This is a genomic window from Pseudomonas sp. PDM17 (assembly GCF_014851985.1).
GTDB lineage: Bacteria > Pseudomonadota > Gammaproteobacteria > Pseudomonadales > Pseudomonadaceae > Pseudomonas.
Window position 1 is genome coordinate 281084 of the sequence record NZ_JACVAT010000004.1, and the last position, 224754, is coordinate 505837.

The window sequence follows — 224754 nt, forward strand, 5'->3', positions numbered from 1 at the left end:
CAAGCGCGACTACGATGCGAAGACCGACAGCTTCGCCAGCCACTGGAACAGCCTTGGCGTCGGCTGCCAGGCCTGCCACGGCCCGGCGTCCAAGCACCTGGAATGGGCACAGAAGCCCGACGGTAACGCCGCCAGGGGCTTCGATGTGCCGCTGCAGAACGCCAGCCAGAGCACCATCGTCGAGACCTGCGCACGCTGCCACGCACGCCGCGCGCCACTGGGCGACGGCTACCAGAACAACCACCGTTTCATGGACGATTACCTGCCCAGCACCCTGACCCGCGAGCTCTACGAGATCGACGGCAAGATCAAGGACGAGGTCTTCGAGTGGGGCTCCTTTACCCAGAGCAAGATGTTCGCCAAGGGCGTGCAGTGCACCGACTGCCACAATCCCCACAGCGGCGAGCTGAAGGCGCCGGGCAACGGCGTCTGCCTGCAGTGCCACAACACCGCCGGCAAGGCGGTGCGTCCGCAGATCGACGGCAAGGGCCTGCAGGCGAAGAACTACGACTCCCCCGAACACACCCACCACCAGCCCGGCACCCCTGGCGCGCAGTGCACGTCCTGCCACATGCCTGGGCGCTACTACATGGTCAACGACTACCGCCACGACCATGGCTTCACCCTGCCCGATCCCGCGCACGCAAGGCACATCGGCGCACCGGACGCCTGCCTGGCCTGCCACAAGGACACCCCGGCGAAGAAGATCAGCGACCAGTTCCGCCAGTGGTACGCCAGCGAGCTGCCGGCCAAGGCCAACGCCTCCAGCAATCCCGTCCCGCGCTATGACGACACCCTGTGGAAAGCCCGCAATGGCAAGCCCGGTGCCTCCCGCGCGCTGCATCTGCTGCTGGCCGACGCCAGCCTGCCGGCGATCCGCCGCGCTACGCTGATGGCCGAGCTGCCCAGCTATCCCAGCCAGCGTTCGCTGGAACTGGCCGCACTGGCCCTGAAGGATGCCGACCCGCAGGTACGTACCGCCGCCATCAACGTGCTCCTGCCGCTCGCCAACGGCCCGCAGCAGGGCCTGGTGCTGCCGACGCTGCTGGCGCCTCTGCTGGACGATCCGGTCCGTGCCGTGCGCATCGCTGCCGCCTGGCAACTGGCGCAGTTGCCGCCGCAGACCCGCGCCGGCCTCAACTCCGCGCTGGAGAAGGGCCTGGGCGAGTATGAAGAGGTGCAGAACGACCTGAGCGAACGCGCCGAGGCGAACCTCAACCTCGCCATGCTCTACCAGCGCACCAACCGCCCGGAAAAGGTGGAGCCCGCCCTGCGCGCCGCCATCGCGCGCAATCCGGCATTCCTGCCAGCCACGGTCACCCTGATCCAGTGGCTGGAGGCCAACGGGCGCCAGGACGACGCTCGGCAGTTGCTCGATGAAGCCCTGCGCCAGAACCCGGCGTCCGGGCTGCTGCATCACGTCAATGCCCTGTCCCTGGTCCGCCAGGGGCAGCGTCCGCAGGCCCTGAAAGAGCTGCGTGAAGCGGTACGCCTGGCTCCGGAGGACGACCAGTTCCGCTATGTGCTGGCCATCGCCCTGCATGACAGCGGAGATGCCGACGGCGCCTGCCATGAGCTGGAGACCCTGCTGCAGAAACACCCGGCCAATCGCGCGGCGCGCCTGGTACTGATCGATTATCTTCGCGAATCCGGGCAGTTCCAGAAGGTGCAGCAGTTCACGGCGGAGCTGGAGCAGCAAAACCCGGATGATCCCTCGCTCAAGCGCGAGTGATCGCTCCGGCGACAGATAGCTGCGAAGACAGGCAGCTTCGGTGACAGACATTTCCGACGACAGGAGGGAACCGCGGAAATTTCCGAAGCTCTGAGTGGCGCGCAATCACTCAAGGAACCATCATGCGTCGCCGTTTTGTCCCTGCTGTCGTAGCCCTCACCCTGCTCCCCCTCACCTGTGCCATGGCCGAAGATCGCGACTTCTGGCGTTCGGTCCTGACCTCCGGCGCCACCACCGCCTCGAGCTACCTGACCAGCCGTGACGATCACAAGCTGATCGGCCCGGCCCAGGACGATGCCGCCAGCTTCATCGCCACCGACGGCGCCATCCGCGGCCCCTACCTGGAAGCCACGCTGCAGCAGATGCGCAGCGCCGACCCGGCCCTGGCGCAAGCCAGCGACGCCGAACTGGCCTCGGCGATCCTCGCCGCCCAGCGCTGATCGACGCGGTCCGCGCGGGCGACCGCTCGCGCAGACCGTCGCAGGAAAGTTGGAACTCCCGCCAACCCACGCGCCTCTCACCTGTACACGGACCTTGCGGAGGTGTACCCGATGCGTACCGCGAAACTGGCCACGGCCTTTGCCCTGATTGCCCTGCCCGCCGCCTCGGCCATGGCCGACGGCGACTTCTGGCGCGACGTCATCTCGTCCGGCGCCACCACGGCGTCGACCTACCTGACCTTCAAGCACGACAAGCTGATCGTCGCCGCCCAGGACGATGCGAGCGCCTTCGTCGCCAGTGACGGCGCCATCCGCGGCCCCTACCTGGAAGCCGCCCTCACCCGCCTGCGCAGCGACGACGCCGCGCTGCAGGACCGCAGCGACATGGAGCTGGCCAACGCCATCCTCGTCCGCCGCGATGACGCACCCACCCAGTGACACCCACCGGCGCGGCCCGTGGCGTTCGCCACGAGCCACGCCAGGCGGTGCAGGCTGTGTTCTACTGACACTCCGCCTACGACACGGAGTGTCCCATGAACGATCCCATCCAGCCGCTGAAGATCACCCTGATCCTGCTGATCGTCAGTGAAGGTTTCTGGCTGCTCAGCCGCCTGCTCAGCGTGGTCGGCCTCGAGATCTACTCGCTGCTGCCCTCGGCCGTCTACAACCTGATCGGCATGCTCAGCAACGTACTGATGATCCTGCTGTTCGTCTTCCTGATCCGCCTGATCGGCCGCTTGCAGCTCAAGCCCTGAGTCCCGCCGCAGGCACCAGCGCCCCTCTCGAAAACGCGCCTGCCGCGAACGCCACGTTGCGCCGTCGAACGGTACGCAGGATTGGCGGAGCCTAAGCGATACCCATGCTGTCGGCGCGCGGCGGTTGATGGGTATCGCTGCGCTCCACACCATCCTACGCCGTGCCTCGGTCCGCAGCGGAATCAACCTGTAGGTGCGGACCATGCCAGCGATCGCGCGCATGGCGCGCTCCCACAGGGGAACGCCCGCGCTAAGGGTTTGCCTGTAGGAGCGAGCTTGCTCGCGAACCCGCCCAGCGCCTGCGCCGCCGAAAACTCCATTCGCGAGCAAGCTCGCTCCTACGAAAAGCCCAATGAAAAAGCCGCCCGAAGGCGGCTATTTCGTTCATCGCACAGTCACTTCAGCGCACGGCTCACTCGCGGTAATCGTCCACCGGCACGCAGGCGCAGAACAGGTTGCGGTCGCCGTAGACGTTGTCCACGCGGTTCACCGCCGGCCAGTACTTGAAGGCGCGGGTGTGCTCGGTCGGGGTCACTGCTTCGGCGATCTGGTAGGGGCGGTCCCACAGCCCGGTGACGTCCGCCAGGGTGTGCGGAGCGCGCTTGAGCGGGTTGTCCTCGGCCGGCCATTCGCCGGTCTCGACCTTAGCGATCTCCGCGCGGATCGACAGCATCGCCTCGATGAAGCGGTCCAACTCGTGCTTGGACTCGCTCTCGGTGGGCTCCACCATCAGTGTGCCCGGTACCGGGAAGGACATGGTCGGCGCGTGGAAGCCGTAATCCATCAGGCGCTTGGCCACGTCTTCCTCGCTGATCCCGGTCTGCGCCTTGAGCGGGCGCAGGTCGAGGATGCACTCGTGGGCGACCCGCTCGTTGCGGCCGCGGTAGAGCACCGGGAAGGCGCCATCGAGCTGCTGGGCCAGGTAGTTGGCATTGAGGATCGCCACTTCGGTGGCGTCAGCCAGCTGCGGGCCCATCATGGCGATGTACATCCAGCTGATCGGCAGGATGCTCGCGCTGCCCCAGGGCGCGGCGCTCACCGCGCCGTTCAGCGGGTTCGGGCCTTCGATGCGGATCACCGGGTGGTTGGCGACGAAGGGCGCGAGGTGCTTCTTCACGCCGATCGGGCCCATGCCCGGGCCGCCACCGCCGTGGGGAATGCAGAAGGTCTTGTGCAGGTTCATGTGCGACACGTCGGCGCCGATGTCCGCCGGGCGCGCCAGGCCCACCTGGGCGTTGAGGTTGGCGCCGTCCATGTAGACCTGGCCGCCGTGGCCGTGGATGACCTCGCAGATTTCGCGGATGCCTTCCTCGTACACGCCGTGGGTCGACGGGTAGGTGATCATCAGGCAGGACAGCTGCTCGCCGGCTTCGGCGGCCTTGCGTTTTAGGTCCTCCATGTCGACGTTGCCGCCCTTGTCGCACTCGACGATGACCACGCGCATGCTCGCCATGATCGCCGAGGCCGGGTTGGTGCCGTGGGCCGAGGACGGGATCAGGCAGATGTTGCGGTGCGCGTCGCCACGGCTCTCGTGGTACTTGCGGATCGCCAGCAGGCCAGCGTACTCGCCTTGCGCGCCGGAGTTGGGCTGCATGCAGATGGCGTCGAAGCCGGTGATCGCGCAGAGCCAGCTTTCCAGCTCCTCGATCATCAGGCGGTAGCCCTCGGCCTGCTCACGCGGCACGAAGGGGTGCAGGCTGGCGAACTCCGGCCAGGTGATCGGGATCATCTCGCTGGTGGCGTTGAGCTTCATGGTGCAGGAGCCCAGCGGGATCATCGACTGGTTCAGCGCCAGATCCTTGCCCTCGAGCTGGCGCAAGTAGCGCAGCATCTCGGTTTCGCTGTGATGGCGGTTGAACACCGGGTGGTTCAGGTAGTCGCTGCTGCGCTGCAGGGCGGCGGGGATGCCGTCGGCAACCTTGCCGGCGTCGAGCTGGGCGACGTCCAGGCCGTGGCCGGCACCGAGGACAATGTCGAACAGGCTGGCGAGGGTGTCGGCGCTGCTGGTTTCGTCCAGGCTCACGCCCAGGCGGTCTTCGCCGACGATGCGCAGGTTCACGCGGGCGGCGCGGGCGCGCTCGACGATGGCCTGCTGCTGGGCGCCGACGTCCAGGGTCAGGGTGTCGAAGAAGTGCTGGTTGACGACCTTCACGCCCTTGGCGGTCAGGCCGGCAGCCAGCACGGAGGTCAGCCGGTGCACGCGCTGGGCGATGCGCTTGAGGCCCTGCGGGCCGTGGTAGACGGCGTACAGGCTGGCGATGTTGGCCAGCAGCACCTGCGAGGTGCAGACGTTGGAGTTGGCCTTCTCGCGACGGATGTGCTGCTCGCGGGTCTGCAGTGCCATACGCAGCGCGGTGTTACCACGGGCGTCCTTGGACACACCGATGATGCGGCCCGGCATGGCGCGCTTGTAATCGTCGCGGCAGGCGAAGAACGCCGCGTGCGGGCCGCCGTAGCCCATGGGCACGCCAAAGCGCTGGGCGCTGCCCAGGACCACGTCGGCGCCCAGCTCGCCCGGCGGGGTGAGCAGCAGCAGCGCGAGCAGGTCGCTGGCGACGCAGGCGATGGCCTGCTGGGCGTGCAGCGCGTCGATCACCGCGCGCAGGTCACGGATTTCGCCACGGGTGTCCGGGTACTGCAGCAGTGCGCCGAACACCGTGTGCTGGCCGAGGTTGTCTACCTCGTCGACCACCACGTCGAAGCCGAAGGCTTCGGCACGGGTCTGCACCACGGAGATGGTCTGCGGGTGGCAGTTGACGTCGACGAAGAACAGGTTGCTCTTGGCCTTGGCCACGCGCTTGGCCAGGGCCATCGCTTCGGCGGCGGCGGTGGCCTCGTCGAGCAGCGAGGCGCTGGCGAGGTCCAGGCCGGTGAGGTCGATGGTCATCTGCTGGAAGTTCAGCAGGGATTCGAGACGACCCTGGGCGATCTCCGGCTGGTACGGGGTGTAGGCGGTGTACCAGCCCGGGTTCTCCAGCACGTTGCGCAGGATCACTGTCGGGGTCAGGGTGCCGTAGTAGCCGGTGCCGATCAGGCTGGTCCACAGCTCGTTCTTGCCCGCATAGCCCTTCAGCTTGGCCAGCGCGCCCTGTTCGTCGAGGGCGGTCGGCAGGTCCAGCGGCCGGTTCAGGCGGATCGCCGGCGGCACCGTCTGCACGATCAGGTCGTCGCGGTTGCCGAGCCCGAGGGTGTCGAGCATGGCTTGCTGCTCGGCGGCGTCGGGGCCCAGGTGGCGGGCGAGGAAGGCATCAGGCTGGTGCAGCTGGGAAAGCGAAGGGGTGTTCGACATGGCCACGGTCTCGAAAGGTCGGTCCGTAAAAAAGAACAGGCCCCGACGAGTCGAGGCCTGTGTTTACAGCAGTGTCTTACGCGTCGGCGTCGCTGGCAGCGCGGTAGCCGGCGGCGTCGAGGAGCTTGTCCAGCTCGGCCGGGTTGCTCGGCTTGAGCTTGAAGAACCAGGAACCGTACGGGTCGTTGTTCACTTCTTCGGGGGTGTCGGCCAGCACGTCGTTGACGGCGATGACTTCGCCGCCCACCGGGGCATAGATGTCCGAGGCGGCCTTCACCGACTCGACCACACCGGCTTCCTGGCCGGCGGCGAGGGTCTTGCCCACTTCCGGCAGTTCGACGAAGACCACGTCGCCCAGGGCTTCCTGGGCGTGGTCGGAGATGCCCACGGTCACGGTACCGTCGGCTTCCAGGCGCGCCCACTCATGGCTGGCGGCGTAACGCAGGTCGGCGGGGATATTGCTCATGTTGTTTTTCCTCGGTGACTGGGCGACGGGCGGCGGTGCCGCCCTATTCAAGTTAGATCATGCAATTTAGATCAGGGCTTTGCCATGACGCACGAAATTCGGCTGAACGACGCGAACCGGGTACCACTTGCCACGGATCTCCACCTCGGCGCGGTCGCCGGTGGCCGCCGGCACGCGGGCCAGGGCGATGGATTTGCCCAGCGTCGGGGAGAAGCTGCCGCTGGTGATCTCGCCATCGCCGACACCGGCGACGCGCACGACCTGGTGGGCGCGCAGCACGCCGCGCTCTTCCAGCACCAGACCGACCAGCTTGGGCGTATCGCCCGCGGCTTTCTGCGCTTCCAGGGCCTTGCGGCCGATGAAGTCGCGCTCGGCCGGCTCCCAGGCGATGGTCCAGCCCATGTTGGCGGCCAGCGGGGAGATGTCTTCGTCCATGTCCTGGCCGTACAGGTTCATCCCGGCTTCCAGGCGCAGGGTGTCGCGCGCGCCCAGGCCCGCCGGGGCAATGCCGGCGCCGACCAGTTCGTTGAGGAAGCCCGGCGCCTCGGCGGCCGGCAGCATGATTTCCAGGCCATCCTCGCCGGTATAGCCGGTGCGGGCGATGAACCAATCACCGTCGGCCTTGCCCTGGAAGGGCTTGAGTTCGCGGATCAGCGCGGCGCGCGAAGGGGTGACCAGCTCGGCGGTCTTCTCGCGGGCATTCGGGCCCTGCACGGCCAGCATGGCGAGGTCCGCGCGCTCGGTCAGGGTGACGTCGAAGCCTTCGGTATGGGCCTGCATCCAGGCCATGTCCTTGTCGCGGGTGGAGGCGTTGACCACCACGCGGTAGCCGTACACGCCGAGGTAGACGATCAGGTCGTCGACCACCCCGCCACGGTCGTTGAGCATGCCGCTGTACAGCGCCTTGCCCGGGGTTTGCAGTCGTTCGACGTCGTTGGCCAGGAGTCGTTGCAGGTATTCCTTCGCCTGCGGACCGGTGACGTCGACCACGGTCATGTGGGAAACGTCGAACACGCCGCAATCGCGACGTACCTGGTGGTGCTCTTCGACTTGCGAACCGTAGTGCAACGGCATGTCCCAACCGCCGAAATCGACGATCTTGGCGCCGAGGGCGACGTGCAAATCATAGAGCGGCGTGCGCTGTCCCATGGGTGTTCTCCTTCCGGGCGAGGCGGGTGCGGAGCGCGAGTACGGCCCGCACGAAACGCGCGCATTGTAGTCGCATGGCAGGACTCTGGACAGCTTGTCCGACGGCCGATTCTCAGGGCCGCGAAGAACCGCTCTGGCGCGCGGATCGACGGATCAGGCCGATCACCGGGAACAACCCCACCAGCACTAGCGTCAGAGCAGGCAGCGCGGCACGCGCCCACTCGCCCTCGCTGGTCATCTCGAAGACGCGCACGGCCAGGGTGTCCCAGCCGAACGGGCGCATGAGCAAGGTCGCCGGCATCTCCTTGAGCACGTCGACGAACACCAGCAGCGCGGCGCTCAGCGCCCCCGGCAGCAGCAGCGGCAGGTAGACGCGAAAGAACAGGCCGGCACCACCGACACCCAGGCTGCGGGAAGCTTCCGGAAGCGACGGGCGAATTCTCGCCAACGCACCCTCCAGCGGGTTGTAGGCCACCGCCATGAAGCGGATCAGGTAGGCCACCAGCAGCGCCCCGAGGCTGCCCAGCAGCAGCGGCTTGCCGGCGCCGCCCATGGCGCTGGAGAGCGGGATCACCGCGTGATTATCGAGCCAGCTGAAAGCCAGCATGATCGCCACCGCCAGCACCGAGCCGGGCAGCGCATAGCCAAGGTTGGAGATACCCACCGCCGAGCGCACTGCCGGCGTCGTCGACAGCCGCCGGGCGAAGGCCAGCAGCAGCGCCACGGCCACCGTCAGCACCGCCGCGAAGCCCCCCAGGTAGAGGCTGTGCAGGATCAGGCCCCAGTAGCGCTCATCGAGGTCGAACCGGCCCTTCTGCCAGACCCAGACCACCAGCTGCAGCACCGGAATGACGAAGGCGCAGGCGAACACCAGCAGGCACCAGGCGCTGGCGGCGAAGGCCTTCCAGCCGTGCAGCCTGTAAAGCGCCGCGCCGCGCGGACGCTCGTTGGGCACGCCGCTGCGGCCACGGCTATAGCGCTCGCCCAGCAGCACCAGCATGACGAACAGCAGCAGCAGGCTGGCCAGCTGGGTAGCGCTGGAGAGACTGTAGAAGCCGTACCAGGTCTTGTAGACAGCAGTGGTGAAGGTATCGAAGTTGAACACCGACACGGTGCCGAAATCCGCCAGGGTCTCCATGATCGCCAGCGCCAGCCCGGCGCCGATGGCCGGCCGGGCCATCGGCAGGGCGACGCGCCAGAAGGCCGCCAGCGGCGACAACCCGAGCACCCGCGCCGCTTCCATGAGCCCGCGTCCCTGGGCGAGGAAGGCGGTTCGCGCGAGCAGGTAGACATACGGATAGAAGACCAGCACCAGCACCGTGATAACGCCGCCGGTGGAGCGTACGCGCGGCAGCCGCAGGCCGCTGCCGAACCACTCGCGCAGCAGCGTCTGCACGGGGCCGGAGAAGTCCAGCAGACCGACGAAGACAAACGCCAGCACATAGGCCGGCACCGCGAAGGGCAACATCAGCGCCCAGTCCAGCCAGCGCCGGCCGGGGAATTCGCAGAGGCTGGTGAGCCAGGCCAGGCTGACGCCCAGCACGGTCACGCCAACGCCCACGCCGGCCACCAGCACCAGGGTATTGCCCAGCAGGCGCGTCATCTGGGTTTCCCACAGGTGCGACCAGATTTCGCGGTCGATCTGGGCCCAGCTCAGCAGCAGGACGCTGATGGGCAGCAGGACCAGGGCGGCGACGGCGAAAGTGATGGGGTACCAGCGGTTGGCGCGCATGCGTTGGGTGTTTCCAGAACATCAGGGGGTCGTGGGAAGTGCCGCCGGGCTGCCGTCGGAAATTTCCCTCATTGAAATCGAATTCGCCCGATCCTCACCTGGCAGGGATAAAGCGCAAGGTACAGCGGTCGAATCGGCCACTCTGCCACCGCCGTCCCCAAGGAAAAAGTCCCATGTCGTCACTCTGCCGCCTGTCCGGCCTGCTGCTGTTGCCGCTCTGCAGCCTGGCCCTGGCCGACGAACCCACCCCTGTCGAATCCTGCCTGGCCATGGCCATCGGCAAGGTCGCCGCGGACCCGCAGCTGCAGGAGCGCTGGCAGCAGACCTGGATCGAGCCGGGCTCGATCCGCGAGGAAGCCTATGAAGGCTCGGTCGACGGTCAGACGGCGAGCAAGCGGCTGGTCGCGCAACTGCGTCGGGGCGAGCAGTCCGACGGCGAATTCATCTGCCTGCTGAGCGGTGAGGGCAAGGCACTCTCCGTCAGCCATTCGGACGATGCCGGCGCCCGTTGAGGCGCCGGATTCCGGTCAGTTCCAGCCGGCGCGATCCATCAGCTTGATCGCTTCGGCCTGACGCTTGCCGGCGATTTCCACCGGGATGCTGTCGGCCTTGAACTCACCCCAGGCCGCCACTTCCTGCGACGGCGCCACTTTCGGGTTGGCCGGGAATTCCTGGTTGATGCCGGCGAACAGCGACTGGGCGTCCGGCCCGGTCATCCACTCCACCAGCTTCTTCGCGGCTTCCGGGTGCGGCGCATGCTTGGTCAGGCCGATGCCCGACAGGTTGACGTGCACGCCACGGTCGCCCTGGTTCGGCCAGAACAGCTTCACCGGCAGCTGCGGATTGTCCTTGTGCATCCGGCCGTAGTAGTAGGTGTTGACGATGCCGACGTCGCACTGGCCGGCGGCGATGGCCTGCAGCAGCGCGTTGTCGTCGGAGAACACGTCGGTCGCCAGGTTGTTCACCCAGCCCTTGAGGATTTCCTCGGTCTTTTCGGCGCCATGGGTCTCGATCAGGGTCGCGGTCAACGACTGGTTGTAGACCTTCTTCGCGGTGCGCAGGCACAGGCGGCCTTCCCACTTCGCATCGGCCAGCTTTTCGTAGGTCGACAGTTCCTCGGGCTTCACCCGCTGGGTCGAATAGGCGATGGTCCGTGCGCGCAGCGACAGGCCGGTCCAGCTGTCGGTGCCGGAGCGATACTGCGGCGGGATGTTGGCATCCAGGGTCGGCGAATCGAAAGGCTGCAGGATGCCCATCTTCTCGGCCTGCCAGAGGTTGCCGGCATCGACGGTGAGCAGCAGGTCGGCCGGGGTGTTGGCGCCTTCGGCCTTGATCCGCGCCATCAGCGGCGCTTCCTTGTCGGTGATGAACTTGATCTTCACCCCGGTCTTCTCGGTGTAGGCGTCGAACACCGGCTTGATCAGTTCGTCGATGCGCGAGGAGTAGACCACCACTTCGTCGGCGGCCTGGGCGGTGCTACCGAGGGCGGCCAGCAGGAGGGTGGCGAGAAGACCTTTGCGCGCGAGCATGGGCGTGTCCTTTACGGGAAAGATATCCCTCAAATGATAAGGAACCTCATTTGCTAACGAGCCGCGTGATTGTGTCGGGGTGTTTCGATGGGGTGCGGTCTGGGGTCGCGGGCGCCCTGATCACACCCGCGCCAGATTCGGCAAGTCCCCCGACAGCCCCAGCGCCTGGCGCACGAACACGCCCTTGGCCTCATGGTGCTTGTCCACCAGGCGCAGCCCGGCGTTGCGCAACCAGCGCACCGCCAGCGGGTCGGCCTGGAACAGGCGCTGGAAGCCTTCCATCGCCGCCATCATCGCCAGGTTGTGCGGCATACGGCGACGCTCGTAGCGGCTCAGCACACGTTCCTCGGCAATGTTCTCGCCACGGGCGTGGGCATGCTCGAGCACCTCGGCGAGCACCGCGGCATCCAGGAAGCCCAGGTTCACGCCCTGCCCGGCCAGCGGGTGGATGGTGTGCGCGGCGTCGCCGATCAGCACCAGCCCCGGCTCCACGTAGCGCTTGGCGTGGCGCTGGCGCAGCGGGATGCACAGGCGGCGGTCGGCATGCTCGATGGCGCCCAGGCGCTGCTCGAAAGCGAGGCCCAGAGCCTTGCAGAAGCCTTCGTCGTCCAGCGCCATGAGCTTTTCCGCCTGCTCCGGGGTGGTCGACCAGACGATCGAGCACCAGTGTGCGTCGCCCTCTTTCGCCAGCGGCAGAAAGGCCAGCGGGCCGTCGTCGGTGAAACGCTGCCAGGCGGTGGCCTGGTGCGGCTTCTCGCAGCGCACGCTGGTGACGATGGCGTGGTGCAGGTAATCCCACTCGCGGGTGGCGCAGCCGGCCAGGCGGCGTACCGCGGAGTTGGCGCCGTCGGCGGCAACCACCAGGGGTGTGCGGATTTCGCGGCCGTCGGAAAGGCTCAGCAGCCAGTCGTCGCCGGAGTGGCGCAGCTGCTCCAGGCGCGCATTGGGCAGCAGGCCGAGGGCGGAGTCATGCAGACGCTCCAGCAGGGCGTCCTGTACCACGCGGTTTTCGACGATGTGGCCGAGCATCTCGGCATGCACGCTGGCGGCGCTGAAGTGGATCTGCCCGGTCCCCGAGCCGTCCCACACCTGCATCTCGCAGTAGGGCTCGGCGCGCCGTGCGGCGATGCCGTCCCAGGCATGCAGGCGCTGGAGGATGCGCCGGCTGGCCTCGGACAGCGCACTGACGCGCGGTTCGAAGGGCGCTTCGCGGTCGAACGGCTTGACGCTCAGCGGCGAGCCGTCGAGCAGCAGGATATCCAGCCCGCTGCCTTCCAGGGCCAGGGCCAGCGCGCTACCGACCATTCCCGCCCCGACGATAACCAGATCCGCGTGCATGTGCGTTCCTTCTTCAGCGGCCCGCGCAGCAACTGCGCGGGCATCGAAATTCAAGCGGCCTGCCGCGCGCGCGGCTTGAGCCGGACGTACAGGGTCTTCTGCACCCGCGCCACCAGGGTGCCTTCGCCGTCACGCACTTCAGCGTGCAGGCGCGGCAGGTATTTCTCGCCCGTGGCGGTCTGCTCGCGGATGTCGTCGAGCAGGTGCTGGTCGATACGGAAATCGGCATACACCGGCCCCTTGCCGGGGCTGACGAATTCGATGTTGGCAGCCTTGTCCCAGACGATGTAGTCGCGCCCCAGGTTCTCCATCAGCATCAGCATGAAGAACGGGTCGGTCATGCTGTACAGGCTGCCGCCGAACTGCGTGCCGACGTAATTGCGGTTGAACAGGTTCAGGCCCATCTTCACGCGGATCTCGCGAAAATCCGCGCTGATGTGACGCACTCGCACTCCGGCGCCGAGGTACGGCGGGTAGAGGTTCAGGCCGATGCGCAGCAGGCGGGCGCGGTGCGGGCTCTTGCGTGCTTGCATCGACTCAGACCGGTCGGGCGCCCAGGCCCATGGCCTGGCGGGCGAACCAGCGCTTGGCCGGTGGCAGCAGGTCGAGGCCGAGCAGGCCGATGTTGCGGCCGGTGGCCAGCAACGGCTGGGCATTGGAGAACAGGCGGGTGACGCGGTCGGAGAAACCGACAGTCATTTGCTGGTCCAGGCGCTGGCCATCCAGGTAGCGCTGCAGCACGGCGAAATCGCCCGGCGCGGCCTCTTCCTGCAACAGGCAATCGCCCAGGGCCTTGGCATCGCGCAGCGACAGGTTGAAGCCCTGCCCGGCAATCGGGTGCAGGCTGTGGGCGGCGTTGCCCAACACGACGAGGTGCGGGCGAATCTGCTCGTCGGCCTCGGTCAGGCTCAGCGGGTAGCCATAGCGCACGCCAACCTGGCGCAAGGTGCCCAGGCGATAGCCAAAGGCGTCCTGCAGTTCGGCCAGGAAGGCCGCGTCGGACAGCTCGCGCAGGCGCTCGGCGTCACTGCCGTTGCGGGTCCAGACCAGCGCGCAGCGGTTTTCTGGTAGCGGCAGCAGGGCCAGCGGGCCGTTTTCGGTGAAGCGTTCGAAGGCCTGCCCGCGATGGGCCTCGGACGGGCTGATGTTGGCGATCAGCGCGGTCTGCCCGTAGGACGAGGAGCGCACGTTGATGCCCAGTTGCTCGCGCAGGCCGGAGCGGCCGCCGTCGGCCAGCACGGCGAGGTCGCAGTCCAGCTGCGAGTCGTCGTCCAGGGTCAGGCGGTAGCCGTCGCCCAGTGCATCCATCCGGCGCACTTCGGCCGGGCAGCGCCAGCTCACCACTTCCGGGTCGAGCGCATGCCACAGGCACTGGCCGAGCCAGGCGTTCTCCACCACGTAGCCGAGGGCGGGAACGCCCTCTTCCACCGCCGTCAGGCGCGCGGCGCCGAAGCGGCCGCGGTCGGAGACGTGGATCTGGGTGATGGGTTCGGCGCGCTGCGATATCTGTTGCCAGAGCCCCAGGCGCTCGTAGATCTGCCGGCTGCCGAAGGACAGCGCCGAGGAACGCGCGTCATAGCTGGGCTGGTAGGCATCGCCAGGGGCGAAGGGCTCGATCAGCACGATCTGCCAGCCGCGCGCGCGGGCACCGGCCTGGAGGATCAGCGCAAGGCTTGCGCCGACGAGCCCGCCACCGATGATGGCCAGTTGCGTACGTTGCATGTCAGGCGGCCTGGGCCTTGGCCTCGGCCATCAGCGCTTCGATCTCAGCGACGGTTTTCGGCACGCCGTTGGTCAGCAATTCGCAACCAGTTTTCGTCACGACCACATCGTCCTCGATGCGTACGCCAATGCCGCGCCACTTCTTCGGCACGTCGGTGTTGTCCGGGGAGATGTAGATGCCCGGCTCGACGGTCATCGCCATGCCCGGTTCGAGCACGCGCCACTCGCCGCCGACGCGGTACTCGCCGACATCGTGCACGTCCATGCCCAGCCAGTGGCCGGCACGGTGCATGTAGAAGGCCTTGTAGGCTTCGCGCTCGATCAGCTCGTCGACGTCGCCCTTGAGCAGGCCCAGCTCCACCAGGCCGGCGGTGATGACCCGCACGGTGGCCTCGTGGGCTTCATTCCAGTGGCGGCCCGGAGCGATGTAGTCGAAGGCCGCCATGTTGGCATCCAGCACCAGCTGGTAGATGGCCTTCTGCTCGGGGCTGAAGGTGCCGCTGGCGGGGAAGGTGCGGGTGATGTCGCTGGCGTAGCAGTCGATCTCGCAGCCGGCGTCGATCAGGATCAGGTCGCCGTCCTTGATCTGCGCGTCGTTCTCCCGGTAGTGCAGGATGCAGGCGTTGCGGCCGGTGGCGACGATGGAGCCGTAGGCCGGCATCTTCGCGCCGCCCAGGCGGAAGGCGTATTCCAGCTCGGCCTCCAGGTGGAACTCGTAGAGGCCCGGACGGCAGGCCTGCATGGCGCGGATGTGCGCACCGGCGGAGACTTCCGCGGCATAGCGCATCACCTTCACCTCGCCGGCGCTCTTGTACAGGCGCTGGTCGTGCAGCAGGTGGTCGAGGGCGACGAATTCGTTTGGCGGCTGCGCGCCCTGGCGCGCCTTGGAGCGGATCACGTTGATCCAGTCCATCAGCCGGCGGTCAAATTCCTGGTTGGCGCCCAGCGCGTAGTACACGCGGTCGCGGCCCTCGATCAGGCCGGGAAGGATGTCGTCGATATCGCCGATGGGGAAGGCATCGTCGGCGCCGAAAGTGCCGATGGCACCGTCCTGGCCGGCGCGCAGGCCGTCCCAGAGCTCACGCTCCGGATCGCGTTCGCGGCAGAACAGCACGTACTCGCCATGCTCGCGGCCGGGGATCAGCGCCATCACCGCTTCCGGCTCGGGGAAGCCGGTGAGGTACTGGAAATCGCTGTCCTGGCGGTAGACGTGCTCGACGTCGCGGTTGCGGATGTACATCGGCGCCGCCGGGAGAATGGCGATGCTGTTGGGTTCCATCTGCGCCATCAGCGCCTTGCGACGACGGGCGTATTCCGACTTGGCGATACGGATCATGCGCGACCTCAATGCAGGGAGGGTTTCTCGGCCGGTGCCGGCACCTTGCCGAATTCGGAGAACAGCAGCAGCGGGGCGACGCGCAGGTATTCCTGCACTTCCATGTAGTCGGCCTCGCCGTCTTCGGATTCTTCCAGCTGGCCGCCGACCTGGGCGATAGCGGCGATGTCCTGCAGCACTTCATCGGCTTCGTCCGACAGGCTGGGGGAGCGCAGCGCCAGGCCGAAGCCGGCGAGGAAGCCCTGGCACCACTGGCCCAGGGCCACGGCGCGATCGGCCAGCGGCGCGTCGTCGTTGGGCAGCATCAGCACCACGGCCATCTCGCCCTGGCTGAAGTCCTGCTGGACCATGCCCAGCAGGCCACCCAGCGCCGCGCCCAGACGTTCGCCCGGTTCGCCGCCGAGCAGCTCACCGGCGGCCTGCAGCCATTCGCCCTGGTCAAAGCCAGACCCGGCGCAGACACGGCCGAGCAGGTGGCCGTGCAGTTCGGCGGGGGAAATGGGCAGGGCAGCCTCGGCGAGCAGGGCGGCGAAGGCGGTATAGGCGGAGCTGGAAGTGGACATGATCGAACCCGGGTGACGGCTAGGCGCCATCAGGCGCCGCGCATAGAATATGGTCCGTTATCCTAGCACCGGCGCACACCGCAAGACCATGTGACGACGCGCCGGGCAGCCGTGCGTTGACCCACCCCCACGGCAGTCCTATATAGTTCTCGATTACTTAAGCAACTCCCAAGCGAGAGCCCATGGAAGACGCCGACCTGCACGCGCTGATCGCCAAGTTCGACCTGCTGCTCCAGCGCCTGGAACAGCTAAAGGCCGAGAACCGGCTGCTGCGGGCGAACGAGAAAAGCTGGCGGGAAGAACGCGCCCATCTGATCGAGAAGAACGATTTGGCTCGGCAGAAGGTCGAAGCGATGATTTTGCGTCTTAAAGCCCTGGAGCAGGACTCATGAGCCAGTCGAATACCCTGAACGTCCAAATCCTCGACAAGGAGTACTGCATCGCGTGCCCTGCGGACGAGCGCGTCAACCTGGAAAGCGCCGCGCGCTATCTGGACAGCAAGATGCGCGAGATCCGTTCCAGCGGCAAAGTGATCGGTGCCGACCGCGTCGCGGTCATGGCGGCCCTGAACATCACCCACGACCTGCTGCACAAGCAGGAGCGCGTGGAGCACGACAGCGGCTCCACCCGTGAACGCGTGCGCGAATTGCTCGAGCGCGTGGATCGCGCCCTGACCACAGACACCCCTACCACCGATAAAGACCAGGGTGAAGTCTGACCAGGGAAATTTCCTTGGGGTATAATCGCCTCGCTCCCTGGTGTGTTTGCCAGTCGGTGATGTCCCTGAGCCGATAATTGCAACAACGGGGGTTGCCAGTTGGGCTGGTGTGCATGTCCGCACGACGGAAAGCCTTAAAGCCTACTGCAACCACCACCTTGAACTCTCGGGTTCAAGGGCTAACCCGACAGCGGCATGTCCGGGGAGCTTTACCCTTCCATGATTCACTCCGATGGTCTTCCCCGCCCTGCCCTGCGCCGCCAGCTGCGCCAGGCCAGACGCGCGCTCACTCCCCTTCAGCAACGTCTCGCCGCCCAGGCCCTGTATCGCCAGCTCGCGCAGCATCCGCTTTTCCGCCGGGCGAAGCACATCGCCCTGTACCTGCCGGCTGACGGCGAAATCGACCCGCGCCCGCTGATGAAGGCTGCGCAGAAGCGCGGCAAGGCGACCTACTTGCCGGTGCTCTCCGACTGGCCGCGCACGCACATGACCTTCCAGCAGGTAGGCATCGGCGAGCGCTGGGTACCCAACCGCTTCAACATCGCCGAACCGCAGGCCGACCGCGGGCGCCAGCGTCCGGCCTGGGCGCTGGACCTGCTGCTGCTACCGCTGGTCGGTTTTGATCCACAAGGCGGCCGTCTCGGAATGGGCAAGGGGTTCTACGACCGGACCCTGGCCTACCTGGGCATGCGCAAAAATTGGCAGAAACCGACATTATTGGGCCTGGCGCACGAGTGCCAGAAGGTCGACAAGCTGGAGCTGGCGAGCTGGGATGTGCCGCTGATGGGCATAGTGACGGACGGCGGCTGGTATGGCCGTCTCGCGACGGAATCGCGTTCCTTGCGATAACCGTGGCGGCAGCAGTCCCCTGGATCAGGGCTGCTGGGTGACCTGCACCGGGGCGTTGCCCTGGCGTTGTTCCCACAGGCTCTGGGTGTAACCGGTAGTGACGACACCCAGACCGAAAAGTATTACCAACACCCACAAAAGATCAGGCTTGCGTTTCATCGATTGCCTCCCCCTTCCAGGCAAACTGTCAACGATGGCCGGCGGTGGTTTTTTTATCCGTCCGGCAGGCCAAGCTAAAAACGGCGGCATTCTCCGACAATGAAAAGCTTCTCGCAATTCTGACGCCAACCGATCGTCGGAGGAGCAGTCGCCCCCAAAACTTCCGGCACTTTCAGGCAATGTTCATGCCGGGATTCCTACATCTTCTTCCTACAATTTGTTTCCGGCGATCCGGCAGCTTGTCGCAGGGAAACGCCTGCCCGCCTACCCTTAGCCAAATCAGAAAAAGATCATTACCCGCCACGCACAAGGAGACCCTCGCGGATGGCACGCGCTTACTGGCTGATGAAATCCGAGCCCGACGAACTCTCGATCCACGACCTGCAGCGCCTGAAAACGGCGCGCTGGGACGGCGTGCGCAATTACCAGGCACGCAACTTCATGCGCAGCATGCAGCCGGGCGACCTGTTCTTCTTCTACCACTCCAGCTGCCCCGAGCCGGGCATCGCCGGCATCGCGCAGATCGACGGCGAGCCGTACCCCGACCCGACCGCGCTCGACCCGAAAAGCCACTACCACGACCCCAAGGCCAGCGATGAGAAGAACCCCTGGACGGCCCGCGACGTGACCTTCGTCGAGGCCTTCCGCTCGGTGTTGCCGCTGGGCACGCTCAAGGCTCAGGCCGGACTGGAAGAGATGCCCCTGGTGCAAAAGGGCAGCCGCCTGTCGGTGATGCCGGTCACTGCCGAACAGTGGGCGATCGTCGTCGGCCTGGCGCACAAGTAGAGGCACTGTGCTATTAGGTTACTGAAGCCCCCGGAATTCGCCGCATGCACCGCCTTCAGTCCTCACTAGCTTCCTACCTCGGGCTTGGCGGTCTGCTCTGCGTGCTCCTGCTTGCCAGTGCCTGGCTGGGTGAGGAACTGGCGAGCAGCGAGCGGCAGCGCGTACAGGAGCGCCTGACCTACCAGGGACGCAGCCTCGCGCACCAGCTGGAAGCCAACCTGCACGAGCAGGTCCAGGGCCTGGACCTGCTTGCCCAGCTGTGGACCCACCACGGCCGCATGCCCCGTCCCGAATGGGAACTGGACGCACGCTTCTACGTGCGCAGCTTCCCCGGCTACCAGTCGATCCAGTGGGCCGACCCGGAGCTGCGCATCCGCTGGCTGGAACCGCTGCAGGGCAACGAGGCGGCGCTTAACTTCCGGCTCTCCCCGCAGCACCCCAACTACGCGACGGCGATGTCCGCCCGCGACAGCGGCAAGCCGCGCCTGAGCGACAGCGTGGAGTTGGTCCAGGGCGGACGCGGCTTCGTGCTCTACACCCCGGTTTACCTGCGCGATGCCAACAACCAGCTGCAGTTCGACGGCTTCATGCAGGGCGTCTTCCGCGTCGGCCCGCTGATGGACAACCTGCTCAGGCAAGCGGACAACCACCTGTTCAGCGTGCGCCTGCTGGAGCACGGCCGGCCACTCTACGTGCGCGACCAGCCCGCCGGCGATGCCGAGCAGACCCTGCGGGTACCGCTGCGTCTACTCAACAACCGCAGCTTCGAGCTGGAGCTCAGCCCCACTCCGGCCCTTGTGCAGTCTCTGTCCACGCCGTTGCCGATGGTGGTGTTCGGCGGTGGCGTCGCCATCAGCCTGCTGCTGGTGGCAGCGCTGTTTCTCGCTCGCGAGAACGCCCGCCGCGCCACCGCGCTGAGCGCCAGCAACCAGTTGCTCAGCCAGGAAGCAGAGCAACGCCAATCGGTAGAGGCCAACCTGCGCGACAGCCGCGAACGGCTACAACTGGCGCTGGACCTCACCGACTCCAGCCGTGACGCGCTGTTCATCTTCGACCTGCAACAGCGCGAGCTGCTGCACATGAACCGCGCCACCTACAACGGCCTGGGCTACAGCGCCGAGGAGTTCCGCCACCTGCTGCGCGATGACCCGGAGCGGCTGATCCCCGGCTTCCACGCCTGGCTCCAGCTGGTGCAGCAGGCGCATCGGTTGAACCTGTCGATGATCTTCCAGCGCGAGATGCAGCGCCGCGACGGCAGCCTGCAGCCGGCGGAGATCAACACCCAGCTGATCCACCAGGGCGACCGCGACTACCTGATCGCCGTGGCCCGCGACAACAGCGAGCGCCTGCAGCTGGAAGCGCAGCTGCACAAGCTCTCGCAACAGGACGGCCTCACCGGCCTGTTCAACCGCCGCTATTTCGACCGCCAGTTGCAGAGCGAGTGGCGCCGTCTGCGCCGCGCGGACGCGCCGCTGGCGGTGCTGATGCTCGATGTCGACCACTTCAAGCGCTTCAACGACTGCCTCGGCCACCTGGCCGGCGACGATGCGCTGCGGCGCCTCGCCAGTTGCCTGCAGGAGTGCCTGCAACGCGAAGGCGATGTGGCATGCCGTTATGGCGGCGAAGAGTTCGTCATCATCCTCACCGACACCGGACTGGATGGCGCCAGCCACGTCGCCGCACGCATCCACCAGCGCGTGGCGGAGATGGGCATCGCGCATCCGGCCGGCGAGCTGGGACGGCTGACGGTGAGTATCGGCCTGGCCATCGCCACGCCGGGGCAGGACGCCGAGCCGGACCAGTTGATCGCTCAGGCCGACCAGGCGCTGTATGCCGCCAAGCACAGGGGACGCAACCAGACCTGCGTGTGGCCGGTGGATATGGCCGAGCGCACGCTCTCCTGAAAATCACTCGGGCCTGGCATGGGCACTCCACTGCAGGAACAGCAGCTCAGGCCATCTGCCCGATGGTCCGACGGAAGCGCCAGAGCGCGCCGAAGAAGAAAGCCGCACCGATCCCGACGATGGCCAGCAATTGCGGCCAGACGATCGACAGGTCGGCGCCGCGATAGAGGATCGCCTGGGCCAGGCTGACGAAGTGCGTGGTCGGCGCTGCCAGCATGATGTTCTGCACCAGCTCGGGCATGCTCTCGCGCGGCGTGGTGCCGCCGGAAAGAATCTGCAGCGGCATCAGGGTGAGGATTACCAGCAGCCCCAGTTGCGGCATCGAGCGGGCCACGGTGCCGATGAAGATGCCCATGGAAGTGGTGGCGAACAGGTGCAGCGCCGCGCCCAGCAGGAACAGCCCCACCGAACCGCTGATCGGCACGTCCAGCCAGCCGCGCACCACCAGTTGCAGCGAGATCGCCGCCGCCACCAGCACCACGGTGCCCATGGACCAGACCTTGGCCATCATGATCTCGAACGCGGTCAGCGGCATCACCAGCAGGTGTTCCACCGTACCGTGCTCGCGCTCGCGGATCAGCGCGGCGCCGGTGAGGATGATCGACAGCATGGTGATCTGGTTGATCACCTCCATCACCGCGCCGAACCAGGCCTGGGTCAGGTTCGGGTTGAACTCCATGCGCACTGCCAGCTCCGCCGGCATCGCTGGCTCGGCGCGGTAGCGGCTGACGAACTCGCTGACCTCGGTGCCGACGATGTTCTGGATGTAGCCGGCGCCGGAGAAGGCCTGGCCGGTCTGCGTTGCATCGACGTTGACCTGGATCGCCGGCTGCCGCCCGGCCAGCACGTCGCGCTGGAAGTCCGGCGGGATATCCAGGGTGAAGGTGTACAGGCCAACGTCCATGCCGCGGTCCATCTGCGCGTGGCCGATCATTTCCGGCACCCGGAAGTACGGCGGCTGGAAGGCGTTGACGATGCGCGAGGAGAGCTGCGACTGGTCCTCGTCGACGATGGCGATGGGCGCGTGGTGCAGGGTTTCCGGCACGCCGGTGGCCGAACTGTAGACGCCCAGGGTAAAGGCCCAGGCGATCAGGATCAGCATCGCGTAGTCGCGGCCCAGGCTGCGGAATTCCTTGATGCCGAGGTTGAAGATGTTCGCCAGCTTGTTCATCTCAGACCTCCTGTTTCTTCAGGCAGGCCACGCTGAGCAGCGTCAGCACCACCACCATCGCCAGCAACGGCAGGTAGTAGACCCACAGGTCGGCAAAACCCAGCGCCTTGGAGAAGGCGCCACGGCTGACGATGAGAAAATGCGAGGTCGGGTAGAGCTGGCCGATCACCGCCGCCGCGCCTTCCAGCGAGGACACCGGGTGGATCAGCCCGGAGAACTGGATCGCCGGGATCATGGTGGCGATGGCGGTGCCGAACACCGCGGCGATCTGGCTCTTCATGAAGGTCGAGAGCAGCAGGCCGAGGCCGGTGCTGGTCACCACGTAGAGGAACGCGCCGACCAGCAGCGCCAGGAAGCTGCCCTTGAGCGGCACCTGGAACAGCAGCACGGCCATGGCCAGCATCAGCACGAAGTTGATCATGCCCATGCCGATGTACGGCAGCTGCTTGCCGAGCAGGAACTCCAGGCGCGTGACCGGGGTGACGTAGAGGTTGGTGATCGAGCCCAGCTCCTTCTCGCGCACCACGCCCAGGGCGGTGAGCATCGCCGGGATCATGATCAGCAGCAGCGGGATCACCGCCGGCACCATGGCCTTGAGGCTCTCCACGTCCGGGTTGTAGCGGAAGCGCACCTCGGTGCTCGCCGCCGCGCTGGCGGCGCTGCTGCCACTCTGCCGCGCGAGGTCGGCCAGGTAGCTGGCGTGCAGCCCCTGCACATAGCCGACCACGGTGTTGGCGCGGGTCGGCATGGCGCCGTCGATCCACACGCCTATGGCCGGGTCGGCGCCGCGCTTCAAGTCACGGCCGAAATTCGGTGGGATCTCCACGGCCAGGCTGATGTCACCGCTGCGCAGGCGCCGCTCCAGCTCCTCGGGGTTCTGGATCGGCGCCTTCTCGATGAAGTAGCGCGAGCCGGAAATGTTCAGCGCATAGGCCTGGCTGGTGGTGGTCTGGTCGCGGTCGAGCACCGCGTAGGTGAGGTCCTCGACGTCCATGTTGATGCCGTAGCCGATGATGAACATCAGCAGCGCAGTGCCCACCAGCGCCAGGGTCAGGCGGATCGGGTCGCGGCGCAGTTCCATGGCCTCGCGGCGTGCGTAGCTGAACAGGCGCAACCAGCTGAAGCGGTCGCTGCCCTTGTAGCGGGCGGACTCGGCGGGCTGCTCGGGAGCCGGCGTGGCGTCGGGCACCGGGGCGCTGCCGGCGGCCTCCTCCAGGTAGGCGATGAAGGTGGCCTCCAGGGTCGGCAGGCCACGCTTGTCGATCAGCCGTTGCGGGGTGTCGCTGTCGAGCACCTTGCCGGCGTGCATCAGCGAGATGCGGTCGCAGCGCTCGGCCTCATTCATGAAGTGGGTGGAGATGAAGATGGTCACGCCGTCGTTGCGCGACAGCTCCACCATCAGCTCCCAGAAACCGTCGCGGGCCACCGGGTCGACGCCCGAGGTGGGCTCGTCGAGGATCAGGATTTCCGGTTTGTGGATCACCGCCACGGCCAGCGACAAGCGCTGGCGGATGCCCAGCGGCAGGCTGTCGGGCAGCTCGCCCTTGACCTTGCCCAGGTCGAAACGCTGGAGCATTTCCTCGACGCGCGGGCCGATCTGCTCGTGGGGGATGTGGAACAGCTTGGCGTGCAGTTCGAGGTTCTGCAGCACCGTCAGCTCGGCGTACAGCGAGAAGGCCTGGGACATGTAGCCGACGCGCCGGCGCGTCTCCATGTCGTTGGCGTTCACCGGCTGGCCAAACAGCGCGCAGGTACCCTCGCTGGCGGGCAGCAGGCCGGTGAGCATCTTCATGGTGGTGGACTTGCCGCAGCCGTTGGAGCCGAGGAAGCCGAAGATTTCCCCGCGCTCGATGCGGAAGCTGACGCGGTCCACCGCGACGAAATCGCCGAAGCGGCAGGTCAGCCCCTCGGCCTCGATGGCGATCTGCGGCGCGCCGTCAGGCTGCGGCCGCGGTGGAATCACCAGCTTGTGGTGGCCGGCGCGCTTGCTCTCGGGCAACAACGCGATGAAGGCTTCTTCGAGATTCTGCGTACCGGTGTGCGCGCGCAATTCGGCGGGCGTGCCAGTGGCGAGCACCTTGCCGTCGTCCATCGCCACCAGGTGATCGAAGCGCTCGGCCTCCTCCATGTAGGCGGTAGCCACCAGTACGCTCATGCCTTCGCGGCCAGTGCGGATGCGCGCGATCAGCTCCCAGAACTGGTTGCGCGACAGCGGGTCGACGCCGGTTGTGGGCTCGTCGAGGATCAGCAGGTCTGGGTCGTGGATCAGCGCACAGCACAGCCCGAGTTTCTGCTTCATGCCGCCGGAGAGCTTGCCTGCCGGGCGCTCGGCGAAGGGCGCAAGGCCGGTGCTGTGCAGCAGGTCGGCGATGCGCCGCTCGCGCTCGGCCTTGTCGTGGCCGAACAGGCGGCCGAAGAAATCGACGTTCTCGAACACCGAGAGCGTCGGATAGAGGTTCTTGCCCAGGCCCTGCGGCATGTAGGCGATGCGCGGGCACACGGCACGGCGGTGGCGCGCATCGCGCATGTCGCCGCCGAGCACCTGGATTTCGCCGTCCTGCATCTTCCGCGCACCGGCCAGCAGCGCCAGCAGGCTGGACTTGCCGACGCCGTCCGGGCCGATCAGGCCGACCATGCGGTTGGCCGGGATTTCCAGGGTGACGTCGTCCACTGCGCGGGTCTCGCCGTAGCGCAGCGAGACGCCAGCCAGACGGGCCACGCAGTCGGCGGCGTTCATTGCGGGACCTTGATCTGCAGCTCAGCCGGCCACTGCACCTGCGGGTCGAGACGCAGGTAGGCCATGCCCGGCACGCCGGTCTTCACGTAGGTGATGTACTTCTCCAGCAGGCCCGGATCGAGGCGCGCCTTGACCCGGAACATCAGCTTTTCGCGCTCGTTGGCGGTCTCCACGGTCTTGGGCGTGAACTGCGCGACGCTGGCGACGTAGGACACCTTGGCCGGGATCACGTACTCGGGCACGGCGTCGATCACCAGGTGCACTTCCTGGCCCAGAGCGACCTTGCCGGCCTGGCCCGAGGGCAGGAAGAAGGTCATGTAGACGTCGGCCAGGTCGACCATGTTGAGCAGCTTACCGCCGGCCGCCAGCACTTCGCCCGGCTGCGCCACGCGGTACTGCACGCGGCCGTTGCGCGGGGCCTTGAGCAGGCTGTCGTCGATATCTGCCTGCAGGCGCTCGACGCTCGCAGTGGCAGCCTCGATGGCCGACTGCGCCTCGATCACCTGGGAGCGCGCGGCGGAGATGCCGGCCTGCGCCGAGACCACCTGAGAGCGAGCCGCGGCCAGCGCCGCCTGGGCGCTTTGCAGAGTGGCGCGGTCGTCATCCTGTTGCTGTTGCGGCAGCGCATTTCGTTTGACCAGCTGTTCGGTGCGGGTGAAACGCTTCTGCGCGGCGGTGAGCTCCGCCTGGCGTTGCGCGACTATGGCTTCGGCGGTGGATTTCTCGCTGGTGCGCTGGGCCACCAGGGATTGTGCGGTGAGCTGGGCGTTCTGCGCCCGCCGCACTTCCGCCTGGGCCTGGGCGAGCTGGGCCTGGAGCACCTGGGTGTCCATCTTCGCCACCACGTCGCCGGCCTTCACGAAGTCGCCTTCGTCCACCAGGATTTCCGCCACGCGGCCGGGCAGCTTGGTGGCCACGTCGACTTCGGTGGCCTCGATGCGCCCATTGCCACTGGCGAAACCTTCGGGCAGCCCCGTCGGCTTGAACGTCTGCCAGGCCAGCGCGGCGAGCACGGCCACCACGAGCACCGCGAGACCGCGGGTGCGCCAGCTTTTTGCCTTTCCTGTCATCCGATTTCCCCTTTGTCCAGACGCTCGAATTCGAGCGGATCATGAGGGGATGTTCGGCGACCAGCGGCAAACGGGGTTTGATTCAGGTCAGGCGTGCGCCGGAAATTTCCTACGCGCCTTGTGAGGCGGGGCTTTCAGCCCGGCATTGCGGCGAGCAGCCGCAGCCGGGTGTCGCTTGGCCTGCATGAGGCGCACTCATGCAGCGCAGCCCGGAGGGGATCAGGGCTGGACGATCAGGTTGTTGAACAGCAGGTCGTCCACCAGCGGCTTGCCTTCCTCCTGCTGGAGGGCGGTCTGCACCTGCTTGAGGGCTTCCTGGCGCAGTTTCTCCTTGCCGTCGACGCTGCCGAGGGAGTCGTCGGTCTGCTGGGCGAACAGCATCACCAGTTGGTTGCGGATCAGCGGCTCGTGATGCTCGACCTTCTCGGAGGCCTCCTTGCCGGTGACCTTCAGCGCGATGTCGGCCTTGAAGTACTTCAGGCGCGGACCGCTGCCGTAGTTGCCCACCAGCGCGGGGGTGAGGTCGACGAATACAGGCTTGTTGGCGTCTTCCGGCTTGGCTTCCTCGGATTCGGAAGCCATGACGAAGGTACTGAAGGAAAAGGCCAGCAACAGGGCGAGGAAAGCTCTCAAGGCGATGTCTCCGGATTCGATGGGCAAAGGATAGCCACACTCGCGCCGCCGCCCAAGCTATATCGGGGCATAAGCCCAGGCCATGGTGATTTGCCCTCTGTGCCCGCGCTCCTACACTGGCCCTCTACTCACAAAGAAGAACCTCCAACGGAGTACGTCCTCATGAAAGCCGTGCTGTGCAAAGCCTTCGGCCCCGCCGAAACCCTGGTGCTGGAAGACATCGCCAGCCCCGAGCCGAAGAAGAACGAGGTCCTGCTGCAGGTCCATGCCGCCGGGGTGAACTTCCCCGACACCCTGATCATCGAGGGCAAGTACCAGTTCAAGCCGCCCTTCCCGTTCTCCCCGGGTGGCGAGGCTGCCGGGGTGGTCGGCGCGGTCGGTGAGAAAGTCAGCCACGTGAAGCCCGGCGACCGCGTGATGGCGCTGACCGGCTGGGGCAGCTTCGCCGAGGAAGTGGCGGTGCCCGGCTACAGCGTGATGCCGATCCCCGACGGCATGGACTTCGCCAGCGCCGCCGCCTTCGGCATGACCTACGGCACCTCCATGCACGCGCTCAAGCAGCGCGCCAACCTGCAGCCGGGCGAGACCCTGCTGGTGCTCGGCGCCTCCGGCGGCGTGGGCCTGGCCGCCGTCGAGATCGGCAAGGCCATGGGCGCCAAGGTCATCGCCGCCGCCAGCAGCGAAGCCAAGCTCGAAGTGGCCAAGGCCGCCGGCGCCGACGTGCTGATCAACTACAGCGAAGGCAGTCTGAAGGACAAGCTCAAGGAACTCACCGGCGGCCAGGGCGTGGACGTGATCTACGACCCGGTGGGCGGCGACCTGTTCGAGGAAGCCTTCCGCTCCATCGCCTGGAACGGCCGCATGCTGGTAGTCGGCTTCGCCAGCGGCACCATCCCGTCGCTGCCAGCCAACCTCACCCTGCTCAAGGGCGCCTCGCTGGTTGGCGTGTTCTGGGGCTCCTTCGCCCAACGCCAGCCGCAGGACAACGCAGCGAACTTCCAGCAGCTTTTCGCCTGGTTCGCCGAGGGCAAGATCAAGCCGCTGGTGTCCCAGACTTACCCGCTGGAACAGGCGGCCGACGCGATCAATCACCTGGGCCAGCGCAAGGCGGTGGGCAAGGTGGTAGTGACCGTTCGCTGAGCGCTTCCCATGACATGAAAAAGCCCCGCATCAGCGGGGCTTCTCGCTCTGGCGCTCCTACAAGGGGATACCGGCGTTGAGCTGTTCGCGAGCACCATAGGGCGGATAACCCGGAGCGGGTTATCCGCCCTACCAGAGTCTGCCGGGAGGCGCGCCATCCTACGGAAGAACGCCCTGCGCGCGATCGCAGGCATGGCCCGCTCCTGCAGAGCGACTTCTGCGATCAGGAATACAACGCCTTGAACTGCTCGCGCAGCACATTCTTCTGCACCTTGCCCATCACGTTGCGCGGCAGCGCGTCGACCACCATCACCCGCTTGGGCTGCTTGAAGCGCGCCAGCTTGCCGTCCAGCGCGGCAAGTACCTGCGCCTCGGTCGGCACCTCGCCTTTGCTGGCCACCAGCACGGCGGTCACGCCTTCGCCGAAGTCCGGGTGCGGTACGCCAATCACCGCCGATTCGGCCACGCCGGGCAAGGTGTCGAGGATTTCCTCCAGTTCCTTGGGATACACGTTGAAGCCGCCGCTGATGATCATGTCCTTGTTGCGGCCGACGATCTGCACGTAGCCGCGGTCGTCGACGAAGCCGATATCGCCAGTCATGAAATAGCCGTCCGCACGCAGCTCCTCGGCGGTCTTTTCCGGCATGCGCCAGTAGCCCTGGAATACGTTCGGCCCGCGCACTTCGATCATCCCCGGCTCGCCCTGGGGCAGCAGGGTCGGCTCGGCCTGGCCCGGATCGGTGATGCGCAGCTCGACGCCCGGTAGCGGGAAGCCGACGGTGCCGGCGATGCGCTGGCCGTCCAGCGGGTTGGAGGTGTTCATGCCGGTCTCGGTCATGCCGTAGCGCTCGAGGATGGCCATGCCGGTGCGCTCGGAGAACGCCTTGTGGGTCTCGGCAGTAAGCGGCGCGGAGCCGGAGATGAACAGGCGCATGTGCGCCACCGCCTCGCGGGTCAGTCCGGGCTGGTCGAGCAGGCGCGTGTAGAAGGTCGGCACGCCCATCAGCAGGTTTACCTGGGGCAGCAGCTTGAGCATCTGCGCCGCGTCGAACTTGCTCAGGAAGAGCATCGATCCGCCGGCCATCAGCAGGCTGTTGCAGGCCACGAACAGGCCGTGGATATGGAAGATCGGCAGCGCGTGAAGCAGCCAGTCCTCGCTGGTGATGCTCCAGTAGTCCACCAGCGCGCGGGCATTGGAGACCAGGTTGCCGTGGCTGATCATCGCGCCCTTGGAACGCCCGGTGGTGCCGGAGGTGTAGAGGATCGCGGCGAGATCGGAAGCAGCACGCTCGACATCGGCAAAGCGCCCCGGCTTGCCATGTACCCTGGCCATCAGCGAGCCGTCGCCGGCATCACCCAGGGTCTCCACGTGGGCCACGCCGCTGACTTTCGCCAGCTCCCGGGCCTGGTCCTCGAAGGCCGGCGCACAGACGAACAGCGAAGGCTCGGCATCATCGAGGAAGTAGCGCAGCTCCTCGCCGGTGTAGCCGCTGTTCAGCGGCAGGTAAACCGCGCCGACGCGCAGCACGGCGAGGTACAGCATCACCGTCTCGGGGCTCTTGTCGACCTGCACGGCGACGCGGTCGCCCGGCTGCACGCCGAGCTCCACCAGCGCATGGGCGAACTGCGAGGTGCTGCGCAGCATGTCGGCGTAGCTGTAGCCGCCGCCTTCCGGGGTACGGATGAACGGCTTGGAAAGGTCGCTGGGCAGGTGTTTGCCGACTTCGGCGAAAAGGCTCTGGTTCATGGTGAGGTCCTAGCGTTTTGTTTTCGCCGACAGGGTGGCCAGTTTGCGCACCTCGGGTGAGGCGGTGACCGCGCCCTGGTTGGCGTAGGCTTCGTGGTTCTTTTCGATCTGGCGCAGTTCGTAGCGGTAATTGACCATCAGCCCGGCGGCCTGGCGCAGGCCGCTGGTGGAGAGGTCGCCGCGCCAGTTCAGACGTTCCAGGCGCGCGCCGTTGCCCAGGTGGAAGCGCGCCACCGGGTCCAGCGGGAAACCCGCGCCGTTGCGGGCATGCAGGAAGTATTCGGCGGCCAGCGCCAGCATCGGTTGCTCCGTGCGTGGCGGCGGCGCGGCGTCGGGCTTGAGTGCCTTGAGCAGCTCGGCGGCTGTCGCGCCCAGCTGCGGGTCCTCCCCCAGGCTGTCGAGCCAGCGGCGGAAGCCGGGCACCGGCGACAGGGTGACGAACTGGCGCAGGCCGGGAATCTCCCGCGCCAGCTCCTCCACCACCTGCTTGATCAGGAAGTTGCCGAAGGAGATGCCGCGCAGTCCGTCCTGGCAGTTGCTGATGGAATAGAACACCGCGGTATCGGGCTCGTCTGCCGACGCATCAGCCGGCTTGCCCTCCGGACTCTTTGTTTCCAGGATCTCTGCAATCGCACCCGGCATGGCGCGGGTCAGCGCCACCTCGACGAAGATCAGCGGCTCGTCGGCCAGAGCCGGGTGGAAGAAGGCGAAGCAGCGGCGGTCGGCCGGCTGCAGGCGGCTGCGCAGGTCGTCCCAGTCCTTGATGGCGTGGACGGCCTCGTACCTGATGATCTTTTCCAGGATCGATGCCGGGGTCGACCAGTCGATGCGCCGCAGCACCAGGAAGCCGCGGTTGAACCAGGACGCCAGCAGGTGCTGCAGGTCGTGGTCCACGGCTGCCAGCTCCGGATTGGCTTTGAGCTCCTGCAACAGCAGGCGGCGCATGGCGATCAGCTCGGCGGTGCCGCCGGGTGCCTGGTTGAGGCGGCGAAACAGCTCCTGGCGCGGCGGTTCGCTGGCTTCGAACAATGCCGTGGTGTTGGCCGACGACGGCTCGTCGAGGTAGCGCTGGCAGGCTTGCGCCAGCGCATCGTGGGGTGGTGCGAAATCCTTCAGCAGGGTGTCGAAGAAGGCCTTCTGCTGGTCTTGCGGACAATCCCGGTAGGCGCACAGGACCTGCTGCGCCAGGGCCACGCCCGAGGCTTCGCCGTGGCTGGAGATCAGCTTGTGGCAAGCCTGCGCCAGCGCCTGGGCATTGCCCGGCGCCGGCTCGCGCGACTCCAGCAATTGCCGGCCGCGCTCGGTGATGCTTTGCAGCAGTTCCTGGAAGAAGCTGATATTCATGCGTCCCCCTCAGCTTGTGGATAACGGAGTTACACCCCCGCCAGCATGGGCGGCGGGCAGCGCTGATACCAGCGCGCGGCCTGCTCGTAGGCGTGGGCCAATTGCAGCACGGCCATGTCGGCCTGGTGCCTGCCGATGATCTGGATACCCATGGGCAGGCCCTGCTCATTGAAGCCCACCGGTACGTTGGCCGCCGGGCAACCGGACAGGGTGGCCGGGATCACCACTTCCATCCAGCGGTGGTAGGTGTCCATGGACTTGCCGGCGATTTCCTTCGGCCAGTCCCAGGTCTTGTCGAACGGGAACACCTGGGCGCTGGGCAACAGCAGGTAGTCATAGCGCTCGAACAGCTTGTTGATCGCACGGTACCAGTCGCTGCGCGCGGCGGAGGCGCGGAACACGTCCATGGCGGAGAGCTTCAGGCCGTTCTCCACTTCCCAGATCGCCTCGGGCTTGAGCAGCTCGCGCTTGGCCGGGTCGGTGTAAGCCGCGCCGAGGGAGCCGGCAACCATCCAGTGGCGCAGGGTACGCCAGGTGTCCCAGAGGCGCTCGGGCGCGAAGCCCATGGCGGTCTCCTCGACGTGGCAGCCGATGGCTTCGAAGTCGGCGAAGGACTGGCGGCACAGCTCCAGCACGCCCTTCTCCATGGGCAGGTGGCCGCTCAGATCGCCCAGCCAACCCAGGCGTGCGCCCTTGAAATCACGCTCCAGCGAGCCTGCGAACTGCTCGCCGCTCTCGGCGATGGACAGCGGTGCACGGGCATCGCCACCGGCCTGTACCGACAGCAGCAGCGCCACGTCGCGGACGCTGCGGCCCATGGGGCCTTCGTAGCCCATCTGGTCGATGAACAGGTCGGCGCTGTCGTCGAAGGGCACGCGGCCCTGGGACGGGCGGAAGCCGACAATGTTGTTGAAGGCCGCCGGGTTGCGCAGCGAGCCCATCATGTCGCTGCCGTCGGCCACCGGGACCATCTGCAGGGCCAGGGCCGCCGCCGCGCCACCGCTGCTGCCGCCGGCGGTGCGGTCGGGCGCGTAGGCGCAGCCGGTGGCACCGAAGATCGGGTTGTAGCTGTGGGAGCCGAGGCCGAATTCGGGGGTATTGGTCTTGCCGATGATGATCGCGCCGGCCGCCTTGATGCGCTCGACCATGATGCCGTCGCGTTCGGGCAGGTAGTCGCGGAACAGCGGCGAGCCGAGGGTGGTGCGGATGCCCTGGGTCAGCGACAGATCCTTCACCGCGTGGGGCAGGCCGTGCATCCAGCCACGGTACTCGCCACGGGCCAGTTCGGCGTCGCGCTGGTCGGCTTCGGCCAGCAGGAGGTCGTCCGGCTGCTGGCTGACGATGGCGTTGACCGCCGGGTTGTAGCGCTCGATCTGCTCGAGGTGCGCCTGCATCACTTCACGGCAGGAAACTTCGCGCAGGCGGATGCGCTGGGCCAGTTCGTGGGCCTGGAGCTGGACGAGTTCGTTTTGCTTGTTCTTCTGGCTCATGGAACGAGGCCTTTTTTCATCAGGATTTCCCGCAACGGGAAGGTTCGGTCGGGTTCAACGACCCCATCAGCGGATGGGGCTTGTAGCGAATATCGTGTTCGCCGGGCCGCACGCTGCCGGCACGCCCACCAAAATGGACGCGAGCAGCGGCGGTCTGTGGCTTTCCCGGTCGGGGATCAGCGCATCAGGTTGGTCCAGATACGGTCGGCCAGGCGGATCGCGCCTTCGCCGCAGGTCTTGCTGAACACCACCTTGGTGCCCTCGGGGATGTGCAGTTCCGGCGCATCCTTCAGGCTGGCGTCGAGGAAGGGTTCAACGCCCTTGATCGGGCTCTGGTGCTTGAGGAAGTTCTGGGTCATCGCCGAGTTTTCCGGCTGGCTGAGGAAGGCGATGAACTTCTTCGCGTTCTCCGGGTGCTTGGCGCCGGCCGGGATCACCAGGTTGTCCACCCAGGCCATCACCCCCTCTTTCGGGTAGAGGTACTTCAGGCTGGATTTCATCTCACGCGCACGCATCGACGAGCCGCCCCAGAACATCGACATGTCGACCTCGCCCGAGGCCAGGTTCTCGCGGATCGAGCCTGCCTTGGAGCTATAGGTCTTCACGAAGGGCTTCTGGTTCTTCAGCAGGGTCAGCACCTGTTGCATCTGCTTGGGATCCTCGCTGCACAGCGGAATGCCCAGGTAGAGGCTGGCGGTGTCGATCACTTCGCTCGCCGAGTCGAACATGTTGATCCTGCCCTGCAGCTCCGCCGGCGGGGTGAACAGCACCGAGTAGCTGTCGGCCGGGCCGCTGTACTTGGCGCTGTCCAGCACCACGCTGGTGGTGCCCCAGATGAAGGGCACGGCGTAGGCGCCTTCCGGGTCCCAGGTGGGCTTCTTCAGGTTGTCCTCGACGTTGGCGTAGTACGGCTGGCTGGCCGGGTCGAAGCGCTCCAGCAACTTCTCCTGGATCAGGATCGGCACGAACTGGTGCGAGGGAATGGCCACGTCGTAGCCGGTGCCGCCCTGCTTGAGCTTGGCCAGCAGCGTTTCGTTGGAGTCGTAGGAGTCCACGGTCACCTTGATGCCGGTTTCCTTCTCGAACTTCTCGAGGATCTGCGGGGTGAAATAGCCACTCCAGCTCACCACGTTCAGTTGCTCGGCGGCGTTCACGTTGGCCACCAGGCCCATGGCCAGCGAGGCCCCTACAGCAGCGATCAGTTTGCTCATCTTCTACTCCGGTATGTGGGCTCAGGCCTTCTTCTTGCCGAGCAGGTAGGACAGGGTTACGAACAGCACGGACACGCCGAGGATCAGGGTCGACACCGCATTCACATCAGGCGTCACGCCCATGCGCAGCAGGCCGAAGATGAAGATCGGCAAGGTAGTGGTGCCGGCCTGGGAGACCATCATCGAGATCACGAAGTTATCCAGCGAGACGATGAAGGCCAGCATCAGCCCGGAGAAGATCCCCGGCATCAGCAGCGGCAGGGTCACCTTGCGGAAGGTCCGCCAGGGGCCGGCGTAGAGGTCGGCGGCGGCCTGCTCCAGGGACAGGTCCATGTCGTTGAGACGGGCACGGATCGGCAGGTAGGCGAACGGGATGCAGAACACCGTGTGGGCGATGATCAGGTTGCCGTAGCCCAGCGACAGGCCGAGGGTGGAGAACAGCGCCAGGGTGGCGACGCCGACGACGATCTCGGGCAGCACCAGCGGCAGCATGATCGCCCCCATGGACAGGCGCAGGCCCTTGAACTTGGCGCCGCGCGAGGTGCCCAGCGCGGCCAGGGTGGCGATCACCGTGGCGATCACACTGGCGCACACGGCGATCAGCAGGCTGTTGCCGGCGGCCTGACGCAGCGCCTGGTTGGCGAAGGCGCTGCGGTACCAGTCGAGGCTGAAGCCGGTCCACACGGTGGCGGACTGGTTGGCGTTGAACGAGAGCACCACCAGCACCACGATGGGCGCGTAGAGGTACAGGTAGAACAGGAAGCTCAGCGCGCCGAAGCCACGAAAATCCTGCACACCCAGACGGCGTTTGGTCAGCAGCGAGAGCATCATTCACCTCCCCGGGCAATGCGCAGGCGTTCGGCGCGCATCGCGTAGAACATCAGCACCAGCATCACGGCTCCCATCAGCACCAGCGACAGCGCGGCGCCGAAGGGCCAGTTCCGCGAGTCGCTGAACTGCCGGAAGATCAGGTTGCCGAGCATCATCTTGGTGCCGCCGCCGAGCAGTTCGGGGGCGATCATCGCGCCCAGGCACGGCACGAAGGTGAGGATGGCGCCGGCCAGGATGCCCGGACGGGCAATGGGCAGGACCACCTTGCGCAGGGTACGGATGCGTCCGGCATAGAGGTCCTGGGCCGCTTCGAGCAGGCGCATGTCCATCTTCTCGAGGGTGGCGTAGATCGGCAGCACGACGAAGGGCGCGTAGGTGTAGACCAGGCCCAGCAGCACGGCGCCGTCGGTGTAGAGCAGGTTCAGCGGCTGGTGGATCAGCCCTAAGCTCATCAGTGTGCCGTTGACCACGCCGGTGCCACGCAGCAGCAGGATCCAGGCGTAGGTGCGGATCAGCAGATTGGCCCAGAACGGCACGGTGATCAGGAAGATCAGCAGGCCGCGACGGTGCGCCGGCTGCATGGCCAGCCACACCGCCACCGGGAAGCCCACCAGCAGGGTGATGACGGTGGTCGCCGCGGCGATGCCGATGGAGCGCAGGGCGATCATCACGTAGGAGTCGGCAAAGGCCAGGCTGTCGTCGAGTTGGCGCTCGAACAGCAGCGAGACATAGGCGTCAATGCTGAAGTGCGGGTTCACCCCACCGTAGGGGTTGGCCTGCATCAGCGAGTAACCGACCACGATGAAGATCGGCACGATCAGGAACAGCCCGATGGAGACCAGTGCGGGCGACACGCCGAGGAAGCTGCGCAGCGCCTGGCGCCGCTCCAGCGAATTGCCGGCGGTTGTGGATAACCGGTTCATGTTCACCTCCGCTCAGTCGACCAGGACGCTGGCGCTGCCTTTTTCAAAGAGCAGCCCGGCGCGTTGCCCGGCGGCCAGGCGCCCGCGTTGCCCGGCGCTGTTGGGCGCACGGACTGTCAGGCGGGTGCCGTCGGCAAGGCTGACCTGGTACTGCAGGTCAGTGCCCAGGTAGATCTGCTGGACGACGGTGCAGGGTGTGGCGGACGGGGTGTCCTCGGCCACCAGCTGCAGGCGCTCGGGGCGGATCGACAGGGTGACCTCGGCGCCGACCTTGAGGCCTTCGCGAGCCTGGGCCTCGATCAGTTGGTCGCCGGGGATCCGGTACTGCGCGCAGTCGCCGGTGAAGTTCTCGACCCGCGCCGGGAGGAAGTTGGTCTCGCCGATGAAGTCGGCGACGAAGCGGTTGCGCGGGTTTTCGTAGATGTCGTCCGGGCGGCCGACCTGCTGCACCTCGCCCTCGGAGAGCACGGCAATGCGGTCGGACATGGTCAGGGCTTCTTCCTGGTCGTGGGTGACGAAGATGAAGGTGATACCGGTCTTGGCCTGGATCGCCTTGAGCTCTTCGCGCATGGCCTGGCGCAGCTTGAGGTCGAGTGCGGACAGCGGCTCGTCGAGCAGCAGCACTTTCGGATGCGGCGCCAGAGCGCGGGCCAGGGCGACGCGCTGTTGCTGACCGCCGGAGAGCTGGGTCGGCTTGCGCTGGGCGAAGCGTTCCATCTGCACCAGGGCAAGCATCTCGTGGACGCGCTCGGCGACCTGCGCCTTGCTCATGCGCTGGCCCATCGGGTGGGATTCCAGGCCGAAGGCCAGGTTCTCGGCGATGGTCATGTGCGGGAACAGCGCGTAGTGCTGGAACACGGTGTTCACCGGGCGCTCGAAGGGCGGCCGGTCGGCGATGTTCTCGCCGTAGAGCTGGATTTCCCCGGAGGTGGGGAACTCGAAGCCGGCGATCATCCGCAGCAGGGTGGTCTTGCCGCAGCCCGAGGGGCCGAGCAGGGTGAAGAACTCATTGTCGCGGATGTCCAGGTCGACGCATTTGAGCGCGACGGGACCGCTGGCCGGGTCGCCGTAGACCTTGCGCACGGAGCGGATGGAAACCGCCGCCGTCTGCAGGCTGTGCAGGGCATTCATGGTGAAACCTCCGCATCCTTCCCGTTTGCCGCACGCTGGCAGCCGGGGGATCTTGTAGTTGTTCTGGCAGGGCTGGAGTAGTCGCTGGATGCAGCGCTGGCCGTGGGTTCGGCTCGATATTGTGGTGATGCTGCTGGAGCGGATATTCGAAGAAAGGTGGTTGAGCGAAAAGCTCAATTTTCTTACATTCGATATTAAATAATTTAACAACAGAAAAACTGACACCCCTGAGGCCAAGCCCATGTCCATCCAGCGTCTTCCGCCGCTCAATGCCGTCCGCGCCTTCGAGGCCGCCGCCCGGCTGGGCAGCTATGTCGCCGCCTCGAAAGACCTGCATGTGACGCAGCCGGCCATCGGCCGTCACGTGAAGCTGCTGGAGGACTGGCTGGGCGTGCAGCTGTTCGAGCGCACCCCGCGCGGGGTGAGCCTGACGCCGGCCGGGCAGCGCTACTACGCGAAGATATCCACAGCCCTGCAGCAGATCGCCGACGCCGGCCATGAACTGGCCCCCGGCGGCACCGCACGGTGGCTGAAGATCCTGGTGGTGCCGGCCTTCGCCAAGCGCTGGCTGATGCCGCGCCTGGAAACCCTGCGCCAGCAGCGCCCAGGCCTGAAAGTGGCGGTGGAGCCCAACCCGACTTTCACCGAAGTGGACGGAAAAAGCGCCGATCTGGGGATTGTCTACGGGCTTCCCGGCGTCTATCCGCAGTGCCACAGTACCCTGGTGCGGCCGGCGGTTTTCCCGGTGTGCTCGCCCTCCTACCTCGAAGAGCACGGCCCGCTGAGCAGCGTGCACGAACTGGCGCAGCACAAGCTGATCCACGTTGACGACGGCGAATGGTGGAACCTCTGGCTGTCCACCATCGGGCTGGACTTGCGGGTGAACTCCGACGTGCTCTACGTCAGCAACGACCACGCGCTGTCCATGGCCGAGGCTGGCCACGGCATCGCCCTGGCCAACCTGGTGCTGGTGAAGCACCAGTTGGCCACCGGCACGCTGGTGCGACCGCTACCCGAGGAGGTGCCGCTGGAGAGCTACCAACTGCTGCTGCCCACCGGCGCGGTGAGCGCCGACGTGGCCTGGTTCGAGGACTGGATTCGCGCGGCTTTGCAGGAGGAGTTCTCGCCACATGCCACCCACGAGACTGAGTCGACTGAATAGCTAGGCGGAGTGCCGAAGACAGTGCGACTGGCACGGCGAGGCGCTCCAACGACGCTAGACAGTTGAATCAGCCTCGTGGGGCGTAGGCGAAGACGTCGGCGCGCATTTGATGCGGGTCCATGCCCGCCGCCACCAGCGCGTCCAGCGTGCCGTAGACCATCGCCGGCGAGCCGCTGGCGTAGACGCGCAGGCCGGACAGCTCGGCGAAATCCTCGCACACCGCTTCATGCAGCAGACCGCAGCGCCCCTGCCAGCCGCACAGGTCGCTGACGATCTTGTGCAGATGCAGGTTGGGCACGCTTGCCCACTGCTCCCAGTGCGGCAGCTCGTAGAAATCCTCCGGGCGCCGCACGCCCCAGTACAGGTGTACCGGGTGGGCGAAACCAGTGGCGCGGCAGAACTCGATCAGACTGTGCATCTGCGCCATGCCGGTGCCGGCGGCGATCAGCACCAGCGGGCCGTCCGGCAGATCGGCCAGGTGCGCGTCGCCGAAGGGCATCTGCACGCGGGCAAAGCGGTCGCGCTGCAACTGGGTCAGCAGGTCGATGGCGCTGTTCTCGCGGGCCAGGATGTGCAGCTCCAGGTCACGCCCTTCCTGCGGCGCGGAGGCCAGGGAGAAGGCCGCCGGGTCGCTGCCTTCGCGCTCGAGCAGCACGTACTGCCCGGCGTGGTAGCGCGGCGGCTTGCCGGCCGGGGCACGCAGGCGCACGCGCCAGACGTCGCCGCCCACCGGCTCGCAGAGGCTCAGCTGGCAGGACAGCCTGCGCACCGGCAGCTCGCCGGGGGCCAGCACACCGTCCCAGTGCAGCACGCAGTCTTCCAGCGGCTCGGCCAGGCAGGTGAAGAGCTCGCCGTGGTCGCGCACCTCGCCGTCCTGGCGCACGCGGCCTTCCACCAGCAGCGCCGCGCAGATATGGCAGTTGCCGTTGCGGCAGCTCTGCGGGCACTCGTAGCCCAGGCGCCGCGCACCGTCGAGGATACGTTCCCCGGGCCGCAGCTCAAGCTGGGCGCCGGAGGGTTGCAAGGTCACTTTCAAGCGATGTTCTCGTTCTTCTGATTTCTCCGGAGCAACCGATTTCTTCTGGATGCTCCGTGCCAGCACTTCCCCCTCACCCCAACCCTCTCCCTCAGGGAGAGGGGGTAGACCGTGCCGGCTGACACCATGGCGTCATCCTGTAGCGAACGGTCCCCTCTCCCGCTTGCGGGAGAGGGTTAGGGTGAGGGTGAGGGGCTCTTGATCTCGCCTGTTCGCGAGCAAGCCCGCTCCTACAAGGTTACCCGCGCATCAGTCGATGCCCAGGCTCGCCCAGATTTCGTCGACGCGACGGGTCACCGCCGGGTCCTTCTCGATCACCCGGCCCCATTCACGGCTGGTCTCGCCCGGCCACTTGTGGGTGGCGTCCAGGCCCATTTTCGAGCCCAGGCCGGAGATCGGCGAGGCGAAGTCCAGGTAGTCGATCGGGGTGTTGTCGATCATCACCGTGTCGCGCTTGGGGTCCATGCGCGTGGTGATGGCCCAGATCACGTCGTTCCAGTCGCGGGCATTGATGTCGTCGTCGGTGACGATAACGAACTTGGTGTACATGAACTGTCGCAGGAACGACCAGACACCGAGCATCACGCGCTTGGCGTGGCCGGGGTACTGCTTCTTCATGGTCACCACCGCCATGCGGTACGAGCAGCCCTCGGGCGGCAGGTAGAAGTCGGTGATCTCGGGGAACTGCTTCTGCAGGATCGGCACGAAGACTTCGTTCAGCGCCACGCCGAGGATCGCCGGCTCATCCGGCGGGCGGCCGGTGTAGGTGCTGTGGTAGATCGGTTTCTGCCGGCGGGTGATGCGCTCGACGGTGAACACCGGGAAGCGGTCCACCTCGTTGTAGTAGCCGGTGTGGTCGCCGTACGGGCCTTCATCGGCCATCTCGCCGGGATGGATCACCCCTTCGAGGACGATCTCGGCGCTAGCCGGCACCTGCAGGTCGTTGCCGATGCACTTGACCAGCTCGGTCTTGTGCCCGCGCAGCAGGCCGGCGAAGGCATACTCGGAGAGGTTGTCCGGCACCGGGGTCACGGCGCCGAGGATGGTCGCCGGGTCCGCGCCGAGGGCCACAGCCACCGGATAAGGTTGGCCGGGGTGCTTCTGGCACCACTCGCGGAAGTCCAGCGCACCGCCGCGGTGGCTGAGCCAGCGCATGATGACCTTGTTGCGGCCGATCACCTGCTGACGGTAGATGCCCAGGTTCTGCCGCTCCTTGTTCGGCCCACGGGTGACCGTCAGGCCCCAGGTGATCAGCGGCGCGACGTCACCAGGCCAGCAGGTCTGCACCGGCAACTTCGACAGGTCGACGTCGTCGCCCTCCTCGATCACTTCCTGGCACGGCGCGTCCCGCAGGACCTTGGGCGCCATGTTGATGACCTTCTTGAAGATCGGCAGCTTGGACCAGGCGTCCTTCAGCCCCTTGGGCGGCTCGGGCTCCTTGAGGAAGGCCAGCAGCTTGCCGATCTCGCGCAGTTCGGAGACGTCCTCGGCGCCCATGCCCAGCGCCACGCGCTCGGGCGTGCCGAACAGGTTACCGAGTACGGGGATGTCATAGCCGGTGGGCTTTTCGAACAGCAGGGCCGGGCCCTTGGCGCGCAGGGTGCGGTCGCACACCTCGGTCATTTCCAGCACCGGGGATACCGGCGCCTGGATGCGCTTGAGCTGTCCGCGCTGCTCCAGGGCAGCGATGAACTCGCGCAGGTCGCGATACTGCATGAGGGTCTCGATGGCGGCAGGATGATGCGACAGTCTACCGCCTATCAGCGCCTTGCAGAAACACGAAGGCCGGGTTTCCCCGGCCTTGTGCGGTTCGAGAGGCGCTTACTTGCTGCGCTTCATCGAATCGAAGAACTCATCGTTGGTCTTCGTCTGGCGCAGCTTGTCCAGGAGGAATTCCACAGCGGCGATCTCGTCCATCGGGTGGAGGATCTTGCGCAGGATCCACATGCGCTGCAGCTCTTCCTCACCGGTGAGCAGTTCTTCGCGACGGGTGCCGGAGCGATTGATGTTGATCGCCGGGAACACGCGTTTTTCCGAGATGCGACGGTCGAGGATGAGTTCCGAGTTACCGGTACCCTTGAATTCCTCGTAGATCACTTCGTCCATCTTCGAGCCGGTTTCGATCAGCGCGGTAGCGAGGATGGTCAGCGAACCGCCTTCCTCGATGTTGCGCGCGGCGCCGAAGAAGCGCTTGGGCTTTTCCAGGGCGTGGGCGTCGACACCACCGGTGAGCACCTTGCCGGAGCTGGGGATCACGGTGTTGTAGGCACGGGCCAGACGGGTGATGGAGTCCAGCAGGATGATCACGTCCTTCTTGTGCTCGACCAGGCGCTTGGCCTTCTCGATCACCATCTCGGCAACCTGCACGTGGCGGGTCGGCGGTTCGTCGAAGGTGGAAGCGACGACTTCGCCGCGCACGGTGCGCTGCATCTCGGTCACTTCTTCCGGGCGCTCGTCTATCAGCAGGACGATCAGGTGGCACTCGGGGTTGTTGCGGGTGATGTTCGAGGCGATGTTCTGCAGCATAATGGTCTTGCCCGCTTTCGGCGGGGCGACGATCAGGCCGCGCTGGCCCTTGCCGATCGGCGAGCAGAGGTCGATCACACGGCCGGTGAGGTCCTCGGTGGAGCCGTTGCCGGCCTCCATGGTCAGGCGCTTGGTCGGGAACAGCGGCGTCAGGTTCTCGAAGAGAATCTTGTTCTTCGCGTTCTCCGGACGATCGAAGTTGATCGAGTCGACTTTCAGCAGGGCGAAATAACGCTCGCCTTCCTTCGGCGGCCGAATCTTGCCGATGATGGTATCGCCCGTACGCAGGTTGAAGCGACGGATCTGGCTGGGCGAAACGTAGATGTCGTCGGGGCCGGCCAGGTACGAGGAATCGGCGGAGCGCAGGAAGCCGAAGCCATCCTGGAGAATCTCCAGCACGCCGTCACCGGAGATTTCCTCACCGCTTTTCGCATGCTTCTTCAGCAGCGCGAAGATGATGTCCTGTTTGCGCGAACGGGCCATGTTTTCCAGGCCCATGGCATCGGACATTTCCAGCAATTCGGCAATCGGCTTTTGCTTGAGTTCGGTCAGATTCATAGAAGGGACGTAAATACGCTGAAAGGGGAAAAGGGAACAAGCGTAATGCTTGAAGAGCCGCGCCGTAGATGACGGACAGGATCGCTTGGAATTCGAATGGGAAGTGCGTCGGCGACGGCTTGCAGGGGACAACAAAATAATCGTTGTGCGCCCGAATTTAACACCCGAGTTTCGGAGCGTCTAGGGGCAATAACGAAAAAACCCCGCGCATTGGCGGGGTTTTTCGGGCTTCTTCGACTTAGATGTTGCTGTCGAGGAAGGCAGCCAGCTGCGACTTGGACAGCGCGCCGACCTTGGTCGCTTCGACGTTGCCGCCCTTGAACAGCATCAGGGTCGGAATGCCACGCACGCCGTACTTCGGCGGGGTGTCCTGGTTCTCGTCGATGTTCAGCTTGCAGACTTTCAGCTTGCCCTGATAGTCCTTGGCGATCTCGTCGAGTACCGGGGCGATCATCTTGCACGGGCCGCACCATTCGGCCCAGTAGTCGACCAGCACGGGACTATCGGACTTCAGTACGTCCTGCTCGAAGCTGGCATCGGTAACATTGACGATATGTTCGCTCATGTATTCTCTCCGTCAATCGGATGCGAAAAAGTGTCCGCCATCATATCCCGCCTCGGCCCACACCGAAAGGCGCAGCCGATTGAGTGTATCTATCGCTGCCGCGGTGACTTCTGATCGGTGACAACCCCTTCATTGGCACTACCTGCCTAAAATGGCAGGATGTCTCCCGTATTTATCCGGACCCGCCCCTATGCCCCATACCCCTGCCAAGACCTTTCCGATGATCGCGGCCATTGACCTTGGCTCGAACAGTTTCCACATGGTCCTGGCGAAGGCCGATCACGGCGAGATCCGCATCCTCGAGCGGCTGGGCGAGAAGGTCCAGCTGGCCGCCGGCATCGGCGAGGACCGCATGCTCACCGCGGAAGCCATGCAGCGCGGCTACGACTGCCTGAAGCAGTTCGCCCAGTTCATCAATGGCATGCCGCCGGGTTCGGTTCGAGTGGTAGGCACCAACGCCCTGCGCGAAGCGCGCAACCGTGCCGAATTCATCCGCGAAGCCGACCAGATCCTCGGCCACCCGGTGGAAGTCATCTCCGGCCGTGAAGAAGCGCGCCTGATCTATCTGGGCGTGTCCCACACCCTGCCGGACAACCCCGGCAAGCGCCTGGTGGTCGACATCGGCGGCGGCAGCACCGAGTTCATCATCGGCCAGCAGTTCGAATCGCAACTGCGCGAGAGCCTGCAGATGGGCTGCGTGAGCTTCACCCAGCGCTACTTCAAGGACGGCAAGATCACCCCGGCGCGCTACGCCCAGGCCTACACCTCGGCCCGCCTGGAGCTGATGAGCATCGAGAACAGCCTGCGCCGCCTGGGTTGGGACGAGGCCGTCGGCGCCTCCGGCACCATCCGCGCGATCTGCCTGGCGATCCAGGCCGGCGGCCATGGCAACGGCGAGATCAACCCCGAAGGACTGGCCTGGCTCAAGCGCAAGATGTTCAAGCTGGGCGAGGTCGAGAAACTCGACATCGACGGCATCAAGCCGGACCGCCGACCGATCTTCCCGGCCGGCATGGCGATCCTCGAGGCGCTGTTCGATGCCCTCGAACTGACCCGCATGACCCACTCCGAAGGCGCCCTGCGCGAAGGCGTGCTCTACGACCTGCTGGGCCGCCACCACCACGAGGACGTCCGCGAGCGCACCATCGGCGCCCTCATGGAGCGCTACCACGTCGATCCGGAACAGGCTGCGCGCGTCGAGGCCAAGGCGCTGGAATCCCTGGACCAGGTCGCCAAGGCCTGGGACCTGAACGACGAGGGCCACCGCGAGCTGCTGATGTGGGCCGCGCGCGTCCACGAGCTGGGCCTGGACATCGCCCACTACCACTACCACAAGCACGGCGCCTACCTGCTGGAGCACTCGGACCTGGCCGGCTTCTCGCGCCTGGACCAGCTGACCCTGGCGCTGCTGGTGCGCGGCCACCGCCGCAACATCCCGGTGGACAAGTTCAACGAGCTCGGCGACGAGGGCGACAAGTTGATCCGCCTGTGCATCGTGCTGCGCTTCGCCATCCTCTTCCACCACATCCGTGGCACGCAGGAAATGCCGGCCGTGGCCCTGAAGGCCTCCGGCAAGTCGCTGGACGTGCGCTTCCCGGACGGCTGGCTGGCCGCCAACCCGCTGACCCAGGCGGACTTCGAGCAGGAAGCCGAATGGCTCAAGCGCGTGGGCTATTCGCTCAGCGTGAGCTGATCTCCCCCGCGACAGACGAAGGCCCCGGCGCTTGCGCGCCGGGGCCTTTGCATTTCCAGGCATGACCTGCAGGAGCGGGACATGCCCGCTCCAACAAAAACACGCCCATGAAAAAGCCCTGCCAAGGCAGGGCTTCTTTATGCAGCGACGGCAGATCAGCGAACGCTGATCACCGGCGTGCACAGGCGCTCCAGCAGGGTCGCCTGGGCATTGCGGGCGTTCTGGTTGCCGCTGGGGCTCTGGCGCACGTAGCTGCCGTCGGACTGCAGCACCCAGGCCTGGGTGTTGTCGCTCAGGTAGGACTCCAGCTCCTTCTTCACGCGCAGCACGAGCTTCTTGCCTTCCACCGGGAAGCAGGTCTCCACGCGCATGTCGAGGTTGCGCTCCATCCAGTCGGCGCTGGAGAGATAGAGCTTCTCCTCGCCGCCGTTGAGGAAGTAGTAGATCCGGCTGTGCTCCAGGAAGCGGCCGATGATCGAACGCACCTGGATGTTGTGCGACACGCCCGGCACGCCCGGACGCAGGCAGCACATGCCACGTACCACCAGGTCGATCTTCACGCCGGCCTGGCTGGCCTTGTACAACGCGCGGATGACCTTGGCGTCGGTCAGCGAGTTGACCTTGGCCATGATGTGCGCCGGCTTGCCTTCGGCAGCCTGGGCGGCCTCGCGGTTGATCATCTCCAGCAGGTTCTTCTTCAAGGTGAAGGGCGCGTGCAGGAGCTTCTTCATGCGCAGGGTCTTGCCCATGCCGATCAGCTGGTTGAACAGCTTGTGCAGATCCTCGCAGAGCGCCACGTCGGCGGTCAGCAGGCTGTAGTCGGTGTACAGGCGGGCATTGCCGGCGTGGTAGTTGCCGGTGCCCAGGTGCGCGTAGCGGCGCAGCTCGCCGTCCTCGCGACGCAGGATGAGCATCATCTTGGCGTGGGTCTTGAAGCCGACCACGCCGTAGATCACCACCGCACCGGCCTGCTGCAGACGGCTGGCCAGCTGCAGGTTGGATTCTTCGTCGAAGCGCGCCCGCAGCTCGATCACCACGGTGACTTCCTTGCCGTTACGCGCGGCTTCCACCAGTGCGTCGACGATCTCGGAGTTGGCCCCGGAGCGGTACAGCGTCTGCTTGATCGCCAGCACACTGGGGTCCTTGGCGGCCTGGCGCAGCAGGTCGACCACCGGGGTGAAGGACTCGAACGGGTGCATCAGCAGCACGTCGAGCTTGCCCAGCACGTTGAACAGGTTTTCCTTCTTCTGCAGCAGCTTGGGGATCGCCGGGGTGAACGGCGGGGACTGCAGCTCCGGATGACTGGCCAGACCGGTGACACTGAACAGGCGGGTCAGGTTGACCGGCCCGCTGACGCGGTACAGCTCGGTCTCGGACAGGCCGAACTGCTTGAGCAGGTAGTTGGACAGCGGCACCGGGCAGGTATCCACCACCTCCAGACGCACCGCATCGCCGTAGCGGCGCGAGAACAGCTCGCCACGCAGTGCGCGGGCCAGGTCCTCGACGTCCTCGGCATCCACCGAGAGGTCGGCGTTACGGGTCAGGCGGAACTGGTAGCAGCCCTTCACCTTCATGCCGTGGAACAGGTCGTCGGCGTGGGCGTGGATCATCGACGAGAGGAATACGTAGTTGTCGCCAGGGCCGGCGACTTCTTCGGGCAGGCGGATGATCCGCGGCAGCGAGCGCGGCGCCGGGATGATCGCAAGGCCGGAGTCGCGGCCGAAGGCGTCCAGGCCTTCGAGCTCGACCATGAAGTTCAGGCTCTTGTTCACCAGCAGCGGGAACGGATGGGTCGGGTCGAGACCGATCGGGGTGACGATGGGCGCGATCTCGTCGCGGAAGAAGCGACGGACCCAGGCCTTGATCTTCGGCGTCCAGTAGCGGCGGCGGATGAAGCGGATGTCGTGCTTGGCCAGCTCCGGCAACAGGATGTCGTTGAGGATGCTGTACTGGCGACCGACCTGCTCGTGCACCTGCTCGCTGATGCGCGCCAGCGCCTGGTGCGGCAGCAGGCCGTCGGCGCCGGCCTGTTCGCGGGCGAAGGTGATCTGCTTCTTCAGGCCGGCGACGCGGATCTCGAAGAACTCGTCGAGGTTGCTGGAGAAGATCAGCAGGAACTTCAGGCGTTCCAGCAGCGGGTAGGACTCGTCCAGCGCCTGCTCCAGCACGCGGATGTTGAACTGCAGCTGCGAGAGCTCGCGATGAATGTAGAGGGCACTGTCATCCACGTTGATCGCTGGAACTGCCGGCTCGACGGGCGGCGGCGTCGCCTCGACGACCTCCTCCACGACGACTTCGGTGATTTCAGCGGTGGTGTCAGCTTCGATAACTTCGGTTTCGCTAATGCCTTCGGTATTCATCGCTCGTCTCATCGACGGGGTCAGCCCCCGCTTTTCAATTGTTGTGCTGCGCGCTTGGCGAAGTAGGTCAGGATGCCATCTGCGCCCGCGCGTTTGAAGGCCAGCAGCGATTCGAGGATCACCGCCTCGCTGAGCCAGCCGTTGTTGATCGCAGCCATGTGCATCGCGTACTCGCCGCTGACCTGGTAGACAAAGGTCGGGGCACGGAATTCGTCCTTGGCCCGGCGAACGATGTCGAGATACGGCATGCCCGGCTTGACCATGATCATGTCGGCACCTTCGGCGAGGTCAGCGTAGATCTCGTGCAGCGCTTCGTCGCTGTTGGCCGGGTCCATCTGGTAGGTGGCCTTGTTGCCCTTGCCCAGGTTGGCGGCGGAGCCGACAGCGTCGCGGAACGGGCCGTAGTAGGCGCTGGCGTACTTGGCCGAGTAGGCCATGATGCGGGTATTGATGTGGCCGGTGGATTCCAGGGCCTCGCGGATCGCGCCGATACGGCCGTCCATCATGTCCGAGGGAGCCACGACCTGGGCGCCGGCTTCGGCGTGGGAAAGCGCTTGCTTGACCAGCACATCAACGGAAATGTCGTTCAGGACGTAGCCGTCCTCGTCGAGGATGCCGTCCTGGCCGTGGCTGGTAAACGGGTCCAGCGCCACGTCGGTGATGATGCCCAGCTCCGGGAAGCGCTCGCGCAAGGCGCGGGTGGCGCGCTGCGCGATGCCGTCGGGATTGAAGGCTTCGGCGCCATCGAGGGATTTCTTCTCCAGCGGAGTCACCGGGAACAGCGCCAGCGCGGGGATGCCCAGCTCTACCAGCTCTTCGGCTTCCTTTAGCAGCAGGTCGATGGACATGCGCTCCACACCCGGCATCGAGGGTACCGCTTCACGCTGGTTCTTGCCGTCGAGGACGAACACCGGAAGGATCAGGTCGTTGGTGGTCAGGACGTTTTCGCGCACCAAACGGCGGGAAAATTCGTCACGACGGTTGCGACGCAGACGAGTGAAGGGGAAGGCACGATCGGCGGGAATGAAGCTCACGGCGTACTCCAGGGCCTGATACAGCAGGCACAGTCTGACAGTTATAGCCCTGAATTATGACCGATTGGTAACAACCGGTAACAGTGACCCTTGGTCGCGGCATCCTGCCGCAGCGGCAAGCCGCCGCTCTGCACCGGTACAGGCTTGTTCCAGGTCAGTTGTGCGGACTGGGGTGCCTTCCCTGCGGACGACAACCGAGTTAGGCTTCGCGTTCATTTCGCTGTGTTGCCTCGATAATGCTCCAACAATTCCTGCAGGATTTCGGCTACTTCGCGCTGTTTCTCGGCACGTTCTTCGAGGGTGAGACCATTCTGGTCCTGGCCGGCTTCCTGGCATTCCGCGGCTACATGCAGCTGGAGTACGTCATCGCGGTGGCTTTCTTCGGCAGTTACGCCGGGGACCAGCTCTGGTATTTCCTCGGCCGTCGCCACGGTCGCAAGCTGCTTGCGCGCAAACCGCGCTGGCAGAAGATGGGCGACAGGGCCCTGGAGCACGTGCGCAAGCATCCCGACCTGTGGGTGCTGAGCTTCCGCTTCGTCTACGGCCTGCGCACCGTGATGCCGGTGGCCATCGGCCTGTCCGGCTACCCGCCGGCACGCTACCTGCTGCTCAACGGCATCGGCGCCATCGTCTGGGCCACCGTGCTGGGCAGCGCTGCCTTCTACTTCGGCAGCGTGCTGGAAGGGGTACTGGGCAACATCAAGAAGTACGAGCTCATGGTCCTCGGTGGCCTCGTGGTGATCGGCCTGCTGTTCTGGCTGCGTCGCCGCTTCAAGGCCAGCAAGACCGACTGAGCACCCCGGCCGATCAGGCCACCTGCGGCAGGCGCTCGGCGCGCCGCAGGCCCAGCAGACCTATCAGGCTGAGCAGCGAGTAGACCGCCAGCGCCCAGGGCGCCCACTGCGGCAGCTCGACCTCTCCCCATAGCACCATGGCCGCCACTGCCGGCACGTTCAGCGCCAATCGCAGCAGTTCCAGGCGCAGCGCCCAATGGCGGTTCTCCAGCCAGCAGCCGATGGCGTAGAGCCCGAAAGCCATCCAGCTCCAGCCAATCACCAGCGGCAGTACCCGCCAGTGCTCCCCGACGCCCAGCAACCAGGTGCCGACCACCACATAGGTGGCGAACTGCAGCCCGGCGTACCACTGCCGGCCGCGCGTCAGCGGCACCTCGAACTTGCGGAAGGACGCCAGGTCCGGCTTGGCCATGGGGTAGCGCTGAGCAACGTCCTCGGGACGCCAACCGGTGCGCATGAACCAGATGCGCAGCTTGTCCCACAGGCTGCCAGCACGGCGGGCATCGCTCCACAGGTGCGCGTAGACCTGCAGGTTGGCCCACAGCGGGTTCCAGCTGGCCAGCGGCACTGTCACGCCGAATACCACCGGCTCCTCGTCCAGCTCCTCCTGGAAGGTGCCGAACAGGCGGTCCCAGACGATGAACACGCCGCCGTAGTTGCGATCCATGTAGACCGGGTTCTGCGCGTGGTGCACGCGGTGGTTGGACGGGGTGATGAAGATCCACTCGAACCAGCCCAGCTTGGGGATGTGCCGGGTGTGCACCCAGAACTGGTAGAGCAGGTTCAGCGCACCGACCGTGAGGAACACCAGCGGCGGCACCCCGGCGATGGCCATGGGCAGGTAGAAGATCCAGCCGAAGATGAAGCCGGTACTGGTCTGCCGCAGTGCGGTGGAGAGGTTGTAGTCCTCGCTCTGGTGGTGCACCGAGTGGGCGGCCCAGAGCACGTTGCGCTCGTGGCCCAGGCGGTGGTTCCAGTAGTAGCAGAAGTCGTAGAAGACGAAGGCGAACACCCAGACCCAGAGGTTCTGCGTGGACATCTCGAAAAGCGCCAGGTGCTGCCAGGCGATGGCGTAGGTGAGCACAGCCAGGCCCTTGGTCAGCAGGCCGCTGGTGGTCGACAGCACACCGGCGCTGAGGCTGTTCAGCGCATCACTCAGACGGTAGGTGCGCATGCCACGCCAGCGGTCGGCGAGCAACTCGATGGCAATCAGGAGGAAAAAGAAGGGTACGGCGAAGAGGATGTAGTTCATGGCGTGGCCGAGTCGTTATGCTTATGGGAAGGCCCAGATTCGTTGATCCTAGCCTCTACCTCCGCGCCGGCCCCGACCGCCGGCGCCAAGCCGGGCGGCATATCGCGACATGCCCGGCATCCTCGAACAGGAGCAGTCCATGCAGAAGAAAGTTGCCGTCATCCTCTCCGGCTGCGGCGTCTATGACGGCGCCGAGATCCATGAAAGCGTGATCACCCTGCTGCGTCTTTCCCAGCGCGGCGCCAAGGTGCAGTGCTTCGCCCCGAACATCGCCCAGCACCATGTGCTGAACCACCTCACCGGCGAAGAAATGGCCGAGAGCCGCAACGTGCTGGTGGAATCCGCGCGCATCGCCCGTGGCGAGGTGAAGGACATCCGCGAAGCCAAGGCCGAGGACTTCGATGCCCTGATCGTTCCCGGCGGTTTCGGCGCGGCAAAGAACCTCAGCGACTTCGCCTTCAAGGGTGACCAGTGCGAAGTGCAGCCGGACGTACTGGCCCTGGCGAAGGCCTTCGCTGCGGCGAAAAAGCCGGTTGGCCTGCTCTGCATCGCCCCGGCCATGGCCGCGCGCATCTATGGCGCCGGCGTGGAATGCACCATCGGTACCGACGAGGGTACCGCCCAGGCACTGACCAGCATGGGCGCCAAGCACATCGACTGCGCCGTGGAAGACATCGTCGAGGACAAGGACCACAAGCTGGTCACCACGCCGGCCTACATGCTCGCGCAGTCCATCGCCGAAGCCGCCAGCGGTATCAACAAGGCGGTCGACCGGGTGCTGGAACTGGCCTGAGCAACACGCTGAACGCAAAACGCCCGGCATTGCCGGGCGTTTTCGTTTCAGGCCGGGTCAGCCCTTGCGGCTCTCCGCCTCGCGCAGCAGGCGCGTCAGCAGCCGGTCCAGGCCGTTGGCGAAGGCCTGGCGGTCCTTGTCGCCGTAGGGCGCCTGCCCTCCCCCCACCTGGCCCTGTTCGCGCAGGTCGGTGAACAGGTTGCGCACGGCCAGGCGCTCGCCCATGTTCTTCTCGTCGAACTCGCGGCCACGCGGGTCCAGCGCATCGACGCCCTTCTTCACCAGCCGGTCGGCCAGCGGCACGTCGCTGCAGATCACCAGGTCGCCGGGCTCGGCCTGCTCCACCAGGTAATCGTCGGCGGCGTCCATCCCGCTGGGCACCACTATCAGGCTGACGCAGGCGAACGGCGGCTTGGCCACGGGCTGGCCGGCGACCATCACCACCTCGAGCTTGCGCTTGAGGGCGAACTTGGCCACCAGTTCCTTGGCCGCGCGCGGGCAGGCGTCGGCATCGATCCAGATACGCATAATCGGAAACCAATCTCCAGAAAGCACGACGGCCAGTATCGCACTGGCCGTCGTGTATCGCTCAGCTATCGCCTCAGGACGAGGCGATCTCGGCGGCCTTGCGGCGCTCGGAGAAGTAACTGCGTCCGTAGAGCACGGCCACCGCCACCAGCGCCACGGCCTGGGCCGACAGCGAGTAGGCGTCGGCCTTGATGCCGAGCCAGTCGAAGTCGAAGAACGGCACCGGGCGGGTACCGATCACGCCGGCTTCCTGCAGGGCGACCACGCCGTGACCGGCGAAGACCACCGACAGGGCGCAGAGCAGCGCGGCGTTGACGGTGAAGAACAGCTTCAGCGGCAGCTTCGCCGAGCCACGCAGGATCACGAAGGCGATGGCGATCAGGATCACCACGGCAGTGCCCGCACCAGCGATCACCGCATTGTGACCGGCCGGGCCGGCCTGCAGCCAGAGGGTCTCGTAGAACAGGATGACTTCGAACAGCTCGCGGTAGACCGAGAAGAACGCCAGCACCGCGAAGCCAAAGCGGCCACCGCCACCCACCAGGCTGCTGCGGATGTAGTCCTGCCAGGCGGCGGCGTGGCGGCGGTCGTGCATCCACACGCCGAGCCAGAGCACCATCACGCAGGCGAACAGCGAGGTGAAGCCTTCCATCAGCTCGCGCTGGGCACCGCCGATGTCGATGACGTAGGCGGCGACTGCCCAGGTAGCGAAGCCGGCGACGAAGGCCAGGCCCCAGCCGATGTGGACGCCGCGCACGGCCTTCTCCTGCCCGGTGTTGCGCAGGAAGGCGAGGATCGCGGCCAGCACCAGGATCGCTTCCACGCCTTCGCGCAGGAGGATCAGCAGGGCCGAGACGAAGCTGATGGAGGTGCTCAGCGAGTCGCCGCTCAGGGCCTTGGCGGCGTCCGCCAGCTTGGCCTTGGCCAGTGCCAGCTGCTGAGCCACTTCGGCTTCCGGCAGGCCGTCACGCAGCGCCTGACGGTAGGCCATCAGCTGCTTCTCGGTGGCCTTGCGCAGGTCGGCGTCGACGTTGTCCAGCGAGCTTTCCACCAGCTCGAAGCCTTCCAGGTAGGCCGCCACGGACAGGTCGTAGGCCTGATCGTGGTCGCCGGAGCGGTACACGGCGAAGCTCTTGTCCAGGGTCGCGGAGGTGTAGTCGATCTGCTGCGCCGGGCCACGGTGCTCCAGCGGCGGGTGGGCACGCAGAGCACGGAAGCTCTCGGCCGCTGCCTCGCCATCGCGCTCGGCGACATCGGCCGGGGTCTGGGTCGAAAGGGTCGCCAGCGGGTAGGCGTGAGCCGGGTCGGCCTTGGCCTGGCCGGCGCTGAGGCCGGCGATATAGGACGCCAGGTCCCAGCGCTGACGCTCGTCGAGCTGGTCGGCGAAGGCCGGCATGTCGGTGCCGGAAACACCCAGGCCGATGACGTTGCGCAGGTCATACAGACTCAGCTGGTCGAGGCGCGCGCGGTCGGTCAGGTTGGCCGGGGGCGGCTCCAGGCCGATGCCCGCCGGTCCGTCGCCCTTACCGGCGTCACCGTGGCAGATCGAGCACTGCTGGGTGTAGATCTCGGCGGCGCGAGTAGGGTCCGGGGTGATCGAAGGGGTCTGCACCACCTGGTAGATGTCGGCGACGCGCGCCTCCAGATGACGGGCCTGCTGGGCGACCTGCTTGCCGGGGAGGCGCTGCTCGATGGCCTGCTTGAGGCTGGCGGCATCCTTTTCCAGGTCGGCGCGTTCGGGGGCGGCCGGCAGGGTGACGATCAGCGCCTGCAGATTGCCGACGAACTCCAGCTGCTCCTTGTATTCGCTCTCGTCCACGACCTTGCCGTCAGTGACGGTGGCCGGGTAGTCGGCAGCGAGGTAGCTGAGCAGGTGAAGGGCTTGGGAGGGGTCGACAGCCGTGTCGGCGTGAGCTCCAAGGCTGAAGAGACCGACCAGCGGCAACAGCCAGACGAAAAGTTTGGAGGGGCGCATACGGAAAGGTAAATGAGAATGAAAGAGGTTAAATTGTCACCTCAGGTTTCCGTCTATGCAAGGACAAATGTCCCGCAGAGTTGCGTCCGAAGCGCTCACAAGGGCGCTCCGGAGCCAGGAAATCCCCCTCAGGCCGGTGCACGGCGGACGGTGGCGAGCAGTGCGGCGGCGCCTACGAAGAGGGTCGCGAAAGTCCGATTCATCACCCGCTGCTGGCGTTGCGAGCGCAGGGCGCGCAGTACGCGCGCGGCCAGACCGGTGTAGCCGGCCATGACGATCAGGTCTACGGTGATCATGGTGGCGCCCATGATCACGTACTGGATCGCCATCGGACGGTGCGGGTCGACGAACTGGGGCAGCACCGCGAGCATGAAGATCACCGCCTTGGGGTTGCTGGCGTTGACCAGGAAGCCGCGCAGCACCAGGGTCAGCGGCCGGCCGATGGGGCGCTCGCCGCTCGCCGCCATCACCTGCGGAGCAGCGGTCCACTGGCGGTACGCGAGGTAGACCAGGTACACCACGCCGAACCACTTGATCGCACTGAACGCCACCGCCGAAGCCGAGAGCAGCGCACCGACGCCTGCAGCGACGATCGCGATCTGCAGCGCCAGGCCGATCTGCAGGCCCAGGGCATTCCAGTAGCCGCGCCAGAAACCGTATTGCAGCCCGCAGGACATCGAGGCGATGGCCCCGGCGCCGGGCGACAGGCTGATCACCCAGCAGGCGATGAAGAAGGCGAACCAGGTACTGGCGAGCATTGCGAACCTCACGGCGCCCAGGCAGGCGCAATAATTTGTTACGGGGAGCCAGTGTGCCTCAGTCGCGCCGACTCGCCCAGCGTTGCCGACGAAGGTCGGATGATCCTTGTAGGAGCGCGCCACGCGCGCGATCGCGGGCATGGCCCGCTCCTACATTTTGGGTGCCCAACAAAAAGCCCGGCGCTAGGCCGGGCTTTTTTCGCTTCAGGACAGACCGATCAGCTCGGGATGTCCTTGCGCAGCTTCACCGGCTCTTCGCCGCGCTTGCGCGCCAGGGCGCCGCGCAGGCGGATATTGATCGCCTCCACCGCCAGCGAGAAGGCCATGGCGAAGTACACGTAGCCCTTGGGCACGTGGATCTCGAAAGCCTCGGCGATCAGCACGGTGCCGACCACGATGAGGAACGACAGCGCGAGCATCTTCAGCGACGGGTGCTTCTCGATGAAGGCACTGATGGTGCCGGCCGACAGCATCATCACGCCGACCGAGATGACGATCGCCGCGACCATCACCGGTACGTGCTGCACCAGGCCCACGGCGGTGATCACCGAGTCCAGCGAGAAGACGATGTCGATGATCGCGATCTGGATAATGATGCCCATGAAGCCGCGGGACTTGCCGCCTTGCTGCCCGCCCTCCTCCGCACCTTCCAGGCTGTGGAAGATTTCCATGGTGCTCTTGAACAGCAGGAACAGGCCGCCGAAGAACAGGATCAGGTCGCGCCCGGAGATGCCGTGGTCGAACACGGTGAACAGGTCGGCCGTCAGGCGCATCACCCAGGTGATCGACAGCAGCAGCAGGATGCGCGTGCCCATCGCCAGCGCCAGGCCGAAGAAACGCGCCTTGGGTTGCTGGGCGGGCGGCAGGCGGCCAACCAGGATCGAGATGAAGATGATGTTGTCGATGCCCAGTACGATTTCCAGGGCAGTCAGGGTCAGAAAGGCAACCCAGATCTCAGGGCTAGTGAGCCATTCCATAGTGGGGATGTCCGTTGGGGGTCAAGGGGTCAGGGGGTGGTGGGGAAATTCGGGCCGCGCCAGCGGCGGATGGCCTTCTGGAAGAACAGGTTGTTCGGCACCTGCAGCAGCGCGCCGGGGGTGCCGTCCTCGGCGACTTCCTCCAGGGTGGTATAGAGCAGGTTGATTGCGATCACCCGGCCCTTCACGCCGGGCTTGTCGGCAGACTCGATGACTTCCACGCGATCCCCCAGGCGGAACGGGCCCATGGTGAAGATCATCAGCGCGCAGAACAGATTGGAGAGCACGCTCCAGATGGCGAAGAAGGCCACCGCCGCAACGGCGGCGAAGCCGGTCAGCGCGGCCCAGAGCACATCGGCGGAAACGCCCAGGCGCTCCAGTACGAGCATTACCGCCGAGCCCATGATCAGCCAGCGCAGGCCGCCGCGCAGCGGCAGCAGCAGCTCCGGCGGCATCGGATAGCGTTCGCCCAGGCGACTGACGGCGCGCGTCACCACGCGCTGCACCAGCCACGCCAGCAGCAGGACGAGGATGATCTGCCCGCCGCGCAGCAGCGGTTCGCTCCACGCCACCAGCAGGTTCACGTCGTCCATCACTCGCTGGCCTCGAGCTGGCGCTGCAACTCTTCGAGGGTTTCCAGCGCCATCAGCCAGGACTCTTCCAGCTCGCTTTCGCGGCCCTTGAGGGTCGCCTGGCGGGCCAGCAGATCACGCAGTTCATCCTTACGCGAGGACTCGTAGAGCGCGCTGTCGCCGAGGCGCTGTTCCAACTCGGCCAACTGCTCGTGGACCTTGCCCAGCTCCTTCTCCAGCTTGTCCGCCTCGCGCTTGTGCGGGGCGAGCTGCTGGCGCAGGGCCGCGGCGGCCTGGCGCTGGGCGCGCTTGTCAGTCTTGTCGCCAGCGGGAGCGGCGGGCGACGACGGCGCCTGCCGCGCGCGGAAATCCACCAGCCAGCGGGCGTAGTCTTCGAGATCGCCGTCGAACTCCTGGATGCGCCCGTCGGCCACCAGCAGGAACTCGTCGGTGGTGCTCTTGAGCAGGTGACGATCGTGCGACACCACCACCACGGCGCCGGAGAACTCCTGCAGCGCGAGGGTCAGCGCGAGGCGCATTTCCAGGTCGAGGTGGTTGGTCGGTTCGTCGAGCAGCAGCAGGTTGGGCTTCTGCCAGGCGATCAGTGCCAGGGCCAGGCGCGCCTTCTCGCCACCGGAGAAGTTCAGCACCGGCTCGTCGCAGCGCTCACCACGGAAGTCGAAGCCGCCAAGGAAGTCACGCAGGGTCTGCTCGCGCTCGGCCGGCGCGATGCGCGCCAGGTGCAGCAGCGGGCTGGCCTTGGGGTCGAGCGAATCGAGCTGGTGCTGGGCGAAGTAGCCGATGGCGAGGTTTTCGCCACGGGCAAGCTCACCGGACAGCAGCGACAGGTCGCCGGAGAGGGTCTTGATCAGCGTCGACTTGCCCGCTCCGTTGGGGCCGAGCAGGCCGATGCGCGCGCCCGGTACCAGCTGCAGCTTGACCTTTTCCAGCACGGTCTTGTCGCCGTAGCCCAGGCGGGCTTCGGAGAGATTCAACAGCGGGCTGGAAATCTTGTCGGACTCGCGGAAGGCAAAGTCGAACGGCGAATCGACGTGGGCCGGCGCCAGCTCTTCCAGGCGTTCCAGCGCCTTGATCCGGCTCTGTGCCTGGCGGGCCTTGGTGGCCTGGGCGCGGAAGCGGGCGATGTACTTTTCCATGTGGGCGCGTTGCGCCTGCTGCTTCTCGTACGCCTGTTGCTGCTGGGCGAGGCGTTCGGCACGGGTACGCTCGAAGGCCGAGTAGCCGCCACGGTACAGGGTCAGCCTGCGCTGTTCGAGGTGGGCGATGTTATCCACCACGGCGTCGAGGAAGTCGCGGTCGTGGGAGATCAGCAGCAGCGTGCCCGGGTAACCCTTGAGCCACTCTTCCAGCCAGAGGATGGCGTCGAGGTCGAGGTGGTTGGTGGGCTCGTCGAGCAACAGCAGTTCGGACGGGCACATCAGCGCCTGAGCCAGGTTCAGGCGCATCCGCCAGCCACCGGAGAAGTCGCCGACGCGGCGGTCCATCTGCTCGGAGGTGAAGCCCAGGCCGGCCAGCAGCTTGCGCGCGCGGGCATCAGCGGTGTATCCGTCGGCGCTGTCCAGCTCGCTGTGCAGGCGCGCCAGGGCGGTGCCGTCGTGGGCGTCTTCCGCCGCGGCGAGGTCCGCCTGGATCTTGCGCAGGTGCACGTCGCCGTCGAGCACGTAGTCGACGGCGAGGCGGTCGAGGGTATCGACCTCCTGGCGCATGTGCGCGATACGCCAGTCAGCGGGCAGGTAGCAGTCGCCGGCGTCCTGGCCGAGCTGGCCGCGCAGCAGGGCGAACAGGCTCGACTTGCCGGCGCCGTTGGCGCCGATCAGGCCGACTTTCTGTCCGGCGTGCAGGGTGAGTTCGGCACCTTCCAGCAAGCGCTGGGGGCCACGCTGTAGCGTAAGATTTTGTAGTCGAATCATGGCGGCGGAGTTTATCAGCTTCGCCTGGCAATCGCTGTGGGTGCTCTATGTCTGATGATGTCTGGTCGTATGCACTGAAACTCTACGCCCGCCCTGGGGTTGAGGCGGCTTGCCTGGCCCTGCAGGAAGGCGGCGCGGATGTCTGCCTGGTGCTCGCTGCAGCGTGGCTGGGCGGCACTGGCGTGGCCTTCGCGGCGGCGCGAATGAGCGAGCTGGAAAGCACGGCGCAGGGATGGCGCGAAGAGGTGGTTGTGCCTTTGCGTTCGCTGCGTCAGCGCTGGCGGGAATCCGCGGAGCAGGATGCGCAGCTGGCGCCATTGCGCGAGCGGGTCAAACAGCTCGAACTGGAAGCGGAAAAGGTGCTGCTGGGGAGACTGGGGACGGTGGCGCAGGATTGGCCACGGGATGAAGCGGAGGACCTGGCGCGCTGGCTGGAAGCCGCGGCAGGCGGAACGGGCGGCTTGCGCCGCGATGCGCGGGAAACCCTGCGCACCGCGGCGAGCCTCTCCTGAGCCTTAGGAAGCGCTGGAGGAGTTGCTGCTGGCCGGAGCAGCCGATGCCGGAGTGGCGCTGGCAACCGGGGTAGCGGCCGGAGTGCTCGGCTGGGCAGCCGGTGCGCTCGGGGCAGCCGGAGCGGCCGGTTTGGCAGCCACGGCGGGCTTGGCCGCAGCCGGTTTGGCAGCAGGCTTGACAGCAGGCTTGGCGGCAGGCTTGGCAGCGGCTTTCACGGCCGGTTTGGCAGCCGGTTTAGCGGCGGGTTTGGCAGCCGGTTTGGCAGCGGCAGCAGGCTTCGCGGCAGGCTTGGCAGCCGGTTTTGCGGCAGCGGCGGGCTTGGCGGCAGCAGGCTTGGCGGCGGGTTTGGCAGCGGCTTTCGCAGCAGGCTTCGCAGCCGGTTTAGCGGCCGGTTTGGCGGCAGCGGCAGCAGGCTTGGCAGCGGGTTTGGCTGCCGGCTTGGTGGCGGCTTTCGCAGCAGGCTTCGCAGCCGGTTTAGCGGCAGCCTTGGCGGCCGGTTTGGCAGCAGCGGCAGCAGACTTGGCAGCGGGTTTGGCTGCCGGCTTGGCGGCGGCTTTCGCAGCGGGCTTCGCAGCCGGTTTAGCGGCAGCCTTGGCAGCCGGTTTGGCGGCGGGCTTGGCAGCCGGTTTGGCAGCAGCAGGCTTGGCAGCGGCAACCTTGGCGGCCGGCTTCGCAGCGGGCTTGACGGCAGCTTTCACGGCGGGCTTGGCAGCGGGTTTAGCGGCCGGTTTGGCGGCAGCCTTGGCAACCGGTTTGGCAGCGGCGGCAGCCGGCTTGCGGGTAGCGAGGGATTTGCCAGCGGCTTCCTTCACCTTGGTCACGCCCTGGGCGAGCTTGAGGCTCTCCTGCACATCGCGCTTGAGGTTGGCGATGTAGGCACGGGTTTCAGTCTGGCGGGTCTTCAGAACATCCAGCACGCCATCGAGCTCAGCGATGCTCGACTTGGCCTTGGCCTGCGCCTTCGCCTTGCCGGCCTTGGTCGCGTCCTGCAGCTTGGTGCGTGCGTTGTGCAGCTTCTCCTGAGCCTTGCCGCGTTGTTTCTCGAGCTTGGCGAGCAGCTTTTCGGAATCGACGAGCGCCTGCTTGCAGGCACCTTCGAGGTGTTCGATCAGACTGTTGGACAACTGGTGCAGCAGGTGCAGAGGGGTAGTGACGGGTTTCTTGTTGGCCGACATGACGTGCCTCCTGGCGGACGTGGTTGCGCCCATACTAGCCCCGCTGATGGCCTCTCGCCAATGTCCCTATTGTGCTGCAGGCCGCAGCAGGCATTGGCTTCAGAGGTTTTCAGCAGTGCGCGAAGGCGCGTTTTTTCACTCACTCAATGACGCTACCCCGCGCACTTGGTTCCATTGGCGCAATCGGCCAGGCAGCGCAAACGCCCGTGGCGCGTGCGTTTGACGATGAAAAATAAATTTTCGAAGCAGGCCGGAAAAGCCCGTCGCAGAGCCTTTTGCACAACACGCAGCAGTATCGACGAAAGCAGACTGCCAGTCGTTCGAGACGCGTCAGCACGACGCGAGAATCACGCTCGCGGCACTGTGGAAATGCTCTTGCGAGCCCCCGCTCGCAGTCACCGTTGCAGCCCATTTTCAGCGGCGATTCATCGCGCGAAAAAGACGCTGAGAGTACCGCTGCAAGCTGCCGAACGGCGCGAGTTTTTCAGCGCTGCGGGCTCAGAGTGCGAGGCTCGGAACAGCGCGGACAAAGTCCACTCCTACGTGACTTGAAGCCCCGCCCACGATTGGCATGAGCGCCACCACCCCGACACAAACGAAAACGGCGCGAGTGCTTCGAGCGCTCGCGCCGTTGTCGGAAGTCCCTTCGTTCAGGCCGTAACGGCTTTCTGCTCGTGGGAGTTGTGCAGCACTTCGATCAGGCAGTCTTCCAGTTCGAAGCGTTCGTGCAGTTGCTGGCGCAAGCTTTTCAGTTCGCTGGTCAGGCAGGTGCCTTCGCGGCAATCGCCGTTGTCGCAGCGGTCGTTGAAGTTCAGCGCGTTGGCGGTGATGGTCTCCAGGCGTGGGTAGATCTGCTTGGCCAGTTCAAGGCCGCGCGTATCACCGAAGGCCTGCGCCTCGTTCATCAGCTGTTCGTACACTTCGAAGTGTCCCGCCGACACGTAGTCGAGCAGGAGCTGGCAGAAGCTCTGGAGGTTTTCGGCGTTGGTCTTCGGCGCCTGGACACCGTCCAGGGAATCGAATGCCCGGACCAACTCATGTCGATCCCGCAACCAGCGGTCGATCAGCTGGTGTACGCCTCCCCAACGTTCCTGGGCATTACGGCAGCTCTCGAGCATGTTGTCCTCACTTCCCTTTCGCCGTCCCGGCTAGGTCCGCCCCGGGACAATATTCTGTCGATTCTCGACGTCCGCGATGTATGAAGCTTGTTCGGCGGCGGCTTTCCGACGGAGTGGAAAACCAGAGTATGCCCGCCCGTTATCGCCTTCAAGACACCGGCAACGGGAAAATTCATACGAGCGTTTAATCGACAGACCGCGACGCCTCTGGCCTGCGCCGAAGAGGCGCAGACCATGGCGAATTGAGATGCGACGCTCAGCCGCGGCGGCGGAAGAACTGCACGATGGCGAACAGGGCGAAGCCGATGAAGGCCAGCAGACTCCACTCCGCAATGCTCATGCCGAGCAGCGTCCAGGTGACCTCGGCGCAGTCGGCCGAACCGTGGAACATGGTGTAGAGGATCTGCGTGTAGGGCATGCTCTCGAGCATGAAATCCAGCGGCGGCAGGCAGGACGGCAGCTGGTCCGGCGGCAGGGTCTGCAGCCAGAGTTGACGGCCCGCGGTGCCGGCACCGCCCAGGGCGCTGAGCAGGATCAGCACCGAGTACACACGCGGCGCACGGCCGTGCAGCGCGGCGATCAGCGAGAACAGCCCGCAACCGGCGAAGAAGATGCGCTGCAGGATGCACAGCGGGCAGGGCTCCAGCCCGACCACGTACTGCAGGTAGAAGCCTGTACCGAGCAAGGCGACGCAGGCGAGGAAAGCAAGGAAGAACAGGGAACGAGGGCTGGCCAGGTTCATGGCGGCTCCGCTGAAAAGCGCTGTTGCACGAAAGGCCGCTACGGTAGTGGAAACACGCCGATCAGTTCAAGGCGAGTGTCTAGACTGGCCGTGGCACTCATCCGGGAATTCCTGCCATGCGTCGTCATTTCCTACTTTGCTCGCTGCTTTCCCTGACAGCAGCGCCGGCCATAGCTGCCACCGACCTCAGCCAGATCCGACTCCCTGAAGGCTTCCACATCAGCCTGCTCACCGACCAGGTGCCCGGCGCCCGCGCCATGGCCTGGGGCGAAAAAGGCACGCTGTTCGTGGGCAGTCGCTCTGCCGACAAGGTCTACGCGGTGAAGCCCGACGGCCAGGTGAAAGCGCTCGCCGATGGCCTGCAGATGCCTGTGGGCGTGACCTTCCACAAGGGCGACCTGTATGTGTCGTCGATCAACCGCGTCGTCGTGCTGCGCGACATCGAAGCGCACCTCGACGCACCTCCCAAGGCCGAAGAACTACCGGTACAGTTTCCGAAGGAGACCGCGCACGGCTGGAAATTCATCGCTTTCGGCCCGGACGACAAGCTCTACGTACCAGTCGGCGCTCCGTGCAATATCTGCCGCCCGGACCGCGAGCAATACGCCAACCTGCAGCGCATGAACGCCGATGGCAGCGCGCGGGAAGTGGTCGCTTACGGCATCCGCAACACCGTCGGCTTCACCTGGCACCCACAGACCAGGCAGCTGTGGTTCACCGACAATGGACGCGACCTGCTCGGCGACGACAAGCCCGATGACGAGCTGAACAAGGTCAGCAAGGTGGGCGAGGACTTCGGCTATCCCGACTGCCACCAGGGCGACATCGCCGATCCCGAGGAGAGCAGGAAACCCTGCTCCGCGTTCACGCCTCCCGTGGCCAAGCTCGGCCCGCACGTCGCCGCACTGGGGCTGCGTTTCTACACCGGCGAGCAGTTCCCCGCCGAGTACCGCAACAACCTGTTCATCGCCGAGCACGGCTCGTGGAACCGCACGCAGAAGATCGGCTACCGCGTGGCACGGATCGAGTTCAATGACGATGGCACGCTGAAGCGCCAGAGCGTGTTCGCCGATGGCTGGCTCGACAAGGATGGCGGGGTTAGTGGAAGGCCGGCGGACGTGCTGGTGTCGCCGGACGGCTCGCTGCTGGTCAGCGATGACCAGAATGGGGCGATCTACCGCATCCGCTACGGCAAGCCCTGAAATTGAAAACGGCGCCCCGGGGCGCCGTTTTCATTGGCATCGCCAGGCTCAGGCGCGCACGGCCACCGGCAGTGAAACCGGCGGAGCCAGCAGGCCGAGACCTTCCTGGAACAGCTGGTTGCTGCGTTCCACCTCACCCAGTTGCGCCAGCAGCCGCGCCAGTTCGGCGCAGGTTTCTGCGCTGCGCTGGCGAGTCAGGCTGGCTTCCAGGTACTCGCGCGCCTTGCCCCACAGCTTGTTCTGCAGGCTCAGGCGGCCGAGGGTCAGCAGCAGCTCCGGGTCGTCGCCATGCTGCTTCAGCCAGCCTTCGGCAGTCTTCAACTGGTGCGCACCATCGCGGCCACGGGCGCGGCCATAGAGGTGTACCAGGCGACTGTCGTAGCCTTCCTTGAGCGCCTTGCGCAGCACGTCCTCGGCCTCTTCCGGCGCGCCCAGGCGCAGCAGCTGTTCGGCGTAGGCGGCCACCAGCGGCGGCTGCGCGCGAAGGTTGGAGGGCACGGTCTGCCAGCGCTGGGTCAGCGGCTGCAGGCTGCTTTCACCCTGGCCGAGGCCCTGCTCGCCCGCCTCGCCCAGCGCAGCCATCCAGGTGCGGCGCTCCAGGTCCGCCAGCTCGGCGTTCTGCAGCACACGCTCCTTGCGCAGTTCGGGCAGCAGCACGCACAGCGCCTGCCAGTCGTGGAGGCTGACGTAGAGCTGCTGGAGCAGGCGCAGCACGGTCGGATGACGCGGGTGATCCTGATGCAGCTTGTCCAGCACCACGCGAGCGCGGGTGAAGTCGCCGCGGTTGATCAGCAGTTGGGCACGGGTCAGCCCCACCGCCAGCTCGGTGCCGGGCTCGCGCTCCTGGGCGCGGTCCAGCAGTTCGTCGCACTCTTCGGTCTTGCCCAGCTCATTGGCCGCGCGGGCGGCGCCCAGGTAATGCGGCAGCGGGCGATCGCTCAGCTCGGCGGCGCGACGCAGGTGACGCAGCGCCTGCGCCCAGTGGCCTTCGGCGAGATCACGCTGGCCGTGTTCCTCGGCCAGTTGCGAGCGACGGCGCCGGTTGAAGCGCGACCAGGGATTCACCACGCGCCCGGACACGCCCAGCAGGCGCAATACCAGGCGCACGACGAGGTAGATCACCCAAAGCACCACCAGCAGCGCGAGGAAGGTCCACAGGCTGGATTCGTAACGGAAGCTCTTGTAGGCGATCAGCACGTAGCCGGACTGCTCGGCGATGGCCAGCCCGACCAGGGTGGCCGCCAGGACCACGGCGAGGATCAGGACATAGACGCGGCTCATGGCTGGGTCCCCGCGTCCGGCGCCACCGCCTCCTGCTGCTGCACCGCATTCTCGCGGCGCGACAGGTAGGCCTGCAGCGAACTCAGGGCCGGGCCGAGGTCCGGCGTCTGCACGGTGACGGCCTGACCGCTGAGCTCATCCAGTCGCGCAACCAGCGCGCGGCTGTCGGCGAGGTCGGCGTTGAAGAAGTCGCCGACTATCTGTTTGGCCTGCTTCAGCGCCTGCTCGTAGACGTCCTGCTTGCCGTTCAGCGCGGCCCACTGCGCCTGCTCCAGGGCAAGGCTCAGGGCGAGGCGTACACGGTCCAGTTGCTGTCCGGATAGGAGCGGACGGATGTCCTGCCCGGCGTTGAAATCAATGCGCACGTAGCGTGAGATGCGCTCCCACCACTGGTCCCAGGTGCTGCTGCCGTCGCCCCAGGCGGTGCTCGGGCCGGTACCACCCTCCGAAGGCTTGAACGCCGGGTTCAACGGCTGCAGTTGCGCAGCCTGGTCGCGCAGCGCGCCCAGTTGCAGGAACAGCCCGGTACGGTCCGGACGCGGCAGCGCGCGCAGCGCTTCGAGGCTCTTGGCCAGTTGCGCACGGGCGGCGAAGGCGCCCGGGTCGTTGTTTACACGAAGGATGTCGTCGGCGCCCTGCACCAGCTCGGTGGCGCTGTCGATGTCCTGCAGCGCAGAGAGACGCAGTGCTGCCAGACGCAACAGATGCTCGGACTCGGCCAGGCGCCACTGCTGGCGACTCTGCCCCAGTACCTGCTTGACCTGCTTGGCCAGCTGCTGCTGGTCGCCCTGCAGCTCCACCACGAGGCGGCGGCGGGCTTCTAGCTCGTCGGCGTTGGGCAGGGTATCCAGGCGCTTGTTCAGCTCGGCGTTGGCGTTCTGCACGCCCTGCGCCTGGGCGCGGGCATCTTCCAGTTGCGCGGCGCGTTGCTGCTCGGCGCCCTTGAGCTGCTGGACCTGCCAGACGCCCCAGCCACCTGCGGCGAGGCCGGCGGCGCCGACCAGCAGGGCCAGCAGGGCGATGCCCGTGCCACCCTTGCGCGGGGCCGGCGCGGCGGCCGGACTGGACGATGTTGGTGAAGTCTCTTGGGGAGTGACGGCTTCGCTCACAGATCCATCCTTCGCTCGGAAATTGTTCTAGTCGGCGCTTCTCAACGCTTCCATTAATGCCGCCGGGCTTGCGCCCCGGCAATCGATTACTTGCAGCGCCCCCATCTCCCGCGCCTGCTCAGCCACCCGCGGGCTGGGCACGAACAACGGCATGGCACTGACTTGCGGCCAATCCGCCGCCGCCAGCTGGCGCAGGTGCTCGAGACCCTGCCCACTACTGACCGCGATGGCGTTCAAACGCTCCCCCTGGATTCGCCGCAGCAGTTCGCCCGGAGGGTAAGCCGGCATTTCGCGCCGGTAGAGTTCCAGATAGTCGACCACCACGCCTTGGCCGCGCAGGCGCTCGGCGAGGAATTCTCGGCCACTCTCGCCGCGCATGATCAGCACCTTCGGGTCGTGCACCTGCAGGGCCTGCTCGAACTCGGGCAAGGCAAGCAGGGCTTCGCTGTCGTCGCCATCTTGCGGGCAGACCACATCCAGACCGTAGTCTTCGAGGATAGCCGCCGTGGCGGCGCCGACGGTGAACCAGCGCTGGGTCAGCGGCGGCTGCGGCCAGTAGCGGTCGAGCCGCTCGAGGCCCAGGCGCGCCGCGGGCTTGCTGACCACGATAATCGCGCAGTAGCGGTCCAGGTCAAGGATCAGGCTGCGCTCGATGGGTGTCTCTTCGCGTGGCGTGATCGCCAGCAAGGGCAGGCAGTCGCCGTGGATGCCGTGTTCGGCGAGGGTGGCGGCGAGCGCCGCGCAATCCTCTTCGGGACGGGTCAGCAGCAGCCGCCAGCGGCTCACGGGTGACCAGCCTCGCCGTAGACCGCGTCGAGGATTTCCTGGGCGCCCTGGCCCAGCAGGTCTTCCGCGACCTTCACGCCGAGGGTTTCGGCTTCGGCGGAGGGCGCGCGGGCTTCGGCACGCAACAGTTCGGTACCGTCGGGCTGACCGACCAGGCCGCGCAACCACAGCTGGTCACCTTCGAGGATGGCGTAGCAGGCGATGGGCACCTGGCAACCGCCATTGAGGCGCTTGTTCAGCGCACGCTCGGCGGTGACACGCAGGGCGGTCTCACGGTGATGCAGCGGCTGCAGCAGGGCGTGGATTTCCGCGTCGGCGGTACGGCACTCGATGCCCACCGCACCCTGGCCGCCGGCCGGCAGGCTGGCTTCAACGCTGATGGAGGAGCGGATGCGGTCTTCGAAGCCGAGGCGGATCAGGCCAGCGGCGGCGAGGATGATCGCGTCGTATTCGCCGGCATCGAGCTTGGCCAGGCGAGTGTTGACGTTGCCGCGCAGGAAGCGGATCTGCAGGTCCGGGCGGCTGGCCAGCAGTTGGGCCTGACGGCGCAGGCTGGAGGTGCCGACCACGCTACCGGCGGGCAGGTCATCGAGGCTTGCGTAGGTATTGGAGACGAAGGCATCGCGCGGGTCTTCACGTTCGCAGATGCAGTACAGGCCCAGGCCTTCGGGGAAGTCCATCGGCACGTCCTTCATGGAGTGCACGGCGATGTCCGCTTCGTTCTCCAGCAGGGCGGTTTCCAGTTCCTTGACGAACAGGCCCTTGCCGCCGATTTTCGCCAGCGGCGCGTCCAGCAGCTTGTCGCCGCGGCTGGTCATCGGCAGGAGGGTCACGGTCAGGCCGGGGTGGGCCTGTTCCAGGCGGGCCTTGACGTATTCGGCCTGCCAGAGTGCCAGGGCGCTCTGGCGCGTGGCGATACGGATTTCGCGAGACATGGGCATTTCCAGGCAAAGGAAGCGTGCAAGAAAGTGCCCGCATGATAACAGCTCACGCAAACGAAAAGCCCGGGGGCCGCCCCCCGGGCTTCAGGCGCTGCGGCACTGTGTCGCTACAGGTTATGCATGAGTCGGCGGACGCCAGCGACATGGCGGCGGCTGACGGTCAGCGCGTCGCCGTTGAGTCCTTTCAGGTACAGCTGGAAGTGCCCCAGCGGGGTGCGCTGCAGGCGCTCGATACGCTCGCGGGAGACCAGCGCGTTGCGGTGGATGCGCACGAAGCGGTCACCGAACTCGTCCTCCAGCGCCTTCAGCGGTTCGTCCAGCAACACTTCACCGCCCGCGTGGCGCAGGGTCACGTATTTGTGGTCGGCGATGAAGAAGATCACGTCTTCCAGCGGAATCAGCTCGATCCCCTTGCGGGTCCGCGCGCTGATGTGGCTGCGCGGGCCGGGACCGCCGGCGGCCGGGGGTTTGGTCAGCGCCGCCAGTTGCACGCGGTTGGGCCGCGAGGCTTTCTTCAGGGCGTCGGCCAGGTCCTCGCTGCGGACCGGCTTGACCAGGTAGCCGACCGCACTGACCTGGAACGCCTCCAGGGCGAATTCATCATGGGCAGTGCAGAAGATCACCGCCGGCGGGGCTTCGCGCTCGCACAGCTTGGCGGCCACCTGAAGCCCGTCCAGGCCGGGCATGCGGATATCCAGCAGGACGATATCCGGCTTCAGGCTGTCGATCAGCGTCAGCGCTTCTTCGCCGTTGCTGGCGGATGGCTCGAGGACGCGATAGCCGTCCAGTTGCCCCACCAGCCGGGCCAGGCGCTCTCGCGCCAGGGGTTCGTCATCGACGATCAGGACATTCATAAGCTCAGGCTTCCTGCATGAGACGCGCACATGGATAGCGTAGACAGGTGAAGTGCCGTCCGTCACGGCGCTCGACGGTGAGACTAGCTTTTGGCCCGAAAAGTGCCGCAAGTCGCGCTGCAATATTCTGCAGGGCCTGCTTGGTCCCCTTCGTGGGCAGCGTCTCGGTCGATTCGTCGTACGGGTTGCTCACGCAGAGCTGGAACACACCGTCACGGTAGTCCGCCTCAACTTTCACCAGACCGCCTTCGATGCGCGGCTGGATGCCATAAATCAATGAGTTCTCGAGCAACGGCTGCAGTGTCAGCTGGGGAATCGGCACGCCATCGGGCACGCCGCTCACCTGCCAGTCCATCTGCAACCGGTCGCCAAGACGGAACTGCTCAATGGAAAGATAGCGTCTGGCCAGCTCAAGTTCCTCTCCCCAGGAAATTAATGTTCCAGGTTTGGCCAGGCTGGCGCGAAAAAGATCCGAAAGATTCAGCACCGCCAGCTCGGCCTTGCCCGGATCGATCTCGATCAGGCTGGCGATGCTATTGAGGCTGTTGAACAGGAAGTGCGGACGGATTCTCGCCTGCAGCGATTCGATCCGCGCCCGCAGTTCAGCCTGCTCCTGCCGTCGCCATTGGCTCACCAGATAAAAATAGCGTAGCAACAGCGTGGACATGATGAGCGCAATCAACGCATGCCGCAGGTAGAGGTTGACCTCACCGGTGCGGCTCATGGGCCCGCCAAGGGAGAAATAATCCGCCACCCAGGTGCAGGCCAGTGTCAGCAGGACCACCAGCACACAGCTGAGCAGGCCGGAGAACCAGGCCGGCCAGCGCGCCATGAACGGTCGCAACTGGCACAGCAGGCCGGCCGAGAGCAGCACGATCCACTGCACGAACAGCGAGGACAGGGCCAGGCGCACCCAGTTGAAGCTGGGGGTCATCGGCTCGGCGAGCACCAGCACGAGCACCAGCAGCTCGGCGAGCAGCACCAGGCTGAACAGCGCTTCGGGCTGGCAGAGTTCGGGGATGAAGTAGTCTTCGTTGGGCGCCGGCTTGTCGCCGGTCTTCGTCAGTCTGGGCATCGACGCAGTTTCCGTAAGCGCCTGCACGGCGGCAAGCGCCGCGTGCGACCAAAAGCCAGGAATTGTCGGGCAGCGCAAAGATCGGCACGGGACCTGCGACGATTCACCGCCACTCCCCCGCCGCAACCCGCCAAAGCGCCGCCGGTTTTGTCCTTCAGCCTGCTATTATCGTCGCACTTTGCCCTTCATGCAGGCTGCGCGCCGCGCCTGCCCGTTTCAGCGAGAGAGATCCATGAGCGTAGAGAAGACCAACCAGTCCTGGGGCGGCCGTTTCAGCGAGCCCGTCGATGCCTTTGTCGCCCGCTTCACCGCTTCCGTCGACTTCGACAAGCGCCTCTATCGCCACGACATCATGGGTTCCATGGCCCACGCCACCATGCTGGCCAAGGTCGGCGTGCTGAGCGACGCCGAGCGCGACACCATCATCGACGGCCTCAAGCAGATCCAGAGCGAGATCGAGGCCGGCACCTTCGACTGGCGCGTCGACCTGGAAGATGTCCACATGAACATCGAGGCGCGCCTGACCGACCGCATCGGCGTCACTGGCAAGAAACTGCACACCGGCCGTTCGCGCAACGACCAGGTCGCCACCGACATCCGCCTGTGGCTGCGTGACGAGATCGACCTGATCCTCGCCGAGATCACCCGCCTGCAGCAGGGCCTGCTGGGCCTGGCGGAAGCCGAAGCCGACACCATCATGCCCGGCTTCACCCACCTGCAGACCGCGCAGCCGGTGACCTTCGGCCACCACCTGCTGGCCTGGTTCGAAATGCTCAGCCGCGACTACGAGCGCCTGGTTGACTGCCGCAAGCGCGCCAACCGCATGCCCCTGGGCAGCGCCGCGCTGGCGGGCACCACTTACCCGATCGACCGGACCATCACCTGCGAACTGCTGGGATTCGAAGCGATCTCCGGTAATTCGTTGGACGGCGTGTCCGACCGCGACTTCGCCATCGAATTCTGCGCCGCCGCCTCGATCGCGATGATGCACCTGTCGCGCTACTCCGAAGAGCTGGTGCTCTGGACCAGCGCCCAGTTCCAGTTCATCGACCTGCCCGATCGCTTCTGCACCGGCTCCTCGATCATGCCGCAGAAGAAGAACCCGGACGTCCCGGAGCTGGTGCGTGGCAAGTCCGGCCGCGTATTCGGCCACCTCGCCGGCCTGCTGACCCTGATGAAGGGCCAGCCGCTGGCGTACAACAAGGACAACCAGGAAGACAAGGAACCGCTGTTCGACGCCGCCGACACCCTGCGCGACAGCCTGCGCGCCTTCGCCGACATGGTTCCGGCGATCAAGCCCAAGCGCGAGATCATGCGCGAAGCGGCCCGCCGCGGCTTCTCCACCGCCACTGACCTCGCCGACTACCTGGTGCGCCGTGGCCTGCCGTTCCGTGATTGCCACGAGATCGTCGGCCACGCCGTGAAGTACGGCGTAGACAGCGGCAAGGACCTGGCCGAGATGAGCCTGGACGAACTGCGCCAGTTCAGCGACCAGATCGACGACGACGTGTTCGCCGTGCTGACCCTGGAGGGCTCGGTGAACGCCCGCGACCACATCGGCGGTACCGCGCCGAACCAGGTCCGCGCCGCCGTCGCTCGCGGCAAGGAACTGCTGGCCACGCGCTGAGCACAGCGGTTCATGCACTACTGGAATCAGGAAAACTTCGAAGGACTGGAGCGGCTCGCCGATGAACTGGCGAGCCGGCCCGGCCTGCAGGCGCTGGCGGATTACGCCCGCGCCCGCAGTCGAGGCGTGCGCCGCGAGGCGTTTGCCGCCCTCGAAGGGTTCCTGCGCAATGCCCCTGCCCCCGACACCCTGCCAGCCCGCGAGCTGAGCCTGCAGATACTCACGCTGCACAGCCAGACGCGCGAAGCCCACCAGTTCCTCGCCCAGCCTCTGCTCGCGCGCTTCCTGGTCCCGACACTGCAAGCCTGGATTGACAGCGCACCGACGGCGCACGCACCGCTGCGCTGGCTGGGGCTGCTGCAGAATGATGGCGATCTCCTGCGCCGCGCGCTGGCGGTCGGCCCGGACGATGTCACCGTTCGCTACCGATTGATCGATTTCGCCCTGGGCGCCGCGGACTACGCGATGCACCATCTGGACGAGGGCTTCTTCATCGGTGAGCCGGCCGACGCGCGCCAGGCGCTGGAGCGGGCGACTCAGCTCATCGCCGAGGCACCGGACGCCAGTCCGTTCTCCCGCCCCGCCAAGGAAGCCGTGCAACTGTCGGCGATGCTGGATGACTGGCAGGCCTATTCGGCACAGCCCGAAGGCGACTTCGCCACCTGGTGCGCCGAGCGGCAGCGCCCCTACGCCTGGGCGAAGAAGTACTACTACACGCAGTCCTGAGCGCTCAGGTCCGCCCCAGATAGCCCAACTGCGCAGGCGTCAGTTGCAGCATGCGCGCGGCCTTGTGGTCCTTGAGCCTGGGCAGCTCCTCTTCCGGCAGACGCGCGGCACTGGCGGCAAGATTGACGATCAAAGCCTCACGACTGAACACGCCATTGTCGATGGCGTAGGCGGCGGCGATCAGGTTGCGCAGCTCCAGCGGCAGGCGCCAGCGGGTGCGCAAGGCAGAGCCGAAGCTCGCGCCGTGCTCCTTCAGGGCCTTGTCAACGTCCGCCTCGCCCAGCTCACCACCCGCGCTGTGCCAGTCCTGCAGACTGCGCAGCAGTGCCAGATCGCCCAGGCAGTGCAGTAACCCGGCGGTAAAGCAGCGATCGGCATAGGCGCCGAGGGACTCAGCCAGCGCGAAAGCAGCGTCGGCGGTATGCCGGGAAAGCTCCCAGAAGCGCTCGGCACGCTCCTTGAGCAGCGGGTCATCGAGCGTCGCGGCGCGCTGCAGCGCCACGGCCAGCATCAGGTTCAGCGCCTGCGCCACGCCCAGGCGCGACAGCGCCTGCATCAGCGTCTGGCAGGGCATGCCGACGTGCCGCGCGGCACTGTTGGCGGCGGAGATCAGGCAGGCGGTGATCTGTGGATCGTGGCCGAACTCCTGTTCGAGCATCTCCAGGTTGATGTCACTGGCCTCCATGCAGCGATTCACCGCTGCACCGACCTCGCCCATCAGCGGCGCACCTTCAGTGGCGTCGCGCTCGGTCTGCAGGAAGCGCTCCAGCGACAGGCTCTGCTCCAGGGTCGGCAGCTCGCAGACGACGTTTTCCCCCGGCGCCAGCAACAGCGAGCGCAGGCGTTCGCGCAGATTCTCGGCGTTGAACGGTTTGACCAGGTAGGCTGTGGGCGCCAGCGGCAAGGCGGCGCGCACGCTGGCGGCATCGGCCTTGCAGCTGATCAGGATGAAGGGCTGGGCGACCGGCCCGCGACGGCGCATGCGCACGTGGCGCAGCAGTTCCAGGCCGTCACTGCCGGGCAGCTCGCGCTCGGCCAGGATCAGGGCGAAGGGATGCCGGCGACAGGCCTCGATGGCCGTATCACCGTCCTCGCAGAACTCGACGGTGGCGTCGCAGCGCACGCTCAGCACCAGCTGGCCGAGCAGCTCGCGGCTCCAGGGGTCGCTGGCAGCGACCAGCACGCCGGGCGAAACGCTCATGGATCGCACCTCGTTCGGGACAGATGCCGTCGCGGGCGGAAACAACCGATCCTGAGCCTTCCCTGCCGCGTGCCCGGTCCTTCGGATGCCGCCGGCCAACGGCCTTCGGATACTGCGCAGCGTAGTCCAAAGCCCACGAGCTTTCCCATGCGCGCCATCAACTTCGGCGCACAATTCACACAAACAAACACAGAAAGCGCGCCCATAAAAAAGGCCCGCTTGCGCGGGCCTTCTTCTGAACCGTTAGAGCGGTAAGGCTCAGGCCAGTTCGTCGAAGCACTCGGCGAGGATGGCCAGGCCTTTTTCCAGCTGCGCGTCAGGGATGGTGACGGGCATCAGGAAGCGGATCACGTTGTAGTAGGTACCGCAGGAGAGCAGGATCAGACCTTTCTCACGGGCACGAACCACGATCTTGCTGACCAGTTCAGCGGCCGGCTTGTTGTGATCGCCGCCTTCGAACAGCTCGATGGCGATCATCGAACCCAGGCCACGAACGTCGCCGATTACCTTGTGCTTGGCCTGGATGTCGCGCAGACCGGCCTTCAGGCTCTCGCCAACGGCTTGCGAACGCTCCAGCAGCTTCTCTTCGTCGAACACTTTCAGCACGGCCAGGGCCGCGGCGCAAGCGATCGGGCTACCGGCGTAGGTGCCGCCCAGGCCGCCGGGAGCGATGGCGTCCATGATTTCGGCTTTACCGGAAACACCGGAGATCGGGAAACCACCGCCAACGGACTTGGCGAAGGTGGTCAGGTCCGGAACGATGCCCAGTTGCTCGGTGGCGAAGAAGGTGCCGGTACGGCCAGCGCCAGTCTGTACTTCGTCAGCGATCAGCAGGATGCCGTGCTCGTCGCACAGGGCGCGCAGGCGCTGCATGAAGGCCTTGGAGTTGACGTAGAAGCCACCTTCGCCCTGAACCGGCTCGATGATGATGGCAGCAATGTCACGCGGCTGGGCGTCGTTCTTGAAGATGCGCTCGATGCTGGCGATCGACTCGTCTTCGCTCACGCCGTGCAGTTCGCACGGAGCCAGGGCGCGGAAGATGCCGCCCGGCATCAGGCCCATGCCAGCGGAGTACGGAACGACCTTGCCGGTCAGGCCCAGGGTCATCATGGTACGGCCGTGGTAGGCGCCGGTGAAGGCGATCACGCCAGCGCGGCCGGTGGCGGCACGGGCGATCTTGACGGCGTTTTCAACGGCTTCGGAGCCGGAGGTGACCAGCAGGGTCTTCTTCGGGAAGTTGCCCGGAACGCGCTTGGCGATCTCTTCGGCCAGCTCGATGTACGGCTCGTACGCCAGCACCTGGAAGCAGGTGTGGGTCAGCTTGGTCAGCTGTTCCTGAACGGCGGCAACCACTTTCGGGTGCAGGTGACCGGTGTTCAGAACGGCAATGCCGCCGGCGAAGTCGATGTACTCACGACCTTCGACGTCCCACACGGTGGAATTCTCGGCGCGCTCTGCGACGACCGGGTGGATCTGGCCTACACCGCGCGGTACGGCGGCCTGACGACGTTGCAGCAGGGATTCGTTGGTTTTGCTCATAGCTTCCTCAGTGGCCGCTCATCGGGCGACCGGATCAAAGGATGAAAGCGGGGAGAAGCCACACACGACAGCATACGATGATCGACTGTCGCGGCACTTGCGGCCCGCCGGACGGGTTGTCCGGTGCTACCACCGGAAAACGCCGGCGCGAAGGTGGCTGTCAGCTCTTGCCTGCCACCCCGCGCCCACGGAAAAAACGGATCAGATACCGCCGAGGCAGAGGTATTTGACTTCGAGGTAGTCCTCGATGCCGTACTTCGAACCTTCGCGGCCCAGGCCCGAGGCCTTGATGCCGCCGAACGGTGCGACTTCGTTGGAGATCAGGCCGGTGTTGATACCCACCATGCCGTATTCCAGCTGCTCGGCGACGCGGAACACGCGGGCCAGGTCGCGGGCGTAGAAGTAGGAAGCCAGGCCGAACTCGGTGTCGTTGGACATGGCGATGACTTCAGCCTCGTCCTTGAAGCGGAACACCGGCGCCAGCGGGCCGAAGGTTTCGTCCTTGGACACCAGGGCGGACTTCGGTACGTCGACCAGGATGGTCGGCTCGAAGAAGGTGCCACCCAGGGCGTGCGGCTTGCCGCCGGTGAGGACCTTGGCACCCTTGGAAACGGCGTCGGCGATGTGCTCTTCGACCTTGGCGACAGCCTTGGAATCGATCAGCGGGCCGGTGGTGATGCCCTGCTCCAGGCCGTTGCCGATGTTCAGCTTGGCCACCGCGACCTTCAGCTTCTCGACGAAGGCATCGTACACGCCGTCCTGTACGTACAGGCGGTTGGCGCAGACGCAGGTCTGGCCGTTGTTGCGGTACTTGGAGATCAGTGCGCCTTCGACGGCGGCGTCCAGGTCGGCATCGTCGAACACGATGAACGGAGCGTTGCCGCCCAGTTCCAGGGACACTTTCTTGATGTCCTTGGCGCATTCGGCCATCAGCTGGCGACCGATCTCGGTGGAGCCGGTGAAGGTCAGCTTGCGCACGATCGGGTTGCTGGTCAGCTCACCGCCGACTTCGCCGGCACTGCCGGTAACGACGCTGAACACGCCCTTCGGAATGCCGGCGCGCTCGGCCAGCTCGGCCAGGGCCAGGGCGGAGTACGGGGTCTGCGAAGCAGGCTTGAGCACCATGGTGCAGCCAGCGGCCAGGGCCGGGCCGGCTTTGCGGGTGATCATCGCGGACGGGAAGTTCCACGGGGTGATGGCCGCGGTCACGCCGATCGGCTGCTTGATCACGATGATGCGCTTGTCGGGCTGGTGGCCCGGAATGGTGTCGCCGTAGATGCGCTTGGCTTCTTCGCCGAACCACTCGAGGAAGGAGGCGGCGTAGGCGATCTCGCCCTTGGCTTCGGCCAGCGGCTTGCCCTGCTCGATGGTCATCAGGCGGGCCAGGTCGTCCTGGTTCGCGATCATCAGGTCGAACCACTTGCGCAGCTTGTTGGCGCGCTCTTTCGCGGTCAGCGCACGCCAGGCCGGCAGGGCCTTGTCGGCGGCTTCGATGGCACGACGGGTTTCGTCGGCGCCCATCTTCGGCACGGTGCCGATGATCTCGTTGGTGGCCGGGTTGTTCACGTTGATGGTCTTGCCGTTGTCGGCGTCGACCCAGGAACCGTCAATGTAAGCCTGTTGGCGGAACAGCTTGGCATCATTGAGTTGCATGACCTGTCTCCTTTCGAGGAAAGCCTGTGGACGGCGGGTCTGCCTCGAGTCCCCGCCTGCCTTGTTGTCTGGATGGGAGAGACCGCAGTCTCTGCCGTTCATTCGCCCCGGCCGATCAGTATCGACGCTGGAGGCGAACGTCGCCTCAGCTTGGAGGCGATGCCAGGCGAACGGCTCTTAGTTCGCTCGGCATGCGGACACGAAAAAACGCAGGCCGGGGTCATTGCCCGGTCTGGTTGAACTCGTTCACGCACAGATTCCCGGGCTCGGCCCAGGAGTACGACTGCCCTACAACCTTCCGGTACGCTGATCGACGGAAGCCGCACGGAGACCTGTCACAAGGGACATGCGGTGGGTGCAACGGAAGACTGTCATCCCGCAGGCTGATGGCCGGCTGGTGTGATGCCAATGCTCCGGTCTCCTGTTGTTGTGATGGGGAGGCGTTTGAAATCTCAAACGAATCCTAGGGCCCCCGACTGCAAAGGGCAATAGCTCGTTCGACAAAACCAACGAAGGTATCCGCTTGCAGTGGGTTTTCGGAGGATTTCTACCGACAAGCGGCTGTTTTCGTTCGATATCATGAACGAGCGTACCCGCATTGGACGCCTGCACGGGAGATGCGTATGATTGCCGCCTGCCGCGCCAGCCGCGGCATACGCACCAGTAGCTCAGCTGGATAGAGTACTGCCCTCCGAAGGCAGGGGTCGTGGGTTCGAATCCCGCCTGGTGCGCCATATCCCTTTGTTTCGAACTGCTTCAGGCAGTCTGCGAAACCACCTGGAAAGCCCGCCCTGAGCGGGCTTTCCTGTTTCTGGTGAACAGCGCCGCGCAGGCCAGGCTTTCAGGCCGGAAAGGCCCTCGACGCCCGACGATTCCTCTTCGCCACCAGAGGCTGTATAAGCCTTGCGCCATCGCGCGCGAAAAGGACAAACCGCCCATGCTCCGGCTTCTGCTGCCCGCCCTGCTCCTGGCCCTTGCCGGGTGCGCCACCAAACCGCCGGCGAACCCCGAGAACCTCTGCGAGATCTTTCGCGAAAAGCCGAAATGGCACGAGGCGGCGCTGCAGGTGCAGAAACGCTGGGGCGGAACCGTGCAGGTGCCGATGGCGATGATGTACCAGGAATCCTCCTTCCGGCACGACGCCCTGCCACCGCGTTACTACTTCCTCGGCTTCATCCCCTGGGGCCGGGTCAGTTCCGCCTATGGCTACGCCCAGGCCAAGGACGAGACGTGGGCGGACTACAAGAAGGAAGCCGGCGGCTGGGGCGCCGACCGTGACGATTTCGCCGACGCGCTGGATTTCATGGGCTGGTACATGAACAAGACCTACAGCGTGAATCGCGTCTCCAAGTGGGACGCCTACGGCCAGTACCTGAACTATCACGAAGGCTGGGGCGGTTATCGCCAGCGCAGCTACGACGCCAAGCCGTGGCTGAAGACGGTGTCGCAGAAGGTCCAGGCGCGCGCCTACCTGTACGGCGCCCAGTACAAGAGCTGCGAGCAGGAACTGTCGGGCGGCAGCTGGTTCTAGCCGCTCGCCCCTCGATTACCCCAACGCGACGCAGACGAGAAAGGCCCGCTCAGGCGGGCTATTTCATGTCTGCCGCAAAAGTTGCGCGACGTCACACAAAGCGCGGCGCTTGTCTGTTCCGGCAGACCTCCGCAGCTTCCATAGCCTCTCTCGGATCAATGAGTTAGCCGGAAAGCCCGGCACCTTGAGATCATTCTCATGGCTATTTAGAACGCATTGCTTTCAATTTTCCTCGGGCGTAGGTTTTTGAGCCGTTGTACTGGAGAACTCACGAAGAGGTAGTCATGAACATTCTTCTGAAGAACGCCCAGATATTCGACGGCAAGCACCCCAGCCTGCACAAAGGCGATGTTCTCGTCAGCGGGCCGAAAATCCTTTCCCTCCATGAAACCCACCAACCCGCCCCTCAGGACACTCTCACCATCGACCTGAACGGCAAGTACCTGATGCCTGGGCTGATCGACGCCCATGTCCATATCACCGCCAGCCAGGTGGACCTGAACCAGGAGACCGAGTTGCCCGGCTACGTCTACGCGCGCAGCTTCAGCTTCCTCGACAGCATGCTCGCTCGCGGCTTCACCTCCGTGCGCGATGCCGGAGGCGCCGACGCGGGTATCAAGCGTGCTATCGAAGACCAGGTGATTCGCGGGCCGCGGCTGTTCATGAGTGGCCGGGCCCTGAGCCAGACCGGCGGGCACGGCGACTTCCGTCACCCGTCCAGCCCGATGCTTACCTGCGCCTGCAGCCTGCATACCGGTTCCACCATCTCGGTCATCGCCGACGGCCTCAGTGCCGTGCGCAAGGCCGTGCGCGAGCAGTTCCGCATGGGCGCCTCACAGATCAAGGTCATGGCCGGCGGCGGCATCGCCTCGCCAAATGATCGGATCGAGAACCTGCAGTATTCCGAAGCCGAACTGTCGGTGATCGTCGACGAGGCCGAACGCTACAACAGCTACGTCATGGCCCACGCTTACTCGCCGGCCGCCATCATCCGCTGCGTGCGCTGTGGGGTCCGCTCCATCGAACACGGCAACCTGCTCAATGCCGAGGCTGCCCAGGTCATGCACGAGCACGACGCATTTCTGGTGCCTACGCTATCGATCTACAACGCGTTCATCCTGAACGCTGGCAACCCGGCTGCGGGCATCCCCGACTCGGTGCTCATCAAGCTGAAAGACGTGCAAAGCCAGGCGCTGGAGGCGGTGCGGATCGCCCGTCGCCATGGAGTGAAGATCGGCCTGGGCACCGACCTGCTGGGCGAATTCCATAGCTGCCAGACCGATGAATTCAAACTTCGCGCGCAGGTCGATACGCCCTTCGACGTCCTGCAATCGGCGACGCGGGTGAATGCCGAACTGCTCAACATGCAGGACCAGCTCGGCGTGGTCGCACCGGGCGCACTGGCGGACCTGATCGTGCTGGACCAGGACCCGCTGCAGGATCTCTCCCTCTTCGATGCCGCAGGCACGCACGTGCAGATGGTCATCAAGAACGGCGAAATCCTGAAGAACCAGTTGCACTGACCGGCAGCGCAATCCGCCTCGATAGCGAGCCCCACCATGTTTCGAAACTACCTGGTGAGCCTGAGTGGCATTGCCATCATCATCAATCCGTTGACGATGTTTTCCATCTTCACGTCCTACACGCAGGGCATGCCCGCTGACGATATAGGCCGTACCGGAAAGAAAACCACGCTGGCAGTCGCCATTACCCTGCTGATCTGCATCTGGTTCGGTATGGAGCTGTTTCGTCTGCTCGGGATCACCCTCGCCTCACTGCAGGTTGCGGGCGGGCTATCGCTTTTGATCTCCTGCCTGCAGGGGCTCAACGATCCGTCGGACAGCGCGCGGCGCCCAAGCAGCAACATCGCCGTCGTGCCGCTGTGCATTCCCGTCATCGCCGGGCCGGCCGCCATCTCGGTGGTCATCCGGTTGACCAGCGAGACCGCCAGCCCGGTCTCGGTCAGCCTGGCTGCCTTGACCGTCACAGCGGTGCTGGGTAGCTTGTTCCACTTCAGCGTCCCGGTATCGAAGTGGCTGGGCGAGCAGGCCATGAGCGCGATCAAGCAGATTTCCTACCTGGTCCTGGCCTGCATCGGCGCAACGCTCTTCATCACCGGCGTGCAAACCATGATCGGCAAATAGCGGCGCCAAGAGAGTCTGTATCAAGAGAGCCTGCATGAAGGAAAGAGAGCTCACTCAACTCACCGAGTTACTGAGAACCAACCATGCACTCTGGCAGAAGTATCTTGAGCCGATCATCAACAGCGTCGGCATCACCTTCGTTGATCGCCTCATTCTCGATAATCTTCGCGAAGATGGGTTCGCCACCAAGAACGACCTGGCGAACCAGCTGGGCATGCCCCACCAGAACCTGACGCGATCACTGGCGCGCCTGGAGCAGAGCGGCCTCATCGTCATCCAGAAGAGGACCGGCCCCGACCTGCGGCAGATCTACCTGTCACTGACGCGGCAGGGCAAGCTGATCAACGACAAGATCAACGCAGACATCAACCTCGCCTGGCAGCAGGTGTGCCGCAACATTCCCGAGCAGGAGCTGCTGAGTTTCATGTCGATCCTCTACCGGATGAACAGCAACCTGCTCGATCTCTGAAGCCTGGAGACTCCGACCCGGAAAGCCCGCCGCTGTGCGGGCTTCTGCGTTCCAGGCGACCCTCAGCGCCCCATGATCCGCCGGTACTCGTCGCGGTATTCCTCGTACGGCAGGTTGCGACGCTGCAGCTCCATCAGTTGCTGCTCCTGGCTCAGTGGGCGGGAGACGTGGGCGACGGTTTCCGCCGCCGTGGGCGAGACCGGCTGCGGGACCGCTTCAGGCGGCTGCACCGGCGTGGTGGCGGGCAGTGGCAGCGGCAGGCTGCGGGACGGTCGCGCAACCAGCAGGGCGCTGGTGATCTCGTCGACTATCTGTTCGGACACCGCGCTGACTTCGGAGGAGCCCATCGAGGTGAACAGGTCGCCGTCGGCTTCGCTTTCATAGCGGCGCGAGGCGAGCAGCTGGCCGGTCAGGCCGTCGTGGTAGCGCACGGTGGAGGTGATCCACTCCTCGTCGCCACTGCCGGGACGGTTGTTGGCGTTGTGGCCGGCGCCGACCTCGATCACCACCAGGGTGGACAGGGTATCGGTGGCCCTCGGTTCGCCGTCCTGCTCGGTGAGCTGGTAATCGGCCGAACCCGCCTCGTCGCGCAGCGCTTCGCGCCAGCTGGCCTTCAGCGCGCCCCAGCGCGGGTTGGCCGCCACCGTGGCGTCGGGCTGGAAGTTCACCACCATCACGTGGTGGGTGTCGCGGTAGAGGGAAATGGGCGCGGTGCGGTCATCCCGGCGGACGTCCGAGGAACATCCACAGAGCAGGGAAACGGCCAGGGCGAGCGTGACGTTGCGCATGGTGCTTTCTCTTTATTGTCTGGCCAGCATTCTGCCAGCCAATCATGACGCCCGGATATCGTCCGAAGGTCAGGCCGCTACCAATCCTCTTCCTCATCGAGGCCCGGCTGGTATTCCTCCACTTCCTCGTCATCCTCCTCATGATCGCCGGGCGGGTCCTCGAAGAATGCCGCGTCCTCCTCCAGCAGGCCGTCGAGGTCGTCATCGAGGTCCAGCAGGTGGTCGTGTTCGGGCTCGTGGAGGTCGAGGTCTTCGTCAGTCATGGCCGGTCTTTCGTGGGGGGAAACAAGGAAGGGAATCACAGTATAAGTCGCGCCGCGGGAGGATGACGCTCCCGTGACGGCGGACGGCGCTTTCCGGCCTTGCCGGATCGCGATTCGTCCACGATTCTCTATGAACCACGGGCATAGCGCCGTGAACGAAGAACAGGGGGTAGGAATGAAGACTGTGGCTCAGCTGTTGAACGCCAAGGCGGACCAGCAGGTTTACACCATCGCCCCGGATGCGCTGGTGATCGATGCACTGCGCCTGATGGCGGAGAAGAACCTCGGCGGCCTGCCGGTGGTGGAGGCCAACCAGCTGGTCGGCTTCTTCAGTGAGCGCGACTACGCCCGGCGCCTGGCGCTCAAGGGGCGCAACTCGGAAGACACACCGATCAGTGCGGTGATGACCGCACCGGTCATCACCGTGGACACCCACCTGAATGTCGACAAGTGCATGGGCATCATGACCGAGCGCCACCTGCGCCACCTGCCGGTGGTGGAGAACGGCGAGCTGCTGGGGCTGCTGTCCATCGGCGACCTGGTGAAGGCCGCCATCGCCGAACAGGCCGAACTGATCCAGCAACTGGAACAGTACATCCGCGGCGAGTGATCGCCCCGGCGGTCGCTCAGCGAGCGGCCGCCGTTTCCACCTTGCCGCTGTGCATGTCGACGAGGCTCAGGCAACCGTCGGCGTAGCCGCTGCCCGTGTCGATATAGTGGGTATTGCCCAGCGGGCGCACGGCGCTCTGCGCGGTATGACCGACGTACAGGCGCTCCAGCCCGGCAATGACCGTGGCGTCTTCCTTCTCGATCCGCGTGCGTGCCCACATCACGATGGCGGCTGCGCGCTGACGCGACTCCTCGCCAAGCTCGCCTGCCAGCGCAGCCACGCCACTGTCCCAGTCAGGGAAAGCCGGGGTAATCGGCACCTCGGCATGCACGATACCGATGCGACGCCCTTCGCCCAGCTCCACCTCGATGGCCAGCGGCAACTGCTGCAGACGCCGGGCAATACGCTCGCGCGTGACTGGCGTGAGCTTGTACAGCCAGGCGCCACCGTTGCGCATATGCAGGTCGCGATCATCTCCCGCCAACACGATATCGATCACCAGTTGCTCGTGGTTGCCGCGCACCGAGGCGAACCAGGGCTTGGCCAGCCAGTCGAGCACCTGCGGGGAATACGGACCACGATCCACCAGGTCGCCGGCGGCGAACAGGCGGTCGGCGGCCGGATCGAACTCGACCTGATCGAGCAGACGCTGCAGCAGTTCGAAATGGCCGTGCACATCCCCCACTACGAAATCGCGGCCGCACAGGTTGCGCGGGAAGCGTTGCAGGGGTTGCTCCGGCAAGAGCGTATTCATTGCCAACTCCAGGGTTTTCAAGCGACCAGCTTACCAGCTGCACATTGCGTTCCCACGGCACTGCGACGAAAGCCGCGCCGCTCTGCCGGCCTGCTGCTGACCCACTGCTGCCCAGGCAGCGACGGCCCAGCATGAACTGTTGCCCCAGCAGCACAGCCTCCGCAGCGACCAGTAAAAATCCTTTTGTATCAGCCACTTAACAATCAACAAGAAAGCGGTACGGATGTTGCGATGTCTCCGGCAAGCCTTCCGGCCTTCATCACGCGTGAGCCAGCACAAGAGCAACGCAACAACCGCTTCATGCCTTGCGGCGACGACCGAGCACCACAGAGCCAGCCGTCTTTTCGCCGCCCCCTGGGGACACCATGTTCAAACGCAGCACCCTTTCCCTTGCCATCCTGGCGAGCCTGGCCAGCGTCGTCGTCCAAGCGGCCGACAGCGAGTCGCCGAAAACCGAAGAAGCCAGCGCCGCACCGACCCTCGGCAAGGTGGTGGTCACCGCGCAGAAGCGCGAGGAATCGGTACAGGAAGTACCGGCACCGATCACCGTGCTGAGCGGCGAGAAGATCCGCGACGCCTCCCTGCAATCGGCCAGCGAGGTCACCCGCTACACCCCCAACGCCTCCGCCGGTACCACCGACGGGCACGGTCGCCCGCGCTGGTGGATTCGCGGCCTGGGCACCGGCGACCAGGGTGCCAACACGGTCAGCCCGATCGGCATCTACGTCGACGACGTGTACATCGCCAACATCAGCGCCACCGGCTTCCCGCTGTTCGACCAGGAGCGCGTGGAAGTGCTGCGCGGCCCGCAGGGCACTCTGTGGGGCAAGAACACCACGGGTGGCGCGATCAACTTTATCTCGCGCAAGCCGACCTTCAGCCCCGAGGGCTACTTCAAGGTCGACCTGGGCAACTACGCCAACCGCATCGTCGAAGGCGCGGTGAGCGACGCGCTGGTGGACGACAAGCTGGCCGGGCGCCTGTCCTTCCACCACCAGGGCCGCGACGGCTACACCGAGAACGAGAACGACGGCAACGACCAGGGCGCGCTGGAAGACGACGCCGTGCGCCTGCAACTGGCCGCGCGGGTGAACGACAACCTCGACGCCAACCTCAACGTCCACGCCCGTCACTACCACGACACTGCCAGCTACAACACCGTGAGCTACGGCACCCGTCCGGACGGCACCAACCAGTTCGGCTATTCCGTCGACCCGAAGCTGGGCAAGGCCAACTTCAACGCCAAGTACCAGGCCGAGATCGACCAGGCCGGCAGCAACCTCAACCTGGTCTGGCAACTGGGCGACCTCGAGCTGACCTCCATCACCGCCTTCGAGCACTTCACCCGCGACGGCTGGACCGACAGCGACAACACCCCGCTGGAGCTGCAGCGCAGCTACAGCTACGCCGACAGCCAGCAATGGTCGCAGGAACTGCGCCTGGCCTCGCCGCGCAGCGACCGGCTGAACTGGGTACTGGGCTTCCACTACTTCAACGAGGACCTGGAATCGAAGAACGCCAACGCGGCGCTGCCCAACGTCTATATCCCCAGCTACTACAACAACGTCAGCTACGACCAGAAGACCGAGAGCTACGCCATCTTCGGCAGCACTACCTACAACTTCACCGACGACTTCAGCGTCACCGCCGGTCTGCGCTGGACCCGCGAGACCAAGGACATCGACCTCGAGCGCCTGGTCAACCGAGGCGCCGCCAGCTTCGGCGACGGCCACTGGTGGCAGCCGGGCAACGTCGATTCACCGCTGATCGTCAACGCCACCCAGGACGAGAGCAACACCTGGAGCGACTACAGCTGGGACCTGACGCCCGAGTACCGGATTTCCGATAACGCCCGCGCCTACTTCCGCTACGCCCGTGGCTTCCGCTCCGGCGGCTACAACGCCGGCGTCACCAGCCAGGCCACGGTGGCCAAGGTCGATCCGGAATACCTCACCTCCTACGAGCTGGGCCTGAAGTCGGAATGGTTCGACGGCCGCCTGAACGCCAACGCCAGCGTCTTCTACTACGACTACGAGGACATCCAGCTCAACATCGTCACCGCGGTGAACAACCAGACCGTCTCGCGCCTGGCCAACGGCGCCCAGGGCGAGGCCTACGGTGCCGAGTTCGAACTCGAAGCCATCCCCGTGCAGAACCTGCACCTGAACCTCGGCCTGGGCCTGCTGCACACCGAGTTCACCGACTACACCTCGGGCAACGACGACTACTCCGGCAACCACTTCGTCCGCGCGCCCAGCGTCTCGGCGGTGATCGGCGCCGACTACCGCATCCCGCTCAACGTCGGCGGCGCAGTGGTGCTGGGCACCGACTGGAACACCCGCAGCCGCCAGTACTTCTTCACCAACGACCAGAGCGCCAACATGCGCACCGGCGGCTACACCCTGGGCAACGCGCGGGTGACCTACGAGCTGCCGGGCGAGACCACGCGCATCACCGCCTACGTGAACAACCTCACCGACAAGGAATACCGCAACCACACCCTGCCCACCGGCTACCAGACCGCCGCCGTCATGTACGGCGACCCGCGCACCTTCGGCGTCTCGGTCACCACCGACTTCTGAGCGAGGTAATCCCCATGAACCTTCTGCATCGCGCGCTGCGCCGGCTGCTGCCGGCGGCCGCCGTACTGCTCGCAGGCCACGCCCTGGCCGCCGAGCAGCCGACCACCCTGCGCATCGCCACGGTGGCCTACGCCAACGCCGGGCAAATCACCTTCAACGGCCCGTCCTACGTGATCGACCGCGACAAATGGCTGGAACAGCAACTGGCCCAGCGCGGCATCAAGCTGGAGTGGGTGCCCGCCGCCACCGGTTCGGTGGGCACCTTCGTCAACGAGGAGTTCGCCAACAGGCGCATCGACTTCGCCTTCTACGGCGACCTGCCATCGATCATCGCCAACGCCTCGGGCGTGCAGACCCAGCTGATCGTCCCCGGCGGCATCGGCAACAACGTCTACCTGGTGGTGCCGCCGGGCTCCACGGCGAAATCCATCGGCGACCTCAAGGGCAAGCGCATCGCCCTGCACCGCGGTCGGCCGTGGGAGTTGTCGTTCGCCAAGCTGCTGGAAGCCAACCACCTGGGCTTCGACGACTTCCGCATCTTCAACCTCAACCCGCAGGCTGGCGCCGCCGCGCTGAGTGCCGGGCGGGTGGATGCCTTCTTCACCCTGAGCGATGCCTTCCTGCTGGAAGACAAACAGGTCGGCCGCATCATCTGGTCGAGCAAGGAGGCCCCGGCGGACTGGAAGATGCGCGCCGAAGTCTGGGGTGCGAAGGACTTCGTGAAAGACCATCCCGAACTCACACAGCTGGTGGTGGACGCCTACCTGAAAGCCGCGTGGTGGGTCTCCCAGGACGCCAACCAGGCCGAGTACCAGCAAGCCCAGACCCGCTCCGGCGTGCCGCTGAGCGTGCTGCAGCGCGAGGTCTCCGGCGAGCCCTGGTCGGCGCACTTCTCCCCGCTCTACGACGTCGCCCTGCGCCAGCACTACACCGACGGCATCGCCTACAGCCTGAAGGCGAAACTGATCCGCAACGAAGTGAAGGTGGATGACCTGCTGGAGCCCAGGTTTGTCGAGCAAGGACTGAAGAACCTGCAACTGGAAAGCTTCTGGCAGCACAGCGCCGGGCCTTCTGTCGCCGCCAAGCCCTGATCTGAGCGTAGGAGCGGTCTCTGTCCGCGATAGATTGCCGGCTACTCGGAGCCGGCCTGTTGCACATCGCGGACGGAGTCCGCTCCCACCTGAAATATCCCGCCGGAGCATACCCTCTCCCCCGCCCTCTCCCTGAAGGGAGAGGGAGCCGCCCGTGCCGGCTGACGCTTTGGTTTCAACCTGTGCCGAACGGTCCCCTCTCCCTTCAGGGAGAGGGCTAGGGAGAGGGGGAGCCAAGGCACGGATCTCCAGAGGAAGACAGTTGCTCCCACAACTGTGTCTAGGTCCGACATTGCGATCAGAAAACTCACAATGCCCCCGACTTACAAGACACCGCCTACAGTCCATCCTGTCCACCGCACCGAGCACACCGGAGTCAGAACATGGAAGGCATGACCTATAAGGGCTTCACTGCGCGCATCGCATTCGATGAGCGAGATGATCTCTTCGTTGGACGCATTCTCGGGCTACAGCAGATTGTCAGTTTCGAGGCAAAACGCCTTGGGGAACTGATGCCCGCTTTCCAGTCCGCAATCGATGATTATCTGGGCGACTTCGAAGCCTGCAGTAGGTAACCAATCCCGTAGACGGGGGTCATGCCCGCGATCTGCGAACGAAGTCCGTAGCCAGAAAAAAGCCCTCGCAAGAGGGCTTTTTCATGCCGGGCAGAAACTCAGGCCGCCGCGCCCAGCAGCTTCTGGCCCTGCTCCCAGAGGCCGGTCATCTTCCACTGCTGCTCCAGCACACCGGGACCGAATTCCTGGGAGCCGCCGAGGCTTTCGGCGAGGCCCTGGAAGTAGGCGCCTTCCTCCAGCAGCAGGATCAGCTTGGACGCCTTGATCAGGTCGTCGCCCCAGAAGGTCGCGCCGCCGTTGGCTTCGAGGATGGCCGGGGTGTGCGGGTTCTCGGCGAGTTTGTCGAGGATGAACAGCGGCTCGGGCTGGCGGCGGTCGATGTAGATCGGCAGCTCGCGGGCCAGGGTGACGCGCTGGGAGGCGGCGTAGCGGATCGGCAGCACGCGATGGGCGCTGGCCCAACCGCCGAGGTAGGCAGTGTGCACGTGGATCACCACGTTCACTTCCGGGCGCGCCTGGAAGATCGCCGCGTAACGCTTGCCGTTGCCGCCTGCGCCACGGCCGCTGAGCGGAGTCGCGCCAGGGATGCTTTCGTCGAGGACCACTTCGCCGTCGTAGGTAGCCACCACCGCACGGATTTCCTGGTCGTCGGCCCAGGGGTTCGGCGCGTGGACGGCGATCACCTTGTCGCTGTCCGGTACGCGCACGTAGGCCTGGTAGGTGTTGCTGGCGGTGAGGGTGCGGCTTTCCTTGAGCACGCGGAAGGCCTTGGCAAAGTCGCGGCGGACCTGTTCGAGCTGGCTGGCGAGTTGCGGGTCGAGGGTGGACATGGAGTGCCTCCTGGCAGTCGGGGATGGATGAACCGCGTGGCGGTGTTCCACTGACTGAGCAGGACTTGTGCCACTAAAAAATATCACTAAAAATCAATGAGTTGGATGAACAAAAGGCCAACAAACGGGCACCAACCCCGGCGAAACGGGCGAAATTGCTGCCCGCCCAGCATCCCCTGCTGACCCACTGCTGCTGTACAGACAAACGCCCTGCTGCCACAGCAGCACGCCAGCCTGAAAGCCCCGCCCCGCCTGGCCTTCAGGCTTTGGGCACAGCCCTTGCTCAAGACCCTGCACGAGCAGCACGACGCTGCCCCGCCAAGCAAAGGAGCATGGTCATGAGCACCGAATTCTTCTGGCGACTGCCGCTGGGCAGCGACGGTCCCTATCTTGCCTCGGACAAGAACAACCGCGGCAGCCACATCGAGCGCCCCGGCAACATCGCCCCGGGTCGCCTGCCCAACGGCGAGCCGGACGGTTTCACCTACATCGACTACATCGCCCAGGTGGCCAAGGCCGCCGAGATCGCCGGCTTCGAGGGCGCGCTGCTGCCCACCGGGCCGGAGCCGTGGATCGCCGCCGCCGCGCTGGCCCGCGAGACCCGCCGGATCAAGTTCCTGATCGCCTTCCAGGCCGCCTGGACCCTGCCGGCCTACGCGGCGCAGCAGGCGGCAATCCTCCAGCACCTGTCCCGCGACCGCCTGGAGTGGAACATCATCACCGGCGGCAACCCCGCCAGCCAGCGCGCCAACGGCGACTTCCTCGACCACGACAAGCGCTACCAGCGCACCGGCGAGTTCCTCGACATCATCGACGGCCTGTGGAAGAACGAGCAGTTCTCCTACCAGGGCGACATCTACCAGCTGGAGAACGGCTCGCTGCCGATCGCGCTGCGCAACGTGCGCAAGCCCGGCGTGTATTTCTCCGGCTTCTCGGACCCGGCGCTGGACGTTGCGGCGAAGCACGCCGACGTCTACCTCAACTGGGCCGAACCCATCGACAAGCTCAAACCGCACCTGGAACGCGTGCGCGAGCTGGCCGACAAGCAGGGCCGCGAGATCCGCTTCGGCATCCGCATCGACCTGTTCGCCCGCGAGACCGAAGAGGCCGCCTGGAGCGAACTGCGCCGCCAGTACGAGCGCATCGACGCGCGCACCAGCGCCTTCATCAAGAACTTCGCCACCGGCTCGGATTCCGTCGGCGCCGCGCGGCAGACCGCCTACCACCAGAACGTCGAGCGCTTCGACGACCTGATCCTCGGCCCCAACCTCTGGGCCGGCTTCGGCAAGGCCAAGCCGGGGCCGACCATCGGCCTGGTGGGCAGCCACGAGAACGTCGCCGAACGCCTCGCCGAATACCGCGACGCCGGCTTCTCCACCTTCATCCTCGCCGGCAATCCGCACCTGGAAGAAGCCCTGCGCATCGGCCAGGAAGTCCTGCCGCTGGTACAGGGCAAACGCGCTGACATCCACGAACTCAAGGCCCGTGCCTGAGCCACAAGGAGCTGAACATGTCCCCTCCCCTCGATACCCTCTGGTACACCCGCTGCCCGGTGCCCACCGGCCTCGGCATCGCCGTGCAGAAAGGCTGGCTTGAAGAATCCCTTGCCGAGCAGGGCACGCAGATCAAGTCGCTGCGCGAGTCCGCCGACCAGGCGGTGCGCGAGTCGCACTTCGACCACACCCTGCAGAACTCGGTGCGCCACGGCGGCAACATCCCGGCCATCTGGGCCCGCGCCAGCGGCCGCGAAACCCGCGTGATCGGCCTATCCTGGGCCAACGAGGCGCAACTGATCCTGACCACCGCCGAGAGCGGCATCCGCAACGTGCGCAACCTCAAGGGCCGGCGCTTCGGCCTGCCGGACTGGAGAGGCGCGCAGATCGACTTCACCCGCGCCCAGGCCATTCGCGGTCTGGAAAATGCCCTGCGCCTGGAAGGCCTGGAAGTGCGCGATCTGGAGCTGGTGGACTTCGGCCTGAAGGGCACCTTCAGCGACGAGGCGCCGGGCAACATCGTCGGCATCACCGGCCACGGCGGCAGCCGTCGGCGCAGCCAGAATCCGGAACTGGTCGGGCTGTTACGGGGCGAGGTCGATGCGATCTTCCTCAAGGGCGCCCACGCCGTACAGCTGGCGCAGCAGTTCGGCCTGCACACGGTGATCGACACCGGTGCCCACCCGGAACCGCTGATCCGCGCCAACAACGGCACGCCGCGCACCCTGAGCGTCGACCTCAACCTGCTGGAGCAACATCCCGACGCCGCCACCGCGATCCTCGCCTCGGTACTGCGGGCCGAGGACTGGGCGCACCAGCACCCGGACGACACCCGCCGCTACCTGGCGCGGGAAACCAACAGCAGCGAGTTCTGGGTCGCCACCGCCTACGGCGAGGACGCCCACCTGCGCCTGCGCACCAACCTCGACGAAGGCTCGATCCTCGCCCTGCAGGACTTCACCGACTTCCTGCAGCGCTGGAACTTCATCCCGGCGCGCTTCGACGTGCGCGAATGGATCGACCCGCGCCCGCTGGAAGCCCTGCGCAGCCGCCTCGCACAAAAGACCGGCTGAGCAACGTCACGAGGGCGATTCCCTCTGTTTCCCGACCCGGCCCCCGCGCGACGATGCGGGGGCTTTCATCCCCCCGACGGACACCCATGAGCACACCGCTGGAAACCCTCTGGTACACCCACAGCCCCGTACCCACGGGCCTCGGCATCGCCGTCGAATCCGGGCGCCTGGCCCAGGCCTTCCGCCCGTTCGGCACGCGCATCCAGTCGCTGCGCGAGTCGTCCGAACGCGAGGTGCGAGAAGCGCACTTCGACCATCACCTGCCCTACTCCGTGCGCCACGGCGGCAACATTCCGGCCATCTGGGCCCGCGCCAGCGGCGCACGCACGCGGGTGGTCGGGCTGTCGTGGAGCGACGAGGTGCAGCTCATCGTCAGCGCCCCGGACAGCGGCGTGCGCAGCATCCGCGACCTGCGCCACCGACGCTTCGGCCTGCCGAAGTGGGCCAACGTGCAGATCGACTTCACTCGCGCCCAGTCCCTGCGCGGTCTGGAAAACGCCCTGCGGCTGGAAGGCCTGGAAGTGCGCGACGTCGAGCTGGTGGACTACCCCTACGGCGGCACCTTCAGCGACGATCCGGTGCGCCATGTGTTCGGCGCCCAGGTCGCGCTCAAGGGCAACCGCGTGGTGCAGCGCAACAACGAGCTGATCGGCCTGTTGCGCGGCGACATCGACGCCATCTTCCTCAAGGGCGCCCACGGCCTGCAGCTGGCCCACGAGTTCGGCCTGCACGTGGTCATGGACGTCGGCTCGCACCCCGAGCCACTGGTGCGCTCGAACATCGGCACGCCGCGCACCCTGACCGTCGACCAGCAACTGCTGGACGAACACTTCGATGCCGCCGTGCTGGTGCTCGACACCGTGCTGCGCGCCGAGCAGTGGGCCTGGGCGCACCCCGAAGAAACTCGCCGTTTCCTCGCCCGCGAGCTGAACACCAGCGAGTTCTGGGTCGCCAGCGCCTATGGCGAGGACGCCCACCTGCGCTTGCAGACCAACCTGGCGGAGCGCTCGCTCAACGCCCTGCGCGACCTCACCGCGTTCCTGCAGCGCTGGGCATTCATCGGTAAAGACTTCAGCGTCGACGACTGGATCGACCCACGTCCGCTGGAAGCCCTGCTGGGGAAGATCGATGTCGCCATCTAGCCCGGCGCGGCCCGCCGCCTTCCTGCTCAACTTCATGCTGCTGGCGGCGTTCAGCGGCGCCACTATTGGCATGGCGAAGATCGTCACCACGCTGTACGCCATCAGCATCGGCGCCAACGCCATGCAGATCGGCATCATCTCGGCCATGGAAGCGCTCGGCATGGTGATCCTCACCCTGCCCGCCGGCTTCGTCATCGCCCGCTTCGGCGCGCGCCGCGTGTACTTCCTCGCCAGCCTCGGGCCGATGCTGCTGAACCTGGCCATCCCACTGTTCGGTGGGTGGCTGTGGCTGGCCTGTGCGCGGCTGCTGATCGGCCTGTGCATCCCGTTCCGCATCGTCGCCATGAACAGCGCCTTCCTGCGCCAGCTCAAGCGCATCGGCAACGACAAGGCCGGCTGGTACCGCGGCTCGCTGACTTTGGGGATGGGCCTGCTCGGCCCGCTGCTGGGCAACTGGCTGAGCGGCGCGGCGAGCTTCACCTGGGGCTTTGCCGCCATCGGCCTGTGCTTCGGCCTGATGGCTTTCTACAGCCTGGGTTTCTGGGAAGGCGAGGCACCCGCCGAGGACGTGCCCGTGGCCGCCGCCACCGGTGGGCTGCTGCAACAGGTCAGCGCCATGCTGGCCAATGTCGAGATCGCCGAGAGCTGCCTGATTGAGCTGCTCAGCGCCGCCACCAGCGCGCTGTTCGGCACCTTCATCCTGCTGCTGGCGATGGACGTCGCCGGCCTGTCGCAAGGCCAGGCGGTGAGCCTGGTGATGATCCAGGGCCTGGCCTCGGTGCTTGGGCTGTTCGGCTTCGGCTACCTGATCGAACGCAGCGGCCGGCGCCTGGCCTACGTCGGCAGCCTCGCCGCGGCACTGGCCGCACTGTTGCTGCTCGGCGTCGCCCGCGATTACTGGCTGCTCGCACTGGGCGGAGTGCTGCTCAGCGCGGCGGCGGCGCTCATCCACCTGGTGAACATGGCCCAGCTGGGCGAGCACGCCATGGACAAGAGCAAGATTTCCGGGCTGTTCAACCTCGCTTCCATGTCCGGCAGTTTTTCCGGCGCGCTGCTGGGCGGGGCGATCAGCCACTTCGTCGGGCTGGGCAACCTGTTCCTCTGCTGGATTCCCCTGGTGCTGCTGGCCGCGCTGTTCTGCTGGCAACGCAAGCAGCGCCGCCAGAGCGCCGGGCCATTGCTCGGACAGGAGGGCTGAGACATGAGCCGAACATTCGATCGCCTGAGCTGGTTCGCCTCGCCGCTGCTCCTGCTGCTGGCCTGGTTCGCCGTCGCCCGCGCCGGCTGGTTCCCGCCGCAGCTGCTGGTACCCCCGGCGGAGGTCTGGGCCAGCTTCCAGGACCTGCTGGCCAGCGGCGAGCTGCGCGAGCACGTGGTCAACAGCCTGTCGCGTCTGGCCATCGGTTTCTCCATCGGCGCCGTCGGCGGGCTGCTGCTGGGCACCGCCATGGCCCTGTCGAAGAACGTGGAGGCCTACTGCGCGCCGCTGTTCCATACCCTGCGCCAGGTACCGTCGATTGCGCTGATCCCGATGTTCATCCTGTTCTTCGGCGTGGAAGAGACCTTCAAGGTGCTGATCGTCACCAAAGCCGCCTTCTTCCCCGTGGCACTGGCCGCCAGCGAAGGCGTGAAGGGCATTCCGCGCAGCTACTTCGAGGTCGCCAGCGTGTACCGCCTGCCGCTGTGGAGCCTGCTGCGCGACGTTGCCTTCCCCGCCGCCGCACCGCCCATCGTCACCGGCCTGCGCATCAGTCTGAGCCGCGCCTGGATGGTGCTGGTGGCCGCCGAACTGCTCGCCGCCGACAGCGGTCTGGGGCAGATGATCGAGCTGAGCCGGCAGATGCTGCGCATCGACATCGTGATGGTCGGCGTGGTGGTCACCGGGGCCATCGGCTTCGTCCTCGACTTCGCCTTCCGCCTGCTGGAGAAGCGCCTGCTGCGCTGGAGACCGACGCCATGATCCGACTTCTCAGGAGTCTTCGCGGGCTGGTATTGCCGGCGCTGCTGATCGCCGCCTGGCACTGGCAGTCGCAACAGGGCGCCAGCGCCACTTATGCCTTCGTTCCGCTGGGGCGCATCGGCTCCGGCTTCGCCGAGCTGATCAAGACCGGCGAGCTGTGGCTGAGCGTTTCCGCCAGCCTGCAACGCACCTGCCTCGGGCTGCTGCTGGGCGTGCTCGCCGGCTTTGCGCTGGGCGCCGGCATGGCGTTGTCACGGCCACTGGAGCGGCTGTTCGCGCCGCTTTATCACACGATCCGCCAAGTGCCGATCCTCGGCCTGATCCCGCTGATCGCCCTGTGGTTCGGCAGCGGCGAGCCGTCCAAGGTGCTGATCGTCAGCCTTGCCGCCTTCTACCCGATGACGCTGAACGCCTTCGAGGGCTTCCGCGACGTGGAGAAACGCTACCGCGAAGTCGGCCGCCTGTATGCCTTCGGCCCCTGGCAGCAGTTCCGCGAGGTCCTGCTGCCCGGCGCACTGCCCAGCCTGAGCAACGGTGTGCTGCACGCGCTGGCCTTCGCCTGGGTCAGCTCGGTGGGCTGCGAGCTGTTCCTGTCCACCGGCATGGGCCTGGGCAACCTGATGATGAACGCCGAGACCGGCTCGCGCATGGAGATCGTAGTGATCGGCGTGCTCAGCATCGGCCTGCTCGGCTACGCCATGAACCAGCTGTTCGCCCGCGCCGCGCGCCACCTGCTGCGCTGGCGCAACCTGCGCTGAACCCTCTATGAGTGCTTCGATCATGAACGCGATCCTCGACCCCGCCCTCCTTCCGGCCCAGCAGGCGCAACACGGCGCGCTGGCCATCCAGGGCCTGAGCAAGGCCTACGCCATCGACGGCCGCAACCTGCCGGTACTGGAAGACATCAACCTGAACGTGCGCCCCGGCGAGTTCGTCAGCATCGTCGGCGCCAGCGGCTGCGGCAAATCCTCGCTGCTGCGGCTGATCGTCGGCCTGGAGAACGACTACAGCGGGCGCATCCTCCTCGACGGCCAGGCCGTGACCGGCACCGGCCTGGAGCGCGGCATCGTGTTCCAGGACCACCGGCTGTTCCCCTGGAAGACTGTGGAGCAGAACGTCGCCCTGGCGCTGAAACAGCAGAAACTCAGCCGCGCCGAGAAGCGCGAGCGGGTGGCCGAGCACCTGGAGCTGGTAGGCCTGACCGGCTTCGAGCAGGCCTATCCGCACCAGCTCTCCGGCGGCATGGCGCAGCGCGCCGCCATCGCCCGCGCGCTGATCACCCGGCCCAAGGTGCTGCTACTGGACGAGCCCTTCGGCGCCCTCGACGCTCTCACCCGCGTGCGCCTGCAGCATGAGTTGCAGCGCATCTGGGTGCAGCAGCGCAGCACCATGATCATGGTCACCCACGACGTGGAAGAGGCGCTGTACCTGGGCGATCGGGTGATCGTCATGGACGCGCGGCCGGGGCGGATTCGCCATGAGGTGCGGGTCGATCTGCCGCATCCGCGTGAGCGCGGGCATGCTCGGCTGGCCAGACTCAAGGACGAACTGCTGGCGGAGCTGATGCAGGGATGATTCTCCTGTAGGGCGCGTAACCCGGAACGGGTTATCTGCCCTACGGAACCACCGGGCGCCAAGGGAGCGTCAACGTAGGATGGCGTGGAGCGCAGCGATACCCATCATTCCTGTGCCGCGACAGCATGGGTATCGCAAGCTCCACCCATCCTACGTCCGCGTTTCGCCGGCAACCTCCGAGCTGGCAGCAGACAGCGCCGCCGGGAAATCCGGGTGATACCCCGCGCCGATCTCCTCCAGCACGCCCGCCTTGCGCAGCTTGCCGAGCACCCGCGCATTGGCCTCGCACAGGCGCACTTCGATGCCACGTCGCTGCAACTGCTCGATCACTTCCTGCAGGGTCTGCAGGCCGGTGATGTCCATGAACGGCGCATGGCGCAGGCGGATGATCAGCACCTTCGGGTCGGTGTGGGTCTTGGCCAGCGCGCGCTCGAAGGTTTCCGCCGCGCCGAAGAACAGCGGCCCCTCGATGCTGTACACCAGCACACCGGGCGGCAGCTCGCCAAGGCCGCGGCCGCGCAGTTCCACCTCCAGCTCCGGGCCGTCGTCGGCGTGTACTTCCACCGAGGACGCCATGCGCCGCAGGAAGTGCAGCATGGCGAGGATCACACCGATGTTCACCGCGATCACCAGGTCACTGAACACGGTGAGCAGGAAGGTCACCAGCAGAATGGCTACATCCGCGCGCGGCGCGCGCTTGAGCATGAACAGGAAGTGCCGCGCCTCGCTCATGTTCCAGGCCACCACGAAGAGGATCGCCGCCAGCGCGCAGAGAGGAATGTTCGAGGCCAGCGGCGCGAGGAACAGCAGGATCAGCACCAGCGTCGCCGCGTGGGTGACGCCGGCCAGCGGGCTGTTGCCGCCGTTGCGGATATTGGTCGCAGTGCGCGCGATGGCCCCGGTGGCGGCAATGCCGCCGAACAGCGGGGTGACCAGGTTGGCGATGCCCTGGCCGATCAGTTCCTGGTTGGAGTCGTGGCGGGTGCCGGCCATGCCGTCGGCCACCACCGCCGAGAGCAGCGACTCGATGGCGCCGAGCATGGCGATGGCGAAGGCCGGGCCGATCAGCTCGAGCACCCGCGGCAGGGTCACTTCCGGCAGGCTGAAGCTGGGCAGGCCCTGGGGAATACCACCGAAGGCGCTACCGATGGTGGCGACACCGTCGAAGTGGAACAGCGACTGGATAGCCGTCACCACGACCATCGCCACCAGCGGGCCGGGCACTCGGCGCAGCGCAGCGATGCGCGGGGTGAACAGCACCAGCGCCAGGCTCAGCAGCGCCAGCACAGTTGTCGCCAGGTGCAGTTGCGGCAATGCCTGGACCAGGTGCCAGAGCTTCTGGTGGAAGTGCTCGCCGGTCACCGCCGGCAGGCCGAAGAAATCCTTCCACTGGCCGACCCAGATGATCACCCCGATGCCGGCAGTGAAGCCGACGATCACCGGCGCGGGGATGAAGCGGATGATGCTGCCCAGGCGGCTGACGCCCAGCAGCACGAGGATCGCGCCGGCCATCAGCGTAGCGATCTGCAGGCCATCCACGCCGTACTTGGCGGTGACGCCGGCGAGGATGACGATGAAGGCGCCGGTCGGGCCGGCGATCTGCACACGGCTGCCGCCCAGCAGCGAAACCAGCACGCCGGCGAAGATCGCCGTGTAGATGCCCTGCTCCGGCTTCACCCCGCTGGCGATGGCGAAGGCCATGGCCAGCGGCAGCGCGACCACCCCGACTATGACCCCGGCCACCAGGTTGCGCGTCCAGTGCTCACGGCCGAAGAGTCCGGCCTTCCAGGCTTCTCGCAGGGCGATCATCGCAGTCTCCGACAGGATTTCGAGCAAGGATGCTAGCAGGAGCAGCCCTTCGGCAACCCGGCGCAGGTCATGCCTGTGGCGCGCTGTCGCAGGCCAAACGCAGTGAACAGAATATTGCACAAGCCTGATGATGCGCAGGATCCAGGCGGGTTCGCAGGCGCCATTTCACGGGCGCTTATGACGCAAATCAGCTGGGTCGATTTGCCAGCGAAGCGAAAAATGGGCACAATATGTTCATTATGTTGAACATCAAGGCTCTACCTCTCCCCACTTCCCGCCTGGTTTCGCGCGAGCGTCACTGGACCGGCGACCTCTAGCTCCTCCCTTCGGCAATCACCTTCTGGTGGCGCCAAGCGCGGTGAACACTCACAGGTGATTCCCGCCCGAGTCGGCACCACCGAACCCGAACCGAAACCGCCGCAAGGATGCTCTTAGCGAGACTGCGCGCGGCTGCCCGTGGGAGGGCTTTACCATGCGTTCCTGGATCTATCTGCTAGCCGCCATCGGCTTCGAAGTCGTTGGCACCACCTCGATGAAATTCACCCACACGCTGTTCCCGATTGCCGGGCTGCTGCTGATGTACGTGATGATCGGCCTGTCGTACTACTTCCTGTCGCTGGCCATCAAGCGCGTGCCGGTCGGCGTGGCCTACGCCCTGTGGGAAGGCATCGGCATCGTGCTGATCACCCTGGTCAGCGCCTTCTTCCTCGGCGAACACCTGAGCCTGGACAAGGCCCTGGGCCTGGCCGTGATGATTGCCGGCATCCTGCTGGTGAAATCCGGCACCCGTACCAGCCAGCGTGAAGAGCACCGTGAACTGAATGGGGAGGCCGTGACATGCTGAACCATGACCTGATTCCGATGGCCTGGCTAGGCCTGGCCATCGTCCTGGAAGTGATCGCCAACCTGCTGCTGAAGTACTCCGACGGCTTCCGCAAGCGCCTGATCGGCGCGGCCTCGATCCTCTGCGTGCTGGGCGCGTTCACCGCGCTGGCGCAGGCAGTACGCGGCATCGAACTGTCGGTGGCCTACGCCATCTGGGGCGGCTTCGGCATCCTCGCCACCGTCGCCATGGGCTGGGCCCTGTTCGGCCAGCGCCTGGTCTGGCGCGGCTGGGTCGGCCTGGCGATGCTGGTGCTGGGCATGGGCCTGCTGAAGCTGGCCTGATTGGCTCGATGTGAGCACGACAAAGGCGGAGCTGGGCTCCGCCTTTTTTATGCCTGGGAATTGGGTGCCCGCGACCGGCGTCCGCAGGACGCCCCGTAGGGCGCATAACCTGGAACAGGTTATCCGCCGCAGCCCGAACGGCGGATAACGCTGGCGCGTTATGCGCCCTACGAGAGGCTGCGGACGGGTCAGGCCAGCAGGCTGACCACCGCAAAGCGACTCAGGTTGGCCTGGGCCACTACCGTCTGCGCCGCTGCGCTGTAGTGCGTGGCGCTGCGCCCCATGCGGTCAAGCATGGACGCGGCGAAGGTGTGCGCCCACTCGCGCTCGTCCTCACTGGCGTGGCGATCGAGGAAGTCGCGGATGTCGTCCTGGCGATGGCGCAGCTGGTCGCGCAGACCGCCAATGCGATCCAGCGCCGACACCACCGAATCGAGCAACTGGCGCTGTTCGCGGAAAGCGTCGGTCTTGATCTCGGTGGGGAACGCCAGCAGCCCTTCTTCCTGGCTTTTCAGCCGAGTGTTCTTGCCCTTGGCGAACAGCTTGCCCTCGCCCTGCACCGCCAGCTGGCCCTTGAGCTGCTGCCAGTCGGCCTCGGGGGCGGAGAACTTCAGCGCGCCATCGCTATCGAGTTCGGCGCGGATGCCGGCCTGGCCGAGCGTGGCGTTGAAGCGGCGCAGCACCTGCTCGGTGCTCATGCCATCGTCCAGCACCACCGCCGCCGGCTCCCCGAGCTGACGCCCGGCGCTGAACAGCAGGGTTTCCTTACCCGAGCGCTGGATATCCTGTACCGACTCCAGTCCTTCGAGGCTGAAGCGGCTACGCACCGGTTCGTTCAGGCGCAGGCGGAAGTTGGCGTCGAGGCTGCCGTCCGAACGCTGGACGCGCTGCTCCAGCAGCTCGTTGACCTGCCGGGTGGCCTGGCGCACGCCTTCGCGGTCCTGGGACTGCGGCGCGCTGAGTTCGCGGCTGAGGTTGAGCTTTAGGCCGCCCAGACGGTCCTGCAGGTCGCCCAGGTAGCTGTCGGCCGACTGTATGGAGGATAACTGCTGGTTGAGCTGCAGGTTGAAGCTGCCGCTCTTCTGCGCGCCCCGCGCCATCTGCGCGGCGTTCTCACTTTTCTCATCGTTCTTGCGCAGGGCGTTCTGCCGCTCGCCGGTGGAAGGCAGGATGACGTCGCGGCGGGCGCTCGGGTCGAAGACCGCAGCGGCCGGCAGTTGCTTGATGACCTTCATGGTGACCTCTGCACCGGATGTGCTTCCGCCCGACACTGTGGCCGGGCGGAGGCGGGATAAAAAGTAGGGGAACCGGGCGCTGCGCCGCCGATTGGCGTCCAGACCTCCTTGCGGCGCGGCCCGGCTCCCCTACGAAGAAACTTACAGGCGACTGAACAGCGACAGGTCGTTGAGCTTCAGGTAGGTCTTCTGCGTGGCCTGCAGCGCCAGCTGGTAGGTGTTCAGGTCGATGCTCGCGCCGGCGTAGTCCAGCTGCGACAGCTCGCCATTGATCTTCTGGTTCACCAGCGACACCTCCTCGTTGCTCGAGTTGAGCATGGTCAGGGTGTTCTGCCGTCCGCCCAGTTCGGTGATGGCGCCAAGTACGCCGTCGTGGGCGCTGTCGAGGCTGTCGATGGTCGCTGCGATCTGCGCGTGCACCGCGGGGTCGGCGACGTCCAGCGCCGGGTCCTTGAGCATCTTCACCGTGGCATGCAGCTGGTTGAGGAAGTCCATGTTGCTGCCGAAAACGCCCAGCGCGGTGACGTTCTCTTCCACCTGCACGCCGTTGGCCACGGCGGCCTGGCGCGACTTGTCGTTGCCGGTGGCGACGTAGGTATCGGTCAGCGGTTCGTAGGTCGTCGCGGCGGTGTCGCTCAGGGTCCCGGAGAACAGGTAGCGGCCTTCCTCGTCGCGCACGTTGACGAAGCTGACGATGGTCTTCTCGATATTCTCCAGCTCCCCGGCCATGGCGTTGAGGTCGCCGCCGGTGTTGGAGCCGTTGGCCGCCCAGAGCAGCAGGTCGCGCACATTGAGCATCGCGTCGGAGGTCGCCTGCAGGTTGGTTTCCTGGGTCGACAGGTTGCCCGAGACGTTGCCGATGTTGGTGCGGTACTGCGCCAGGCTCGCTTCCTCGCGCTGAATGCGCAGCATGCGCACGCTGGCGATGGGGTCGTCGGAGGGCTGGAGGATGCGCTGCCCGCTGGACATCTGCTGCATCAGCTTGCCCAGGGCCGCCGAGTTGCTGTTCATCGAACCGCCCATCAGCGCGGTGATCTGTGCATTGGTAATGCGCATGGTGCTTTCCTTAGCCAGGGCCCTAGAAGGCCGCGAGCATCGAGTCGAACAGCTCCTTGGCGGTGCTGATGACTTTCATGTTGGCCTGGTAGGCCTGCTGGTAGGTGATCAGGTTGACCGCCTCTTCATCCAGGCTCACCGCGCTGACGCTGTCACGCTGGGCCTGCGCCTGGGTGGCCACGGTGGTGGCGGTCTTCTGGTCGGCCTGGTTCTGCCGGCTGGCGCTGGCGACCTTGCCGAGCAGGCCGGCGAAGGCGTCGTTGAGGGTCACCTGGCTGCCGTCGATGGTGATCGACTGGCCCTTGAGATCGAGCAGCGCCAGCAGGTTCACGTTGTTGCCGGACTCGCCCGCGGTATCCGACAGCGCCAGCTCCTCGGGCTTGAGGTCATTCACGCTGAGCATCGCCGTGGTGCTGCCGGCGTTGTAGGTGAGCAACGCCTGGCCGGCGTTGCCGTTGAGGTCGAAGCCATTGGCCAGGGTGTCGTTGACCATCTGCGCGAATTGCCCGGCCATCTCGTGCAGGGCGATCTGGTTCGGCCGCAGGGTGTCGTACTCGGTGTCGTACAGCGCACCGAGGGAGCCACCCATGCCGTCCTGGGCCAGGGGGAAGCTGGTGCCGGCGAAGGTCAGGGCGATTTCCTGCTCGCCCGTGGAAGTACGGCTGATCGCCAGTTGCCCGGCGGAGTTGCCGGCCACCAGCGGCTGACCGTTGGCGAGGGAGACGGTGAGCGAGCCGTCGGCCACTTCGTTGACGCGGATCGAGGCGTATTTGGAGAGGTCCTGCACCAGGCTCTCGCGGTGGTCGCGCAGCGCGGTGGTATCGCCTCCGGAAGAGCCGACTTCGACGATCTGCTTGTTCAGCGCGGCGAGGTTGCTGGTCAGGCCGTTGATCTCCCCGACCATGGAACCGCGCTGCTCCTGCAGGGCGCGCAGCTGGCTGTCGATGTTGCCGGACAGGCCGTTGAAGCGCTGGGCGAGGTTCTTGGTCTCGTTGACGATCTGCTGGCGAAGGGCGACCGAGCCGGGCGTGGCGGTGGCCTCGCTGAGCGCCGCGAAGAAGTTGTCCAGGCCGACGCTGATGCTCGAGCCTTCGCCACCCATCAGGCCTTCCAGCGCGGACAGGTACTGCTGGCCGCTGTCGTAGTAGCTCTGCTCGGTGGTGGCGCGCCACAGCTGCTGGTTCTGGAAGTCGTTGGCCATGCGGCGGATGCTGGTCACCGTCACACCGCCGCCAACGTTCAGACCACCCTCGCCGGCCAGCGAGGCGAGCACCGGGCTCAGCCGGCTGAAACCGGGGGTGTTGGCGTTGGCGACGTTCTGGCCGGAGGTGGCCAGGGCGATCTGCGCCGCGCGCAGGCCGCTGTAGCCGATCTGGCTCAACATACTCAAGAGGCATTCTCCTTCGACTCGAGGCGGATCGGCTGGGCAAACGCCGCCGAGGCCGGTCGGGAAACAAATTCGGGCTGTTGTCCCTGATAGGCGACGTAATCACTGTGGCGCTTAAATCCTTCCTGCGGCGCGTGCTTCAGGCCACTCTCCGGCGACAGGCCGCTGCCGGGGATGCGCGCCGGCGCCTGGGCCTCGCGCACGCGACGGAGCACGCCGAGGGTGTAGTCGCGGGTTTCATCGAAGGGGATGCTGCGCACCCAGTCGGCCATGCCGATCTGCCCGCTGCGCGGGTCGCCGTTGCTCTTGAGCCACTCATCGACCTTGCCCGGCCCGGCGTTGTACGCGGCCAGGGCGAGCACGTGCTGGCCGTCGTAGCGATCGAGCATCTTGCCCAGGTAGGCGCTGCCCAAGGCCTTGTTGTAGGCCGGGTCGCTGGTCAGGCGCTGCTCGTCGTAAGGCAGGCCGAGTTCGCCGGCGACTTCGCGGGCGGTGTCAGGCATCAGCTGCATCAAGCCACGCGCGCCCTTGGGCGAGACGGCGGCGGCGTTGCCGCCGGACTCCTGGCCGATCACGCTGTCCACCAGGGTGCGGAAGCCCGCCGTGCCCTGCTGCCAAGCGTGGGCGAGACGGTCCACGCCACGCTGCCAGGTATCCACCAGCGGGTTGCGGCTGGAGACCGAGTGCCGGCGCAGCGCCTCGCCGCTGTCGGCGAGCGCCACCGGCTCGGTGGTGTCGGCTGGCTCGGCAGAGAGCTGTCGCACCAGCAGGTCGGCGATACCGGTCTGCTTGCGCGAGGCGAGGTGCTCGGCCAGCGCTTCGTCGTAGAAATCGCGCATCGTATCGAGGTCGCGGCTGCGCAGCGGGCTGCCGGCGGAGAGCACGTCGCCGGCCTTGCGCATCTGCTTGAGGATCTGCTGCAGGAACATCGCCTCGAACTGTTCGGAGGCCGCCTGCAACTGCTCGCGGCGGACCTGCTCGGGCGACTCGCCGGGCTGACCGGCGGGCACGATGGGGCGATTGAGCGAGGTGATGCTCATCAGATCACCACCAGCTCGGCATTCAGCGCGCCGGCCTGCTCCAGCGCCTGGAGGATGCTCATTACGTCATCCGGCGTCGCGCCCAGGCTGTTCACCGTGTTGATGATGCTTTCCAGGCTGGTGCCCTCGGGCCACTTGAACATCGGTTTCTTGTCCTGGCTGACCGAGACGTCCGACTGCGGGGTGACCGCCGTGGTGCCGTTGGAGAAGGGCCCCGGCTGGCTGACCTGGGGGTTCTCGCTGATGGTCACGGTGAGCGAGCCGTGGGCGACCGCGGCGGCTTTCACGCGCACGCCCTGGCCGACCACCACAGTGCCGGTGCGGCTGTTGAACACCACCTTGGGCCGGGTGCGGCCTTCCTGCACTTCCATGCCTTCGAGCATGGCCATGAAGCTGGTGCGCTGGGCCAGGCTGACCGGGGCGCGGACGGACACCTTGGTGCCGTCCAGCGCAGTGGCGGTGCCGGAGCCGAAGCGTTCGTTGACCGCGTTCATCACCTGGTTGGCGGTCTGGAAGCTCGGCTTGCGCACGTTGAGCATCACGTCCGGGCGCTGGGCGAAGTCGCTGGGAATCATCCGCTCGATGGTCGCGCCGTTGGGAATCAGGCCGCTGTTGGCGCTGTTGATCGACACGCTGGAGCCGCTCTGGCCCTGTGCATGCAGGCCGCCGACCACCAGGTTGCCCTGGGCCAGCGCATAGACTTCGCCGTCTACGCCCTGCAGCGGCGTCATCAGCAGCAGGCCGCCGCGCAGGCTCTTGGCGTCGCCCAGCGAGGACACGGTGACGTCGATGGTCTGTCCGGCGCTGTAGGACGGCGGCACGCTGGCAGTGACGCTTACCGCGGCGACGTTCTTCAGTTTCGGGTCGACGTTCGGCGGCAGGTTCACGCCGAACTGCTTGAGCATGTTGGCCACCGACTGGTTAGTGAACTTCACCTGGTTCTTGTCGCCGGTGCCGTCGAGGCCGACGACGAGGCCGTAGCCGATCAGCTGGTTCTCGCGCACGCCTTCGATGTCCACCAGGTCGAGCAGCGGGATGGCCAGCGCCTCGACCTGCCAGGACAGGCACAGCAGCGCCAGCAGGCGGGAAAGATGTCTACGCATGGAGTGCTCGCCTGCTTACATCGGGAACAGCGGGTGGGTGAAGAAGCGCGTCAGCCAGCCGGCCGAGTTGCTGTCGTTGAGCACGCCGCGCCCGGCGTAGGAAATCTTGGCGTTGGCGACGTTCTGCGAGGACACCTGGTTGGAGCGGTTGATGTCGTCGATGCGCACCAGCCCCGTGAGGCGGATGAACTCGTCGCCCTGGTTCAGGCGCAGGGATTTTTCGCCCTTCACCAGCAGCACGCCGCCGGGCAGCACCTTGTGCACGGTCACCGCAATGGAGCCGGAGAGGGTGTTCTGCTGCGAGCTTTTCGCCGAACCGGTGAAGTCGCGGTTGGCCGTGGCGGACGTTTCCAGGCCGCCGTAGTCCTTGGTCAGGATGGTCGGCACCGGCACATCCAGGCTGGACTGCTTGCCGAAGCTGGTGCCCGCGCTCTTGCTCGACTGGGTGGACTCGCTGAGGACCACGGTGACGATATCGCCGACGCCGATGGCGCGCTTGTCGCGCAGCAGCGAGCCGCCATAACCGGAACGGAACAGCCCGCCGCTGGTGGTCGGCGGCTGGCTGTAGTCCAGCTCCGGGGGCTGGTAGGTCGAGGAATCCTCGTCCGGCAGCATCTCGTCGAAGCTCTGGCATCCGGCGAGCAGCGCCAGGGCGAGCAGCAGGGCAAGGCGCGTCATGGTCAGACCGTCTGGTTGAGGAACTGCTGCATGCCCGACGCGGCGTCGAGCACCTTGGCGTTGGCCTCGTAGGCGCGCTGGATGGCGATCATGTTCACCATCGCTTCCACCACCTGCACATTGGAGCCTTCCAGCACGCCCTGCTTGAGATTACCCAGGCCCTCTTCGCCCGGCGTGCCTTCCTGCGGCTCGCCGCTGGCGGCGGTTTCCTTGTAGAGGTTGCCGCCGAGGGCTTCCAGGCCCGCCGGATTGGTGAAGCTGACCAGGGTGATCTGGCCCAGCTCCGTGGGCAGAGTCTCGCCCGGCAGCACGGCGGTGACGATGCCGTCGCTGCCGACGGTGAAGCGACTGGCGCCGGCCGGCACTTCGATGTTCGGCGTCAGCGGCAGGCCCTGGGCGTTGACCACGATGCCTTCGTTGTTCAGCTGCAGCTGGCCGTTCTCGGTGTAGTAGGTATCGCCGTTGGGCGCCTCGACCTGGAAGAAGCCGCTGCCGACGATGGCCAGGTCCATGGGCTGGCCGGTGGTCTGCATGCTGCCTTCGGTGAACACCTTCTGCGTGCCGACGACGCGCACGCCGCTGCCCAGCTGGATGCCCGAGGGCACGGTGTTGACCTGGTCAGCCTGGGCGCCAGGTTGCAGCTGCACCTGGTAGAACAGGTCCTCGAAGACTGCGCGGTCGCTCTTGAAGCCGACGGTGTTGACGTTGGCCAGGTTGTTGGCCACGGTGGACATCGCGGTGTCCTGGGCTGCCAGGCCGGTCTTGCTGACCCAAAGTGCCGAACTCATGTTGTGCTCCTGTCTGCGCGCCGCGGGTTAGCCGCCACGGATCATGCGGTCGCCGGCCTCGGCAAGATCCGAGGCGGCCTTCATCATCTTCACCTGGGTCTCGAACCGGCGGTTCAGGCTCATGGTCCCCACCAGCTGGTCGATGGCCGAGACGTTGCTCTGCTCCAGGTGCCCGGAGACCAGGCGCACGTCCTCGCTGGCGGCGACGTTCTGGCCGTCCTTGCTCACCAGCAGGCCCTGGGCGTTCTTCACCAGAGAGGCAGCCGGCGCGTCCACCAGCTTCAGGCGGTCGACGTCGGTCATCATGAAATCACCGCGAGGCATCACCGAAATGGTGCCGTCGCTGCCGATGGCGATGGCGTCGTACTCGGGCAGGGTGATCGGCCCGCCCTCGCCGAGCACGGCGCGGCCGTTGATCATGAGCTGGCGGTCAGCGTCGATCTCGAGGTTGCCCTGGCGCGTGTACGCCTCGCCGTTGCCGCTCTGCACGGCGAACAGGCCCTGGCCCTGGATGGCGACGTCGAGGTCGCGCCCGGTGGCCATCAGGGTGCCGGCGCTCATGTCCACGCCGCTGCTCTCGATGCGCGCGAGGTGGCGGCTGTCATAGCCGGCGCCGCTCACATCGACGGCGGTGGCGTGCTCCAGGTCAGCGCGAAAACCGGGGGTGTTGACGTTGGCGAGGTTGTTCGCGCGCACGTCCAGCGCCGCCATGCTGCGGCTGGCGGCGGTCATTGCGGTGTAGCCGAGGCGATCCATGACGAGTCCTTAGATGGCCGAGAACAGGACCTGGGTGAGTTCCTTGTCGGTGGTCATCACCTTGGTGTTCGCCTGGTAGTTGCGCTGGCCTTCCATGAGGCCCACCAGTTGCTGGGTGATGTCGACGTTGGAGCCTTCCAGGTTTCCGGCCGACAGCGAGCCGAACTGGCCGATGCCGGGCACGCCGATCAGCGGGGCGCCGGAGGCGGAGGTCTCGGTCCAGGCGGTGCCGCTCTGGTTCTGCAGGCCGCCGCTGTTGATGAAGTTGGCCAGGGCAACCTGGCCCTGCAGCATGCGCTGGCCGTTGCTGTAGTTGACGTAGACCTTGCCGTCGTTCTCCACCGCGATGCCGGTCTGCTCGCCGGCGGCGTAGCCGGTGGTGCGGTTGGTGGTGACGACAAAGTCCGAGCCGTACTGGCTGGTGCCGGTGTAGTCCAGCGAGATGTTCATCGGGTCGACACCGGGCAGGGCGAAGCCCACCGGCACCGAAGCGATCGGCGAGGACAGCGAGCCGTCGGGGGCGAAGGTCAGTGACTGGGTGGCGCCGACGGCATTGCCGTCCACCGCGTAGTGCGCGTCCCAGGTGTTGGTGCCGGTCAGCACGAAGTACTGGGTCAGGGTGTGCTCCTTGCCCTGGGAGTCATAGATCTTGCTGGTGTAGGTGGAGTTGTAGGTCTCCACCTTCTGCGGGTCGAACGGCGAGACGGTCGGCACCGTCTCGTTGGAGTCGAGGTTGGCGACGAACTCCAGCTTGTCGGTGGCCTTGGCCGGCAGGTTGGCGGTCTTCACCTGCAGGTCGGAGACGGTGCCCACCAGCAGGTTGCCGGCGGCGTCGGTCGGGTAACCCTGCAGGCGCTGGCCGGTGGCGTTGATCAGGTAGTTGGCGTTGTCCTGGCTGAACACGCCGGCGCGGGTGTACTGGGTGTCGCCATTGCCGCTCTTGACCACGAAGAAGCCGCCGCCGGAGATGGCGAGGTCCAGTGCGCGGTTGGTCGACACCAGCGAACCGCCCTGGCTGATGCTCTGGGTGGTGCCGGCGACTTCCACGCCCATGCCCTTGCCGTCGGCGTAGACGCTGCCGAACTCGGTGCGCGAGGACTTGAAGCCCACGGTGCCGGAGTTGGCGATGTTGTTGCTGATGGTGTCCAGCTGCTGGGTGACGGCGTTCAGGCCGGTCAGGGCGATGTTGAAGCTCATGGCGTTATCTCATCCTAAGAGGGGGGAAGCAGGCGCTCAGGCGGCCTGGCCCTGACTGAATTCGACGATCTTGTAGAAGGGCACCGAGCCTGCGCCCTCGACTTCCAGTACCGGGCCATCGGCGCTGACGCGGACGTTGTGCACCAGGCCGGACACCTCGATACCCGGCGTCTCGCCGCTCTCGGTCTTGACCGCCAGGCTGTACTTGCCGGGCTTCAGGCCAAGCGCTTGCGGGTCCACGCTGAAGGGCACGGCACCGGCTTCCTGCGGGCCGAGGGTGATGTCGGTACGCACGCCGTTGGCGTCGGTGAGCTGCAGCACGGTGGTGGCCGAGGCGTGCTCCAGGGTGATCTGCCCGCTGACCTTGTCGCCGTCCAGTTGCAGGCTGTCGGCGCTGACCTTCACTTCCTGGCCGACCAGGCCGGCGGCGGTGAGGGTCTGCAGGTTGTCCATCAGCACCAGGTTGTTCTGCTGCAGGGTGGTCATGTTCTGCATGCTCTTGACCTGCGCCATGGCCGAGTACTGGTTGATGAACTCGGTGCTGTCCACCGGCTTGGTCGGGTCCTGGTATTGCACCTGGGCGACCAGCAGGGTGATGAAGCTGTTCTCCATGTCGGTCAGCTCGCCGAGGTTGACCGCCTGCTTGGGCGTGTCGGACGAGGTACCGCTGGTGGTGGTGCTGGTGTCGTTGTTGACCGTACTCATCAGGCGTCTCCCAGTTTCAGCAGGCTGGACTGCATGCTCTTCACGCGGTTGAGCACTTCCACGCCGGTCTCGAAGCTGCGGGTGGCGGACATCATGTCGGTCATCTCTTCGATCTCGTTGACGTCGGGGTAGTAGACGTAGCCGGTGGCGTCGGCCAGCGGGCTGCCCGGTTCGTAGCGGCGCTGCGGCGAGCGACCGGAGGTCACCACGTCGAGCACCTGCACGTGGGCGCCGCCCATGCCGGCGCCACGGGTCAGCTGGTCGTTCTCGTAGACGGCGGCGAACATCGGCTTGCGCGCCTGGTACACGGCGTCCGGGCTGTTGGCGGCGGAGTCGGCGTTGGCCAGGTTGCTCGCCACGGTGTTCAGGCGCACGGTCTGCGCGTTCATCGACGAGCCGGCGATGCGGTAGATGGAATCGAATGCCATGGCGTCAGCGTCCTTCGATGGCCTGCTTGAGGCCGCGGAATTTCAGGGTCAGGAAGGTCAGGCTGGTCTGGAAATCCATCGCGTTGCGCGAGAACTCCGCCTGCTCGGTGGACAGCTCCACGCTGTTGCCGTCCTGCGAGGGCTGGTTGGGAATGCGGTACTTCAGGTCCGGGCGCGCGGCATTGATGTTGGTGCCAGCGCTGGCCAGCAGGACGCCGGAGCTGTCCTGGCGCTGCATCTCGGCGGCGAAATCGATGTCCCGCGCCTTGAAGCCGGGGGTGTCTTCGTTGGCCAGGTTGGAGGCCAGGATTTCGCTGCGCTGCATGTGCAGCGAGAGGGCTCTCTCGTGGATACCCAGGGTCTCGTCAAACCGTATACTCATTCGCGCAACCCGCTCTCGTCGTTCGGCCATCTTTCGGTGTGCGCAGCGACAGAGCACAAAGCATGCCCACCCCGGAATATCGCTTCATGCCGTTGATTTACAAGGATTTATGCGCAAAGCAAGACAACGCGTGCAACGCGGCTTTTCCGCTTTCGACGCACCGCGCGACGGGATGCGGAAAGGCCCTTTCCGCCTGCTTCCTCCTGCTGCTTCCCGCCCTGGCACAAGCCCAGGATGCGCGCGCGCAACTCGACACCGCCGCGCAGCAGCAGGTCGCCGCCGAGCTGAAGGAAGCCGCGCGCAAGGCTGGCTGGAAAGGCATGACTTTCACGGTGAACAACAACCTGCCCAACAGCCTGAGCAAGCTCGCCGCCTGCCCCGGAGGCCCGCAACTGCGTGCGCTCGAAGCGCCCGTCGCGGTCACCGCGCGGCGGCGTTTCGAAGCCTCCTGCGCAGGACAATCCGGCTGGCCGGTGACCTTCATCAGCCAGCCCACGGTGTATCTGCCGACCGTGGTCGCCAGCGGCGAGATCGCGCGCGGCCAGACACTGGACGCGGCGCAGCTCAAGCTCGCGCCGATGGAACTCGGCAAGAGCTCGCGGGGCTACTTCACCGATATCGCCGAGGTGGCCGGCAAGACGGCCCGCCGCCGCATTCGCGCCGACCAGCCGCTGACGCCGGCACTGCTCGATGGAGCAATGCGGGTGCGGCGCGGCCAGCAGGTGAAGATCGTCGCCAGCCAGGACGGCATCCAGGCCAGCGCCGTCGGCGAGGCGCTGGCCAACGGCAAGCAGGACGAAGTGATCCGCGTGAAGAACCTGCGCAGCCAGAAGATCATCGAGGCGAAGGTGACGGCATCAGGCGAGGTGAGCAGCATCTTCTGATGCTGCCCCCGCTCACTGCCGAACTCCCCTGCAGGAGCGCGCCAGGCGCGCGATCACGGGCATGGCCCGCTCCTACAGTGATGCGCTGCGGTCACCGCTGCCCAGCGAGCCCGGCAGCACGACGATGGATTCGGGCGTAGCGGCCGGCGCGGCAAACGTGGTCACCTCCTCCAGCCGCCGCGCGTGGATGCTCGGCGCCGGCAGCACCGGCGCATCCAGCGGCGCCTCACGGAAGCAGCGCAGGTGGTTGGCGACCATGTCGTAGCCGGACAGGTGGCTGAAGGCGATCCCGCCGGAGAAGCGCGGGTTGACGTCCATCAGCAGTGCCTCGCCGTCCTGCACGAGGAACTCCATATTGATGCAGCCGTTCACGTCCAGCACGCGGGCGACCTGTCCGGCCATCTCGACCAGCTGCGGATCGGCCAGCATGCGCACAGTCAGGCCCGCGCCAGTAGGCGTGCGCACCAGTTCCTGGCGCGCCATGGCCGCCCAGTCGCCGCTGCTCCGCTGGCGCACCACGTCCACCACGCAGACCTCACCCGGCAGCAGTGGCTGCACGATGTAATCGCGGTCGGAGAAACGCTTGCGCACGTAGTGCATGAAATCCGCGTCGCGCACCTGCATCAGCCCTTCGCAGTTACGCCCGTCGCGCGGCTTGGCGATCAGCGGCAGGTCCAGCCCCGGTACGGGCAGGTCTTCCAGGCGCCAGGTGGGAATGGTGCAGATCAGCGGATCGTTGCGAAAGGCCTGGTGCACCAGCCACTTGTCGCGGGCGACGCGAATGGTCTCCAGCGGCTGCATGCACAGCGTGATGCCGCGTTTGGCGAACGCCTCGTGGTGCAGCGCAAAGGCATCGACCTCGGGGTCGATCAGCGGCACCACATGGGTCACCTGCTCGGCTTCGCAGATCCTGAGGATGCGCTCCACATACTCGGTTACATTTCTCGCCGCCGGAACCCGATGGAAGGTATCCAGCAAGGCCGAGGTGGTGCACCAGTCACGGGGCTGGGTATTGGTCCCCACCACCCGCGCGCCCCAGTGCTCGCGCAACGATGAGATCACCGATTCGGCCGAGTACGAGCCGATGGCGGTGACCAGGCAGGTAAACGGGAAGCCACCCGCCGAGCTGCTCAAGACGCAGCTCCGCCGGTGATTCGCGGAAAGAGCATGTTCATTGCTTCATGGCCCCGTGAAGATTCGACTGCCTACGCCCAAACACTCCGTTGCCGTACGACATTTCCGAGGGAATAGAGCAAGCGTAGCCGCGAACCGGCGCTCCGGCGGGGCTGCCCCGGAGCGCCTGGAAGATTTCCGACGGGGGTCAGGTCCACCAGTAACGGACGAAATGGAAGAACACCGGTGCGGCGAAACACACCGAATCCAGGCGGTCGAGCATGCCGCCGTGGCCTTCGATCATGTGGCCCCAGTCCTTCACTCCGCGGTCACGCTTGATCGCCGACATCACCAGCCCGCCGAAGAAGCCGAGGATGTTGATCATCAGGGCGATCAGCAGCGCCTGCCAGAAGCTGAAGGGCGTGATCCACCACAGCGCGCCGCCGATCAGCGTGGCCAGCGTCACGCCGCCGACGAAGCCTTCCAGGGTCTTGGACGGCGACAGGTTCGGAGCGATCTTGCGCTTGCCCATGAGCTTGCCGCAGACGTACTGCAACACGTCGGACAGCTGCACGACGATCACCAGGAAGGCGATCAGCAACAGGTTGCGCCCTTCGTAGCCGGCGATCTCCAGGGTCAGCAGCGCCGGCACGTAGGAGATGCAGAACACCGCCAGCATCAGCGCCCACTGCACCTTCGAGGCGCGCTCGAGGAAATGCTTGGAGTCGCCGCCCAACGAGGCGAGGATCGGCAGCAGCAGGAACACGTAGACCGGGATGAAGATAGAGAACAGCCCGTACCAGCCGATGCCGATCAGCAGGTACTGCATCGGCAACACGAAGTAGAACGCCGCCACCAGCGCCGGATAGTCGCTGCGCCGGGTCGGCATCAGGGTGAGGAATTCGCGCAGCGCGTAGAACGACACCCCGTAGAACAGCAGGATCACCGCCCAGTGACCGAGGGCGAAGGCGCAGCCAATCACCGCGACCATCACCCACCAGGCGTTGATCCGCGCGTTGAGGTTGTCGATCACCGCGTGCGGCCCGGGCGGCGCTTTCCAGCGCAGCACCGCGCCGACCAGCGAGGCGAGGACGAGGATGGCGCCGATGCCACCGAAGAGCAGCCAGGTCTGGTTCATCTCAGCGACCCTCCGGCGCGGCGAGCTTGAGCAGCGCCTCGCGGGCGCGTTCGAGGAAGGCCTCCTTGGCCTCTCCCTCCTCCACCGCCAGCGGTGCGCCGAAGCTCAGGGTGCACAGCAGCGGCAAGGGCAGCGCGCGGCCCTTGGGCATCACGCGGTTGAGGTTGTCCAGCCACACCGGCACCAGTTCCACCTGCGGATGGGCCCTGGACAGGTGGTAGATGCCACTCTTGAAGGGCAGCAGGCGTACTTCCTCGTCGAGGTTGCGGGTACCTTCGGGGAAGAGGATCAGCGAGTCGCCGTCAGCCAGGGCGCGCTCCACCGGCTCCAGCGGGTTGCCGCCCTCGGCGCCGCGCGTGCGGTCGATCAGCACGCCATGGAACACACGGTTGATGATGAAGCCACGCAGGCCGCCCTTGCCCCAGTAGTCCATGCCTGCCACCGGCCGCGTGCGCGAGCGCAGCTCCGGCGGCAGCGAGGCCCAGAGCAGGACGAAATCGCCATGGCTGCTGTGGTTGGCGTAGTAGATGCGCTGCGCCGGGATCGGCGTGGTGCCGATCCACAGGCTGCGCAGGCCGGTCACCGCACGGGCGCCGGCAATGATGGCGTAGGCGCAGAGTCGTTCCAGCATTGCGGGTACGTTCCTCAGGATTGGAAAGTCAGGGTGATCAGGCACAGCAGCGCAATGAGCCACTGGGCGGCGCAGAGCTGCACCTGCCGGCGCAACAGGGCGAGCGCGCCACGGCTGCGCTCGCTCCAGGGACGGCCGGTCTTGTCCGCCGACACACCGGCGTAGGTCGCCAGGGCGTCGTCCAGCTGCCGGGTTTTCTCCGGCAGCGCCTCTCCGGCGTTGGCCATGGCTTCGAACAGGTCGGCGTCCAGTGCCACGCGCATGGCATAGAACTTCTGCACCAGCCCGAGCAGCACCAGCAACGCCATGCTCAGGCTGAACGCCAGGGTGGCGCTGGCCATCAGCACGCCGTAGAAACCCAGGGCCAGCGCCAGCACCGTGAGTGCCGAGGACAAGCCATTGAGACTGCTGCCGCGGCGCAGCAGGCTGGCCACCAGGATCAGGGCCGGATCAACCGACATGACTCACCTCCTGTGACAGGTTCGGCTGGCCGGCGATCTGCGCCAGCACTGCCAGTTGTTCGGTTTTGAGTACCACCTGCGGACGCGCGTGGCGAAGCTGCGCCAGCGCATCTTCGAGCGTGGCCGCACGGCCGGATATCAGCAGCCATGCCACCACCAGCGTGGCGCTGCGCGAGTAGCCCAGTGCGCAACAGACCAGCACCGGGCCTTCGGCGTGCATTCGCTGGATCAGCTCCGCACCTTGCCGGCACTGCTCGACACTGGGCGCTACCAGGTCAAGCAGCGGCAGGCACTCGTAGCGCCGGGTCAGCGCAGTGCGGGGCAATTCGGCGCACAGGTCGAGGATCGCCAGGCTCGGCAGATGCCGGGGCTGGTACCAGTCCGGCAGGCGCCCGAGCCAGAGCCCCGGCAGCACTTCATCCGGCTGCGGATGGCGGCGCGTCCACCAGCGCGCATTGAGCCACGCGCCCAACCAGTAGGGCGCCAGCAGCCAGGAGACCGCCACCGAATGGCGACCGTCCCGGCGCTTCTGGAAGCCCACCGTACCGATCCCCAGGTAGCACAGCGCGACCAGCGCCAGGGATACCGCCGGCCAGCAGAGCCAGAGCCACAGGCCGCCGCCAACCAGCGCCAGCACCAGGCAGAGCAGCGCCCCGACGCCGTAGGTGGCTGCCAGCCGACGCCGCTGCGGATCGCCGCTGAGGCTCCACGCCTGCAACGGCGAGCGGACCTCCCGCGGCCATAGCCAGACGCAGAGGAAGCCGAGCAGCGCACCGGTCGGCACGTCGATGAAATGGTGTTGCCAGGTGGTCAACACCGACAGGCCGATCAATGCGAACCAGCCGTGCAGCAGCCACCGCCATGCGCCGCTGGCGTAGCGACCGTAGGCGGCCCAGAGAATCACCAGCAGGGCGATATGCAGCGAAGGCGCCTGATTGAAGGGCTTGTCGAAGCCCATCAGCAGGTCGAACAGCACGCCGAAGACGCCCTCCAGCATCGGTCGTTCGAAGCTGAAGCGCAGCGGGAACAGCAGGAAACAGGTCACCGCGACAACCTGCGCGGTGAGCAGGCGCAGGGCGTGGCAGTCCAGCCCGCGGCGGGTACGCGGCAGCAGGAAGGACAGCCCGTACAGCAGGTCGATCGACCAGTACGGGATGATCGTCCAGGGCCACAGCGGCGTGCCTCGCTCCCAGTCGAACACCAGCACGCCGACCGATTCGCGCTGCCCCGCCACCCAGTTGGCGAAGCCATAGCTGAGGAAGAAGAACGGCCCAAGGAACAGCAGCCAGATCACCGCCCTCCGCAGGACACCGGGGTCGCGCGCCGGCATCGACGCCATCAGCTGCGCTCCCGGCGGGCCAGGGAGACGGTGAAGATGCCGTCCTCGTCGATGCGCTGGGCCAGCTTGCGGAAGCCGGCGGCGGCCACCAACTGGTCCATCTCCCCTTGCGTGCGGCGGCGCATTACCCAGGCCTGCCCGGCGCGATGGCTGGTGAGCGCACGGGCAATCAGCTCCAGCTGCGGGTGCCAGGGTTGGCCGGTGTAGATCAGGTAGCCGCCCTCTTCCACTGCCTCGCCCAGACCCGCCAGCGAACCGCTGACCATGGCATTGTCAGCGAACAGCTCGTAGAGACCGGAGACCACCGCCAGTGTCGGCTTCGGCTCGACGGCGGCGAGGTCGGCGCCATCGAAGGCATCGCCCTGCACGAAGCGGGCGCGCTCCTTCAGGCCCAGGCGCTCGATCAGCGCCGAGCCCTCGCGCACGTTCAGCTCGCTGTAGTCGCGCAGCAGCACACTTTCGGGCAGTGCCTCGAGGCCCTGCAGCGCTTCAAGGATGTAGCGTCCGTGGCCGGCGGCGATGTCGAGGATGCGCACCTCGCGGCCCTGCTCGCGCAGGCTGGCCATGGCCAGGCGCAGCAGTTCCTCGATGTTCACCTTGCGCTGGCGGATACCGCGCCAGCCAGCGGATTCCAGGTAGGTGCGGTCGATCATCCGGCCCACCGGCCCCGCGCCGGCGGGCTGGTTGCGGTAGACGTAGTCCAGCGTGCTACCGGAGTCGAAGCCAGTCTGGAAGCCGAGGTTGATACCGTCGGACAGCAGTCGGCCGAGGCGCATGTTGGCGCGGGTCGCACGCCAGTAGAGATCGCGGATCGACCACGCGGGCAGCGGCGTCGCCAGTGCTTCCGCTTCGGCGCAGGTGTAGCCGAAGCGGTCGGCGTCGCGCAGGTCGGCGAGCTCGGGTTGGCGGGCGAAGCATTCGAGGATGAAGCGCCGTGCGCGCGTGGTCGCCTGCTCGCGGTTCAGCTCGCCGAGGGTGTCGTGAAAGAAGCCGGGCAGGATGTGCAGTTCCTTGCGCGCCGTGCCGAGGTTGTCGAAGAAGCGCTGCTGGGGTTTGCGGTGCACCACGAAGTCGGACCCGGAGATCAGCAACTGCGTCGGCACCTGGATCGCCTGGGCGTCGGCCACCACTCGGTCGGCCGCTTCGTACAGGCCCAGCAGCACGTTCACCGAAATAGCCTTGGCGATCAACGGGTCGCTGTCGTAGGAGGCGATTCGCTCGGGGTCGTGGGTGAGGAATTTCGCCTTCACATAGCTGTTGACGAAGAAGTTGCCGCGCCACCAGCGCGCCAGCCTCAGGCCCGGCCGGGCGAAGGGCACGTAGAGCTTGACCTTGAACGCCGGCGAGGCGAGCACCAGGCTGCGGATCGGCGGTGCGTAGTCGTGTACCCAGGTGGAGGCGACCACCGCGCCGACACTCTGCGCCACCACCGCCATGTCGCTGATGGCGATGCCGTGAGTCGAGGCGATGTGCTCGACGAAGGTCTGCACATCGCGCACGCTGGTGCCGAAACTCGGGCTATCGCCACGCGCGCCAGGCGACTCGCCATGGCCACGGGCATCCCAGGCAAAAACGTCAAAGCCGGGCAGGTCGAGTTCATCGGCCAGGTGGCCGATGCGCCCGGAATGCTCATGGCCGCGATGGAACAGCAATACCGCACGGCGCGGCTCGCCACTGCCGGCAACAGCCGGCCAGTGACGGTAGAACAGCTCGACGCCGTCATGGGTAACGAAATGGTGATTCGAAGACTCGCGCATAACTTCCTCTGTTCGATGGCTTGCGGGACTGTCCGGTCCCTGTCCTGAGATGGCGACCGTGGCTCAGGCCTGTGACTCCTTCTGCTCGACCAGCCCCTGGCGCACCCGGTTGACGATAGTCAGCACCAGCAGCAGTGCCAGCAGCGCCAGCAGCGGGTTCAGCCAGACCAGCGGCAGCTGCCCGGCCGCCACGGCCGCGCCGAAAACGCCGAAGCACAGCGCGCGGTCGCTCTTGCCCATGGGCCCGTCGTAGCGCCGCGAAGCACCCACCATCACCCCGAGCACGCCGGCGTATTCGCTGATCACCGCCAGCAGGACCACCAGCACCACCAGCGCCGGACTCACACCCGGCAGCAGGGCGAATGGCAGGTACAGCGCGCTGTCGGCGATCACGTCGGTGAGTTCGTTGAGATAGGCGCCCAGCTTCGACTGTTGGCCGAACTCGCGGGCGAGCATGCCGTCCATGGCGTTCAGCGCCATGCGCAGGAACATCCACAGGGGGATCAGCAGGAATATCCAGGCGTGGCCGGCCAGCAGCGCGACCGTGAGCGCCACCAGCAGGGAGAGGCCACAGGCAGCCAGCGTCACCTGGTTGGCGGTGACGCCGCGCTCGTGCAGGTGGGTGACCAGGGGGCGGAGCAGGTTCTGGAAACGGGACTTGAGCTGGTAGACGGAGATCATGAGGTTCCTTTCTCACAGTTCGGGACGAGGGATTCGGTCGAACGATCCACAGCCTTGTGGACCCGAGGAGCTTAGCCGCACCCCGGCGTCAGGGCTGTCAGATATGTCTCAACAAGATAGATGACCGATCCTGAGTAAAAGGACACATGCCGCAGGCCGGCAATGCCCGCGCGGCGCCGACCGGTATCGCCGGAATCCCCGCGCCAAATTTTTTTCATCCCCCCTTAATCCTTCCCCGCGAGCTGTCGCCTTACCCCTTCAGCAGGCACAACGCCGGCTTCATTCAGCTCATACAGGAAGTCCACCATGGCCTTGTCGATTCAAACCAACTACTCCTCCCTGATCACCCAGACCAACCTGGGCAAGACCAACAACCTGCTGGCCACCAACCAGCAGCGCCTGGGCACCGGCCTGCGTATCAACTCCGCTTCCGACGACGCCGCCGGCCTGCAGATCGCCACCCGCCTGAACGCCCAGTCCCGCGGCATGGACGTGGCCATGCGCAACACCAGCGACGCCATCTCCCTGATGCAGACCGCCGACGGCTCCTTCAGCGAGCTGACCGACATCACCCAGCGCATGAAGGACCTGGCTACCCAGGCCGCCAACGGCACCAACACCACCGACGACGGCAAGGCGCTGTCCGCCGAGTTCAACGAACTGGGCAAGGAACTGAAGAACATCATCGCCAACACCAAGTTCGGCGGCGATGCGCTGTTCGGCGTCGACGGCGCCAGCGGCAAGTTCGGCGCCACCGGCGGTGTAACCTTCCAGATCGGTTCGGACAAGGCCGAGACCCTGAACGTCGACGTCACCACTGAACTGAAAGCCGTGACCGACGCCTTCGGCGCCCTGACCACCCAGTTCCAGGCCACCAGCGCCGACGGCACCGAGCTGGAAACCATCACCAACGCCAACGGCTCCATCGACAAGGCCAACGATGCCCTGGACGCCATCGGCGCCCTGCGTGCCCAGTTCGGTGCGAACATCAACCGCCTGCAGCACACCTCCAACAACCTGGCCAACATGAAGGACAACACCGACCTGTCCAAAGGCCGCATCATGGACGCCGACTTCGCCGTCGAAAGCGCCAACATGAGCAAGAACTCCATGCTGATGCAGTCCGGCATCTCCATGCTCAAGCAAGCTGGCCAGATGCCCAGCATGATCATGGGCCTGCTGGGCTAAGCCCCGGCCAGCGCGAGGCGCCCCCCGCCTCGCGCGCCCTGATCCGCCATCGCCCCGCCCCGGCGGGGCGTTGTGCTGTCTGCGGGTACGCTGACAGACGGCATTGCGGCCACCGGTCGCGGTGCAGCCCCTCTGCGCCAGTGGTTTCGAGGCTTGTGTGAAAATTGCAAGCACGAGTGTGCAAAATTCAGAACTTGCACCCACATTTTTCTGACGTCAAAATAATGCCTCTGCCTCCATGGACAAATGGAGTTTCCCCGCGACCGTCAAGGGAGCGGCTCGCAAGGGCAAGATGAACACACTCACTTCCACGCCAGCGGACAGTCGGCCGATCGCCTGCCTGACCCTCCGTACCGGGCGTTCCGATTGCGTCGCGCAGTTCTATCCCGCGCTCTATCAACTCGACCTCGACCGTGACGGCCAGGTGGAGCGCATCGACCTGGGTTTTTCCGGCAGCCGCGTGCTCGAACGCCTGCTGCAGAGCCCGGGCGACGTGGTGCCGCGCGATGAACTGCTGACCCATGCGTGGTCCGACCGGGTGGTCGGCCAGGGCAGCCTGAACCAGCAGATCTACACCCTGCGCCAGGTGCTGGCGGACGAGAAGCAGCGGCAGATCATCCAGACGCTGCCGCGCCGCGGCTACATGTTCAACCCGCAGTACCTGATCGGCCAGGCCAGCGAGCCGGACGCGGAAATCACCGACGCCACCCCGGAAGTCATTCCGCTGGAGGAGCTCGTTCCCGCCCCCGGGCTGCGACCGCCGAACCTGCGGCGCCTGAAACTCGCTGCCGCCAGCCTCTGCATCCTCGGCCTGCTGGTCCTCTCCGGCGCCTTCTACTACACCCAGGTTCGCAGCCCGGTCCTTACCGCCGAACAGAACCTCGGCTCCCTGCAGATCACCTACGTCGAAGACAACGAACAGGACCTGCAACGGCTGATCAGCAACACCCGCCCCCTGGCCCACCAACTGGCCGACCTGGCCAGCCGCCCCATCGGCCTCATGCTGCACATGACCTCGGGCTTCTACGAACTGGTCTGCGTGCAACCCGAAGGCAATTCCAACTGGCTGCTGATCCATGAAAGCCAGGTCGCCCGGATTCCCCAGGAGCAGCTGCGCAAGTGCCTGAACTGAACCTACGCCGCCAGGTCGGCGCGGCCCGCCGCTGCCTGGTGATTTCGCTGTTCGGCGTGATCTGCCTGACCCTGGCGCTGGGCATGCTGTGGAAGCACGCCCACAACACCTCGGCCATCGACGGCCGCTACGCCTCTTCCGGGCAAGTGGTGCTGGGCAACGGCAAGGTGCTGGAGATTGCCCAGACCACCATGTTCCACGAGGGGCGCTTCTACTCGATGATCCAGCAGGACGCCAACATCCTCGAAGTCTCCGGCCTGGTCGGCAACGACCTGGGCGGGCGCTTCCAGCTGCAGGTGGAGGAAAACAGCATCAGCAACCTGCAGGCCGACAGCGGCCTGGACAGCGAGCTGATCTTCAACCTGCTCTACGGCCGCCAGCGCGGCGCCCGCATCACCCTCGAACCCCTGGGCGGCTGCCTCTACGGCGTGGAGACGCGCCAGGTGTTCTGTCCGCGCCATCTGCGCAATCGCTGAGGCTTCTCAGAGCTTCAACGTCGGCTCTGCCGCACTGGCAGGAGCCGTTGCTTCGAGCGCCGCTGAAGCCGGCGCCTCCCCCTGCGGCTGCGGCTGCGGCTGCGGCTGCGGCTGCGGCTGCGGCTGCGGCTGCGGCTCGATGAGCTTCGCGCCCGACTCCGAGTAGTGCACCTGCGCATAGCTCTCGCCGAAGATTTCGCGGTACAGGCTCTCCGCGCGCTGGGTCAGCAGGAGGATCTCGATGCGCCGGTTGGCGCCGTTCTCCGGGTCCTCCGGGCGCAGCGGCATGACGTCCGCCTGAGCCGCCACCTGCAACACGTGCGCGGCCGGCAGGCCGCTGTCGACCATCACGTTGCGCGCGCGCAGGGCGCGGTCGCCGGAGAGGTTCCAGTTGTTGTAGCCATCCGGCCGGCGGTACTGCACGGCATCGGTGTGGCCACTGAGGATCAGCTTGTTCTGCACCTTGGCCAGCACGCCCGACAGCGCGCCGAGCAGGGTCTGGAAATGCGGGTCGAGGGTGGCCTGGCCACGGACGAACATGAAACGCTGCTGGTCGTCCTTGATCAGGATGCGCAGCCCCTGCGGCACCACGGTCACTTCGATGTTGGCCAGCGCATCGACCTTGCCGGACACCTCGCGGATCAGCTCGGCCAGTTCGCGCAAGTCCTCGTTGCTGTCGTACTGACGGCCATCTCCGCCCTGCTGCACGCTGGAATCCTTCGCCTGCTCGCCGGCCCTGCCCTGCTTGCCGGCCTCTAACGCGAGCTGCGGCGCGGGCTTCTCCGGCGTCTTGATCGGCTGCGGCATGCCGTCCAGCTCAATGGGTGTACGACTGGCGCCATCGAACACGCCGGCGCCGCCATCGACCACCGGGTTGGCATCCTGGTCGCCCACCGCCACCGGCTGCGGTTCGGTCTGCGGGTGGACGATCCACAGCACCATGAACAGCGCCATCATCGCCAGGGTGAAATCGGCGAAGGCTACTTTCCAGGCACCGCCGTGTTCATCATCGTGGCCCTTTTTGCTGCGGCGCTTGATGATGACTTCGCTGTGCTTGTCGGCACGTTTCTTCATGCTGCGTCCCGCTCTTCCTCATAGCGGGTGACCCAGGTCTCCAGCTGCTTGAAGGCCGGCTTCACGTCCTGCTCGATCAGCTTGCGACCAGCGTCGACCGCCAGCAGCGTGGGCTTGCCGGCAACGTGGGCGACCAGCGTGGTCCGCACGCATTCCAGCGCCGACAGCTCGGTCTTCACGCGCTGCGACATGGCGTTGGACAACGGGTCCATCAGGCAGTAGCAGACGAAGATGCCGAAGAAGGTACCCACCAGCGCGGCGGCCACGTGGGCGCCGATCTCGGCCACCGAGCCACCGATGTTGCCCATGGTGATGATGATGCCGAGGATCGCCGCGAGGATGCCGAAACCGGGCATCGCCTCGCCGACCTTGTGCAGCGACTTGGACGGCTGCAGCAGGGCGTGCTCCATGGCGTCGAGCTCCTGTTCGAGGAAACCTTCGAGCTCGTGGGCGCTGATCTTGCCCATGGCCATCAGACGGAAGTTGTCGGCGATGAACGCCATCAGGTTCCTTTCCTGGAGGATCAGCGGGTAGCGGGCGAACAGGTCGCTCTGCTCCGGCTCCTCGATGTGCGCGTCGAGCACCTTCAGGCCGCCGACGTCGACCATCTCCAGCAGCTCGTAGAGAAGCATCAGCAACTGCCGCTGGAACTCTTCGCCACGGCGCTTGAAGACGAACACGCCCTTGATCTGCGAGCACATCTCCAGCAGCACTTCGCGCGGGTTGGCGACGACCAGGGTGCCCAGGCCGGCGCCGAGGATGATGAGCATCTCCGCCGGTTGCCAGAGTGCGCGCATGTCGCCATGGGCCATGGCGTAGCCGCCGAGCACGGCGGCGATGATGATCAGGGCGCCGATGATTTTCTGCATGGTTATGGGTTCTTCAGAGAGGGTCGGGGTCGTTGAGGAAGCGGCTGCACTTGCCGATCGCCTGCTTCATCAGCTGGCAGATGCGCGCATCGGTCAGCTCCAGCACCAGGGCGATTTCCTTGAGGTTCAGCTCGTGCTGGTAATACAGGTTGAGGATCAACCGCTCGCGCTCGTTGAGGCGCTCCAGCGCCTGGGCCAGCAGGCGCTCCTTGAGCACGCGCTCCTCAAGCGCATCGCCGCTGCCCTGCACGCCGTCGTGGCCGTTCTGCAGCAGCGCATCGAAGCTCTCGATGGCCTCGGAGGATTCGGCGCGCAGGTAATCCTGGTAGCCCGCCTCGTCGAGGCCAGTGGCGGCGAGCACTTCCTCGTCGCTGGGCACGCGGCCAAGCTGGCGTGCCAGGGAACGGATCGCATCGCGCACCTTGTGCGCCTGCTGCCGCACCTGGCGCGGACGCCAGTCCTGGCGGCGCAGTTCGTCGAGGATGGCACCGCGAATGCGCAGCGCGGCGAAGCGGCCGAATTGCTCATCCGGCTCGCCGTAGCGGCGCAGCCCTTCGAGCAGGCCCATCAGGCCGATCTGTTCCATGTCCTCGCGATCCAGCACCTGGTTGGCCTGCAGCGACAGCTGGCTGACGATGCGCCGCACCAGCGGCAGGTACTGCATCATCCAGCGCTGCTCGGCCGCCGGCGACAGGCGCGCATGGCCGCCTTCGGGGCTGGCGTAGCCACCGGCACCGCTGGCATAGCTGGGGGCAGGATCGCGAAGGGCGTGCATGACGGCTTACTGGACGATCATCTTGCTGAGCAGCACGTGCTCGAAGGGCACCACCACCTTGCGCGCGGCGAAGTCGTCGATCACCGCCTTTTCCAGGCGCGTCTGCACGTCGCCGATGGGCATCGCGCGCAGCACTTCGAACTTCTCCGGGGTCAGGTTGGCGACCACCGAGCTGCGCACCATCGGCGCGACGCTCTCGAGCTTCTTGCGCTCCTGCTCGGCCTTGGCCTGCAGCACCAGGTCGATCACGAAGTAGTGCTCGCGATCCTCACCACGGGAGCTGACGATGATCTTCTCCACCGGCACGAAGAGGTATTCGGCGCTCTCCTGCTCTTCTTCCGCCTTGGCGCCTTCCTTGCCACCCTCCTTGTCGGAGGCGGCAACGGCCGGGGCAAGGCTGGCGGACTTGATCATCTTGTAGTTGACGAACACGCCACCCAGCACGACGGCGATATTCACGATGAGCATCAGTAGAACGAGACGCGGCGTGGACATGGTGTTTCTCGAATAATCCTGTGGGAGTGCGGGCCGCAGGCGGCCTACACAGTAATCAGTACGTCGCTGTCGCCACGCGGCGAGGAGCGTTCGCCTACCTGCGCGTCGCGCGGGTTGGCGGCAACCGCGAGCTGTTCCTCGGCAAAGCGCTGGCGGTTCTGCTGGCCCTGCTGGCCGGACTGCGAATCGGACGAGACCTGCACGTTGACCTGCAGGAAGTTCTGCCCGACCAGTTCCTGGCGCAGGCGCTCGCTGGTGCCCTGCAGCAGGCGCACCACGTCGCCGTTGGACGCGGATATCTGCACGTTGAGCTGGCCGGCTTCGTGGCGCACGAGGATCTCCATGGCGCCCAGCTCCGGCGGATCGAGGCGGATCGTGGCGTTCTGCACGCGCTGGCCGAGTTGCAGCTCGACGTTGTCGCGCAGCGCACCGAGCATCTGCTCGCCCCAGTGGGCCTCGTTGTTGCCCTTGAGGTGCAGCGGCTTGTCGAACAGCGGTGCGGCTGGCGTCGCGGCGGCATTTTGTGCGTTGCCGTCGGTGGCCGGCAGGCGCGCATCGAGCGCAACGGTCGGCAGCGCCGGCACGCTGGAATCCGGCGCCTGCGCAGCGGCGGCCAAGTGCTGCTGGAGCAGGGTCTGCGCCTGGCTCTGGATGGCCTCGCGGGGCGCTGGCGCTGTCGCTTTGGCGGGCTCTTCGGAACGCTCGGCGGGCGGCAGCAGCATGTCCTCCGGCTTCACGGCGGCGGGCGCAGGCTGCGCGGAGGTTTCCACTGTCTGGGTAGCGAAACCGGATACCTGGGCGCGGGTCTGCGCGGACGGATTGTCTCGCGCCTGCACCACCAGGCCGGCCTGACTGAGCATGCCGGCGAGCCAGCTTTCGGCACCGGAAGGTGAAGCCTCTTCGGCCTGCGGGCCCGGCGCATCGCTATCGCCGGTTTCAGCGGGCAGCGCTTCAGGCGTGGCCGGCACTGCAGCGCTGGGCTGTTGCAGCGACTCCTCGACCTGCGTCGTGTCGAACTGCGCGAGGAAGGACTGCACGGTGATGGTCCGTTCGCCGGCATTCAGCTGCGCCGGTTGTTGCGCGCGGAAACCGGCGACGCCGGCGTCATCACCGCGCGAATCCAGCGGGCGCGCTTCGGCCACCGGCGCGCTATCGCGGTCGGTGCTTGGCAAGGACTGGGTCGGTAGCTGGATCACGGTCTATCGACCCTCCTGGTACGTATCCACCTGCATGTACGCCGAGCGTCCCTCGGCGTATTCCAGGTGCGAGAGCAGGAGACGGCGCAGGCGCTCGCACTCCTCGGCGCAGGCCTGCGACGCTTGCTCATGCAGGCGCTTCAGGTGCTTCCTGGCCAGCAGCACATCGGCTGCCAGACCGGTCTGCGACGACATCGCCACCAATTGCGCGCGGATCGCCAGGTCAACCTGCCCCATGGCTTTCCAGTCCTTGCGCTGCAGCGCCCCACCCAGCCGTTCGTACAGCTGCAGCAGGCGCTGGCGATCATCCACGTGCGGCACTCACGCCCTCCCAGCCCTCGCGCAGGATGCCCAGCAGGCGCACCACTTCGTCGATGCCGGCGACCTCCAGCGACACGCTGACGTCGGAGAGCCGATAGATGCAGTAGTCGTAGAGGCGCGCCAGGCCCTGTACGGTCTCGCCGCCGTTCTCGTAGTCGAGCGCACCATTGAGGCCGTTGAGGATGTTCAGGCACTTCTCCAGGGAGCGGCCCTTCTGCTGGTAGCGCTTGTGCTCGATGTGCCCGCGGGCGCGGGCCAGTTCGTCGAGCAGGCCGTCGAACAGCACCAGCACCAGTTCATAGGGCGAGGACGAGGCGGCCTTGGATTCCAGGTCGATCATCCGGTAACTGTCGTAGCTTTCGTTCATGCCGTAGGCGGTCATCCGAACATCCCGCTGGTCTGGTCCATCGACTGCATGGTCTGCATCATCGAGGTGTATTGCTTGAGGTAGCGCGCGTAGTAGGTGTCGTACTGCTTCTGCAGGTTGTCGTAGTCATCGTCGACGCGGCGCAGGCTGTTGTTCAGGGCGTCCTTGCGGTTCTTCATGACGCCGTTGACGCTGTTGGTGTAGACGGCGACGCCCTTGTCCAGGCTGTCGAGCAGGTTGCCCTTGCCCATGAACAGCTTGTCCAGGGCCTCGGGGTCGCTGGCAATGGCTTTCTCGAAGCGGGTGGCGTCGAGGGTCAGCTTGCCGTTACGGTCGGCGCTGATGCCCAGGGTGATCAGGTTGGCGCCGCCGAAGCTGGTGCGAACCATCTGGTTCAGCGCGTTCTCGATGGAGCGCACGCTGGAGTCGCCAGCCAGGGCGCCACGGGCGTTGCCGTTCTGGTCGCCGGCCGCCGTCAGGCTGTCGATGGTGCCGGCCAGCGCGTTGAAGGCGTCGATGAACGTCTGCACCTTCTTCTTGGTTTCGCTCTGGTCCTGCGCGACGGTCAGGCGAATGGCCTGTTCGCCGGACTTCTGCGCCTGGGTGAAGGTGGCGCTGACGCCGTCGATGATGTTGTCGAAGGTGTTGCTGGAGTTGGTCAGCAGCATGCCGCTCTCGCCACCCAGGCGAACGCGGGCGTCCTGCGCCCTGGACAGTTCCTGCGGGTTGCCGATGGCGTTCTCGAAAGCGCTGTTCGCGCTGTCGGTGCCGCTCAGCGACAGGCTGATGGCGTTGTCCGCGCCGGACTTCTCGGCCCCCAGCACCAGCGATACCTGGCCGTTGCTGCGCACCAGGGTGGCCTTCACGCCAGTGTTGTCGGTGGCCTTGTTGATCGCGGCGGCCAGCTCGTCCAGCGAGTTGCTGCCGTCGCCGTCGGTGTCGATCTTGCTCAGGTCGATGTCGAAGGACTTGCCGTTCTGGGTCAGGGTCAGGGTGCCCTGGGTGTCGACATCACCGGCCTGCAGGCCGGAGAAGGACAGCTGGTGGCTGGTGGCGAGTTGTTCGACGAAGAAGTCGTAGCTGCCGGGCACGGCGTTCTTGTCGACCTTGGCGGTCAGGTAGCCGTCCTTGCTGGTGGTGGCGCTGTTCACCAGCATGCTGGTGTTGCTGCCGGTCACGCCCTGCAGGCTCTTTACCGCCGAGGAGAAGGTCTTGAGCGCCGACTCCAGGGAGGTCACGGCAGTCAGTTGCGACTGGTACGAGGACTGGTTGCGGTCAGCCTTGTTCAGGCCGTTCTGCACCTCGTACGTGGCCAACTGCTGGGCCATGCTTTTGACGTAATCGGAATCTATGGTCGCCATGTGAATCCACCTCTTTGGGTCGGAAGAGCAATTACGGTGCCAATGCCGGAAGGCCCGCCATACGGGTCTTTTCGGGATAACGGGGAGAAGTTTCACTTCCGCCCGGAGTGCTTTGGCGCGCAGCGGGAAGCGGCATTTCCGCCTGCCGACCACGCACCCTGATGCAGGGAAAAGGCGACCGTGGGGAGGGATTCGTTAAGGGGTTTCGGCGGGGTGTTTGGCAGCCGCGCTTTTTGTAGGAGCGCGCCATGCGCGCGATCGCGGGCATGGCCCGCTCCTACAGGGGGAGTCCAGTGCTGAACCTGATCGCAGCTCGCCCTGCGGCAGATCAGTACAACTGGCGCGAATACACCGGCTGTTCGCGCGGGTCGCTCATGAGCTGGCTGAGGATGTCGTGGTGCATCGCCAGCAGCTTGCCGTTGCGCTCGTTGAGGCGCTTGCACTGGGCGGTGAGCTGGCCCAGCTGCAGCCACTCCTGCTGCAGTTCCTCGCGACGCGGCGGCTGGTAGTTGGACAGCAGCGTACGCATGCCCTCGGCGTCCATCGGCAGGTGGAAAGCACGCAGCACGCGACTGCGGCGCTGGGCGCGGCCGGCGACGCCTTCGAGCAGTGCCTGGATGTCCGGGTTCAGCGCTTCGATCTGCACGCTGTCCCGCGCCAGCAGGTGGCGATATAACTCCTGCAGGCGCTCGCGCAGCGCCAGGCAATCGCGGCCATCCTGCTGGATGTCCTGCTCGATGACCTGCAGCAGCCGCGCGCGCTGGGTCATGCGTCGCTGCCGCGATGGTAGGAGAGGATGCTGGTGGCGAGCACGCTGGTGTCGTTCTGCAGCTCGCCATTCATCAGTGCGCGGCGGATTTCCGCGACGCGGCTCTGGTCCACGTCAGGCATGGCGCGCAGGGTTTCCTGCATTTCGTCCAGGCGCAGCGAATCGCTGACCGGCGCGCTCGCACTGGTCTCCGCCACCGGGGCGACGCGCTCGCTGCGCGCGCTCTTGGCGGACTCGCTGGTGGCCAGCGCGACGCTGGTCAGTTGCCGGGTGATTTCCATGGTCGGTATCCGAATGTCTTTGGGCCTTTCCCTCAGAGGGCGACCGCCTCGGAGGAAAACTTAAATGCCGTGTTTCACAGAGACTTAAGAGCCGGCGGATAACCGCAAGCGGTTATTCGCCCTACGGAACGAGTTATGCGCCGTGGCCTTCACGCCCGCGCCCGCCACCAGGACTGCGCGGCGAGGCCATCCTGGATTTTCTGTTCCTGCTGCGCAAGCTGCAGCTGCCACTGGCCGACCTTGGCCTCGATCACCTGGGTCAGCACCTTCTCGCTGCGCATGGCCGCCATCAGCTCGCCCTGGATGCGCGCCAGGGTCTGTTCGGCGACTTCCAGCTCGCGGCGCTGCAACTGCAGCATCTTGTGCAGGGTCGCCTTGTACTGCTGCTGGTTGTGTCGCTGCAGCGGCGTGCTGGTGGCCACGCTGAAGCCGCACAGGCGGTCCAGCCCGGTGATGTTATTGCGGTAGCGCTGGCAGAGGTTCTGCTGGTAATTCACCCGCCCCAGCAGCTCGCGGACCTTGCCGCCGCGCACATCGGCCAGGCGCCCGAGCATGTCGATCTGCGTCTTCATCAGCGCCCCCCGACGATGCTTTGCAGGGTCGCGACGCTGTTGCCCAGTTCGGCGCCGTCGGCGGTCTCCTGGCGCAGGTAGCGCTCCAGCATGGGCGCCAGCTGCACGGCGCGGTCGGTCTTCACGTCCATGCCCGGCGTATAGCCGCCCAGCGGGATCAGCTCCTTGATGCGCTCATAGGTGCCGCTGAATTCCTTGAACTGCCGCGCCGCGGAGAGGTGCAGCGGGTCCGCCACCTGGCTCATGCAACGGCTGACCGAGGCACCGATGTCGATGGCTGGATAGTGCCCGACGTCCGCCAGCCGGCGCGACAGCACGATGTGCCCGTCGAGGATGGCGCGGGCGCAGTCGACGATCGGGTCCTGGTGATCGTCGCCCTCGGCCAGCACCGTGTAGATGGCGCTCAGGCTGCCCGTTTCGCCCTCGCCGTTGCCGGCGCTTTCCACCAGTTCCGGGAGCATGCCGAACACCGACGGCGGGTAGCCCTTGGTGGCCGGTGGTTCGCCCAGGGCCAGGGCGATCTCGCGCTGGGCCATGGCGTAACGGGTCAGGGAGTCGACCAGCAGCAGCACGTCCTTGCCCTGGTCGCGGAAGTAGGCGGCGATGCTGTGGCACAGCTCGGTGGCCTTCAGCCGCATCAGCGGCGACTCGTTGGCCGGCGCCACCACGACCACGGCCTTCTGCAGCCCTTCCGGGCCGAGGGAATGCAGGATGAACTCCTGCACCTCGCGGCCGCGTTCGCCGATCAGCCCGACCACCACCACATCGGCCCTGGTCTGCCGGGTGATCATCCCCAGCAGCACGCTCTTGCCCACGCCGCTGCCGGCGAACAGGCCGACGCGCTGGCCCTTGCCCAGGGTCAGCAGGCCGTTGATGGCGCGTACGCCAACATCCAGCGGCTCGGACACCGGGCGTCGGCGCAGCGGGTTTACGTTCGGCAATTCAGTAGGCAGCGGGTGGCGGCCGGCGAGCTTGCCGAGGCCGTCCAGCGGTTCGCCGAGGCCGTTGACCACGCGCCCCAGCCAGGAATGATCGATGTGCAGCACGGCTTCGTCCGGCGCCGGGAAGACCCGCGAGCCGGAGGTCAGGCCGACGGGCTTCTTGAAGGGCATGAGGTAGGTGATGTCACGGTTGAAGCCAACGACCTGCGCCTCCAGGCGCTCGCCGTCGGCGACTTCCACGTAGCAGCGCTGGCCGGTCATGCGCCGGCAGCCGAGGCTTTCCAGCAGCAGGCCGGAGACGCGCACCAGGCGACCGCTGACCCGCGCCAGCTGGACCGAGTCCAGCGAACGCAGCGCTTCTTCGAGCTTGAAGCCGTCGCCCAGGGCCATCTCAGTCTTCGTCCTGCAGGTGCGCGCTCAGGGCTTCCATGCAACTGTCCAGGCGCTGCTGGCAGCCGATGTCGGCTTCCGCCTGGGCGGTGACCACGCGGCATTCGCCCAGCGCCAGTCGCTCGTCCGGTACCAGCCTCCACTTGGCAGCGCGCTCGGGGTTCAGCTCGCGGATGCGCGCGCATTCTTCCGGGTTGAGCAGGATCTGCACGTCGCCCTGCTCACCCGGCATGGCCGCGAGAGCTTCCTCGGCCAGGGTCAGCAACTGGGTGGGGTTGAGCGTGAGCTCGACGCGGATGACCTGTTTCGCGACTTTCTGCACCAGCTCCAGCAGCTCCTTCTGACGGCTGCGCTGGAAGGCCTGGTGGTACTCGCCGAAGGCCTCGACGGCGGCCTGCAGCGGCGCGCTGGCCTCGTCGAACACCTGGCGGCCGGTAGCGCGGCCTTCCTCGCGGCCCTTGCGCAGGCCGTCCTGGCGACCGGCCTCGAAACCTTCGCGCAGGCCGGCTTCACGGCCTTCGCCGACGCCGTCCTGGTAGCCGCGCTCGAGGCCTTCCTGGAAGCCCTCGGAGATGGCGCGCTGGCGCGCCGCCGGGTCGCTGTCCCAGCCATGGTTGTCGGCGCTGGCGGTGGCGCAGCGCGGCGGGAAGCGGTACGGGCGCCAGGCGCGGCTGTCGGCCTTTATGACTTTGATCGCCATGCGCGGTTACTCCACCGTCTGCTCGCGGAACAGCTGTACCTGCAGGTCGCCCTCGGCGGCCAGCTCGCGCACCACGCCCATGATGTCCTTGCGCACCTGCTCCACGCGGCTCAGCGGCACCGGGCCCTGGCGGCGGTTGATGGACTCCATCTGCTGCGCCTGGCGCTTGGGCATGGCGCCCTGGATGGCGCGCACCAGCTCGGGCTCGGCGCCCTTGAGGGCAACCACCCACTCGTCCAGCGGGATGACTTCCAGCAGGGTCTGCAGCACTTCCTGGTTCTGCCGGGAGAGGATGAAGAAGTCGTACATCTCGTCTTCGATCTTGCCAACCAGGTCGTCGTTGTGGGCGCGCAGCAGCTCGAACATCTGGTTACGGTCGCCCTTGAAGCGGTTCATGATGTCCGCCGCCTGCTTAACCCCGCGCACCTGCGAACCCTGGGTGGAGAGCACGCGCAGGCTGCGGTCGATCAGTTGCTCCAGCTCGGCGATGACATCGCTGTTCACTTCGCTGAGGTTGGCGATGCGGAACAGCAGCTCGTCCTGGCGCTCCGGCGGCATGGCTTCGAGCACGTCGGTGGCCATGCCCGGCGGCAGGAAGGCGAGGAACACCGCCTGCATCTGCGCGTGTTCCTTGGCGATCAGCGCGGCGAACTGCTTGGGATCGATCCACTCCATGCGCGCCATCTTGGCGCGGATTTCCTCGCCGTAGATGCTGTCCAGCAGGTTGCGCGTAATGTCACTGCCCAGCGCCTTGCCAAGCATGCCGGCGAGGTAGGAGCGCGACGCGCCCTTGATGCTGGACTGCAGCTTGTAGTCGTCGAAGAACCGGCCGATCACGTCGGAGACGGTGTTCTGCTTGACGTTGGACAGCCGCGCCATCGCCTGGCTGATGCTGACGATCTCCTCGCGGCTGAAATTGCGCAGGATGCCGGAAGAGGCTTCGTCACCCATGCTCAGCATGAGGATCGCCGCCTGTTCCAGGGAGCTCACGGCGCGCATCTGCGGGCCGCGCTTTTTCGTTTCTTCAGGCAGGCTCGTGTCGGTCATTGCGGCCAATCCAGTGCTTGATCACTTCCGAGACCCGTTCCGGGTCGTTCTTCGCCAGCATCTGCAGATGCTCGATCTGGTGCTCCAGGCCCGAGCCCGGCGCCGGCAGGCGGATTTCCGAGAGCGGGTTCAGCTCGCCGAGCACGTTGAGCCCGCCGACGCTTTCACTGCCCAGCGACAGACGCCGCTCGGCGTCCAGCGCCAACGGATACTCGGCACTGCCTTCGGGCAGCTCGGCGGTGGCCATGGGCTGCGCGCGCTGGGTCAGGCTGCGCACTGCCGGGCGCACGCCGAACAGCAGGAACAGCAGCGCAATCAGGCCGAGCACGGTGTAGCGCACCAGTGATTGCAGAGCGCTGCTCTCCCACCAGCTGGCGGAGGACTCTTCCACCGCGGTGGCGGCGAAGGGGAACACGCTGACGGTGATCAGGTCGCCGCGCTGGGCATTGAAGCCCACGGCGCTTTTCACCATGGTTTCGAGGTCGGCGCGGGCCTTGTCGGTCCAGCCGCCCTCGGGCGCGGTGGAGGCGTTGATCACCACCGCGACGCTCTGCTGGCGCAGGGCGAAGGCCGGGTACTTGATGTGGGTGACGCTCTGGTCGAAGTCGTTCTGCCGGGTGGCTTCCTCACGGGTCGAGGTCGCGGCCTTGTTGTCGGTATTGGCGACCTTGCCGTTACCCGGAGCAGCCTGGTTATTGCCCTGGGCGTTGTTCTGACCCTGCTGCTGTTGCGGCGGCGGCTCCGGCGGACGGTTGCTCAGCGAGCCGGGCACGCCGAGGGCGAGCTGATCCAGCGTGCTCTCGTTGCGCAGCACTTCGCTGCGCAGGCGCGGCGCTTCGCCGTAGGCCTGCAGGGTTTCTTCCTTCTGGCTGAAGTCGATGTCGGCAGACACGCTGATGCGGTAGTTGCCCAGGCCGAGAACCGGCGCCAGCACTTCCTCGACATTGCCCACGGCCTTGCGCTGGTACTCGTCGACCGCCTGCCAGTTCTGCGAGGGAGCGCCGACGCCACTGATGCCGCGCGACAGCAGCACGCCGTTCTGGTCCACCACGCTGACGTCTTCGGGCTTCAACTGCGGCACGCTACCGGCCACCAGGTTGACGATGGCGCCGACCTGCTCCGGGCTCAGCCGCTGGCCGGGCGCCAGTTGCAGCAGCACCGAGGCCTTGGCCGGGTCACGCCGGCCGACCACGAAGGAATTGCTGTCCTCGCGGGCGACGTGCACGCGCGCCTGCTCGATGCCCTTCAGGCCCATGATGGTCCGGGCCAGCTCGCCTTCCAGGCTGCGCTTAAGGCGCACGTCCTGTAGGAAGTGACTGGTGCCCAGCGGCTCGTCCTTGTCGAACAGCTCGTAGCCGGCCGGCATGGACACCTTCACGCCCTTGGCTGCGAGCAGCATGCGGGCGCGCGCCAGGTCTTCCTCGCGCACCAGCACCTGGCCGCTCTGCGGGTGCAGGCGATAGTCGAAGGCCTCGGCGTCCAGCACCTGCATCACGTCGGCGGCCGGGTAGGCTTCGCCCGCGCCATACAGCGGGCGGTAGGCACCCTGGTCGCGCCACAGGTAGAAGACCACGGCAGCGGCCAGCAGGGCGGCACCCAGGGCGATGCCGAGCAGCCCCAGGCGCGGGTCGAGCTTGAGTTTGTCGAGCGGCAGGCGCCCTTTGAGATTCTGCAGCACTGTCAGTCCTTACAGCGGCATGCGGATGATTTCGTCGAAGGCGCCGGTGAGCTTGTTGCGCACCTGCAGCAGCGCGGAGAACGACACGCTGGCCTTCTGGCTCTGGATCATGGCGCCGACCAGGTCTTCGCTCTGGCCGCTGTCCACCGCAGCCATGGCGGCGCTGGACTTGTGCTGTTCGGCGTCCACCGAGCGCAGCGCCTGCTCGAAGCTGGCGCCGATGCCTGGGGCCTGCGCACGCTCGTTGAACTGCGTGGCGAGCTGCGCGGCAGGCCGCACGGCCGGGCCGCTGGCGAGGTCGGCGTAACGGTTCATCCGGTCCAGCATGTCCTGCTGCACCTGCATGATCGAACTCATGGAAGTTTCCCCCGGAAACGAAATCAGAACTGCACCTGCACGCCCTGCTCACGCATCGCGTTGAGCCGGTAGCGCAGCGCGCGGGTAGTCATGCCCAGGCTCTCGGCGGCCTTGGTCTTGTGCCCGCCGAAGCGGCGGATGGTGTCGATGACGTGCTGGTACTCGGCGAGCTTGCCGCTGGCGCGCAGCGCGGCGCGGCCGCCTTCGGCCGCCAGCGGGATCACCGCGGCGACGGTACCGACAGGTGCATCCGGCGCGGCCAGGCCGAGGTCACGGGGCTGGATGAACAGGCCGTTGCGCAGCACCAGGGCGCGTTGCAGGGTGTTCTCCAGCTCGCGCACGTTGCCCGGCCAGTCGTGTTGCAACAGCGCGCGGCCAGCGGCTTCGGTAAGCAGGTCGTGCTCGGCATCCTGCGGGGCGTACTGGCGGATGAAGCGGCGTGCCAGCGGCAGCACGTCTTCCTTGCGCTCGCGCAGGGGCGAGATGTGCAGGGGCAGCACGTCGAGGCGGAACATCAGGTCGGCGCGGAAGCGCCCCTCGCTGACTTCGGCCTGCAGATCGCGGTTGGTGGCGGCGATGATGCGCACGTCCAGCTCGATCTCGCGGCGACCGCCCAGGCGCTCCACGCGCTGCTCCTGCAGCACGCGCAGCAACTTGGCCTGCAAGGCCATCGGCAGTTCGCCGATCTCGTCCAGCAGCAGGGTGCCGCCGTTGGCCAGTTCGAACTTGCCCGGCTGGGCAGTCACCGCGCCGGTGAAGGCGCCGCGTTCGTGGCCGAAGAGGATGGATTCGAGCATCGCCTCGGGGATCGCCGCGCAGTTCACCGCGATGAAGGGAGCGTCCGGGCTGGCGATACCATGGATGTAGCGGGCCAGCAGTTCCTTGCCGGTGCCGGTTTCACCGGTGACCAGGATCGGTGCGCGGGTCTGCGCGACCCGTTGCGCCATGGCCAGCAGGCGGCGGCCGGCCTGGGAGCGCGAGACGAACAGTTCCTGGGCGGCACTGGAGGCTTCCTGGCGGCGCAGCAGCGCGGCCAGCTGGCCGGCGCCGAAGGGCGAGAGCAGGTAATCGACGCAACCCAGGTCGAGCAGGGTGGCGGCCTTGTCCTGCTCTTCATAGCCGACGATGGGCACCACGTCGCGCTCGCGGCCATCGCTGAGCAGCGCGCCGACCTGTGCATAAAGATCAGGAGCAGGGAAGGCGCCGGCGAGGATGAACAGCAGGGAGGCATCGCAGCGCGCACGGGCCAGTTCGGCAAAGCCGGAGAAGCGCTCGACGCGGCAGCCTTCGGCCAGCAGCGTCTGCAAAAGAAGGGCGTGAGCGGCGTCCGAGGACGGCCCGATGATCGCAACTTTTTTCTGCGCCGGCCGCTCTTCGAGCAGCGTTTCACATAATTGGTCGATCGACTGGCTTAAACTGTTCACCGCAACTTTCCATTCGCTAGTGCGTTCGACAACCCTCCTTCGTTCAACGCCAGCATCGGCCGAAAACTGTTATCGGCGACTGCGGAACTTCTTTGCGGATCGGCTATCTCACGGGTGGCATTGCAACAACTTCGTCATAACTGAAGTCGCTGCAACCTGTAACTAACTCACCCACACTAACAAGTGCCAGCACTACGCCATAGCTTCCCGCCGATTAATTTAAATCAATAGGCAAAAAGTTCCGTCAAAAACAGCATTTGATATCTATTGATTTAATCGTACGACCTCAGATCGCTATCATTGCGCCACGTCAGCAGCCTGTGATGCAGCAGTCACGGGCTTCCTGAAAGACAGAGCATGCCGCGAGCAACGATCAGCCGATCCCGGCGGTCATGACACCTCCCGTGTCCTTGGGCAGATGGCAGATCGAACCTGGAAGTACGACGCTGAGCATGACTGGTAAATCAAAAGTCCACCATGGCGTGCCCGCCGATAGTCTGATTCGACTGAAACCGCAGAAACTCGGCCGGCATTATCACAAGATCCCGCAGTACATCAAAGAGATCTCCGGAAAATATCCGCGGATTATCAGCGACTACTTCCTGCGGCATTATCGAATCAATCTCGAACTGGATAACCTGACCCTTCACGAGGAACTTCCCCGTGAACTGGAGTGTTTATTCGATTCGCCCTTGGGCAAGTTCGGTTTCGCCATGGACCGTGCCCTGCTCACCGAAGTCATCGAGTGCTATTACGGTGGCACCGTGGTCGCCAGCCGCGACACGCCGCCGATCAGCAGCTCTGAGCAGCGCATGCTCGACCGCCTCGGCCTGGACGTGGTGGATCTGTTCGGCCGCGCCCTGCTGATGGGCGAATCGGTCGGCCGCCTGCAGCAGATCGACCCCACCTATGAAGAAGTGCAGTGGGAGTACGTCGCCGAGTTCAGCTACGTCAGCCACCTGACCGGCGAGCGCTCCTCGCTCTACCTCTACCTGGACAACCCGCTGGCGGACGAACTGACCCGCCGCCTCGCCGGCCCGCCACCGCCACGCATGACCGGCAACCCGGTGGAGCACATCAAGCACCTGCCTCTGCGCCTGGACTGCGTGGTCGCCGCCGCGCGCCTGCCGCTGTCTCAGGTGCTGGCCCTGGAGCCGGGCGATGTACTGACGATCCGCCCGCTGGAGCGCGTCGACGTGCGGGTCAACCAGCAGAAGCTGTTCCGCGGCGCCATCTTCGAAGACGACGGCACCCTCTTCCTCTCCTCCCTGGAAAGCGTGAAAAACCCATGACCGGTTCTCTCTCCGACTCCGAGTTCGAGTCGCTGATCAACGACGGCGACCTGGGCCTCACCCAGGACGTCACCGACATCCCCGCCGACCCCGTGCGCGCGCCGCTGCCGCAGCAGGACCTGGCCTTCTTCGGCAAGATCCCGGTGAACGTCACCCTGGAAGTCGCCTCGGTGGAAATCTCGCTGAAGGAGCTGATGGACGTGGACGCCAACAGCGTGATCATCCTCGACAAGCTCGCCGGCGAGCCGCTGGACGTGAAGGTCAACGGCGCGCTGTTCGCCAAGGCCGAGGTGGTCGTGATGAACGGCAACTACGGCCTGCGCGTGCTCGAACTGTGCGGCGCCAGCCTCGACGCCCTGACGGCGTGATGCTGTCCCGCTGCCTGGCCACGCTTGGCCTGCTCATCGCCGCGCTCTGCCCGCTCTACGCGCAGGCGGCCGGGGGCGAGGTCACGCTGTTCAACCTGCACGATACGGCGGACGGCCAGGCCTTCAGCGTCAAGCTGCAGATCCTCATCGTCATGACCCTGCTGGGCTTCCTTCCGGCGATGCTCATGCTGATGACCTGCTTCACCCGCTTCGTCATCGTGCTGGCAATCCTGCGCCAGGCCATCGGCCTGCAGCAGAGCCCGCCGAACAACGTGCTGGTAGGCATCGCCCTGGTGATGACCCTGCTGGTCATGCGCCCGGTCTGGCAGGACGTCTACAGCAACGCCTACCAGCCCTTCGAGGCCGACCAGATCAGCCTGGAAGACGGCCTGGGCCGCGCCAAGCAGACCCTCAGCCGCTTCATGCTCGCGCAGACCAACCGCACCTCGCTGGAAACCATGGTCAGCCTGGCCGGCGAGACGGTGCCGGAGAACCTCAACGACCTGGACTTCTCCCTGCTACTGCCGTCGTTCGTGCTCAGCGAGCTGAAGACCGCGTTCCAGCTGGGCTTCATGATCTTCATCCCCTTCCTGGTGATCGACCTGGTGGTGGCCAGCGTGCTGATGGCGATGGGCATGATGATGCTCTCGCCGATGATGATCTCGCTGCCGTTCAAGCTGATGATCTTCGTGCTGGTGGACGGCTGGGCCCTGATGATGGGCACGCTGACCAGCAGCGTGCAGCCGTTTTAGCGGCCCTGACGGAAAACCAAAGATGCTCACTCCGGAAAGCGCCGTCGATATCGTCTCCAACGCCGTACACATCACCGCGCTGATCGTCTGCGTGCTGATCGTGCCCAGCCTGATCGGCGGCCTGCTGGTGAGCATTTTCCAGGCAGCCACGCAGATCAACGAGCAGATGCTCAGCTTCCTCCCGCGCCTGCTGATCACCCTGGGGATGCTGGTGTTCGCCGGCCACTGGATCCTGCGCACGCTCTCGGAGCTGTTCATCGAGTCGTTCCACCAGGCGGGCCGCCTGGTCGGCTGATGCCATGCAGCAAGGCGCATCCATCCTGCAGGCCTTCGACTACCTGCAAACGCTGCAGGCCTGGTGGTGGCCCTTCTGCCGGATCATGGCGGTGTTCGCCCTGGCGCCGATCTTCAGCCACAAGGCGATCCCCATGCGCCTGCGCATCCTCCTTGGCCTGGCCCTGACCGTCGCCCTGGGCGCCGCGCTGCCGCGCCCGCCGGCCATCGATCCGCTGTCCGCGCAGGGCCTGCTGGTGGCGCTGGAGCAGATTGCCTTCGGCCTGATGCTGGGCCTTGCGCTGATGTTGGTGTTCACCGTGTTCACCCTGGTGGGCGACGTGATTTCCACCCAACTGGGCCTGAGCATGGCGGTGTACAACGACCCCATGAACGGCGTGTCGTCGTCCTCGATCTTCTACCAGCTGTACTTCATCCTGCTGGTGTTCCTGTTCCTCTCCATCGACGGCCACCTGCTGGTAGTGAGCATCCTCTACCAGAGCTTCGTCTACTGGCCGGTAGGCAGCGGCCTGCATTACCTGGGGCTGGAGTCGGTGGCCGGCAGCCTCGCCTGGGTGTTCTCCGCCGCCGTGCTGATCACCCTGCCGGTGGTGTTCTGCATGACCCTGGTGCAGTTCTGCTTCGGCCTGCTCAACCGCATCTCGCCGGCACTCAACCTGTTCTCCCTGGGGTTTCCCATGGCGATCATCGCGGGCCTGGCGTGCATCTGGCTGACCCTGCCGGACATCCCCGAGAACTACCTCAAGCTCACCCGCCAGCTGCTCGACGCCATCGGCGTGATCTTCCGCGAGGGGCGCCATGGCTGACCAGCACAGCGCCCAGGAGAAAACCGAAGAGGCCTCCCAGCAGAAGCTGAAAAAGAGCCGCGAGGATGGCCAGGTCAGCCGCTCCAAGGACCTCTCCACCACCCTCTCACTACTGGCCACGCTGGTCGCGCTGAAGTTCTGCGTGGAGCACTTCTACGACGGCATCAAGCAGGGCTTTGCGCTGTCCTTCATCGATCTGCGGCACAGCGAGATCGGCCTGGACGACCTGCCGCTGGTGCTCGGCCACCACCTGGTGCTGTTCATCACCACGCTGCTGCCGCTGCTGGTCACGCCGCTGCTGGTGGTGCTGTTCTCGATGATCCCCGGCGGCTGGATCTTCTCCAGCAAGAACTTCATGCCCAGGCTGTCCAAGCTCAACCCGATCACCGGGCTTGGGCGCATCTTCTCGATGCAGAACTGGACGGAGCTGGCCAAGTCGCTGCTCAAGATCGTCGTGCTGATCCTCGTCGCCCTCTATCAGTTGCACGGCGCCCTGCCCGGCCTGCTGGCGCTGCAGCGCAGCAACGTGCACAGCGCCATTGCCGCCGCCTTCGGCACCTTCTACGACATCACCCTGTCGCTGCTGGTGGTGTTCATCCTGTTCTCGGTCATCGACATCCCGATCCAGTACTTCTTCTTCAAGAAGAAACTGCGCATGACCAAGCAGGAGCGCAAGGAAGAGCACAAGAACCAGGAAGGCCGCCCGGAAGTGAAGGCGCGCATCCGCCAGATGCAGCGCCAGCTGGTGCACCGGCAGATCAGCAAGACGATCAGGACCGCCGACGTGGTGATCGTGAACCCGGTGCATTTTGCCGTGGCGCTGCGCTACGACCCCAAGAAGGCCCAGGCGCCCTACGTGGTCGCCAAGGGCCTGGACAAGACCGCGCTGTACATCCGCAAGCTGGCCAAGGCCCATGACCTGGAAGTGCTCGAGTTACCGCCACTGGCCCGCGCCATCTACGCCACCACCCAGGTGAACCAGCAGATCCCCGCGCAGCTGTACAAGGCCGTGGCCCACGTCCTCACCTACATCCTCCAGCTCAAGGCCTGGCGCTCCGGGCGCCGTGAGCGGCCGGAACTGATCAAGAACGTCCCCATTCCCGAAGAACTGCTGAACAGAGTCTGACCATGCGCCTACTGCAGTCACTATTGCCGACCTTCCAGAGCGGCCGCATCGGCATCCCGCTGATCATCCTGTCGATCCTCTCGATGATCATCCTGCCGCTGCCGCCGCTGGTGCTGGACGCCCTGTTCACCTTCAACATCGTGGTGGCGATCCTGGTGCTGCTGGTCAGCGTGTCGTCGAAAAGTCCGCTGGACTTTTCCCTGCTGCCCACGGTGATCCTGGTCACCACGCTGCTGCGCCTGACCCTGAACGTCGCCTCCACCCGTGTGGTGCTGCTCGACGGCCACACCGGCACGGGCGCGGCCGGCAAGGTGATCGAAGCCTTCGGCCACGTGGTGATCGGCGGCAACTTCATCGTCGGCCTGATCGTCTTCGTGATTCTGATGATCATCAACTTCATGGTCATCACCAAGGGCGGCGAGCGTATCTCCGAGGTGACCGCGCGCTTCACCCTGGACGCCCTGCCCGGCAAGCAGATGGCCATCGACGCCGACCTCAACGCCGGCCTGATCGACCAGAACGAAGCCAAGCGCCGCCGCTCGGAAGTGGCCAAGGAAGCCGACTTCTACGGCGCGATGGACGGCGCCTCGAAGTTCGTCCGCGGCGACGCCATCGCCGGCATCCTGATCCTGCTGATCAACCTGTTCGGCGGCCTGGCCATCGGTGTGTTCGTCTACGACCTGCCGGCCGGTGCGGCCTTCCAGCGCTACGCCTTGCTGACCATCGGCGACGGCCTGGTGGCGCAGATCCCGGCGCTGCTGCTGTCCACCGCGGCGGCAATCATCGTCACGCGGGTCAACGAGTCGGCGGAAATCACCAGCCTGGTGCGCAAGCAGATGCTGGCCTCGCCGTCGCTGCTCTACACCGTCGCCGGCATCCTCGTGGTGCTCGGCCTGGTCCCGGGCATGCCGCACATCGCCTTCTTCGCCTTCGCCGCACTGGTGGCCTTCATCGCCTGGCGGCTGTCGCTGGCCGGCCCGCCCATCGAGGCGCAGACGCTGGAGCAGACCCAGGCGCTGACGCAGGCCATGGACCAGGAGCGCGCGCAGCAACTGGGCTGGGAAGACATCCCGCTGGTGGAGCGCCTGTCGATCTCGCTGGGTTACAAGCTGGTCAGCCTGGTCAACGAGGCCAGCGGCGCGCCGCTGCCGCAACGGATTCGAGGGGTGCGCCAGACGCTCTCGGAAAGCCTGGGCTTCCTCCTGCCGGAAGTGCAGATCCGCGACAGCCTGCGCCTGAAGGCCTCGCAGTACGCCATCCACATCAACGGCGAGCGCATCGACGGCGCGGAAATCCACGCCGACCGGCTGATGGCGATTCCCTCGCCGGAACTCTACGGCGAGATCGACGGCATCCTCGGCGTCGACCCGGCCTACCGCATGCAGGTGGTGTGGATTCTCCCGGCGGACAAGTCCCGCGCACTGAACCTGGGCTACCAGGTGATCGACTGCGCCAGCGTGGTCGCCACGCACCTGAACAAGGTGGTGCGCGAGCACCTGCCGGACATCTTCAAGCACGACGACGTCGAGCACCTGATGCAGCGCCTGACCTTGCAGGCGCCCAAACTGGCCGAATCGCTGAAGGCGCAGCTGACCTACTCGCAGCAGCACCGGGTGTTCCGCCAGCTGCTGCAGGAAGAAGTGGCGCTCAAGGACATCGTCACCATCGCCAGCGCCCTGCTCGAAGGCAGCGAGACTACCAAGGACCCGGTGCTGCTGGCCTCCGACGTGCGCTATGCGCTGCGCCGCAGCATCGTTTCCTCGATTGCCGGTGACCGCCCGGAGCTGAGCGTGTTCGTGCTGGAGAACGCCCTGGAGAACACCCTGCTCGGCGCCCTGAGCATCGCCCAGCAGGCCGGCCCGGTGAGCCTGGACAATATCCCGGTGGAGCCCAGCCTGCTCAACCAGCTGCAGCACAGCATGCCGGTGGTGAAGGAAAAGCTGCGCAAGGAAGGCCACCCGCCGATCCTCACCGTGATGCCGCAGCTGCGACCGCTGCTGGCGCGTTACGCGCGGGTGTTCAGTCCGGGGCTGCACGTGCTGTCGCAGAACGAAATTCCGGAGCGGGTGGGGGTGCAGATATTGGGGACGTTGGGGTAGGGAGTTCCAGGGAGCCCGGAGCTGGGTGTTGCCCTCTCCCTAACCCTGGCTGCGCGCCCCGCTCCGAAGGGAGAGGGGACTGATCGGCATGGTAGGAAGATCAGCGCTCGCCGGTTAACGCTGTGGTTGCAGTGCACACCGAACGACTCCCTCTCCCTTCAGGGAGAGGGCTGGGGAGAGGGTGCATCAGACTGCACCCAAGCCAACCCCATCACGACAACCGTGCCCGCCCCAACAGACTGCGGTTGAAACTCACCGACATCGACGTCACCAGCTCGGTGAACGCCGCGCTCGGCCGGTCCAGCTTGAAGCCCTGCTCGAAGCGCGCGGTCTTGGCGTCCTTCTTCGACCACTGGCAGATCGCAGTGATATCCACCGAGCGGGTGTGATCCTCGCGCACCGGAATCTCCAGGCGCATGTCGTAGCAGCTGCCCGGCGCCAGCGGCTCCTCCGTCACCAGCCGCAGGCCACCCATCGAGACGTCCAGGACCACCCCCATGGGGTCGCCACTCAGGCGGTTGGTCACGTTGATCTGGCCGATATGGCGGAAGGTCAAACGGCGGTGCTTGCGCATGGCGGCCTCTTGTAGGGAACGGGCTCTGGGACGGGCGCTTCAGGGAGCGAAACGCGCGCGCATCCTAGCAGCGCCAGCACCTCAAACGAACTCAAAAGCTATCAACTGGCCAGTATTTGCCACGAAATCGCCGCGCCTTCCATCGCCCGGCGCGGCGCTGCAACCCTGCAGCGGATACTCTGCAAACTGCGCTGCAGGGTTGCCCTCAGTGCTGCGTTTTTGCACACACCCGTGCATGCAACCCCGTGGCACACGGGCGTTTCAGGCTGGCATGCAACATGCCTTGGTCTCCTTGAGTGCCGCTCGTTTGCGGCCGTGCGGCCGCATCGCCGTGTTGGGAATTTGCCTTGGAGATCTGCCTTGGAGGGAAAAATGGACCCACTGAAACTGCTGCTGGACAGGGGCCTGCTGCTGTCCGACAGCCTGACGTCCCAGGGACGCTTCATCGAAGTCTCCGCCGAGCAGACCGATCAGCTCGGCTACGCACCGGGTTCGCTGGACGGCCAGGGCGCCGAGCTGATCTACACCGCGGACTCGCTGAACGCGTTGATGCAGTTGTTCGCCAGCCCGCCGGCCGATGAACGCGTGCAGGACCTGGAGCTGACGCTGATCCGCCACAATGGCGGCTTGCTGCCGGTGCTCGCCAGCGGCGTGCTGCAATGGCGCGACGGCGAGCCGGCTCGCCTGCACCTGGTGAAGATGCCACTGGGGCCGATCAGCCGCCGCCTGGGTGAGCTGCAGAGCGCCAACGAGGTGATGAGCCAGATGCTCTTCAGCGCGCGGGTCGCTTACTGGTGCATCGAGTTCGCCGAGTCGGTGGACGTGCGCGAGACGCCCGACGAGATCGTCCGCCAGGTGTTCGAAAATCGCTCCTACTGGCGCATGTGCAACCGCGCCATGGCCAACATCTACGAGATGCCCGCCGACGTCGATTTCAGCGAGCAGCCGGTGCGCCTGTACTGGCCACGCAGCCCGGCCAACGAAGAGTTCGTCCGGCGCCTGATCGAGGCGGAATTCCACGTCGACGGCGCGCTGTCGGTGGATCGCCGCCATGACGGCTCGCCGGCCTACGTGGAAAACGACGTGCGCGCCAGCATCCACAACGGCCGCATGCTGCGCATGTGGGGCAGCCTGCGCGACGTCAGCCAGGAGCTGCGCATGCAGCACGATGCCGAGCAACGCATCGAAGCGCTGCGCCGGGTGTTCGACGCAGTGCCCGACGCCGTCCTGGTGATCGACGAGCAGGCCCAGCCGCAATGGCGCAACGCGGCCTTCGAGCAGACCTTCGGCATCACCCGCGCCGCCGGGCTGGCCTCGACGCTGAACCGCATGCCACTGCCCGAACGCACCTGGCAGGTACTCGACCTGCCCGACCAGTTCGGCAACTACCAGTCCTTCAACAGCCACTGCTCGCGCATCCTCATCCGCGAGGGTGTGGCCTGGCGCGTCTTCGTGCTGCGCCAGGCGAACAACGCGACGGAGCTGCATCCATGAGCGAAGAAGGCTTCTTCGCACCGCTGCGCATGGGCATGCGCTCATCGGTCAGCGCGTCGGGCGAGATGCTCTCCGCCCTGCTGGAAACACCGGCGCTGCATGCGCTGCTCGACAGCTTCAGCGAGGCGCTGATCGTCTGCGACGGCGACTCGCGGGTGCGCTTCATCAACCTTGCGGCCGAGCGGGTCAACCGCGTGACCCGCGTGGACGTGCTGGGCCTGCCGGATGTGGACTTCTTCCAGCGTTCGGCGCTGCAGTTCGACGATTTCCAACAGGCCCTGCGCCGCGGCGGCAAGAGCGCGCTGACCCGCTCGCGCGATGGCCGGGTGTTCCTCACCCGCGCCCAGGCCGTGCCGACCACGGCCTACGAGAAGCCCTACTGCCTGCTGATCCAGCGCGAGTACGAGCCGGGCACGGCGGGCAGCCTGCGCAGCCCTTCCGGGCGCGCCTCGACCACCGACCTGCAGGGGCTGGGCGACCCGCAGGACAATGCGTTGCACATGTCGCCGCTGCTCTCCTCCATCGCCGACATGGGCGTGCGCGCCTTCCGCCGCCGCGCGCGCCTGCTGCTGCTCGGCGAGCCCGGCGTGGGCAAGACCGCCATCGCCCGGCATATCCACCGCGCCGCCGGCTGGGGCGACCGCCCCTTCATCGACGTGAACTGCGCGAGCATTCCGGAAACCCTGTTCGAGTCGGAGATGTTCGGTTACGAGCGCGGCGCCTTCACCGGCGCGTTGCAGTCGGGCAAGCGCGGCTATATCGAGAGCGCCTCGGGCGGCACGCTGTTCCTCGACGAGATTGGTGAAATTCCGCTGCAGGTGCAGGCCAAGCTGCTCAAGTTCCTCGAGGACGGCACCATCCAGCCGGTGGGTTCGCCGTTGTCGAAACAGGTCCAGGTGCAGGTGATCGCCGCGACCAACAAGGACTTGCGCGCCCAGGTGGCGGCCGGCGAGTTTCGCGCCGACCTCTACTACCGCCTGGCCGTGCTGCCGGTGGAAATCCCGCCGCTGCGCGCCCACCGCGACGATCTGCCGGTGCTGATAGACATCCTCCTGGCGCGCATCAACCGCGACCGCCAGCCGCCGCTGCGACTCGCTTCGGGATGCCGTGAACGCCTGCTGGACTACGACTACCCCGGCAACATCCGCGAGCTGGTGAACATCTTCGAGCGCCTCGCCGTGCTGGCCGACGACGTGGCGGAAGAGCTGCACCTGCCGCCGGAACTGCTCGGCGCGCCACCGGCCGGCAGCCCCGTCGCCCACGACGAACCGGCGGCGGCCATCGACGACCAGCCACTCAAGGCCCAGGTGCAGCGTTATGAGCGCCAGGTGATCCTGCGCGCGGTGCGCCTGTGCGGCAGCAAGCGCAAGGCGGCGATCCACCTGGGCATCGATGTCGGCACGCTGATCCGCAAGTTGCAGCGGGACGATTGAGCCCCCTCCGCTCCCCTTAGGATGGGTGGAGCGGAGAATCCGCCCCACTGAAATCCAACTCCTGCACGGGACCACCCGGTCACGCCGCCTTCCCGCATCCGGCAGAAATCCCCCTGCGACATTCCACCGCTGCAAGCCTGCCTACAGGCGTTGTCATTTCTGCTTACACCTGCGTTTTCATATTTTTACTTTTCCTTTTAATTTCAATCACTTAACTATTTGGCACAGCCTGTGCTCTGTGTATCTCCGACCCGTGGCCGTGCACGGGTCCTCGAATCGCGCCGGCGCTCCTGACCGAGAGAGCCGGCAGTTCTGGAGGCACAAGAATAATGCTCATCACAGGTATCAAGAGCCGGCCGGTCTACGACCAGTTGCGCCCGCTCGCTGGTGGTCACCACCACATCATCGCCGGCCAGGGCAGCGGCGGCGCCGCCATGCTCCGCCTGCTCGCCGAGATGCCGCGCAGCGCGCCCATCCGCGTGCTGTACGCCACCGAATCCTTCTCCGGCCAGGATCACCTCGCCGCGCTGCGCGACATCACCGACGTCGAGCTGTCGATCTACCCGAGCAACCGCGCGCTGGTCGATGACCTGCACGCGCTGCTGGGCCAGTCGCGCATGGGGACCCGCCTCTACCTGGCCGGCTCCGAGAGCTTCATCGGCACCGCAATGCAGGCCGCCGACGCGATCAACCTGAACAAGGACGAAGTGCTGCGCGAACACGCCGGCTCCTTCGTCCGCCGCGTCTGGTGCGTGCATTGCGACGGCTACACCGAGAACGTCACCCAGCGCGTCTTCGAGTGCCCGCACTGCGCCCGCACCCTGGTGGTCCGCGACCACTACTCCCGCCGCCTCGCCGCGTTCCAGGCGGTGAAGGCCGACGCCGAAGTCCCCGGCGAACTGCCCGATGCCGAGGAGCTCGACACATGAGCCAGTCCAACGGAACCCTGAACGTCCGCGTCACCCGCATCGAGCAGGTGACCCCGGAGATCAAGCGCTTCACCCTGGCCTCCACCGATGGCGCGCACCTGACGCCGTTCTCCGGCGGCAGCAACGTCGTGGTGCTGATGCCCCATGCCAGCGGTACCTACCGCAACGCCTACTCGCTGATGAGTTCGCCCTACGACGCCAGCGCCTACCAGATCGCCGTGCGCCGCGTGGAAGAAGGCCGTGGCGGTTCGAAGCACATGCATGACGTGGTGAAGGAAGGCGACGAGCTGGAAATCCTCCGCCCGGTGAACCTGTTCCCGCTGAGCAAGCACGCGCGCCTGCACCTGTTCATCGCCGGCGGCGTGGGCATCACCCCGGTGTGCTCGCAGCTGGCGGAACTGCGCCTGCGCGGCACGCCCTTCGAAGTCCACCTGGCGGTGCGCGGCAACGCCCATGCGCGCCTGGGTGAAGAACTGCTGCAGGAATACGGCGACGCTGTGCGCCTGTACCGCGACGACCGCGGCGAGCGCCTGAATATTTCCGCCGTGCTGGCCGACCGGCCACTGGGCAGCGACGTCTACGTCTGCGGCCCCGAGGGCATGATCCAGGCGACCATCGACGCCGCCCACGCCCACGGCTGGACCGACAGCCACATCCACTACGAGCGCTTCCTCGAACAGGGCAGCGTCGGCGAGGCGTTCCAGGTCACCCTGGCGCGCAGCGGCGCAACCATCGACGTGTCGCCCGACCAGAGCCTGCTGGAAGCCGCCGAGGCCGCCGGCCACGAAATTCCGTACCTGTGCCGCGGCGGCGCCTGCGGCATGTGTGAGACCAACGTCCTGGAGCTGGACGGAGAAATCCTCCACACCGACGACTGGCTGTCCGACGAGGACAAGGCCGCCAACCAGAAAATCATGCCCTGCGTGTCGCGCGCCAAGTGCTCGCGGCTGGTCATCGACTGCTGAGCCGGAGAACGACCATGACCATCCAATTCCGCCCCGACGAAACCTACCGCGACGACTACACCTACGCCAACAGCCAGGCCTGCATCGACCGCGCGCCCTGGCCCTTCCCGGACGACGAGTACATGTACTCGATGAACCTGGAGCCGCACGTCTCGGTGGGCACCGACGCCTTCCGCGCAGTGTTCGACATCGACGAGCACTACATCAGCGAGTGCCGCGACCGTGCGATCACCCTGGAGAAGGATCCGGGCATGCACTACGTCTCCGCGCCGCACATGATGGAGGCGCAGTGGGACCTGCTCGAACTGATCATGGAGTCCTACGCCAAGGATTACCCGGAGTACTTCTCCCTGGAGAAGGACGGCACCCGCTGGCACTGGACCAACAAGCTGCTGAACATCGACGACACCTTCACCTTCGGTGATCCGTCGACCCTGCCCTATGAGCCGATGGAATACGTCACCCGCCAGGCCCAGGGCGACTGGGTCCTGCAGGAAGAGCGCGACGGCACCCTGTACTGGGGCGCGGGCATCGCCACCCAGCGCGCCGACTACTCGTTGCGCTTCAACCTGGGCATGGCCTGGCACGAGTTCCACGGCCCGGTGCCGCTGGTCAAGGAAACCGGCATGCTCGACCGCGCGCTGAAGTTCCTCCTGCGCCTGCGCAACGGCCACCCGGTGCGTCGCCTGAACTGGTCGCTGACCGTCAACCCGCGCCTGGACGTGTCCGCCGAATCCCTGCCCGAGTGGGCGCCGGACCGCACCACAGTCACCGCCGAGAATGCCGGTCAGAAGGTCTACTTGCGCATCGAGCTGCAGCCGCTGCACCGTCTGCCGCGCAGCAACGCCATCGTGTTCCCGATCCGCACCTACCTGCTGAGCCTGGAAGACATCGCCACCAACCCGGCGTGGGCCAAGCGCATGCACCGCGTGCTCAAGAGCCTCGACCAGCAGCTCGTCGACTACAAGGGCTTCACCCGCTACCACCCGCAGGCGGTGCAGTGGCTCTCGCAGTTCGACGACGGCCAGTAAGTCCACAGCAGTACACACAACTACAAACCCGAAAAGGGATCCGGCGGGCGTCGTGAGGCCTGCCGGTCGATTGCCTTCTGCCCATCAACCCCCCGAGAGGAAACAACGATGAGTGGGTCCCCTGCCAAGCGTGCCGCTGGCGTAACCGATTCCGATGCCGAGCAGCTCGCTGCCCTCGGCTACAGCTCCAACTTCGAACGCAGCATGAGCCTGTGGGAGAACTTCTCCCTGGGCTTCACCTATCTGTCGCCGGTGGTCGGCGTCTACACCCTGTTCGGCCTGTGCCTGGCCGCCGGTGGTCCGCCGATGTTCTGGACCTACCTGCTGATCGGCCTGGGCCAGATGCTGGTGTGCCTGGTGTTCTGCGAAGTGGTCTCGCAATTCCCGATCTCCGGCGGCGTCTACCCCTGGGCGCGGCGCCTGGTGGGCAAGCGCTGGGCGTGGATGGTCGGCTGGGTGTATGCCTGGGCGCTGTGCACCTCCATCGCCGGCATCGCCGTGGGCGCCAGCCCGTACATGGCCGCCATGCTCGGCTTCGAGATGCACGGCAACGCCGCCATCGGCATCGCCCTGGCGCTGATCGCGCTGTCCACCGTGCTCAACCTGTCCGGCACCAAACTGCTGGCCCGCGTCGCCATGTTCGGCTTCATCTGCGAGCTGGGCGGTGCGCTGCTGGTGGGCGGCTACCTGCTGATCTTCGAGCGTCACAACGACTTCAGCGTGCTGTTCAACACCTTCGACATCAGGATCGACGGCAGCTACTGGCCGGCCTTCCTCGCCGCGTCCCTGGCGGGGCTGTTCCAGTACTACGGTTTCGAGGCTTGCGGTGACGTCGCCGAGGAAACCCCGAACCCCGGCAAGATGATCCCCAAGACCATGCGCATGACCATCTACATCGGCGGCGCCGCCGCGATGTTCGCGTGCCTGGCGCTGATCCTCTCGGTGCCGGACATCCAGCGCGTGATCAACGGCGAAGACACCGACCCGGTGACCACCATCCTCGCCAACGCCTTCGGCCCGGTGGGTTCCAAGCTGGTGATGGCGGTGGTGATGGTGTCGTTCGTGTCCTGCGTGCTGAGCCTGCAGGCCGCCGCCAGCCGCCTGCTGTTCGCCTATGCCCGCGACGAGATGATCGTCGGCAGCAAGGCCCTGTCCAAGCTCAACACCAATCACGTGCCGGCCGTTGCGCTGGTGGTGGCGGGCGTGATGCCGGCGGCCATCGTCTGCCTGGGCCTGTTCATGGGCGACGCCGTGGCCACCATTGTCGGCTTCGCCGCGATCGGCATCTACGTGTCCTTCCAGCTGATCGTCATCGCCTCGCTGATCGCCCGTGCCAAGGGCTGGGTGCCCGGCGGCCACTTCAGCCTGGGCAAGTGGGGCGTGCCGGTGAACGTCGCAGCGCTGGTCTACGGCGTGGCGGCGATCACCAACATGGTCTGGCCGCGCACCCCGGACGCGCCCTGGTACATGAACTATTCGATGATCCTCACCACCGTCGTGGTGATCGGCGCGGGCCTGGTCTACATGCTGCTGGCCAAACCCTACGATAAGGGCACGGCACCGGCGGGTGACGCCCACCGGATCTCCGGCCGCCAACTACCCGCGCGCGCTGCGGGCGCGCTGACCGAACCGGCTTGATCGCAACGTTGACGCAATTCGGGCCATACGCCTGAGGGGCTGCGTCTGGAGCGTCACCTTTCCCCGGTGACGCTCCCCCTGCGTTTGCGCAACGGACCCGCCATCCCCGCGATGGCCGGTCCGTTTTTTTATGCCTGCATGGCGGCTTTCGCAGGATGGGTGGAGCGCAGCGACACCCATGCTGTGCGTGGGTGGAATCGATGGGTATCGCAAGCCCCACCCATCCTACGTTCAGGCTTTCCTGAACGATCGCACCCTTGCCTATCGGGCAATCCACAGCAGACAAAGCGAGAGCGTGACCAGCGACCCCAGCGTCGACACCAGGATGCTTCGCGACACCACCGCCGCCTCGCGCTGGTAGTACTCGGCGAGCATGAACGGCCCGGTGCCGGTGGGCAGCGCGCTGAGCAACAGCGCCGAATCCGCCCACAGCGGTGGCAGGTCGAAGACCTTGTAGGCGAGGAAGCCGGTAAGCAGCGGCTGGCCGACCAGCTTGATCGCCACCAGCGGCCAGGCGCCGACCTGCTCGCCTTCCTGTTTCTGCGCCAGGAACAGGCCCAGCGAGACCAGCGCGCAGGGCGTGGTGGCGGCGGCGAGCATGTCGAGGAAGTGCAGCAGCGGCGCCGGCAGGCCGATGCCGGTTACGGCCCAGAGGCCACCGATGATCGGCGAGACCACCAGCGGGTTCTTGCCCAGCGCCTTGCTCACCACCCAGACGGCGCGGCCGATGTGCTTCTCCTCCTGCAGGCCGACCTCGATGCACACCACGGCGATGGCGAACAGCACGCAGACCACCAGCAGCGAGGCGATCAGCGCCGGCTCCAGGCCGTCCTGGCCGAATACCAGCAGGCACAGCGGAATGCCCATGTACCCGGTATTGGCGTAGGACGCACTGAGGCCGTCGATGCTCGCCGCCGGCAGCGCGCGGCCCTGCATCAGGCGCCAGACGAGGGTGGCGAAGAACACCAGCAGGCATCCGCCGGTGAAGGCGGCGAGGAAGCCCGGCTGCCAGATTTCCGCCCAGGTCGCGGTGGCGGTGACCTTGAACAGCAGCGCCGGCAGGCACAGCCAGACCACCAGCTTGTTGATCTCCGAAGCCGCCTGCGGGCCGAGACGGTTGGTGCGCCGGCACAGCCAGCCGACCAGGATCAGCGCGAAGATCGGCAGGACGACGGCGAACACGGTGTGCATGGCAGGGAACCTGGAGAGCGGGAGCGGCAGGCGAGCATAGGGTTGCCAATCGATACCGTCCAATGCTTACTAAAGCGCCAATCCATACCCAATCCGTATCGATGATCGACTTCCGTCAGCTGCGCTATTTCCTCGCCCTCGCCGAGCACCTGCACTTCGGCCGAGCCGCCGAGGCGCTGCACATCACCCAGCCGCCGCTGAGCCGGCAGATCGCCGCGCTGGAAGAGGAACTGGGCACGCCGCTGTTCGCCCGGCATTCACGTTCGGTGGAGCTGACCGCCGCAGGCCGCGACTTCCAGCAGCAGGCCCGGGCGCTACTCGCCGGCCTCGACCTCGCCGTGCGCTCGGCCCGCGCTACGGCACGCGGGGAGCGTGGCGAGCTGCGCATCGGCTTCACCATGCTGGCTGCCTGGACGCTGTTGCCGCGCCTGCTGAAAACCTTCGCCGACGGCCACCCGGAGGTGAAGCTGGTGCTCAACGAGATGCTCCCGCGCGATCTGGGACCGGCGCTGGACAGCGGCGAGGTGGACGTCGCCCTGACCTTCCCCGAACACGAACCGGGCCAGCGACTCTATCGCACGCTGCAGCGCGAGCCGCTGTGCGCGGTGCTGCCGGCCGAGCACGGTTTGGCGCAGGAACCCGAGTTGGACGTGGCCAAGCTGGCCGGCGAGCCCTTCATCACCTTCCCGCCGGCCACCGCGCCGGCGCTGCACGAATCGGTGATGGACTGCTGCCGCCAGCACGGCTTCGTTCCGGCGGTACGCATGGAAACGCACCTGCAGCAGACCATCGTCAACCTGGTGGCCGAGGGGCTGGGCGTGTCACTGGTGCCGGACTCGATGCGGCGCATGCAACTGCCCGGCGTGGCCTTCCGCGCCATCGGCCGGTCGCCGCAGGTGGAGTACGGCGCGGCCTGGAGCCCGCACAACGATAACCCGTGCCTGGCGGCTTTCCTGCGCAGCGTGGGGGCAGCCTAGACACCCTGTAGGAGCGGCGGATAACCCGTGCCGGGTTATGCGCCCTACGGAAGCCTCGCAATCAGACGCGGCCGGTCACCGGGATGCACGCACCGGTAATGGCCGCCGCCGAATCCGAGGCGAGGAACAACAGCGTCGCCGCCAGTTGCTCCGGTTTCACCCAGCGGTCGAATTCCGCAGTGGGCATGTCGGCGCGGTTCTGCGGGGTGTCGATGATGCTCGGCATCAGCGCGTTGACGGTGATCCGCGCGTCCTTCAGTTCCTCCGCCAGCGCTTCGGTCAGGCGCATGACGCCGGCCTTGGACGCCGCATAGGCCCCCATGCCCAGCGCCGCGCGGGTCGCAGCTGCAGCAGCGATATTGAGGATGCGCCCGTGCCCGCGCGCCTTCAGGTGCTCCAGCGCAGCCTGGCTGGAGACCACGGCGGTGCGCAGGTTGATGCGGTACATCAGGTCCCAGGTGTCGATGTCACCATCGCCCAGGGTTTCCCAGTGGAAGCCGCCGGCCACGTTGATCAGCGCGTCGAGGCCGCCGAAATGCTCGTTGACCTTTTCCAGCGCGGTGCGGGCAGCGTCAGGGTCGGTGAGGTCGATGCCGCCGATGGACAACGCGCCGGCCTGTGGATATCGCGGGCCGACGGCGCGGTCGAGCAACGCGACCTGCCAGCCGGCGTCGGCGAACGCCTGGCCGACCACACTACCCAGATGGCCGAAGCCGCCGGTGATGGCGACGATCCTGTTCATGCTGCTACCTCGTGACGGTGGGAGAGGCGTTCTTATAGGGGTAGCAGGGGTTGTGCGAAAGGTCGCGGGCGCCAGATGAGGGGACGGATCAGGACGGGGTGTTCTGGGGGAGATTCGATGCTGGGTGAGGGGGCAGGCCCGCAGCGGAGCCGCCCCCTGAACCCCTACTTCACCAACCGCGCATCCAGGCTGTTCTGCGCCAGCCGCTGCGCCTGCTCCCGGGTCATCCCCAGGTGCTCGTGCAGGGCCTGGAAGTTCTCGGTGACGTAACCGCCAAAGTAGGCCGGGTCATCCGAGTTCACCGTCACCTTCACGCCACGCTCGAGCATGTCGAGGATGTTGTGCTCGCGCATGTGGTCGAACACGCAGAGCTTGGTGTTGGACAGCGGGCAGACGGTCAGCGGGATCTGCTCGTCGATGATGCGCTGCATCAGCCGCTCGTCCTCGATGGCGCGCACGCCGTGGTCGATGCGTTCGATCTTGAGCAGGTCCAGGGCTTCCCAGATGTACTCCGGCGGGCCTTCCTCGCCAGCGTGGGCGACGGTGAGGAAGCCTTCGCTGCGGGCGCGGTCGAACACGCGCTGGAACTTGCTCGGCGGGTGGCCGACTTCGGAGCTGTCCAGGCCGACGGCGATGAAGGCGTCGCGGAACGGCATGGCCTGGTCGAGGGTCTTGAACGCCTCGTCCTCGGACAGGTGGCGCAGGAAACTGAGGATCAGGCCATGGCTGATGCCAAGCTGCTTCTCGCCATCCTTGAGCGCGCCCTGGATGCCACGCAGCACCACCTCGAAGGGCACGCCACGGTCGGTGTGGGTTTGCGGGTCGAAGAACGGCTCGACGTGGATGACGTTCTGCGCCTTGCACTTCTCGAGGTACGCCCAGGTCAGGTCGTAGAAGTCCTGCTCGGTGCGCAGCACATCGGCGCCGGCGTAGTAGAGGTCGAGGAACTCCTGCAGGTTGTTGAAGGCATAGGCCTTGCGCAGGCTCTCGACGTCGCCCCAGGGCAGGGCAACCTTGTTGCGCTCGGCCAGGGCGAAGAGCAGCTCGGGCTCCAGTGAACCTTCCAGGTGCAGGTGCAGTTCGGCCTTGGGCAGGGCATTGAGCCAGTCGTACATGGGTGAGGTCTCGTTATCGGTGGGTCAGACGCCGGTGATTGGCACACAGGCGGACCCGGCAAGCAATTGGCAGCGGGGCGACGAGCCCCATCACGCAGTGGACAGAGATAATTCTGACGCAAAAGACAGATATCCGCGAAATCTTCCGACCGGGTCGCTTCCTAGAATCGCCTTCCTCCATTTCACCCGGCCTTTTCGATGAACAAGATTCTTCTGGCGCTGCTGCTGCCTTTCGCCCTCGCCGCCTGCGGGCAACCCGGCGACCTGAAGTACAACGAGGTGGTGGCCTCGGCCTTCATGCAGGACGTGCAGCGCATCGACCGGGACATGGAAGGCCTGATCAACGGCGATTTCGATCCGGGCCATGCCGCCGTCCCCGGCACGCCGGCGAAGAACCCCGGCGATCATCTCGCCGAACTCGAGAAGCATCTGAACCAGGTGCAGCAGCTCCCGCACAGCGAAGAAGCCGGCAAGTTCGCCGGTAGCCTCTCGCACTACTACGAACTGCAGATCAGCTACTACCAGCAGCTCAAGCGTTACGTGGAGACCACTGACAAGGCGAAGAAAGAGGCCCTCGCGCAGGACCTGGGCAACGCCTACCAGACGTTGCGCGCGCTGCCAGAACAGATCTTCGCCGCGCAGAAGCAGTTCCTCGAGCGCACCAGCCTGCCGCACTGAGGCTCCGCGCCCGGCTCCGTCGCCCGCTGGTGCGCTTACCGGGCATTGCCTAAGATGGCGCACTCGCCTCTTACGTCAATGGACATCCCCTCGATGCTGCGCGCGCTCAAAGACGAAAAATTCCTCCTCCTCGCCCTGCTGGTGGCGATTGCGGTGTACCCGCTGGAGCACAGCCTGCTGGGCGGCGGCAAGATGCTCGCGGGGATCGCCGCCACCGCGCTGCTGGCGGTGATCATCGGCGTCTCGCTGCGCGTGGCGCACCACGCCGAGATCCTCGCGGAGAAGGTCGGCGAGCCCTATGGCACCATGATCCTGACCCTGGCGGCGGTGCTGGTGGAGGTGGTGATCCTGGCGATCATGATGAACCACAACCACTCGCCAACCCTGGCCCGCGACACCATCTACGCGGCGGTGATGCTCGACATGAACGGCATCCTCGGCCTGGCCGCGCTGCTGGGCGGCCTCAAGCACGGCGAGCAGTCGTACAACGACGACTCGGGCAAGACCTACGTGACCATGATCCTCACCGCCGTGGGCATCTCCATGGTGGTGCCGGAGCTGATCCCGGCCGAGCAGTGGAAGCTCTACTCGTTCTTCACCATCGGCTGCATGGTCATGCTCTATGCGCTGTTCCTGCGCATGCAGACCGGCCAGCACAGCTACTTCTTCAGCTACAACTACGCGACCCACGGCGAGCACGCCGAAGGCCACGAGGCACCGGGCAACAGCAAGCAGTCCATGGCCCTGCTGGTGTTCGGCGTGGTACTGATCGGCGCGCTGGCGGAGGTGATGTCCAAGGCCCTGGACGTCGGCCTGGAAGGCAGCGGCGTACCGCCCATCGTGCCGGCGCTGCTGGTGGCGGCGATCTCCGCCAGCCCGGAAATCCTCACCGCCCTGCGCGCGGCCATGGCCAACCGCATGCAGCCGGTGGTCAACATCGCCCTGGGCGCCTCGCTGTCCACCGTGATCCTCACCGTGCCGGTGATCGAGGCGCTGGCGCTGTTCAAGGGCCAGCCGATCCAGATGGCGATGACCCCGCTGCAGACCGGCATGATGTTCATCACCCTGATGGTCGCCGGCTACAACCTGCATGACGGCAAGACCAACGCCATCGAAGGCATGACCCACTTCGTGCTGTTCGCCACCTTCCTGATGCTGTCGTTCATGGGACTCTGACCATGCTCAAGCTGTACCTCGCCGGCCCCGACGTGTTCCTCCCCGATGCCTTCGAGCAGGGCGAGCGGCTCAAGGCCCTGTGCACCGAGTTCGGCGTGCAGGGGCTGTACCCGCTGGATCACTCGGTGCCGGAGGGCATCGTCGAGCCGGTGGCGCAGGCACGCTGGATCTACCAGGCGAACCTCGACCTGATCCGCCAGGCGGACGCGGTGCTGGCCAACCTCAACCCGTTCCGCGGCGCCGAGCCGGACAGCGGCACGGCCTTCGAACTGGGCTACGCCGCCGCGCTGGGCAAGCCCCTGTTCGGCTACATCGACGAAGGCGGCAGCTGCGCGGAACGCCTGCCCTGCGAGTGGCACGGCGAAGAGCCGGGCCGCGATCGTGACGGCAACCAGATCGAGAGCTTCGGCCTGCCGCTCAACCTGATGCTCGGCGTGCCGGCGAAGATTGCCGTAGGCGGCGCACGGGAGGCGCTGGAGCTGCTGCGCAAGGCGCTGATGCCCCTGTAGGAGCGGGCCATGCCCGCGATCTACACCTGCCGCCGATCACCCGGCAACAAAAAACGCGCCCTCGGGCGCGTTTTTCGTTTGGCTCGATAGCCGTCGTCAGCGACGCCCCTCGAGCTTGAAGAAGAACACCTTGGTCGCCTGGCGGGCGACGATCCGGCCACCGCTGACGCGTGGTTCGAAGCGCCACTTGTCCATGGCATCGCGCACGGCGTTGTCGAACATGCGCGGCGGCGAGGACTCCAGCACCTGGATGTCGGCGATGCGGCCATCGCTGGTGATGGTGAACAGCACCTTCACCCGGCCTTCGATGCCGCGGTTCAGCGCCATGCGCGGGTAGACCGGCGGGTCCATGCGCAGCGGCTTGATGTCGCTGTCGTTGAGACTGCCGGTGGGCAGGCCGGCGGGGCCCTGGGAACCGGTCGGCGCGGCCTGGGCGCCCTGGGTGAACTGGCCGACGGTGGGCGCGGCGGGCGGCGGCGGTGCAGCCGGGGTCGGCGGCGCGACGGCTTCCTCGGCGGGCTCCGGGTCCGGCTCGGGCTTGGGTTTCGGCTTGGGCTTGGGCGACACCTTGGGCACGGCCTTCTCGGGCGGCTTGGGTTTCGGCTTGGGCTTCTCCACCGGCTTGGGCGGCTCGATCGGTTTCGGCGGCTCGGGCTCCGGCGGCGGCGGAGTCGGCGCGGCGGCGGGCGGTTGCTGCACTTCGGGCTTGGGCGGCAGGGTGACGACGCTCACCTGCATGGCCTTGGGCATCTCGCCGGCACCCAGATTCAGTTCGGCCGGGGTGGGCATCACCCAGACCAGCGCGGCGACGATGGCCAGGTGCATGGCAATCGCCAGGCCCGAGGACTTCCACCAACCACCGTGGGGCGGCGGCTGTTCGCCGTCTTCCACGCCTTCGACCGGCGCGGCGTAGGGAATCAGGACCTCTTCGGGAACCACTTCCTCGTCGCGGCGGGGACCAGCACAACTGACGAGTCGCAGGGTGGCCTCATTGACGCGCTGGGCGTTCACGCTGGGCAAATGGGCGCCGTCATCCGCCGTGGCGGAAGTGAACAGCTGTTCCTCAGCGTCCACGGCAAGACTGGCGTCCGCCGCTTTGCGCGGTTGGGGTAACGACATGAGAAAGCCTGCGGGAAGAGTTCACGAAGCAGTATCTGCTGATAATTATTATCATTCACTCGTTACGCGAGGGCAACCTTCTCTGTCAGATCGGTGCGATGGCGCAGCGCAAAAGTTCGTCCTGCAAGGCCTGTGGATCAAGTTCGGCGGCGAATATCAGCTCTATCCGGCTGTCCTTGCGCCAGGCGCTGGGCGTCCACGGCGCCGGACCAACGGTACGGTTGCAGGCCAGCCAGGCAGCCTCGCCGCGCACCACCGCCTTGGCCCGCATCAGGCTGGGAAGCCCGGCCAGCCAGGCGTCCAGCTCGGCCGTGCGGAAGCGCCAGTCACTGTGGAAGCGCCAGCCGACCGCCTGTCGGCCCTCTTCGACGCGCACCTGGCGCAGCGGCGCTTCACGACGCAACAGCACCGCCGGTCCGGCGGACAAAGCGCCCTGCGGCATATCAGCGCCCGCCGCTTCTACTGGCGCGCTCGGCAGCCCGTCCAGCGGCAGGCGGCCGTGGTTTGTCCAGCGCAACGCCACCTCCGGCAAGCGTTCAGCAAGGGCCGCACGCGCCGCGTCATCCAGCGCTTCGGACTTGTTCATCAGCAGCAGCGCCGCGTCGCCCAGCGCCAGCTGCTGCGCCTCCGGCAGGGGCTGCCCGGCGGCCAGTGCGGTAGCATCGAGCACCATCACCAGCGGCTGCACCGCCAGCACGCCCTGCCAGGGCGCGGCGCGCAGTTGCGCCAGCAGTTGTGTGGGATGGCCAAGGCCGGAAGGCTCGATGAACAGTCGCTGCGGCCTGGCCTTGCGCAGCAGCCGGCCGAGGCCGACCTGGAACGGCGCGCCGTTCACGCAGCACAGGCAGCCGCCGGCAACTTCGCCCAGGGCGATGCCGTCCTCGTCGCGGGACAACAGCGCGGCGTCCAGGCCGACCTGGCCGAATTCGTTGACCAGCACGGCCCAACGCTCACCCGCCGGGCGTTGCGCCAGCAAGTCCTGCAGCAGGCTGGTTTTGCCCGCCCCGAGGGGGCCGGCGATGAGATGAGTCGGGATCTGCTTCAACATTCGCCCATGGTGCCGCCTGACGCTCGCCGGGAAAAGCGCTAGAGTCGCGGCTTTCTCTCGCCAACCCGGATCGATCATGCGCCTGCTGCTGCCTCTCGCCCTCGCCTGCCTGCCCCTGCTCGCCCACGGCGAGGCCTGCGTGGTGCACACCCAGGGCAAGGACGTCGACGTGAAGGTCTGCCAGCAGAACCGCACCATCCCGGAAAAACTCTTCCGCGAGGGCTTCTGCCAGCCGCAACTCAAGGACCAGAAGGTCGAGGTGACCTACGCCGAAAACTGCCCCAGCGGCGCCTTCGGTGTCTGCGAGAACGCCCAGACCCAGGGCGTGCCCTACCGTCAGGACATCCACTACTACGGCGTGGCCAGCGACGCGCGCATCCTCCAGCCCTTCTGCGAGCAGCAGAGCAACGGCCACTGGCGCAAACCGCAATAGCGGTCATCGCCCTGTCACACGGTTCGGGCTTACTGGCGTCGGGTACCTCACACCCTCCCGGCACCCCACGCCGGACATGATCTTGGTGAATTGGGCCGCTCTCCCCGGGCGGCCCATTTTTTTGTCCGCGCGAAACCTCAGCCGAGCCAGTCGAGCGTGAGCAGCAGGCGTCGTTCACCCGGTGCCGGCAGCGGCGAACGGTGGACGATGCCGCCGCCGAGATTGCCGGCCCATTTCTCGCCCTTGAACAGCCCCACATCGCCGGCGGCCATCTCGCGAATCTCCGCCCGGCTGACCGGCTCGGCCGCCGCATCGCCCAACCGCGCCCGGGCCATGGCCCACTCCTCCAGCCACTGGCTGGCGGGCCCCGAGTAGGTGGTGACCAGGCGCAACGGCACGTGATCGACGTGGAAGCGCGGACACATGGCCTTGTCCAGGCTGCGCAGGCGCAGGCCGATGCGCTGCGCGCCGGTCAGACAGGCGAAGGCTTCGGCCAGCCATTGCAGGTCGCTGCGAAACAGCGTGCAACCGTCGAGCATGGCGTACTGACGCAGCAGGTCGCCCAGCTCGACGCGCTCATCGACCACCTCGAGGCTCTGCGTCAGGTCCAGCGCCTGGGTCCCCAGCCAGCCGGCGAAGCTGCTGATTTCCGGGTACAGCGTGCGTTGCCAGACGGCCAGGTTGACGTCTTCCTCAAGCACTTCGGCGAGCACCTGCGGATCATCGCTGAGCACCTGGCGCGGCCAGGTGGGGGTTTCGAGGGCGAGCATCAGGCGCCGGCCTCCCAGGGTTCGAACGGATCGGGCAGGCGCTTCCACGCAGTGGTGCCGGCGGCCATTTCTTCATCGTCCAGCAGGCAATGGTCCAGCTCGGCGAACAGCTGCGGGAAGTCCAGGTTCTGGCCGATGAACACCAGTTCCTGACGGCAATCGCCGCTGTCCTCGCGCCAGTGACGCAGCACGCCCTGCAGCTCGGTAGTCTCCTGCGGCCAGTGCTCGCGCGGGACGAAGCGCCACCAGCGCCCGGCCAGGCCGTGACGCATCAGGCCGCCAGCCTGGGACCAGCTACCGGCCTCGCGGTAGCGGCTGGCGAGCCAGAAGAAGCCCTTGGAGCGCAGCAGCCGACCGTTGCTCCAGGGCTGGGCAAGGAAGTCGTGGAAGCGCTGCGGGTGGAAGGGCCGCCGCGCCCGGTAGACATCCGAGGAAATACCGTAGGCCTCGGTCTCCGGCAGGTGCTCGCCGCGCAGTTCCTTGAGCCAGCCCGGCGCCCGCTCGGCGCGCTGGAAGTCGAAGCGGCCGGTGTCGAGGATGCTCGCCAGCGGCACCTGGCCCATGACCATGGGCTGGATGTCGGCGTCCGGGTTGAGCCGGCGCAGGATCGCCAGCAACTCATCACGCTCGGCGCTGCCGATCAGGTCGATCTTGCTCACCAGGATCACATCGGCGAACTCCACCTGTTCCACCAGCAGGTCGCTGAGCGAGCGCTCGTCGTCCTCACCGAGGGTTTCGCCGCGCTCGGCGAGGCTGTCGGCGCCCTGGTAGTCGGCAAGGAAGTTCAACCCGTCGACCACCGTAACCAGCGTGTCCAGCCGCGCCAGGTCAGACAGGCTGCGGCCCTGCTCGTCGCGGAAGGTGAAAGTCTCGGCCACCGGCAGCGGTTCGGAGATGCCGGTGGACTCGATCAGCAGGTAGTCGAAGCGGCCTTCGCTGGCGAGGCGGCTGACCTCTTCCAGCAGGTCCTCGCGCAGGGTGCAGCAGATGCACCCGTTGCTCATCTCCACCAGGCGCTCCTGGCCACGGTTGAGGCTGACATCGCGCTGCACCTCGCGGCCGTCGATGTTGATTTCGCTCATGTCGTTGACGATGACCGCGACCTTGAGGTCCTCACGGTTCTTCAGCACGTGGTTGAGCAGCGTACTCTTGCCGGCGCCAAGGAAGCCGGACAGGACGGTGACAGGGAGTGGGGCGTTCACGGGGATCATCTCCAGGGAATTCAGGCTTCGCGGACGTGCAATTCGCGCCGTTCCTGGCGCTCCTTGGCCTCGATGCACAGCGAGGCGGTGGGGCGCAGCAGCAGGCGGCGCAGACCGATCGGTTCGCCGGTTTCCTCGCACCAGCCGTAATCGCCCCGGGCCAGGCGCTCCAGCGCCTGGTCGATCTTGTCGAGCAGCTTCTTCTCGCGCTCCAACAGGCGCAGTTGCCACTGGCGCGACTCCTCGCGGCTGGCGACATCGGCTTCGTCGCTGGCCCGCTCGGTGTCCTGCAGCGCCTGGAACTCCTCCTCGATGCGCCCCTGCAGTTCGTCGCGCTGATCCAGCAGCAGTGCGCGGAAATAGCCCTGTTGCGCCTCGCTCATGTAGGCCTCGCCGGGCTGGGCGAGCAGTTCCTGTTCGGTCATGACCGTCTCCGGAAGGGAGTGATCTTTTATGTTATATTATAACAATGCGCGCTCGACAATAGCCTGCCGACGTGCGATATCGACGCTTCGCTCCACCCATCTGCCGAGACCCTCGATGCTGCGCCGCGCCCTGCTGCTCTGCCTGTTCGCTCCCTTCGCCCACGCCAGCGGGTCCGCGCCACTGCCTTTCCCCGGCGAGGAACCGGCGCGCTGCGCCTGGTCGGCTTCGGTGCTGGCCTGCATGGACGATTCGGGGAATCTCTACAGCGTCGCCACCCAGGGCCACGACACCTACCTGCGCGGTTTCGAGGCAAGCAGCGGACGACGTTGGGCGCAGACCGGCACGCGCTATGGCAGCCTGACCTTCTTCAGCGGGGTGACCAGCGATGGCCAGGTGTGGGTCGGCACCAGCCGCGGTATCGGCTGGACCAACATCAGCCGCTTCAGCAGCTCCACGGGTGACAGTGCGCGACTGACCTGCGGCCGGGTCAGCGGTTGCAAGCAGCATGATCGCTGACGAGGCCATTGCGGGATCGGCGGGAAGCAAATACGTTATATTATAACAATTGCCGACCGTGACCCGCCCATGACCGCCCTGCTCCCCGATATCGCCTGCCAATCCACCCGCCTGCCCATCCCGCTCGACTGGGTCGGCATGCAAGGCATCGCCGTGCCGCTGCGTATCACTGGCGAGCGCGTTGCCGCCTATGCCGACGCCGGCGTCAGCCTCGACGAAGCCGATGCGCGCGGCATCCACATGTCGCGGCTGTACCTGGCGCTGCAGGGGCTGGCGGATGCGGAGCTTTCACCGGCGCTGCTGCATGACCTGCTCAGGCAGTTCCTCAGGAGCCACGCACAGCTTTCCCGGCGCGCCAGCCTGACGCTGCGTTTCGAACTGCTGCTGCGGCGCCCGGCACTGGTCAGCCCGCTGAGCGGCTGGAAGCGCTACGCCTGCGAGATCCACGCGCAGCTGGAGGACGATGCGCTGCACCTGGAGTTGCACCTGAATCTGCCCTACTCCTCGACCTGCCCGTGCTCGGCGGCACTGGCGCGCCAGCTGATCCAGGAGCGCTTCGACGCCGACTTCGCCGACCGCCCGCTGAAGGCCAGCGAGGTCCGCGCCTGGCTCGGCAGCCCGCAGGGCATAGTCGCCACGCCGCACAGCCAGCGCAGCGAGGCACAGCTGAACCTGCGACTCGACCCGACCGCACCGGCATTCGCTTTCAGCGAGCTGATCGACCACGCCGAAGACGCCCTCGGCACCGCCGTGCAGACGGCAGTGAAGCGCGCCGACGAACAGGCCTTCGCCCTGGCCAATGGGCAGAACCTGATGTTCTGCGAAGACGCCGCACGCCGGCTGCACCGGGCGCTGTTGCAGCGCGAAGAGGTGTCAGGCTTCGAGGTGCGCGTGGTGCATGCGGAAAGCCTGCACGCCCACGATGCGGTGGCGGTGAGTCGCTGGGCGCGCGGTTAGACGCCGAGGTCGAGCGCCAGACGAATCTGGTCGCGGCACTGGATGCCGTTCTCGTAGATCGGCTCGGAGTAATGCCGCACGAAGTGGTCCGGCTCGATGCCGACGATGCGGAAGCCCAGGCGCTGGTACAGGCCGAGCTGGGCCAGGCTGGAGTTGCCGGTGGCGATGGTCAGGCGCTGCAGGCCGGCCTCGCGCGCCTGCTCGATGGCCGCCAGCAGCAGGCGCCGGCCCAGGCCGCGCTCCTGCCATTCGTCCTCGACCGCAAGGCTGGTGATCTCGGCGACGCCGGGCTCGCGGGGAGTCAGCGTCAGCACGCCGCGCACGCAATCTGCCTCGTTCAGCGCCAGCAGGCGGGAATCGGGCAGGTAGCTCTCGAGCTGTTCGCGGCTGGGGTCGGCCTTGAGCAATAGTGGCCAGGGCGCCTGCGCGCGCGAGAGTTCGACGAGGGACAGGTCCGGGAAGAAATTCACCATGATTCATCTACCAAAGAGTCAGTGGGGAAAGGCGGTTTAGCCTCCCGTGCCGCTCGATGCAAGCCTTTTGCTCGCGCCGGAAAGGCATCGGGCCCGGCAAGCCAGGCCCGATGGCAATCCCTGAGCAGGCTCAGGCGTAGAGGTCGCGGCGGCTCCAGGGCACTTCGTGGCCGCCGTCGGTGTGCGGCTTGCTGGCAAGAATCTGGTGCAGGTTGATCCAGCCCTTCTTGAAGCCATAGGCGCAACCGGCAAGGTACAGGCGCCAGATGCGCAGGGCCTGGTCGGGCACCAGTTTCGCTGCATCGGCCAGCCTGGCCTCGAGGTTGGCACTCCAGAAGTCCAGCGTGCGCGCATAGTGCAGGCGCAGCCCTTCGACGTCGACCACTTCGAGCCCCGCCTCGCTCATGCGGGCGACGGCCAGCGACAGGTGCGGCAGCTCGCCGTGGGGGAATACGTAGCGGTCGATGAAGTCACCCGCGCCGCGCCCGACCGGGCGGCCGTCGGTGTTGCTGGAGGTGATCCCATGGTTCATCACCAGCCCGCCCGGCCGCACCGCGTCGTACAGGTGCTGGAAGTAGAGGCCCAGGTTGGCATGGCCGACGTGTTCGAACATGCCGACGCTGACCACCTTGTCGTAGCGGCCGTCACGCGGCAGGTCGCGGTAGTCGCGCAACTCCAGGGTCACCTTGCCTTCCAGCCCGTCCGCCTTGACCCGCTCGCGGCCGAGCTTGAGCTGCTCCTCGCTGAGGGTGATGCCGTGCACCTGTACGCCGAACTCCCGCGCCGCCAGACGCGCCAGACCGCCCCAGCCGCAGCCGACGTCGAGCAGCTTCTCGCCCGGCTTCAGGCGCAGCTTGCGGCACAGGTGGCGCAGCTTGGCCAATTGGGCGCTGGCCAGGTTTTCGTTGCCGGTCTCGTAGTAGGCGCAGGAGTACACCATCTCCGGGTCGAGCCAGAGCTGGTAGAACGCGTTGGACAGGTCGTAGTGGTAATGGATGGCTTCGGCGTCGGTGGCCTTGTCGTGGCTTTTGCGCACGTAGTCGGAATCGTCGTCGTCATCGCCCAGCGCGGCGCTCAGGGCGTCGGCCGTGGCGATCACTTCCTGCATCGGCCCCTCGATGTCCATGCGGCCCTCCACGTAGGCGCGGCCGAGGATATCGAGGCTGGGATGGGTGATCTCGGTCAGCAGCGTGGGATCGCGGACAACCAGAGTTACCTGCGGGTCGGGGCCGAGGTCGAAGGCCTGGGCCTCGCCGATGCGGATACGCAGCGGCAACTGCAGGGACAGCAACTCAGAGGGCAGATTGGCTTTCATGCAAACCTCCTGGTCACAGGGCTGAAGAACTATAGACCAGCCTTTCCATAGTCTTCGCCTATGGCCTGGCCCGCGAAAAACTATCGGGCGCCGATCCCTGCAATGAACCTGACGATTCCTCTGCAGTGGAGTACGCCCCGGCGGGTTGCGTTCCAAAAAAGGACAGCACGGCAAGATAGCTCGCCTGTAAAGCCTAGCAGCCGCTTCGTTCATCATCTTTGTCAGCCCTGAGATAGAGCCTTTCCTGCCCGGTAACTATCGCGCAGGCGTGACAGTTCGCCGCTGCCTTGCACTACACTGGGCGCGCCCGCGCCCATCCCGGCCGGAGCACCTCTGCTGTGAAGGGGGCCTTCCTTGAATACCTTGTCCGAGCCGCGTCCGGCGGTCCGCACCGTGCTGGTGGGGCTGATGCTGGCGATCTTCCTCGGTGCGCTCGACCAGACCATCGTCGCCGTTTCCCTGCCGGCGATCTCCGCCGGCTTTGGCGATTTCGACCTGCTGGCGTGGGTCATCTCCGGCTACATGGTGGCGATGACCATCTCCATGCCGATCTACGGCAAGCTCGGCGACCTCTACGGCCGCCGCGTACTGATGCTCTTCGCCATCGGCCTGTTCACCGTCGCCTCGCTGCTCTGTGGCGCCGCCCAGAGCATGGAGCAGCTGGTGCTCGCCCGCGTCCTGCAGGGCATCGGCGCCGGCGGCATGATGTCGGTGAGTCAGGCGATCATCGGCGACATCGTTCCGCCGCGCGAACGTGGCCGCTACCAGGGCTACTTCAGCAGCATGTACGCGGTGGCGAGTATCGCCGGCCCGGTGCTGGGCGGGCTGCTCACCGAGTACCTGTCGTGGCGCTGGGTATTCCTGATCAACCTGCCGGTGGGCCTGGTCGCCCTCGCGGTGTCGCGCCAGACCCTGCGCGGCCTGCCGGTGCCGGGGCGCAAGCCGGTGATCGACTACCTCGGCACGATGCTGATGATCGCCGGCCTGGGCAGCCTGTTGCTGGCGATCACCGAGGTCGGCCAGGGCGCGCGCTGGAACGACCCGCAGATGCTCGCGCTGTTCGTCGCCGCCGTGGTGCTGATCGCCCTGTTCGTGCTGCAGGAGCGCCGCGCGCCGGAGCCGCTGGTGCCGATGCACCTGTTCGGTATTCGCGCAGCCACCCTGAGCTGGCTGATCAGCTTCTTCGCCAGCTTCCAGGTGATCTCGCTGTCGGTGCTGGTGCCGCTGCGCTTCCAGTCGGTCACCGGCGCGGGCGCGGACAGCGCCGCGCTGCACTTGCTGCCGCTGGCCATGGGCGTGCCGATCGGCGCGTACTGCTGCGGCCGTCTCACCGCGATCATTGGCCGCTACAAGCCGCAGATCGTCGGTGGCGCACTGTTGATGCCGCTGGCGATTGCCGGCCTGGCGCTGACGCCGCCGAGCGCGTATTTCCTCTCGGGCGTCTGCATGCTGCTCACCGGCATTGCCGCCGGTACGCAGTTCCCCACCAGCCTGGTGGCGGCGCAGAGCGCGGTGGAGACGAAACACTTGGGGGTGGCGACCAGCAATATCACCCTGTTCCGTTCACTGGGCGGGGCGGTGGGGATCGCGCTGATGTCCGCGCTGCTGCTGGCGATGCTGCAGCCGCTGGCGGGCGAGGCGGGTCACGGGCTGTCAGCCAGCGCGCTGCTGGCCAGCCTCAGCGGAGCCGGCCACGAGGCGCAACGGCTCACGCTGGATGGGGTATTCGGGCACCTGTTCCTGATCAACGCAGGCTTCGGCGCCCTGGCCCTGCTGATCGCCGTGTCGCTGCCCGACCACGCCCTGCGTGGCCGGGGCAACGACTAGCGCTGCCGGCGCAGGTCAGTCCTCGTCGTTGAGGTAGCTGACCTTGCGCAGGTCCGGCAGCAGCAGGCAGACCACCAGCGCCACGCCGCACATGACCGAAACGTAGATATAGAACACCTCTTCCATGCCCATGGTCTTCAGGCCCAGCGCGGCGTATTCGGCGGAGCCGCCGAAGATCGCGTTGCCCACCGCGTAGGACAGGCCAACACCCAGGGCGCGAATCTGCGGCGGGAACATCTCCGCCTTGATCAGGCCGCTGATCGAGGTGTACAGGCTGACGATGGCCATGGCCGCGATGATCAGCACGAACGCCAGGTATGGGCTGCTCACCGCCTTCAGCGCGGAAAGGATCGGCCAGGTGAAGATCAGCCCCAGGGCGCCGAACCAGAGCATCGAGGTCTTGCGGCCGATGCGGTCGGACAGCGCGCCGAACAGCGGCTGCATGCACATGTAGCAGAACAGCGCGAAGGTCATCACGCCGCTGGCCACCTTCGGGTCCATGCCGGCGGTGTTCACCAGGTATTTCTGCATGTAGGTGGTGAAGGTGTAGAAGATCAGCGAGCCACCGGCGGTGAAGCCGAGCACGGTGAAGAAGGCGCGCTTGTGGTGGGCGAACAGTTCGGAGAGGGTGCCCGACTCCTTGCGGTTGAGGTTCGACTCCTTGGCCGTCTCGTGCAGCGAACGACGCAGGTAGAAGGCGATCACCGCGGTGATGGCACCGACCACGAAGGGAATCCGCCAGCCCCACTCCTTCAGTTCGTCGGTGGTCAGCAGTTGCTGCAGGACCACCACCACCAGCACGGCCAGCAGTTGGCCGCCGATCAGGGTCACGTACTGGAAGGAAGCGAAGAAGCCGCGCTGGCCCTTGAGCGCCACTTCGCTCATGTAGGTCGCGCTGGTGCCGTACTCGCCGCCCACGGAGAGACCCTGGAACAGCCGCGCCAGCAGCAGCAGCGCCGGCGCCGCGACACCGATGGTGGCGTAGGTCGGCATCACCGCGATCGCCAGCGAGCCGCCGCACATCATCAGCACCGAGATCATCATCGCAGTCTTGCGGCCCTTCTTGTCGGCGATGCGGCCGAACAGCCAGCCGCCGATCGGGCGCATCAGGAAGCCCGCGGCGAATACCCCGGCGGTGTTGAGCAGCTGCACCGTCGGATCGTCCGAGGGGAAGAAGGCATGGGCGAAGTACAGCGCGGTGAAGGCGTAGACGTAGAAGTCGAACCACTCCACCAGGTTGCCTGACGAGGCGCCGACGATGGCGAGGATGCGCGAGCGGCGCTCGTGGGCGGAGTATTGCGGTACGGCAGGTGTGTTCATGGGGATTCTCTTGTCAGGTGGAACAGCGTCCCGTCTTGATGGACGGAAATCCTTCTGCCGTCCGTGCCCGAGCGTCGCTCCAGGAGCGGAGTTTTCCCGGACACAATCAGAAACAGTATAGACACCTCCGATAGCCGGCTAACGAAATCCGCGGTCCCGACCGGCCCTTTTGGTTCGAATATCGGACACTTGCGAACGCGCGTTTGTCGTTTCCGATTGACCGGCCACTAGCCAGCTTCTATCGTTGGCCCGCTCCCCGCCCTGCGGGAGACTTGTCAGGTACCCCTCGCAGGGCCGGAGCCCGACCTTGTCCACAAGACAAGGTCGATTTCCATTCCCCTCGTGTAGCGGCCTCTGCCGCCTGGCCTCGGTGCCCCGTCCACACCCCCGGACGTGCAGGCACCGGGGGAATGTTGATTCCCCCCGCACTGCGCCACCAAAGCGAAATATCCCCTCCGTAGACTGCCGAAAAGCACTGCAGGCCGTGTCGTGCGCGGCTTTCGTCCATCCGGCAAGGGGCCAGGCTTGAACGCCGTCAATCCACTGTGGTTCGCCATCGGGCTGCTCGCGCAGGCCGCCTTCTCCGCTCGCTTCCTGGTCCAGTGGGTTCTCTCCGAGCGCGCCCGCCGCAGCCTGATGCCGGTGCACTTCTGGTATTTCAGCTGCGCCGGAGCCGTGCTGCTGCTGGCCTACGCGACGCACCAGCGCGACCTGGTGATCTGCCTGGGGCAGCTCGCCGGCCTGGCCATCTACCTGCGCAACCTGGAGCTGGAGCGTCGCCATGGCGGCGGCCGGCCGCTGTTCTTCGCCTGGCCCTGGCTGACCTGGGCGGCGGTGGCGGTGATTCCCGGCTGGTTGTCCAAGCCTGAACCGATCATCCAGGCGCTCGGAGCCGCCGATCCCTGCTGGACCGTCGTCGGGCTGGTGGGACAGGTGCTCTTCACCGGGCGCTTCGTGCTGCAGCTGTGGTTCTCCGAGCGCGCCGGGCGACCGGTCAATCCGATCCACTTCTGGTACCTGTCGATGGCCGGCAGCGTGCTGCTGTTCAGCTACGCGGTGGCGCAGCGGGACCCGATCATCATCCTCGGCCAGTCCTTCGGCATCCTGGTCTACCTGCGCAACCTCGCGCTGCTGCGGCGCCAGGGCACAGGTGCCGGCGCGCAGAGCCACTGAGCAGCGCTCAGCGCTTCTCGAAGCGGTAGAACAGGTTCGGCTCGCTGACCACGAAGAGGTTGCCGCTGGCGTCCATCGTCAGCCCTTCGGCCTGCGGCGCGCGGTGCTTGAGGTCGCCGAAGCCGCCGAGGGAGCGGAAGCTCACCAGGCCACCCTGATCGTCCAGCTCCATGATCAGCCGCGACTCTTCGCTGAGCACCAGCAGGTGGCCGCTGCGGCGGTCGTAATGCAGGTCGGAGATGTCGGTGCCGAACACGCTGCGCTTCACCCAGGCGGTGCGGTCGATGATCTTCAGCTGCATCTTCCCCGCCAGGCTCGCGCGCACTCCGGTGACCTCATAGATCTGCCGCGGACCGCGTTCCTTGCCGATGAACAGGCGGTCATGGTCGGGATCGTAGGTGAGCCCTTCGAAGCCCTTGTTGTGGATGCTCGGGTTGATCGCCAGGGCGAAGGACTGTGCGTCGCTCGCCTGGATGGTCTGGCCGGGGTGCTCGGGCAGGCTGAAGAAGTCGATCTGCTGGAGGTTCTCGTCGGCCACCGCCACCAGCCCGCCGCCCAGGTAGGCCACCGCTTCGACGTCCTCGAAGCCGCTCATGGGGTACTGCGCGAGCATCTCGCCGGCCTTGTTCAGCACGGCCAGCTTCATGTTGCCGGCGTTGGTCACGGCGAGCAGGCGATCCTGGTCGAAGTCGTAGCTGATGGCCGACAGGTCCGACTCGATACCCTTCACCGGCAGCGCGTCGAGGGTCACCTTGTAGTCGGGCAGCCAGACGCTGCGCCCCGCCCAGTCTGCGGCATGCAGCTGGCTGCGCAGGTAGAACCAGGCGCGCTGCTGCCAGTGCTCGGTCAGCACCAGCGTCACCGCCGGCACCAGCAGCGCCAGCCCCAGGGCCAGGCGCAGCCAGGTGCGGCGGTCGAACCGGCGCCACGACGGGCTCCGCGGTAGGGCTTCGATGCTCTCGACGATCTGGCTCACGTGCGGACTCCTCGCGGGGGTTCAGGACAGCGGGCGCTGCCAGGCAAAGCGATAGGCCGGAGCGCTGGCATCTTCGGCGCACAGGCCGTTGTCGGCCTCGGCGCCAACCAGGAACCAGCGCTCCTCGTAATCGCCCTTCACCTCGCGGGCGACTTCAGGTCGGAAGCAGCGCTCCAGGTCCTCGGCGCGGACCATCGCCAGCGCCTGCGGGTGAGCACGCAGCCAGGTCAGGGCCTTCCCGGTCTGGTTCGGGGTGTCGATGCCGAAGTGCACCAGCGGCTGGCGGGCGTAGAGCCAGTGGCCCTCGCGCCAGTGGGTCAGCACCAGCTCGCGGCCTTCGCTCAGACGCTGTACCTCGGCCATCAGCGGCCGGCGGTCATCGCCGGGGTTCTTCAGCGGTTCGATGAAGCCACGGGCGAACCAGGCGGCGAACCAGGCCAGCGCCAGGCCGACGAAGACTTTGCGCGCCCACGGCCGTTCGGCGAACCAGCGGCGCAGCAGCCAGGGCAGCAGTGGCGCCATGACCAGCACCAGGCCGGGCAGCGCGGGGAAGATGTAGAGCTTGCGCTTGCCGCTGCTGAGGCTGAAGAACAGCAGCACCAGCACGACCCAGCCCAGCAGCACCAGCACGCGGCCATCCCGGTGCACCAGCTGGCGGCGCCAGGCCGGCACCATCCAGGGCAGCGCCAGCACCAGCGGCAGCCAGTACTGCGGGATGACCTTGGCGAAGAAGTACCAGAACGGTTCCTGGTGCTGCCAGGCGCTGGCATAGCGCCTGGCGGTCTGGTGCAGGAGGATGTCGTCGAGGTAGGCGCGGCCGTCGGCGCTGCCGCTGCTCAGCACGTGCAGCACCACCGGCAGCAGCCACAGCAGGATCGAAGCCAGGGCCACCAGCAGGCCCAGCCACCAGCGCCTCGCCTGGCCGGGCATCGCAACCACGCCGGACCACTGCCGGCGCACCGCGTAGGCATAGGGAATGAGCATCAGCGCCGGCAGGAAACCCACGCCCTTGCTGATGACGCCCAGCCCCATCGCCGCGCAGGCGACATAGAACCAGCGCCACGCCGGCCCCAGCAGCAGGTGCCGGCACAAGCCGTAGACGCCCAGGCTCGTCCACAGGCAGAGGAAGCCGTCGATGCTGCCGTCGCGCAGCACCGACCAGGTCTGGTAGGTCGCCAGGAACAGCAGCCCGGCGACGAGGCCGATGCGAGGGTTCCACAGGCGCCGGCCGAGGTCGTAGAGGCAGGCAGTGGCGACCATGCCGGAGAGGAACGCCGGCAGGAACAGCGCCAGGTTCGGCGCGATGCCCAGGCGCACCAGGGTCGCCAGCAGCCACATGAACAGTGGCGGTTTGTCCGGGTAGATTTCCGCGGCGCGGTGGGGAATCAGCCAGTCGCCGCTCTGCAGCATTTCCAGCGCAACACCGAGGAAGCGCTCTTCATCCACGTTGCTCGGCTGGCGCAGACCCAGCCCGGCGCCCAGCAGCAACGCCGCCAGCACCAGCAGCAGCCAGGGCCGCCCGGCGCAGCGGCGCCACCAGGTGAACTGTGCGCGGTTAAGCAGGCTCAGGGAGGAGCTTGGGACGCTCATGGTTCAGCGGCCCAGCTCGTGCGGCAGGGCGTCCAGGCGCGTGCGGCGGATCAGCCACCAGACGCCGATCAGGTCGAGGATACCCACCAGAGCACGATCGAGGTTGCCGTACTTGGATACTCCGGCGTTGCGCGCCCGGTGGTTGACCGGGTACACGCGCATGCTGCCCTGGTGACGCTGGATCAGCGCGGGGATGAAGCGGTGCATGTGGTCGAAGTACGGCAGGCGCAGGAAGGCTTCACGCTCGATCAGCTTGAGGCCGCAACCAGTGTCCGGGGTCTGGTCGCGCAGCAGGCGCCCGCGCAGGCGGTTGGCGAAGCGCGAGGCCCAACGTTTGCTCGCACTGTCCTGGCGCTTCACGCGGTGGCCGGCGATCAGCTTAAGGTCAGCCGGGCAGTCTGCCGCGCGCACCAGCGCGAGCATGCCGGGGATGTCCGCCGGGTCGTTCTGCCCGTCGCCGTCCAGGGTCGCCAGCCAGTGGCCGCGCGCGGCCTCGGCGGCGTGATAGATCGAGGTGCTCTGGCCCAGCGAGCGCTCGTGGGCAAGCACCCGCAGCTGGCTGTAGCCGCCCTGTTGCAAGCCCTGCAGCACACTGCGCGTGGCATCGTTGCTGCCGTCGTCCACCACTATGACTTCGAAGCTTTCCCCGGCCAGAGCGGCGCGGACTTCCTCGAGCAGGGCGGGAAGGTTTTCGGCCTCGTTCTTCGCCGGGATCAGCACCGACACGAAAGGACTGCTGGACATGCTCAGACGCTTGCTCCGTACCCGTCACGCCGCCGGGGCGCAGGGCTGTGCGACCGCGTAGAACTCGCGGTACCAGTGGACGAATCGTTCGACGCCGCTCTGCAGCGAGGTGCCCGGACGGAAGCCGGTGCGTTGCGCCAGGGCCTCGACATCGGCCCAGGTGCGCAGCACATCGCCCGGCTGCAGCGGCAGGTAGTTGCGGATAGCACGGCGACCCAGCGCGCGCTCGACGCAGGCGACCATGTCGAGCAGGCGCACCGGCGAGCCGCAGCCGATGTTGTAGAGCGCCGCCGGCGCCGCGCCGAGCTCGCCGGCGGCGGGTGGGCAGTCCTGGATGCGCAGCAGGCCTTCCACCACATCGTCGATGTAGGTGAAGTCGCGGGACATCTCGCCGTGGTTGTAGATGTCGATGGGCTGCCCTTCGAGGATCGAGCGGGTGAACTTGAACAGCGCCATGTCCGGACGGCCCCAGGGGCCATACACGGTGAAGAAGCGCAGTCCGGTGAGCGGCAGGCGGTAGAGATGCGCGTAGGTGTGCGCCATCAGCTCGTTGGCGCGCTTGGTGGCGGCATAGAGCGACACTGGTTGGTCCACCGCTGCGTCGATGCTGAAGGGCATCGCACTGTTCATGCCGTAGACCGAGCTGCTGGAGGCGTACACCAGATGGCCGACGCCGGTGTGCCGGCAGCCTTCGAGCAGGTTGACGAAACCGCTGAGGTTGGCGTCGGCGTAGGCCTGCGGGTTCTCCAGCGAATAGCGCACGCCGGCCTGGGCGGCCAGGTGGATCACCCGCTCGAAACCTTCGCGGCGCATCAGTGCCGCCAGGGCCGGCGCGTCGGCAATATCCAGGCGCTCGAAGCGGAATTGTCGCTGCCCCCGCAGGAGCTCCAGGCGAGCCAGCTTGAGCTCGACGCTGTAGTAGTCGTTAAGGTTGTCGATGCCGACCACCTCGTGCCCTTCACGGCACAGGCGCTGAGCGGTGTGGAAGCCGATGAACCCGGCGGCGCCGGTGACCAGCAGCTTCACCGCGCAAGCTCCGGAGCGAGGCCCGAGACGCGGCCAATCAGTACGAATCCTTCGATCGTCATCAGTCGCCAGCACCCGTTGCGTTGTTGTAGTGACCGGCGCCACGCCGGTTCCCGCTGACGCGGGACTCGGGAGCGCGCGGCAGCTACGGCCACGCGCGCACCCGTTCAGGTTGCAGCGCTGAGGGTGGCGTACCGAGTTGGCAGGCTGGGGACGGTTTCGTGAAGCTTTGGCGGGAGTCGTGCGACGGATTTGTTGCGAGGGCGGCGAAGGGCAGAAACGAACAGGGGGCCGGCGCGATGCGCGGGCCCCCTGGGGTGGAGCTGAGCAGACCGACTTACTCGACGGTTACCGACTTGGCCAGGTTGCGCGGTTGGTCGACGTCGGTGCCCTTGAGCACGGCGACGTAGTAGGACAGCAGTTGCAGCGGCACGGTGTAGAGGATCGGCGCCAGGCAATCGTGGATTGCCGGCATGCCCACCACGTGGGTGCCTTCGCCATCGCTGATGCCGCTGCCGCCTTCGGCGAACACCACCAGCTCGCCGCCGCGGGCGCGGACTTCCTGCAGGTTGGACTTGAGCTTCTCCAGCAGTTCGTTGTTCGGCGCCACGGTGACCACCGGCATGTCGGCGTCGACCAGCGCCAGCGGGCCGTGCTTGAGCTCGCCGGCCGGGTAGGCCTCGGCGTGGATATAGGAGATTTCCTTGAGCTTCAGCGCGCCTTCCATCGCCACCGGGTACTGGGCGCCACGGCCGAGGAACAGGGTGTGGTGCTTCTCGGCGAACAGCTCGCTGATCTTCTCCACCACCTTGTCCATGGACAGGGCTTCTTCCAGGTGGGTCGGCAGGCGACGCAGCTCGTTCACCAGCTCGGCCTCGACGCCATCGCCCAGGCGCTTCTGCACCTGGCCGATACCCAGGGTCAGCAGCAGCAGGGCGACCAGCTGGGTGGTGAAGGCCTTGGTGGAGGCCACGCCGATTTCAGGGCCGGCGTTGGTCAGCAGGGTCATGTCCGACTCGCGCACCAGCGAACTGGTGGCGACGTTGCAGATCGCCAGGCTGGACAGGAAGCCCAGCTCCTTGGCGTAGCGCAGCGCGGCCAGGGTGTCGGCGGTTTCGCCGGACTGGGAGATGGTGACGAACAGGGAGTCCGGGTGTACCGCGACCTTGCGGTAGCGGAACTCGCTGGCAACTTCGACCTGGCAGGGAATGCCGGTCAGGCTCTCCAGCCAGTAACGGGCGACCATGCCGGCGTGGTAGCTGGTGCCGCAGGCGACGATCTGCACGGTGCGTACCTTGGCCAGCAGCTCACGGGCCTGCGGGCCGAAGTTGTCCACCAGCACCTGCTGGGCGCCCAGGCGGCCTTCCAGGGTGCGCTGCACCACGGCGGGCTGCTCGTGAATCTCCTTGAGCATGAAGTGGCGGTAACCGCCCTTGTCGGCCGCCTCGGCTCCCTCGTGGTAGCGCACTTCCTCGCGCTGCACCGGGTTGCCCTTCACGTCCCACAGCTGCAGGCCGTCACGACGGATTTCGGCAATGTCGCCTTCTTCCAGGTAGATGAAGCGGTCGGTGACCTGGCGCAGCGCCAGCTGGTCGGAGGCGAGGAAGTTCTCGCCATGCCCCAGGCCCACCACCAGCGGGCTGCCGCTGCGGGCGGCAAGGATGCGGTCGGGCTGCTTGCTGCTGATCACCGCCAGGCCATAGGCGCCGTGCAGTTCCTTGACCACGGCCTTGAGTGCGACGGTCAGGTCACCCAACTCACTCAGGCGCAGGTGCAGCAGGTGGGCGATGACCTCGGTATCGGTCTGCGAGGTGAACTCGTAGCCGCGCGCCTTGAGCATTTCACGCAGGGGCTCGAAGTTCTCGATGATGCCGTTGTGTACCACCGCCACTTCGCCATGGGAAAAGTGCGGGTGGGCGTTGGCCTCGGTGGGCGCGCCGTGGGTGGCCCAGCGGGTGTGGGCGATGCCCAGGCGACCGAGCAGCGGCTGCTCGGTAATGGCCTGTTCGAGGCTGGAAACCTTGCCGGCGCGGCGGCGGCGATCCAGCGCACCGCTATTGTCGATCACCGCCACACCGGCGCTGTCGTAACCACGGTATTCCAGGCGCTTGAGGCCTTCGACGAGGATCGGGGTGATAGTGCGCTCGGCGATGGCGCCTACGATTCCACACATGGCTTGGCTCTCCTGTCAGTCTTCGCAGCGCGCGCGGATCACTTTCACGCCGCGCGCCTGGATCAGTTCGAACGCTTCATCGCTCAGGCGTTCGTCGGTAATCAGGGTCTGGACGCTGCTCCACGGCAGCTCCAGGTTGGGAATGCGCCGGCCCAGCTTGTCGGCCTCGGCCATGACGATCACCTCGCGGGCGACCTCGGCCATGACCCGGCTCAGGCCCAGCAGTTCGTTGAAGGTCGTCGTGCCCCGCTCCAGGTCGAGCCCGGTGGCGCCGATGAACAGCTGATCGAAATCGTAGGAGCGCAGCACCTGTTCGGCCACCTGGCCTTGGAACGACTCCGAGTGCGGGTCCCAGGTGCCGCCGGTCATCAGTAGCACCGGTTCGCGCTCCAGCTCGCGCAGGGCATTGGCCACGCTCAGGGAATTGGTCATCACCACCAGGCCGGGCTTGCGGCCCAGCTCCGGGATCAGCGCGGCGGTGGTGCTGCCGCTGTCGATGATGATCCGCGCGTGCTCACGGATGCAGGCAGCCGCGGCGCGGCCGATGGCCTGCTTGTAGCGCGACAGCGGCTGGCTTGGCTCGGCGATCAGCTCATGGGGCATCGGCACTGCGCCGCCGTAGCGGCGCAGCAGCAGGCCGTTGCCTTCCAGGGCCGCCAGGTCCTTGCGGATGGTCACCTCGGAGGTGGCGAAGCGGCGCGCGAGATCGTCCACGCTGACCTCGCCCAGTTCGGCGAGCAGCGCCAGGATGTCGTGGCGGCGTTGAGGTGTGTTGCGTTTCGACATGAACTATTAAGTTTCGATTCGAAAGATAATGGTTCGAATCAAAACCTATAAGCTTTCATTCGTCAAGAATTTTCGGCAGAAATGAAATGTTTTCCTGTAGAAGCGAACCCCGCTCGCTCCTACAGTCAGGACCGGTCGTCAGTCGACTTCGAGGCGATTGCGCCCGCCGCGCTTGGCGCGGTACAGCGCCTGGTCGGCGCGCTCGAACACGGCCTCGGCGCGCTCGCCCTCGCGGAACGCCGTCAGGCCCGCCGAGCAGGTGATGCTCAGGCGTTCGCCCTTGAAGTGGAAGGGGCAGGCTTCGATGGCGCCGCGCAGCACGTCGAGCAGTTGCTGTCCGCCGTCCAGCGGCGTGGCGGGCAGCAGCACGACGAACTCCTCGCCGCCGTAGCGGGCGATGAAATCGGTCTTGCGCACGCGCTTGGCCAGTTCGTTGGCGATGATCTTCAGCACCTTGTCACCGGCAAGGTGGCCGAAGTCGTCGTTGATGCGCTTGAAGTGGTCGACATCGAGCACCGCCAGCAGCAGGTCGCCGCCGTAGCGCTCCCAGCGCGAGACCTCCAGCTCCAGCCGCTCGCTCAGCGCGGCGCGGTTGGGCAGGCCGGTCAGGGCGTCGGTCATGGCTTTCTGACGCTGGTCCTCGATGTTCGCCTGGAAGGTGCGGGCCTCCTCTTCCATGCTGGTGACGCGGGTCACCAGCGACTGGATGCGCTCACCCACCTCGCGCTCACGGACTTCGCGCTCCTCGCGGAAGCGGTCCATGGTGCCCACCAGGCCCTGCAGGCGCGACTCGACATTGCGCTTGAGGCCCTCGAGGTCGGTGGCCTCCAGCACGCTTTCCTTCAGACCGCTGACCTGCTCACGCAGGGTGTCGTCCAGGTCGCGGGCGCTGGAACTGGAGCCGCTGTGATTCTCCTGGACCGCCTGCAGGCCGTCGAGGAAGGTGCCCAGGCGTTCGTTGAGCTGGTGCAGGTAGCCTTCGAACTCGCGCTGGCCGCTGTCGTTGAGCGACAGCACCAGGACGCCCAGGTCGTCCAGCACCGGCACCAGTTCGTACCAGTTGAGGCTGCCATGGATGCGCGAGCGCAGTTCTTCGGCCTGGATCTGCTGGGCGGCCGGCAGGTGCATCTCGTCCAGCAGGCGCAGCAGGCTCGCCTCGATGTGTGGTGCCACAGCGCTGTAACCGGGCTCCGGGCGCGGTGGCAGGGCGTAGGGATCGCTGGCCTGACGTGCGTCTTCCGGCGTGCCGAACAGGCCGGGCGGCACCGGCAGGCTGTCTAGCAGTTTGGAATCGTCGTGGGCAACAGGCTCCAACACGGCCGCAGGGACCAGCACTTCAGCCACGGCGACAGGCTCGGGTAGCGCGGCCGGGGACGGTGCGGCGACGGGTTCTGGCGCCGGGGCAACGGCGTCGGCCCTCTTCATGACGGACTCGGCAACCGCTTCAGCGACCACCGGCTCGGCGGGTGCAGGTGCAGGTGCAGGTGCAGGTGCAGGTGCAGCAGGTTGTGCTGCAGCGGGAAGCGGCTCATCTATCGCTGCTTCGTCGATGGGCGTTGCCTGTGCCGTTGCGGTGAGCGCAGTGGGCGTCGATTCCGGCGAATCTGTCTCGTCGTTGTCCCGGCTGCCGAACAGCCGCTGCAGGAAGCCGGGGCGCTGCTCGCCGCCGCCATTGCCGAAATGGTCCAGCACCTGGCGTTGCAGGCGGCTCAGTTCGGCCAGCAGGCCCGGCAGTTCACGGGAGGAGCTGCCACGGCTGGGAATATCCTTGGCCAGGCGCTTGAGCGGCTTGCGCAGGTCGCCCGGCATGTCCAGGGACAACAATTGCTGCGACAACTGGCCCAGTGCGGCGATGTTCTGCTCGACGCGCTGCTGGCGGCGCTGCTCGGAGTCGAGCACGGCTTTTTCGAGCTGCGGAATCAGGCGCGACAGGCCGGCGTCCATCTCGTCGCGGCGCAATACCTCACGCAGCTCCTTCATGCACGCGTCTACCGCCTTGTCGCTGCCTTCGGCGGCGAGGCTGCTGCGCACCAGTCCGCGACGCAGCAGGTCGAGACGGGCATCCCAGCGGCGCTCGAGCTTTTCCTGCTGCTCGAGGTTGTCCAGGTATTTCTGTTTCCAGCGTTGGTCGTCGTCGCGACTCATTCAGGGGCCTCGCCGCGCAAGGCGAGCGACGAGGACGAACGCAGGGCATCCGGCAGGCGGATTTCCACGGCCACGGGCAGGTGGTCGGAAATCGGGTGCGGGAGGACACTGACGCGTTCCAGCGCCAGCTCGGAACTGAGCAGGATGTGGTCCAGGCAGCGCTGTGGGCGCCAGCTGGGGAAAGTGGCCTCGACCTGCGGGGCGATGAGCTGGAGATCGCGCAGCGGCGAGCTTTCCAGCAGGTCGGTGGCATGGGTGTTCATGTCGCCCATCAGCACGTGGTGGCGGTAGTCCTGCAGCAGCTCGCGGATGTAGGCGAGCTGGCGGGTGCGGGTCCGCGCGCCGAGGGCCAGGTGCATCATCACCACGGCCAGCGCGTCACGGCCTTCGCCGAAGCGCATGAGGATCGCGCCGCGTCCGGGCGGGCCGGGCAGCGGGTGGTCTTCCAGGGCGGTGGGCTGCAGGCGGCTGAGCAGGCCGTTGCTGTGCTGGGCGATACGCCCGAGATTGCGGTTGAGCTGCTGGTACCAGTAGGGGAAGGCGCCGAGCTGGGCCAGGTGTTCGACCTGGTTGATGTTGCCGGAGCGGATGCTGCCGCCGTCGGCTTCCTGCAGGGCGACCACGTCGTAGTCGTGGAGCAGATCGCCGATGCGCTGCAGGTTGCTGGCGCGCCCGGCGGCCGGCAGCAGGTGCTGCCAGCCGCGGGTCAGGTAGTGGCGGTACCTTTCGGTACTGATGCCCACTTGGATGTTGAAGCTGAGCAGGCGGAGCCGGCCGTCGTCGGGCAGGCCGGCGGGTGTCCCATGGGCGGCATTCACCCGCGGGACGCAGGCCCCCGCGACACGATCACGAGTCCGCCGGCGCAGCATCGTCGTCGGACCTTACTGAGCGGCCTTGGCGTCGGCGCGTTCCTTGGCGATCAGCTGGTCAGCCAGCTGCAGCGCCTCGTCCGGGCCACCGGCCGAGCCGATGTCGAAGCGGTACTTGCCATTGACCACCAGGGTCGGCACGCCGCTGATCTGGTAGGCCATCGCCAGTTTCTTGGCCTTCTCGATCTGGCCCTTGATGGCAAAGGAGTTGTAGGTGCTCAGGAACTTGTCCTTGTCCACGCCCTGTTCGGCGACGAAGTCAGCCATTTCTTCCGGGGTGGTCAGGGCTTTCGGGTTGTTGTGCAGCTTCTCGAAGATCGAGTGGTGCACCTTCTTCTCCACGCCCATGGACTCCAGGGTCAGGAACAGCTGGCCGTGGATGTTCCACAGGCCGCCGAACATGGCCGGAATGCGCACGAAATGAACGTCGGCCGGCAGCTTCTCGACCCACGGGTTGATGGTCGGTTCGAACGCGTAGCAGTGCGGGCAGCCGTACCAGAACAGCTCCACCACCTCGATCTTGCCGGGCTGGGAGACCGGGACGGCCTGGTTCAGCTCGGTGTAGTTCTTGCCTGCTTCGAAGTCGGCGGCGTTCGCGTTGACGGCGAACAGGCCGGCGAAGGCAAGAGCGGCGGTGAAAATCAGGTTACGCATGGTTCACTCCTTGGCTGAGCGGAACCGCCACGCTGCACGCGGCGGGATGAAGCGGTTTGACCGGAGGGGCCAGACACGGTTCCAGCATTGTAGTGGGGGCGGACGCAAAAAAGGGCGGCCTGAGCCACCCTTTTTTTCGAAGCAGTTTTTCGATCTGGCGTTTCCGCCACAAGGGCTGCTTAGTGCAGGCCTTCGATGTAGCTGGAGATCGCGGCGATGTCCTTGTTGGACAGCTTGGCGGCGATGCTGCGCATGATCATGGCGTCGCCGTCGTTGGTGCGCTCGCCTTCGCGGAAGGCGGTCAGCTGCTTGGCGGTGTAGGCCGCGTGCTGGCCACCCAGGTGCGGGAAGCCGGCTTCGGCGTTGCCCTGGCCAGCCGGGTTGTGGCAACCGGTGCAGGCCGGCATGCCTTCAGCGAGTTTGCCGCCACGGAACAGGGCTTCACCCTGGGCGACCAGCTTGGGATCGGCGGCGCCGACGCTGCCGTTCTGGCTGGAGAAGTAGGCGGCGATGTCTGCCAGGTCCTCATCGCTGAGGTTGGTCAGCAGGCCGGTCATTTCCAGGACGGTCCGCTTGCCGTCCTTGATGTCGTGCATCTGCTTGAGCAGGTAACGCTCACCCTGCCCGGCCAGTTTCGGGAAGTTGGGCGCCATGCTGTTGCCATCGGCGCCGTGGCAGGCACCACAGACAGCAGCTTTCGCCTGACCGGCCTTGGCATCGCCAGCGGCGTTCGCCACACCGACAAGACCCAGGGTCAACAGCAGACTCACGATCAATTTGTTCATCAGCTAATCCAATAACGGCTAAGGGTGAAAGAGTAAGGCCTGGGAGTTACTTCGACATCCACTGGATAATTGTCTGGTAATCCTCGGCGCTGCAGTCGGTGCACAGGCCGCGAGGCGGCATCGCGTTGAAACCGGTGGTCACATGTTGCACCAGCGTGTCCATGCCCTTGTCCAGGCGTGGCTTCCAAGCGGCGGCGTCGCCCTTTTTCGGCGCCATTGGCAACTGACCATTGTGGCAGGCGCCACAGGCTCTGTTGAAAACGGCTTCCGGATCCTGGGCCGCCAGGGCGCTGGATGCCAGCGCGGCAACGATGGCTGCGAACAGCAGTTTCTTCATGATTATCCTCATCGCAGGGAACATCCGCGTTCTTGATTGCGCGGACTCCAACGTTCCCGTGTGGCTCGACCCTGGGGGATAAAGCGCACACAAAATCCGCGGCATTATATACTTCAGATGCCCAAACGGAAACGAAACCGCCCCCCGCGACACCGCGTCGCACCCGCCGCGAAGTTACCCATGTCCTCGAATAACGCTACGAAAAACCCGATTCTCGGCCTCTGCCAACAGGCCACTTTCCTCATTTCCGCCGCCAAGGTGAACCAGTGCCCGGAAGACTCCGGCCTGGAAGTCGCCTTCGCCGGCCGCTCCAACGCGGGCAAGTCCAGCGCGCTGAACGCGCTGACCCACGCGAACCTGGCGCGGACCTCCAAGACCCCCGGCCGCACCCAGTTGCTGAACTTCTTCCGCCTGGATGACGAACGCCGCCTGGTCGACCTGCCCGGCTACGGCTACGCCAAGGTGCCGATCCCGCTGAAGCTGCACTGGCAGCAGCACCTGGAAGCTTATCTCTCCAGCCGCAATGCGCTAGCCGGCGTGGTGCTGATGATGGATATCCGCCACCCGCTGACCGATTTCGACCGCCTGATGCTCGACTGGGCGCAGGCCAGCCAGCTGCCGATCCACGTGCTGCTGACCAAGGCCGACAAGCTGGCCTACGGCGCGGCGAAGAACGCGCTGCTCAAGACCCGCAAGGAAATCCTCGACGGCTGGGGCGATGTCGCCACCCTGCAGCTGTTCTCGGCGCCCAAGCGCCAGGGCGTGGAAGAGGCGCAGCTGGTCCTGGCCGGTTGGCTGGGGCTGCTGGACGAGGAAGAGGAGGAGGCCGGCGAGGAGGCCTGAGGCCAAATCGCAGGCAAAAAAAACCCCGAGCTTCGTATGGGGAGGGGGAAGTTCGGGGTTTAAGTCCGGACCGCTAGGGCGGGGTCCAGTAATCTGCCAACACTAAACACTGCAAAGGAGCATCGAAGGGCTTCACCAGCCATTCACGAGTTCTGACTCGGCTCCGCGCGGGAAAGTTCAGCGGGTCACAAAAGATTTTTTCGGGCCAGCCCGAAAGGGCCTGAACAATCGTGCCAGAAGGCCCGACTGGCGGGCCTTGCGACCGTTCGTCCAGTCGTCAGTGCGCCTCGTCCCAGTTCACCCCGACACCCGCTTCGACGACCAGCGGTACATCCAGTTCCGCCGCGCCGCTCATCAGCGGCCGAATGCCATCACGGACCTGATCCACCAGGTCCTCGCGCACTTCCAGGACCAGTTCGTCGTGTACCTGGAGAATGACGCGGGCATCGATGCCGCTCTCCTGCAGCCAGTTATCCACAGCCACCATGGCGCGCTTCATGATGTCCGCGGCAGTGCCCTGCATCGGTGCGTTGATCGCGGTACGCTCGGCGGCCTTGCGCATGGCGCCGTTCTTCGAGGCGATTTCCGGCAGGTACAGGCGACGGCCGAAGAGGGTTTCGACGAAGCCCTGCTCGGCGGCCTGGGCGCGGGTGCGCTCCATGTAGGCCAGCACGCCCGGGTAGCGGGCGAAATAGCGATCAATGTAGGCCTGGGCCTCCTTGCGCTCGACGCCGATCTGCTTGGCCAGGCCGAAGGCGCTCATGCCGTAGATCAGGCCGAAGTTGATTGCCTTGGCGCTGCGGCGCTGGTCGGACGTCACGTCGTCCAGCGGCACGCCGAAGACTTCGGCGGCAGTGGCGCGGTGTACGTCGCGATCATGACGGAAGGCGTCCAGCAGACCTTCGTCCTTGGCCAGGTGCGCCATGATGCGCAGTTCGATCTGCGAGTAGTCCGCCGCCAGCAGCTGGTAGCCCTTGGGCGCGACGAAGGCCTGGCGGATGCGCCGGCCTTCGGCGGTGCGGATCGGGATGTTCTGCAGGTTCGGGTCGCTGGAGGAAAGCCGGCCGGTCGCCGCCACCGCCTGGTGGTAGCTGGTGTGGATACGCCCGGTGCGCGGGTTGATCTGTTCCGGCAGCTTGTCGGTATAGGTGCTCTTGAGCTTGCTCAGGGAGCGGTACTGCATGATCACCTTGGGCAGCTCGTAATCCTGCTCGGCCAGCTCGGCGAGGACGGCCTCGGCGGTGGACGGCTGGCCGGTGGCGGTCTTGGACAGCACCGGCAGGCCGAGCTTTTCATAAAGGATGGCGCCCAGCTGCTTGGGCGAGCCGAGGTTGAACTCCTCGCCCGCCAGCTCAAAGGCCTGGCGCTGCAGCTCGACCATCTTCTCGCCCAGCTCGACGCTCTGTTTGCCCAGCAGGTTGGCGTCGACCAGCGCGCCGTTGCGCTCGATGCGCGCCAGTACCGGCACCAGCGGCATCTCGATTTCGGTGAGGACCTTGGCCAGGGACGGGATGGCTTCCAGCTTCTGCCACAGGGTCTGGTGCAGGCGCAGGGTCACGTCGGCGTCTTCGGCTGCATAGGGGCCGGCCTGTTCCAGGGCGATCTGGTCGAAGGTCAGCTGCTTGGCGCCCTTGCCGGCGATGTCCTCGAAGCGGATGGTGCTGTGGCCCAGGTACTTGAGCGCCAGGCTGTCCATGTCGTGGCGGGTCGCGGTGGAGTCCAGCACGTAGGATTCGAGCATGGTGTCGTAGGCGATGCCCTGCACGGCGATGGGCGTCGAGGCGTTGGCCAGGACGTTCATGTCGTACTTGGCGTGCTGGCCGACCTTGCGCTTCTTCGGGTCTTCCAGCAGCGGCTTGAGGGCCTTGAGCACAGCGTCGCGGTCCAGCTGCGCCGGCACGCCCATATAACTGTGGGCCAGCGGCACGTAGGCGGCTTCGCCTTCCTTCACCGCGAAGGACACACCCACCACCTGCGCCTGCTGCGGGTCGAGGCTGGTGGTCTCAGTGTCGAAGGCGATCAGCTCGGAGGCTTCCAGCTTCTTCAGCCAGGTGTCGAACTGGGGTTGCTCCAGAACGATCTCGTAGAGCTTCTCGGCCGCGGCAGCCGGGGCCTCTTCCAGCGCCAGCTGCGGGCTACCGGCCTTGGCCGCCTGGCGTTGCAGATCGTCCAGCCCGGTCTTGAATTCCAGAGTGCGATACAGCTCGGTCAGGGCTTCGCGGTCCGGTTCGCCGGGGTGCAGGGCTTCGATCTCGACGTTCAGTTCAACATCGCACTTGATGGTGGCGAGCTGGTAGGACAGGTAGGCCATGTCCTTGTGCTCTTCGAGCTTGGCCGGCAGGCCCTTGGCGCCGCGGATCGGCAGTTCGGGCACCTTGTTCAGGCTGGCGTAGAGCACATCCAGGCCGCCACCGACGCCGGTGAGCAGGCCGAGGGCGGTCTTTTCGCCGACACCGGGCACGCCGGGGATGTTATCGACCTTGTCGCCCATCAGCGCCAGGTAATCGATGATCAGCTCAGGACCGACACCGAATTTCTCCTTAACGCCATCCACATCGAGCACGCTACCGGTCATCGTGTTGACCAGCGTAATGTGCCCGTCGACCAGCTGCGCCATGTCCTTGTCGCCGGTGGAGATCACCACCGCCCGGCCACCGGCCGCGCTCTGCCGGGCCAGGGTGCCGATCACATCGTCCGCTTCCACGCCTTCCACGCAGAGCAGGGGCAGGCCGAGGGCGCGCACGGTGGCGTGCAGCGGCTCCACCTGCACGCGCAGGTCGTCCGGCATCGAGGGGCGATTGGCCTTGTACTCGGCAAACATCTCGTCGCGGAAGGTCCCGCCCTTGGCATCGAAGACCACCGCGAAGGGGCTGTCCGGGTACTGCTTGCGCAAGCTCTTGAGCATGTTCAGCACGCCCTTCACCGCTCCCGTGGGCATGCCGGTGGAGGTCATCAGCGGCGGCAGGGCATGGAAAGCGCGATACAGGTAGGACGAGCCGTCCACGAGGACGAGGGGTGCTTGGCTCATGAGGGGAATCAACCTTTTCAGAAGGGCTCGGGCTAAAATGTCCGTAGCCAATTCGACAAAGGGACAAGGTTATCATGCGTACGTTGAACCGCCTGTTGCTCGCCGCTCTGCTGGGTCTTGGCGCGACCACCGTGTTGGCGGCGGACGATGCCCCGACGCCGGAACCGGATGTGACCATCCGCCAGGAGGGCGACAAGACCATCCAGGAATACCGCGTGAACGGATTCCTCTACGCCATCAAGGTCGTGCCCAAGCACGGCAAGCCGTACTTCCTGGTGCGCCAGGACGGCAGCGACGGCAACTTCATCCGCTCGGACCAGCCCGACAAGCTGATTCCGCAGTGGCAGATCTTCAGCTGGTAAACCCTCCCCTCCACGACGCTCCAGAGGATTGAGCATGTCGGTATTCACGCCTCTGGAACGTCCGGTCCTGGAAGACTTTCTCGCCCCCTACGGTCTCGGCCGGCTGCGGGACTTCCGCGGCATCGCGGAAGGCTCGGAGAACAGCAACTTCTTCGTCAGCCTGGAACAGGGCGAATTCGTCCTGACCCTGGTGGAGCGCGGCCCGGTGCAGGAGATGCCGTTCTTCATCGAGCTGCTCGACGTCCTGCACGAAGCCGACCTGCCGGTGCCCTACGCCCTGCGCACGAAGAGCGGCGAGGCGCTGCGCCAGCTCGAAGGCAAGCCGGCGCTGCTGCAGCCGCGTCTGGCCGGCCGTCACGAACGCTCGCCGAACAACCATCACTGCCAGGAAGTCGGCGACCTGCTGGCACGCCTGCACCTGGCGACCCGCGAGCGGATCATCGAGCGTCCCAGTGACCGTGGCTTGAGCTGGATGCTGCATGAAGGCGAGACGATGCAGTCGCACTTGTCCGGCCACGCCGCGACCCTGCTGGGTGATGCCCTGGAGGAGATCGCCCGCCTGCTCGCCGAACAACCGGCGCTGCCGCGCGCCAACCTGCACGCCGACCTGTTCCGCGACAACGTACTGTTCGACGGCCCGCACCTGGCGGGGGTGATCGACTTCTACAACGCCAGCTCCGGCTGGATGCTCTACGACCTGGCGATCACCGTGAACGACTGGTGCTCGACGGACGACGGCACCCTCGACGGCCCGCGCGCCCGCGCCCTGCTGGCGGCCTATGCGGCCAGGCGGCCGTTCACCGCGCTCGAAGCCGAGCTATGGCCGGAGATGCTGCGAGTGGCTTGCGTGCGCTTCTGGCTGTCGCGGCTGATCGCCGCCGAGGCATTCGCCGGGCAGGACGTGCTGATCCACGACCCAAGCGAGTTCGAACGTCGGCTGGCGCAGCGGCAGACGGTGGGGATTCGTTTGCCGTTTGCCCTGTAGTTCAGCGACGGTTCGCGGACCCGGCCCACTCCTTTGAGCACTGCGCCTACCGGAAACTGATGAGCCCCTTGTAGGAGCGCGCCATGCGCGCGATCGCGGGCATGGCCCGCTCCTACAGGGAGCCCCGGTCGTCCATGGCCGGTCTTTCGAGATTGCTTAGCTCTGGCTCACCCGCACTTGGAATGCCCACAGTTCAGGCAGGTCGCGCAGCCATCCATCTGCACCACCGCCATGGTGTTGCACTTGCCGCACAGCTGGGCACCGGCGGGGAAGCCTTCGCCGGGTTCGGCCTTGTTGGTGCCCTGGGCGGCTTCGTAGGCGGCGCGCTTCTCGGCGAGGTACAGGCGCTGCTCTTCGTCCAGCTGCGGGCCTTCCATCAGGCCGATGGCGACCAGGTGGCGCTCTACCACCGCGCCGATCTCGGCGACGATCGACGGCATATAGATGCCGCCGCGCTTCAGGTAGCCGCCGCGCGGGTCGAACACCGCCTTCATTTCTTCCACCAGGAAGGTGCAGTCACCGCCTTTGCGGAATACCGCGGACATGATCCGGGTGAGCGCGACGATCCACTGGAAGTGGTCCATGTTCTTCGAGTTGATGAAGATCTCGAAGGGCCGACGCTGCTCGTACGGGGTGTCCGGGTTGAGCACCACGTCATTGATGGTCACGTACAGCGCATGCTCGAACAGCGGCGACTTGATCTTGTAGGTCGCACCGACCAGCAGCTCCGGCCGCTGCAGGGTTTCATCCATCTTCACCACGGCGGCCGCCGCGGCGGCTTCCACACGGGCCTTTTCCTCGGCCACGTCCACCACCTGGAAGCCTTTGATCTTCTGGTTGATCTTGACGCTCATAGCATTCTCCAGGGGTATCAGTACTTGCCGTAATAGCCTTCTTTCAGGGCATCGAAGAGGTTGGCGGCGGTGTGTATCTCGCCGTCGTATTCCACTTCCTCGTTACCCTTGAGCTCCACCACGCTGCCATCTTCCAGCTCGAAGCGGTACAGGGTCTTCTCCAGGTCCGACTCCTTCACCAGCACGCCCTGGAAGGCCGCCGGGTTGAAGCGGAAGGTGGTGCAGCCCTTCAGGCCCTGGCGCCACGCGTAGAGGTAGATGTCCTTGAAGTCCTCGAACGGGTAGTCGGTGGGGACATTGGCGGTCTTGGAGATCGACGAGTCGATCCACTTCTGCGCGGCGGCCTGGATATCCACGTGCTGCTGCGGCGTGATGTCGTCGGCGGTGATGAAGTAGTCCGGCAGGCGGTGCTTCTCTTCCTCGGCCCCCGGCACGGCGTGGTTGTCGATCTGGTCGCGGTAGGCCAGCAGTTCGTAGCTGAAGACCGATATCTTCTCCTTGGTCTTGCGCCCGGCGCGGATCAGGTTGCGCGAATAGTGGTGGGCGAAGCTCGGCTCGATGCCGTTGGAGGCGTTGTTGGCCAGGCTCAGGCTGATGGTGCCGGTGGGCGCGATGGAGCTGTGGTGGGTGAAGCGCGCACCGTGCTCGGCCAGCTCCTCGATCAGCTGCGGCGCATGCTCGGCAACGCGCTGCATGTAGCGCGAGTACTTGGCGTGCAGCACGCGGCCGGCCACCTTGTCGCCGACCTTGAGGCCATCGGCTTTCATCTCCGGGCGCTTGCGCAGCATCTCGGCGGTGACGTCGTATTCCTTCACCAGGGCCGGCGCCGGACCTTTCTCGCGGGACAGTTCCAGGGCCACTTCCCAGCCGACCAGGGCCATCTCGCGCGCCACTTCCTCGGTGAACACGCAGGCTTCCGGGCTGCCGTAGCGCAGCTTGAGCAGGGTCAGCGCCGAGCCCAGGCCGAGGAAGCCCATGCCGTGGCGACGCTTGCCGAGAATTTCCGCGCGCTGCTGCTCCAGCGGCAGGCCGTTGATCTCCACCACGTTGTCGAGCATGCGGGTGAACACCCGGACCACTTCGCGGTAGCGTTCCCAGTCGAAGCGCGCATTGTCGCCGAAGGCATCGACCACGAAGGTGGTCAGGTTCACCGAGCCCAGCAGGCAAGAGCCGTAGGGCGGCAGCGGCTGCTCGCCGCAGGGGTTGGTGGCACGGATCGCCTCGCACCACCAGTTGTTGTTCATCTCGTTGACCCGGTCGATGAGGATGAAGCCGGGCTCGGCGTAGTCGTAGGTGGACACCATGATCATGTCCCACAGGTGCCGCGCCTTGACCCGCCCGTAGACCTTGCAGGCCACGCGGCCATCGTCCCCCACCAGGTACTCGTCGTGCAGCGGCCAGTCGCGCCAGACCACTTCCTCGGCGTTCTTCAGATCAACTTCGTCGCGTTCCTTCTGGTGGATCGGAAACACCAGCGGCCAGTCCTCGTCGTCCTCCACGGCGTTCATGAAGCCGTCGGTGATCAGCAGGCTGAGGTTGAACTGGCGCAGGCGGCCGTCTTCACGCTTGGCGCGGATGAACTCGCGCACGTCCGGATGGCTGACGTCGAAGGTGCCCATCTGCGCGCCACGCCGCCCCCCGGCGGAACTGACGGTGAAGCACATCTTGTCGTAGATATCCATGAACGACAGCGGCCCGCTGGTGTGCGCGCCGGCGCCGGAGACGTAGGCGCCACGCGGGCGCAGGGTGCTGAACTCGTAGCCGATACCGCAGCCGGCCTTGAGCGTCAGCCCGGCCTCGTGGACCTTCTCCAGGATGTCGTCCATGGAGTCGCGGATGATCCCCGACACGGTGCAGTTGATGGTCGAGGTGGCCGGCTTGTGCCCCTGGGCACCGGCGTTGGAAATGATCCGCCCGGCCGGGATGGCGCCGTTGCGCAGGGCCCAGAGGAAACGCTCGTACCAGTGCTCGCGCAGCGCCTTGTTGGCCTCGACGTCGGCGAGGGCGCGGGCGACGCGCTGCCAGGTCTCGTCAACGCTGCCGTCGATGGGGTCACCGCTCTTGTGCTTGAGGCGGTACTTGCTGTCCCAGATGTCCTGCGAGGCAGGCTGCAGGGCGAGAACTCCTGGTTTGGCGCCGCGTTGGCGCGCATCGGTCTTGGCCATCCGGGAAATAACCTCCTGTCGGTTGGGTGGCAGGCGCAAATGGAGCGCGAGTAGACCCCATATGTAGGCATAGATTCCTGATCACCATCAACATCTTGTGTCAGGCAACCCCAACTAGACACCATAGACAATTGAACGACGAACGCCGTCAAAGCTGCGGAAAGCCGACGATTGGCGGGGAATCAGGGGAGGAAAGTGCGGGAAATTTCAGGCAGGGAGGGTGCGGCGATCAGGCGCGGGGATGGCGTTGTGCCGCACCTGAATTGTTGGAGCGCGCCCACCTGCGTGTCTGAAAAGCAGCCCACTCCCACAGGGGGAAATCCGGAACCGCGGATTACTCAGCAACGTAGGGCGCATAAAACGGAACGCTTTATCCGCCCTCCGAGGCCCAACGGCGGATAACGCCCGAGGCGTTATTCGCCCTACGAGCGAGGAAGCTTGGGCAGAGCGCCGACTCAGAGCTTCTCCAGACACCCCGCGAACTCGTCTGCCAGGTTGCCCAGCAGGTTTTCGTAGCCCTGGGCATCCACCTTGACGCCCACGCCCAGGTCATCCAGCTCGGCCAGGCGCACCGGCAGGCCCTGGCTCAGGGTGTCGGCCAGGCGCGGGCGGATCGGCGGCTCGCTGAAGATGCAGGAAGGGCCGGCCTTCTGCAGTTGCGCACGCATCATGGCGACATGGCGGGCGCCCGGCTGCACGTCTGCGGACACCGCGAAGACGCCGGCATGGCGCAGACCATAGGCCTCTTCGAAGTAGTCGAAGGCCTCGTGGAAGACGAAGAACGGCTTGCCCTTGAGCGGGTCGATGCGCTGTTTCAGGCGGGCGTCGAGGGTCTCCATGCGCTCGTCGAAGGCTTTCAGGTTGGCCTGGTAGCGGCTGGCGTTGGTCGGGTCGGCGATGGCCAGGTCCTCGGCCATGCGTGCGGCGATCACCTGGGCATTGGCCGGCAACAGCCACAAATGCGCGTCGATCATGCCGGGGCGGTGATCATGATCGTGGCCCAGATCATCGTGAGCATCGTCATGGTCCGGGTGGTTGGACCCGCTGAAGTCGGCGAACTTGCGCAGGTGCATGCCGGCCTGGTCCTGCACGGCCACGTTCGGGCCCTTGCGGCTTTCCAGCACCTTGGGCAGGAAGTTCTCCAGGTCCGGGCCAACCCAGTAGAACAGCTGTGCGTCGCGCACGCGGCGGATGTCCGACGGGCGCAGCGAGTAGCTGTGCGGCGAGGCGCCCGGCGGCAGCAGTACGTCCGGCGTGCCCTCGCCATCCTGGATGGCGGCGGCGATCAGTTGCAGCGGCTTGATGCTGGTCAGCACGCTGACCTCGGCACGTACGGGGAGGCTGAGCAGCAGCGCACAGGCGGCGGTCAGCAGGGCGACGGGACGGAAGGACACGGCGGTACTCACACAGGGGAGACATGAAAGAGTAATATAATAACGTCTCTGAACCCGAGCGTCGCCGCGCATGTACAAGATTGCCCCCAAGACTCCCCTCGCCTGCCGTCCGCACGACCACGCCAATTGCGTGGCCAGCGCCCTGGCCGACGCCGATGCGCTGTGCGCGCGTCAGGGCGTACGCCTGACCGAGCTGCGCCGGCGCGTGCTGGAGCTGGTCTGGGCGAGCCACAAGCCGCTGGGCGCCTACGACATCCTCGCCGTGCTGAGCGAAGAGGACGGCCGTAAGGCGGCGCCGCCGACGGTCTACCGCGCCCTGGATTTCCTCCTGGAAAACGGCCTGGTACACCGCATCGCCTCGCTCAACGCCTTCATCGGCTGCGCCCACCCGGAGCACGCCCATGAAGGCCAGTTCCTGATCTGCCGCGCCTGCCACACCGCCATTGAGCTGGAACAGCCGGCCATCAGCGAGGCCATCGTCGCCGGCGCCAAGGGCGTCGGCTTCGCCGTGGAAAGCCAGACCGTCGAGATCGTCGGCCTCTGCGGCGCCTGCGCCCCCGGCCAGCGGGAGGCGTGATGAGCGACGCCCTGATCCGCCTGCAAGGCGTTGGCGTCAGTTATGGCGGCCAGGCGGTGCTGCAGAACGTCGACCTGACCATCGCCCCCGGCGAGATCGTCACCCTGATCGGCCCCAACGGCGCCGGCAAGACGACCTTGGTACGCAGCGTGCTCGGCCTGCTCCAGCCCGATACCGGCAGCGTCTGGCGCCAGCCGAAGCTGTCCATCGGCTACATGCCGCAGAAGCTCCACGTCGATCCGACCCTGCCGCTGACGGTTTTCCGCTTCCTGCGCCTGGTCCCCGGCGTGCAGCGCTCCCACGCGCTCGACGCGCTGAAGGAAGTCGGCGCCGCCCACGTCATCGACAAGCCGCTGCAGAGCGTCTCCGGTGGCGAGCTGCAGCGCGTGCTGCTGGCCCGCGCCCTGCTGCGCAAGCCGGAACTGCTGGTGCTCGACGAGCCCGTGCAGGGCGTCGACGTCGCAGGGCAAGCCGAGCTATACCGCCTGATCGGCCGCCTGCGCGACCGCCTCGGCTGCGGCGTGCTGATGGTCTCCCACGACCTGCACCTGGTGATGAGCGCCACCGACAAGGTGGTCTGCCTGAACCGCCACGTCTGCTGCTCCGGGCACCCGGAACAGGTCAGCGGCGACCCGGCCTTCGTCGAGCTGTTCGGCCAGGACGCCCGCAGCCTGGCGGTCTACCACCACCACCACGACCACTCCCACGACCTGCACGGCGAGGTGGTGAAACCCGCCTTCCCGGCCGGCACCCGCTTCACTCCGGTCCACCAGCACGGCCCCGACTGCAACCATGGCTGATTTCCTGCTCAACGCCCTCCTCGCCGGGCTCGCCCTGGCGGTGGTCGCCGGGCCCCTGGGTTCATTCGTCGTCTGGCGACGCATGGCCTATTTCGGCGACACCCTGTCCCACGCCGCCCTGCTCGGCGTGGCCTTAGGCTTCCTGCTGGACGTCAGCCCGACGCTGGCGGTGACCGTCGGCTGCGTATTGCTCGCCGTCCTGCTGGTCACCCTGCAGCAGCGCCAGCCGCTGGCCGCCGACACCCTGCTCGGCATCCTCGCCCACAGCACGCTGTCACTGGGCCTGGTGACCCTGAGCTTCATGAAGGAAGTGCGCGTCGACCTGATGGCCTACCTGTTCGGCGACCTGCTCGCCGTCAGCCAGACCGACCTCCTGTGGATAGTCGCCGGCAGCGCCCTGGTGCTGGGGCTGATCTGCTGCCTGTGGCGCCCGCTGCTGGCGATCACCGTGCACGAGGAACTGGCGCGGGTCGAAGGCCTGCCAGTCACCGCCATCCGCCTGGCGCTGATGCTGCTGATCGCCATCGTCATCGCCGTGGCCATGAAGATCGTCGGCGTGCTGCTGATCACCTCGCTGCTGATCATCCCAGCCGCCGCCGCCCAGCGGCATGCGCGCAGCCCGGAACAGATGGCCTTCGGCGCGAGTCTGATCGGCCTGGTGGCGGTGTGCGCCGGGCTCTCGCTGTCCTGGTTCAAGGACACCCCCGCCGGCCCCTCCATCGTGGTCAGCGCGGCGGCCCTGTTCCTGCTGAGTTTTGTCCTGCCGCGCCGGACGGTGTAGAATTTGGCGATTTTTTGATCAAAAGAGACCCTGACGCATGAAGTCGTTCGTCATCCGCCTGTTCGCGCTGATGGCCATGGCGCTGGCCCTCGCGGCCTGCCAGAGCACCGCGAGCAATCCGCCCAGCAGCAGTGGCTTCGAGACCGAACTGGCCGCCGGCCGTCTGGAATCCGCGCAGCTCGCGCTGGGTTCCGAACAGGAAGACGCCACCCAGCTCGCCGAGCGCCGCAAGCGCCTGGCGGACGCGTACCTTGAGCGCAGCCGCGAAGCGCTGGCCAAGGGCGACGTCAATGGCGCCACCACCGCCCTGACCCGCGCCCGCTCACTGATGCCCCGCGCCCCCGGCGTCGCCGCCGACGTCAGCGGCCTGCAGAAGCCCGCAGCTCCGGTCGCCCCGGCCGCCCAGCCGAACTGCACACCCTGAACCCCACGGGCGCCCGTTCGCGGCGCCAGTTATTCCCTTTTGTTCCGTGCTTAGCTGAACAAAGATTAATCAGCCATAAAAAAGCAGGTTAAAATGCGCGGTTTTGGCTGACCGCCTACGCTCGTTGCCTACGCCTGTTCATCCGACGGCCCCGGTAGCGAGCGGCGCCTCCCCGTACCCACAAGGTTCGCTAAGTGATCGAATTCCACGACGTCCACAAGACCTATCGCGTCGCCGGACGCGATATCCCGGCCCTGCAGCCGACCCGCCTGTCCATCGAGGGCGGCCAGGTGTTCGGCCTGATCGGCCATTCCGGCGCCGGTAAAAGCACCCTGCTGCGCCTGATCAACCGCCTGGAAGAGCCCAGCGGCGGACGCATCGTCATCGACGGCGAAGACATCACCGCCCTGGACGCCGACGGCCTGCGCCGCTTCCGCCAGCGCGTCGGGATGATCTTCCAGCACTTCAACCTGCTGGCCTCCAAGACCGTCGCCGACAACATCGCCATGCCGATGAAGCTCGCCGGCACCTTCAGCGCCGCCGAGATCACCGCGCGGGTAGACGAACTGCTCGATCGCGTCGGCCTCAAGGACCACGCCCGAAAGTACCCGGCGCAGCTGTCCGGCGGCCAGAAGCAGCGCGTCGGCATCGCCCGCGCGCTGGCCTGCCGGCCGACCATCCTGCTCTGCGACGAGGCCACCAGCGCCCTCGACCCGCAGACTACCGGCCAGGTCTTGCAACTGCTGGCGGAAATCAACCGCGAGCTGAAGCTGACCATCGTCCTGATCACCCACGAGATGGACGTGATCCGCCGCGTCTGCGACCAGGTCGCGGTGATGGATGCCGGGCGCATCGTCGAACAGGGCGAGGTCGCCGACGTGTTCCTCCATCCGCAGCACGAGACCACCCGCCGCTTCGTCTTCGAGGCCGAGCGCGTCGATGAGGACGAGCAGCACGACGACTTCGCCCACGTACCGGGGCGCATCCTGCGCCTGACCTTCCGTGGCGAAGCGACCTACGCGCCACTGCTGGGTACCGTCGCGCGCCAGACCGGCGTCGACTACAGCATCCTTGCCGGGCGCATCGACCGCATCAAGGACCAGCCCTACGGCCAGCTCACCCTGTCCCTGGTGGGCGGTGACATCGAAGCCGCTCTGGCGCAGCTCAACGCCGCCGAAGTCCATGTGGAGGTGCTGCGCGCATGAGCGATTTCTTCGTAAATATTGATTGGTCCGAGATCCTCCAGGCCAGCCTCGACACCTTCTGGATGCTCGGCGGCTCGCTGCTGTTCACCGTCATCCTCGGCCTGCCGCTGGGCGTGCTGCTGTTCCTCACCGGACCCAAGCAGATGTTCGCCAACCGCGGCATCTACGGCGTGCTGGCGTTCATCGTCAACGTGCTGCGCTCGCTGCCGTTCATCATCCTGCTGATCGTGCTGATTCCGCTCACGGTGATCCTGGTCGGCACCTCGCTGGGCGTCGCCGGGGCCATCCCGCCGCTGGTGGTGGGTGCCACGCCGTTCTTCGCGCGCCTGGTGGAAACCGCGCTGCGCGAGGTGGACAAGGGCATCATCGAAGCCACCCAGGCCATGGGCGCCAGCACCCGCCAGATCATCTGGAACGCCCTGCTGCCCGAGGCCCGCCCGGGCATCATTGCCGCCATAACCGTCACTGCCATCACCCTGGTGTCCTACACCGCGATGGCCGGCGTGGTCGGCGCCGGCGGCCTCGGCGACCTGGCGATCCGCTACGGCTACCAACGCTTCCAGGACGACGTGATGCTGCTCACCGTGGTGATGCTGGTGGTCCTCGTCCAGATCCTGCAGACCGTCGGCGACAAGCTGGTGGTCCATTACTCGCGCAAATAACCACAAGGCCCGCCGGATGCGGGCCGACCAAGGAGCCAACCATGAAGAAACTGTTCGCCGCGTTCGCTGCCGCCGCCGTCATCGGCGCCCCGCTGGCCCAGGCCGCCGACAGCCTGACCGTCGCCGCCACCCCGGTGCCGCACGCTGAGATCCTCAACTTCGTCAAACCCATCCTGGCCAAGGAAGGGGTTGAGCTGAAGGTGAAGGAATTCACCGACTACGTGCAGCCCAACACCCAGGTCGCCGAGAAGCGCCTGGACGCCAACTTCTTCCAGCACCAGCCGTACCTGGATGAGTTCAACAAGACCAAGGGCACCAGCCTGATCGCCGTCACCGGCGTGCATATCGAGCCGCTGGGCGCCTACTCCACCAAGTTCAAGAAGCTCGAAGAGCTGCCCTCCGGCGCCACCGTGGTGATCCCCAACGACGCCACCAACGGCGGCCGCGCGCTGCTGCTGCTGGACAAGGCCGGCGTGATCAAGCTCAAGGACAACAAGTCCATCACCGCCACCCCGAAAGACATCGTCGAGAACCCGAAGAACATCAAGGTGCGTGAGCTGGAAGCGGCCACCCTGCCGCGCGTGCTGACCCAGGTCGACCTCGCCCTGATCAACACCAACTACGCCCTGGAAGCCAAGCTGAACCCCACCAAGGACGCGCTGGCCATCGAAGGCGCCGACTCGCCCTACGTGAACATCCTGGTTGCCCGCCCGGACAACAAGGACAGCGCCGCCATGCAGAAGCTGGCCGCCGCCCTGCACAGCCCCGAGGTGAAGCAGTTCATCCTCGAGAAGTACAAGGGTGCCGTGGTGCCGGCGTTCTGATCGCCGCGTAGCTGACACGTATGAAAAGCCCGGTCGAATGACCGGGCTTTTTCGTTTCAGCGCCTCGCAAAGCCGCGCGCCAGGGCCTTTGCTCAAAAAAACACCAACCTTTCCTGCATATTTTCCATGCCGCAAAGGCATCGGATTTTTGCCGATCCGCTGAAACCCACGAATGGTGCGGCCTGCAGCGATCCGCCGAAAACCTATAGCACCGAAAGTTATTTAAACAAGAGAAACAATCACTTCAAGAGCTAAGACGCTCCGCCAATCATGCAGGTCCGTTCCAGGCGCGACTTAGAGCCGCGCAGACCAGCAAGGAGATCGTTCATGGCTCAACCCCAGCATGCCCTCGCGCCGGATGCGTTCCTGCGCCACGTGCCCGGCGGCGACCTGGTCGATCTCGGCCGCCCGCTGCGCCACGCGCTGGAGCTGGGCCGCCACGTGCCGGCGAAAGCCCGTGCGCTGAGCCGCCGCGAAGCCGTGCTGCTCGGTCTGTTTGCCCTGACACTGCATGGCGCGGTGGTCTACTGGCTGAGCCAGCAGCCCACCCCGCAGCTGCCGGAGGTGCCGCCGCAGGTGCCGCCGATGACCATCGAATTCACTGCACCGACGCCGCCGGTGGTCGAGCCGCCGCCGCCCGAGCCGATTCCCGAGCCGGTGGTGCAGGAGCCGCCGCCCCCGGTGGTGGACGAGAACGCGGTGAAACCACCGCCGCCCAAGCCGATTCCCAAACCCAAGCCGAAGCCCGTGGCCAAGCCCAAGCCTGTGCCCAAGCCGGTCGAGCAACCCACGCCGCCCAAGGCCGAAACCCCGCCGCCGCAACCGGCTCCGCCCGCTCCGCCGGCTCCAGCCCCGCTGACGCCGCCCTCAGCCAGCGCCGGCTACCTGAAAAACCCGGCGCCGGAATACCCACCCCTGGCCCAGCGCCGTGGCTGGGAAGGCACCGTGCTGCTGCGCGTCCACGTCCTCGCCAGCGGTAGCCCGAGCGAGATCCAGGTGCAGAAGAGTAGCGGCCGCGACGCCCTGGACGATGCCGCGGTGCGCGCCGTGAAACGCTGGAGCTTCGTCCCCGCCAAGCGCGGCGACGTGGCCCAGGAAGGCTGGGTCAGCGTACCCATCGATTTCAAATTGCATTGATTCAACTTGCCCAGATCAGCCGCACGAGAATCGCGGAAGGAGAACACCCATGAGTCTGCCCCTGAACCCCCTGGAATCCGTCGAAGGCGCAGTCATCTGGCTGCTGGTCGGCTTCTCCGTCGTCACCTGGGCACTGGCCCTGGTGAAAGGCGTCCAGTTCACCCGTCAGAAGTCCCAGGACAAACGCTTCCAGAAGCAGTTCTGGAGCGCCACCAGCCTCGAATCGGCCGGTGACCAGGCCGTCGGCAAGCCCGGTGCCGGTGCTCGCGTGGCCCAGGCCGGGTTCGCCGCCATCCAGGTCCAGGACAACGGCCAGCCTGACCTCGCCCAGTCGATCAACCACCAGGACCGCCTCGAACGCGCCCTGCGCCAGCAGATCCAGCGTGAGCGCCGCTCCCTGGAATCGGGCCTGGCGGTGCTCGCCTCGATCGGTTCCACCTCGCCCTTCATCGGCCTGTTCGGCACCGTGTGGGGCATCATGGAAGCGCTCAAGGGCATCAGCGCGGCCGGCTCGGCGAGCCTTGAAACCGTCGCCGGCCCCATCGGCAGCGCGCTGATCGCCACCGGCGTGGGGATCGCCGTCGCCGTGCCGGCGGTGCTGGTCTACAACTACTTCCTGCGTCGCCTGAAGCTCACTGCGGCCGACCTCGACGACTTCGCCCACGACTTCTACAGCCTCGCGCAGAAGAGCGCCTTCCGTGTCGTCACCCTGCCCACCGCCGCGCGCAAACCGGCTGCCGGTGCCAGCGTGAAGGAGGCGAGCTGACATGGCCTTCTCGACCCAGGACAGCGACGAAGTTCTCTCCGAGATCAACGTGACCCCGCTGGTGGACGTGATGCTGGTGCTGCTGGTGGTGTTCATCGTCACCGCGCCGCTGCTGACCAACGCCATCCCGATCAACCTGCCCAAGACCGAGGCGGTCGCCCCGCCGGAGCAGAAGGACCCGCTGGTGGTGAGCATCGACGGCGCCGGCAAGTGGTTCATCAACAAGGACGAGATCCAGCCGGAGTTGCTGCAGAGCAACCTGGCCGCGGCCAAGGCCAAGGACGCCGAAGTCCGGGTGCAGCTGCAGGCCGACGAGACGGTGAACTACGGCCAGGTAGCCAAGGCCATGGCCTCCATCGAGAAGGCGGGGATTACCAAACTGGCGGTGATCACCGCGCGCTGAGGCACCTGTAAGACACCTGAAACAGAGCGGGTGTAGAAAGGGACCTCCACAACGTACCGAGCTTGAAGGCCGCTCTCCCAATACTCAGGCAGGGGTGAGCGGCCTTTTTTTATTCTCCGCGTCCAGCGGATGGCAGGTTCGCGGGCAAGCTTGCTGCCATGAAAAGCAGGTCCGACCTGAACCGGCGAAACCCTAGGGCGGATAACGCTGGCGCGTTATGCGCCCTACCAGAGCGCCAGTGGCTTGCTGCGCCTGCCAAACCACCCGCCGTTCGTCGTCATCCCCGCCCTGGCAATAAACCTATGCCTTTCAGGCCCTTCCGTGGCCGCCGCTGTTCCACTAAGTTGATGACAGTCTGGAGACCTGAGGGGTACCGCATGACATCGTCTCCCGCTTCGGAAGGCCCGTTCTATCCGCCGACACTGGGGGTGCCGGAACGCTTCACACCCGCACAGCTGCGCGCCTCGCTCGACATCACCATGAGCGAACACGGCGCCGGCCCGGTGTGGCTGTTCGCCTACGGCTCGCTGATCTGGCGCCCGGAATTCCCGGTGGCCGAGGCACGCCGCGCGCGGGTGCATGGCTACCATCGCGGGCTCTACCTGTGGTCCCTCACCCACCGCGGCACCCCGGAAGCGCCGGGCCTGGTGCTCGGCCTGGACCGTGGTGGTTCCTGCGCCGGCTTCGCCTTCCGCCTGCCCGACGACAACCTCGACGCCAACCTCTATGCGCTGTGGGAACGGGAGATGCCCTACGCCTCCTACCGCCCGGAATGGCTGAACTGCCGCCTCGACGACGGCAGCCGCGTGCGCGCCCTGGGCTTCGTCCTCGAGCGCCACCTGCCCAGCTACGCCGGCTCCCTGCCCGACAACATCGTCCAGCACGTGCTCGACAGCGCCCAGGGCCACTTCGGCACCACCCGCGACTACGTCGAGCAGACCGCCAGGGCGCTGCGCGACTACGCCATGCCCGACCTCAACCTGGAAGGCATCCTGGCGCGCTGCTGCCCGCTGCACCGGGAGCAGGACTGAGGCCTTATCGCCATTCGTTAGATAGAAATACTGCATAAGCAAAGAATTTCTTATTCCTTAACGAATATTAAAACCCTCCCTAGAATGCCTTCTCATGACGATTCGAGAGGGCCGCCCCATGCGCAATGAACGCATCCGCTACCTGATCGTGCCGGGCTGGCACGGTTCCGATGACGCCCACTGGCAGAGCCACTGGCAGCGCGCCCTGCCGAACGCCGCGCGGGTGCAGCAGCAGGACTGGATCACCCCGCAGCACAACGACTGGGTCGCCGAACTGGACCGCGAAATCCGCCGCGAACCGGGCCGCGTGGTGCTCATTGCCCACAGCCTGGGCTGCGTCACCGCCGCCTCCTGGGCGGCCCGCGCTGACCGCCGCGCCCTCGCCCAGGTCGCTGGTGCCCTGCTGGTCGCCCCAGCTGACGTGGAACGGGAAACCTGCCACGAGGCTCTGCGCAATTTCGCCCCCATCGCCGCGCAGAACCTGCCCTTCCCCGCCGTGCTGGTGGGTTCGGACAACGATGCCGCCTGCAGCCCGCAGCGCGCGCTGATCCTTGGCCGCGCCTGGGGCGCCGAGACGGTGATCCTGCCCTCCGCCGGGCACATCAACGTGAAATCCGGCCACGGCGCCTGGGAATCGGGCTACCGTCATCTGTATCGCCTGCAGTACCTGATCGACCAGCAATCGCGCCAGCGCGCCTGATCCGACGAAAGACGGCGCGCGGTGTGACGACCGCGCCTATCCCATCGCGGCGCGGATTCGGCTAGGGTGAGGCATAGCCCCACGCCGGAGACTGCCATGCCACCGTTGCACGACCTGTCCGCCGTCGAATTGCTGGCCCTGTACCGCTCGCACCAGCTATCCCCCGTCGAGTACCTGGAGCATCTGATCGCTCACATCGACCGCTGGGAGCCGCAACTCTGCGCGCTCTTCGCCTTCGATCCGCAGCGGGCGATGGAGCAGGCGCGGCGCTCCGAGGCGCGCTGGATCCGCTGCGCGCCCTGCGGCGAACTGGATGGCGTGCCGGTGACCATCAAGGAGCTGATCGCCACCCGTGGCGACCCGATTCCCCAGGGCAGCGCCGCCACCCTGCTGCAACCTTCAACCGGCGACGCACCGCCTGCCGCGCGGATGTTCGAGGCCGGTGCGATCCTGCTGGGCAAAACCACGGTGCCGGACTTCGGCATGCTCTCCTCCGGGCTTTCCAGCTTCCACGAACTGGCGCGCAACCCCTGGGATCTGCGCATGAACCCCGGCGGCTCCAGCGCCGGCGCCGCCTCGGCGGCCGCCGCCGGCTACGGGCCGCTGCACATCGGCACCGACATCGGCGGTTCGGTGCGCCTGCCGGCGGGCTGGTGTGGCCTGGTCGGCTTCAAGCCGAGCTTCGGGCGCATTCCCATCGACCCGTACTACACCGGGCGCTGCGCCGGGCCGATGACCCGCACGCTGGACGATGCGGCGCTGATGATGAAGCACCTCACCCGCCCGGACTGGCGTGACGCCACGTCGCTGCCGCCGGCGGACCTGGACTGGCACATCGAGCCGCTGGACGTGCAGGGCCTGCGTATCGGCCTGCAGCTCGCCCCCGGCTGCGGCCTGCAGCCGGACGCGGAAGTCCGCGCCGCCGTCGAGGCGGTCGCGCAGCGCTTCGCCAACGCTGGCGCGGAGATCGTCGAAGTGCAGCCGATCCTCGACCGCGAACTGCTCGATGGGCTCGACAAGTTCTGGCGCGCGCGCCTGTGGGCCGAGCTGGAAAACCTGCCGCGCGAACGCCAGGCCAAGGTGCTGCCCTACATCTACCAGTGGGCCGAGGGCGGCGCCTCGGTCAGCGGAGCCGACGCGGTGCGCGGCTACAACCGCACTTTCGACATGCGTCGACGGGCCGCCGAGCAATTCCACGAAGTAGACTTCCTGCTCTCGCCGACCAACCAGGTCTCAGCCTTCCCGGCCGAGTGGGCGTCACCCACCAACGACCCGGCGCTGCCCTTCGAGCACATCGGCTTCACCGTGCCGTGGAACATGTCCGAGCAACCGGCACTCTCAATCAACTGCGGCTTCACCAGCGCCGGCATGCCCATCGGCCTGCAGATCGTCGGCCCGCGCTTCGCCGATATAGCTGTGCTGCGCCTGGGCAAGACCTACGAACACTGGCGCGGCCCCGTCAGCCGCTGGCCGCAGCCGCCGGGAGTCAACTAGGCTCAGACACACCGCCGACCACAAGGAACCGATCGCGCGCCCATGCAGTACACCACCTACATCGCCCACTTCCTGGTCGTCATCCAGCTGCTGGGGATCATCGCCGCGGTCCACGCCGTGCTCAGCGTGCGCACTGCGCAGGGCGCCATCGCCTGGGCGACGTCGCTGGTGTTCATGCCGCTGCTGACCCTGGTGCCCTACCTCGTCTTCGGCCGCAGCCGCTTCGACGCCTACATCGGCGCACGCCGGCAGGCCAACGAGGAAATGCACGTGGCCGCCGCCGAACTGGACTGGCGCCCCTGGGTGGAAGAGGCCCTCGCCGCCCGCCAGTACCACGCCTACAAGTCGCTCAAGGCGATGGTCGGCCTGGCGCGCATGCCGACGCTGGCCAACAACAAGGTGCGCCTGCTGGTGAACGGCAAGGCCTCCTTCGATGCGATGTTCGAGGCCATTTCCAGCGCGCAGAAAGTCATCCTGGTGCAGTTCTTCATCATCCGCGACGACGCCCTCGGCCAGCGCCTCGCGCAACTGCTGCTGGAGCGCGCGGCCAACGGTGTGGACGTGTTCCTGCTGTATGACGGCATAGGCAGCCATGCCCTGTCGCGTCGCTACATCGAGCGCCTGCGCCAGGGCGGCGTGCAGGTGCACGCGTTCAGCACCGGCAGCGGGATGATCAACCGCTTCCAGGTGAACTTTCGCAACCACCGCAAGATCGTGGTGGTCGACGGCGTGCGCGGCTTCGTCGGCGGGCACAACGTCGGCGTCGAATACCTGGGTGAGAAACCCCCACTGGCGCCCTGGCGCGACACCCACATCGAACTGCACGGGCCGGCGGTGGCGTGTCTGCAGGAGTGCTTCGCCGAGGACTGGTTCTGGGCCACCCATACTCTGCCGACGCTGATCCTGCCCGACGGCTACGACGACGCCGGGATGCTCTGCCAGGTGGTGCCCAGCGGCCCGGCGGACACCCAGGAAACCTGCTCGCTGTTCTTCGTCGAATCGATCAATGCGGCGGTGGAGCGGGTGTGGATCACCACGCCGTACTTCGTCCCGGACGAAGCCGTCGCCGCCGCCCTGCGTCTGGCGGTGCTGCGTGGCGTGGACGTGCGCATCCTGTTGCCCTCCCGGCCGGACCACAAGACGGTCTACGCCGCCTCCAGCCTGTACGCGCTGGACGCCGTGCGCGCCGGCGTGCGGGTGTTTCGCTACCAGCCGGGGTTCCTGCACCAGAAAGTGGTGCTGATCGATCACGACAGTGCCGCCGTAGGCAGCGCCAACCTGGACAACCGCTCCTTCCGCCTGAACTTCGAGATCATGGTGATCACCGTCGACGAAGGCTTCGCCCGCGACGTGGAGAGCATGCTGGAAGAGGACTTTGCGCAGTCGGTGGAGATGACCCTGGACGACCGCAAGCGCGTGCATCGCCTGCAGCAACTGGGGATGCGCGTGGCGCGGCTGGTATCGCCGATTCTCTGAAGATTCGGAGCGAGGCTGGCCCTCTCCCCCGCCCTCTCCCTGAAGGAAGAGGGAGCCGTCCTCTGCATCGATACTTTTCGAAGTCAGCCGGAGGGCGCAGAGATCTCCGCGTCTGCCGGACAGTCCCCTCTCCCTTCAGGGAGAGGGTGCTAACCCCGCGCGTCAGGACCAGCAGGTAAATATCATCCAAAAGAAAACGCCCGGTTCACTCACGTGAATCGGGCGTTTCTTTCTCTAGCGCGAGGTCATCAGGCTGGCGCGGAGGAGCGGATCAGGTGGTCGAAGGCGGAGAGCGACGCCTTGGCGCCTTCGCCGACCGCGATCACGATCTGCTTGTACGGTACGGTGGTCACGTCACCGGCGGCGAAGATGCCCGGCAGCGAGGTTTCACCGCGAGCGTCGACGATGATCTCGCCACGCGGGGTCAGCTCGATGGTGCCCTTGAGCCATTCGCTGTTGGGCAGCAGGCCGATCTGCACGAAGATGCCTTCCAGTTCGACGGACTTGAACTCTTCCGAGTTGCGGTCCTTGTAGACCAGGCCGGTGACCTTCTGGCCATCGCCTTTCACTTCGCTGGTCAGCGCGCTGGTGATCACGTCAACGTTCGGCAGGCTGAACAGCTTGCGTTGCAGCACGGCATCGGCGCGCAGCTTGCTGTCGAACTCCAGCAGGGTCACGTGGGACACGATGCCGGCCAGGTCGATGGCCGCTTCAACGCCGGAGTTGCCGCCGCCGATCACCGCCACGCGCTTGCCCTTGAACAGCGGACCGTCGCAGTGCGGGCAGAAGCACACTCCCTTGGCCTTGTACTCCTTCTCGCCCGGCACGCCCATTTCGCGCCAGCGGGCGCCGGTGGCCAGGATCAGCGACTTGGCCTTCAGGCTGCCGCCGCCCTCGAACTGCACTTCGTGCAGGCCGCCGGCGGTCTTCGCCGGAATCAGCGCGCTGGCGCGCTGCAGGTTCATGATGTCGACGTCGTAGTGCTTGACGTGTTCTTCCAGCTGACGAGCCAGTTTCGGGCCTTCGGTCTCGGTCACCGAGATGAAGTTCTCGATCGCCATGGTGTCCAGCACCTGGCCGCCGAAGCGCTCTGCCGCGACGCCGGTACGGATGCCTTTACGAGCGGCGTAGATGGCCGCCGCAGCGCCAGCCGGGCCACCGCCGACGACCAGTACGTCGAACGCTTCCTTCGCCGACAGCTTCTCGGCTTCGCGGGCAGCGGCGCCGGTGTCGATCTTGGCGAGGATTTCTTCCACGCCCATGCGGCCCTGGCCGAACACTTCACCGTTGAGGTAGATGCTCGGGACAGCCATCACCTGGCGGCGCTCGACTTCTTCCTGGAACAACGCGCCGTCGATGGCGACGTGGCGGATGTTCGGGTTGAGCACGGCCATCAGGTTCAGCGCCTGGACCACGTCCGGGCAGTTCTGGCAGGACAGCGAGAAGTAGGTTTCGAACACGAACGAACCCTGGATGCCCTTGATCTGCTCGATCACTTCGGCTTCGAGCTTGGACGGGTGGCCGCCGACCTGCAGCAGCGCCAGCACCAGGGAGGTGAATTCGTGGCCCATGGGGATGCCGGCGAAAGCCAGGCCGATGTTCGCCCCCGGGCGGTTCAGCGAGAAGGACGGCACGCGTTCGTCGCGACCATCTTCACGCAGGGTGATCTTGTCGGTCAGGCCGACGATTTCGTGCAGCAGCTCGCTCATTTCGCGGGACTTGTCGCTGTCATCGAGGGACGCGACGATCTCGAACGGCTGCTGGACCTTTTCCAGGTAGGCCTTCAACTGGGTTTTAAGCGTGGCGTCCAACATGATTCAAATCCTCGGAATCTGAGCAAAGGGGTTCCCCGGCGGGCTTTTCAGCCCACCCTACGCACGCTTTTGGCTTGGGTAGGGAGGATGCCGGTAGGCATCCTCGGGGTGTTGCCAAACGGCTCGGGAAGCTTTCGTGGGCGGACGCCCGGTGGTTGCGTGGCGGGAGCCGCCGCGCAACCGCTTCCCGATCGTTCTTAGATCTTGCCGACCAGGTCCAGGGACGGAGCCAGAGTCTTCTCGCCTTCTTTCCACTTGGCCGGGCAGACTTCACCCGGGTGAGCGGCGGTGTACTGGGCAGCTTTCAGCTTGCGCAGGGTTTCGCCGACGTCACGAGCGATCTCGTTGGAGTGGATTTCGACGGTCTTGATGATGCCTTCCGGGTTGATCACGAAGGTGCCGCGCAGCGCCAGGCCTTCTTCCGGGATGTGTACGCCGAAGGCGTTGGTCAGCTGGTGGGTCGGGTCGCCGATCAGCGGGAACTGGGCTTTGCCAACGGCCGGGGAAGTCTCATGCCACACCTTGTGGGAGAAGTGGGTATCGGTGGTCACGATGTAGACCTCGGTACCTGCTTCACGGAAGGCGGCGTAGTTGTTGGCAGCGTCTTCGATCTCGGTCGGGCAGTTGAAGGTGAAAGCTGCCGGCATGAAGATCAGAACGGACCACTTGCCCTTCAGGGACTGCTCGGTGACTTCGATGAACTTGCCATTGTGGAAAGCGTTGACCTTGAACGGTTGAACGGCGGTGTTGATCAGATTCATTAGGCAATTCCTCGTAGAGAGTTGTCGTTTAATCGAGTGGTCGATCGGTTGAAATTCGACAGGGGCAAGATTATCGCCTGATGACAATGAATGCCCATTGATTTAGGGCATCACGAAAATTGAGTCTCTCTATGGAGAGAACTATAAAAGGAAGAAGTTTCCTATCAGGCGAATAGTAGCGTCCTACGCCCGGAGTCGTGACGCAAAGCGTCTGGCCCGGCCGTTATCAGCGTTTTCCCTCTGCAATGGTCAACTCACCTTCGCCCGAAAGCGCCGCGAGGACAACGCCAGTCGCGACGTACGGTGCTTCGAAGCTTTTCGAGCGAAGCGGTTTTCCTGCCCCACTGGTCAAGCCTGCCCGCGAGCCTATGCTTGTGCCTGAGAGCCCTTCGCACGCGGCTCTCGAGCTTACGGACAGCCTTCGCGACGCGGCGCGGCCGCACGCATGACGACGAGGACTCCCGATGATCCAGTTCCTGCTCGGCGACGAAACGGTCCAGGCCGACGGCTTCGCGCCCGAGACCAGCCTGCTCGACTACCTGCGCATCCACCGCGCGCGCACCGGCACCAAGGAGGGCTGCGCCTCGGGTGACTGCGGCGCCTGCACCGTGGTGCTCGCCGAGCCTGAAGGCGAAGCGCTGCGCTATCGCGCGGTGAACGCCTGCATCACGCTGCTGGGTGCGGTTCACGGGCGCCAGGTGCTGACCGTGGAGCACCTTGGCGAACCCGGCGCGCTGCACCCGGTGCAACAGGCGATGGTGGACTGCCACGGCTCACAGTGCGGCTTCTGCACGCCGGGCATCGTCATGTCGCTGTTCGCCTGGCGCCACGCACCGCCACCGCACGACCGCGAGACGGCACTGACCGCGCTCTCCGGCAACCTCTGCCGCTGCACCGGCTACCGGCCGATTCTCGACGCCGCTGCGCAGATCGCCGGGCAGCCCTGCCACGACCGCTTCGCCCAGAACACCGCCTTCACCGTCGCCCGTCTTCGGGAGATATCCACAGGCGCAAGCCTGCGCGAAGGTGAAGCGCAGGCCTGGCTGCCAACCTCGCTGGATGAACTCGACGAACTGCTGCAACGCCATCCGCAGGCACGACTGATCGCCGGCGGCACCGACCTGGCGCTGGAAGCCACGCAGAACCTGAAGACCTTCCCGGCGCTGATCCACCTCGACCGGGTGAGCGAACTGCAGCGCCTTGAAGTCCACCCTGAGCACCTGCTGATTGGTGCGGCGCGGACCTACGCCGACTGCCTCGAAGCCCTGGAGGAATTCCCCGGGGTCGCCGCCCTGCTGGAACGCCTGGGCTCGCTGCAGATTCGCCAGCGCGGCACGCTGGGCGGCAATGTCGCCAACGCCTCGCCCATCGGCGACATGCCACCGGTGCTGCTGGCACTGGATGCCCGGCTGCGCCTGCGCAAGGAGGGAGCTGTGCGCGAGGTCGCCATCGACGGCTTCTTCACCGGCTACCGGCAGACACTCCTGCAACCCGGCGAGTACATCGAAGCGCTGCTGATTCCGCACCTGCGCGGCAACCAGCGGTTCCGCGTCGACAAGATTTCCAAACGCCGCGACGACGATATTTCCGCCGTCTGCCTGGCCCTGCGCCTGGACTTCGACGATGCCGGCATCGTCACTGACGTGCGCCTTGCCTGCGGCGGCATGGCGGCTACCCCCTTGCGCGGCGCAAAGACCGAAGCAGCCCTGCGCGGCAGGCCCTTCGACCCCGCCGCCATGGCCGTCGCACAAGCGGCGATCCCGCAGGATTTCCAGCCCATCGACGACCTGCGCGCCAGCGCCGCCTATCGGCTGAAGGTGGCACAGAACCTGTTACAGCGCGCACTACTGGAATGGACCCAAAGCCCTGCGGAGGTGCGCCATGCGTAGCCTGCCACCGCTGGCCAGCAACGGCGTCACGGTCGCCATCCACAGCGCGGGCGAACCCCGCGAGCACGACAGCGCCACGCTGCACGTGAGCGGCGCCGCGCGCTATGTGGACGACCTGAAGGAGCCGCGCGACCTGCTGCACGCCGCCGTCGGCCTGACTGAAATCGCCTGCGGTGCCGTGCTCTCCCTTGACCTCGACGCCGTGCGCAACGCGCCCGGCGTGGCGGCCGTACTGACCCTGGACGACGTACCCGGCCACACCGACATCGGCCCGGTGTTCCCCGGCGACCCGCTGTTGGCGGGCGAGCGGGTGAAGTACCACGGCCAGGCGCTGTTCGCGGTTGCCGCGCAAAGCCTGATCCAGGCGCGTCGGGCAGTGCGTCTGGCGAAAGTCGAATACGCGAAGGAGGATCCGCTGATCGACCCGCTGCGGGCCAAGGCCGAGGAACGCTTCGTGCGCCCGCCGCACCACATGCGCCGGGGCGATGCGCAGGCAGCGCTGGAAAACGCTCCGCAGGTGCTGGAAGCCCGCCAGGTCATCGGCGGCCAGGAGCATTTCTACCTCGAGGGCCAGGCCTCGCTCGCCCTGCCCGGCGACGACGGCGGCATGCTGGTGCACACCTCCAGCCAGCACCCGAGCGAAGTGCAGAAGCTGGTAGCCGAAGTGCTGGCCATCCCACTGGCCAAGGTCACAGTGGAAGTGCGGCGCATGGGCGGTGGTTTCGGCGGCAAGGAAACCCAGGCCGCGCCCTTCGCCTGCCTCGCCGCGCTGCTGGCGAACAAGACCGGCCGCGCGGTCAAGCTGCGCCTGCCGCGCGCCGAGGACATGCGCCTGACCGGCAAGCGCCACCCGTTCCACAACCGCTACCGCATCGGCTTCGACGACGGCGGCCGGCTGCTCGCCGCGCAACTCGACCTGGTGGGCGACTGCGGGCATTCGCCGGACCTCTCCGACGCCATCGTCGACCGCGCGATGTTCCATGCCGACAACGCCTACTTCATCCCCGACGTCGCCATCTCCGGCTACCGCAGTTTCACCAACATCGTCTCGCACACCGCCTTCCGCGGCTTCGGCGGGCCGCAGGGGATGATGATCATCGAGCGCGCCATGGACGACATCGCCCGCGCGGTGGGCAAGGACCCGCTGGAGGTGCGCAAGCTCAACCTTTACGGCGGAATGGGCAGGGAGCTGACGCCCTACCACCAGAAGGTCGAGCACAACCTGCTGGGCGAACTGATCGCGCGGCTGGAGCAGAGCAGCGACTATGCCGCGCGCCGCTCGGCGATCCACGCGTTCAATGCGCAGAGCCCGGCACTGAAGAAGGGCCTGGCGCTGACGCCAGTGAAGTTCGGCATCTCCTTCACCGCGCAGCACCTCAACCAGGCGGGCGCGCTGGTCCACCTCTACACCGACGGCAGCATCCAGCTGAACCATGGCGGCACCGAGATGGGCCAGGGCCTGAACACCAAGGTCGCGCAGCTCGTCGCCGAGGAGTTCCAGGTGCCGCTGGAGCGCGTGGTGATCACCGCCACGCGCACCGACAAGGTGCCCAACACCTCACCCACCGCCGCCTCCAGCGGCACCGACCTGAATGGCATGGCCGCCCGCGATGCCGCGCGCACGCTGAAGAAGCGCCTGATCGACTTCCTTGCTGAGCGCGATGGGGTGAAGCCGCAGGAGATACGTTTCGAGCACGGCGGCGTGACCGTCGGGGCGCAGCACCTGGGCTTCACCGAAGTCATCCAGGCGGCCTACTTCGCGCGCATCCAGCTCTCCGCCACCGGCTTCTACCGCACGCCGAAGATCTTCTACGACCGCGAGAAGGGCCAGGGCCATCCGTTTTTCTACTTCGCCTATGGCGCGGCAGTGTCCGAGGTGGAAGTGGACACGCTGACCGGCGAGTACCGCGTGCCTCGGGTGGACATCCTCCACGACGTCGGCCGCAGCGTGAACCCGGCCATCGACATCGGCCAGATCGAGGGTGGATTCGTCCAGGGCATGGGCTGGCTGACCACCGAGGAGCTGCGCTGGGACGACACAGGCAAGCTGCTCACCGTGGGGCCGGCGACCTACAAGATCCCGGCGGTGAGCGACGCACCGGAAGACTTCCGCGTGGCACTGTTCGAGCGTCCCAACGAGGAAGACAGCGTGTACCTGTCCAAGGCCGTGGGCGAGCCGCCGTTCATGCTGGCGATCTCAGTGTGGTCAGCGCTGCGCGACGCCATCGCCAGCCTCGCCGATTACCGCCTGAGCCCCGACCTGGATACGCCGGCGACGCCGGAGCGGGTGCTCTGGGCTTGTGAGGCGATGCGCCAGTCTCAGCAAGAGCCCCCTCTCCCTAACCCTCTCCCGCAAGCGGGAGAGGGGACGGATAGGTGCGAGGCGCAATCGCGCCGCCAACCGGTGGCCATTGTCCCCGACGACCTGCCGCGCTCAGTACAGGCAGAGGACGGCTCCCTCTCCCTTCAGGGAGAGGGCTGGGGAGAGGGCAAGTCGTCGGCACAGGAGCTGAAACCATGACCACTACCTGGATGGACGCCATCGCCCGCCTGCGCGACAGCGCCGAGCCCTACGTGCTGATCACGGTGATCGGCGTGCAGGGCTCCACGCCCCGCGAATCGGGCAGCAAGATGCTGGTCACTGCAGGGGAAGCCTTCGACACCATCGGTGGCGGCCATCTGGAGTTCGCCGCCATCGAGCACGCGCGCCAGCTGCTGCTGGCCGGCAAGGACAGCCAGGCACTGGAGCACTTCCCCCTCGGCGCGCGGCTGGGCCAATGCTGCGGCGGGCGCGCCAGCCTGCTGTTCGAATGCTTTGCCGCGCGCGGACCGCAGGTGGTGCTGTTCGGCGCCGGCCACGTAGGCCGTGCGCTGGCGCCGCTGCTGGCGGGGCTGCCGCTGCGCCTGGAGTGGGTGGACAGCCGGGCGGCTGAGTTTCCCCAGACCGTTCCCGAGGGCGTGCGCATGCGCCTGCTGGAGGAGCCGGAAGATGCCGTGCATGAAGCGCCGCCGGGCAGCTACTTCCTGGTCATGACCCACAACCATCCGCTGGACTACGCCATCGCCGAGGCGGTGCTAAAGCGCGGCGACGCCGGCTTCCTCGGCATGATCGGCTCGCGCACCAAGGCCCGGCGCTTCCAGATGAGGCTGGAACAGCATGGTTATCCACAGGAGCTGATTGCGCAGATGCATTGCCCAATCGGTCTCTCCGAAGTCCCCGGCAAGCGCCCGCTGGAAGTGGCCATCTCGGTGGCCGCCCAGGTCATCGCCCGCTATCACCAGGACGCCCCCGCCCGGCAGACCCGCGAAGGCGTGGAGTGGGCCGCGCTCTGCAGCGAAGGTTCGTGCAGCGATCTGCCGGAAAACGCAAAAACCTGACCAACGGGACAACAGTTTTTCCCGGCTCCGCCGATACATTCAACGACCCCGTCTCTTCGCCCGCCACTGGCGGGTGTTTCGTTGTGCGTTCGGAGGAAAACAAGAACATGCGCCTGCGAAGTATCCAGACCCAGCTCATCCTCAGCATGGGCGCCGCCCTGCTCATCAGCCTGCTCATCGTCCTCGGCCTGTATGCCGTGCTGGTCAATCGCCTGAGCGAGCGTTACCTGCTCGAACAGGCGCTGCCGGCGAGCATCCAGGCCATCGCCAACGACTTCGAGAAACGTCTCACCGGCCCCATCACCGCAGCGGCCGGCATCGCCGACAACACCCTGGTGCAGGACTGGCTGGCCGCCGGCGAAAGCCCGGAGAAGCTGGCCGAATTCACCCGCTACCTGGGCGGCATCCGCGCCTCCCAGAAGGCCTTCTCGGCGCTGATCACCTCCAACGCCAGCGGCGCCTACTACAGCGACAAGGGCAAGGAGCGCACGCTGAGCCGCAGCGAGCCGAAGGACAGCTGGTACTTCCAGTTCATCGACAGCGGCAAGCCGCGCATGTGGAACATCGACACCGATGGCAGCACCGGCGAACTGGCGCTGTTCATCGACCAGCGCGTGGAACGCGACGGCAAGCTGCTGGGCATCGCCGGGCTGGGCCTGGAGATGCGCGAGCTGTCGACGCTGATCCGCGATTTCCGCTTCGGCCGGTCAGGGCGCGTGTACCTGGTGAAGAACGACGGCCAGGTGCAGATCCATCCCGACGCCTCGCTGCCCAAGGAGCGCAGCCTCGGCGACCTGATCGGCGCCAGCGCCGCAAGCGCGCTGCTCGGCCAGCAGGGCTTCCACAGCGCCCGCTTCGAGCGCGACGGCGAGGACTACCTGGCCGCCAGCCTACCGCTACATGACCTGGGCTGGACCCTGGTGAGCGAAGTGCCGGAAGCGGAGATCTACGCCGACGCCCGCGAGGCGCTGGCCTTCTCCGGCCTCGCCGGCGCCGTGGTGGCCCTGCTCTGCCTGGCGCTGGTGGTGCTGATGGCGCGCAGCCTGGCCCGACCGATCCGCCAGGTCACCCGTGCGTTGCTGGAGATCGGCGGTGGCGGTGGTGATCTCACCCGCCGCCTGGACGACAGCCGTGCGGATGAACTGGGCGACCTGGCCCGTGGCTTCAATCGTTTCCTCGAGGGCCAACGCGCGCTGATCGGCGCCGTGCTCGGCACCAGCCAGCAACTGCGGCACACCGTTGGTGAAGTGGCGCAAGTGGTGGACAACACCGCCGACCGCGCCGGTCGCCAACAGGAAATGACCGACATGGTCGCCACGGCGGTGAACGAAATGGGCAGCACCGTGCAGGAAATCGCCCGTAACGCCGAGCAGGCCGCCAGCGCCTCGCAGCAGGCGCGTGAGGAAGCCGGCGAAGCACGGCGCGTAGTCGGCGGCTCACTGCAGGTCGGCCAGCGCATGTCCGGGGAGATCGGCGAAGCGGCCGGTGCCGTGGGCGAACTGGCCGGCCAGGTGGCGAGCATCGACCAGGTGCTGGCGGTGATCCGTGGCGTTTCCGAGCAGACTAACCTGCTCGCCCTCAACGCCGCCATCGAGGCGGCGCGCGCCGGCGAACTGGGCCGTGGCTTCGCCGTGGTGGCCGATGAGGTACGCACGCTGGCCAGCCGCACCCAGGGCTCGACCGATGAAATCCTCACGATCATCCAGCGCCTGAAGGGCGGCGCGGAGGCCGCGGTCCGCTCGATGCAGTCCAGCCAGCAGACCACCGGGCAGAGCCTGGCCGCCAGCGAACAGGCCGGCGCCTCGCTGGGCGCCATCGCCGACCAGGTGGAGCGCATCAGCGACATCAACCACCAGGTCGCCACGGCCACCGAGGAACAGTCGGCGGTGACCGAGGAGATCAACCGCAACGTGCAGGGCATCGCCGACCTCGCCCACGCCACCACCCGCGAAGTTCAGCACGGCCGCGAGCAATGCCGCGAGCTGCGCAACCTGGCCGATGACCTGGCGCGGCAGATGGCGCAATTCCGCCTTTGAGAAGCCTTGGCGCCGGCCTTGCGCCGGCGCCTTTTCCCCAGCGTTATCCACAGATTTTCCAGGCGAAGCGGCAGGCTTTTCGCTACGGCCGGCGGGTGATGACGACCGCTGAGCGCACGAAGTGTCTCGCCGGCGAGACACCTTGCCCACAAGTTGCCCACAGATTGTCCAGAGACTTGCCCCCAACCCTCCGGACGCCGCCCGCGAATCCGTCAAAAAGCCCGAGCCCAGGCCCTGCAAGCCCTGCATCAATCCAATGAATAATTCACCGAGTGGTCAGAAGTGGCGTCTGACGACATTCAGGGGGTATTTCACCCACACCTTTTCCACAGCTTGTTCATATTTTGCTCAACAGGCCCGAGAGCAATTGATCAAAAAACAAGCGAAGCGCTGAAGGCTGCGGAGTTCGTGGGCAGCAGAGGTCCTGCCACAGGTTATCCACAGGTGGTTCCACGGTGTTTGGGGAGAAGAATCAGGCGTCCAGCAACTGCGCCTGCACGCGACCACGGCTGAGGTCGCCCAGCAACTTCTGCAGCGGCTCGACCTGGGTGGTCGGCAGGTTCAGCGTCATGCGCACGCCTTCCGTGCCAAAGGCTTCGTCTTCGACGCTGGCCCCGAGCGCCAGCACCCGCGCCTTGAACAGCGCGTGCTCGGCGAAGCTGCAGTCGAATGCCAGCCGGCTGCTGGGCACCAGTTCGATCCGCTCGGCGTCCTGCAGGCATTTCGCCGCGCAGCCACCGTAGGCGCGGGCCAGGCCGCCGGTGCCGAGCTTGATGCCACCGAACCAGCGGCTGACCAAGACCACCACGCGGTCCATGTCCTGACCTTCGATGGCGACCAGCATGGGCCGGCCGGCGGTGCCACCGGGCTCGCCGTCGTCGCTGAAGCGGTACTGGTTGCCCAGCTTCCAGGCCCAGCAGTTGTGCCCGGCGCTGGGGTCGCGATGGGCGGCAAGGAACGCCTGGGCCTCGGCCTCACTGGCAATGGGGGCGGCGACGCAGTGGAAGCGGCTCTTGCGGATGTCTTCCTCGTAAACCGCGGGGCCGGCGAGGGTGAAACTCATGCCGAGGCCGGCGGCGTCAGCCCGCAACCCTTGAGGATGATACGGATGAGGTTGTCGCTGGCATCACTGAAGTCCTGCCTGGACAGGCGCTTGCGGCCGGTGACGAAGCCGATCTGGGTGGCGAAGTCCGCGTAGTGCTGGGTGCTGCTCCAGATCAGGAAGATCAGGTTCACCGGGTCCACGGCGTCCATCTTGCCGGCATCGATCCAGGCCTGGAACACCGCGGCACGGCCGGCAAACCAGGTACGGTAGTCCTGGCTGAAGTGCTCGGAGAGGCATTCGCCGCCGCTGATGATCTCCATGGCGAATACCCGCGAGGCCTGCGGGTAACGGCGGGAGAATTCCATCTTGGCGCGGATGTAGGTGGCCAACGCGACGGCCGGGTCATCGTCCACGGTGAGGTGGTTGAAGGTGCTGTCCCACAGTTCGAGGATGTTGCTCAGCACCGCCACGTACAGCCCCAGCTTGTTGCTGAAGTAGTAATGCAGGTTGGCCTTGGGCAGGCCGACGCGCTGGGCGATGGTGTTCATGCTGGTGCCCTTGAAGCCGTGGCGGGCGAACTCCTCCTCGGCGGCGGCGAGGATGGCTTCCTCGTTCTTCTGGCGAATGCGGCCGGCGGGCTTTTCGCCGTTGGGCGCGGTATGGGCGGGTACCTGGAGGGTCATGCGGGATGTCCGTGCATTGAGCGGGGGCGCTGCATGGATAACCCAGGCGGGTGGCGGGATTCAAGCGCAAGGCGTGAAAAAGGGCAGGAACCGGGATCGCCAGGCGATCCGGCTCCCGCCCGGGTCACTGCAGCCCCCGGGAAAGAGCCGGGGGCCTGGCATCACTTGGTGGTGCCGGTGGTGCCGGAGCTGTGGTGGCCGCCGCCACCACCGTGGTTGCCGATGGCAGCGCCAATGGCCACAACGGCGGCGCCGATGCCGACGGCTTCACCGACGGTCAACTGGCCGTACAGCGGCGTGGCCAGGCCCATGCCAGAGCAGGTCGGCGGCAGCGGAATGATCGCGCCGGCGCGGTCCTTGTCACCCTGCTCGGCTCCGTTCGCGGCTTGCGCCTGATCCTTCTGCTCCTTCGTAGCGCCGCCCCACAGCGGCGCGCAATCGTTGGCGGCGACCACGGCCTTCTGTTCCTCTTTCGGCTCCTCTTTCACGGGCGCCGGCCGGGAACGGGTGATGACGTCCTGGTAGAAGCCACCCGCATGGGTTTCATCATGGACTTCGGTCGGCGGAATACTGGGGTGCCCGAGGGGCGCCGCCAGCACAGGGGCGCCCAGGCTCGCGGCGATGGCCGCGATCAACAGTTTCTTCATGGCTCACATCTCCTAAGGTGAAGCAAAAGAGATGCAAAGCTAGAGGTTGGCGCGAACTCGACCAATGGGCCGTGAGCCGGATGGCCTGTCGGCAATTTCCGAAAGATTCGAGGATGTTGCTGCAGGCTCACGAAACTTCCGTAAGAAGCCTGAAAAGACCGACCCCGCCAAGCGGCGGGGTCGGAGGGGAACATCAGAAGTGGTACTTGACCAGCGCGCTGACGGTGTTCTGGTCGGTGGTGAAGTACTGCGAATCCTTGATGCCGTACTTGTCGGACCAGTAGTCGTACTCGATACCCACGTACAGGTGCTTGGCTTCGTAGCCCAGGGACTTGCCCAGGTCGTACTTCAGCTGCGGGTTGAAGTGGAGGTTGGCGTGGTAGTCCGACTGGTTGCGGTGGCTGGAGCTGGCGTCCTTGTTGTTCACGACCCAGTCCATGAAGCCGTCGAACAGGATGTCGGAGTTGCCCACCGGGAAGGTCATGGCCCAGGCCGGGGTGATCTGCCAGGCGCCGGACGGCACGCGGTTGCCATCAGGCTTGCGGTAGTAGAAGTTCAGCTGGAAGTAGTCGAAGCCCGGCAGCGCCAGGTCGAAGCCCGGACCGACCAGGTAGGACTCGACGTCGCCTTCGCCGAACTCGTAGGTGGTCGCCAGCAGCACGTCCTTGACCGGGCCGAAGGACAGGTCGGTGCCGGTGATCTTGCCAAACGACAGGCGCGGGCTGAACTCACCGTAGTAGGTGTTCTTGCCGTTGGTGGCGCTTTCCTTGCCGTTGTAGTTGATCTGGTCGACGAAGAACCAGATGTCGCCCCAGGTCCAGGCGCTCGCGCTCTCGAAGGTGAAGGTCTGCTGGATCGGCGGGTCTACCTTGAAGTTCTTGCCCCACAGGTAGGTCAGGCTTTCGTTGTGCCAGATCAGCGGGCCGTCGTTGGAAGCCGGCGCCGGGGTCAGGTCTTCACCGCCAGCCATGGCCTGCCCGGCCGCGAGCAGCCCGCCGGCGAGCAGCAGGGATGCGAGAGTGCGAGTCATGCGTTGCTCCTAATCAGTGCAGTCGTGTTGCGTTTTTAATTGTCGGTGGAACCTGTCCGGTCGGTCAGGCCTGGCGAGGAAAGCAAGATTGGCGCCAATCCTGACCAGATGTTCCACTTTTATGACGAACCCCTTCAGGTCCGCTCCTTTGGCAGGGAAGACGCAGGTGCACGGGACGGGCCATTTCCTGACTCACAGGACAACTTCGCCTGTTTGGAGGGCATCAGCCCCACCAGGAGGCACTGCAATAGCGATCTCCGGCCAGAGGATTGGATACATGACAAAGCTGTGTTGAAACGAATCAACACAAATTGTGTATACAACCACCTTGTGGGAAATCTACACAACAGCCGTCGGAACACACCACGCGTTTTTCCGGGCGCGGATAATGCCAGACACGGGCCTTCACCACACCTGTCAGAGTGTCTCGGACCGCCCGGCGGTCGAGCTGTCGGATGCTTCCTTCAGGGCTCGAACGCCGCCGTTCACGTCGGCAACGGCTCTGATCCGGCTTGAGATGGACGGGGCGGCCTGCCAGACTTCGATTTTCCAGCGATATTTTCCAACGCTATGCCGATGAAAGGACAAGCTCCCGAACTGCAACGCCTGATCCCGGTGCTCGACCGCCTGCCGCGGCCGGTCTATGCGCGCGCCGAGCGTTTGCGCGCGGGTTCCTGGACCAGCAGGCACCATCACGCCTGGGTGCAGTTGTCCTACGCCATCACCGGGGTGCTGGGTGTGCATACGGCCGAAGGCAGTTTCTTCGCGCCGCCACAGCGGGCGATCTGGATTCCGGCCTTTCTCGACCATGAAGTGGTGACCTCGACCCAGGCGGAAATGCGCAGCCTGTACATCCGCGACGACGCCTGCCGGTGGGCGCCGGACCGCTGCCGGGTACTGGAGGTGACGCCGCTGGCGCGCGAGCTGATCAAGAGCTTCTGCGAGCTGCCGGTGGATTATCCACAGGGCGACAGCGCCGAATCGCGGCTGGTGGAAGTGCTGCTGGACCAGTTGCGCGACCTGCCGGAAGTCGCCTTCTCCCTGCCGATGCCACAGGAGGGCCGGCTGCTGCAGTTGTGCCAGACACTGATCGACCACCCCACCGACAGCCACACCCTGGGCGACTGGGCGCAGCGCATCGGCACCTCGGAGAAGACCCTGTCGCGGCTGTTCCAGCGTGAGACCGGGATGACCTTCCGCCTGTGGCGCCAGCGCCAGCGACTGCTTGCCTCCCTCGGCTCGCTCGAGGCGGGCGACAGCGTGACAGCGGCGGCGCTGGATTGCGGGTATGACTCGACCTCGGCGTATATCGCGTCGTTCAAGGGGCTGTTCGGCTTCACGCCGGGGGATCTGTTCCGCCAGCGGTAGACCGTGCCGGCGGATACCGACTCCGTCCGCGATTGGCTGAATTGCGCACCGAGCCCACGCCACGGCACCTCTTGTGCGTCGGCGGATTTCCGCTCAGCGCCCGCCGCGATAGGCGCCGCTTCGCCTGCCGACATCCCTTGAAAACCGCTGAAACCCTTGTACCACGCGACTTTCGCGCCTTGGCACGCTGCCTGCTATCGCCCTCGACACTGCGCCGCCCTCGCGGCGCGCCGGTGTGCCGTTCCGCAGTCCGCGCACCTGACGACAACAACGACAAGAGGAATACCCATGGATAGCGCAAGCGCCGTCTCCGCTTCTGCCGCACCCCGCACGACTTCCCAGCGCATCAAGTCGATCTTCAGTGGTTCGGTGGGCAACCTGGTCGAGTGGTACGACTGGTACGTCTACGCCGCCTTCTCGCTGTACTTCGCCAAAGCGTTCTTCCCCCAGGGCGACATGACCGCCCAGCTGCTGAACACTGCCGCGATCTTCGCCGTGGGCTTCCTGATGCGCCCGATCGGCGGCTGGCTGATGGGTATCTACGCCGACCGCAAGGGCCGCAAGGCGGCGCTGCTGGCCTCGGTCCTGCTGATGTGCTTCGGCTCGCTGATCATCGCCCTGACCCCCAGCTATGAAACCATCGGCGTCGGCGCCCCCATCCTGCTGGTGCTCGCGCGCCTGCTGCAGGGCCTGTCGGTCGGCGGCGAATATGGCACCTCCGCTACCTACCTGAGCGAGATGGCCAACAAGGAGCAGCGCGGCTTCTTCTCCAGCTTCCAGTACGTGACCCTGATCTCCGGCCAGCTCATCGCCCTGGCAGTTCTGATCGTGCTGCAGCAGACCCTGACCACCGAGCAACTGGAAAGCTGGGGCTGGCGTGTGCCGTTCTTCATCGGCGCGCTGTGCGCGGTCGTCGCCATGTTCCTGCGTCGCGGCATGGAAGAGACCGAGTCCTTCACCACCAAGAAGGAAGAGCCCAAGGAAAGCCTGATGCGCTCGCTGATGCGCCATCCCAAGGAAGTCCTGACCGTGGTCGGCCTGACCATGGGCGGGACCCTGGCCTTCTACACCTACACCACCTACATGCAGAAGTACCTGGTGAACACGGTGGGGATGAGCAAGAACGACTCCACCATGATCTCGGCGGCCACCCTGTTCCTGTTCATGCTGCTGCAGCCCATCGTCGGCGCGCTGTCGGACAAGATCGGCCGTCGCCCGATCCTGATCGCCTTCGGCGTACTGGGCACCATCTTCACCTACCCGATCCTCAGCACCCTGCACACCATCGATACCTGGTGGGGCGCGTTCTTCCTGATCATGGCCGCGCTGGTCATCGTCAGCGGCTACACCTCGATCAACGCCGTGGTGAAGGCCGAGCTGTTCCCCACCGAAATCCGCGCCCTGGGCGTGGGCCTGCCGTACGCGCTGACCGTATCCATTTTCGGCGGCACCGCCGAGTACGTGGCGCTGTGGTTCAAGAGCATCGGCATGGAGAGCGGCTTCTACTGGTACGTCACCGCGTGCATCGCCTGCTCGCTGCTGGTCTACGTGACCATGAAGGACACCCAGAAGCACTCGAAGATCACCACCGACTGATTGGGCTCTTTGCCCAGGCCCCGGCGCACACTCTCCGGGGCTTTTTATCCACAAGGCCCGGCTCATGCCGGGCCTTGTCGTTTCGGGCACTGGCAGCAGTGGATGGGCGTGTGACCGCATACGGCTGCACGCCCTCGGTTATGCTCGCCGGCATCCTTTTCGCCGAAGCCCGTCCATAAACCTCCCACAGATTCCCCTTGACCCACTGCAGGCGCGCGAGCTGCGCCGCGCGCTGTACACCGGGATGATCCCGACGCTGAACCAGATGGCTGCCGCCGGAATCATCACCCTGCCGGGGATCATGACCGGGCAGATACTCGCCGGCATGGACCCGCTGGACGCCGCGCGCTACCAGATCCTGCTGATGTTGCTGCTGGCCGCCGCTGGATTCGCCACGGCTCTCGGCGCGGTCTGGCTGTCGGCCTGGCGGCTCACCGACGAGCGCGACCGCTTGCGTCTGGACCGCCTGCGCGCGGAGAACTGAGCGGGTATGCTGAGGACATTTCAACGGCACCGGAGAACGCCATGAGCACTGCCAAATCCGCCCTGATCATCGGCGCCTCGCGCGGCCTCGGCCTGGGCCTGGTGCGCGAGCTGCTGGAGCGTGGCTGGGACGTCACCGCCACCGTGCGCGATGTTGTCCATCCTGGCGAACTGGCGAACCTGCCCGTGCGGGTGGAAGCCCTGCTGCTGGACGACATCCACTCCCAGGACCGCCTTGCCGAAGCCCTGGCCGGCTCGCGCTTCGACCTCATCTACATCAACGCCGGCATCTACGGCCCGCCGCACCAGTCGAGCATCGACGCCAGCCTCGCCGATGTTGGCCAGTTGTTCATGGTCAACGCCATCGCCCCGCTGCGCCTGGCCGAACGCCTGCTGCCGCGACTGAATGCCGACAACGGCGTACTGGCCTTCATGACGTCCGAGCTGGGCAGCGTCGCCGGCAACGAATCGGGCGGCATGGCGCTGTACCGCGCGAGCAAGGCGGCGCTCAACTCGCTGACCCGCAGTTTCGTCGCCGAACTGGGCGAAACCGGTATCACCGTGCTCAACCTGCATCCGGGCTGGGTGCGCACCGATATGGGCGGCGAGTCCGCGCCGCTGGACGTGCAGACCAGCGTGAAGGGCCTCGCCGATCAAGTCGAAGGCCACGCCGGCCAGGGCGGGCAGTTCTACCTGGACTACCAGGGAACGACGATCGACTGGTGACGGCCAGCCCCGTGGGCGTTACCATGCGCCCACGTCTGACTCTCGGGTCAACGGACCTGGATCAGCAGACAGGGTGAACACTGAGCTGGCTTCCCATGACCCCATGGAGCCGGCTCGATACGAACGGCTCCGTCCGTTTGGAGAACTCACCCATGTCTTCCCCGCGTCTCTGGCTGCGCAACCCGCTGGCCATCTTCACCGCCAATGACCTCGACGCCCGTGGCGGCATCGTCGTCCAGGACGGCCGCATCGTCGAACTGGTCGCCGCCGGCCAGCAGCCCTCGGCTCCCTGCCAACAAACCTTCGACGCCAGCCAGCACGTGCTGACGCCCGGCCTGATCAACACCCACCACCACTTCTACCAGACCCTCACCCGCGCCTGGGCGCCGGTAGTGAACCAGCCGCTGTTCCCCTGGTTGAAGACCCTCTACCCGGTGTGGGCGCGCCTGACCCCCGAGCAGCTCGGCGTGGCCACCAAGGTGGCGCTGGCCGAACTGCTGCTGTCGGGCTGCACCACCGCCGCCGACCACCACTACCTGTTCCCCGACGGCCTCGAGCAGGCCATCGACGTGCAGGCTGGCGTGGTCCAGGAACTGGGCATGCGCGCCATGCTCACCCGTGGCTCGATGAGCCTGGGCGAGGCCGACGGCGGCCTGCCGCCACAACAGACCGTGCAGAGCGCCGAGGACATCCTCGAGGACAGCCAGCGCCTGATCCGCGAATACCACCAGCGCGGCGAAGGCGCGCAGGTGCAGATCGCCCTGGCGCCCTGCTCGCCGTTCTCGGTCACCCCGGAAATCATGCGCGCCAGCGCCGAGCTGGCCGAGCGCGAGGACGTGCGCCTGCACACCCACCTCGCCGAAACCCTCGACGAGGAAGACTTCTGCCTGCAGCGCTTCGGCCAACGCACCGTGGACTACCTGGACAGCGTCGGCTGGCTCGGCCCGCGCACCTGGCTGGCCCATGGCATCCACTTCAATGACGAGGAAATCCGCCGCCTCGGCGCAGCCGGCACCGGGGTCTGCCATTGCCCCAGCTCGAACATGCGCCTGGCCTCGGGCATCTGCCCGACCGTGGCGCTGGAAGCGGCCGGCGCGCCGGTGGGCATCGGCGTGGACGGCTCGGCCTCCAACGACGCCTCCAACATGATCCTCGAAGCCCGCCAGGCCCTGTACATCCAGCGCCTGCGCTACGGCGCCGAGCAGATCACCCCGGAACGCGCGCTGGGCTGGGCCACCCGCGGTTCGGCCAAGCTGATCGGCCGCAGCGACATCGGCGAGCTGGCCGTGGGCAAGCAGGCGGACCTGGCGCTGTTCAAGCTCGACGAACTGCGCTTCTCCGGCAGCCATGACCCGCTTTCCGCCCTGCTGCTGTGCGGCGCCGACAAGGCCGACCGGATCATGATCGGCGGCACCTGGCGGGTCATCGACGGCGAAGTCGAAGGCCTCGACCTCAAGCGCCTGATCGCCGACCACACCCAGGCCGCGCGCAAGCTGCTCGGCACGCTGTAAGCCTTGATGCGCTGGAGCGGACGAAGTCCGTTCCAGCGCACCCTTCGACATCCTCACCCGCTCCTGCCTTTCCACCTTCCGCTCTCCCTCAGCCGACTGGCTCCGGATGCCATTGCGGCGGGCACGTTTTGCCATCGAAAAATCGCTACAACCCGCGTCACACAAGGCCTGCGCCCTACCGCCCGTCGCCCGCCGGACAGTCATGACGAACAGTCATTCCAGCAAAAACCCGTCTAAATCAAGGCTCACTGTTGGTTGGCAGGAAAATGCCGTCAATTTGACATCACCGAGCCGCCCTCTAGTTTTAAATCGCTGGGCCGAATTCCTGCTCAAGACGTTGTCAGCAGCCGTTTGGCCCGGTTACCGGCGCCCGGCAATGGAGTGCACTTCAATGCGCGATTCACAGTTGAACCCCCAGGCGGTTCAAGAGAACGGCCAGGGTTGGCCGCGGCGCCTCATTATCCAGACCCTGCCGTGGGCGATCGTGGCCGTGCTTTGCGCGGTCGGTGTACCGTTCTGGTGGATGCTGCCGGTGGGCTGGCTCTCCAGCCTGGTGCTGTGCAGCCTGCTGGGCGGCGCCGGCAAGGCCGCCATCGAGGCCCAGGCCGCCACCCTGCAGACCGATGAGCTGCCGCACTGGCGCCCGCTGCAGGACGCCGTGGAAGGCCACCTGGCCTCGCTCAATGGCCACACCCACCAGATCGACAACCTCCTGCACCAGGCCATCCGCCAGCTGACCGACAGCTTCCACGCCCTTGCCGAGCGCATCGACACTCAGCGCGGCCTGTCCCACTCGCTGATCGAGCGCTACGACGGGCGCGGCCACCTGGACGGCGACATCGACTTCCAGCGCTTCATCCACGCCACCCAGGAAACCCTCGGGCTGTTCGTCGAAGCCACTCTGGAGACCAGTCGTACCTCGCAGCAACTGGTGGAGCGCATGGACCGCGTGACGCACAAGATCGCCGAGATCCTGCAGTCCACCCAAGACATGGACGCCATCGCCAAGCAGACCAACCTGCTGGCCCTCAATGCCGCCATCGAGGCCGCCCGCGCCGGCGAGAGCGGCCGTGGATTCGCCGTGGTGGCCGACGAGGTGCGCGCGCTGTCGACCCGCTCCACGCACTTCTCCCAGGCCATCCGTGAGCACGTCGACGTGGTCTACCGCGAGATCAAGGACGCCGAAGGCGCGATCAGCCAGCTGGCCGACAAGGACATGACTTTCGCCCTGGATTCGCGCAAGAAGATCCAGCACATGCTCGACGACCTCGACGCAATGAACCAGCACACCGTGAAGGTGGTGCAGGAGCTGGACCGCATCTCCCTGGAAGTGGGCGACGGCGTCAACGCCGCGGTCACTGCCCTGCAATTCCAGGACATGAGCAGCCAGCTGCTCGGCCAGGTCGGCAAGCACAGCGCCCGCATTGGCGCGCTCGCCGTCGGCCTGGGAGCGCTGGATGGTCGTGAACCCGGCGAGTGGAGCGAACGCCTGCGCGGCGAAGTCGCCGAGCTCAGCCGCCCCCTGAGCAACCCGGTCGCCCAGACCAGCCTCAGCGCTGGCGAGGTGGAACTGTTCTGACCTGAAGGCAACGCAGGAGCCCCGACATGCTGCAGTCCGTCTTCGAATACCTGGCCAACCTCGCCCTGATCGGCTGAGCCCCCCACACCATTTTCCGCGCGCCGGGATGGCGCGAGCACTTGTGCGCCTGGCGACAGGCAAACGCATTGCAATCCGAGGAGAACCAACGCAATGGGAAAGCAGATTCTGATCGTCGATGACTCGGCCTCCATCCGGCAGATGCTGAGCTTTACGCTCAAGTCCGCCGGCTACGAGGTGGACGAGGCCGTGGACGGCAAGGACGGCCTGGGCAAGGCCCAGCGCAAGACCTACAACCTGGTCTTCACCGACCAGAACATGCCGAACATGGACGGCCTGACGCTGATCCGCAGCCTGCGCGACATGGCTGGCTACCGCGGCACGCCGATCCTCATGCTCACCACCGAATCCAGCGACGCCATGAAGCAACAGGGCAAAAGCGCGGGCGCCACCGGCTGGCTGGTGAAGCCGTTCGACCCGCCGAAACTGCTGGAAGTCACCCGCAAGGTCCTGCCCTAGGGGTATCGCCGATGGCCACTGGAATGGAGCAGTTCCTCCAGGTGTTCTTCGAGGAAACCGACGAGCACCTGGCGACCCTTGAACTCCTGCTGATCGGGCTCGACCTCGACCAGCCGGACGCCGAGACGCTCAATGGCATTTTCCGCGCGGCCCACTCGATCAAGGGCTCCAGCGGCATGTTCGGTTTCGACGACCTGACCGCGGTGACCCACGAGCTGGAAACCCTGCTCGACCGCATCCGCTGCGGGCAGACCGCCCTGCACGTGGACATGATCGGCGTGTTCCTCGAAGCCCGCGACGTCCTGCAGCGCCTGCTCGATGCGCACCGCAGCCAGGTACCTGATCCGGACGTTCCGGTGGCTGCCACCGTGGAACGCCTGCGCGCCTGGCTGGTGGAGCCTGTCGCCGCCACCCTCGATGACGGCTGCGGCCTGTTCGCCGAAGTCCCGGCAGCTGAAAGCAGTGTCAGCGAGGACGACGCGTTCGGTTTCTTCGACGATGCACCCGGCGCACCTGAAACCGTTGCCAGCAGCGACGACTTCGGTTTCTTCGACGACGCCCCCGGCGCGCCGGACGTCAAACCCGTCGAGCCCTACGGTATCTTCGACAAGGCACCCGGCGCCCCCACAGCCGCCGCAGTGGTTACGGCGCCAAGCGAGCAACCCAAGGCCGCACCCGCCGCCGTCGCCAAGCCGACCGCCCGCGCCGACAGCGAATCCAGTTCCATCCGCGTCAGCGTCGAAAAGATCGACAGCCTGATCAACCTGGTGGGCGAGCTGGTGATCACCCAGGCCATGCTCAGCCAGCTCAGCGAAGACCTCGATCCCACCCACTTCGAACGTCTGCAGCAGGCTCTGGCGCAGCTGGAACACAACACCCGCGACCTGCAGGAATCGGTGATGTCGATCCGCATGCTGCCGATCAGCTTCATCTTCAGCCGCTTCCCGCGCCTGGTGCACGACACCTCCGCGCGCCTGGGCAAGCAGGTCGAACTGATCCTCCAGGGCGAACACACCGAGCTGGACAAGAGCGTCATCGAGAAGCTCAGCGACCCGCTCACCCACATCGTCCGCAACAGCATCGACCACGGCATCGAGACGCCCGCCGAACGCCTGGCCGCCGGCAAGCCGGCCCAGGGCTCGGTGAAGCTCGCCGCCAGCCATCAGGGCGGCAGCATGGTGGTGGAGATCTCCGATGACGGCCGTGGTCTATCCCGCGAACGCATCCTCGCCAAGGCCCGCGAAAAGGGCCTGCCGGTGCACGACGCAATGACCGACTCAGAAGTCTGGCAGCTGATCTTCATGCCCGGCTTCTCCACCGCCGAGGCGGTCACCGAGCTCTCCGGCCGCGGCGTGGGCATGGACGTGGTGCGGCGCAACATCCAGGCCATGGGCGGACGGATCGACATCGATTCCGCACCCGGCATGGGCACGCGCATGAGCATCCGTCTGCCGCTGACCCTGGCCATCCTCGACGGCCTGATCGTCGCCGTGGAGAAGGTCAACTACGTGGTGCCGCTGACCTACATCGTCGAATCGCTGCAGGCCCGCGCCGACGACGTGCGCGGGCTGGCCGGCGAGGAATCGACGGTGATCCGCGTGCGCGGCGAATACCTGCCGCTGTTCTCCCTCAACCAGCTGCTGCGCATCGGCGCCGCGCCGGTGCCGCCGGAGCAGGGGATCGTGGTGATCCTCGAATCCGAAGGCAAGAGCTTCGCCCTGCAGGTGGACGAGCTGGTCGGCCAGCAGCAGGTGGTGATCAAGAGCCTGGAACAGAATTTCCGCCGGATCAATGGGATCGCCGGCGCCACCATCATGGGAGACGGCAGCGTCGCCCTGATCCTCGATGTCGATGCCCTGCCGCGTCTGGCAGCACAAGGAGAATCCACCCATGAGCGCAGCTGAAGCCCACGCGGCGAGCAGCCCGGTGCAGGAGTACCTGACCTTCACCCTGGGCCGCGAGGAATACGCCATCGACATCCTGCGCGTGCAGGAGATCCGTGGCTACGACCAGGTCACGGCGATCGCCAACGCCCCCGCCTTCATAAAGGGCGTGATCAACCTGCGCGGGGCGATCGTTCCCATCGTCGACCTGCGTATCAAGTTCAATCTGGCCGACATCAGCTACGACCAGTTCACCGTGGTGATCATCCTCAACGTCGGCCGGCGCATCGTCGGCGCGGTGGTGGACTCGGTCTCCGACGTGATTGCCCTGGCCGGCGAGGAGATCAAGCCGCGCCCCGAATTCGCCGCCAGCTTCGACACCGAGTACCTGCTGGGCCTGGCCACCGCCGGTGAGCGGATGCTCATCCTGGTGGACATCGAAAAACTCATGACCAGCCGTGAAATGGCGCTGGTCGACGAAACCGCCGCCTGATTGCGACCGAGGATAATCAACATGGGTCTGTTCAACGCACACGCCGTGGCGCAGCAACGCGCCGACCGCATCACCGCCCTCCTCCACAGCCTGGTGGACGGCAACCTCGACGTCGCCATCGGCGAAGCCCCGGCCGCCGGTTACGAGCGCCTCTACGACGGGCTGCGCAGCATCCAGCGCAACCTGCGCGAGCAGCGCGCCGAGCAGGCCCAGGTGGAAGCCCTGGAAGCCGGCCTGGTGGAAATGACCCGCCAGCACGAACTGGGCTGGATCGACGAAGTGATCCCGGTGGACAAGTTCGCCGGCCGCCCGGCACGCATCGCCAAGGGCATCAATGACCTGGTCGCTGCGCACATCGCGGTGAAAATGCGCGTCGTCGCCACCGTCACCGCCTACGGCAAGGGCGACTACTCGGTGGACATGGACCGCCTGCCGGGCAAGAAGGCCATCATCACCGAGGCCATCGACGGTGTGCGCGACAGCCTCAAGGCCAACGCCGATGCCGCCGAGTACAACGCGCGGATCAAGAGCGCGCTGGATAACGTCTCGGCCAACGTGATGATCGCCAACAACGACCTCGAGATCATCTACATGAACCGCACGGTGACCGAGATGCTCGGCAACGCCGAGGCCGACATCCGCAAGCAGTTGCCGAACTTCAACGCCGGTCGCCTGATGGGCGCCAACATCGACATGTTCCACAAGAACCCGGCGCACCAGCGCGGCATGCTCGCGCACCTCACCGCGCGGCATAAGGCCGAACTGAACCTCGGCGGCCGGCGCTTCGCCCTGGACGTGGTGCCGGTATTCAACGATGCCGGCGAGCGCCTGGGTTCGGCCGTGCAGTGGACCGACCGCACCGAAGAATTCCGCGCCGAGCAGGAAGTCTCGCAACTGGTGGACGCCGCCGTCGCCGGTGACTTCACCAAGCGCATCGAGGCCTCGAACAAGGAAGGCTTCTTCCTGAAGATCGCCACCGGCCTGAACAACCTGGTGGACACCGCCGACAAGGGCCTGCGCGACGTCACCCGCGTACTCGGCGCACTGGCCCAGGGCGACCTGACCCAGCGCATCGACGCCGACTACCAGGGAACCTTCGGCGAGCTCAAGGACTACGCCAACGAAACCGCACAGAGCCTGTCGCGCATGCTCGGGCAGATTCGCGAAGCGGCCGACACCATCCACACCGCCGCCAGCGAGATCGCCAGCGGCAACGCCGAACTCTCCACCCGCACCGAGCAGCAGGCCTCCAGCCTGGAAGAAACCGCATCGAGCATGGAAGAGCTGACCAGCACCGTGAAGCTCAACGCCGAGAACGCCCGCCAAGCCAACTCGCTGGCGGTGAACGCATCCGAAGTCGCCACCGAAGGCGGCAGCGTGGTGCAGAAGGTGGTGGGCACCATGTCGGCCATCAACGACTCGGCACGCAAGATCGCCGACATCATCGGGGTGATCGACGGCATTGCCTTCCAGACCAACATCCTCGCGCTCAACGCCGCGGTGGAAGCGGCGCGCGCCGGCGAGCAGGGCCGCGGCTTCGCGGTGGTGGCCG

Annotated in this window: 214 protein-coding genes, 1 tRNA gene, 1 other RNA gene and 1 pseudogene (2 of these 217 only partly in view); 96 read left to right on the top strand and 121 right to left on the bottom strand. The window is 66.2% G+C overall.

From position 1 onward, the window contains the following. The 4 genes from IB256_RS15505 to IB256_RS15520 all read left to right on the top strand — a co-directional run. Positions 1-1732 carry the 3' portion of a tetratricopeptide repeat protein gene (locus IB256_RS15505; RefSeq protein WP_192293873.1) on the top strand. The gene continues 686 nt to the left of window position 1, outside the view, so 1732 of the gene's 2418 nt are visible here — the last part of the coding sequence; its start codon lies off the left edge, out of view; it ends in the stop codon at positions 1730-1732. Positions 1733-1854: 122 nt separating this feature from the next. Beyond that, the gene (locus tag IB256_RS15510; protein ID WP_045213099.1) at positions 1855-2172 is read left to right on the top strand and encodes a DUF2388 domain-containing protein; all 318 of its coding nucleotides are present in this window, start codon (positions 1855-1857) and stop codon (positions 2170-2172) included. A 111-nt stretch (positions 2173-2283) separates the two neighbouring features. Continuing rightward, the gene (locus IB256_RS15515) at positions 2284-2610 is read left to right on the top strand and encodes a DUF2388 domain-containing protein (protein ID WP_138213164.1); all 327 of its coding nucleotides are present in this window, start codon (positions 2284-2286) and stop codon (positions 2608-2610) included. 95 nt (positions 2611-2705) lie between these two features. After that, positions 2706-2927 carry a hypothetical protein gene (locus tag IB256_RS15520; protein ID WP_081519540.1) on the top strand — a complete coding sequence of 74 codons (222 nt, stop codon included), beginning with the start codon at positions 2706-2708 and terminating at the stop codon, positions 2925-2927. A 412-nt stretch (positions 2928-3339) separates the two neighbouring features. Here IB256_RS15520 and gcvP read toward each other — a convergent pair whose 3' ends face one another. The 4 genes from gcvP to IB256_RS15540 all read right to left on the bottom strand — a co-directional run bounded on the left by gcvP (position 3340) and on the right by IB256_RS15540 (position 9563). Beyond that, the gene (gcvP, locus tag IB256_RS15525) at positions 3340-6216 is read right to left on the bottom strand and encodes an aminomethyl-transferring glycine dehydrogenase (RefSeq protein ID WP_192293874.1); all 2877 of its coding nucleotides are present in this window, start codon (positions 6214-6216) and stop codon (positions 3340-3342) included. A gap of 76 nt (positions 6217-6292) precedes the next feature. Beyond that, entirely contained in the window at positions 6293-6682 is a 390-nt protein-coding gene (gene gcvH, locus IB256_RS15530) for a glycine cleavage system protein GcvH (protein WP_045213109.1), read from the bottom strand. A gap of 66 nt (positions 6683-6748) precedes the next feature. Then, positions 6749-7831, bottom strand: coding sequence for a glycine cleavage system aminomethyltransferase GcvT (gene gcvT / locus IB256_RS15535; protein WP_192403167.1), 1083 nt, complete (start codon positions 7829-7831; stop codon positions 6749-6751). Positions 7832-7943: 112 nt separating this feature from the next. After that, entirely contained in the window at positions 7944-9563 is a 1620-nt protein-coding gene (locus IB256_RS15540; protein WP_192403169.1) for an ABC transporter permease, read from the bottom strand. A 173-nt stretch (positions 9564-9736) separates the two neighbouring features. On the opposite strand from IB256_RS15540, the gene IB256_RS15545 reads away from it, so the two are divergent. Continuing rightward, positions 9737-10075, top strand: a complete 339-nt coding sequence (locus IB256_RS15545; protein WP_081519536.1) for a hypothetical protein — start codon at positions 9737-9739, stop codon at positions 10073-10075. Positions 10076-10090: 15 nt separating this feature from the next. Here IB256_RS15545 and IB256_RS15550 read toward each other — a convergent pair whose 3' ends face one another. From IB256_RS15550 to IB256_RS15575, 6 genes are all read right to left on the bottom strand, one after another. Next, positions 10091-11092 carry an extracellular solute-binding protein gene (locus tag IB256_RS15550; protein ID WP_192403171.1) on the bottom strand — a complete coding sequence of 334 codons (1002 nt, stop codon included), beginning with the start codon at positions 11090-11092 and terminating at the stop codon, positions 10091-10093. A gap of 120 nt (positions 11093-11212) precedes the next feature. After that, positions 11213-12430: a 2-octaprenyl-3-methyl-6-methoxy-1,4-benzoquinol hydroxylase gene (locus IB256_RS15555; RefSeq protein WP_192293880.1), complete on the bottom strand. Its 1218-nt coding sequence runs from the start codon at positions 12428-12430 to the stop codon at positions 11213-11215. A 50-nt stretch (positions 12431-12480) separates the two neighbouring features. Beyond that, positions 12481-12963: a DUF4442 domain-containing protein gene (locus IB256_RS15560; protein WP_081519533.1), complete on the bottom strand. Its 483-nt coding sequence runs from the start codon at positions 12961-12963 to the stop codon at positions 12481-12483. Between the two features lie 4 nt (positions 12964-12967). Then, positions 12968-14152: a 2-octaprenyl-6-methoxyphenyl hydroxylase gene (gene ubiH / locus IB256_RS15565; RefSeq protein ID WP_151189020.1), complete on the bottom strand. Its 1185-nt coding sequence runs from the start codon at positions 14150-14152 to the stop codon at positions 12968-12970. Position 14153: 1 nt separating this feature from the next. Beyond that, a complete protein-coding gene (pepP, locus tag IB256_RS15570; protein WP_192403173.1) occupies positions 14154-15488 on the bottom strand; it encodes a Xaa-Pro aminopeptidase in 1335 nt (444 codons plus the stop codon). Positions 15489-15496: 8 nt separating this feature from the next. After that, positions 15497-16051, bottom strand: a complete 555-nt coding sequence (locus IB256_RS15575; RefSeq protein ID WP_192293887.1) for a UPF0149 family protein — start codon at positions 16049-16051, stop codon at positions 15497-15499. 182 nt (positions 16052-16233) lie between these two features. On the opposite strand from IB256_RS15575, the gene IB256_RS15580 reads away from it, so the two are divergent. The 4 genes from IB256_RS15580 to IB256_RS15595 all read left to right on the top strand — a co-directional run bounded on the left by IB256_RS15580 (position 16234) and on the right by IB256_RS15595 (position 17618). Further along, on the top strand, positions 16234-16443 hold the full coding sequence (locus IB256_RS15580; RefSeq protein WP_017521390.1) for a TIGR02449 family protein: 210 nt from the start codon (positions 16234-16236) through the stop codon (positions 16441-16443). Then, entirely contained in the window at positions 16440-16769 is a 330-nt protein-coding gene (locus tag IB256_RS15585) for a cell division protein ZapA (RefSeq protein ID WP_045213134.1), read from the top strand. The genes IB256_RS15580 and IB256_RS15585 overlap by 4 nt, the downstream gene beginning before the upstream one ends. Before the next feature lie 31 nt (positions 16770-16800). Continuing rightward, positions 16801-16979, top strand: a non-coding RNA gene (gene ssrS, locus IB256_RS15590) — 6S RNA. Between the two features lie 9 nt (positions 16980-16988). Beyond that, the gene (locus IB256_RS15595) at positions 16989-17618 is read left to right on the top strand and encodes a 5-formyltetrahydrofolate cyclo-ligase (RefSeq protein WP_192293889.1); all 630 of its coding nucleotides are present in this window, start codon (positions 16989-16991) and stop codon (positions 17616-17618) included. Positions 17619-17642: 24 nt separating this feature from the next. Here IB256_RS15595 and IB256_RS30785 read toward each other — a convergent pair whose 3' ends face one another. Next, positions 17643-17777, bottom strand: coding sequence for a hypothetical protein (locus IB256_RS30785; protein ID WP_128082560.1), 135 nt, complete (start codon positions 17775-17777; stop codon positions 17643-17645). A 324-nt stretch (positions 17778-18101) separates the two neighbouring features. Between IB256_RS30785 and IB256_RS15600 the strand changes: the two genes are divergently transcribed. Further along, positions 18102-18563: an EVE domain-containing protein gene (locus IB256_RS15600; protein WP_192293896.1), complete on the top strand. Its 462-nt coding sequence runs from the start codon at positions 18102-18104 to the stop codon at positions 18561-18563. A 44-nt stretch (positions 18564-18607) separates the two neighbouring features. Next, the gene (locus IB256_RS15605) at positions 18608-20467 is read left to right on the top strand and encodes a diguanylate cyclase (RefSeq protein WP_192403180.1); all 1860 of its coding nucleotides are present in this window, start codon (positions 18608-18610) and stop codon (positions 20465-20467) included. A gap of 46 nt (positions 20468-20513) precedes the next feature. Here the strand turns inward: IB256_RS15605 and IB256_RS15610 are convergent, their stop codons facing one another. From IB256_RS15610 to IB256_RS15625, 4 genes are all read right to left on the bottom strand, one after another. Next, positions 20514-21638 carry an ABC transporter permease gene (locus IB256_RS15610; protein WP_138213177.1) on the bottom strand — a complete coding sequence of 375 codons (1125 nt, stop codon included), beginning with the start codon at positions 21636-21638 and terminating at the stop codon, positions 20514-20516. Position 21639: 1 nt separating this feature from the next. Continuing rightward, positions 21640-24375 carry a ribosome-associated ATPase/putative transporter RbbA gene (rbbA, locus tag IB256_RS15615; RefSeq protein WP_192403183.1) on the bottom strand — a complete coding sequence of 912 codons (2736 nt, stop codon included), beginning with the start codon at positions 24373-24375 and terminating at the stop codon, positions 21640-21642. After that, on the bottom strand, positions 24372-25445 hold the full coding sequence (locus IB256_RS15620; protein ID WP_192403185.1) for an HlyD family secretion protein: 1074 nt from the start codon (positions 25443-25445) through the stop codon (positions 24372-24374). The genes rbbA and IB256_RS15620 overlap by 4 nt, the downstream gene beginning before the upstream one ends. A gap of 219 nt (positions 25446-25664) precedes the next feature. Then, entirely contained in the window at positions 25665-26078 is a 414-nt protein-coding gene (locus IB256_RS15625) for a flagellar basal body-associated protein FliL (RefSeq protein ID WP_138519768.1), read from the bottom strand. 162 nt (positions 26079-26240) lie between these two features. Between IB256_RS15625 and IB256_RS15630 the strand changes: the two genes are divergently transcribed. Continuing rightward, a complete protein-coding gene (locus IB256_RS15630; protein WP_081519521.1) occupies positions 26241-27218 on the top strand; it encodes an NADPH:quinone oxidoreductase family protein in 978 nt (325 codons plus the stop codon). 223 nt (positions 27219-27441) lie between these two features. Here IB256_RS15630 and IB256_RS15635 read toward each other — a convergent pair whose 3' ends face one another. The 7 genes from IB256_RS15635 to IB256_RS15665 all read right to left on the bottom strand — a co-directional run bounded on the left by IB256_RS15635 (position 27442) and on the right by IB256_RS15665 (position 35895). Further along, positions 27442-28965 (bottom strand): malonate--CoA ligase, encoded by a 1524-nt coding sequence (locus tag IB256_RS15635; protein WP_192403187.1) that lies wholly within the window; start codon positions 28963-28965, stop codon positions 27442-27444. A 9-nt stretch (positions 28966-28974) separates the two neighbouring features. Next, complete coding sequence (locus tag IB256_RS15640; RefSeq protein ID WP_192293913.1) at positions 28975-30309, bottom strand: malonyl-CoA decarboxylase; 1335 nt, start codon at positions 30307-30309, stop codon at positions 28975-28977. 29 nt (positions 30310-30338) lie between these two features. Beyond that, entirely contained in the window at positions 30339-31799 is a 1461-nt protein-coding gene (locus IB256_RS15645; protein WP_192293915.1) for an amidase, read from the bottom strand. 176 nt (positions 31800-31975) lie between these two features. Next, the gene (locus tag IB256_RS15650; RefSeq protein WP_405307710.1) at positions 31976-32971 is read right to left on the bottom strand and encodes an extracellular solute-binding protein; all 996 of its coding nucleotides are present in this window, start codon (positions 32969-32971) and stop codon (positions 31976-31978) included. Positions 32972-33031: 60 nt separating this feature from the next. Next, the gene (locus IB256_RS15655) at positions 33032-33838 is read right to left on the bottom strand and encodes an ABC transporter permease (protein WP_174824627.1); all 807 of its coding nucleotides are present in this window, start codon (positions 33836-33838) and stop codon (positions 33032-33034) included. Next, positions 33838-34764, bottom strand: a complete 927-nt coding sequence (locus IB256_RS15660) for an ABC transporter permease (RefSeq protein ID WP_192293919.1) — start codon at positions 34762-34764, stop codon at positions 33838-33840. The genes IB256_RS15655 and IB256_RS15660 overlap by 1 nt, the downstream gene beginning before the upstream one ends. Positions 34765-34776: 12 nt before the next feature. Further along, a complete protein-coding gene (locus IB256_RS15665) occupies positions 34777-35895 on the bottom strand; it encodes an ABC transporter ATP-binding protein (protein WP_192403189.1) in 1119 nt (372 codons plus the stop codon). 241 nt (positions 35896-36136) lie between these two features. On the opposite strand from IB256_RS15665, the gene IB256_RS15670 reads away from it, so the two are divergent. Further along, positions 36137-37057 carry a LysR substrate-binding domain-containing protein gene (locus tag IB256_RS15670; RefSeq protein WP_192293923.1) on the top strand — a complete coding sequence of 307 codons (921 nt, stop codon included), beginning with the start codon at positions 36137-36139 and terminating at the stop codon, positions 37055-37057. 67 nt (positions 37058-37124) lie between these two features. On the opposite strand, the gene IB256_RS15675 is transcribed toward IB256_RS15670, so the two are convergent. The 4 genes from IB256_RS15675 to trxA all read right to left on the bottom strand — a co-directional run bounded on the left by IB256_RS15675 (position 37125) and on the right by trxA (position 41742). Continuing rightward, a complete protein-coding gene (locus IB256_RS15675) occupies positions 37125-38093 on the bottom strand; it encodes a CDP-6-deoxy-delta-3,4-glucoseen reductase (RefSeq protein WP_192293925.1) in 969 nt (322 codons plus the stop codon). A gap of 249 nt (positions 38094-38342) precedes the next feature. Continuing rightward, positions 38343-39809, bottom strand: a complete 1467-nt coding sequence (ubiD, locus tag IB256_RS15680; RefSeq protein ID WP_081519511.1) for a 4-hydroxy-3-polyprenylbenzoate decarboxylase — start codon at positions 39807-39809, stop codon at positions 38343-38345. A gap of 105 nt (positions 39810-39914) precedes the next feature. Next, positions 39915-41177, bottom strand: coding sequence for a transcription termination factor Rho (gene rho, locus IB256_RS15685; RefSeq protein WP_015475046.1), 1263 nt, complete (start codon positions 41175-41177; stop codon positions 39915-39917). Between the two features lie 238 nt (positions 41178-41415). Further along, positions 41416-41742: a thioredoxin TrxA gene (gene trxA, locus IB256_RS15690; protein ID WP_081519510.1), complete on the bottom strand. Its 327-nt coding sequence runs from the start codon at positions 41740-41742 to the stop codon at positions 41416-41418. 190 nt (positions 41743-41932) lie between these two features. Here trxA and ppx point away from each other — a divergent pair, with 190 nt between their 5' ends. Next, positions 41933-43435 (top strand): exopolyphosphatase, encoded by a 1503-nt coding sequence (ppx, locus tag IB256_RS15695; RefSeq protein ID WP_192293929.1) that lies wholly within the window; start codon positions 41933-41935, stop codon positions 43433-43435. A 155-nt stretch (positions 43436-43590) separates the two neighbouring features. Here the strand turns inward: ppx and ppk1 are convergent, their stop codons facing one another. Further along, positions 43591-45795: a polyphosphate kinase 1 gene (gene ppk1, locus IB256_RS15700; protein WP_192293931.1), complete on the bottom strand. Its 2205-nt coding sequence runs from the start codon at positions 45793-45795 to the stop codon at positions 43591-43593. Positions 45796-45815: 20 nt separating this feature from the next. Continuing rightward, positions 45816-46829 (bottom strand): porphobilinogen synthase, encoded by a 1014-nt coding sequence (gene hemB / locus IB256_RS15705; protein WP_017521366.1) that lies wholly within the window; start codon positions 46827-46829, stop codon positions 45816-45818. 233 nt (positions 46830-47062) lie between these two features. Between hemB and IB256_RS15710 the strand changes: the two genes are divergently transcribed. Further along, positions 47063-47623 carry a DedA family protein gene (locus IB256_RS15710; protein WP_192294683.1) on the top strand — a complete coding sequence of 187 codons (561 nt, stop codon included), beginning with the start codon at positions 47063-47065 and terminating at the stop codon, positions 47621-47623. Between the two features lie 13 nt (positions 47624-47636). Here the strand turns inward: IB256_RS15710 and IB256_RS15715 are convergent, their stop codons facing one another. Then, the gene (locus IB256_RS15715; protein WP_192403191.1) at positions 47637-48875 is read right to left on the bottom strand and encodes a sterol desaturase family protein; all 1239 of its coding nucleotides are present in this window, start codon (positions 48873-48875) and stop codon (positions 47637-47639) included. Between the two features lie 139 nt (positions 48876-49014). Here IB256_RS15715 and elbB point away from each other — a divergent pair, with 139 nt between their 5' ends. Beyond that, positions 49015-49668, top strand: coding sequence for an isoprenoid biosynthesis glyoxalase ElbB (elbB, locus tag IB256_RS15720; RefSeq protein ID WP_192293935.1), 654 nt, complete (start codon positions 49015-49017; stop codon positions 49666-49668). 57 nt (positions 49669-49725) lie between these two features. Here elbB and IB256_RS15725 read toward each other — a convergent pair whose 3' ends face one another. From IB256_RS15725 to IB256_RS15750, 6 genes are all read right to left on the bottom strand, one after another. Continuing rightward, entirely contained in the window at positions 49726-50196 is a 471-nt protein-coding gene (locus IB256_RS15725) for a YaiI/YqxD family protein (RefSeq protein ID WP_081519504.1), read from the bottom strand. Between the two features lie 73 nt (positions 50197-50269). Next, positions 50270-52171: a cytochrome c/FTR1 family iron permease gene (locus IB256_RS15730; protein WP_151189005.1), complete on the bottom strand. Its 1902-nt coding sequence runs from the start codon at positions 52169-52171 to the stop codon at positions 50270-50272. Between the two features lie 128 nt (positions 52172-52299). Continuing rightward, a complete protein-coding gene (locus IB256_RS15735) occupies positions 52300-52929 on the bottom strand; it encodes a LysE family transporter (protein WP_054910211.1) in 630 nt (209 codons plus the stop codon). A 218-nt stretch (positions 52930-53147) separates the two neighbouring features. Next, on the bottom strand, positions 53148-53906 hold the full coding sequence (locus IB256_RS15740) for a TerC family protein (protein ID WP_081519501.1): 759 nt from the start codon (positions 53904-53906) through the stop codon (positions 53148-53150). Between the two features lie 29 nt (positions 53907-53935). After that, on the bottom strand, positions 53936-54499 hold the full coding sequence (locus IB256_RS15745) for a mechanosensitive ion channel family protein (protein WP_081518722.1): 564 nt from the start codon (positions 54497-54499) through the stop codon (positions 53936-53938). Next, complete coding sequence (locus IB256_RS15750) at positions 54499-56409, bottom strand: ATP-binding cassette domain-containing protein (protein WP_192403199.1); 1911 nt, start codon at positions 56407-56409, stop codon at positions 54499-54501. Before IB256_RS15750 ends, IB256_RS15745 begins: the two co-directional genes overlap by 1 nt. Before the next feature lie 47 nt (positions 56410-56456). On the opposite strand from IB256_RS15750, the gene IB256_RS15755 reads away from it, so the two are divergent. Next, positions 56457-56921, top strand: a complete 465-nt coding sequence (locus tag IB256_RS15755) for a TIGR02444 family protein (protein ID WP_192403201.1) — start codon at positions 56457-56459, stop codon at positions 56919-56921. Between the two features lie 3 nt (positions 56922-56924). On the opposite strand, the gene IB256_RS15760 is transcribed toward IB256_RS15755, so the two are convergent. The 3 genes from IB256_RS15760 to IB256_RS15770 form a co-directional block, all read right to left on the bottom strand. After that, positions 56925-58097: an AlgP family protein gene (locus IB256_RS15760; RefSeq protein ID WP_192403203.1), complete on the bottom strand. Its 1173-nt coding sequence runs from the start codon at positions 58095-58097 to the stop codon at positions 56925-56927. A 650-nt stretch (positions 58098-58747) separates the two neighbouring features. Beyond that, positions 58748-59215 (bottom strand): Rsd/AlgQ family anti-sigma factor, encoded by a 468-nt coding sequence (locus IB256_RS15765; RefSeq protein WP_045213212.1) that lies wholly within the window; start codon positions 59213-59215, stop codon positions 58748-58750. 256 nt (positions 59216-59471) lie between these two features. Further along, a complete protein-coding gene (locus IB256_RS15770) occupies positions 59472-59957 on the bottom strand; it encodes a disulfide bond formation protein B (protein ID WP_138213202.1) in 486 nt (161 codons plus the stop codon). 116 nt (positions 59958-60073) lie between these two features. Here IB256_RS15770 and IB256_RS15775 point away from each other — a divergent pair, with 116 nt between their 5' ends. Continuing rightward, a complete protein-coding gene (locus tag IB256_RS15775) occupies positions 60074-61159 on the top strand; it encodes a PQQ-dependent sugar dehydrogenase (RefSeq protein ID WP_192403205.1) in 1086 nt (361 codons plus the stop codon). Between the two features lie 48 nt (positions 61160-61207). Here IB256_RS15775 and IB256_RS15780 read toward each other — a convergent pair whose 3' ends face one another. The 6 genes from IB256_RS15780 to IB256_RS15805 all read right to left on the bottom strand — a co-directional run bounded on the left by IB256_RS15780 (position 61208) and on the right by IB256_RS15805 (position 67205). Further along, complete coding sequence (locus tag IB256_RS15780) at positions 61208-62440, bottom strand: heme biosynthesis HemY N-terminal domain-containing protein (protein WP_192293951.1); 1233 nt, start codon at positions 62438-62440, stop codon at positions 61208-61210. Then, positions 62437-63549 carry a uroporphyrinogen-III C-methyltransferase gene (locus IB256_RS15785; RefSeq protein ID WP_192293953.1) on the bottom strand — a complete coding sequence of 371 codons (1113 nt, stop codon included), beginning with the start codon at positions 63547-63549 and terminating at the stop codon, positions 62437-62439. Before IB256_RS15785 ends, IB256_RS15780 begins: the two co-directional genes overlap by 4 nt. Before the next feature lie 27 nt (positions 63550-63576). Continuing rightward, on the bottom strand, positions 63577-64335 hold the full coding sequence (locus tag IB256_RS15790) for a uroporphyrinogen-III synthase (RefSeq protein WP_192293955.1): 759 nt from the start codon (positions 64333-64335) through the stop codon (positions 63577-63579). Further along, positions 64332-65270 carry a hydroxymethylbilane synthase gene (gene hemC, locus IB256_RS15795; RefSeq protein WP_192403207.1) on the bottom strand — a complete coding sequence of 313 codons (939 nt, stop codon included), beginning with the start codon at positions 65268-65270 and terminating at the stop codon, positions 64332-64334. The genes IB256_RS15790 and hemC overlap by 4 nt, the downstream gene beginning before the upstream one ends. Before the next feature lie 113 nt (positions 65271-65383). After that, a complete protein-coding gene (gene algR / locus IB256_RS15800) occupies positions 65384-66130 on the bottom strand; it encodes an alginate biosynthesis regulator AlgR (protein WP_017521347.1) in 747 nt (248 codons plus the stop codon). A 4-nt stretch (positions 66131-66134) separates the two neighbouring features. Continuing rightward, positions 66135-67205 carry a sensor histidine kinase gene (locus IB256_RS15805; RefSeq protein ID WP_138213207.1) on the bottom strand — a complete coding sequence of 357 codons (1071 nt, stop codon included), beginning with the start codon at positions 67203-67205 and terminating at the stop codon, positions 66135-66137. Between the two features lie 232 nt (positions 67206-67437). On the opposite strand from IB256_RS15805, the gene argH reads away from it, so the two are divergent. Together argH and IB256_RS15815 are read left to right on the top strand one after the other, a co-directional pair. Then, the gene (gene argH, locus IB256_RS15810) at positions 67438-68832 is read left to right on the top strand and encodes an argininosuccinate lyase (protein ID WP_138213208.1); all 1395 of its coding nucleotides are present in this window, start codon (positions 67438-67440) and stop codon (positions 68830-68832) included. A 12-nt stretch (positions 68833-68844) separates the two neighbouring features. Beyond that, positions 68845-69558, top strand: coding sequence for a hypothetical protein (locus tag IB256_RS15815; protein ID WP_192403209.1), 714 nt, complete (start codon positions 68845-68847; stop codon positions 69556-69558). Positions 69559-69562: 4 nt separating this feature from the next. Here the strand turns inward: IB256_RS15815 and IB256_RS15820 are convergent, their stop codons facing one another. The 3 genes from IB256_RS15820 to gabD form a co-directional block, all read right to left on the bottom strand. Beyond that, positions 69563-70759 carry an HDOD domain-containing protein gene (locus tag IB256_RS15820; protein ID WP_192293961.1) on the bottom strand — a complete coding sequence of 399 codons (1197 nt, stop codon included), beginning with the start codon at positions 70757-70759 and terminating at the stop codon, positions 69563-69565. 258 nt (positions 70760-71017) lie between these two features. Further along, positions 71018-72298, bottom strand: a complete 1281-nt coding sequence (gene gabT / locus IB256_RS15825; RefSeq protein WP_045213232.1) for a 4-aminobutyrate--2-oxoglutarate transaminase — start codon at positions 72296-72298, stop codon at positions 71018-71020. Between the two features lie 201 nt (positions 72299-72499). Beyond that, positions 72500-73951 carry an NADP-dependent succinate-semialdehyde dehydrogenase gene (gene gabD / locus IB256_RS15830; protein ID WP_081518737.1) on the bottom strand — a complete coding sequence of 484 codons (1452 nt, stop codon included), beginning with the start codon at positions 73949-73951 and terminating at the stop codon, positions 72500-72502. Between the two features lie 657 nt (positions 73952-74608). Between gabD and IB256_RS15835 the strand changes: the two genes are divergently transcribed. From IB256_RS15835 to IB256_RS15855, 5 genes are all read left to right on the top strand, one after another. Next, positions 74609-74685, top strand: a tRNA-Arg gene (locus IB256_RS15835). A gap of 203 nt (positions 74686-74888) precedes the next feature. Then, on the top strand, positions 74889-75482 hold the full coding sequence (locus IB256_RS15840) for a hypothetical protein (RefSeq protein ID WP_192293962.1): 594 nt from the start codon (positions 74889-74891) through the stop codon (positions 75480-75482). A gap of 284 nt (positions 75483-75766) precedes the next feature. Next, positions 75767-77005 carry a metal-dependent hydrolase family protein gene (locus tag IB256_RS15845; protein WP_192403211.1) on the top strand — a complete coding sequence of 413 codons (1239 nt, stop codon included), beginning with the start codon at positions 75767-75769 and terminating at the stop codon, positions 77003-77005. 36 nt (positions 77006-77041) lie between these two features. Next, positions 77042-77626: a MarC family protein gene (locus IB256_RS15850; RefSeq protein ID WP_192403214.1), complete on the top strand. Its 585-nt coding sequence runs from the start codon at positions 77042-77044 to the stop codon at positions 77624-77626. Positions 77627-77660: 34 nt separating this feature from the next. Beyond that, complete coding sequence (locus IB256_RS15855; RefSeq protein ID WP_192293965.1) at positions 77661-78095, top strand: MarR family winged helix-turn-helix transcriptional regulator; 435 nt, start codon at positions 77661-77663, stop codon at positions 78093-78095. 62 nt (positions 78096-78157) lie between these two features. On the opposite strand, the gene IB256_RS15860 is transcribed toward IB256_RS15855, so the two are convergent. Both IB256_RS15860 and IB256_RS15865 read right to left on the bottom strand, forming a co-directional pair. Beyond that, entirely contained in the window at positions 78158-78883 is a 726-nt protein-coding gene (locus tag IB256_RS15860) for a hypothetical protein (protein ID WP_192403216.1), read from the bottom strand. A 77-nt stretch (positions 78884-78960) separates the two neighbouring features. Continuing rightward, positions 78961-79146, bottom strand: a complete 186-nt coding sequence (locus IB256_RS15865; protein WP_192293967.1) for a hypothetical protein — start codon at positions 79144-79146, stop codon at positions 78961-78963. A gap of 175 nt (positions 79147-79321) precedes the next feature. Here IB256_RS15865 and IB256_RS15870 point away from each other — a divergent pair, with 175 nt between their 5' ends. Continuing rightward, positions 79322-79756: a CBS domain-containing protein gene (locus tag IB256_RS15870; protein WP_081518744.1), complete on the top strand. Its 435-nt coding sequence runs from the start codon at positions 79322-79324 to the stop codon at positions 79754-79756. 16 nt (positions 79757-79772) lie between these two features. Here the strand turns inward: IB256_RS15870 and IB256_RS15875 are convergent, their stop codons facing one another. After that, a complete protein-coding gene (locus IB256_RS15875) occupies positions 79773-80510 on the bottom strand; it encodes a metallophosphoesterase (protein WP_192293968.1) in 738 nt (245 codons plus the stop codon). Between the two features lie 365 nt (positions 80511-80875). Here IB256_RS15875 and IB256_RS15880 point away from each other — a divergent pair, with 365 nt between their 5' ends. The 3 genes from IB256_RS15880 (at position 80876) to IB256_RS15890 (ending at position 84758) form a co-directional block, all read left to right on the top strand. Beyond that, positions 80876-83092: a TonB-dependent receptor gene (locus tag IB256_RS15880; RefSeq protein ID WP_192293969.1), complete on the top strand. Its 2217-nt coding sequence runs from the start codon at positions 80876-80878 to the stop codon at positions 83090-83092. Between the two features lie 14 nt (positions 83093-83106). Further along, positions 83107-84183, top strand: coding sequence for an ABC transporter substrate-binding protein (locus IB256_RS15885; RefSeq protein ID WP_192403218.1), 1077 nt, complete (start codon positions 83107-83109; stop codon positions 84181-84183). A gap of 383 nt (positions 84184-84566) precedes the next feature. Beyond that, positions 84567-84758 (top strand): hypothetical protein, encoded by a 192-nt coding sequence (locus IB256_RS15890; protein ID WP_192293973.1) that lies wholly within the window; start codon positions 84567-84569, stop codon positions 84756-84758. Positions 84759-84856: 98 nt separating this feature from the next. Here IB256_RS15890 and IB256_RS15895 read toward each other — a convergent pair whose 3' ends face one another. Continuing rightward, a complete protein-coding gene (locus IB256_RS15895) occupies positions 84857-85588 on the bottom strand; it encodes a class II aldolase/adducin family protein (protein WP_192403220.1) in 732 nt (243 codons plus the stop codon). A gap of 338 nt (positions 85589-85926) precedes the next feature. On the opposite strand from IB256_RS15895, the gene IB256_RS15900 reads away from it, so the two are divergent. The 7 genes from IB256_RS15900 to IB256_RS15930 all read left to right on the top strand — a co-directional run bounded on the left by IB256_RS15900 (position 85927) and on the right by IB256_RS15930 (position 92831). Continuing rightward, complete coding sequence (locus tag IB256_RS15900) at positions 85927-87081, top strand: LLM class flavin-dependent oxidoreductase (RefSeq protein ID WP_138213222.1); 1155 nt, start codon at positions 85927-85929, stop codon at positions 87079-87081. A gap of 17 nt (positions 87082-87098) precedes the next feature. Next, positions 87099-88154 carry an ABC transporter substrate-binding protein gene (locus IB256_RS15905; protein WP_192403222.1) on the top strand — a complete coding sequence of 352 codons (1056 nt, stop codon included), beginning with the start codon at positions 87099-87101 and terminating at the stop codon, positions 88152-88154. 86 nt (positions 88155-88240) lie between these two features. Then, a complete protein-coding gene (locus IB256_RS15910; protein ID WP_192293981.1) occupies positions 88241-89296 on the top strand; it encodes an ABC transporter substrate-binding protein in 1056 nt (351 codons plus the stop codon). Further along, positions 89283-90494, top strand: coding sequence for an MFS transporter (locus IB256_RS15915; RefSeq protein ID WP_192403224.1), 1212 nt, complete (start codon positions 89283-89285; stop codon positions 90492-90494). Before IB256_RS15910 ends, IB256_RS15915 begins: the two co-directional genes overlap by 14 nt. Positions 90495-90497: 3 nt before the next feature. Beyond that, a complete protein-coding gene (locus IB256_RS15920; protein WP_192293985.1) occupies positions 90498-91256 on the top strand; it encodes an ABC transporter permease in 759 nt (252 codons plus the stop codon). Then, complete coding sequence (locus IB256_RS15925) at positions 91253-92014, top strand: ABC transporter permease (protein ID WP_192403226.1); 762 nt, start codon at positions 91253-91255, stop codon at positions 92012-92014. Before IB256_RS15920 ends, IB256_RS15925 begins: the two co-directional genes overlap by 4 nt. A gap of 22 nt (positions 92015-92036) precedes the next feature. After that, on the top strand, positions 92037-92831 hold the full coding sequence (locus tag IB256_RS15930) for an ABC transporter ATP-binding protein (RefSeq protein ID WP_192294685.1): 795 nt from the start codon (positions 92037-92039) through the stop codon (positions 92829-92831). 150 nt (positions 92832-92981) lie between these two features. Here IB256_RS15930 and IB256_RS15935 read toward each other — a convergent pair whose 3' ends face one another. Next, positions 92982-94640, bottom strand: coding sequence for a SulP family inorganic anion transporter (locus tag IB256_RS15935; protein WP_192403228.1), 1659 nt, complete (start codon positions 94638-94640; stop codon positions 92982-92984). Between the two features lie 472 nt (positions 94641-95112). On the opposite strand from IB256_RS15935, the gene IB256_RS15940 reads away from it, so the two are divergent. Together IB256_RS15940 and mdtI are read left to right on the top strand one after the other, a co-directional pair. Continuing rightward, positions 95113-95484, top strand: a complete 372-nt coding sequence (locus IB256_RS15940) for an SMR family transporter (RefSeq protein WP_192403230.1) — start codon at positions 95113-95115, stop codon at positions 95482-95484. After that, positions 95478-95807: a multidrug/spermidine efflux SMR transporter subunit MdtI gene (gene mdtI / locus IB256_RS15945; protein WP_024766311.1), complete on the top strand. Its 330-nt coding sequence runs from the start codon at positions 95478-95480 to the stop codon at positions 95805-95807. The genes IB256_RS15940 and mdtI overlap by 7 nt, the downstream gene beginning before the upstream one ends. 188 nt (positions 95808-95995) lie before the next feature. On the opposite strand, the gene IB256_RS15950 is transcribed toward mdtI, so the two are convergent. The 12 genes from IB256_RS15950 to flgB form a co-directional block, all read right to left on the bottom strand. Next, positions 95996-97042, bottom strand: coding sequence for a hypothetical protein (locus tag IB256_RS15950; protein WP_192293990.1), 1047 nt, complete (start codon positions 97040-97042; stop codon positions 95996-95998). A gap of 141 nt (positions 97043-97183) precedes the next feature. Further along, the gene (gene flgL, locus IB256_RS15955; RefSeq protein WP_192403232.1) at positions 97184-98098 is read right to left on the bottom strand and encodes a flagellar hook-associated protein FlgL; all 915 of its coding nucleotides are present in this window, start codon (positions 98096-98098) and stop codon (positions 97184-97186) included. 22 nt (positions 98099-98120) lie between these two features. Then, on the bottom strand, positions 98121-99488 hold the full coding sequence (gene flgK / locus IB256_RS15960) for a flagellar hook-associated protein FlgK (RefSeq protein ID WP_192403234.1): 1368 nt from the start codon (positions 99486-99488) through the stop codon (positions 98121-98123). After that, positions 99485-100525, bottom strand: coding sequence for a lytic transglycosylase domain-containing protein (locus tag IB256_RS15965; protein ID WP_192403236.1), 1041 nt, complete (start codon positions 100523-100525; stop codon positions 99485-99487). The genes flgK and IB256_RS15965 overlap by 4 nt, the downstream gene beginning before the upstream one ends. Next, positions 100525-101628, bottom strand: coding sequence for a flagellar basal body P-ring protein FlgI (locus IB256_RS15970; protein WP_192294029.1), 1104 nt, complete (start codon positions 101626-101628; stop codon positions 100525-100527). Before IB256_RS15970 ends, IB256_RS15965 begins: the two co-directional genes overlap by 1 nt. 15 nt (positions 101629-101643) lie before the next feature. Beyond that, the gene (flgH, locus tag IB256_RS15975; RefSeq protein ID WP_138213236.1) at positions 101644-102306 is read right to left on the bottom strand and encodes a flagellar basal body L-ring protein FlgH; all 663 of its coding nucleotides are present in this window, start codon (positions 102304-102306) and stop codon (positions 101644-101646) included. 2 nt (positions 102307-102308) lie between these two features. Further along, positions 102309-103094: a flagellar basal-body rod protein FlgG gene (gene flgG / locus IB256_RS15980; protein WP_081518763.1), complete on the bottom strand. Its 786-nt coding sequence runs from the start codon at positions 103092-103094 to the stop codon at positions 102309-102311. A gap of 27 nt (positions 103095-103121) precedes the next feature. Then, complete coding sequence (flgF, locus tag IB256_RS15985) at positions 103122-103850, bottom strand: flagellar basal-body rod protein FlgF (RefSeq protein WP_192294035.1); 729 nt, start codon at positions 103848-103850, stop codon at positions 103122-103124. Between the two features lie 9 nt (positions 103851-103859). Then, positions 103860-105047, bottom strand: coding sequence for a flagellar hook protein FlgE (flgE, locus tag IB256_RS15990; protein ID WP_192403238.1), 1188 nt, complete (start codon positions 105045-105047; stop codon positions 103860-103862). A gap of 36 nt (positions 105048-105083) precedes the next feature. Further along, positions 105084-105752, bottom strand: a complete 669-nt coding sequence (locus IB256_RS15995) for a flagellar hook capping FlgD N-terminal domain-containing protein (protein ID WP_192294040.1) — start codon at positions 105750-105752, stop codon at positions 105084-105086. Then, positions 105752-106180, bottom strand: a complete 429-nt coding sequence (gene flgC, locus IB256_RS16000; RefSeq protein ID WP_081518767.1) for a flagellar basal body rod protein FlgC — start codon at positions 106178-106180, stop codon at positions 105752-105754. The genes IB256_RS15995 and flgC overlap by 1 nt, the downstream gene beginning before the upstream one ends. Before the next feature lie 4 nt (positions 106181-106184). Beyond that, positions 106185-106562 carry a flagellar basal body rod protein FlgB gene (gene flgB / locus IB256_RS16005; RefSeq protein WP_192294042.1) on the bottom strand — a complete coding sequence of 126 codons (378 nt, stop codon included), beginning with the start codon at positions 106560-106562 and terminating at the stop codon, positions 106185-106187. Positions 106563-106624: 62 nt separating this feature from the next. Here flgB and flgA point away from each other — a divergent pair, with 62 nt between their 5' ends. After that, positions 106625-107446: a flagellar basal body P-ring formation chaperone FlgA gene (gene flgA / locus IB256_RS16010; RefSeq protein WP_192403240.1), complete on the top strand. Its 822-nt coding sequence runs from the start codon at positions 106625-106627 to the stop codon at positions 107444-107446. A gap of 72 nt (positions 107447-107518) precedes the next feature. Here the strand turns inward: flgA and IB256_RS16015 are convergent, their stop codons facing one another. From IB256_RS16015 to IB256_RS16045, 7 genes are all read right to left on the bottom strand, one after another. Further along, positions 107519-108580 carry an ATP-grasp domain-containing protein gene (locus IB256_RS16015; RefSeq protein WP_192294046.1) on the bottom strand — a complete coding sequence of 354 codons (1062 nt, stop codon included), beginning with the start codon at positions 108578-108580 and terminating at the stop codon, positions 107519-107521. A 187-nt stretch (positions 108581-108767) separates the two neighbouring features. Continuing rightward, a complete protein-coding gene (locus IB256_RS16020; RefSeq protein WP_138213243.1) occupies positions 108768-109697 on the bottom strand; it encodes a phosphatidate cytidylyltransferase in 930 nt (309 codons plus the stop codon). Position 109698: 1 nt separating this feature from the next. Then, on the bottom strand, positions 109699-110328 hold the full coding sequence (locus tag IB256_RS16025) for a lysophospholipid acyltransferase family protein (protein WP_192294048.1): 630 nt from the start codon (positions 110326-110328) through the stop codon (positions 109699-109701). A 14-nt stretch (positions 110329-110342) separates the two neighbouring features. Further along, positions 110343-110789: a hypothetical protein gene (locus IB256_RS16030; RefSeq protein WP_151188977.1), complete on the bottom strand. Its 447-nt coding sequence runs from the start codon at positions 110787-110789 to the stop codon at positions 110343-110345. Continuing rightward, positions 110779-112119, bottom strand: a complete 1341-nt coding sequence (locus IB256_RS16035; RefSeq protein ID WP_192294687.1) for a phosphatase PAP2/dual specificity phosphatase family protein — start codon at positions 112117-112119, stop codon at positions 110779-110781. Before IB256_RS16035 ends, IB256_RS16030 begins: the two co-directional genes overlap by 11 nt. Positions 112120-112127: 8 nt before the next feature. After that, the gene (locus IB256_RS16040) at positions 112128-113885 is read right to left on the bottom strand and encodes a bifunctional alpha/beta hydrolase/class I SAM-dependent methyltransferase (RefSeq protein WP_192403243.1); all 1758 of its coding nucleotides are present in this window, start codon (positions 113883-113885) and stop codon (positions 112128-112130) included. A 63-nt stretch (positions 113886-113948) separates the two neighbouring features. Further along, on the bottom strand, positions 113949-114566 hold the full coding sequence (locus IB256_RS16045; RefSeq protein ID WP_192294052.1) for a CDP-alcohol phosphatidyltransferase family protein: 618 nt from the start codon (positions 114564-114566) through the stop codon (positions 113949-113951). A 306-nt stretch (positions 114567-114872) separates the two neighbouring features. On the opposite strand from IB256_RS16045, the gene lafA reads away from it, so the two are divergent. The 3 genes from lafA (at position 114873) to IB256_RS16060 (ending at position 117362) form a co-directional block, all read left to right on the top strand. After that, positions 114873-115754, top strand: a complete 882-nt coding sequence (gene lafA / locus IB256_RS16050; protein WP_138213248.1) for a lateral flagellin LafA — start codon at positions 114873-114875, stop codon at positions 115752-115754. A gap of 292 nt (positions 115755-116046) precedes the next feature. Then, positions 116047-116886 (top strand): winged helix-turn-helix domain-containing protein, encoded by an 840-nt coding sequence (locus tag IB256_RS16055; RefSeq protein ID WP_225601781.1) that lies wholly within the window; start codon positions 116047-116049, stop codon positions 116884-116886. Beyond that, entirely contained in the window at positions 116874-117362 is a 489-nt protein-coding gene (locus IB256_RS16060) for a hypothetical protein (RefSeq protein WP_138213250.1), read from the top strand. Before IB256_RS16055 ends, IB256_RS16060 begins: the two co-directional genes overlap by 13 nt. 6 nt (positions 117363-117368) lie before the next feature. Here the strand turns inward: IB256_RS16060 and IB256_RS16065 are convergent, their stop codons facing one another. From IB256_RS16065 to IB256_RS16145, 17 genes are all read right to left on the bottom strand, one after another. Continuing rightward, complete coding sequence (locus IB256_RS16065) at positions 117369-118436, bottom strand: OmpA family protein (protein WP_192403247.1); 1068 nt, start codon at positions 118434-118436, stop codon at positions 117369-117371. Further along, the gene (gene motA / locus IB256_RS16070; protein WP_192294058.1) at positions 118433-119305 is read right to left on the bottom strand and encodes a flagellar motor stator protein MotA; all 873 of its coding nucleotides are present in this window, start codon (positions 119303-119305) and stop codon (positions 118433-118435) included. The genes IB256_RS16065 and motA overlap by 4 nt, the downstream gene beginning before the upstream one ends. Before the next feature lie 13 nt (positions 119306-119318). Then, a complete protein-coding gene (locus IB256_RS16075) occupies positions 119319-120080 on the bottom strand; it encodes a FliA/WhiG family RNA polymerase sigma factor (protein ID WP_225601782.1) in 762 nt (253 codons plus the stop codon). A 6-nt stretch (positions 120081-120086) separates the two neighbouring features. Then, entirely contained in the window at positions 120087-120575 is a 489-nt protein-coding gene (locus IB256_RS16080; RefSeq protein ID WP_192294060.1) for a flagellar basal body-associated FliL family protein, read from the bottom strand. Between the two features lie 44 nt (positions 120576-120619). Further along, positions 120620-121771 (bottom strand): flagellar hook-length control protein FliK, encoded by a 1152-nt coding sequence (locus IB256_RS30865; RefSeq protein ID WP_192294062.1) that lies wholly within the window; start codon positions 121769-121771, stop codon positions 120620-120622. 3 nt (positions 121772-121774) lie between these two features. Continuing rightward, positions 121775-122092, bottom strand: coding sequence for a hypothetical protein (locus IB256_RS16090; protein WP_192403249.1), 318 nt, complete (start codon positions 122090-122092; stop codon positions 121775-121777). Beyond that, positions 122076-122474 carry a flagellar export chaperone FliS gene (gene fliS, locus IB256_RS16095; RefSeq protein WP_037017149.1) on the bottom strand — a complete coding sequence of 133 codons (399 nt, stop codon included), beginning with the start codon at positions 122472-122474 and terminating at the stop codon, positions 122076-122078. The genes IB256_RS16090 and fliS overlap by 17 nt, the downstream gene beginning before the upstream one ends. Continuing rightward, positions 122471-123820 carry a flagellar filament capping protein FliD gene (gene fliD / locus IB256_RS16100; protein WP_192403251.1) on the bottom strand — a complete coding sequence of 450 codons (1350 nt, stop codon included), beginning with the start codon at positions 123818-123820 and terminating at the stop codon, positions 122471-122473. The genes fliS and fliD overlap by 4 nt, the downstream gene beginning before the upstream one ends. A 328-nt stretch (positions 123821-124148) precedes the next feature. Beyond that, positions 124149-124589 carry a flagellar protein FlgN gene (gene flgN / locus IB256_RS16105; RefSeq protein WP_192294068.1) on the bottom strand — a complete coding sequence of 147 codons (441 nt, stop codon included), beginning with the start codon at positions 124587-124589 and terminating at the stop codon, positions 124149-124151. Further along, positions 124586-124870: a flagellar biosynthesis anti-sigma factor FlgM gene (gene flgM, locus IB256_RS16110; RefSeq protein WP_045213327.1), complete on the bottom strand. Its 285-nt coding sequence runs from the start codon at positions 124868-124870 to the stop codon at positions 124586-124588. The genes flgN and flgM overlap by 4 nt, the downstream gene beginning before the upstream one ends. Positions 124871-125019: 149 nt before the next feature. After that, positions 125020-125442: a flagellar FliJ family protein gene (locus IB256_RS16115; RefSeq protein ID WP_045213329.1), complete on the bottom strand. Its 423-nt coding sequence runs from the start codon at positions 125440-125442 to the stop codon at positions 125020-125022. Continuing rightward, entirely contained in the window at positions 125442-126773 is a 1332-nt protein-coding gene (gene fliI / locus IB256_RS16120) for a flagellar protein export ATPase FliI (RefSeq protein WP_192403253.1), read from the bottom strand. Before fliI ends, IB256_RS16115 begins: the two co-directional genes overlap by 1 nt. A 1-nt stretch (position 126774) precedes the next feature. Further along, positions 126775-127473 (bottom strand): flagellar assembly protein FliH, encoded by a 699-nt coding sequence (gene fliH / locus IB256_RS16125; RefSeq protein ID WP_138213261.1) that lies wholly within the window; start codon positions 127471-127473, stop codon positions 126775-126777. Between the two features lie 6 nt (positions 127474-127479). Then, the gene (locus IB256_RS16130) at positions 127480-128520 is read right to left on the bottom strand and encodes a FliG C-terminal domain-containing protein (protein ID WP_045213334.1); all 1041 of its coding nucleotides are present in this window, start codon (positions 128518-128520) and stop codon (positions 127480-127482) included. Further along, positions 128498-130198, bottom strand: coding sequence for a flagellar basal-body MS-ring/collar protein FliF (gene fliF, locus IB256_RS16135; protein WP_192294073.1), 1701 nt, complete (start codon positions 130196-130198; stop codon positions 128498-128500). The genes IB256_RS16130 and fliF overlap by 23 nt, the downstream gene beginning before the upstream one ends. 9 nt (positions 130199-130207) lie before the next feature. After that, positions 130208-130555 (bottom strand): flagellar hook-basal body complex protein FliE, encoded by a 348-nt coding sequence (locus IB256_RS16140; RefSeq protein WP_192294075.1) that lies wholly within the window; start codon positions 130553-130555, stop codon positions 130208-130210. Positions 130556-130578: 23 nt separating this feature from the next. Beyond that, complete coding sequence (locus tag IB256_RS16145) at positions 130579-131958, bottom strand: sigma 54-interacting transcriptional regulator (protein WP_405307707.1); 1380 nt, start codon at positions 131956-131958, stop codon at positions 130579-130581. A 473-nt stretch (positions 131959-132431) separates the two neighbouring features. On the opposite strand from IB256_RS16145, the gene IB256_RS16150 reads away from it, so the two are divergent. The 7 genes from IB256_RS16150 to IB256_RS16180 are packed head-to-tail and all read left to right on the top strand — an operon-like array spanning position 132432 to position 138716. Next, complete coding sequence (locus IB256_RS16150; RefSeq protein WP_138213265.1) at positions 132432-133271, top strand: FliM/FliN family flagellar motor switch protein; 840 nt, start codon at positions 132432-132434, stop codon at positions 133269-133271. Beyond that, positions 133268-133639 carry a FliM/FliN family flagellar motor switch protein gene (locus IB256_RS16155; RefSeq protein WP_192294086.1) on the top strand — a complete coding sequence of 124 codons (372 nt, stop codon included), beginning with the start codon at positions 133268-133270 and terminating at the stop codon, positions 133637-133639. Before IB256_RS16150 ends, IB256_RS16155 begins: the two co-directional genes overlap by 4 nt. Then, on the top strand, positions 133639-134391 hold the full coding sequence (gene fliP, locus IB256_RS16160; RefSeq protein WP_151188966.1) for a flagellar type III secretion system pore protein FliP: 753 nt from the start codon (positions 133639-133641) through the stop codon (positions 134389-134391). The genes IB256_RS16155 and fliP overlap by 1 nt, the downstream gene beginning before the upstream one ends. A 22-nt stretch (positions 134392-134413) precedes the next feature. Next, positions 134414-134686: a flagellar biosynthetic protein FliQ gene (locus IB256_RS16165; protein ID WP_045213351.1), complete on the top strand. Its 273-nt coding sequence runs from the start codon at positions 134414-134416 to the stop codon at positions 134684-134686. Between the two features lie 4 nt (positions 134687-134690). Next, positions 134691-135491: a flagellar biosynthetic protein FliR gene (gene fliR / locus IB256_RS16170; protein WP_192294088.1), complete on the top strand. Its 801-nt coding sequence runs from the start codon at positions 134691-134693 to the stop codon at positions 135489-135491. Continuing rightward, entirely contained in the window at positions 135484-136617 is a 1134-nt protein-coding gene (gene flhB / locus IB256_RS16175; protein WP_192403255.1) for a flagellar biosynthesis protein FlhB, read from the top strand. Before fliR ends, flhB begins: the two co-directional genes overlap by 8 nt. A 2-nt stretch (positions 136618-136619) precedes the next feature. Continuing rightward, a complete protein-coding gene (locus IB256_RS16180) occupies positions 136620-138716 on the top strand; it encodes a flagellar biosynthesis protein FlhA (protein ID WP_192403257.1) in 2097 nt (698 codons plus the stop codon). Between the two features lie 211 nt (positions 138717-138927). Here the strand turns inward: IB256_RS16180 and IB256_RS16185 are convergent, their stop codons facing one another. Further along, positions 138928-139290 carry a PilZ domain-containing protein gene (locus IB256_RS16185; RefSeq protein WP_192294092.1) on the bottom strand — a complete coding sequence of 121 codons (363 nt, stop codon included), beginning with the start codon at positions 139288-139290 and terminating at the stop codon, positions 138928-138930. Positions 139291-139662: 372 nt separating this feature from the next. Between IB256_RS16185 and IB256_RS16190 the strand changes: the two genes are divergently transcribed. The 6 genes from IB256_RS16190 to IB256_RS16215 all read left to right on the top strand — a co-directional run bounded on the left by IB256_RS16190 (position 139663) and on the right by IB256_RS16215 (position 146780). Next, positions 139663-140784 carry a PAS domain-containing protein gene (locus IB256_RS16190; RefSeq protein WP_192294094.1) on the top strand — a complete coding sequence of 374 codons (1122 nt, stop codon included), beginning with the start codon at positions 139663-139665 and terminating at the stop codon, positions 140782-140784. Then, entirely contained in the window at positions 140781-142217 is a 1437-nt protein-coding gene (locus IB256_RS16195) for a sigma-54 interaction domain-containing protein (RefSeq protein WP_192403259.1), read from the top strand. The genes IB256_RS16190 and IB256_RS16195 overlap by 4 nt, the downstream gene beginning before the upstream one ends. A 329-nt stretch (positions 142218-142546) precedes the next feature. Then, entirely contained in the window at positions 142547-143146 is a 600-nt protein-coding gene (locus IB256_RS16200; RefSeq protein WP_192294098.1) for a dimethylamine monooxygenase subunit DmmA family protein, read from the top strand. Then, positions 143143-144111 carry a PDR/VanB family oxidoreductase gene (locus tag IB256_RS16205; RefSeq protein WP_192294100.1) on the top strand — a complete coding sequence of 323 codons (969 nt, stop codon included), beginning with the start codon at positions 143143-143145 and terminating at the stop codon, positions 144109-144111. The genes IB256_RS16200 and IB256_RS16205 overlap by 4 nt, the downstream gene beginning before the upstream one ends. 14 nt (positions 144112-144125) lie before the next feature. Next, a complete protein-coding gene (locus tag IB256_RS16210; RefSeq protein WP_192403261.1) occupies positions 144126-145142 on the top strand; it encodes a heme-dependent oxidative N-demethylase family protein in 1017 nt (338 codons plus the stop codon). Between the two features lie 108 nt (positions 145143-145250). Further along, positions 145251-146780, top strand: coding sequence for an APC family permease (locus tag IB256_RS16215; protein ID WP_192294104.1), 1530 nt, complete (start codon positions 145251-145253; stop codon positions 146778-146780). Positions 146781-147041: 261 nt separating this feature from the next. Here the strand turns inward: IB256_RS16215 and IB256_RS16220 are convergent, their stop codons facing one another. Beyond that, complete coding sequence (locus IB256_RS16220) at positions 147042-147971, bottom strand: AEC family transporter (protein ID WP_138213277.1); 930 nt, start codon at positions 147969-147971, stop codon at positions 147042-147044. A gap of 101 nt (positions 147972-148072) precedes the next feature. Between IB256_RS16220 and IB256_RS16225 the strand changes: the two genes are divergently transcribed. Next, entirely contained in the window at positions 148073-148948 is an 876-nt protein-coding gene (locus IB256_RS16225) for a LysR substrate-binding domain-containing protein (RefSeq protein WP_192403263.1), read from the top strand. Positions 148949-149009: 61 nt separating this feature from the next. Here the strand turns inward: IB256_RS16225 and IB256_RS16230 are convergent, their stop codons facing one another. Together IB256_RS16230 and IB256_RS16235 are read right to left on the bottom strand one after the other, a co-directional pair. Continuing rightward, positions 149010-149690, bottom strand: a complete 681-nt coding sequence (locus IB256_RS16230; protein WP_192294108.1) for an SDR family NAD(P)-dependent oxidoreductase — start codon at positions 149688-149690, stop codon at positions 149010-149012. 164 nt (positions 149691-149854) lie between these two features. Then, on the bottom strand, positions 149855-150805 hold the full coding sequence (locus IB256_RS16235) for an adenosine deaminase (RefSeq protein ID WP_192294110.1): 951 nt from the start codon (positions 150803-150805) through the stop codon (positions 149855-149857). Between the two features lie 198 nt (positions 150806-151003). Here IB256_RS16235 and IB256_RS16240 point away from each other — a divergent pair, with 198 nt between their 5' ends. The 3 genes from IB256_RS16240 to IB256_RS16250 all read left to right on the top strand — a co-directional run bounded on the left by IB256_RS16240 (position 151004) and on the right by IB256_RS16250 (position 153168). After that, positions 151004-151483 (top strand): hypothetical protein, encoded by a 480-nt coding sequence (locus tag IB256_RS16240; protein ID WP_192403265.1) that lies wholly within the window; start codon positions 151004-151006, stop codon positions 151481-151483. Between the two features lie 93 nt (positions 151484-151576). Beyond that, the gene (locus IB256_RS16245) at positions 151577-152659 is read left to right on the top strand and encodes a calcium:proton antiporter (RefSeq protein ID WP_138213280.1); all 1083 of its coding nucleotides are present in this window, start codon (positions 151577-151579) and stop codon (positions 152657-152659) included. Between the two features lie 2 nt (positions 152660-152661). Then, positions 152662-153168: a nucleoside 2-deoxyribosyltransferase gene (locus IB256_RS16250; protein WP_192403267.1), complete on the top strand. Its 507-nt coding sequence runs from the start codon at positions 152662-152664 to the stop codon at positions 153166-153168. A 96-nt stretch (positions 153169-153264) separates the two neighbouring features. Here the strand turns inward: IB256_RS16250 and IB256_RS16255 are convergent, their stop codons facing one another. After that, positions 153265-154287, bottom strand: coding sequence for an energy transducer TonB (locus IB256_RS16255; RefSeq protein WP_192403269.1), 1023 nt, complete (start codon positions 154285-154287; stop codon positions 153265-153267). Positions 154288-154372: 85 nt separating this feature from the next. Further along, positions 154373-155335, bottom strand: a complete 963-nt coding sequence (locus tag IB256_RS16260; RefSeq protein ID WP_192403271.1) for a CobW family GTP-binding protein — start codon at positions 155333-155335, stop codon at positions 154373-154375. Between the two features lie 76 nt (positions 155336-155411). Between IB256_RS16260 and IB256_RS16265 the strand changes: the two genes are divergently transcribed. After that, positions 155412-155768, top strand: coding sequence for an NADH:ubiquinone oxidoreductase (locus IB256_RS16265; RefSeq protein ID WP_192294118.1), 357 nt, complete (start codon positions 155412-155414; stop codon positions 155766-155768). 137 nt (positions 155769-155905) lie between these two features. Here IB256_RS16265 and IB256_RS16270 read toward each other — a convergent pair whose 3' ends face one another. From IB256_RS16270 to dksA, 3 genes are read right to left on the bottom strand one after another with little or no spacing between them, the layout of a single operon-like run. After that, positions 155906-156538 carry a DUF1826 domain-containing protein gene (locus IB256_RS16270; protein ID WP_192403273.1) on the bottom strand — a complete coding sequence of 211 codons (633 nt, stop codon included), beginning with the start codon at positions 156536-156538 and terminating at the stop codon, positions 155906-155908. Next, complete coding sequence (gene zigA / locus IB256_RS16275) at positions 156538-157740, bottom strand: zinc metallochaperone GTPase ZigA (RefSeq protein ID WP_192403275.1); 1203 nt, start codon at positions 157738-157740, stop codon at positions 156538-156540. Before zigA ends, IB256_RS16270 begins: the two co-directional genes overlap by 1 nt. A gap of 20 nt (positions 157741-157760) precedes the next feature. Then, a complete protein-coding gene (gene dksA, locus IB256_RS16280) occupies positions 157761-158165 on the bottom strand; it encodes an RNA polymerase-binding protein DksA (RefSeq protein WP_081518815.1) in 405 nt (134 codons plus the stop codon). Positions 158166-158280: 115 nt separating this feature from the next. Between dksA and IB256_RS16285 the strand changes: the two genes are divergently transcribed. Both IB256_RS16285 and folE2 read left to right on the top strand, forming a co-directional pair. Then, the gene (locus IB256_RS16285) at positions 158281-158682 is read left to right on the top strand and encodes a hypothetical protein (RefSeq protein ID WP_192403277.1); all 402 of its coding nucleotides are present in this window, start codon (positions 158281-158283) and stop codon (positions 158680-158682) included. A gap of 69 nt (positions 158683-158751) precedes the next feature. Further along, a complete protein-coding gene (gene folE2 / locus IB256_RS16290; protein WP_192294126.1) occupies positions 158752-159639 on the top strand; it encodes a GTP cyclohydrolase FolE2 in 888 nt (295 codons plus the stop codon). Here the strand turns inward: folE2 and IB256_RS16295 are convergent. Beyond that, positions 159636-160112 carry a GNAT family N-acetyltransferase gene (locus IB256_RS16295; protein ID WP_192403279.1) on the bottom strand — a complete coding sequence of 159 codons (477 nt, stop codon included), beginning with the start codon at positions 160110-160112 and terminating at the stop codon, positions 159636-159638. The two genes, folE2 and IB256_RS16295, sit on opposite strands and share 4 nt — an antisense overlap. A gap of 130 nt (positions 160113-160242) precedes the next feature. Next, positions 160243-161427, bottom strand: coding sequence for a C17 cyclopropane fatty acid synthase CfaB (cfaB, locus tag IB256_RS16300; protein ID WP_192294130.1), 1185 nt, complete (start codon positions 161425-161427; stop codon positions 160243-160245). A 354-nt stretch (positions 161428-161781) separates the two neighbouring features. On the opposite strand from cfaB, the gene IB256_RS16305 reads away from it, so the two are divergent. Further along, on the top strand, positions 161782-163254 hold the full coding sequence (locus IB256_RS16305) for an MDR family MFS transporter (protein ID WP_192294132.1): 1473 nt from the start codon (positions 161782-161784) through the stop codon (positions 163252-163254). Positions 163255-163269: 15 nt separating this feature from the next. Here IB256_RS16305 and IB256_RS16310 read toward each other — a convergent pair whose 3' ends face one another. After that, the gene (locus tag IB256_RS16310) at positions 163270-164574 is read right to left on the bottom strand and encodes an MFS family transporter (RefSeq protein ID WP_192294134.1); all 1305 of its coding nucleotides are present in this window, start codon (positions 164572-164574) and stop codon (positions 163270-163272) included. A 525-nt stretch (positions 164575-165099) separates the two neighbouring features. Here IB256_RS16310 and IB256_RS30995 point away from each other — a divergent pair. After that, on the top strand, positions 165100-165747 hold the full coding sequence (locus IB256_RS30995) for a lipid-A-disaccharide synthase N-terminal domain-containing protein (RefSeq protein ID WP_192294136.1): 648 nt from the start codon (positions 165100-165102) through the stop codon (positions 165745-165747). Between the two features lie 7 nt (positions 165748-165754). Here the strand turns inward: IB256_RS30995 and IB256_RS16320 are convergent, their stop codons facing one another. The 11 genes from IB256_RS16320 to IB256_RS16370 all read right to left on the bottom strand — a co-directional run bounded on the left by IB256_RS16320 (position 165755) and on the right by IB256_RS16370 (position 177832). After that, positions 165755-166723 (bottom strand): SdiA-regulated domain-containing protein, encoded by a 969-nt coding sequence (locus tag IB256_RS16320; protein WP_192294138.1) that lies wholly within the window; start codon positions 166721-166723, stop codon positions 165755-165757. Positions 166724-166744: 21 nt separating this feature from the next. Then, a complete protein-coding gene (locus IB256_RS16325; protein ID WP_192403281.1) occupies positions 166745-168313 on the bottom strand; it encodes an ArnT family glycosyltransferase in 1569 nt (522 codons plus the stop codon). A 3-nt stretch (positions 168314-168316) separates the two neighbouring features. Beyond that, positions 168317-169057, bottom strand: a complete 741-nt coding sequence (locus IB256_RS16330) for a glycosyltransferase family 2 protein (protein WP_192294141.1) — start codon at positions 169055-169057, stop codon at positions 168317-168319. A 24-nt stretch (positions 169058-169081) separates the two neighbouring features. Beyond that, positions 169082-170083 carry an NAD-dependent epimerase gene (locus IB256_RS16335; RefSeq protein WP_192294143.1) on the bottom strand — a complete coding sequence of 334 codons (1002 nt, stop codon included), beginning with the start codon at positions 170081-170083 and terminating at the stop codon, positions 169082-169084. A gap of 337 nt (positions 170084-170420) precedes the next feature. Beyond that, positions 170421-172256 (bottom strand): glutamine--fructose-6-phosphate transaminase (isomerizing), encoded by a 1836-nt coding sequence (glmS, locus tag IB256_RS16340; protein WP_192294146.1) that lies wholly within the window; start codon positions 172254-172256, stop codon positions 170421-170423. A 15-nt stretch (positions 172257-172271) separates the two neighbouring features. Beyond that, positions 172272-173042, bottom strand: coding sequence for a DeoR/GlpR family DNA-binding transcription regulator (locus tag IB256_RS16345; protein WP_192294148.1), 771 nt, complete (start codon positions 173040-173042; stop codon positions 172272-172274). Between the two features lie 138 nt (positions 173043-173180). Next, positions 173181-175187, bottom strand: a complete 2007-nt coding sequence (locus tag IB256_RS16350) for a GGDEF domain-containing protein (protein WP_192403283.1) — start codon at positions 175185-175187, stop codon at positions 173181-173183. After that, entirely contained in the window at positions 175184-176056 is an 873-nt protein-coding gene (locus IB256_RS16355) for an endonuclease/exonuclease/phosphatase family protein (RefSeq protein ID WP_192403285.1), read from the bottom strand. Before IB256_RS16355 ends, IB256_RS16350 begins: the two co-directional genes overlap by 4 nt. Positions 176057-176068: 12 nt before the next feature. After that, positions 176069-176710 carry a thiol:disulfide interchange protein DsbA/DsbL gene (locus IB256_RS16360; protein ID WP_081518825.1) on the bottom strand — a complete coding sequence of 214 codons (642 nt, stop codon included), beginning with the start codon at positions 176708-176710 and terminating at the stop codon, positions 176069-176071. A 179-nt stretch (positions 176711-176889) separates the two neighbouring features. Further along, positions 176890-177495, bottom strand: a complete 606-nt coding sequence (locus tag IB256_RS16365) for a c-type cytochrome (protein ID WP_151188949.1) — start codon at positions 177493-177495, stop codon at positions 176890-176892. A gap of 46 nt (positions 177496-177541) precedes the next feature. Continuing rightward, on the bottom strand, positions 177542-177832 hold the full coding sequence (locus IB256_RS16370) for a c-type cytochrome (RefSeq protein ID WP_138213303.1): 291 nt from the start codon (positions 177830-177832) through the stop codon (positions 177542-177544). Positions 177833-178012: 180 nt separating this feature from the next. Between IB256_RS16370 and yihA the strand changes: the two genes are divergently transcribed. Beyond that, positions 178013-178675 carry a ribosome biogenesis GTP-binding protein YihA/YsxC gene (yihA, locus tag IB256_RS16375; protein ID WP_045213409.1) on the top strand — a complete coding sequence of 221 codons (663 nt, stop codon included), beginning with the start codon at positions 178013-178015 and terminating at the stop codon, positions 178673-178675. Between the two features lie 277 nt (positions 178676-178952). Here yihA and polA read toward each other — a convergent pair whose 3' ends face one another. Next, the gene (gene polA, locus IB256_RS16380) at positions 178953-181703 is read right to left on the bottom strand and encodes a DNA polymerase I (RefSeq protein ID WP_192403286.1); all 2751 of its coding nucleotides are present in this window, start codon (positions 181701-181703) and stop codon (positions 178953-178955) included. A 74-nt stretch (positions 181704-181777) separates the two neighbouring features. On the opposite strand from polA, the gene IB256_RS16385 reads away from it, so the two are divergent. Beyond that, positions 181778-182065 (top strand): DUF2782 domain-containing protein, encoded by a 288-nt coding sequence (locus IB256_RS16385; protein WP_045213413.1) that lies wholly within the window; start codon positions 181778-181780, stop codon positions 182063-182065. A 34-nt stretch (positions 182066-182099) separates the two neighbouring features. Further along, positions 182100-183050, top strand: coding sequence for a homoserine kinase (locus IB256_RS16390; RefSeq protein WP_192294154.1), 951 nt, complete (start codon positions 182100-182102; stop codon positions 183048-183050). Between the two features lie 167 nt (positions 183051-183217). Here IB256_RS16390 and IB256_RS16395 read toward each other — a convergent pair whose 3' ends face one another. The 3 genes from IB256_RS16395 to znuA form a co-directional block, all read right to left on the bottom strand. Then, positions 183218-183904 carry an NrdJb gene (locus tag IB256_RS16395; RefSeq protein WP_017521239.1) on the bottom strand — a complete coding sequence of 229 codons (687 nt, stop codon included), beginning with the start codon at positions 183902-183904 and terminating at the stop codon, positions 183218-183220. A gap of 17 nt (positions 183905-183921) precedes the next feature. Next, on the bottom strand, positions 183922-186069 hold the full coding sequence (locus IB256_RS16400) for an adenosylcobalamin-dependent ribonucleoside-diphosphate reductase (RefSeq protein ID WP_192403294.1): 2148 nt from the start codon (positions 186067-186069) through the stop codon (positions 183922-183924). Between the two features lie 455 nt (positions 186070-186524). Then, a complete protein-coding gene (gene znuA / locus IB256_RS16405) occupies positions 186525-187463 on the bottom strand; it encodes a zinc ABC transporter substrate-binding protein ZnuA (RefSeq protein ID WP_192403296.1) in 939 nt (312 codons plus the stop codon). 70 nt (positions 187464-187533) lie between these two features. Between znuA and zur the strand changes: the two genes are divergently transcribed. The 14 genes from zur to cls all read left to right on the top strand — a co-directional run bounded on the left by zur (position 187534) and on the right by cls (position 199743). Next, a complete protein-coding gene (gene zur / locus IB256_RS16410) occupies positions 187534-188040 on the top strand; it encodes a zinc uptake transcriptional repressor Zur (RefSeq protein ID WP_015474971.1) in 507 nt (168 codons plus the stop codon). Further along, positions 188040-188840, top strand: coding sequence for a zinc ABC transporter ATP-binding protein ZnuC (znuC, locus tag IB256_RS16415; protein ID WP_192403298.1), 801 nt, complete (start codon positions 188040-188042; stop codon positions 188838-188840). The genes zur and znuC overlap by 1 nt, the downstream gene beginning before the upstream one ends. Continuing rightward, positions 188833-189621, top strand: coding sequence for a zinc ABC transporter permease subunit ZnuB (gene znuB / locus IB256_RS16420; RefSeq protein WP_037016176.1), 789 nt, complete (start codon positions 188833-188835; stop codon positions 189619-189621). The genes znuC and znuB overlap by 8 nt, the downstream gene beginning before the upstream one ends. A 37-nt stretch (positions 189622-189658) precedes the next feature. Next, a complete protein-coding gene (locus IB256_RS16425) occupies positions 189659-190045 on the top strand; it encodes a hypothetical protein (RefSeq protein WP_138213311.1) in 387 nt (128 codons plus the stop codon). 194 nt (positions 190046-190239) lie between these two features. Continuing rightward, positions 190240-191250 carry a methionine ABC transporter ATP-binding protein gene (locus IB256_RS16430; protein ID WP_192225579.1) on the top strand — a complete coding sequence of 337 codons (1011 nt, stop codon included), beginning with the start codon at positions 190240-190242 and terminating at the stop codon, positions 191248-191250. Continuing rightward, positions 191247-191912 carry a methionine ABC transporter permease gene (locus IB256_RS16435; RefSeq protein ID WP_024766991.1) on the top strand — a complete coding sequence of 222 codons (666 nt, stop codon included), beginning with the start codon at positions 191247-191249 and terminating at the stop codon, positions 191910-191912. The genes IB256_RS16430 and IB256_RS16435 overlap by 4 nt, the downstream gene beginning before the upstream one ends. Before the next feature lie 41 nt (positions 191913-191953). Continuing rightward, positions 191954-192736 carry a MetQ/NlpA family ABC transporter substrate-binding protein gene (locus IB256_RS16440; RefSeq protein WP_192294160.1) on the top strand — a complete coding sequence of 261 codons (783 nt, stop codon included), beginning with the start codon at positions 191954-191956 and terminating at the stop codon, positions 192734-192736. 327 nt (positions 192737-193063) lie between these two features. Then, positions 193064-193873 (top strand): energy transducer TonB, encoded by an 810-nt coding sequence (locus tag IB256_RS16445; protein WP_192294162.1) that lies wholly within the window; start codon positions 193064-193066, stop codon positions 193871-193873. Between the two features lie 49 nt (positions 193874-193922). Further along, on the top strand, positions 193923-194639 hold the full coding sequence (locus tag IB256_RS16450; RefSeq protein WP_192403300.1) for a MotA/TolQ/ExbB proton channel family protein: 717 nt from the start codon (positions 193923-193925) through the stop codon (positions 194637-194639). Between the two features lies 1 nt (position 194640). Further along, the gene (locus tag IB256_RS16455) at positions 194641-195042 is read left to right on the top strand and encodes an ExbD/TolR family protein (RefSeq protein ID WP_081518837.1); all 402 of its coding nucleotides are present in this window, start codon (positions 194641-194643) and stop codon (positions 195040-195042) included. A gap of 377 nt (positions 195043-195419) precedes the next feature. Then, complete coding sequence (locus tag IB256_RS16460) at positions 195420-196073, top strand: gamma-glutamylcyclotransferase (protein WP_192294164.1); 654 nt, start codon at positions 195420-195422, stop codon at positions 196071-196073. 118 nt (positions 196074-196191) lie between these two features. Further along, complete coding sequence (locus tag IB256_RS16465; RefSeq protein ID WP_192403302.1) at positions 196192-196773, top strand: alpha/beta hydrolase; 582 nt, start codon at positions 196192-196194, stop codon at positions 196771-196773. Between the two features lie 96 nt (positions 196774-196869). Continuing rightward, positions 196870-198267 (top strand): amidase, encoded by a 1398-nt coding sequence (locus IB256_RS16470; RefSeq protein ID WP_192294168.1) that lies wholly within the window; start codon positions 196870-196872, stop codon positions 198265-198267. 42 nt (positions 198268-198309) lie between these two features. Continuing rightward, positions 198310-199743 carry a cardiolipin synthase gene (cls, locus tag IB256_RS16475; protein WP_192403304.1) on the top strand — a complete coding sequence of 478 codons (1434 nt, stop codon included), beginning with the start codon at positions 198310-198312 and terminating at the stop codon, positions 199741-199743. Between the two features lie 248 nt (positions 199744-199991). On the opposite strand, the gene ahpF is transcribed toward cls, so the two are convergent. Both ahpF and ahpC read right to left on the bottom strand, forming a co-directional pair. Then, on the bottom strand, positions 199992-201557 hold the full coding sequence (gene ahpF / locus IB256_RS16480; protein ID WP_192294180.1) for an alkyl hydroperoxide reductase subunit F: 1566 nt from the start codon (positions 201555-201557) through the stop codon (positions 199992-199994). Positions 201558-201754: 197 nt separating this feature from the next. After that, positions 201755-202318, bottom strand: a complete 564-nt coding sequence (gene ahpC / locus IB256_RS16485) for an alkyl hydroperoxide reductase subunit C (RefSeq protein ID WP_081518843.1) — start codon at positions 202316-202318, stop codon at positions 201755-201757. 464 nt (positions 202319-202782) lie between these two features. Here ahpC and xdhA point away from each other — a divergent pair, with 464 nt between their 5' ends. The 5 genes and pseudogenes from xdhA to IB256_RS31005 all read left to right on the top strand — a co-directional run bounded on the left by xdhA (position 202783) and on the right by IB256_RS31005 (position 209621). Further along, on the top strand, positions 202783-204207 hold the full coding sequence (xdhA, locus tag IB256_RS16490; RefSeq protein ID WP_192294182.1) for a xanthine dehydrogenase small subunit: 1425 nt from the start codon (positions 202783-202785) through the stop codon (positions 204205-204207). Next, on the top strand, positions 204200-206728 hold the full coding sequence (gene xdhB, locus IB256_RS16495) for a xanthine dehydrogenase molybdopterin binding subunit (protein ID WP_192403306.1): 2529 nt from the start codon (positions 204200-204202) through the stop codon (positions 206726-206728). Before xdhA ends, xdhB begins: the two co-directional genes overlap by 8 nt. After that, complete coding sequence (gene xdhC / locus IB256_RS16500; protein ID WP_192403308.1) at positions 206725-207585, top strand: xanthine dehydrogenase accessory protein XdhC; 861 nt, start codon at positions 206725-206727, stop codon at positions 207583-207585. The genes xdhB and xdhC overlap by 4 nt, the downstream gene beginning before the upstream one ends. 146 nt (positions 207586-207731) lie before the next feature. Then, positions 207732-208754, top strand: a pseudogene (locus tag IB256_RS31000) (cache domain-containing protein); the annotation flags it as partial. Positions 208755-208892: 138 nt separating this feature from the next. Continuing rightward, positions 208893-209621 carry a methyl-accepting chemotaxis protein gene (locus tag IB256_RS31005; protein WP_405307600.1) on the top strand — a complete coding sequence of 243 codons (729 nt, stop codon included), beginning with the start codon at positions 208893-208895 and terminating at the stop codon, positions 209619-209621. A 472-nt stretch (positions 209622-210093) separates the two neighbouring features. Here the strand turns inward: IB256_RS31005 and IB256_RS16510 are convergent, their stop codons facing one another. The 4 genes from IB256_RS16510 to IB256_RS16525 all read right to left on the bottom strand — a co-directional run bounded on the left by IB256_RS16510 (position 210094) and on the right by IB256_RS16525 (position 213026). Continuing rightward, the gene (locus tag IB256_RS16510; protein ID WP_192403312.1) at positions 210094-210684 is read right to left on the bottom strand and encodes an IMPACT family protein; all 591 of its coding nucleotides are present in this window, start codon (positions 210682-210684) and stop codon (positions 210094-210096) included. Then, positions 210681-211349 carry a TetR/AcrR family transcriptional regulator gene (locus tag IB256_RS16515; protein ID WP_192294197.1) on the bottom strand — a complete coding sequence of 223 codons (669 nt, stop codon included), beginning with the start codon at positions 211347-211349 and terminating at the stop codon, positions 210681-210683. Before IB256_RS16515 ends, IB256_RS16510 begins: the two co-directional genes overlap by 4 nt. Before the next feature lie 161 nt (positions 211350-211510). After that, the gene (locus IB256_RS16520) at positions 211511-211996 is read right to left on the bottom strand and encodes a hypothetical protein (protein WP_192294199.1); all 486 of its coding nucleotides are present in this window, start codon (positions 211994-211996) and stop codon (positions 211511-211513) included. A gap of 193 nt (positions 211997-212189) precedes the next feature. Next, complete coding sequence (locus IB256_RS16525; RefSeq protein WP_192294201.1) at positions 212190-213026, bottom strand: outer membrane protein OmpK; 837 nt, start codon at positions 213024-213026, stop codon at positions 212190-212192. A 570-nt stretch (positions 213027-213596) separates the two neighbouring features. On the opposite strand from IB256_RS16525, the gene IB256_RS16530 reads away from it, so the two are divergent. From IB256_RS16530 to IB256_RS16575, 10 genes are all read left to right on the top strand, one after another. After that, positions 213597-214394, top strand: a complete 798-nt coding sequence (locus IB256_RS16530) for an AraC family transcriptional regulator (protein WP_139791593.1) — start codon at positions 213597-213599, stop codon at positions 214392-214394. A gap of 288 nt (positions 214395-214682) precedes the next feature. Continuing rightward, the gene (locus IB256_RS16535) at positions 214683-215990 is read left to right on the top strand and encodes an MFS transporter (RefSeq protein WP_081518851.1); all 1308 of its coding nucleotides are present in this window, start codon (positions 214683-214685) and stop codon (positions 215988-215990) included. A 64-nt stretch (positions 215991-216054) separates the two neighbouring features. Continuing rightward, on the top strand, positions 216055-216474 hold the full coding sequence (locus IB256_RS30640) for an ABC transporter permease (protein ID WP_225601784.1): 420 nt from the start codon (positions 216055-216057) through the stop codon (positions 216472-216474). Positions 216475-216515: 41 nt separating this feature from the next. Further along, positions 216516-217199, top strand: coding sequence for an SDR family oxidoreductase (locus tag IB256_RS16545; RefSeq protein WP_192403314.1), 684 nt, complete (start codon positions 216516-216518; stop codon positions 217197-217199). Between the two features lie 152 nt (positions 217200-217351). Beyond that, positions 217352-218710 (top strand): 8-oxoguanine deaminase, encoded by a 1359-nt coding sequence (locus IB256_RS16550; protein WP_192294205.1) that lies wholly within the window; start codon positions 217352-217354, stop codon positions 218708-218710. A gap of 523 nt (positions 218711-219233) precedes the next feature. Then, positions 219234-220289 carry a methyl-accepting chemotaxis protein gene (locus IB256_RS16555; RefSeq protein WP_225601824.1) on the top strand — a complete coding sequence of 352 codons (1056 nt, stop codon included), beginning with the start codon at positions 219234-219236 and terminating at the stop codon, positions 220287-220289. Between the two features lie 171 nt (positions 220290-220460). Next, the gene (locus IB256_RS16560) at positions 220461-220826 is read left to right on the top strand and encodes a response regulator (RefSeq protein ID WP_045213473.1); all 366 of its coding nucleotides are present in this window, start codon (positions 220461-220463) and stop codon (positions 220824-220826) included. A gap of 11 nt (positions 220827-220837) precedes the next feature. Continuing rightward, the gene (locus tag IB256_RS16565; RefSeq protein ID WP_192403316.1) at positions 220838-222730 is read left to right on the top strand and encodes a chemotaxis protein CheA; all 1893 of its coding nucleotides are present in this window, start codon (positions 220838-220840) and stop codon (positions 222728-222730) included. After that, entirely contained in the window at positions 222717-223202 is a 486-nt protein-coding gene (locus IB256_RS16570) for a chemotaxis protein CheW (protein ID WP_138213334.1), read from the top strand. The genes IB256_RS16565 and IB256_RS16570 overlap by 14 nt, the downstream gene beginning before the upstream one ends. A 21-nt stretch (positions 223203-223223) precedes the next feature. Continuing rightward, positions 223224-224754, top strand: partial view of a methyl-accepting chemotaxis protein gene (locus IB256_RS16575; RefSeq protein ID WP_192403318.1) — the 5' portion only. Its footprint extends 494 nt past the window's final position; the window shows 1531 of its 2025 coding nt (coding positions 1-1531); its start codon is at positions 223224-223226; the stop codon falls past the right edge of the window.

Excerpts from the sequence above, each read along its gene's own strand:
- IB256_RS15510 (WP_045213099.1), top strand. The coding sequence starts at position 1,855 with ATGCGTCGCCGTTTTGTCCCTGCTGTCGTAGCCCTCACCCTGCTCCCC.
- IB256_RS15515 (WP_138213164.1), top strand. The coding sequence starts at position 2,284 with ATGCGTACCGCGAAACTGGCCACGGCCTTTGCCCTGATTGCCCTGCCC.
- IB256_RS15520 (WP_081519540.1), top strand. The coding sequence starts at position 2,706 with ATGAACGATCCCATCCAGCCGCTGAAGATCACCCTGATCCTGCTGATC.
- gcvP (WP_192293874.1), bottom strand. The coding sequence starts at position 6,216 with ATGTCGAACACCCCTTCGCTTTCCCAGCTGCACCAGCCTGATGCCTTC.
- gcvH (WP_045213109.1), bottom strand. The coding sequence starts at position 6,682 with ATGAGCAATATCCCCGCCGACCTGCGTTACGCCGCCAGCCATGAGTGG.
- gcvT (WP_192403167.1), bottom strand. The coding sequence starts at position 7,831 with ATGGGACAGCGCACGCCGCTCTATGATTTGCACGTCGCCCTCGGCGCC.
- IB256_RS15540 (WP_192403169.1), bottom strand. The coding sequence starts at position 9,563 with ATGCGCGCCAACCGCTGGTACCCCATCACTTTCGCCGTCGCCGCCCTG.
- IB256_RS15545 (WP_081519536.1), top strand. The coding sequence starts at position 9,737 with ATGTCGTCACTCTGCCGCCTGTCCGGCCTGCTGCTGTTGCCGCTCTGC.
- IB256_RS15550 (WP_192403171.1), bottom strand. The coding sequence starts at position 11,092 with ATGCTCGCGCGCAAAGGTCTTCTCGCCACCCTCCTGCTGGCCGCCCTC.
- IB256_RS15555 (WP_192293880.1), bottom strand. The coding sequence starts at position 12,430 with ATGCACGCGGATCTGGTTATCGTCGGGGCGGGAATGGTCGGTAGCGCG.
- IB256_RS15560 (WP_081519533.1), bottom strand. The coding sequence starts at position 12,963 with ATGCAAGCACGCAAGAGCCCGCACCGCGCCCGCCTGCTGCGCATCGGC.
- ubiH (WP_151189020.1), bottom strand. The coding sequence starts at position 14,152 with ATGCAACGTACGCAACTGGCCATCATCGGTGGCGGGCTCGTCGGCGCA.
- pepP (WP_192403173.1), bottom strand. The coding sequence starts at position 15,488 with ATGATCCGTATCGCCAAGTCGGAATACGCCCGTCGTCGCAAGGCGCTG.
- IB256_RS15575 (WP_192293887.1), bottom strand. The coding sequence starts at position 16,051 with ATGTCCACTTCCAGCTCCGCCTATACCGCCTTCGCCGCCCTGCTCGCC.
- IB256_RS15580 (WP_017521390.1), top strand. The coding sequence starts at position 16,234 with ATGGAAGACGCCGACCTGCACGCGCTGATCGCCAAGTTCGACCTGCTG.
- IB256_RS15585 (WP_045213134.1), top strand. The coding sequence starts at position 16,440 with ATGAGCCAGTCGAATACCCTGAACGTCCAAATCCTCGACAAGGAGTAC.
- IB256_RS15595 (WP_192293889.1), top strand. The coding sequence starts at position 16,989 with ATGATTCACTCCGATGGTCTTCCCCGCCCTGCCCTGCGCCGCCAGCTG.
- IB256_RS30785 (WP_128082560.1), bottom strand. The coding sequence starts at position 17,777 with ATGAAACGCAAGCCTGATCTTTTGTGGGTGTTGGTAATACTTTTCGGT.
- IB256_RS15600 (WP_192293896.1), top strand. The coding sequence starts at position 18,102 with ATGGCACGCGCTTACTGGCTGATGAAATCCGAGCCCGACGAACTCTCG.
- IB256_RS15605 (WP_192403180.1), top strand. The coding sequence starts at position 18,608 with ATGCACCGCCTTCAGTCCTCACTAGCTTCCTACCTCGGGCTTGGCGGT.
- IB256_RS15610 (WP_138213177.1), bottom strand. The coding sequence starts at position 21,638 with ATGAACAAGCTGGCGAACATCTTCAACCTCGGCATCAAGGAATTCCGC.
- rbbA (WP_192403183.1), bottom strand. The coding sequence starts at position 24,375 with ATGAACGCCGCCGACTGCGTGGCCCGTCTGGCTGGCGTCTCGCTGCGC.
- IB256_RS15620 (WP_192403185.1), bottom strand. The coding sequence starts at position 25,445 with ATGACAGGAAAGGCAAAAAGCTGGCGCACCCGCGGTCTCGCGGTGCTC.
- IB256_RS15630 (WP_081519521.1), top strand. The coding sequence starts at position 26,241 with ATGAAAGCCGTGCTGTGCAAAGCCTTCGGCCCCGCCGAAACCCTGGTG.
- IB256_RS15635 (WP_192403187.1), bottom strand. The coding sequence starts at position 28,965 with ATGAACCAGAGCCTTTTCGCCGAAGTCGGCAAACACCTGCCCAGCGAC.
- IB256_RS15640 (WP_192293913.1), bottom strand. The coding sequence starts at position 30,309 with ATGAATATCAGCTTCTTCCAGGAACTGCTGCAAAGCATCACCGAGCGC.
- IB256_RS15645 (WP_192293915.1), bottom strand. The coding sequence starts at position 31,799 with ATGAGCCAGAAGAACAAGCAAAACGAACTCGTCCAGCTCCAGGCCCAC.
- IB256_RS15650 (WP_405307710.1), bottom strand. The coding sequence starts at position 32,971 with ATGGGCCTGGTGGCCAACGTGAACGCCGCCGAGCAACTGAACGTGGTG.
- IB256_RS15655 (WP_174824627.1), bottom strand. The coding sequence starts at position 33,838 with ATGCTCTCGCTGCTGACCAAACGCCGTCTGGGTGTGCAGGATTTTCGT.
- IB256_RS15660 (WP_192293919.1), bottom strand. The coding sequence starts at position 34,764 with ATGAACCGGTTATCCACAACCGCCGGCAATTCGCTGGAGCGGCGCCAG.
- IB256_RS15665 (WP_192403189.1), bottom strand. The coding sequence starts at position 35,895 with ATGAATGCCCTGCACAGCCTGCAGACGGCGGCGGTTTCCATCCGCTCC.
- IB256_RS15670 (WP_192293923.1), top strand. The coding sequence starts at position 36,137 with ATGTCCATCCAGCGTCTTCCGCCGCTCAATGCCGTCCGCGCCTTCGAG.
- ubiD (WP_081519511.1), bottom strand. The coding sequence starts at position 39,809 with ATGCAGTATCGCGACCTGCGCGAGTTCATCGCTGCCCTGGAGCAGCGC.
- rho (WP_015475046.1), bottom strand. The coding sequence starts at position 41,177 with ATGAATCTGACCGAACTCAAGCAAAAGCCGATTGCCGAATTGCTGGAA.
- trxA (WP_081519510.1), bottom strand. The coding sequence starts at position 41,742 with ATGAGCGAACATATCGTCAATGTTACCGATGCCAGCTTCGAGCAGGAC.
- ppx (WP_192293929.1), top strand. The coding sequence starts at position 41,933 with ATGCCCCATACCCCTGCCAAGACCTTTCCGATGATCGCGGCCATTGAC.
- ppk1 (WP_192293931.1), bottom strand. The coding sequence starts at position 45,795 with ATGAATACCGAAGGCATTAGCGAAACCGAAGTTATCGAAGCTGACACC.
- IB256_RS15715 (WP_192403191.1), bottom strand. The coding sequence starts at position 48,875 with ATGAACTACATCCTCTTCGCCGTACCCTTCTTTTTCCTCCTGATTGCC.
- elbB (WP_192293935.1), top strand. The coding sequence starts at position 49,015 with ATGCAGAAGAAAGTTGCCGTCATCCTCTCCGGCTGCGGCGTCTATGAC.
- IB256_RS15725 (WP_081519504.1), bottom strand. The coding sequence starts at position 50,196 with ATGCGTATCTGGATCGATGCCGACGCCTGCCCGCGCGCGGCCAAGGAA.
- IB256_RS15730 (WP_151189005.1), bottom strand. The coding sequence starts at position 52,171 with ATGCGCCCCTCCAAACTTTTCGTCTGGCTGTTGCCGCTGGTCGGTCTC.
- IB256_RS15735 (WP_054910211.1), bottom strand. The coding sequence starts at position 52,929 with ATGCTCGCCAGTACCTGGTTCGCCTTCTTCATCGCCTGCTGGGTGATC.
- IB256_RS15740 (WP_081519501.1), bottom strand. The coding sequence starts at position 53,906 with ATGGAATGGCTCACTAGCCCTGAGATCTGGGTTGCCTTTCTGACCCTG.
- IB256_RS15745 (WP_081518722.1), bottom strand. The coding sequence starts at position 54,499 with ATGGACGACGTGAACCTGCTGGTGGCGTGGAGCGAACCGCTGCTGCGC.
- IB256_RS15750 (WP_192403199.1), bottom strand. The coding sequence starts at position 56,409 with ATGATTCGACTACAAAATCTTACGCTACAGCGTGGCCCCCAGCGCTTG.
- IB256_RS15755 (WP_192403201.1), top strand. The coding sequence starts at position 56,457 with ATGTCTGATGATGTCTGGTCGTATGCACTGAAACTCTACGCCCGCCCT.
- IB256_RS15760 (WP_192403203.1), bottom strand. The coding sequence starts at position 58,097 with ATGTCGGCCAACAAGAAACCCGTCACTACCCCTCTGCACCTGCTGCAC.
- IB256_RS15765 (WP_045213212.1), bottom strand. The coding sequence starts at position 59,215 with ATGCTCGAGAGCTGCCGTAATGCCCAGGAACGTTGGGGAGGCGTACAC.
- IB256_RS15770 (WP_138213202.1), bottom strand. The coding sequence starts at position 59,957 with ATGAACCTGGCCAGCCCTCGTTCCCTGTTCTTCCTTGCTTTCCTCGCC.
- IB256_RS15775 (WP_192403205.1), top strand. The coding sequence starts at position 60,074 with ATGCGTCGTCATTTCCTACTTTGCTCGCTGCTTTCCCTGACAGCAGCG.
- IB256_RS15780 (WP_192293951.1), bottom strand. The coding sequence starts at position 62,440 with ATGAGCCGCGTCTATGTCCTGATCCTCGCCGTGGTCCTGGCGGCCACC.
- hemC (WP_192403207.1), bottom strand. The coding sequence starts at position 65,270 with ATGTCTCGCGAAATCCGTATCGCCACGCGCCAGAGCGCCCTGGCACTC.
- algR (WP_017521347.1), bottom strand. The coding sequence starts at position 66,130 with ATGAATGTCCTGATCGTCGATGACGAACCCCTGGCGCGAGAGCGCCTG.
- IB256_RS15805 (WP_138213207.1), bottom strand. The coding sequence starts at position 67,205 with ATGCCCAGACTGACGAAGACCGGCGACAAGCCGGCGCCCAACGAAGAC.
- argH (WP_138213208.1), top strand. The coding sequence starts at position 67,438 with ATGAGCGTAGAGAAGACCAACCAGTCCTGGGGCGGCCGTTTCAGCGAG.
- IB256_RS15815 (WP_192403209.1), top strand. The coding sequence starts at position 68,845 with ATGCACTACTGGAATCAGGAAAACTTCGAAGGACTGGAGCGGCTCGCC.
- IB256_RS15820 (WP_192293961.1), bottom strand. The coding sequence starts at position 70,759 with ATGAGCGTTTCGCCCGGCGTGCTGGTCGCTGCCAGCGACCCCTGGAGC.
- gabT (WP_045213232.1), bottom strand. The coding sequence starts at position 72,298 with ATGAGCAAAACCAACGAATCCCTGCTGCAACGTCGTCAGGCCGCCGTA.
- gabD (WP_081518737.1), bottom strand. The coding sequence starts at position 73,951 with ATGCAACTCAATGATGCCAAGCTGTTCCGCCAACAGGCTTACATTGAC.
- IB256_RS15840 (WP_192293962.1), top strand. The coding sequence starts at position 74,889 with ATGCTCCGGCTTCTGCTGCCCGCCCTGCTCCTGGCCCTTGCCGGGTGC.
- IB256_RS15845 (WP_192403211.1), top strand. The coding sequence starts at position 75,767 with ATGAACATTCTTCTGAAGAACGCCCAGATATTCGACGGCAAGCACCCC.
- IB256_RS15850 (WP_192403214.1), top strand. The coding sequence starts at position 77,042 with ATGTTTCGAAACTACCTGGTGAGCCTGAGTGGCATTGCCATCATCATC.
- IB256_RS15855 (WP_192293965.1), top strand. The coding sequence starts at position 77,661 with ATGAAGGAAAGAGAGCTCACTCAACTCACCGAGTTACTGAGAACCAAC.
- IB256_RS15860 (WP_192403216.1), bottom strand. The coding sequence starts at position 78,883 with ATGCGCAACGTCACGCTCGCCCTGGCCGTTTCCCTGCTCTGTGGATGT.
- IB256_RS15865 (WP_192293967.1), bottom strand. The coding sequence starts at position 79,146 with ATGACTGACGAAGACCTCGACCTCCACGAGCCCGAACACGACCACCTG.
- IB256_RS15870 (WP_081518744.1), top strand. The coding sequence starts at position 79,322 with ATGAAGACTGTGGCTCAGCTGTTGAACGCCAAGGCGGACCAGCAGGTT.
- IB256_RS15875 (WP_192293968.1), bottom strand. The coding sequence starts at position 80,510 with ATGAATACGCTCTTGCCGGAGCAACCCCTGCAACGCTTCCCGCGCAAC.
- IB256_RS15880 (WP_192293969.1), top strand. The coding sequence starts at position 80,876 with ATGTTCAAACGCAGCACCCTTTCCCTTGCCATCCTGGCGAGCCTGGCC.
- IB256_RS15885 (WP_192403218.1), top strand. The coding sequence starts at position 83,107 with ATGAACCTTCTGCATCGCGCGCTGCGCCGGCTGCTGCCGGCGGCCGCC.
- IB256_RS15890 (WP_192293973.1), top strand. The coding sequence starts at position 84,567 with ATGGAAGGCATGACCTATAAGGGCTTCACTGCGCGCATCGCATTCGAT.
- IB256_RS15895 (WP_192403220.1), bottom strand. The coding sequence starts at position 85,588 with ATGTCCACCCTCGACCCGCAACTCGCCAGCCAGCTCGAACAGGTCCGC.
- IB256_RS15900 (WP_138213222.1), top strand. The coding sequence starts at position 85,927 with ATGAGCACCGAATTCTTCTGGCGACTGCCGCTGGGCAGCGACGGTCCC.
- IB256_RS15905 (WP_192403222.1), top strand. The coding sequence starts at position 87,099 with ATGTCCCCTCCCCTCGATACCCTCTGGTACACCCGCTGCCCGGTGCCC.
- IB256_RS15910 (WP_192293981.1), top strand. The coding sequence starts at position 88,241 with ATGAGCACACCGCTGGAAACCCTCTGGTACACCCACAGCCCCGTACCC.
- IB256_RS15915 (WP_192403224.1), top strand. The coding sequence starts at position 89,283 with ATGTCGCCATCTAGCCCGGCGCGGCCCGCCGCCTTCCTGCTCAACTTC.
- IB256_RS15920 (WP_192293985.1), top strand. The coding sequence starts at position 90,498 with ATGAGCCGAACATTCGATCGCCTGAGCTGGTTCGCCTCGCCGCTGCTC.
- IB256_RS15925 (WP_192403226.1), top strand. The coding sequence starts at position 91,253 with ATGATCCGACTTCTCAGGAGTCTTCGCGGGCTGGTATTGCCGGCGCTG.
- IB256_RS15930 (WP_192294685.1), top strand. The coding sequence starts at position 92,037 with ATGAACGCGATCCTCGACCCCGCCCTCCTTCCGGCCCAGCAGGCGCAA.
- IB256_RS15935 (WP_192403228.1), bottom strand. The coding sequence starts at position 94,640 with ATGATCGCCCTGCGAGAAGCCTGGAAGGCCGGACTCTTCGGCCGTGAG.
- IB256_RS15940 (WP_192403230.1), top strand. The coding sequence starts at position 95,113 with ATGCGTTCCTGGATCTATCTGCTAGCCGCCATCGGCTTCGAAGTCGTT.
- mdtI (WP_024766311.1), top strand. The coding sequence starts at position 95,478 with ATGCTGAACCATGACCTGATTCCGATGGCCTGGCTAGGCCTGGCCATC.
- IB256_RS15950 (WP_192293990.1), bottom strand. The coding sequence starts at position 97,042 with ATGAAGGTCATCAAGCAACTGCCGGCCGCTGCGGTCTTCGACCCGAGC.
- flgL (WP_192403232.1), bottom strand. The coding sequence starts at position 98,098 with ATGCGCATTACCAATGCACAGATCACCGCGCTGATGGGCGGTTCGATG.
- IB256_RS15965 (WP_192403236.1), bottom strand. The coding sequence starts at position 100,525 with ATGAGCATCACCTCGCTCAATCGCCCCATCGTGCCCGCCGGTCAGCCC.
- IB256_RS15970 (WP_192294029.1), bottom strand. The coding sequence starts at position 101,628 with ATGCGTAGACATCTTTCCCGCCTGCTGGCGCTGCTGTGCCTGTCCTGG.
- flgH (WP_138213236.1), bottom strand. The coding sequence starts at position 102,306 with ATGACGCGCCTTGCCCTGCTGCTCGCCCTGGCGCTGCTCGCCGGATGC.
- flgG (WP_081518763.1), bottom strand. The coding sequence starts at position 103,094 with ATGAGTTCGGCACTTTGGGTCAGCAAGACCGGCCTGGCAGCCCAGGAC.
- flgF (WP_192294035.1), bottom strand. The coding sequence starts at position 103,850 with ATGGATCGCCTCGGCTACACCGCAATGACCGCCGCCAGCCGCAGCATG.
- flgE (WP_192403238.1), bottom strand. The coding sequence starts at position 105,047 with ATGAGCTTCAACATCGCCCTGACCGGCCTGAACGCCGTCACCCAGCAG.
- IB256_RS15995 (WP_192294040.1), bottom strand. The coding sequence starts at position 105,752 with ATGAGTACGGTCAACAACGACACCAGCACCACCACCAGCGGTACCTCG.
- flgC (WP_081518767.1), bottom strand. The coding sequence starts at position 106,180 with ATGGCATTCGATTCCATCTACCGCATCGCCGGCTCGTCGATGAACGCG.
- flgB (WP_192294042.1), bottom strand. The coding sequence starts at position 106,562 with ATGAGTATACGGTTTGACGAGACCCTGGGTATCCACGAGAGAGCCCTC.
- flgA (WP_192403240.1), top strand. The coding sequence starts at position 106,625 with ATGCCCACCCCGGAATATCGCTTCATGCCGTTGATTTACAAGGATTTA.
- IB256_RS16020 (WP_138213243.1), bottom strand. The coding sequence starts at position 109,697 with ATGAACCAGACCTGGCTGCTCTTCGGTGGCATCGGCGCCATCCTCGTC.
- IB256_RS16025 (WP_192294048.1), bottom strand. The coding sequence starts at position 110,328 with ATGCTGGAACGACTCTGCGCCTACGCCATCATTGCCGGCGCCCGTGCG.
- IB256_RS16030 (WP_151188977.1), bottom strand. The coding sequence starts at position 110,789 with ATGTCGGTTGATCCGGCCCTGATCCTGGTGGCCAGCCTGCTGCGCCGC.
- IB256_RS16035 (WP_192294687.1), bottom strand. The coding sequence starts at position 112,119 with ATGCCGGCGCGCGACCCCGGTGTCCTGCGGAGGGCGGTGATCTGGCTG.
- IB256_RS16040 (WP_192403243.1), bottom strand. The coding sequence starts at position 113,885 with ATGCGCGAGTCTTCGAATCACCATTTCGTTACCCATGACGGCGTCGAG.
- IB256_RS16045 (WP_192294052.1), bottom strand. The coding sequence starts at position 114,566 with ATGATCTCCGTCTACCAGCTCAAGTCCCGTTTCCAGAACCTGCTCCGC.
- lafA (WP_138213248.1), top strand. The coding sequence starts at position 114,873 with ATGGCCTTGTCGATTCAAACCAACTACTCCTCCCTGATCACCCAGACC.
- IB256_RS16055 (WP_225601781.1), top strand. The coding sequence starts at position 116,047 with ATGAACACACTCACTTCCACGCCAGCGGACAGTCGGCCGATCGCCTGC.
- IB256_RS16065 (WP_192403247.1), bottom strand. The coding sequence starts at position 118,436 with ATGAAGAAACGTGCCGACAAGCACAGCGAAGTCATCATCAAGCGCCGC.
- motA (WP_192294058.1), bottom strand. The coding sequence starts at position 119,305 with ATGCAGAAAATCATCGGCGCCCTGATCATCATCGCCGCCGTGCTCGGC.
- IB256_RS16075 (WP_225601782.1), bottom strand. The coding sequence starts at position 120,080 with ATGCACGCCCTTCGCGATCCTGCCCCCAGCTATGCCAGCGGTGCCGGT.
- IB256_RS16080 (WP_192294060.1), bottom strand. The coding sequence starts at position 120,575 with ATGTCCACGCCGCGTCTCGTTCTACTGATGCTCATCGTGAATATCGCC.
- fliS (WP_037017149.1), bottom strand. The coding sequence starts at position 122,474 with ATGACCGCCTACGGCATGAACGAAAGCTACGACAGTTACCGGATGATC.
- fliD (WP_192403251.1), bottom strand. The coding sequence starts at position 123,820 with ATGGCGACCATAGATTCCGATTACGTCAAAAGCATGGCCCAGCAGTTG.
- flgN (WP_192294068.1), bottom strand. The coding sequence starts at position 124,589 with ATGACCCAGCGCGCGCGGCTGCTGCAGGTCATCGAGCAGGACATCCAG.
- flgM (WP_045213327.1), bottom strand. The coding sequence starts at position 124,870 with ATGGAAATCACCCGGCAACTGACCAGCGTCGCGCTGGCCACCAGCGAG.
- IB256_RS16115 (WP_045213329.1), bottom strand. The coding sequence starts at position 125,442 with ATGAAGACGCAGATCGACATGCTCGGGCGCCTGGCCGATGTGCGCGGC.
- fliI (WP_192403253.1), bottom strand. The coding sequence starts at position 126,773 with ATGGCCCTGGGCGACGGCTTCAAGCTCGAAGAAGCGCTGCGTTCGCTG.
- fliH (WP_138213261.1), bottom strand. The coding sequence starts at position 127,473 with ATGGCGATCAAAGTCATAAAGGCCGACAGCCGCGCCTGGCGCCCGTAC.
- IB256_RS16130 (WP_045213334.1), bottom strand. The coding sequence starts at position 128,520 with ATGACCGACACGAGCCTGCCTGAAGAAACGAAAAAGCGCGGCCCGCAG.
- IB256_RS16140 (WP_192294075.1), bottom strand. The coding sequence starts at position 130,555 with ATGAGTTCGATCATGCAGGTGCAGCAGGACATGCTGGACCGGATGAAC.
- IB256_RS16150 (WP_138213265.1), top strand. The coding sequence starts at position 132,432 with ATGACTGGTAAATCAAAAGTCCACCATGGCGTGCCCGCCGATAGTCTG.
- IB256_RS16155 (WP_192294086.1), top strand. The coding sequence starts at position 133,268 with ATGACCGGTTCTCTCTCCGACTCCGAGTTCGAGTCGCTGATCAACGAC.
- fliP (WP_151188966.1), top strand. The coding sequence starts at position 133,639 with ATGCTGTCCCGCTGCCTGGCCACGCTTGGCCTGCTCATCGCCGCGCTC.
- IB256_RS16165 (WP_045213351.1), top strand. The coding sequence starts at position 134,414 with ATGCTCACTCCGGAAAGCGCCGTCGATATCGTCTCCAACGCCGTACAC.
- fliR (WP_192294088.1), top strand. The coding sequence starts at position 134,691 with ATGCAGCAAGGCGCATCCATCCTGCAGGCCTTCGACTACCTGCAAACG.
- flhB (WP_192403255.1), top strand. The coding sequence starts at position 135,484 with ATGGCTGACCAGCACAGCGCCCAGGAGAAAACCGAAGAGGCCTCCCAG.
- IB256_RS16180 (WP_192403257.1), top strand. The coding sequence starts at position 136,620 with ATGCGCCTACTGCAGTCACTATTGCCGACCTTCCAGAGCGGCCGCATC.
- IB256_RS16185 (WP_192294092.1), bottom strand. The coding sequence starts at position 139,290 with ATGCGCAAGCACCGCCGTTTGACCTTCCGCCATATCGGCCAGATCAAC.
- IB256_RS16190 (WP_192294094.1), top strand. The coding sequence starts at position 139,663 with ATGGACCCACTGAAACTGCTGCTGGACAGGGGCCTGCTGCTGTCCGAC.
- IB256_RS16195 (WP_192403259.1), top strand. The coding sequence starts at position 140,781 with ATGAGCGAAGAAGGCTTCTTCGCACCGCTGCGCATGGGCATGCGCTCA.
- IB256_RS16200 (WP_192294098.1), top strand. The coding sequence starts at position 142,547 with ATGCTCATCACAGGTATCAAGAGCCGGCCGGTCTACGACCAGTTGCGC.
- IB256_RS16205 (WP_192294100.1), top strand. The coding sequence starts at position 143,143 with ATGAGCCAGTCCAACGGAACCCTGAACGTCCGCGTCACCCGCATCGAG.
- IB256_RS16210 (WP_192403261.1), top strand. The coding sequence starts at position 144,126 with ATGACCATCCAATTCCGCCCCGACGAAACCTACCGCGACGACTACACC.
- IB256_RS16215 (WP_192294104.1), top strand. The coding sequence starts at position 145,251 with ATGAGTGGGTCCCCTGCCAAGCGTGCCGCTGGCGTAACCGATTCCGAT.
- IB256_RS16220 (WP_138213277.1), bottom strand. The coding sequence starts at position 147,971 with ATGCACACCGTGTTCGCCGTCGTCCTGCCGATCTTCGCGCTGATCCTG.
- IB256_RS16225 (WP_192403263.1), top strand. The coding sequence starts at position 148,073 with ATGATCGACTTCCGTCAGCTGCGCTATTTCCTCGCCCTCGCCGAGCAC.
- IB256_RS16230 (WP_192294108.1), bottom strand. The coding sequence starts at position 149,690 with ATGAACAGGATCGTCGCCATCACCGGCGGCTTCGGCCATCTGGGTAGT.
- IB256_RS16235 (WP_192294110.1), bottom strand. The coding sequence starts at position 150,805 with ATGTACGACTGGCTCAATGCCCTGCCCAAGGCCGAACTGCACCTGCAC.
- IB256_RS16240 (WP_192403265.1), top strand. The coding sequence starts at position 151,004 with ATGAACAAGATTCTTCTGGCGCTGCTGCTGCCTTTCGCCCTCGCCGCC.
- IB256_RS16245 (WP_138213280.1), top strand. The coding sequence starts at position 151,577 with ATGCTGCGCGCGCTCAAAGACGAAAAATTCCTCCTCCTCGCCCTGCTG.
- IB256_RS16250 (WP_192403267.1), top strand. The coding sequence starts at position 152,662 with ATGCTCAAGCTGTACCTCGCCGGCCCCGACGTGTTCCTCCCCGATGCC.
- IB256_RS16255 (WP_192403269.1), bottom strand. The coding sequence starts at position 154,287 with ATGTCGTTACCCCAACCGCGCAAAGCGGCGGACGCCAGTCTTGCCGTG.
- IB256_RS16260 (WP_192403271.1), bottom strand. The coding sequence starts at position 155,335 with ATGTTGAAGCAGATCCCGACTCATCTCATCGCCGGCCCCCTCGGGGCG.
- IB256_RS16265 (WP_192294118.1), top strand. The coding sequence starts at position 155,412 with ATGCGCCTGCTGCTGCCTCTCGCCCTCGCCTGCCTGCCCCTGCTCGCC.
- IB256_RS16270 (WP_192403273.1), bottom strand. The coding sequence starts at position 156,538 with ATGCTCGCCCTCGAAACCCCCACCTGGCCGCGCCAGGTGCTCAGCGAT.
- dksA (WP_081518815.1), bottom strand. The coding sequence starts at position 158,165 with ATGACCGAACAGGAACTGCTCGCCCAGCCCGGCGAGGCCTACATGAGC.
- IB256_RS16285 (WP_192403277.1), top strand. The coding sequence starts at position 158,281 with ATGCTGCGCCGCGCCCTGCTGCTCTGCCTGTTCGCTCCCTTCGCCCAC.
- folE2 (WP_192294126.1), top strand. The coding sequence starts at position 158,752 with ATGACCGCCCTGCTCCCCGATATCGCCTGCCAATCCACCCGCCTGCCC.
- IB256_RS16295 (WP_192403279.1), bottom strand. The coding sequence starts at position 160,112 with ATGGTGAATTTCTTCCCGGACCTGTCCCTCGTCGAACTCTCGCGCGCG.
- cfaB (WP_192294130.1), bottom strand. The coding sequence starts at position 161,427 with ATGAAAGCCAATCTGCCCTCTGAGTTGCTGTCCCTGCAGTTGCCGCTG.
- IB256_RS16310 (WP_192294134.1), bottom strand. The coding sequence starts at position 164,574 with ATGAACACACCTGCCGTACCGCAATACTCCGCCCACGAGCGCCGCTCG.
- IB256_RS16325 (WP_192403281.1), bottom strand. The coding sequence starts at position 168,313 with ATGAGCGTCCCAAGCTCCTCCCTGAGCCTGCTTAACCGCGCACAGTTC.
- IB256_RS16330 (WP_192294141.1), bottom strand. The coding sequence starts at position 169,057 with ATGTCCAGCAGTCCTTTCGTGTCGGTGCTGATCCCGGCGAAGAACGAG.
- glmS (WP_192294146.1), bottom strand. The coding sequence starts at position 172,256 with ATGTGTGGAATCGTAGGCGCCATCGCCGAGCGCACTATCACCCCGATC.
- IB256_RS16345 (WP_192294148.1), bottom strand. The coding sequence starts at position 173,042 with ATGTCGAAACGCAACACACCTCAACGCCGCCACGACATCCTGGCGCTG.
- IB256_RS16350 (WP_192403283.1), bottom strand. The coding sequence starts at position 175,187 with ATGAGTCGCGACGACGACCAACGCTGGAAACAGAAATACCTGGACAAC.
- IB256_RS16355 (WP_192403285.1), bottom strand. The coding sequence starts at position 176,056 with ATGCTGCGCCGGCGGACTCGTGATCGTGTCGCGGGGGCCTGCGTCCCG.
- IB256_RS16360 (WP_081518825.1), bottom strand. The coding sequence starts at position 176,710 with ATGCGTAACCTGATTTTCACCGCCGCTCTTGCCTTCGCCGGCCTGTTC.
- IB256_RS16365 (WP_151188949.1), bottom strand. The coding sequence starts at position 177,495 with ATGAACAAATTGATCGTGAGTCTGCTGTTGACCCTGGGTCTTGTCGGT.
- IB256_RS16370 (WP_138213303.1), bottom strand. The coding sequence starts at position 177,832 with ATGAAGAAACTGCTGTTCGCAGCCATCGTTGCCGCGCTGGCATCCAGC.
- yihA (WP_045213409.1), top strand. The coding sequence starts at position 178,013 with ATGTCCTCGAATAACGCTACGAAAAACCCGATTCTCGGCCTCTGCCAA.
- polA (WP_192403286.1), bottom strand. The coding sequence starts at position 181,703 with ATGAGCCAAGCACCCCTCGTCCTCGTGGACGGCTCGTCCTACCTGTAT.
- IB256_RS16385 (WP_045213413.1), top strand. The coding sequence starts at position 181,778 with ATGCGTACGTTGAACCGCCTGTTGCTCGCCGCTCTGCTGGGTCTTGGC.
- IB256_RS16390 (WP_192294154.1), top strand. The coding sequence starts at position 182,100 with ATGTCGGTATTCACGCCTCTGGAACGTCCGGTCCTGGAAGACTTTCTC.
- IB256_RS16395 (WP_017521239.1), bottom strand. The coding sequence starts at position 183,904 with ATGAGCGTCAAGATCAACCAGAAGATCAAAGGCTTCCAGGTGGTGGAC.
- IB256_RS16400 (WP_192403294.1), bottom strand. The coding sequence starts at position 186,069 with ATGGCCAAGACCGATGCGCGCCAACGCGGCGCCAAACCAGGAGTTCTC.
- zur (WP_015474971.1), top strand. The coding sequence starts at position 187,534 with ATGTACAAGATTGCCCCCAAGACTCCCCTCGCCTGCCGTCCGCACGAC.
- znuC (WP_192403298.1), top strand. The coding sequence starts at position 188,040 with ATGAGCGACGCCCTGATCCGCCTGCAAGGCGTTGGCGTCAGTTATGGC.
- znuB (WP_037016176.1), top strand. The coding sequence starts at position 188,833 with ATGGCTGATTTCCTGCTCAACGCCCTCCTCGCCGGGCTCGCCCTGGCG.
- IB256_RS16425 (WP_138213311.1), top strand. The coding sequence starts at position 189,659 with ATGAAGTCGTTCGTCATCCGCCTGTTCGCGCTGATGGCCATGGCGCTG.
- IB256_RS16435 (WP_024766991.1), top strand. The coding sequence starts at position 191,247 with ATGAGCGATTTCTTCGTAAATATTGATTGGTCCGAGATCCTCCAGGCC.
- IB256_RS16440 (WP_192294160.1), top strand. The coding sequence starts at position 191,954 with ATGAAGAAACTGTTCGCCGCGTTCGCTGCCGCCGCCGTCATCGGCGCC.
- IB256_RS16445 (WP_192294162.1), top strand. The coding sequence starts at position 193,064 with ATGGCTCAACCCCAGCATGCCCTCGCGCCGGATGCGTTCCTGCGCCAC.
- IB256_RS16450 (WP_192403300.1), top strand. The coding sequence starts at position 193,923 with ATGAGTCTGCCCCTGAACCCCCTGGAATCCGTCGAAGGCGCAGTCATC.
- IB256_RS16455 (WP_081518837.1), top strand. The coding sequence starts at position 194,641 with ATGGCCTTCTCGACCCAGGACAGCGACGAAGTTCTCTCCGAGATCAAC.
- IB256_RS16460 (WP_192294164.1), top strand. The coding sequence starts at position 195,420 with ATGACATCGTCTCCCGCTTCGGAAGGCCCGTTCTATCCGCCGACACTG.
- IB256_RS16465 (WP_192403302.1), top strand. The coding sequence starts at position 196,192 with ATGCGCAATGAACGCATCCGCTACCTGATCGTGCCGGGCTGGCACGGT.
- IB256_RS16470 (WP_192294168.1), top strand. The coding sequence starts at position 196,870 with ATGCCACCGTTGCACGACCTGTCCGCCGTCGAATTGCTGGCCCTGTAC.
- cls (WP_192403304.1), top strand. The coding sequence starts at position 198,310 with ATGCAGTACACCACCTACATCGCCCACTTCCTGGTCGTCATCCAGCTG.
- ahpF (WP_192294180.1), bottom strand. The coding sequence starts at position 201,557 with ATGTTGGACGCCACGCTTAAAACCCAGTTGAAGGCCTACCTGGAAAAG.
- ahpC (WP_081518843.1), bottom strand. The coding sequence starts at position 202,318 with ATGAATCTGATCAACACCGCCGTTCAACCGTTCAAGGTCAACGCTTTC.
- xdhA (WP_192294182.1), top strand. The coding sequence starts at position 202,783 with ATGATCCAGTTCCTGCTCGGCGACGAAACGGTCCAGGCCGACGGCTTC.
- xdhB (WP_192403306.1), top strand. The coding sequence starts at position 204,200 with ATGCGTAGCCTGCCACCGCTGGCCAGCAACGGCGTCACGGTCGCCATC.
- xdhC (WP_192403308.1), top strand. The coding sequence starts at position 206,725 with ATGACCACTACCTGGATGGACGCCATCGCCCGCCTGCGCGACAGCGCC.
- IB256_RS31005 (WP_405307600.1), top strand. The coding sequence starts at position 208,893 with ATGGTCGCCACGGCGGTGAACGAAATGGGCAGCACCGTGCAGGAAATC.
- IB256_RS16510 (WP_192403312.1), bottom strand. The coding sequence starts at position 210,684 with ATGAGTTTCACCCTCGCCGGCCCCGCGGTTTACGAGGAAGACATCCGC.
- IB256_RS16515 (WP_192294197.1), bottom strand. The coding sequence starts at position 211,349 with ATGACCCTCCAGGTACCCGCCCATACCGCGCCCAACGGCGAAAAGCCC.
- IB256_RS16520 (WP_192294199.1), bottom strand. The coding sequence starts at position 211,996 with ATGAAGAAACTGTTGATCGCGGCCATCGCCGCGAGCCTGGGCGCCCCT.
- IB256_RS16525 (WP_192294201.1), bottom strand. The coding sequence starts at position 213,026 with ATGACTCGCACTCTCGCATCCCTGCTGCTCGCCGGCGGGCTGCTCGCG.
- IB256_RS16530 (WP_139791593.1), top strand. The coding sequence starts at position 213,597 with ATGCCGATGAAAGGACAAGCTCCCGAACTGCAACGCCTGATCCCGGTG.
- IB256_RS16535 (WP_081518851.1), top strand. The coding sequence starts at position 214,683 with ATGGATAGCGCAAGCGCCGTCTCCGCTTCTGCCGCACCCCGCACGACT.
- IB256_RS30640 (WP_225601784.1), top strand. The coding sequence starts at position 216,055 with ATGCCGGGCCTTGTCGTTTCGGGCACTGGCAGCAGTGGATGGGCGTGT.
- IB256_RS16545 (WP_192403314.1), top strand. The coding sequence starts at position 216,516 with ATGAGCACTGCCAAATCCGCCCTGATCATCGGCGCCTCGCGCGGCCTC.
- IB256_RS16550 (WP_192294205.1), top strand. The coding sequence starts at position 217,352 with ATGTCTTCCCCGCGTCTCTGGCTGCGCAACCCGCTGGCCATCTTCACC.
- IB256_RS16555 (WP_225601824.1), top strand. The coding sequence starts at position 219,234 with ATGCTGCCGGTGGGCTGGCTCTCCAGCCTGGTGCTGTGCAGCCTGCTG.
- IB256_RS16560 (WP_045213473.1), top strand. The coding sequence starts at position 220,461 with ATGGGAAAGCAGATTCTGATCGTCGATGACTCGGCCTCCATCCGGCAG.
- IB256_RS16565 (WP_192403316.1), top strand. The coding sequence starts at position 220,838 with ATGGCCACTGGAATGGAGCAGTTCCTCCAGGTGTTCTTCGAGGAAACC.
- IB256_RS16570 (WP_138213334.1), top strand. The coding sequence starts at position 222,717 with ATGAGCGCAGCTGAAGCCCACGCGGCGAGCAGCCCGGTGCAGGAGTAC.